A 224,166-nucleotide genomic window follows, 5' to 3' on the forward strand; every position below is an offset into this window, starting at 1 on the left:
ATGTCGGCAAACGGGGCTGCGAGTACAACGGCCGTCACGTCTGCGTCTTTTCGCGTTCCTTGGTAGTAGGCGACCTCCGTCGCGGCGAGGCTCCGCCCCCAGAGGATGATTTCATCGCAGCCTCGGTCGCGGAGAAACGCCACCGCACCATGGATGTCCCGGTCGATTTCGTCGAATATCGAGCGTTCGTACAGCTTGCCACTGTTTCGTTTATTCACCGTTAGACAGTACGCCCCCTTCCTCGCAAGGGCGTGGGCGACGGCTGCGATTCCGCCACTGAGGGCAGAACCCCGTAATCCGTGCAGGAACACAATCCCCGTTTTCTGACCTTCCAACGTGGTGCGTTCACTGGTTAGCTGAAACCCGTCGAACGTTTGCCCGTCTTCTGCGACGTAGTTGATGGCTTCGAGGGTGATGTCTAGGGGCGTTGGCTCCATCGGTGCCATACCTGAGTGAAGGACAAACCAGTATAATATCCTTTGGCTGAACTCGGCTCCGAGCGAGAATGGCGGCCGCGACGGTGACTCACCACACCTTCCGAGAGACGTACGCGGCTTCGGGGTCGATGACCACATCGAGGACGGTGTGTCGGTCTGCTGTGAGTGCGTCTTCCAGTGCAGGGCGGAACGCTTCCGGGGTCTCGACGCGGACGCCGTTCACGCCAAAACCCCTTGCGATGGCGGCGAAATCGATGGGCGGATTTGTCGTCCCAACCTCCTCGTAGCCGCGGCTACGCTGGTAGTTCCAAATCATCCCGTACTTCGCGTCGTTCAACACCACCGTCACGGCGTTCGTGTCCGTCTCGACTGCCGTCGCAAGCTCCATCACGCACATCAGCATGCCCCCGTCACCGACGAGGTTGACGACCTGTCGGTCGGGGAAGACGAGTTTCGCGGCGTTGCCCGCGGGCACCGGAAAACCCATCGAATCGTACAGCCGCGAGTGTTGGAACGAATTGACGGCTCGAAACTCGAATGCGTCGTTCGGCCAGGCACCGCCCGCCGCGCCGGCGTCTCCGGTGACAATGACATCGTCATCAGCGACCGCTCGAAGCGTCTGGAGGACGAAGAGCGGGTGAATCGGCACCTGTTCACGAACCGCCTCGTAGTAGTCAGCAATCGCGTCTCGAACGCGCTCAGCCTCCGCGAGAACGTTCTCACGGTACTCGGTAGCCGTCTCGCCGGGGTCACGCTGTAGCTCATCGCGGGCAACGCGAAGCGTGGTGTGGAGGTCACCAGAGACGACGGCGAATGCCGGAATACGAGTCGGTTCTCGCGGGCCAGTTGCGAAAAACACGAGTTCCGCTTCGTCGGGCGTGCGGTCGTCAAGAACGGCGGCTTCGTGAGAGTCCACGCGGACGCCGAGCGAGAGCACCGTCTCGGCAGTTCTGAGCGCCACACTGGCAGCCGGATGGTCGGCCATTCCGACGCTCCCTGCGTACAGACGATGGTCGTTCGGGAAGGAATCGGGGTAATGGCGCGGACAGACGACGGGACAGTCGAGTGCCTCCGCGATGTCCACCACGATATCGCCCGCGAACGCTCGCGAGACGCCCTTGCCGACGTACAGGACGCGCCGGTTTCGTCCACGGAGCGCATTCAGCGCCGTCACCACCGTGTCCGGTGCGACCGGGGCGTCGTCGTGGTGCGTCCACGCAAAGCGTGACTCGGGGAGTTCGACCTCGCCCATGAGAATCTCCTCGTCAATGCCGACGAAAACCGGCCCGGGTCGGCCACTCGTTGCGACGTCAAACGCGCGATTGAGCGTTTCGGGGAGGCGTGTCGCGTCGTGTACCTGCGTGCTCCACTTGGTGGCGTCGTCGAACACGTGCGCGAGGAGGTGTGGGTCGTCAACTCCGTGCAGCGACTCGGGTGGCGCCGTCTCGGGGAGCACCGCGCTGATGCAGAGGACGGGCGACATCGCGGCGTACGCCTGTGCAATCCCGGTCAGCGCGTTCGTCCCTCCCGGCCCGGCAACCGTGAGAACGACCCCCGGGTCGCCGGTCAACCGACCGTACGTGTCTGCCATGACCGCTGCGTTGTACTCGTGGCGGGCGGTGATGACCGCCACACCGCGCGTTGTGAGCCCCTGGGCGATGCTTACCGTCTGATTCCCGAGCAGGGTGAACACGTGTGTGACGCCGTTTTCAGCAAGCACGCGCGCAACGGCGTCTCCTCCTGTTGCCATTGCTGTATGTTACCATGTGGGTGCTCAAAAAGCTACCAGTTTGTGTGAAGACACCTACCCGGGGCAGTGCCCACTCAGAACGCCGATTTCACGGTCGTCGATTCGGCGGCTGAAACGGGTTTAGTCGTCGGCCGGAGCCACGAGCGATTCGCGGACGACCTCACCTTTCTCGACGACGGCGTCGCCGTCGAGATAGACCGAACAGTTCTTCAATGCGATGTCGTAGTGGCAGTTCGTGTAGCGCTTGTCGTGAACGTTCGGGCCGGTGCTCCAGAGCATGTTCCCTTCCCAGACGCGCCCTTCGTTGGCACTGACGCCCGTCACGTCGGGTTTGCGGTCGTGGATTGCCATGTCGTAGAACGTTCCATTGGGATTCAGTCCCCAACCGAAGTGACTCGTCGCGTACACGTCCGCGTCGTCGTAACTCGCCATGTGTCCGCGCATCAACTCGGCGTCGCCGCCGTCACCGTTGATTTTGACGATCATGCTATCCTCGATGACGCACTCGACCTCGCTTTGGATGTAATCGCTGAACGGGACGACGTTGTAGTCGCCGGGGGCGATGACGACAGTTCCGTTCACCTCGGTTGGATAGTTCGACACCATCTGTTGGCCCCACACGTCCCACTTCCCTGGCTCATCAACGAATCCATAGGAGTCGAATGCGGTGTCGGAACGAACCTGCATCGTGACGTCGGTGCCGTACTCGGACGTGACTTGCATCTCCGTCGCGTTCGCAAGCATCTCAGCGTGGCGCTGGACCCGTTCTTTGACCGCGGCGGCGTCTGCCGCAGACCACGGCATCAGCCGCCGGAGGTAGAACGGTTCGCGCGCACCGACGCGGAGAATGCGTGTTCCCGCCCCTCGAATCTCGCCGCGTTCTGGGACGTGGATGAACCCTTCGAGGGTGAAATCGAACACCATGTCCGCCGCCTTGCACGCCTCGACCGGGCCACGCGAGAGGCGAAGCGTTCCGCCCTGTCCACCGGTAAGTTCGGAGCCGACTTCGTTGCGACCGTATTCGGGCACTTTGATTTCGAAGACATCGGCACCGAGTAGTTCCGCACCCGCAAAACACGCTCCGACGTACTCTCGCGGACTCATCACGTCTGTTACGACGGCAACCGTTTCGTCGGCTTGTACCTTACAGTGTTCCATCTGCCGAGCGAATAGCGGCACTAACAGCCCTGTCTCGACCATTATGACCTATAAATGGTGGTATACTTATCTAAAGATTATGTCTCATGTTGGCACACTATTGTTTCTAAGCCAATTTTCTGGCGCGAACTATCCGCCGTAACGCCGGTCTAACGGCAATTACCCGGCATTTCGAGGTGAGCGAAATTCCTATCCATTCGAGCGGCGAGTACAGCAGTATGTCACTTCGTATTGGCTTAGTCGGCTGTGGAACCATTGGTACGGAACTCTCGACTGCGATTCTCGACGGGACGCTTGACTGTCGCCTCGCCTGCGTGCTCGATCCGGGCGGCGAACGGTGCGCTGCCCTCATCGAGCGATTCGATGCCGACCCGCCGATGCGCGTTGAAACGGTGGCGGAACTGGTCGCCGAGGTTGACCTCGTGGTCGAGGCTGCGAGCCAAGCCGCGGTGGCCCAAATCGGCGTCCCGGTTTTGGCACAGGGACGTGACCTCTTGGTGTTGAGCGTGGGGGCATTGGCCGATGCACCGCTCAGGAGACGCCTCTTCGAAACCGCAGACCGCTCCGGGGCAACGATTCACATTCCCTCTGGCGCAATCGCCGGACTCGATGCCGTGAAAGCAGCGGCGCTCACGGATGGTCTCGACACGGTTTCGTTGACCACGACGAAGCCTCCCGCTGGACTTGCGGGTGCGCCGTATCTCGTAGAGAACGACATTGACCTTTCGGGGCTTACCGACCCGCGGGTCGTGTTTGAGGGCGTTGCGACCGTCGCCGCGAAGGCGTTTCCTTCGAATATCAACGTCGCAATGGCGCTCAGTCTCGCGGGAATCGGCCCCGATAAGACGCGCGTTCGCATCATTGCCGACCCAACCGAGGAGACCAACGTCCACCGAATCGACGCGACCGGTACGGTGGGTGAGATTCACACCGAGGTGAGAAACGTGCCGTCACCGACCAACCCGAAAACCAGCTATCTCGCTGCCCTCTCGGCTATCGAAAAACTCCGCAGTTTGGAAGCCACCGTTCGCGTTGGTACGTGAGATTCCGCCCTTACGGGGTTTGTCTGCTCGTCGGCCTACTGGCTCTCTGCGTCGTCAAGAAGACGCCACGCCTGATTCAGTTCGATTCCGTCGTACAACTCACGGACTTTTTCGGTGAGCGGCACGTTGAGTCCGAGTGCTCCGGCGAGGGCCAGCGTTTTGTCGAGGTCGTCAGCCACCCAGTCGTCCGAGACTGCGCCCCAGCGATGGAGCGCGTAGTTATCCCCAGAACCGCGGGTGAGTGCGTCGAGCAACACCTCTGATTCGATACCGAAGGCTTTGGCGACTCGAACTGCCTCCACGTTTGCGAGGTGACACGTCCAAAAGAGTTGATTGTTGACTAATTTCCCGCACTGCCCAGCGCCGACCCGCCCGAGATGAACGGTCGCGCCGATGGCGGCCTCAAACATCGGGGTGAGCCGCGCTACGACGGTGTCAGGCCCGCCAAAGAGGGCGACTGCCCCTCGGTCGGGAATCAGCGGCCCGCGGGCAATCGGCGCGTCCACGAGGTCACCAGAGGATTCAAAGCGGGTCGCCCAGTCGGTGCAGGCGTTGGGATGAACCGTGCTTGTGATTGCGACGGTGACGGTGCCGGTTGCCCCAGTTGTGACCCCGTCCGGCCCGAACAGCACGGATTCGACCTGTTCGCTCGTTCCAACGACGACCACGACAACGTCGCTCTCTTTGGCCACGGCTGCGGGCGAGGACGCGGGTCGTATCGGCCCTCCCACAACGTCTGCAACTCGCTTGTCGTCAACGTCGAAGCCGACGACATCGAACCCTTCCTCGGAGAACGCCCGTGCCATGAGCGCGCCGAGACTCCCCAGTCCGATGATTCCGACCGTTTCCGTCATTGGTCATACTTCATCACGAACCGGTAATACTCTACCGCCAAGTCACGTTTGCGTGTACCAGTCGATAACTATAGGTATGTGTAAGATTTACATACTATGAAGTTCGATGAGTGGTGCTCAAAAGCTAGAACACGCGACCCTTCGCGTCACGAACCTGCCCGAAGCAGTCGTTTTCTACACCGACGTGATGGGGCTGGTAGAACTCTCTCGGCTGGACGGGAGAGTGTATCTTGGAACCGGTATCGACGAACACTACGACCTCGCTGTCGAGGAGGGCGGAACCGGTGTCGAGCACTTTGCGATTCGGGTTTCTGACGAAAGCGTCCTTGACGACTACGCTGAGCGGTTAGTAGCGCGAGGGATATCGACGGCGCGCCACGACGGAACCGAACCGGGGCAGGATGCGGGACTTCGTTTCACGCTCCCGAGTGGTGTCTCGATGGAATTCGTCGTCGTTCCGAAGCGACGGTACGCTCACGTCACTGAAGGTGGCGCATCGAAAACCGACTGTGGGCCGGTTGATTTAGACCACATCACGCTGGCAACGTCAAGTCCGAAACGAGACGCTGAATTCCTCCGCGACGCACTTGGCTTTCGCATCTCTGACGCGGCCGAACAGCCCTCCGGGGAATGGGGGCTCGCGTTCACTCGATTCGGTGCGTATCACCACGACGTTGGGCTTATCCAGTCCGACAACGACGCGTGGAATTTGTTTCACCTCGCCTGGACGTTTTCGAGCTTTGACCACATGAAACTGTTCGCCGACAATCTCGCCCGTCACGGATATCCCTTGGAGATGGGGATGAACCGCCACTACTTCGGCGACAACCTGTTCGCGTATTTCCGCGAACCGGGTGGAAACCGCTTTGAAATCACCGCCGAGATGGCGACCGTTGACGAGGATACACCGACGTACATCCATACGGCCGCGAGCGAGCGCGAGAACGTCGTCGCCGCATGGGGTGGGATTGCGCTGCCAGAGTCGATGAAAGAAGGCATGTAGGCCTTCCACTAAATACATATTTTTTGACATGTTCACCGATACCGAACAGTAAAGAGTCGTTACAGCCTATATTGTATATGCAAGATGGAAACCAGGGACGTGGGGTTCCGGTGAAGTCCGTCGATGTGGCGTTCACCGTCGTCCAGACGATCCAAGACCGTGGTGGTGCCGGTGTCACGGAGGTAGCCACGGAACTCGGCGTCGCAAAGAGTACGGCCCACAACCACCTGACGACGCTCGAACGCCTTGGCTACCTCGTCCGTGAAGACGACGTGTACCGCGTTGGCTTTCGGTTCCTCGACCACGGTGGGTACGCACTCACGAACAACCGCTGGTATCATCCGGTGAAAGCCAGAGTGAGCGAAATCGCCCAGAATACGGAAGAGCTCTGTCAGTTCGCAATCGAAGAACACGGCGTTGGTGTGATTGCGATTCGAGAGGAGGGGGCACACGCAATCCAGACGGAGTTACGCATCGGGTCGCGGTTGAAGCTCCATCATTTCACCGCGGGGAAAACCATCCTTGCGGCGATGTCACCCGAGCGAGTCGAGGAGTTGATCGAACGCCACGGCCTTCCACCGAAGACGAGCAAGACGATAACTGACCCTGATAAACTGCGCTCAGAGCTAGCCGAAATCAGAGAGAAGGGGTACGCATTCGACCGCGAAGAGCACGTAAAGGGCGTCCATGCAATCGGCGTCCCGTTGAAACTAAACGATGGTCACGTCCTCGGGGCGCTGAGCATTGCCGGTCCACCACGACGATTTTCCAACGAACGAGCGATAGAGATGGCAAACCACCTCCTCGGTGTGGCCGAAGAACTCACGTTCAACTTGCGTCTCCCCTCGTAATGTCTGCTTGTGGTGCTCGGTTCTCCCACCATTCGGTTTTTAATTAAGGTGGCATTACCCGTTTGTATCTCACTGTTTTATAATAGAAAACACCGCGTTTCTGCCTGAATTGGCAGTGTTTCGCTGTAATACAGGACAATCTCCGCTGTTTGTGCCATCCTGTCGGTTCAGTATTAGTGAACGAGGTGCGCGGCCTCATCCCATGAGAGTTCGGTGCCATAACAAAAGTACGGTTGTTATAGAATGCTGGCGAAACCGTTAGAGAATGAGACTCCTCAGTGCTCGGTCACTAGCAACTAGTTTCTCGTTAACTCCGAAATTGGTGCCCAATCGGCTCAGTATCACGGGCAATTAAATTATAATTAATTGCCCATCTATCTCTTCCCATTTTATAGAAAAATTACAATCATCCGCTCTGGCGAAAAAGGCGGTGTATCGAAGGGTAGCTAGCAACAACGGAACTGTCATGCAGAGCGTATCGAATCCCACGCTCAATGCGTGGTTCGCTGGTACTGCTTCAAATCGTGCGCGAGGGTGAGCCGAACCCGAACCGTGTCGCTGCTGTTGCTATCTGTCTCTTGCTTCGTTCATAAATCGCCGACAGCTCGGGATCGAATACGCGACGTCGAACGAGTCTTCGATGAACTGTTGGACAAGCGGTGGCGTCCACTCACCCGCATCGTAGCCCGCGGTTGCCGGTGTCGCTTGTAACGCTCGCTCTAGTGTGACTCGCTGGTCGTCTGTGAGCTTTCGGGGGCGCCCGCTCCGATGCTCGTCGGTGACTGCGTCTGTGAGCGACCCGTGTTCGAGGCGCTTGAGCCACGCGTAGATAGTCCTGCGTTCGACGCCGTACCAGTCGGCGAGTTCGGTCTGGGTAACGCCGTTTTTGTACGCAATTGCGGCCAGCAGCCGTTGGGTTGGCTTCTTCCCCTCGACCTCCTCGAGGGCCCGGTGCAAGTCCGCCATCGAAATCCTGTCGAGATGCTCCATAGGTACGGATATATTTTCGAGTAAATAGTTTTATTGGTTTCTGCGTCGCTCACGCAAGGTTGTGTGCTATGTGCTGGTGTCTTTGCTCCCAGAATCTTGCCTACTAATATATAGAGGCGACATAACTAGTCAGTCACACTTCAGTCTCAGCGAGGAGACTGTCATCCTCGACTCGCGGTCGTGTAGCCGCTTTCGGGATTGTAACCGACGGTCGATATGCCTTCGGTTCAACTGTTTCGAACGCTCCTGCCACCGTATGGATGACTGCCCATGGAATGAGTATCAGCAATCCGAACGCGGTCACCCACACGACGAACAGGAACAGGAGTTCAAGTACCATTCTGTTCCCGTCGTGTGTCTGTTCTGTGAACGGTCTCAGATCACGTGGAACGTTTCCATCGCGGCGGCGTTGCCGGTGATCATCACGACCAGTGCTGCGAGAAGCAGCAAGAGCGTGATGAGTCGTGGGCTCAGTATCGTGGTCTGAAGCGGTGCAATCGAATGGGTTTGGGTTGATTCTTGCATTGTGTTTTCCCCAACTAAAGCCACGTCAATGGAGGGGAGATATGTTAGCTGATAAACATTTCTATCGGCCAGTTGAGTGAAATTCTGTTGCCTAAAAAAGGTGGAATGACTGGGGGCGATATGGGCGACCCGTGGCGAGACTGCACCGCATCACGACGCCACTGGCGCCAGTATTGGTGGCCGTCAACAACCGTCCAATCCCCTACCAGATACGGCTTTGTCGCTGCTCGACGTCTTAGTAGGGAGATGACCGCAGTGGCGTCATCTACGAGTACGAACAGTGCGATGCGCTGGCATCCCATCACTGTACCCGTCTCACTGTCGTCATTGTTTGACCATACTCTCGGGCTTTTATGGGATGTATCCTTCGACAATATTGACTTTCCTAGAATACGATGATATATCGGCAGAACTCGCACCAGTAGGTCTTTTTCTCGCCACGCTTCGTACCGTGAGCCAATGGACATCGCCGAAGCACTCGCCGCGGACGCCGGACTTGTCTGCGTGGTCGGCGCGGGTGGGAAGAAAACGACGCTCTATACGCTTGCAAACCGCCTTTCGCGTGCCATCGTCACGGCCACGGTTCGCATCCCGATTTTCGATGCTGAGGTGGGTGACGTCGTCGTTACCGGTGACCCCGTTTCCGCGCTCGACTCGTCGCACGACTGGCCGCTTGGCCTCGTCGCCGCACGTAAACGCGAAGACCGGTATGAGGGCTACGACCCTGCCATCGTCGACCGTCTCGCGGCCGCGACCGACGCACCCGTACTCGTCAAAGCAGACGGCGCACGCACCCGGTTGCTCAAAGCGCCGAACGACCGCGAACCCCAACTACCCAAAACTGCAGACACGGTCATCCCCATCGCCAGCGCGCGCGCCGTCGGCAAGCCGCTCGCAGAGACGCACGTTCACCGCCCAGAGCGCGTCGCGGACGTGACTGGAACCGCGCTCGGCCACGAACTCACGCCAGTAGATGTCGCAACCATCCTCGCCAGCGAACAGGGAGGATTGAAAGGCGTTCCAGAGGGTGCGACCGCTCTCCCGCTCATCAACATGGTCGATACCGAGGCGCTCGAAGCGGTGGCCCGTGAGATTGCAGACGAAGTGCTCGCACGCACAGACGTGCCGCGCGTCGTTCTCGCGCAGATGACCAGCGAGACGCCGCTCGTCGCCGTAATTGAGCGATGAGCCGAAGCTGTCTGTCGATATGAATGTTAGTTTCGAACTAAGCGCTACTGTCTGTGTTATAGACACATAGTTGGGAAGAATTAATCCGCTATTGCGGCAGTATTCTCCTAAACACCTGCCAACTAGTCACTTTTATGACACCCCTTTCTCTGTGAGTTATCGGCGTGTAGTCTATGTGTTTTTCGAATGAGTGTCTGCAAAAATATATTAATTCATTCGACATTTGTAACTAAATAATAACGTCTGAGCGCACATTACCGATTACTTGTCATGCAGGAGCAAAGCTTCACTGACAGTGACGTTGGAAAGCGCGTTGTAGATGCACACGGTAACGAAGTCGGGATGGTCGCTGCGGTTCGTGATGGGATGGCCTACGGCAACCCAGAACCCGGGGTGTTCGACAAACTGCAAGCCAAGCTCGGCTGGGAGGACAAAGACGAAGAGACCTACCCGGTTCAGACGACCAACGCAGACCGAATTACCGACGACGAAATCCACCTCCGCAAGTTCTAACTGCGGGGGTTTCAGGGACTTTTTGAGCGACTCTTTCCGGACTATTCCTCCCAGACCAATTCGAGCGAGAGCGACGCCTGACAGGTGCCATCAACCGGGTCGGTGTCCGAATCGGATTCGCTCATCTCAACGTCTACATACCCACTGCAGTGGCCGTTTTCGACGAGGTACATGAGTGGCGTCGATGATCCACAGGCCGGACAGTCGATGTACAGTCCGCCGTCTTCTTCGTGGAATGCGTCGGGTTTGAGGATGATGTGGGGCGCATCCGCGTGGTTTTCAGTCGATGAATCTCCCATATCGCTCTCTGAAGCCGGTTGTGTGGATAGCTATAGTGTACCTTCAGCCGGTATGTCGCGGCAATGAGAGCGTTTCAAAATCGCGCCGCCGCCGCCTCGAACTCCTCACGGGTGTTGCAGTTTGCGAAGCTTTCCGTCGAGCCGTGCCCACGAATCGCCTCGTCGTCCACAATGACGTAGTCGAGTTCGAACAGCGGGTCGAGGATTTTGTGGTTCCCTGCCAAAAGCGAGGTGTCACACGCGTCTGCCATCGTCTGTGCGCGATACACCGCGTGGGTCGTCTGATACCAGCCGTCGTCCAGTTTCGGGACGGCGGCGGCGTGACCAGCCGCCCGCTCGAACAGATACGAGACGAGGTCCGCATCCACGAACGGCATGTCACAGGCGACGACGACGGCGTATTCGGCTTTGACCGCCCGTAGGCCGGTTTTGATGCCAGCCATCGGCCCTTCGTCCGGTTCCTCGTCTTCCGCATAGGTGACGGGATGTGGGTAGCCCGCCATCGCCTCGCGGATGGCGTCGGTCTGGTCACTGCGACAGTTCACGACGAGTTCCGAAATTTCGTCCACGAGCCGGTCTGCAACGCGACGAATCATGGGTACACCCGCGAGGGGGGCGACGGCTTTGTCCGCCTCGCCAAAGCGCGTCGAGCGACCCCCGGCGAGGATGACGGCAGCAGGCATATCAACGACTACGCAATCGGCGGTGAAATAGCACCCGGCAGGCAGGCGGCTACTTGTCTGCAACCCAGACCATCTCTTGGGTCGGCGACGTCAATTCGTCGCCGTCGAACCCGCCCGCGACCGACCAATCACTGAACCCCGCGAGGGAGAACAGCAATTCGAGTTCACGCTTGAACAGGAGTTTGATGCGGAACTCCTGTGCGAACACCTGCTCGCCGTCTGCGTCGTAGAGTTTGCGTCGGTCGCGGACGATACAGTCAACTTCGTCTACGAATTCGGTCGTCGAGACGAGCGTGTACTCGTCTCCGTCGCGTTCGATGGTGGATTCCTGTGGCGTGCCGTAGCGTTCGCAGATGATGTCGAAGTCGGGGGCGAAGATGTTCATCGCTAACTGTCCGCCGGATGCCAGCGCGTCGCGGATGGTTTCCAGGGCCGCGAGTTGGTCTGCGAAGTCGGTTAGATGTAAGAACGCGCGAAACGGGATGATGACGAGCGCGTACTCACGGTCAGGGTCGAAGTCGGTGACATCCGCCTGCCGGACGCTCGGTTCGAGGCCGTCTGCGCGCGCTTTTTCTCGAAGCACCGAGAGCATTCCCGTAGAGAGGTCGATGCCATCTGCATCGACGCCCGCCCGAAGGAGTTCGAGATAGACGCGCCCCGTCCCACAGCCGACTTCGAGAACCGGCCCGTCTGCGTCGCGGGCGCGGTCTACGTAGAACGTGATGTCATCGGTCATCGCGCCATGCTCTGCGTCGTAAAACGTCGCCCACTCGTCGTAGTAGCGTTCGTCGGCCATGATGCGACAGGCGACAGCGGACGAAAAGAACGTTCGGGTCAGCCAGTTCTCGTGACGTCAGTCGTCGGACGGTGCGTGGTCGGTCACGTCATCCGGGTCGGCCGGACTGACGCGCACGCTCGCCACCTTGTACTCGGGGATGCCGCTCACAGGGTCGAACGCCTCGTTGGTGAGTCGGTTTACCGCCCCCGCCGCGAAGTGCATCGGGATGAACACGACGCCCTTACCGGGGCGGTCGGTGACGACGGCTTTCACGGTGATTTCGCCGCGTTTTGACTCCACCTTCACGTAGTCGCCGTCTTCGATTTTCAGTGCCGCTGCGGTCTCAGGGTGAATCTCCACGAAGCTCTCGCCGACGTGCGACATGATGCCTTCGACACGGCGGGTGAGCGTCCCCGTGTGGAAGTGATAGAGCACGCGCCCTGTCGTCATCGTGAGTGGGTACTCTTCGCCGGGCAGTTCGCCCGGTTGCCCCATGTCCGCGGGGACGAAGCGGGCTTTTCCGTCCTCGAAGTTGAACCCGTCCTCGTAGAGGAACGGCGTGCCCGGATGGGCGTTGTCCCAGCAGGGCCACTGGAGGCCGCCTTCGGTGGCGAGGCGGTCGTGGTCGATACCGCCGTAAATCGGTGTCACCTCTGCAATCTCGTCCATGATGTCGGACGGGTGGTCGTAGTCCCAGTCGAAGCCCATACGGGTTGCGAGGGCTTGGAGAATCTCGTAATCCTGCCATGCCTCGCCCGGCGGGTTCATCGCCTTGCCGACGAGTTGGACGCGTCGTTCGGTGTTCGTGAACGTCCCGTCTTTCTCGGGGAACGCGGCCGCAGGCAAAATCACGTCCGCGTACTGGGTCGTCTCCGTCGGGAAGATGTCTTGGACGACGAGGAAATCGAGGTCTTCGAGGGCCTTCTCGGCATGGCTAATATCAGGCTCTGAGAGCGCCGGATTCTCGCCCATGATGTACATCCCCCGGACGTTGCCCTCGTGGACTTCATCGAACGCTTCCGGGACTTTCAAGCCCACCTCGTTCGGCGGCCGGACGCCCCACGCCTCTTCGAATTTGTCGAGCACCGACTCGTCGGTCACGTCCTGATACCCCGGGAGGGAGTTCGGGAGGGTTCCCATGTCGCCGCCTCCGCCCTGGACGTTGTTGTGTCCGCGAAACGGCGAGAGCCCGGCTTTCGGCTTGCCGACCTGTCCAAGCGTGAGCGCGAGGTTGGCGAGCGCGAGGACGTTTTGCGTGCCGTGTGAGTGCTGGGTCATGCCCATCGCCCAGCCGAAGACGACGTTTTCTGCGGTCGCGAGCGTCTCCGCGGCCTGTACGAGTTCGTCGGCCGGAACCTCCGTGAGGCGTTCGACTTCTTCGGGCGTGAACGGTTCGACCTTCTCGACCAGTTCGTCGAAGTGCTTCGTGTGCTCCTCGACGAACGCCTCGTCGTGGAGGTCGTGTTCGATGATGTAGCGCGTGAGGCCGCTAATCCACGCCACGTCGAAGCCGGGTTTCACGCGCGTGAACTGTGTTGCGTGCTCCCCGATGCCGACCTTCCGGGGGTCGAACACGACCAAGTCCGCACCCGCGTCAACGTTCTGCTTGATGCGCGTGGCGAGCACCGGGTGGCTCTCGGTGGTGTTCGACCCGGTGATGAGGTAGGCGTCGGTCTTCCCGATGTCCTCGTTGATGCGGTTGGTCATCGCCCCGAAGCCCACGGTCTGCTTGAGCGCGGCGACGGTCGAGGAGTGACACAATCGCGCGCAGTTATCGATATTCTTGGTTCCCAACACTTGCCGGGCGAACTTCTGCATCAGGTAGTCCTCCTCGTTCGTGCACTTAGAGGAGGCAAAGCAGACGAGCGCGTCGGGGCCGGATTCCTCGCGAATCTCGCTAAAGCCTTCCACCACCCGGTCTAGCGCCTCGTCCCACGACGCTTCGCGGAACGCGCCGTCCGCGCCGCGAATCAGTGGTTTCGTCAGGCGGTCGTCCGCGTCCACGAACTCATAACCAAATTTCCCCTTCACGCAGGTCGAAAAGTCGTTTACGGGGGCCACGTCGGGGTCGGTTGGCTGGACGCCGAGGAAGTCGTCGTGTTTGGTGTATACGTCGAATCGACACCCAACCGAACAGTAGCCACACGTCGTCTCCGTCTTCTCGACGTTCCGCAGGCGCACGTCGCTCACGGCGTTCGCCACCGAGAACAGGTAGCCTTCGGGCAGGGTGCGCGCCGCGAGGTCTTCTGCGGTGTGTTCGACCGTTTTCATCGCCTTCTCACCGAGACCGTCGGCCGTTTTCTGCGCGCGCTGTTTCGCTCGCGCCATCATCCGCGCCACACCGGATTTTTTGGCCACCTCTTTTTCACTTACTCCCCCGAGGCCGCGATTTGGCGCGTCGTTTTTCACTGCAGTTTCCGCCTTCTCGTGTTCGATGACATTTCCAATCGAGTTGCGCTGGTTGAAGCCGGGAATCGGGAGCGTCGCCAAATCGGCCATCCCCTTCGCCGTGAGCGACCCGGTCGGGCACACCGTCTCACAGTGGCCACACGAGACGCACTCAGAGTCGGCCATCGCCTCTGCGCCGTTCTGGAAGGCGATTCTCGTATCCGACCCCGAACCTTCGATGCGGAGGATGCCTTCCATCTGCACGTCGTTGCAGGCGTCAACGCACCGTGTACAGAGGATGCACTTGTTGCGGTCAACTTGGATGAACGGGTGGGAATCGTCGAGCGGTTCGTACTCGTCGCGGTCGTCGAACACGCCGTAGCGCGGGTGCATCACGTCGTTTTCGATGCTCACGTCCTGGAGCTCACACCGCCCGTTCTGGTTGCACGTCGTACACCGGAGGTTGTGATTCGAGAGCACGAGGTCGAGATTCACGTCGCGGGCTTCCGTCGCCCCGCCCGCGTCCGTTTTCACGGAAAGCCCGTCTTCTGCCGGGAAACTGCATGCCGGAACCAGTCCATGCGCGTCGGTTTCGACCATGCAGGTGCGACACTCGCTTCGCGGCCCAATGCCGTCTGCGGCGTCGGTTCGACACGATTCGCCCGCCTCGTGGCGGTCGTAGTAACAAAGTGCGGGGACGGTTGCTGCCGTCTCCACGCTCCCGAGTGCGTCGATGATGGTCGAACCGGGCGGGAGCGCGACGGGTGTGCCGTCCACCGTAATCGTCGTCATCTCTTCTCCCGTCGTGCCCACCTCGGGGTCGCTTGCCGTCCCCGGATTGAACGTCTCGGTGAGCGGGGTGCTCGACCGGGGGTCGTCGATGCGCGGAACGCCGGGGAGTGGGTCTTGCTCGTCAGTGCTCATCTCACACCTCCTCGCACACGCCGGTCGGACAGCGCCCGGCGGCGTGTTCGATGAACTCGTGCTCGAAGGCGGCCATCGCCGTCGTCACCGGCCGTGAGGCCAGCTGGCCGAAGTCGCACGTGCTCGTCTCGCGCATGACGCGGGCAAGTTCGCGGATTTTCCCGTTGTCGTACTCACCATCATAGACGTTCCGGAGCAGGGTCACCAACTGGGTCGATCCCTCTCGACACGGCACGCACCGGCCGCAGTTTTCCTCCGCGGCAAAGCGCGAGCGCGTGCCAGCGAGCGCGACGGGACAGGTGTGCGCGCCGAACAGTTCGACCGCACCGTCGGTGCCGAGATTCGTGTCCAAAAGCGTGGGTGCATTCGCAGAAACGTCGAGCGTTCGCGTGAGGCCGCCGAACTGCCCGCCAACACAGGCGAGTTTGAGCGCTCCCTCAAAGGTCACCGCCTCCTGAACCGCAGATAGCGAGTCGTCGGTTGCGAGTTCGACGGTCGCGGTCGAATCGCCACCCGTGACGGTCACGAGGCGCGTTCCTGGGTCTGCGCTTCCTGCGTCAAAGCGGTCGGGAGACAGAATCGCCTCACGAACCTGTGCGAGCGTTCGCGGGGTGTGAATCACGGTGGGGCGGCCGTACAGCCCAAACACGTCGGGTGTTGGCGGGCGGAGTCGCGCTTCGAGGCGGTCTTTTCCCTCCATGGCTTCGAGCGCCATCGTCATCTCACCGGCAATAAAGCGGTCGGGGCCGACGACGATTTCTGGAGGGTTCGAGAGCGAGAATTCGGCTTCGAGCGCAGCGACCGCATCCCGCACCCGTTTTTGGGCGAGTTCGTCCGCCTCGTTCAGGTAGCACACCACGTCTGCGGGGGCGTCTTCACCCACCAGTTCTGCGACAGCGAGTGCGGCGTCGATGCTGTCGATTGGTGCGCCACAGAGCAGGGTTCGGTCGGTCTGATTGCGCGGGTCGCTCTCGTTTGCGTTCACGACCACCACCGGGTCACCCGCGCTCTCGCGGGCGGTGTCCCACGCTTTGGTGATGGGTTGGTCAGTGCGACCGTCGCCGCGGCCGCGCCCGAGTAGGCTAAGGCGTCGAAGCCGTGCGGTCGCATCGTCTCCCGCTTCGCGTGCGTGCTCGTACGCGAAGGCGTCGTAGTCTGTCGGTGCGTCCGGGACGACCCATCCACAGCGCGCGAGGGCGCGCCTGATGCCGACTGCAAGCGGCCCTACATCGGGCGCGGGAAACGTCCACTGCGTCTCCTCGTGGGTCACAGAAAAATCTGCGTGGTCGGCTGCGAGTGTTCCGTCTTCGAAGGCGGAAATCACGTCAGAAAGCGTGGCCTCGTCCGGGTGTGCGAGAAAGTCAGTCACGCCGCCACGGCTGAGCGCGACGAGCGGTTCGATGTCGGGAATCCCGGTCGAACCCACGGTGACAACCGGCGTGTCGGTTGCCGCTTCCGTCGCCACGCTCATGAGTCGGTCGCGGACGGCCGTGTCGTCACCACAGAGCCGAACTGTTGCTGTGTGTCCCACCGCACCCTGTGTGTCTGCCATTACTCACGGTGTGGGTGCAACAGAGGAAAGGTTTGTGGGACGGTGTACCATATTTGGCTGCGTGTCTGCGGATTTTACGGCTCGACCGAGAGCGCCTCCACAGCGTCGACCGCTGTGAGTGTGACGGTGAACACCGTGCCCTCCTCGCCCGTCGAGGTGAGTGAAATCGCTCCATCGTAGTTCTCTACGAGCACTTTCACGAGGTAGAGGCCGAGGCCGTGGTCTGTGTTTTCTTGCTGTTCGAACAAGGTTTCTTTCACGTACTCAGGGAGGCCAGGACCATTGTCCTCGACGCGCACTGAGACGGTATCGTCGGCTTCTGTCACGGTGAGCGAGACGTGCGGCGAATCACTGTCGTTGTGGACGATACCGTTTCTGACGAGGTTCATGAAAATCGACCCGACCAGCGTGTCTGCGTGGACGTAGACGTGGTCGGGTATCGTGAGGTCGAGTGTCGCCGCCGGGTACGCTTCTCTGAGCGCCTCGATTTCGACCGTGAGAATCTCAGTGAGGTCGATTGCTTCGAGTTCGTGTTCATCGGTCGGTATTTGGGCGAGAATGCGCACGTTTTGGATGAGTTCGGTGACGAGGTCGCTCTGGCGACGAATCCGCTTGAGACGGTCGCGTTCGGTTTCGTCCTCGCTCGTCTCGAGTAAGACGTCTGCCATCGCCTGAATCACCATCACCGAGTTCAGGATGTCGTGGCGCAACAGGTCGTTTAGGTGTTGGAGCCGACCGCGCTCTGCCTCTGCGAACTCAGCCGACAGCTCTGCGCGTGCACTTGCCTCTGCGTGCTGTATCGCGCGGGCTTCGTTCGTGCCAATGACGAATCCTGCGTTCGCTCCGACACCTGCGGCCACCGGCAACAGGAAACTCGCACCGTCACTGACAAGGGGGAATTCAATCGCAAAGAGAGCGAGTGTCGCAAGCGTGCCAACCGCGAGGGTACTGGCAATCACCCATCCCGTGATACGCCACCGTATCTCCTCTGAAAACGCGCTCTCTCTGAGCCACCCAACCCCGAGGAGTAACGTCGTTGGTAACAAAGCAAGCAGCCCCAACTCCACGATGTGGTGGAGGTCGAACAGGTGTCCGATTTCGTCTATGAGAAGCAGATGTGACAGAAAAAAGACGAACAGTAGCACTCCGAGACCAGCGATGCTACCAATTGAGGGGGCGAAAGGAAGCGTGCGAGTTGACACGTCTTATCTCATTGTCTCATGCAATGTGCTTAATCATTGTGCTAGCGACACTCATGTCTCTGTTTTGACTTGCTTGAATTTTTTAAGTAGGCGTGACGGTTGTCGTATGTTTCAGCGCCAGTTCCCCGAGTAGTTTGCCAACTCATAGACAATCATACTTGCCTTAGATACATTTTTATTGGTTTACACAGAGGTCACAACAACCGTGTTTCATCGCTCGCCCACACACTCAGCAAAGCGGTTTGCCCACCGAGGGCCACAGTGAGCGTCTCGTTCGACCTGTTCGGGACGCTTGTCGAGGCCGAATATCCGGAGAATCCAGCCGCCGCGGTCGGCGCGGAACTGGCCGCGAGAAACGTCCCCGTCCCCGACGACTGGGAAGACGCCTACCACGAGGTACACATCGACGCCCCCGAGGGTGCGGAAGTGCCGCTTCCAGCGCACGTAAACGCCGCCCTTCGCAGCCGTGACGTGGATTTCAGAGTCGGTGGCGACGGCCACGGCAACGTGGTGCGCCGTGCGCTCGTCGCCGCATTCGATCCGGAGGTGACCACCCGCGAAGGTGCCGTCGAAGCGGTCAAAGCCGCCGCAGCCCACGGCCCAGTCGCCATCCTCTCAAACTGCAGCGTCCCCGACCTCGCAAACCGGACGCTCATCCGCTCTGAGCTGTATCCTCCGATGTTCGACTGCATCATGACGAGCCTCGGGTGTGGCTGGCGCAAACCCGACGCCCGCGCGTTCGAGTCGGTGGCGCGAATGCTCGACACACCCATCGAAAATCTGATTCACGTCGGCGACGACCCCGCGACAGACGGCGGCGCGGCCGACGCGGGTGCAACCGCTGTCCTGCTCTCCGACGTGCCGCTCACCGAGTTTCCCGACTGGTTGGAGGCACACTGATGGGATTGCTGGCCGTGATCGCCGTGGGACTTGCGTTCGCGCTCGATGCGCGCTTCGCTGAGCCACCCGCGCGCATCCACCCTGTGGCGATATTCGGCCAGCTTATCGCGCCGCTCGACCGTGACTGGCGCACACCAAAACTCGTCGGCATGTCGATTGCGCTCTTGTTCCCACTCGCAGTCGCAGCCATCGCTGCGGGCACAATTCTCCTCGTGACCGTTCCATTTCTCGCCGCGATTGTCGCCGGGCTCTGGTTGTTTTCGACCACGAGCCGGAGCATGCTCGTCTCGCTCGCCCGCGACGTCCTCGCCGCCGTAGACGCAGACAACCCGACCGCGCACAGCCACATCCGCGGCCTCGTGGGTCGAGACACCACCAACCTCTCGCCGGGTGAACTCCGCAGCGGCGCGGTCGAGAGCGCGGCCGAAAACCTCGCAGACGGGCTCGTCGCGCCCTTGCTCGCGTTCGTGCTCGGCGCACAGGTGTCGCTCGCACTTGGCGTCGGAGCCGCTGTGTGGGTGAAAGCCGTGAACACGCTCGACTCGATGCTCGGTTATCCCGCGAAACCCCACGGCACCGCGAGTGCCCGGCTTGACGACGTCGTGATGTGGCTTCCCGCTCGGGTGAGCGCACTCTTGCTCGCCGTTGCTGCTCGAAATCTGCGCGCCCTGTCTGTGGCTCGGCGGTGGGCACACGCGCCGCCATCGCCGAATTCGGGCTGGCCAATGGCGACGCTCGCGGCGGCGACGAACGCCCAACTGCGAAAACCCGACACCTACACGCTGAATCCCGACGCATCGCTGCCGACCTCCGAAGGGGCGACTCGGGGCGTCCGAATTGTGAACGTCGCCGCCCTCCTCGCGTTCGCCCTCGCCGGGGTGATTGCGTGGTTCTGACCGCGCTTCGCGGCGCGCTCGGCTTTCTCTCGCAGGTTCCCGTCGGGCAGACCGGGACGGCGTGGGAGGCGTTTTTGCGAACGCCGGTCGCGTTCCCGCTCGCGGGCTACGTCATCGGTGCCCTCCTCGCCGTTCCCCTCTTGCTCCCGCTTCCACCAGCGACGGCGGCCATCGTGTTCGTCTGCTGGTTGCTCGTCGTCACCGGCATCAACCACGCAGACGGCGTTGCTGACCTCGGTGACGCCCTCGCGGTACACGGCGACCAAGAACGCAGACGCGACGTGATGCGCGATACGACCGTCGGCGTCGGTGCCGTCCTCGCCGTCTGTGTCGTGTTTCTCGGCGTTGCGGCGGCCGCGTTCTCGCTTGCGAGCCTCGCGCTCGCGGCACTCGCGGTTGTGGTTGCAGCCGAGGTCAGCGCCAAACTCGGGATGGTGTTCGTCGCGTGCTTCGGGACGGCCGCCCACGAGGGACTCGGGTCTGCACTCACCGAACCGCTCGATTCGCGTTCCTTCGTGCTTCCGCTCGTCGTCTCGCTTCCTGTCGCAGCGCTCTCATGGCCAAACCCGGCCGCAGCAGTCGCGCTCGTTGCCGGACTCACTACCGCGCTCGTCGTGTTCTGGTGGGCGAACCGCACGCTCGGCGGCGTCAGCGGCGACGTGCTCGGGGCGACCAACGAACTCGCGCGCGCCGTCGCGCTCCACGCGGGGGTGGTCGCATGGATGCGCTGGTGATGTGCGGCGGCCGGGGCACGCGCCTCGACACCGACGTGGAGAAACCGCTCTACGAAATCGCTGGCGAGCCAATGATTGACGCCGTGATTGGGGCACTCACAGAGAGTCGCGTCGACAACACTGTCGTCGCCGTCTCGCCGCACACCCCCGAAACCGCCCGCCACCTCGACTCGTTCCCGCAAATCGAGACGCCCGGCGAGGGCTACGTTGCCGACCTCGGCGACGCCCTTGCTCACCTCTCAGAACCCGTTCTCACCGTCGCCGCAGACTTGCCCTTGCTCACGGGCGAGGTTCTCGACGCCGTCCTCGCCGCCTACGACGGTGACTCGCTCACCGTCTGCGTCCCCGCCGCGCTCAAATCCCAGTTGGGCGTGAGCGCAGACCTGACCTTCGACCACGAGGGGCAACCCGTCGCGCCAACCGGCGTGAACATCGTTGCCTCATCCACTTCTGAAACCATGTTTCTCTCAGCTGACCCACGACTGGCAGTGAACGTGAATCGACCAACAGACGCCCAGATTGCGGAGGTGTGGCGATGAGGTTCGTCCTCGCGTGCGCCGCGACCGAAACCGCCCAAATCGAGGGTATCAGCGCCGCGGGCGCGACCCGAACGCTGATGGCTCACACGCCGCCCGCGGACGCCGAACTCATCGAGTACGGCAGGCCCACGCTCGCGCCGGTCGTGCCGGTCAGCCCGGATGGCTGTCCCACCCCCGCAATCGTCACGCGCGCAGTGCGCGAGTGTACGGACTTTCCGATGCTCGTCGTGGACGCGGGGCTCGCCGCGCCGTCGGGTGCGCCGACTGTCGAACTCGGCGACCGGCCCGGTGGCGACATCCGAAATCGAGAACCCGTCCCGAACGCTGCGGCCATCTACGAACGCGGCGTCGAACTCGGCGAGTCGCTCCCCGAAGACCACCTCGTCATCGGCGAGACCATCCCGGGCGGGACGACGACCGCACTCGGTGTGCTCACTGCCCTCGGAGAACCGCACGCAACCTCGTCGTCGCTCCCTGAGAATCCACAGTCGCTGAAAGCACGTGTCGTTGAGGAGGGGCTCGCCGCGAGCGACCTCGACTCCGGCGATTGCGCCGAACGTCCCATCGAGGCGGTCACACACATGGGCGACCCGATGCTCGCAGCGGTGGCTGGTATCGCCGTTGGCGCACTGTCTCGGGGCGCGCGCGTGACGCTCGCTGGCGGCACCCAGCAGATTGCGGCCGCCGCGCTCGTCCGTCACGCGGGCGTCGAAGCTCCGCTCGAACTCGCCACCACGTCGTTCGTCGCAAACGACCCGTCGTCGGATGTCGAAGGGGCTGCGGCCGACCTTGGCCTCACGCTTACCGTCACCGACCCCGGTTTCCACGACGAAGATCACGTCGCAATGGAACACTACTGCGCGGGCGTCGCAAAGGAGGGCGCGGGCATGGGTGGCGCGCTCGCCGTCGCCGCAGAACGCAACGTACCGATGGCCGACGTGCGCGCTCAACTCGTCGACTGCTACGACCGGTTGGTGGGGGATAATGGAGCCTGAGGCGATTCGTACGGCAGAGCGGGTTCCTCACGGCAGCAGCGACGACCCCGAACTGCTCGACTTCAGCGCGAACACGAATCCGCACGTGCCGCCGGGCGTCCGCGAGGTGTACGAAGCAGCCTTCGCACAGGCGCGAACCTATCCGCAGGAACCGCCCGAAACATATCGCCACGCAGCAGCGGAGTACGTCGATTGTGACCCATCCAAAATTATCCCGACGCCGGGCGGCCTCGCCGCGATTCGCCTCGCCATCGAGTGTACGGTGTCGCCCGGCGACTCCGTGCTCGTCCCGTACCCGAGTTTCGGAGAATATGCCCGCGAGGTGCAATTGCAGGGCGCACAGCCCGAGTTCGTGCCACACGACAAACTGCTCGAAGCCGACCCGGACGGTCACGCACTCGCCATCCTGTGCAACCCGAACAATCCGACCGGCGACGCATACGACCCTGATGCGCTCCGCGAATTTGCTCGCACCTGCCACGACTCCGGGACGCCACTGCTCGTAGACGAGGCGTTCCTCGGCTTCACCGACCACCCCTCGCTCGCGGGCGAACCGGGCGTCATCGTGGCGCGCTCGCTCACCAAACTGTTCGGCCTGCCGGGCATTCGGGCTGGCTTTGCTGTCGCCGACGGCGACCTGCGTGACTCGCTGCTCACCGCTCGTCGGTCGTGGAACATGGGCACGCCCACGCTCGCCGTCGGTGCGTTTTGTATGCGCCAAGCCGACTTCATCACAGAAACCCGTGAGCGCGTAGCCACCGAGCGCGACCGCATGACGGCGACCCTCAGCGAACACTTCACGGTTCATCCCTCAGACGCGCCCTACCTGTTGCTCGACGTGGGCGACAGCGACGTGACGAGCCTTCTCAACCGCGCACTCGAACACGGCATCGCCATCCGCGACGCGACGACGTTCCGCAGCCTTGAGTCGCACGTTCGGGTCGCAATTCGGCTGCCGGACGAGAACGACGAACTGCTGGCGGTGCTTTGTGATGTTTGAGCCAACTGTCCGCCAAGACGTGCTCCGCGTTTCACAACCCGGCAGCCGGTGGCTGTCGACCGGGTGGAACGGCGGATTCGCCGACGCCGACGCCGCGTTCAACGTGAGCGTCCCGGAGGGATGGGCGCGAACCGACCTGGGTGAGTATGCCCGAGAACGCAGGGCACAGGCTGGTTTCGACGGAGCGGGGCCGACGCTGTTCACAGGCGTCGACATGGAACACCTTCGGGGTGCGAAACTGAACGGTGTCGTCGCCTTTGCGACCGCAGGCGTCTCGAATCCGGCAGTGCTCCCGATGGAGCCGTCGGGCGACCCGTCGTCAGTAGAACAGCCAGACGCCGGAACCGTGAACGTCATTCTCTGTACCGACCGTGCGCTTGCGGACGACGCGATGGCAACGCTGCTCGGCGTGGCTGTCGAGGCGAAAACCGCGACCTTGCTTGCGAAAACTGGCTTCACCGGGACGACGACGGACGCCGTCATCGTCGGCTGTGACCCGACAGGCGAGGACGCCACGTTCACAGGGAGTGCAACCCGCGTTGGCACGGCGGCGCGAGCCTGCGTGCGCGAAGCCGTGAGCGCCTCGCTTGCCGCCCGCTACGCGGGAAACCCCGACAAACCGATGCCAGAGAGCGTTGCTGACGCCAAGTACGGCGTCACCACATCCGACCGCGCAACCATTTTCGACCCACTACAATGACCGATTCAGATTCATCCCAACGCGAAGAACAGCTCAAAAACACCCCCGGAAAGGGCCGGACGCCGACCGCTCGCGCCATCGAACCGAGGTCCCCAGAGGAGTTCGGGCTGGTGCAGGTGTGGTGGGGCAACGGGAAGGGAAAGACCACCGCAGCGCTGGGCATGGGCTTTCGCGCCGCTGGACACGGCTACCGCGTCCACTTCCTCCAGTTCATGAAAGGCGGCGCCTCGAGCGTCGAGGACGTGCGCGGAGAGTACAACGCCATCGACGCCTTCCCCGGATTCACTTACGAAACCTCGGGGAGCTACGGCTGGCACGGCTTCTTAGACGAGAGCGACGACGACGAACACGAAGCCCGCGCGAAAGCCGGTCTCGACCGGGCACGCGAGTTGCTCTGGGGAGCTTCTGGTGTCTCGCTCGACGAGCCGATTGCGCTCGACGGCGAACCCGAAGCGGGCGTCCATATGCTCATCTTAGACGAGATTCTCTACGCCGCGAACCGCGGGCTGGTCGAACCCGAAGACGTGGTTGCACTCATTGAGAACAAACCGCCGAATCTCGAACTCGTGTTGACCGGTGGGCACGAAGCGCCCGAGTACGTCTTTGAGGGCGCAGACCTCGTGACCGAAGTGAAAAAGCACAAACACCCCTTTGACGCGGGCCAGCGCGCCCGGAGAGGAACGGAGTATTGACGCGGACGATTCTGGTCGCCGGAACCGCGAGCCACGTCGGCAAGAGCACCGTCGCCGCAGGCCTGTGTCGCGCCCTCTCTGACGCCGGTGTGTCGGTCGCGCCGTTCAAGGCGCAGAACATGAGCAACAACGCGCGGGTCGCGCTGTCGCGTGCGGGCGAGTGGGGCGAAATCGGCGTCTCGCAGTTCGTCCAAGCCCGCGCAGCGCGGGTTCCGGCGACGACGGATATGAACCCTGTGCTGCTCAAACCGCGCGGTGATGGCCAGTCGCAACTCGTGATTCAGGGCGAAGCCGTCGGCAACTTCGAGGCCGGAGCCTACTACGAAGCCGGGTGGGAACGCGCGAAAGCCGCCGCCGAAGCATCCTTCGAGCGCCTCGCTGCCGAATACGACGTCATCGTCGCGGAGGGCGCGGGGAGCATCGCGGAAATCAACCTCGCAGACCGCGACCTCGCCAACCGCGAAACCGCGCTGTTCGCGGACGCGGACATCCTCTTGCTCGGCGACATCGAACGCGGCGGCGTGTTCGCCAGCCTCTACGGGACGCTCGAACTGATGCCCGACGACCTCCGCGAGCGCGTGATTGGCACCGCCATCACCAAATTCCGCGGTGACCCGAGCCTGCTCGATTCTGGACTTTCTGCGTTAGAAGCGCGAACCGGCGTGCCGTGTCTCGGCGTGCTCCCCTACGACGACCCGGGCTTGCCCGAAGAGGACAGTGTCTCGCTGCCGGCGGCGGCCGAACGTGCGGTGTGGGGCACAGAGGACGGCGTCTCTGAGACGGCTGCAATCACGATTGCCGTGCCTCGACTGCCGCACATCTCGAACTTCACCGACCTCGAACCACTCGCCGCGGAACCGGGTGTGCGAGTCGCGTTCGTCCCCCTCAATGATTCGCTTGACGTGGCTGATGCCGTCGTGCTCCCGGGCACGAAAAACACCGTTGATGACCTGCTCGCGCTCCGCGAGGCCGGATTCGGCGAGCGCATTCGCGCCTTCGACGGCCCCGTCGTCGGCATCTGTGGTGGCTTCCAACTGCTTGGCGACCGCCTCACGAACGTCGAAGTAGAGAGCACGAGCGAACGCGGCGATATTCAGGGATTCGGCCTCCTTCCAGTCACGACCGAGTTCTTGCCCGAAAAGCGCGTGACACGGCCAACTCTTGCTGTGGACGGACACGGACTGCTCGCCGGTTTCTCCGGAACTGTCACCGGCTACGAAATCCACATGGGTCGGACGAGCGCGTCGGGGTCGGTGGCCCGACCACTCGGCCCCGAGAGCGCGGCGACAGAGCGTGTACTTGGCACGTACCTGCACGGATTGTTCGAGAACGACTCGCTTCGCCGGGCGTTCGTAGAAGCGGTGTTTTCGGCTGCTGAGAAATCGGTTCCCAGTTTCGCCGACGCAACCGACGACCCCGCAGACCGGGCGGCGGAGTTGGTGACGAAACATCTCGATTCAGAATTTATCGAGGGACTTCTCGAAACACCCGCACGCTGACCCGAGACCACAACGCAATTACCCGCACAGACGGAGACTGGGACATGCTCGACAACGACTACAACCCGCTCTACATTGGCGACCAGCCCGAAGAAAAGGCCGTCTGTGGCACCCACGGCCAGATGGAACAACGCCTCGCAGCCATCGACTTCGAGGAAGAAATCTTCGCCACGACTGGTGGCTACGAGATTCACCAGTGTCCGACGTGCAGCGTGAAAATCGTCGAGTCGCAGGGTCGCTACGGCATCTCTGAAGAGGATGCGATGTTCGCCATGCTGTCCCATATCGTCTCTGAACAGTGGGACGACGGCCTGAGCGAGCACTTCGAGAGTCTCGGCCCGGGTCACATCACGGCCCGGGGCGACGTGTACACCATCCACCTCGAAAACTACGATGATGCGGACGTGCCAGACCACATCCGCGAGGACGTGAACGTCTGGGTGCAGAAAGCATAGGCCGACGAATCTGTTGACAGAATGGGAAAAACCTAAACTCCGCCCGCGGCCTACGTTTCGTGTGAACCGGCAGCACGCTACGCTTGCCGCCATCGCCCTCCTCTCTGTGCTCGCCCTCTCCGTCGCGGCTGCGAACTTAGACGCCACCGCAGACTCGTCGCCGGGTGCTGGCGTCGGCGGGAGCGACATCGGCGTCGGCCCGGACGAGGAGTTCTCCTTTGGCGGCCCCGCTCCACCCCAACCCATCGACGAAGCGGTCTCACCGTTCTATCGCCTCCTATCGAAACTGCTCGGCATTCTCATCGTCATCGGCGCACTCGTCGGCATCGTCGTCCTCTACAAAGACTACGGCGTCAAAGGCCCCGTACTCGTGTTCGGGGTCGGCATCTTTCTCGCCGTGTTCATGTACTACCTGCTCCGTGCGGGGGGCTTTTCGTTCCCAGATGGCGCTGGGGGTTTTGGCTCTGGCGACCGCATTTCGCTACCCGGCGGCGGCACGCTTGGCGAAGTGACGAACTCGGTGGTCGCCCCGCAACCAGCCGTCTCGACGCCAGTGGCCATCCTCCTCGGTCTCGTCCTTGTACTCGGTATTTTCGCGTACACAAAATCTGTCCGTGGTGATGACGACGAGGAAGCGACGGTTCCCGGCGCGCCGCCCGTTGACGTGGCAGAACTCGGCGCAGTTGCCGGTCGCGCTGCCCGCCGCATCGAACAGTTTGACGGCGAACCCGAAAACGAAGTGTACCGTGCGTGGAAGGCCATGACCGACCACCTCGACTTGCCAAACCCGCGAACGAGTACGCCATCTGAGTTCGCCGACGCGGCCGTCGCGGCCGGAATGGCACGCGAAGACGTGACCGAACTCACGCGGCTGTTCGAGGACGTACGCTACGGCGGCGAAACGCCCACCACGGAACACGAAACCCGCGCCGTGAACGCGCTCAAACGCATCGAACGTACCTACGGGGAGGATGCGCCATGAGGGTCAGTCGCGCGCTGTTCTCCCTTCTCGGCGCGAGTGCGGTCGTCGGTGGCATCGCCGTCGCGTTCGTTCCCGGTCTCCTCGACGGCGTTAGCCAAACCCAACTCCTCGTCACCATCCTCGGTGTCGTGGCACTCGTCCAAGCTGTGAGCGCGGCCACAGACCGCCTCAACTCGACCGACGAGGCGGCCACGACGATACCGGTCGAGTACCGTGACCCCGTCACGATTCCCGGCACCGAGTTCGACGAGGGCTTTGGGGGCCTCGGCGCGATGGGTCGAATGCGTGGGGCGCGCCGCCGGGACGCGGTCAGAGACCGGCTCGAACGAGCGACCCTCGACGTACTCACGCGCTACGGCGGGCTCTCAGAGGCAGAAGCCACCGACCAACTCCGCGAGGGAACGTGGACGGACGACGTTCACGCTGCGGCGTTTTTCGCCGCAGACGTAGACGATTCTGGGTACTTCGGTGGGTTTCTCAGAACGTCGCTCATGTCTGACTCGCTGTTCCAACAGCGCGCCCGCCACGTCATCGACGCGCTCAACCGGCGACTCATCACGGAGGAGCGCTGAATGCGTAAGCACTTACGCCCCGACCCGGACGACCTCCCAGACCTCGGAACGGTGATAGACCGACAGACTGGCCGGTGGACGGGCATCAGCGTCGTCGCCTTTTTCGCCGGTGCACTCGGTGTCCTCACGAATCGGCCCGCCGTGTTGCTCGCGGGCGTCCTTGGCATTGGTTTCGCCGCCTACGCCCAACTTCGAACCCCACCTCCCGTTTCGCTTCAGGTGTCACGAACCGTGTCGAATCCGACGCCCGACCCCGGCGAGGAGGTCGAGATTACGACGACCGTGACGAACGAGGGCGACGGCACGCTCGCAGACCTCAGGCTCACTGACGGCGTTCCGGCGGGCGTGGAGGTGGTCGATGGGTCGCCACGGCGGGCGACCGCGCTCAAACCCGGCGCGTCGGTAACCCTCTCCTACACGGTCGAAGCGGTGCGCGGAAGTCACCCGTTCCGGCCGCTGTTCGCGCTCGCACGGAATCGGCCCGGAACGGTCGAACGAGCCGTACAGGTGGCCTGCGAGTCGCCCCTCGCGTGCGTTGCGCCGTTGCCACCAGTGGGCACGTTTCCGCTTCGCGCCCAGACCTCACAGTACGCCGGGCAGGTCGAAACCGACACGGGCGGGTCGGGCATCGAGTTTTTCGCCACCCGCGAGTACCGCCCCGGTGACCCGCTCGGGCGCATCGACTGGAACCGAAAGGCACGCACAGGGCGGCTCTCGACGCTCGAATTTCGAGAAGAGCGGGCGGCAACCGTCGTGTTGCTCATCGACGCTCGTGACGCCGCATACGTCGCTCCGGACGAAGACGCCGACACAGCGGTCACGCGCAGCGTCGATGCTGCTGCTCACGCCTTCGTGTCGCTGCTCGCACAGGGCGACCAGGTCGGCGTGGCGACGCTCTCGCCAACGCCACTCTGGCTTGGCCCACGCGCTGATGGCGAACACCGCGCACGAGTCAGAGAAGCGCTTTCGACCCACGAATCGCTCACGGCGACGCCACCGACCGGCCCGTTCTATCCGTCGGTACGGGTGAACCAGCTTCGAAAACAGCTGCCGAGTCACGCACAGCTCGTCCTCATCTCTCCGATGTGCGACGACTACATCGCGTCGCTCGCGCGCCGCTTCGACGCCTACGGCCATCTCGTGACCGTGCTCAGCCCAGACCCCACGGCGACGACCACGCCGGGCCAACGGCTTGCGCGCATCGAGCGCCAAACACGACTGTCGAATCTGCGCTCGGTCGGGATTCGAGTCATCGACTGGCCCGCAACCGAATCGCTCCCCCAAACGCTCGCGAAGGCGACGCGGAGGCTCGCTCAATGACCGACATCGACCGCACGCCCTCCGACTTCGGCCGTGTACTCACGATGGGCGTCGCGCTGGTTGCCGTGCTCATCGCCGCGTATGCAGGCCCGGAAACGGTGTTGCTCGCACTCGCGGGCGTCCTCAGCATCGCCATTGGTGTCCTCCGCGGTAGGCGCGTCGCGGTGACTATCGGCGCGAGCGTGATGTTCGTCGCGCTCCTTCTCGCCGGGGTGTCTGGACTTTCCATCCCGCTCACACTGTTCGGCGTCAGCGCGACCGTGGTGGCGTGGGACATCGGCGAGAACGCAATCGGTCTCGGGGAGCAACTTGGGAGACACGCCCCGACGAAACGCGCCCAACTCGTGCACGCGAAAGGGAGCTTCGTGGTTGCCACATTCGCGTGTGTAGTCGGGTATGGAGCCTATGTAGGGGCCGCGGGGACGGACTCGCTCACCGCACTTGTGCTCTTGCTCGTCGGCGCGCTGGTGCTCACGTCCGTGCTTCGCGGGTAGGTTAGTCGATTGTCGGCACGGGGACGGCGTCGAGCACGTCGTCGATGACGGTCGCTTTCGTGATGTCGCTGATTTTCGCATCCGGCGTGAGGACGACGCGGTGGGCGAGCACCGTGGGGGCGATTCGCTTCACGTCGTCAGGCGTGACGTACTCGCGGCCGACGATGACCGCCCGGGCGCGCGCCGCCTCGAACAATCGCTGTGTCCCACGGGGTGACACGCCGATTCTGACTCGCGGGTCTGCGCGCGTCTCGCGGGCGATGGCGACCATGTAGCGCAAAACGTCGTCTTCGACGTGGACGTTTTCTGGGGCCTGTTGGAGTGCGCGAACGCGCTTGGTCGTGAGGACACGTTCGACCGAGGGACTCTGGACGCGCCGGGCCGCACGGCGTTTCAGGAGGTCGAACTCGCCTCCTTCGTTCGGGTAGCCAATCGCGGTCTTGACGGCGAAACGGTCTACCTGCGCCTCTGGGAGCGCGAACGTGCCTTCCTGCTCGATGGGGTTCTGCGTCGCCATCACGAAAAACGGGTCGGGGAGCTGGTGGGTGTCGCCATCGACCGTCACCTGTTTTTCCTCCATGGCTTCGAGCAACGCGGCTTGGGTCTTCGGCGGCGCGCGATTAATCTCGTCTGCGAGCACGACGTTCGCGAAGATAGGGCCTTCCGTGAACTCGAAGGTCCGGTCGCCTTCGTTGAAGACGTGGGTCCCGGTCACGTCGGAGGGCAGGAGGTCGGGGGTAAACTGGATGCGCGAAAACGAGAGGCCGAGTGCTTTTGCGAAGCTCCGGGCGGTGAGGGTCTTCCCCGTCCCCGGCACGTCCTCGATGAGCACGTGCCCTTGTCCGACGATTCCCATGAGGACGCTTTCGAGAAAGTCGCGGTTTGCGATGACCGCCGTGCTCACGCCGTCTAAGACGGCTTCGCACTCCGCGCTCGCCTCCGTGATATTCATGCACATATCGCGGTCGGGCGGGCGTTTATGTCTGCCGGATTTCATGCTTCTGGGCCAGCAAAAATCGAAACGGATAAACGCAACACGCCGGTAATCTCATTCAGAGCCGAGATAGCCTAGCCCGGCCAAGGCGGTTGCCTCGAAAGCAACTGTCCCTCGGACTCGTGAGTTCAAATCTCACTCTCGGCGTACCACATTTCTACAACCCGTGAGCGACTGTGTTGTCGCTCACACGGTCTGAAATGTTGTGGGAGCCGTCCAGTGAATTTGAACCAAGGAGCGAGCGACTGAGGTTCAAATCTCCTGCAAAATCTCCGGTACGCTATTAGTGTCTGATTGATAGCTTTTCAACAGGTAAACAATGACGGATATCTCTTTAGAAGATGGTTTTAGGAAAGTCACAGGCCCAATTGAACACTGGGTCACAACGTTGTACCATGGATATTGGGGGTTTCGTCAAGACAAGAAAGAGGCTTGGAAAGAAATCAAAGTAGGCGAAGTATTCCTATTCCATGCATCTAAGTCGGCGCTTCAGACAACTCCGAAGAAAAAAGTAGCTGATGTGGGTGGCGGAGTGATCGGGATCGGTGTAGTGGGTGCAAAGAGTCGAAAAGAAGAGCCAACGTGGTGGGGCGAGCTCCACAACGATGAGATGTATCCGTATCTCATCCATTTCTCAGAGATTCAGTGGTTCGGCGACGCTTCGTCGATCAGAGACGCACCAGTTAAAGACAAAGACTTGGATGAGATGATCAGAGATGTCCATCTTCTAAATAAGCGTATAATCACTTTTGCTGAGATGGACAAGCGTGCTGGCTATCGCATTCCTGCACAGGGTTCACCCGGGAACGTCAAACACCCTCGCAAACTCTTTCCACTCTTACTTGAGCGAATTGAGGGGAGACCGATTCAGAATCAAGAGCTACCTGAACAATCTGAAACACAAGATCGCTCACTTTCAGAGTTCCAAGACGATGACTCGGTGCTCACGTCCAGCGGAGAAATACGCGACCGCAACCGAGACCGAAATCTGAACGAAGATGTCGAGGAACAAGCGGTTACGTATCGCACGAATATTGGAAGGGTCATTGGGGGAACACTCGAACACGAAGCTACGCTCGATATCTTTGAAGATTATTTGTCGGCACGAGGATTTGAAGGGGGTGAAACGGATCGAAGTGATCTTCTGATGGCAAACGATACGGACGTAATTCTCTGTGAAGCGAAGTCGATACGGGCATACAATGAGCGTGCACAAATCCGGAAAGCACTTGGACAACTCCTCGAATACAGCTACTTTGACGTACGAAATAACGCGAATTGGGACACAAAAACGCTGTCTCGCTGTCTCCTACTTTCTCGACGCCCGTCCGATCACATACTCACATTTTTAGAGGGGCTCATTGAGGATCAAATTCTCACATTCTGGAAGGAAGAAGATGCAATTCGAGGAACGGAGGAATCACTTACTCAACTAAAAGAACTTGTAGAATAAATCAAAGCGACTGAGGTTCAAATCTCTAGCAGGTCAACGCCTCACCACCGTTCGTGGAAGCGCCGCTTTCACTCAACTACGATGCGGCAAAGCCGCATCGAGGCTCGCAAACCCTCCGGATTTTCTCACTCTCACTCTCGGCGTCTTTCAACTTTCAACACCCGCGAGCGACGGGCTTGTCGCTCACACCCGAAAAATTCCACCGAGGCACACACCAACTACAGGAGACACCTCCGAGACGCCGTCAGTCACTCCATCGATGCCGGGAACGTCGGCAAAAACGACAACTGCGAGGTCAGGAGATACAGCGACTTCTTGCTCGCGCCAATCGCGTACTGGCGGGCACTCTTGTGAATCGGCGTTCGCTTGCCGTGAATCGTGGTATCGCCGTCTCGCATCGCTTCGATGAGGCGGTCACCGTCTATGGTCTCCTCGGTGAACGACACGTCGGCTTCGTCTACGTGAATCTCCGTGACGGCGCGGCCGATGTTCGGGAGATAGTGGGCGTCGCTCGCGCCGACTTTCGGGTAGTCGCGCCGGTTTGCGAACTTCTCGGCGCGACGATTGCGGTAGCCGGTGAACAGCATGGAGTTGTACACCTCGATGCCGTCGCAGTCGGTGAGGTTGCGTTTGCGCACGCCGTGGCGGGTGCGTTGGAAGGGGTGGGGTGTGATGGCGACGCCGCCGAGGTCGCGGATGCGGGAGACGGTGTCTGCGAACGGTTCGCCCTTCGGAGGACGCTCGTCGACGCCGAGTGCGAGCAGATGACCCGCCTTCGTCGAAACTTCGACACCGGGGATACCAATGAGGCCGTAGTCGGGGGCCAATTCGGCGGCTTTCCGTGACTCTTCTATCGTGTCGTGGTCGGTGATGACCACGCCGTCAAGCCCGATTTGACTCGCGTGTTCGAGAATCAGCTCGACTGGTTCTCGACCGTCGTAGGACCCCTCCGAATGGACGTGCGGGTCGATACGAACGGAGATGGTGTCCGCCATTTTTCTCGTGTCAAAGGCCACTGCAAAGAGCGTGTTAAACGTTCTGCCTGGTGGGACAGTGCGAATTTGGAGTTTTGTTCAATAGATCGGGCGACGACGCTAGTTGCTTGCCAGAGAAGCCAACTTTTTCGTTGTCCACCCAAAGTATCCGGTGTGAGCCGAAAGCAGACCGCTGCGCTGTTCGCCCTCCTTGGCCTGCTCTGGGGTGGGTCGTTCGTCGCAATCGAAATCGGCCTCGACTTTTTCCCGCCCATCCTGTTTGCGGCCCTTCGCTACTACCTCGCGGGAGCCATCATGCTCGGCTACGCGGCGCTCACGACTGACCGCTGGCTGCCACGCCGTCAGACTGAGTGGCTGATTGTGGGTATCTCGGGGACGTTTCTGATTGCCGGGCATCACGCCTTTTTGTACCTCGGCCAGCGCCACGTCTCGGGGGCGATTGCGGCGGTCATCATCAGCCTCGGCCCCGTGTTGACGACGGCGTTCGCGAGCGTGTTGCTCCCCAGTGAACGCCTCCGCCCGCTCGGCCTCGTGGGGCTTGCTTGCGGACTGCTCGGCGTCGCTATCATCGCCAATCCAGACCCGCAGAACCTTCTGACGGCGAACGTTCTCGGCATCGCCACGGTGTTCGTCGCTTCTGTCTGTTTTGCCCTCGGTGCGGTCCTCACGCGCCCGATTCGGTCTGACTTTCCCGTCCAGTCGGTGCAGTCGTGGGCGATGGTGCTCGGTGCGGCGTTGCTCCACGCCGTGTCCCTCGCGCGCGGTGAGTCGTTCGTGGCCATCGCGTGGACGCAAACGGCGATTCTCTCGCTTGCCTACCTCGCGGTTGGCTCCGGCGCGGTGGCGTTTTTCATCTACTTCGACCTGTTAGACCGGCTTGGCCCGGTTCAAATCAACCTGATTGGCTACCTCGAACCGGTGTGGGCGACGCTGCTTAGCTTCGCCCTGTTCGGGACGCTCATCGGCGCGCGAAGTGTCGTCGGGTTCGTCGCCATTTTCTGTGGCTTTGCGCTCGTAAAGCGCGAGGCGTTGCTTGCGGGCGTCGGTGCGGTCGTCTCCAGCGTGCGAACGAGAACCAATTCTTGATTCAAAAACGCCTGATAGTCCCCAATTTCTGGAAGTTGGTCAATGGCTATCGCCTCGCCAGTCGTCTGTATGACTGGTGGAAAACCCATGGCAGATACAAAAACTATCGAGATGAACAAAGACGTTGCCCGCAAATCGCTCGAAGCGCTCTGGGGGCAGGACTACGACACAATAGACGACCTCTGTGCCCCCGAATACGTTGGCCACGACGTGACTGTCGAGGGCGATATCATGGGGCCAGCGGGTGTAAAAGAGTACTTCAAAGCAATACACTCTGGACTGTCTGATACGTCGTACACTATCGACGACATCATCGCAGAGGGCGACCGCGTCGTCACGCGCGGGACGAGTCAGGGAACGCACTCAGGCGAATTAAACGGCATCCCGGCGACGAACAAGCGAGTCACCATCAGCGACGCCGTCGAGTTCCGCATCAAGGACGGCAAAGTCGTCGAGACGTGGGCGATTCCAGACGGACTCTCGCTCATGCAACAGGTCGGCATGCTCCCCGAACAGGGCAGCTAATCACCGTTTTTTGTACTAGCCGGGACGCTGCGCATCATCGACTTCCTTCCCGATGAAGCCGCTTTTGAACCCAACCCACGCGAGGACGCTCATGAACAGAATCGGTGGGAGAATCATGAAGCCCCAGAGCGGGTCGAGTCCCCAAAAGAGCAACAAGACGATGTCTGCGAGGCCCAACAACAGGAAGGGTAACACCGCGACTACGGCCTCAGTCGTCCGTTCCATATCTCGGATTCTACCTGCGAACGCAAAAGTCGCGCGTTTGCGATGGCTCGTCGCGCAACCAGCGTTAATAACTCAGGCTCGCTAATGTGGCGAATATTATTAAAATCTATGCTCAAAATGGCAGCTTGATTAATAAGTTGTGACCGCCAAAACCAGTCAATGATAGCGGATTCGCCGGCGGTCTCGGGCCACGGGCACTCTCGTCAACAGCTCTCGCTCTCCGTTCCCGAGATGGACTGTGCGTCGTGCGCCGGAAAGATTAGTAACGCCCTCGACGACGTCGCGGGCGTCGTCGAGTACGACCTCCACCCTACGACCGGGAAGGCAGAAGTCGTCTACGACCCCGACGAAACGACGAGCGACGCCGTCTTCGCGGCCTTCGACCGCGCAGGCTACGAGGTGACGAACTTAGCCGAAGCCACCCAACCCGCGAACGAAGACAGCCAGTCGGTCTGGCACTCAACCCGCGCAAAACAGACGGCGGTGAGCGGTGTCCTTCTCGCGGTCGCACTGCTCTTCGAGTTTCTCTTTGCGGGCGCGAACACCACCGTCGCAACCGTCCTCACGCGACCGTTTGTCGTCTCTGACCTGCTGTTTCTCGCGGCCATCGTCGTTGGCGGCCAAGTCATCGTCCGCAACGGCTACTACTCGGCGCGAAATCTAAACCTCGACATCGACTTCCTGATGAGCGTCGCCATCCTCGCCGCGACCGGCGTCACGCTCGCCATTCCGTCGGTTGAATTGTTCGTCGAGGCCGGGTCGCTCGCCGTCCTATTCAACGTCGCAGAACTGCTCGAACGGCGCTCTATCGAACGCGCTCGCACCTCGCTTGCAGAACTGTTCTCGCTCGCCCCTGAGACAGCGACCGTCAAACACGACGGGCACACCCACGAGCGGTCGGTACAGGAACTTGAAGTCGGTGACATCGTCGTCGTCCAGCCGGGTGCAAAGATTCCGACCGACGGCACGATTGTAGACGGCGAAAGTGCGGTCAACCAAGCGCCCATCACGGGCGAGAGCGTGCCCGTCGATAAGGCACCGGGCGACGAAGTGTACGCGGGGACGCTCAACGAGGCGGGCTACCTCGAAGTCGAGGTGACGGCTTCGGCCGACGACAACACCCTCGCGCGCATCATCGACCTCGTAGAGAGCGCACAGGAAAAACAGACCAAACGCGAGCAGTTCGTCGAACGGTTTGCGGGTTACTATACGCCTGTTGTGGTGACAGCGGCCCTCCTCACGGCGGCCGTCCCGCCGCTGCTCTTCGCCGCGCCGTGGGTCGAGTGGTTCGTCCGCGGGATTGCCCTGCTCGTCATCGCGTGTCCGTGTGCGTTCGTCATCTCGACGCCCGTGACGGTCGTGTCGGGAGTGACGAGTGCTGCGCGCAACGGCGTGCTCATCAAAGGCGGCAGCCACCTCGAAGCGATGGGTGAGGTCGAAACCGTCGCCTTCGACAAGACGGGGACGCTCACGATGGGCAAACTCTCTGTCACCGACGTGATTCCGCTCAACGGTAACACCGAAGCCGACGTGCTCGAATGTGCGCAGGGCGTCGAATCGCGCAGCGAACACCCCATCGCCTCGGCCATCACCGCCCACGCGGACATGGAGTACACCGCGGAAATCGAGGAGTTCGAGAGCCTCACCGGGAAGGGCGTGCGCGCAGACCTCGGCGGCGAAACCCACTACGCCGGAAAGCCCGCGCTGTTCGAGGACTTGGGCTTCGACTTGGCGCACGTCCACTTCACGACGAGCGCAGGCGGCCTCCCCGCAGAAACGAAGACACTGTGCGAACGCGACGGCTGTCTCGACCTCGTCACAGACACCATCCCGCGCCTGCAAGCACAGGGGAAAACCGTCGTCCTCGTCGGCACCGAAGACGATATCGAGGGCCTCATCGCCGTAGCCGACACCGTCCGCCCCGAGGCAAACGCCGTCGTCTCGGCGCTCAAAGGCCGCGGCGTCCGCACGGTGATGCTCACCGGCGACAACGAAGGCACGGCACAGGCGGTCGCAGAACAGGTGGGCGTAGACGAGTACCGAGCAAGCCTCCTGCCCGAAGAAAAAGTCGATGCCGTCGAAGAACTCCTCGCGGAGTACGAGTCGGTGGCGATGGTCGGTGATGGCATCAACGACGCGCCCGCACTCGCCACCGCGACAGTGGGTATCGCCATGGGTGCGGCAGGCTCCGCGACGGCCATCGAAACTGCGGACATCGCGCTCATGGCCGACGACATCTCTCGGCTGCCCTACCTCTACGACCTCTCCCACGAAGCGAATGGCGTCATCCGTCAGAACATCTGGGGCAGCCTCGCGGTCAAAGCGATACTCGCCGTTGGCATCCCCCTCGGGTTCGTCTCCGTCGTCGTCGCCGTACTCGCGGGCGACGTGGGCATGACGACGGTCGTCACTGGAAACGCGATGCGACTCTCGAGAATCGAACCGGATGACAGCGCGCTGAGCGAAGGCGTCTGAGTTCAGCGCCCTGCCGTCAAACCTACACTTTTTACACCGTGTGAGAAATCCACACAGTATGACTGACCTGTGTTTCACATCTGCGGCGTCGCTGGCTCGACAAATTCGCGCAGGCGACCGTTCGCCAGTCGAGGTGACAGACGCCTATCTCGCCCGTATCGAGGGGCGAAACGAGCGCACGAGCGCCTACGTCCACCTCGTCGGCGACGACGCGCGCGAGGCGGCCCGCGAAGCCGAACGTGCCGTCTCTCGCGGCGACGACATCGGAGCCCTTCACGGACTGCCTGTCGCCATCAAAGATTTGTTGGAGACGGCAGGCATCCAGACGACCTTCGGGTCGAAACCGCTCGCGGAGTACGTCCCTGACGAGGATGCACTCGAAGTCGCGCGCGTGAAACAGGCAGGTGGTATCGTCCTCGGCAAGACGAACACCTCCGAGTTCGGCCACGTCGCCATCACCGACAACGAGCTGTTCGGCACGTCGGGGACGCCCTACGCGCCTGACTACACGTCAGGTGGCTCGTCGGGCGGGAGCGCCGCGGCCGTCGCAGACGGACTGGCCCCGCTCGCGCTCGGCTCTGACGCGGGTGGCTCGATTCGTATTCCGGCGTCGTGCTGTGGCATCTTCGGCCTCAAACCCTCCTTCGGGCGCGTGCCACATCGGAGTCGGCCAGACGGGTTCATCGACGCATGGCCGTTCGTCCACTCCGGGCCGCTTACGCGAACCGTCGAAGACGCCGCACTCGCGATGGACGTGCTCGCCGGGCCAGACCCCGAAGACCCCTTCTCGCTCCCGGCGCACGAGGGGAGCTATCTGTCCGCGCTCGACAAACCTGTCTCCGACCTAAAGGTCGCCTACTCGCCCGACATGGAGGCGTTCACCGTCGCAGACAGCGTGCGCGCGATTGCCGACGAGACGGCCGAGAAATTCGAAGCAGCCGGAATGACGGTCGAGCGTGCAGACCCAGCGTTTGCCGAGTTCTGGGACGAAGTTGAAACCGCCGCACGCACCCTGTTTCAGGCGCGAGTGTCGTGGACGGTCGAACATTCAGAAGAGGCCTTTGGCGTCGACCTTGCCGAACACGGAGACGACTTGAGTCCGGCGTTCGGCGCGATGGCACACATCGGGAAGAAACACTCGATGCTGGCGCTCAGCGAGGCGAATGCGGTTCGGACGAAGGTGATCGATGCACTTGCCGACCTCTTTGCTGAGTACGACCTGCTTCTCACGCCGACGATGGGGACGCCGCCGTTCGAGCGCGGTATCTACGGTCCCGAGGAAATCGACGGCGATGAGATTGACCCGTACACGGGCTGGTATCTCACCCTCCCGTTCAACCTGACGGGTCACCCGGCGGCGTCGGTTCCGGCGGGCTCAGTCGATGGCAAGCCGGTCGGGATGCAGGTGGTGGGCCGTCGGCACGCAGACGACGTGGTGCTCGCGGCGTGTCGGGCGTTCGAGGAGGTCGCGCCGTGGCACGCCCACCGGCCGCCGAACTAATTGAAACTCCACGGATACATTTGGCTCGTTCATTCTTTCGCTGCTGTTAGCGGAGCTGTGCGTCACGAAACGTACCAATAGCCGAATTCAATTCCTTTTGGAAAGCTGTCACCACTCTCGATTTAGACGCGTCTAATCTTCCAATTAGACCAATAGTATTAAATATGCTCTACTATCTAACTCCGATAACAATGACTGATTCGCAGCGACGGACGACCGGACTGTTGACGCGCCGACAAGCTCTCGCTTCCGGAGCTGGACTACTGACAGCAGGACTCGCTGGCTGCACCTCGGGCGGGGCAACCGCTGGTGGCGGCGCTGATTCTGGCGACGATGACGGACCGGTCGTCGCGGCGTCGTTCTTCAGTTTCTTCGACTTCGCTCGGAAAATTGCCGCTGACACGCCGGTGCAGGTGAAAAATCTGGTTCCGACCGGGCTCCACGGCCACGGGTGGGAACCGAACGCGAGCGTCACGAAAGACATCATCGAAGCGGACGTCTTCCTCAACGTCGGCGAAAACTTCCAGCCGTGGGCCGACCGCGCGATTCAGACGCTCAAAGACGACAACGTCGAGACGGCGCTCATCAACGCCCGCGAAGGCGTCGAACTCGTGGACCTCGCCGCCAGCTTAGACCCCGAAGAAGAGGGCGTCGGCCAAGGCCGCGGGCAAGACCCGCACTTTTGGCTCGACCCACAACGGGCGAAAACGTCGGTCGATAACATCCGGGATGGCTTCGTCGAGAACTTCCCCGACCACGAAGACACCTTCACCGAGAACGCAGAGACGTACAAAACCGACGTGCTCGACCGCATCGATGCCGACTACCAAGCTGTCTTCGACGCCGCAGAGCGCAAAGTCGTCCAGTTGGCGGCACACAACGCCTTCCAGTACATCGGCGTGCGCTACGGCGTCGAGATGCGCCCGCTCGTCGTGAACCTCGCCGCGAGTGGCGACGTGAAACCGAGCGACATCACGGAAGCGAAAGACGTCATCGAGGAACACGACATCAAGTACATCGGCGCGGGCGTCTTCGAGACGCGAAAGCCCGCAGAGCAACTGCTCGCTGAGACGCCGGTCGAAGCCTACTACCCGGTCACGCCATACGCGGGCGTCCGCGAGGACTGGGTCGCAGAGAACTGGGGCTACGAGGAAATCGCGTACAACATCAACATGCCCACCTTCGAAGTCGTCCTCGGGAACAAAACGCCCGCAGAAGTCGGCCTCGACGGGTGGAACGACGAATGGAGGAATTTCGAATGAGCGGGGAAACTCCGGTCATCGACCTCACGGACGTGTCGTTTGGCTACACCACAACGCCCGTGGTCGAAGACATCTCACTCCGGATTGATTCGGGCGAGTACGTTGCTGTGGTCGGCCCGAACGGCTCCGGCAAATCGACGCTGATGAAGCTCATGCTCGGATTGCTCCAACCCGACGCGGGCAGTGCGCGACTGTTCGGCCAGCCGTCTCACGCCTTTGACGACGGCGCACGAATTGGCTATGTCGCCCAGCACGCGAGTGCCTCAAAGGAGATGCCAATCACGGTGCGCGAGGTCGTGAAGATGGGCCGTTTCCCGCACGTCGGCGTTGGCCGACTTTCACAGGAAGATTGGGACATCGTCGACCGGGCGCTCGACACCGTCGGGATGACCGCGTTCGCAAACCGGCGCGTGACGCAGTTGTCGGGCGGGCAGCGCCAGCGGGCGTTCATCGCACGAGCGCTCGCCGGGGAAGCCGACCTGCTCGTCTTAGACGAGCCAACCGTCGGGGTTGACGCGGAGTCGGTCGAAGCGTTTTACGACCTTCTCTCTGCGCTAAACGAACAAGGCATCACCATCCTGCTTATCGAACACGACCTCGGCGCGGTGACCGAGCACGCCGCTCGCGTGGTCTGTCTCAACCGGGGCATCTACTTCGACGGCCCGACCGACGAATTCATAGAGAGCAACGCGCTCGGGCGGGCGTTTGGCACCGCCACTGCAATTGGAGGGGTTCAATGATACCGCTCGACGTGCTTTTGCAGGCAAGTCCGCTCGACCCCGTCTTGTCGCCGCTCTACGTGCTGCTCGACCTCTGGTACTGGCTGCTCACCCAGCTGTACCACATGACCGGCCTCGAACTCATCAGCCCCGACTACAAATTCATGCACCGGGCCATCCTCGTTGGCCTCTGTATTGGCGTGATGGCCCCGCTCATCGGGACGTTCCTCGTCCACCGCCAACTCGCGTTGATTGGGGACGCGCTCGCCCACACCGCCTTTGCGGGCGTTGCGATTGGGCTGTTCTTGAACGCCGTGCTCAATCTCGGCGTCTCGCCGTACCTCACGGCGGTCGTCGTCGCCATCCTCGCCGCGTTGCTCATCGAACTCATCTCTGAGGCGACCGACGCCTACAACGACGTATCGATGGCAATCGTCCTCTCGACCGGGTTCGCGCTCGGGTCGGTGCTCATCAGCATCAACGCGGGCGGCCTCGCGGTCGGCGTCAATCAGTTCCTCTTCGGGAACCTCTCGACCGTTTCCGCTGAGAACGCCGCCATCTTGCTCGTGTTGTTCGCCATCATCGTCGGCACGGTTGCGCTGTTTCGCAACCAACTGCTGTACGTCACCTTCGACGAGACGGCCGCGGCCGTCTCCGGCCTGTCAGTTTCGTGGTTCAACCGCGTGATGGTTATGCTCACCGCGATGGTCGTCGTCGGCGCGATGCAGATTATGGGCGTCATTCTCGTCGCCGCGATGCTCGTCGTCCCGGTTGCCGGGGCAACGCAGGTGTCACGGAGCTTCTCCGAGTCGTTGGTCGTCTCGGTCGTGCTCGCACAACTCGCCGTCTTGCTCGGCATCGGGGTTTCCTACTACGGCGGGGCGACCGCTGGTGGCGTCATCGTGCTCGTCGCCGTTGCGCTCTACATCGGTGCCGTCGCGATTGGCAAACTCCAGACGCGGTTTACGGAAGACACCGTGCCGGAACTTGGCAGTATCACCACCACGAAAAAGAAAACCGTCGAATCGGATTCGGACTGATTTTTCACCCGCGGAGTGCGTCCACGGGATTCAGATTCGCCGCGCGCCACGCCGGGTAGAGGCCCGACAGTAAACTCGCCCCGAGCGCGAAGCCGTAGGCTTGGGCGATGAACACGAAGTTCGCCATCGTGAACACCCCCCACGGGTCGCCGAGGATGAACTGGCTCACCGCCATCCCTGCGACAATCGACAACAGGATGCCGACAACTCCGCCGAGAATCCCGAGCAACAGCGCCTCGACGAGGATGATGCCGAGAATCTCGACCTTTTGTACCCCAACCGCGCGTAGCACGCCGATTTCGGTGCGGCGCTCGATGGTACTCATGAGCATCACGTTCAGGATGCTCACGCCTGCGACGACGAGCGAAATGGCGCCAATCGCAATCAGGAACGACCCGATGGCGTCGAACGCTTGGGTGATCTGGTCTGAGATGTCCGCGAGTTCGAACACCTCATAGCGGGTGTCGCGGTCGTTCAACTCGCGGATGGCGTCTGCGGTGGCGTTGGCTTCGAGGCCCGACCCCGCATCGACGACGATTTGGTCGTACTCACGGGCGGGAAACTCACCGATTGGGAGGACAACGGCGTTGCTCGCAGAGGTTGGTGAGAACGCTTGGCTTGCCGCGAGAATCGCACTCACGCGGTAGCTCTTCCCATCAACCATGATGCTGTTGCCAACGCGCACGCCGAGATTTTCCGCGAGATTCGTGCCGATGAGCGCGCCGCTTCGCAGCGTTGGCGGGAGCGTGCCGGATTCTGCTTCATAGAGGTCGCCCGGCCGCGACACGCCAAAGATTTGAACCACCTGTCGTTCGTTGCTGAACTCAACCACCCCCTGTCCCTGTGCAATCGGTGTGACGGTCGCACCGGGAGCGGCCCGTTCGATGTTCTGGACGTCGCGGTCGGTGAGTGCGCTCACGCCTTCGTCAAACGCGGGTGAGACGATGATTTCGCTCCCGATGTCGCCGAGCGAATCGGTGACGCTCACCTGCAGTGTGTTGCCGAAGATGCCGAGTGAGGCAATCGCGAGGACGCCAATGACGATGCCGAGCATGGCAAGCGCAGAACGCACCTTGTTGCGCGTCAGGTTGCGCCGCGCCATCATTATCGACGGGAAACGCCGGTAGAGCGGCTCAAGCATCGTGTTCCTCCTCGGCCAGCGCGTCGTCGCCGTCGATGACGCCGTCTACGATGTTGACCCGGCGGTCTGCGTAGGCTGCCACGTTCGGGTCGTGGGTGACCGCGATGATGCCAACGCCTTCGTCGCAGATTTCCCGCAGGCGGTCTAAAATCTCCTTTCCGGTTTTCTGGTCTAAGTTCCCCGTTGGCTCGTCTGCGAGCAGGACTTGGGGTTCGTTCACGAGCGACCGCGCGATGGCGACGCGCTGTTGTTGCCCCCCGGAGAGTTCTTTGGGGAGGTGGTCTAATCGGTCGCCAAGGCCGAAGCTGGTGAGCAGTTCAATGGCTTTCTCGCGGCCCTTTTTGTTTCCCGCGCCGCCGAACAGCGTCGGGAGTTCGACGTTCTCGGTCGCGGTGAGCGACGGGATGAGGTAGAAGTCTTGGAAGATGAAGCCAATTGCTCCCTGTCGAGCGTTGGTGCGCTCGCGGTCTGAGAGCGTGGTCACGTCTTCGCCGCGAAGCAACACCGTGCCTTCGCTTGGCTCGTCGAGCAGGCCAATCATGTTGAGCATGGTCGATTTCCCGGAGCCACTTGGCCCCATCACCGCGACGAACTCGCCGGATTCGATGGCGAAATCCACGCCCTTGAGGACGGTGAGCGTCTCGCCGCCGAGCTCGTAGCGCTTGACCACGTCGCGCAGTTCAACGAGTGCCATTGCGTGAGTTGCGCCAAGCGTAGCCGATGACGCCGACCACGAGCAAGACGACGACCAGCCCGCCGATGATGAGCGGGAGGCTGAAGCCGCCGTCGTCTTGTGGAGCGGACGCGGGCTGGGACTCTTCGATGCGAACCTGCACCGTCTCTGTGCGCTCTTCGCCGCCCGCACGGTAGGTGACGCTCACGGGGACGGCGGTCGCGTTGTCGTTGACCTCGGCGTAGAGGTCGAACACAACGAAGTCACTCTGTGGAACCGTGCCAACGAAGTACTCTTTGAACGGTTGGGCGGGCGTCACGCCGTCTGCGGGGACGACCCGGACGACGACGCTCTCTGCGGTGCCTTGGCCGATGTTACTCGCACTCCCGGTGATGTGGAGTTTCCCGTCTTCGAACTCGGTGTTGATGCCGGTGAGCGACACCACGCCAACGCGTGGCGTGTAACGGAGCGATGTTTGACTCGTTCCTTCGATGGTTCCCATGTCGTAGCTGGCCGTGATGACGAGGTCGGCCGGGTCGGTCACCCCAGAGAGGTTGAGGCGGGCAACGCCGGTGCTGTCTGCGTCAATCTCCGAGATGAGTGTGCGTGCGACTGGCACGCCGTCGACCGTGGCCGTGACGACGACGCTGTCGATGGCGGCGTTACCGAGGTTGAGCACTTCAACGGAGATCGGCGGCGTGACGGTGGTGTCCGTCTCTGGGAGGGTCACGACGCTCGCTTCGACCACGACGTTCTCATTGAGCGACTCGATTGTCACGTCGCGGGTCGTCGTGACAGAGCGCCGGTTGTTCGCCGTCGCGTAGTCGAGTCGCGCGTCGATGGCTGTGCGACCCGGGTCTTGGCTTTCAACGGTGAAGTTGAACGTTGTGAGCGTGCCGGGCTCGAGCCGCGGCAGCACTCGCGCGTCGTCTTCGACGGTGATGTCGTCACCCGAAACCGAGAGGTCGAGGTCACGCAGTGTGGCTTCCCCGCCGTTCGAGACGCGAACCGTCACGACGCTTTCGGTGTTCGAGACGAGGGTTTCAGAGAGAATCTGGACGCGCGGGACTGTCCCCGCGGCCTCCTGTGAGCGCACGTCGATGGTCACGGGGTAGCGAACCGTATCGCTCGACCCGTTCACACTCCGGCCGCGCACTTCGAGTTCGAGGCGTTTGACGCCCGCTTCGTCGAACGTCGTCGTCAGCGGGACGCTCAGACTTTCACCGGGAGAAATCGTGCCGACATTCTGGACTTCGTCGTACTCCGTATTTCCGGTGCGAGCGACCAACTCGATCGACCGCACTTCGAACGCTTGCTGACTGCCCGCAGAGTTGCGGATGGTCGCCGTTACCGTCACGAGGTCGCCAACGGCAGGCGATTCCGGCGTGATGGTCGTGCCCGTGACCGAAATGAACGCGTCTTCTTGCGCGAAGACGGTCATCGGTGTGAGCAACGAGAACACGATGAGTGCCGCGACGAGGGGCGCTTTCATGGCGTGAACACCTGTCCGAACACCGCGAGGGCGATGTTGATGCCGACGGGAATCGCAACGGTGTACAGCCCCTGTCTAAAGCTGAGGTTTCGTGCGTGTTTCACGGCAAACGCCCAGAGGAACGCACTCCAGAGCGTGAACACGATGCCGACGGCCGACGCGAGTCGGAGCGTCGAACTCTGAGTCACGGCGACCGAATACGCCTGAATGGCCTCCGGCGACGTTGGTGCGGGAATCCCTTGCAGCGCGAAGTACATCGCACCGATGCCGAGCAACCCACCGAAGATGGAGGGGAGAAAACCCCAGCCAGTCAGTGCGAGCGTTTTCGTGAACTTTCCCTCTCCATCGAACACGATGGAGATGACGTGAAACAGGATGGCGAACACGAACCAGATGACGAACTGCGCGACAAGCGCGCCGCCAATCCCGAACGCGTATGCGAGAATCGCTACTGCCTGGCCACCTTCGGCGGGGAATGCGGAAACGATGCGAGAGAGCAAGAGGTACGACGTGATAGCACTCAAAACCCCCGCACCTAATATGATTCCAGCGGCCCCCAACAACCGCGGTGACTCGGCCTCCTCCCGGAAGAACGCATCCGGGTTCGTAATAAGGTCGAGAATCATCACCTCATGTTAGTTTCGAGAGGAGTTAACTGTACCAGGGGTACGGTATATCACACAACTCATCATGTGTTTATTTGAGTTTCAGCCCACCCGCTTGCTACTTCATCTCCGGTGGTGTCTCTTGGAACTTCAACAGTGCCTCCCGGAAATCGTCGGGAACGCGACACGGTTCGCCAGTCTCTGTGTCTACCGCAACATAGGTGACGTGCCCCGAAGCGAGCAGTGCGTCGTCTGCCTTTCTGCGCGCTCGATAGGCGAAGGTGAGGCTTTTCGTTCCAATCGTCTCTGCGCGCATCGCGTTCACGAGCACGTCATCGAACTCCGCTGAGGCGTGGTAATCCAAATCGACGTGGACGACGTGGACGTCCCAGCCGCGAGCTTCGAAGGTGTCGTAGCCGTAGTCAAATTTGCGCAAGAAGGCGTTGAACGTCTCGTCTTGGAAGGTGACGTAATTGCCATAGAACACAATCCCCTGCATGTCCGTTTCTGCAAACCGTACCCGGTTTTCGAACACGTCGTAGTACTCAGCCATTGCTCACCGTGGGGTGGCACACACAAAGAAAGTATGTCGGGGTTAGTCGTCCGCGATAACGTGTGTCGATTCGGCCGCAAGCAGGCGGTCTAACGCATCGACCATCGCGTTCACGCTCGCGCGCGTGATGTCCGCTTCACTGGAGGCGACCGTGACGTGGCGGCCATCGCGGGACATCTCGACTTCGACGGTCACGACGGCGTCGGTGCCGCCCGTAATCGCATCGACGTGATAGCTGTCGAGTTGGGCGTCTGCGGCCGGGCCGAGCGCCGAGCGCACCGCAGAGACGGCGGCATCGACTGGGCCGCTGCCCGTGCCCGAGGCGACGCGTTCTTCGCCATCGACGAGCAGACGGACGCTCGCGGTGGGCGTGCCACCACCCGAGGCGGCAGTGAGACCGAGCAACTCGACGCGGCGGTCGCGTTCGCGCTGCTGGACTTCCTCTGCAATCGTGAGCAGGTCTGCGTCGGTGACGCGCTTGCCGCGGTCGCCGAGTTCTTTCACCCGAGAGACGACCGTCCCCAGTTCCTCGGGGGAGACCGAAACGCCGTGTTCGTCGAGTGCGGCTTTGACGCCCGCGCGCCCGGCGTGCTTGCCGAGGACGAGACGCCGCTCCCGACCCACCTTTTCTGGCGGGTAGGGCTCGTACATCGCGTCGTCTTTGAGCGTGCCGTCGGTGTGGATGCCGCTCTCGTGGCTGAAGGCGTTCTCGCCGACGACGGCCTTGTTCGGCGCGAGCGGGATGCCCGTCGCCGTAGCCACGGTCTGGGCGAGTTTGAACAGGCGCGTCGTATCGACCGTCTCGATGCCGTAGCCGTGGTCGAGCGCGATTGCGACTTCTTCGAGCGCGACGTTGCCCGCGCGCTCACCGATACCGTTTACGGTGGCGTGGATGAGGTCTGCGCCGGCGCGCACGCTTGCGAGGGCGTTCGAGACGGCGAGGCCCAAGTCGTCGTGGGTGTGGGTGCTCGTTGGCCCCAGCGCGGCAAGCCGCGAGACGGCCTCGTAGGTGTGTTCGGGCGTCGCGTGCCCGACCGTATCGCAGTAGCAGACGCGGTCTGCGCCTGCGTCGAGCGCCGCGCCAAGCAGTCGTTCGAGGTAATCGAGGTCGGCGCGCGAGCCGTCTTCGCCGAGGACTTCGACCCAAAGGCCGTGGTCGCGGGCGTACTCCACGAGCGAGGTGGTCTTTTCGACCACACCGTCGCGGGTCGTCCCGACTTTTGTTTCGATGTGACGGTCGCTCGACGGCACGACGAGGTGGACGCCATCGACGCCGCAGTCGAGCGCGAGGTCGATGTCGCCTTGGACGCCGCGGGCGAAACTCGTGACCTTCGCGTCGAGTCCGAGCGAGGCCACGCGCGAGATGGTCTCGCGTTCGCCCGCGCCGGTGCAGGCGCTGCCTGCTTCGATGACCGAGACCCGTGCCCGGTCGAGTTCACGGGCAATCTGGGCCTTCTGGTCTGGGGTGAGCGAGACGCCTGGCGCTTGCTCACCGTCGCGGAGCGTTGTATCTACGAACTGTACAGAAACCGGGTCAGAGGTGGGATGTGATTCGGGAGGAGACCCGAATAAAACGGTCACTGGTCATGATAGCCATTCTCAGGGAACGCCTCTACGAACTTAAAGTGGGCCTATGTGGCAGATGTTGCTGCTCACTCGACGAGGGCGATACGGTCACCGACTTCGACACCCGCTGCATTCCCAGCGGGCAGTTCGAGTATCAAATCTGCGGACGCCGCGCCGTATCCGAGCCACGGGCGGAGGGTTTTCACCGCCACCACCTCGCCGTCTCGCGCCCAAATCACGTCGATGGGGAAGAACACGCAGACCATGTGGATGTCGCGGCGTTTCGCCTTTCCGAAGCGAAAGGCGAGCGCGTAGTCGTCGGGAATCGAGCGCCGGAACATGAGGCCACGGCCTTGCTGGAGGAGGCTGTCGGCCGTGTCTACCTGCGTTGCGAGGAGTTGCTGCCCGGAACCAGTGTCGTGAACGAGACGCACACCCACACCTCTCCCGGCGAGTGGAAAAGTGGTTCGGGAGTCAACTTGAAATTCGAGGGCGAACGAGGTGTGGTATGGAGAAGACGCCGCAGGGCACGTCGGTCGGGGTGGACGACCCCTACGCCCACGTCTCGCGGTGTGACCACCTCACCGACGACGGGCGGTGTCGCTACGCCTTTCACTACGCCGGAAACGACCCCGCATTCGCCGCAGCGCGGCGCGCAGACGAGTTTCAGTGTCCGGTCGGTGACCCCGATAGTGGCTGGGAGTGGCGCGACTGCCCCCACTTTCGCTCGACCGAGCACAACCGCGAGTGCGCTCGCTGTGGCTTAGCAGAGCGCCTGAACACGCACACCGGCGACCGCCCGTTGCTCGAAGAACACCATCTGTCATACGCCGACCGGGACGCCGGAACCCACGAAATCACGGTGTTTCTCTGTCGGTGGTGTCACGCGAAAATCCACACCTCCTTTGCGCGAATCGACGACGACGCCAGCCCCGGCCCGGAGGCGCTCGCCGAGGCCGAAACGCGCCGCGGCCACGAGCTAGACGAATTCGGATTCGAGCCCGCGAGCAAACGACGAGAAAGAGAGTAGGTAGCTGCTGTTCGACCAGTAGGTGAGTTTCGTGGCGGCGAGCACTTCTGTGAGAAACCGACTCTTGTTACCGTCGCTTGTTCGGCTGAGCAAGTGCGAACTCCAGAACTCCTTGGGCGCGCGTGTTGGCCGTTTGGAGTGCGTCGTCCGGCCACGCTTCGGGATGAAACCTGCACCTGACTCTGCGCCACGTTTCGATACCACCGCTCCTCATTCGCACCCGTTTTCGCCCAGTTTCAGGAGGTTTATACGACGATACTCGCTACTCACCGCTAATGACCCGCATCGTCGTGATTAACAATCACGGGCAGTTCACCCACTTAGAACACCGGGCGCTTCGTGACCTCGGCATCGACACCGACCTCATCGACAACGACACGCCACCAGAGGAGATTGACGCAGACGGCATCGTCCTCTCTGGCGGCCCGAGCATGGACGACATCGGCCGCTGTGAGGAGTATTTGGAACTGGACATTCCAGTCCTCGGCATCTGTCTCGGGATGCAGATTCTCGCTGAGAAACTCGGCGGACGCGTCGGCAGCGGCGAGTACGGCGGCTACGCCGACGTGACGGTCGAAGTGCTCGATGAAGACGACCCGCTCATCGGCTCACTCGCCCCCGAGACGCGCGTTTGGGCGAGCCACGCAGACGAGGTTAAAGAACTCCCAGAGGGCTTCACTCACACCGGCACGAGTGACGTCTGTGGCATCGAGGCGATGAGCAACACCGAACGCGACCTCTACGGCGTCCAGTGGCACCCGGAAGTCGCCCACACCGACGAGGGCGAAGCCGTGTTTGAGAACTTCCGCGCCATCTGCGAGTAACGGGCTTTTTGTCCTCTGGCTAGAATTATTTCGTAATGACCGCCACGCAGGGTGACCTTGCGGCACTTTCTCGCTACATCTTCCGCGCACCGCGGTGGTATTCGAGCCTCGCGTTCGCGCTCCTCATCGCGGCCGTCGCTGGCGTCGCCGCCTTCGACTTTCGATTCGTCCTCGAAGACGCTTGGCAGGGGATATTCTTCATTGGCTTGCCAACCGTCATCGCAAGCGCGCTGACCCCGTGGATAGACGGGAAACTCGGCGGCCAACTCACGCGCAATCGCGCCTCGTTGCTCGCGCTCGCGGGCGAACTCGTCGTGGTCGCCTTTCTCATTCTCGCGGGCATTCTCGCGGTGCTCACGCCGCTTGGCCAGGGGTTCGTCTTCGATACCTTGCTCGCCGCACTGGCGAGCGTGTTCGCGCTTCGCCTGCTCGTCGTGATGGCCGTCTCCCGAAAGTCGCTGCTCATCGCGTCGATTCCCGCGAGTCTCCACACTGTCGCCTCGGCCGTCCTCCTGTTCATCTACTCGGGAACGATGCGCTACTTCGAGATTGGCGGCCCGCTCGCTCGGTCGTTTCTTTCCCGGCCAGAGCGCGCGCCGCCGGAACTCCTCGTCGTTGTCCCACAGGACTTTCTCGTTCTCGGCGTCATCTGCGTGCTCTATGCGGGGGCTGTCTGGGCATTCCTCACCGTCATCGACCGCCCGTGGCGGCGGAGCATGGACGTTTCCGTCCTCGACTTTATCCGGGGGTTCATCGGCCACATCGCCGAAGGGTCACGGGAACTCGAAACGTTCTTCGAGGACATCGGTGAGGAAGCCATCGTCCCCGTCACCGTCCTTTCGTTTCGGACGCCCAGTGGCACGGAGAAAGCCCGCTTTACGCTCCCGATGATACACCCCGGCCCGATGGGAGAAATCGGCGGCGGGAACCTCCCAGAGCGCGTCGCAGAGTGGTCTGATGGCGTCGCATTCCCGCCCCACGCAACCGCGGGCCACGACTTCAACCTCGTCACCGAGCGCGAGGTCGATTCGATTCTGGATGCCGCAAGCGAGGCGTTTGCGGCCATCTCGTATGACGGTGTGGCGTCTCAAAGCGTCAGAAAGCGCGTCGGCGACGCGACGCTCATCGGGCAGGCGTTCGGCAACGATGCGTTGCTTGTTTCGACGTTCTCACCGCAGTTCGCAGACGACGTTGAGTTCTCGATTGGGATGACCGCAGGCGCTGAAGCCCGCGTCCACGGGCTGAAAGACGTGATGCTCGTAGACGCTCACAACTCGAACAACGGCCTCACCGGACCCGACCTTGGGCACGTCGTCCCCGGGAGCAAGCGCTCATACGACATGATTCAGGCGGCTGGGTCGGTGGCAGAAAGCCTCACCGACGCGCCGCGCGGCCCGGTCAAACTCGGCGTCGCGTGGGACCGGACGCCGTGGACGCCACCCGAAGGGATTGGCCCACTTGGTATCCGTGTGGCGATGGTCGAAGTCGAGGGCCAACTCACGGCGTACGTGCTCGTCGACGGAAACAACATGGAACCGGGGCTTCGAGACCGCATCGTCGAATCGATTCCGGCCGTTGACGACGCCGAAATCATGACCACGGACACCCACGTCGTCAACACCGTGAAGTCGGCAAATCAGGTCGGCGGCGCGATTTCACACGATGAGCTCGTCTCGCTCATTTGCTCACTCGTCGAAACTGCCCGCGAAGACTTAGAGCCAGTCGAAGCCGGGATGGCATCCTCGCGCGCTTCGGTCACCGTCTTTGGCAACGACCGCACCGAGACGCTCGCGAGTCACGCAAACGCGCTCATCTCGATGGGTGGCGCACTCGCCGCCGCGTTCATCATCGTCGTGTTCACCGTGAGCATTCTCATTTTCCTGCTCGCGTAGGGTCAGTCCTGTGCGGTCGTCGTTGCCTCTGCCGTGACGGGTGCGGCCTCGTGGAAGCGAAGCGTCACAACTGTGCCGCGCGGTTCGTTTTCAGTGATGACTAACTCACCGTCTGCAGCCGAAACAATCCAGTGAACCAGCCACAGGCCAAGGCCGCTTGTGTGCTCTAGTTGGGATTCAATTCCACGTTTGAGCACCTCTCGCTCCATCTTGGGAATGCCGGGACCGTCGTCTGCAACGTGTATCTCAACAACATCAGTCTCAGCTTTCGTAATCGAGACGGTCACCGTGGGAACGTCTCGGTCACTGTGCTCGATGGCATTTGTGAGCAGTTCTTCAAGCCCGACTTTGACCAGTGGGAGTGCGTTTGCCCACGCTGCATCGGGAATATCACACTCGATGTTCACCGTCGAATACGTGGTCTGAACGGTGGCAACCACCTGTTCGACCTGCGCGACGATGTCGAGCGGGAGCACCTCTGAATCGCGGTCTAGCAGCGTGTCGATACGCCGTGACTTTTGGCTCAGTTCGAGGAGGTCGGTGCCAGCGCGGTGGGCTTTCCCCATCCACGTGCGTACTTGTTCGCTCTCGGTTTCCTCTTGTACCATCGAAATCGCCCCTTGTACCACGGACATCTTGTTGCCAACGTCGTGGCGCAACACCCGATTGAGCACTTGGAGTCGCTGTTCGTACTGTCTGTGCTCGGTCACGTCGTGTGCCGTCAACAGAATCGCACCGATAGCCGGATTCTCGAGGAGGTTCTCGCCTTTTGCTTCCATGACGCGCCACGACCCGTCTGCGTGCTGGACGCGAAGTTCAACCCAGTCGCTCGTCCCGCCTTGTTGGATGGTGATGAACGTCTCGAAAATTCGCTCGACATCGTCGGGATGGATGTACTCAATAAATGGGTCGCCAAGGATGTCCACAGGGGGGTAGCCAAGCGTTCGTTCGATCGACGGCGTGACGTATTCAAACCGACCATCTTCGGTTACGAGCACGGTAACCGTCGATGCTTGTTCGACGATTGTCTGATAGCGTCGCTCGACTTTGCGCTGGGTGGTGATGTCGTGAAGGCTCAGGATAGAGCCCGACTTGTTTTGTGTCTCGAACTGAGAGCACGTGACGCTGTAGTATCGTGGCGTCTCGTCGTTCGTTGTCACGATTTCAGTGGCCGCACCTTCGTTTACGAGACACTCATGCAATGCTGGATACGCCGCGAGCGCTGTCTCTGCTCGCTCGCCAACGAGGTCTGTGCCGGTATCGAGCAGGCGGGTGACCGTTGGGTTGTAGTCAACGATGCGGTGATTGTCATCGAGAATGATGATACCGTCATCCATCTCGTCGATGAGCGTGCGCTGTGCGATCGGAATCACATCTAAAAACTGGTACCGAAACAGGGTGTACGCGACAAGCGGGGTGGTCAGCCCAAAGGTGATCGGCGTCAGGTCTACATGTGGGAACGGGAATACTTCTGCGACGCTGGCCCAGCTTGCGAGCAGTGGGACCACGCTTGCGAGTATCAGCAACAAGCTCTGGCGTCTGCGAATGCCGTATGTACGGTGTGCGTCGAGGGCGAGTACCCCGATGACGACTAAATCGAGGATGTACGTGTACAGGAGAAAGAGCAAGAAAACGGGGCCGGGACTGATTTCGAGAACAACTCCTGTTGAGTGGGTGTGGACGTTCACTGGCGTGAACACCAGCTGTCGATACTCGGCGCTCCAAACCAGAAGCGCGGTTGCGGCGGGGAATACGCTTATGCTGAGCAGCCCACCGGGTGTGAGCCAGCGTTGTCGGCCTGCGTAGGCAAGAATGAACACCGGCCACGCAACTGCCATGACCGCCACGCCAATCCAGACAAACCGATTCCAGAACAACTTGCCCGCGAGCGTCGTTGTAGAAAGCTGAAACCAGTAGGCAGAACACCACACGACCACGCTTCCCGTCACCGCGAGAAACGCGGTCATCCGCGGTTGTTTGAGCTTGCTTCGATGACTCAGCACATACACGCTCAACAGCAAAGAGATTGCACTCGCAAGGAGGAGAGGAAAGGTATAGGGCGTTGCTTGCCACGCCATAGATTACTTCTATTATCAGCTAATATACAAGCTTCGGTGAATTTCAGCCTGGAAACTGTCCCCTGTGATAATCGCTCGTTGCAGAACATTATTGTCTGTCTGTTTCCATGTGACTGTAATGGGCCTGTCAAACCCCCCTGTCGTGTTGATTGTCGAAGACGAGCCCGACATCGCAGAGATGTACGACATCTGGCTCGGAAATGACTACGACAGCCGATTTGCGGCGAACGGTGCGCAGGCTCTCTCTCATCTCGACGAAACCGTCGATGTCGTATTACTCGACCGACGGATGCCCGGGATGTCGGGTGACGAGGTGCTCGCCGAAATCCGCTCCCGTGACGTTGATTGTCGCGTCGCGATGGTCAGTGCGGTTGACCCCGACGTTGACATCATCGAAATGGGGCTCGATGCGTATGTCGTGAAACCACCAACCAAAGACGGTCTCAGAGACACTATTGCATCCCTCATCGAACGCGCGCCGCTCGATGCGGACGTTCAAGAATACTACTCACTCGCCGCGCGACGCAACGCACTCGAAATCAACAACTCGCGCGATGAACTCGCAGAACTCGAGGCGTACCAGAACCTGCTTTCCAAACTCGAAAGCCACCGCGAACGCGTGGCGCACAAACTCTGATCACCGTTTTTCTGTCGCTGTCGCTCGCCGGTCGTGGTTGTTGAAAGAAATGACGACGTTAGGCCGACTGTGCGTCGTCGAACAACTCGTCGACGGCGTCTTGTGCGGCGTGGGCCGCTTCGTCGGCTACGGCTTCTGCATCGCCGGGGGCGTTTAGGTACACATCGACTTCGAGGACGCCCTCCTCGAAGTGGACGGTGATGTCGAGGTCAGTGACCTCAGAGCGCTTGTACCGTGCGAAGATGAGTCCTTCAGCAGCCGCTGCGGCCGTCTGAACGACGTCTTCGTCGGTTGGCATTTACTGTGCTGCGCCGCCAGCGCCGCCCATTGCGCCGCCGCCGAGCATCTGCTGGAGTTCCTGCTGGAGTTCCTCGAACTGGCCTTCGACGCGCTCTTCTTGCTTCGTGAGCGTCTCGACGCGGATTTCGAGCGTGTCGACTTTGTCAGAGAGGTTCTCTTTTGCGTCCTCGTAGGTGGTCTGGACGAACAGCTCGCCGACCTCGCGGTACATCGTCGCGTCTTCGTCGATGTTTTCGAGTTCGTCGAGTGCCGTCTGAGCCTCTTGGAGCGAGGACTCTGCGGTCTGTTTCTGGGTTGCGACCTGCTGGGCTGTCTGCTGGAGACCCTGCAGTTCTTCGAGTTTCTCTTGTGCTTCCGGTGGGAGACTACCCTGCATATCACCACCGTGGCGATGCTAACTGAAAAACCCTGTCTTGTAGTCGTGCGCGGCAAAGCCAACGTCTGCAAGCGATTCTGCGGTTTTGACCAGGGTGAGCCACGTGTTACACCCTGCGCGCAGGGCAACGAGGTCATCTGCTGACACCTCCACGGTGACGGTGGCTCCCTCGCGGGTGAGCGTGGCGCTCGTCCGGTCGCCTGCAATCTCGGCTACTTCTTGGCGGACGCTCCGTGCCACTATGCGGGCATAGGGCGCGTCATCGTACTCGAACGTTAGAATCGCGGTATGCAATGAGGGGTCCTCGTCGGTTAGCAGTGCGTTCACCACACGTCATGTTCAGCGTCGGATGACGCCACAGACGGTTGCGAGGACGCCGCTTATTTGACGTCGACTTCTTTGACCACGCGGCTGCGCTCTTTGAGGAGCACGCGGTGGCCACAGTACGGACAGCGGACGCCGCCGTACTCATCGAGTTCAACGTCTCGCTTGCAGCGCGAACACTTGTAGCTCATGGGTGAGAGAGTTATTCGTCGTCGCTCGAAAGCGCCGCACGGATGGAGCGCTTGACTGCGGTTCCACCGGGCGTGGCTGGGCGGTACGAGCCGCCTGCGAACTTGTAGTCACAGCGGGCGCACTGCCAGATGCCGGTACCTTTGCGGGAGACCTTGTGGTCGCCACACTCTGGGCAGGCGTGCTTTTTGTTCGTATCCGCTTCAATCTCAGCTACACGGCGTCGCGCAACGCGACCGTAGCGTGCGCCGAACCGACCGGCGGAGCCGGTTCGTCGTCCCTTCTTTTGCTCGGCCATAATACGTGTCCATAACCAAAGGGGACAGATAAAGCCTTTGAGTTGCGGAAGCGCTCTGTGTGGGTTTGACAGGGGGTATCGGCCGCACGCAGACGGCCGTCGATACAGACGCTGTGACACACTATACAACCGGTTGGAACGCCCGGAAACGACAGGGATAACCCGCCTTTCACCCACCTAGCAACACGCAATGCGTTCGATTCTGCCTCCGCTCTGGAGCGCGCTGGTTCGATGAGCCGCCCGCGCACCATCATCCTCGCCGTCATCGTGAGCACCTTCTTCGTCGGCTTCGGTGGCGGCGTCGTGTTCCCCATCCTCCCAAATCTCGGGGCGCTGCTCGGCATCTCGCCGTTCGTCGTCGGCCTCATTCTGAGTGTGAACCGGTTTACGCGAGTCGTCGCCAACACGCCTGCAGGCTCGCTCATCGACCGCATCGGGACGCGAAAACCGTTCATTGCGGGGCTGTTCATCGAAGGCCTCGCCACGCTTGGCTACGTCGTCGCGCTGAACGCCACACTCCCCGAAGTGTGGTTTCTCGCCGCCCGCATTCTTTGGGGACTCGGTAGCGCCTTCGTGTTCGCCACGGCCTACACCATCGCCGCGGACGTGAGCACCGGCACGTCTCGCGGGACGAACATGGGCGTTGTCCGCGGCGGCATGACGCTTGGGTTCCCCGCTGGACTGGTCATGGGCGGCGTCGTGAGCGACCTCTACTCGGTCACGACGGCGTTCGTCCTCGCCGCGGCGTTCGCGTTGTTTGCGAGCGCAATCGCTTATTTCGCAATTCCAGAAACGCACGTTTCCGGCCCGCAGACGAGGGTGAAGCCGTGGGACGTGGACGTGAGCGCACCTGCACTCACCATCGGTGCGGTGAACTTCGGCCTCTACTTCGCTTACCTCGGCGCGCTGTTTTCGACGCTCGTCCTCTTTCTCGACTTTCACGGCTTCAGCGTCTGGGGCTACGGGCCACAGGGGATGTCGGGGCTGTTGATGGCCGTAACGGTCGTTTCTGCGGCCGTCTTCACCTTCGGCGGCGGGAAGTTGAGCGACGACTACGGCGCGCGCATCCCCGTGTTGCTCGGCTTTCTCGTCGTCTCGTTCGCGGGGTTTGCCCTGCTCGCCGTCGCAGAGACCATCCCCACTCTCGCCGTCGCCTGCCTCCTCATCGGTATTGGACAGGGCGGCACGAGCGGACCGCTCATCGCGCTGCTTGCCGACTTCACGCCCACAGAACGGATGGGCAGAGCAACCGCGACGAACAACGTGCTCGGCGACTTGGGCGGCGGGCTCGGGCCACTGGTGTCACTGCCGCTCATCAACCTCGTCGGCTTCGCGCCGGTGTACGCCGTCTGTGCGGTCATTCCGCTCGTGGCAGGTCTCCTCCTCGTCGGGAGCATCTACTCACAGACGGGCGAACTCAGCCCGACGACGGTGAGCCTCGCGGACGACTAACTTACTGGTAGCCGTCTGCTGCGAGCGCCTCGTTTAAATCCTCACGGACGCGCTCGCCCATCTCGCGGTCGCCCGCTGTCGTCACGACGCGATTTTCTTGGACGCTCGAGCCGTCGCGGAGCAGGAGTCTGACGTTGCCGTGCTCGTCCGCGCGGGTGGCTTTCGCCCGGACGCCAGTTCGTGAACCCGAACCGCCTGCGTCGATTGGGCCGGGAATGACCTTCTTCACGTTCGGGTGTTCTGCGACGAGCATGATGACCTTCATCCCGTCTCGTTCGCCGATGAGCGTGGTGTGCGACCCGCCGAGTTTCTCTTTGGGCTTCAGGTCAACAACGTCGAGCGCTGGCTCGCCAAGCCGTGAGAGCACCGCCTCGACGGGGTCGTCCCCCGAGACGCGATAAAAGTCGTAGTGCGCCTGCGCCCGAACCGCCTGAATCACCTCGCGGTTGCCGGTCGCATACACCGCATCCGGGCGTTTGCGCTGGAGGTCGTCCGCGATGCGCCCGGCGAAGTTGCGGAGTTCGACGACGGACAACTCGTCGTTCGGCTCGGGCGTGGTGCGCACGTCGGAATGGCCGACAACGTCCTCTTCGAACAGGAAGGTGAGGGTGGCGTGGTCGCGTTCGATGTCGAGGACGACGGTGTCGCAGTTGCGCGTCTGACAGACCAGACAGTAGTCACCCGGACGGGTGAGCGACGAGGCGCACTGCCGACAGTTCATAGCAAAGGCCAACTCACAATTACAGTTAAGTAGCGTGTTTCACATCGCGTTCGGATCGGTCTTCAGGTACTCGCGCATGAGTACCGTCGCGTACGACCCTTTCGGCAGCGAGAAGGTGAACGTCGTGTCCGTCACGTCGAGCCCGGTCTGGAGCAAAACCGCCCGCCGAGTGCCCTTCGAATGGAACTCACCGGGCAGGTCGAAGTCCTCGCGCGTGAGGTTCTCAGCGTCGAGCACCTCGCGGGCGATGTCGCCGGGTTCACCGTCTGCGAACTCCGTCTCTGTGCCGATGAGCGGCGCGGTCACGAACGCTCGCCCGCGCTCGCAGTGGCGGTTGATGGTGTCCACGCGCGTTTCGGTCACGGCCTGCTCGCGGTCGGTGTCGGGCAACACGAGGTCGCCGGGGGCGCTCGTGTCCGCAAAACAGACCACGTCGCCCGCCACAGCGTTGTCGAACGGTATTCCACGGGCAAGGCGCTCTGAGAGAATCTTGTTGAACAGGTAGGACTGCGCCGCGTTCACCATCAGCCGCTGGAGGTTGGTGGGCAGCGTTTCGAGCGCCTCGCGGAAGTCGTCGGGCGTCTCGCCGCCGTTCTCGACGAGTTTGTGGAGCATCGCTCGCTCGTAGCCGAGGTAGCCCGGATAGTCGTCTAAGGCGGCTTTCCAGTCGCGTGTCTCCTCGACAAAGGCGCGTGCCTCGCGCGTCTGGTCGCGCTCTCTGTCTGCGGGATTCCCCACATATGCCAGCACCGCGTCTTCCCAATCGCCGCGGACGACGGCGAGGCCGACTTCGTGGCTGACCGGGCGCTGGCTGCCGAATCGCTGGTGGCCAAAGAAGTTCGGCACGCCGACGACACCTTCGCGGCCGCCGAACGCAGAGAGCGAATCCGTGATTTCCGGGACGTTCTCCGGGTGTTCTGCATCGCGCACTCGAATCGAGAACTCGTTGCCTGCGAGGTCGCCAAACTGGAGGCCGCGACCCGCTCGCCCGAGCACTTCGATGTCGGCGTCTGGGATGTCTGGCAACTCCTCTGGCGTCGCGTCGTAGATGCTGAACAGCTGGGTGGTGACGGCGTGTTTGTCTTTCGTCCCGGCCCACGAGAGCCGTTCGCGGCTCACGCCCATGCGCGAGGCGACTTCTTTCGTAAACTGGTTGGTGTCCCACGATTCGAGCGTCGCCCGGAAGACGAGATAGGCGTAGGAACCGGGGTCTGCGTCCACGGGTTCGACCGAGAATCGTTCGAGTTCACGCACCCGGAAATCTGCGGGTGAGACGCGGAGGCGGCCGCCGATGCCGTCTGCGTCGCTCACGTAGTGGTCGATACCGACCACCTGTTCTACGGGCTGGGCCGGACGCATCAGGCACGGCCTCCGGACGGAGCAAGAGTCATATCGGGAACTTCTCGCGGACTACCTTAAGGGCACCAACCTCGGGTCGGGGGCACCTGGCGGTGACTCACTTACCCGTACGTTGGCGCGGATTCATGCCCTCTGTGCGCCTATTTCCTTGTTATGGGTGTCAAACACAGCCATACAGACCATTCCGGCCACGAGCACTTCGAGTGCGCCTGCGGCGAAGTGTTCCACTCGGAAGCCGAATTAGAAAAACACAAAAAAGAAGTCCACGGCAAGTAACCGACCGGCTTTTTTTAGAACAGCGAGAGGTCGCCCGTCACCTTGTCCACGAGGTTGTCCTGTGCGGGGCCAACGGCGAGCGTCGTGACCGTCCCCGGCTCTAACTGCGTGTGTCCGGCGTCGCGGATAATGGCGTAGGGCAGGCCCTCGGCGCGGGCTTTGTCGGCGAGTTCGAACAGTTCGGCTTCGCTGCTTGCTTTGAGGACGACCTTCTTCTGGCCCTCACCTTTCCATTTCGAGCGGGCGCGAGAGTCCGCGTCTTCGTAGGCAGAAAGCGAGGCGTGGGCGACTTGGGCGGCGAGTTTGCCCGTGCCCATGCCGATGTCCGTGCGGGCGACGATGGCTTGTTTCATACACGAGGCGAGTCGGTGGTAAACTATAGGTGTGGCTACTCGCCTGTGGGATAACTACTTAAATTATTGACGTGAATTGTGGCGTGTGCTCCAAACCCTCCTCTTCGACCCTGATGCGTTTTTCGCGGACAATCCGTGGGCGGATGACTTCGTGGCCGCGGCTGGGGCCGTGGCTGCCGTCGCCGTCGTTACCGTCCTCAACCTTCTGCTCATCGGCGTGATTCTCACCCAAAAAATCGATGGAACCGTCACCCAGAACGGGCGGCAAGTCTCGATGGATTCGATTTTCTGGGATGTCCTGTTCGGTCAACTGTTTACGGTTTTCTTCGCCGTGTTCCTCGGCTGGGTGCTCCTCACGGTGTTGCTCCACATTGGTATCAAACTCGCAAACGGTGAGGGAACGTTCAGGGACTCGCTCCGCATCACTGGCTGGGCAATGGTGCCAACGATTTTTACCGCCTTCCTCGGGACGCTGTCGGTCTATCTCACGCTTCGCGGCCAACCGGTGACCAGTTCGACCAGTCAACTCACCGCGCTCGTTGCGCGTATGGAGGGCGGCACTGGTGTGCTTGGCATCTTCGTCGCGCTCATCGGCACCGTGTGGCAGGGTTATATCTGGACGTTTGGCATCAAACACTTCCACAGCCTGAAACTCGACACTGCCATGGGCGTCGCCGGGATTGTCGCGCTCATCTTTTTCCTCTTCTCTGTGATTTGAAGATAGATTTGCATTCGCCCCAACCAGCGCCTTTTACGACCCCCGGTGTGCGATAGAGTGATATGATACTATCAGACGCGGACATCCGCGAGCGACTCACGGACGGTGACCTCGTCGTTGGCCCCTTAGACGACCCGGAACTCCAGATTCAACCGGCAAGCATCGACCTCCGGCTTGGCCCCGAGTTCCTCGAATTTCAGCGCGCGAACATCCCGTGTATCCACCCGAACCGCGACGATGAAGTGGGAAAATACGTCAAAGAAACCGTCGTCGAAGATGGTGAGGAGTTCATCTTGCACCCCGGCGACTTCGTCCTCGGAACGACCATCGAGCGCGTCGAAATTCCGGCAGACCTGCTTGCGCACGTCGAAGGCCGCTCCTCGCTCGGTCGGCTCGCCATCGTCGTCCACGCCACGGCGGGCGTCGTAGACCCCGGCTACCGTGGCCAAATCACGCTCGAACTCTCGAATCTCGGCACGGCTCCGGTCGCGCTCACCCCGGGCATGCGCATCTCGCAACTCATCTTCACGGAACTCAAAACCCGCGCAGAGCGCCCGTATGGGTCGTCTCGCGGCTCGAAGTACCAAGACCAGGTCGGCCCACAGGCGTCGCGGATTGGGGGTGACCGGGAGTTCGGTGGCGACCAGTGAGATTCGTCGAAGAAATCGTCGTAGACGAGTTCCTGCCGACGTTTCGCTCGATGCTCGCAGAAGCCCTGCGCGAGCGCGGCCTGACCCAGAGCGAGGTCGCATCCGTCCTCGGCATCAGCCAGAGTGCGGTCTCAAAATACGCCCACGGCGAGGTGACGCGAAACGAGCAAATCCTCGCAGACCCGCGTGTCGAACAACTCGTCACCCGGCTCGCAGACGGGCTCGCGGCGGGCGATATGAGTCCGGTACAGGGACTCGTTGAGACTGAGGTCCTCATCCGCAAACTCGAACGCGGCGACCTCCTCGCGCAACTCCACGAAGCGGAGATGCCGGCGCTTTCGCGTTTCGATGGTTCGCTCTCGATTCACGACCCGGAAAGCGGTCTCAGAGCGTCAGAGCGCGCGCTGTCGTCGGCTCGACGCGGCGTGCGCACCCTCCAGAACACGAGCGGGTTTGCGACGCTCATTCCAAATGTGGGGTCGAACCTCGTCGAGTGCCTGCCGGATGCGACGACCATCGACGACGTGGTGGGCGTCCCCGGGCGCATTTTCGACGTGAAAGGGCAGGCAACCGTCCCCGGCGACCCGGAGTTCGGCGTGAGCGAGCACCTCGCGGGCGTCTTGCTCGCCGCGCGCAGAAACGGCAACCCGGCGCGCGCGGTGCTCAACATTCGCTACGACGAGGCCATCGTCGCCGCACTCGAGGCGACCGACGCGAAAGCCGTCTCCTTCGATGCCCAACTCCCGCTTGACGAAGCCATCGACGCCGCGCTCGCAGACACGCCCGACGCGGACGTGCTCTACCAGCCCGGAAGCTTCGGCATCGAACCCATCACCTACCTCCTCGGGCGCGACGCCCAAGCCGTTGCAGAGCGTATCCGGGACTTGGTATGAGCGGCATCGCCGACGCACAAGATTTCTACGGCCGGTGGGCGCGACTCTACGACGTGATCGCGACGCACACGCCGGGCGTTGGCTCGATACGTGACACCGCCGTCTCGACGCTCGCGCTCGAACCCGGCGATACGGTCGTCGACATGGGCTGTGGGACGGGGGTGAACTTCCCCTTTATCCGCGAGCAAATCGGACCCGACGGGACGCTCGTGGGCATTGACTATACGTCTGAGATGCTCGACCACGCCCGCGACCGCATCGACCGCGAAGGCTGGGACAACGTTCACGTCGTCCGTGGTGACGCGAGCAGGCCACCCATATTCGGGCCTGTAGACGCCGTGTTTTCGTCGTTCGTCGTTGGCATGCTCGCAGACCCGGCGCGCGTCGTTGACGACTGGATTGCTCTGTTGCGTCCGGGCGGCCGCATCACGCTGCTCGATGCGGCCCAGAGTTCACACCTCGCAGGCGAGCCGTTCAACCTCCTCTTTCAACTGTTCGTCCTCGCGTCGTCGCCGCCTGGAACCAGCCGTCGGCACGAAATTCCGCCGTGGGAGGTGCTCGATGAACGCGTGGCCGCTGCTCGACGGACGCTCGAACATCGCACGACGGGGCGCCATCACGCAGCGCACGCGCTCGGTTTCGTGCAGGTGACCGGCGGCACCGTCTGACAGGTCTGAAAAACAGTAAGGTTTGATACGCTCGCCGCCTAACTCTAAGATATGGTGGGTGCTAGCAAACAACATGGGGGCGCCGTCGGCGACGATGTTGATACCTGTCCGCACGTCGGGGCGGTCGCACACCATGCGTTTGGGCTGCTCGGTTTAGCGATTGTACTGGTTATCCTCGCAAGCGCCTACTCGATATTCTACCTGTTCGCACAGGGATTTGGCGTGCTCGCCTCGACCGCCATCGTGTTCGCCGTCCTCCTGTTGTGGGTCGGCGTTTGGCTGTCGATGGAGGTCGCGTGGACGCGACGGACGGCTTAGTCGTCTGCAGGCGCGACTTCCGGGCGGAGGGTGACGGGCTCTGCGTCCACGTCTAACTCGTCCAGTGCAGCTTGGGCAGCTTTTTTCCCCGAGAGCAACATCGCGCCGAAGGTCGGCCCCATGCGCGGCAGGCCGTAGGTCGTTGCGGTTGCCATGCCTGTGACGATGACGCCCGGGTGGGTGAGGCCCGTGTTTTCGACGACGGCGTCCTCGGACTTGCCGACCCACATCGAGTCGTGACCGGGCGAGTCGTGACCGGGTGCGCCGTACTCGCCGGAGCCGGTTTTGTCCATGCCGGTGTTGTGTTCTGCAGCGTGGTCGAGACCGGGCGCGGAGAACACGCCTCGCTCTCTGAGTTTGCTGATGACGAGGGCGTCGTGGCCCGTGCCGTCGATGACGAGGTCGCTTTCTACGGCTACGGGGTCAACGCACGTGAGTTCGCGCGGCAGGGCGTGGACGGGCGTCCAGTTCATCACGATACCGCCGACGCGGTGGTCCTCGCGCACCACGATGTCCGTGAACTCGGTCATATTCTGTATCTTCGCACCCGCAGCACACGCTGCCTTGATGAGCGCGGATGTCGCGTAGGGGCCATCTGCGAGATAGAGCCCCGCTGTGTCCGTTTCTTCGTACGGGACACCGAGTTCGGCGAGCACGCGGTGGGCCGGACTCCGGACGGTAATCTTGTTCATCAAGAAGCCGCCGAGCCAGAACCCACCCCCGAGGTAGTTGTTCTTCTCTACGACCATCGTTTTCACGCCACGACTCGCCAACTCTCTGGCCGCGATGAGTCCTGATGGACCACCGCCGACGATGATAACGTCGGATTCAACGTGGTCTAAAAACTCCTCGCTCCACGATTTGGCGATTGCGCTTGTCACTGCTGCCTCACTCGCTGGACTGAATGGGTCGAACTGGGCCATACCACCTAGTGATATTACTAAGTGGTATTAATGCCTTCTGGTCAGTTCGACTCGTGGTCTACTGGGTGCAACTCGTCGGTTCGTCGCCAGTGTCGGTACTGGCGGGGTCGGAACACGGTTGGAGGGCTCACCGAGAGATGGCGGGAAAGGGCGCTCACGAGGACGGCCGAGACCAACACAACGGTACAGAACAAGCTCAGGGTAACGCTCAACTGCTCTGTGTACGTCGCGGTGGCAACAGCAAGAAGCAGCGTGCCCACGACGAGGCGAAGGAGGCGGTCTGTTCCGGCGTCGGTCTGCATCGCATCCCTACAGAGGCGCGCAACCGGCCTAATCTCGAAGCCCAACCAGTTCGGGTTACTCTCGGTCGATACCAGTTCGAATCGCTTGCTCTGCGGCGTCGAGGGTGGCCTCGCGGTCGAAATCTGCGACGATGGCTTCGAGTTCCTCACGAGCGGCGTCTTGCAGGTCGCGGGCGTGGCGCGTGATGTTCGGAATCGCCCGCATCACGTTGTCGATGACGGGAACCGCGGCCATCTGCGGGGAGCGCGACTTCGGGTTCAGGTCGACGACGATTTCGGTTTTCCCCATCGCACCGAGTGCTTCTGCGCGGTCACCATCTTCGAGTGGGACGAGCACCACATCGGCGTCGAAGATGCCGTCTGCATCCACCTTGCCGCGCTCGTGGCTCAGGCCCGGAATCCGTGCGTCTGCAGTCAGCCCTTTCACGTCGTCTGCACCGTGTTCTGTGAGGTGGTCGGCGATGGCTTGCATGCGTTCTGGCGTGCGATTGAACAGATTCACCTCGATGTCTGCGCCCGTCGCTTCAGCCAGTTCGACGATTTCACCCGGGACGAGCGCCGCGACGTTGCCGTTCACCGAGAGCACGGCGTGGTCTGCGAGCAGAAGGTGGGCGGCCGCGGCGCGGGCGGCGGCGTCGGCGCTCGGCAGCGTTTGTTCTCCGAGCAGGTAGTCGTAGGCCTCGCCGCGCCCTTCGGCGATGAGCCCTTGGAGGCTCGTAATGCCCTTTTTTACCCCTTGTTCGATACGGTGTCGCGTGAGCAGCGATGCGTATCGAGGGTGGTCTTCTGGAACCTCGATTTCGCTCATTACCACTGTTTGAGCCGTCCACCTGAAAAATCGCGCGTTACTCAGCCAGGGTGGCTCCCGGCGGATGAATCCGACACGCAGACGCGTCGTAGCCAGCATCGGTGAGCCCCGTCCCGAGGGCGAACACCGTCTGGCCGAGCATCGCCATCGCCGCCTGCCCGCCGTCTGCCCGGACGGCGTCGATTGTCTCCGCTACTTCGGGCGTCAGCAAGTCCGCCTCACGGGCGAACTTCCGTGAGGCAATCATGAATCGCGTGAGCGTTGGCTCCTCCATCAGATAGGTCAGCGCGCGCTCGCCTGCATTCGTGAGCTGCTCTGTGTCGCCGGTGATGATGTCGGCGGTCGAAAGCGACCCAAACGTACAGTATTCGACGCGCGCTAAGGCGGGGATCCCGTCCAACAGGCCGTAACCGGGCGCGCCGGGTTCAAGTCGGACGGGGACGCCACCTCGGGATTGGGCCACCACGTCGCCGAGACCGGTTCCGGCGGTCACCTCACCAGCGTGGGCGAGGCCGACGAGCGCGTTTTCAGAGCGGTGACAATCGAAAACAGCGTTCGCGCCGAGTGCCGCGCCGAGGGCGGTTGCCCCGGAGACACCAAAGCCCGCGCTGATTGGCAAGTCGGTCGTCGCCGTCACCGTACACGAAACGTCAAGCGCTGTGAGTACGTGGTTTACTGCGGTCATCTCCGCTTGCTGGCCGTTGAGCGTGACCGTCGTTTCGTCCGCCGGTTCGACGGTGACGCGGACGCCGTCAGAAAGGGTAAGCCCCGCCCCGCGCGACCCGGCACGGAGTGGGTCGTCGTGGTGATGGGCGCTGAAAAAACCGGTGACGTGGCCGGGAACGAACGCGTCCGCACGCTCGTGGCTCATCGCGTGTCTGCCTCCCGTGCCCAGTCGCCCAGCATTGTCTACTCGCCGTTCGGTTACCCGCTTGTAAAACGCTTACAGTTTGCCGTCGCTGAAGAAGCCGGTTCGCTTTGCCTCGTCGTCGTCGGTGCCCCACGGCGGGCTGAACTCCTCGATTGAGAGCTGTGGGAGGTGTTTCGCGCAATGAATGTACGCTTCCTCGACTTCGAGTTCGACCCACACCTTCTTGCGGTCGGTTCCGGCGGGGTCAGTAACCCCTGCAATCTCCTCACGAAGCCGTGCAGGGCCGTTTACGTGCAGGCCGACTGTCGTGTCCCACCAGTCAACGAACGTGAGGCTTGCGTACGGGTTTTCTTCGATGTTCCCGAGCGAGGCGTGGACGCCGTTGCCCCGATATTCAGGATACGCGAGCGTTTTCTCGTCTACGACGGTGACGAACCCGCGAGGCCCGAGACGGGGCGAGCAGTCGGTGTGACCGTTGCCGTCCGCAGTGGCGAGAAAGAACATGATGCGTTCTGCGATGAATCGCTGCATCACGTCGTTTAGCTCCTCGTGCATGCTGTCTTCGTAGAAGCGCAGCGCCTGTTCTTTGGTTCCAAACCGCTCCTGCAGGGTGTGCTCGCCGTCGCTGCCCGGCAGCTCGTCGCTCATTGTGGCCGCTTGGGAAGTCGAGACTATGGGCGTATCGGTTTCGGGAGTTCAGTCGCTCTCGCCGCGCACAACGAGGGGTTCGCCACCCGTGAGTGGGACGTTTCCGATGATGACGTACAGGCCACCCACGAGCAGAATCCCACCAAGCGCGACGACCGCCATCGCCGGAGACGTGGCATCGGCCAGTGCGCCGCTGCCGAGTTTGAGTGGCACGCTCGCCACCGAGACGGCCATCGACATCGCGGAGAGGACGGTCGCTCGCCCGACCGAGGGCATCCGGTCGTTCAGGTGCTGTTCGACCATCGGCAACGCCGCGTTGAACGTCGTGTGCATGAGCAAGAACGCCGGAAGCGCCACGAGCGGGACAGCGAGCGTGAACACCAAACTCACACCCAGCGCAACCGACGCGGCCATCAGCCAGCGCTGGACGCCAATCGTCTCTTTGATGCGGTCTGCGTAGCCCGACGCAATTGCCCCTGCCACCGCGAACGCGGCGTACATGATGCCCAACTCGCCAAAGCCGAGGCCGATTCGCGTGCTCACCGGCTGGACGAGAATCTCGATGCTCCACGTCGCGGCGTAGAACAGCGCGACGAACATGACGAACGCCCTGAGCGGCGGACGAAACAGCTTTCGCTGGATGACCTCACGGACGTGGGCGAGCGAGAGCGACTCCGCATCTGACGCCGCCTCGATGGTCGGCTCCGGCATCGTGAGCAGGACAACCGCGCTCACCACGCCAAGCGCCGAAAACGCCACAAACGGATAGCGGATGTCTACGTCCGCGAGCCACCCTGCCGCGAGTGACGAGGCTGCGCCCGTGATGAGCAGCACCGAAAAGCCCCGCCCGCGAACGCGCGTGAACGTCGCCTCCGCGCCGTACTGCTTCAGCGTGTCGTAGAGCCACGCGCTGTCGTTGCCAGAGCGCATGGTGATGGCGATTGCCCAGATGAAGTAGACGACGAGGAACGTCTCGAAGCGCTGGGCAACCGCGAACGCGAGCGAACAGGCGCTCACGATGAGCGCGCTCAACAGCATGCTTGTCCGCCGTCCAATTGAGTCACCGAGGTAGCCCGTCGGCACTTCCGCGAGGACGATGGTCACCGCGAACACCGCATCGAGCACCATAATCTCGGTAAACGAGAGATTTCTCGATTCGAGTAAGACGACCCAGATGGGCGCGATGAACCCGAACGACGCGCCTGCCATGTAGATGTAGTAGCGTAAAATCAGGCTCGTCTGTGTACGTGTCATCCCCATCCCCACCTGTCTCTAGAGGGAGGAACGCGGGAGGGAAAGCCGTTCCTGAAGCGCAGTGTTGACACTGCGCAGGTTAGTGAGAGAAAATGGTTGGTAGTGATTCGCTTCCCGAGTTTTCGCCCTACGGGCTCAGACGTTGGCGATTTGGCGAGAGTCGCTTACGCGCCTCTCGCTAACAGTCAGGTCTCTGCCTACGGCGAGAGACGCTGACGGTCTCTTGGGAACACCGTCGGACTTCACTGCGTTTGCCCGACGAGCTCCCAATCGACATGTTGCGTCGTCGCCTACGGCGACAGACGCTGTCGGTCTCTTGGGAACAGAACCGCTTCACGAATGTTGGACAGTCCGAGCATCGTCATGACGAGACGCTCGACACCGTACGCCCAGCCTGCGTGTGGCGGCATACCGTACTTGAACATCTTGGTGTAGTACTCGAAGGCGTCCGGGTCGAGACCCTGCTGTTTGAAGCCTTCGACGAGGTTGTCGTAGCGGTGTTCACGCTGGCCACCGGAGACGAGTTCCATGCGTGGGTGCATGAGGTCGAAGCCTTTCGAGAGGTCAGGCTCGTCGTCGTAGTCCTGGATGTAGAACGGCTTGATTTCGCTTGGCCAGTCGATGATGAAGTAGTGGCCGCCAACGTCCTGCCCGAGTGCTTTCTCGCCCTCGGTCGGGAGGTCGTCGCCCCAGACGAGTTGCTCGTCCAGTTCGCCCGTCGCGTTGATGCGCTGGATGGCTTCCTCGTAGGTCAGGCGTGGGAAGTCGGCTTCTGGCACTTCGAACTCGTCTTCGAGGCCGAGGAGTTCGAGTTCGCGCTGGCAGTTTTCTGCCACGGCAGAGTAGGCTGCCTTGAGCGTCCCCTCACACACGTCCATCGCTTCTTGGTGGTCGATGAACGCGCTCTCGAAGTCGATCATGGTTGCTTCGTTCAGGTGGCGCGGCGTGTTGTGCTCTTCTGCGCGGAAGATTGGACCGATTTCGAACACGCGCTCTAAGCCGGAGCCGACCATGAGCTGTTTGAACAGCTGTGGCGACTGGTTCATGAACGCTTCTTGCCCGAAGTAGGTGATTGGGAACAGTTCCGTACCACCCTCGGTGCCGGTTGCGACGATTTTTGGCGTGTTAATCTCGGTGCCACCAACGGAACGGAAGTAGTCGCGCACGGCGCGGAGGACTTCGGCACGAATCTCGAAGATGGCCTTTGTCTCGTCGCGGCGGGCGTCTAAGGTGCGGTTGTCGAGGCGCGTCGAGAGTTCAGCGTCGACTTTTCCCGACGGGTCGAGTGGCAGTTCTGGCTCTGCTTCTGCGAGCACTTCGATGGAGTCGGGGACGATTTCGACGCCGGTTGGCGCGCGTGGCTCTTCTTCTGCGAGGCCCGTGACCTGCACGACGCTTTCGCGCGAGACGTGCGTGCCCGTCTCGACGAGGTCGTCGTCCATCTCGTCTTTCTCGAATTTGACCTGAATCTTGCCAGTCTTGTCTCGAACGATGAGGAACGCAATGCCACCGAGGTCGCGCGTCTCGTGCGCCCACCCCGCGATAGTGACCGTTTCGCCGGGCGAAACGTCTGCCGTGTGTGTCCGGTCTTCCATACCGGCGCATTTGGAGGCACTCCCTTTAACACCCGCGTTTTTACCGCTCACACCCACCTCCTAAACCGAGGCCCAATCGCAGCACGGACTCCGTGCAAATTCTGCAATACACTGGCTCACGTGACTATACGAATTAGTATACAGAACCCCGCTACGCGCCTCCACTCTTCCATTCACACGCCATGGACTTACTATCCTGTGTGAGATTTATGTCGTACTTACCAATGCTAGTAACTCTGACAATCCATAAACGAATAATTTCAATTTACAGATAATATCGGTTCCGTTTCACTGTTATTTCCGAGAGGCTGAGGCGGTGTATGCGGTGGTATTCTCATTCTACCAAGATACTTATTTTCTGCTACGTTAGTGCTTCTCTGTACAACAGCTGCGTGAACAATCTCCGTTCCTAACTACTCTCAGTCAACTGGTGAGAAACTGCCCCCGAACATATTCAAAATTTGCAACGTTCGATTAACCTTATCTTAAGAGAGCGCATTGTATAGTTTGGTTAAAGGTAACCAGCATGGTGGGCGTGGGGGCCCAAGGGGAAGACAATGTGGGGAACGGCCAGTGTATCTGTGCCAATCAGTGTCTCTTGGTAACTCGTACGTGCATTTAGTGCTCAACGGTGATATACATGAGTTCACTACAGTCCGTCGCACAAGACGCAAACATGGGGGGAGACGTTGCTATTAGAGCAGAGCCGCTTGACAAGGACGTCATCTTCGAAATATTGAAGAACCGCCGTCGCCGCGATGCGCTCCGCTATCTCGAAGAGAACGGGGGAACGGCCCGACTCGACGAGCTCGCAGAGTACATCGCAGCGAAAGAAAACAACATTACGGTCATGGAACTGTCCTCAGACCAGCGAAAGCGGGTGTACATTGGCCTCTACCAATGCCACCTGCCGAAGATGGACGGTGCTGGCGTTATCGCGTTCAACAAGAATCGCGGGACGATTCAGCTCCTCGATGCTGCTGGCCAGCTTGACCCGTACCTGACGGAGACGCAGCCAGAAGCCGCATCGTCGCTTGGCAAGTACGTGATGGCCGTCGCCATCACCATCGGCCTCGGCGTCGCAGCCGCGCTCATAGGCCTCTCGCCGTTCACGGCGATTCCCGGCCTTTGGTGGGCCGCGCTCAGCACGGCGACGCTCGTCGCCGTCACTGGCGTGCAACTCTACCAGCAGTATCTCCCGGACGGCCGCCTGTTCGAACTGCTGTCTGCTCTTCGCGCCCAACAGGTCAACCCTGCTGACTAACGGCTCTCTGTCTTTTTTCCGCACCTGAAATGGCCGCTGACCGGCCCACTCTTTTGTGAGCGAACATACATATTCGATGACACCCTTTGAATAACGTGAATATGGGACGGATGGGGGGAAACGGAGACGGAGGAATGACGAGCCAACGCGTCCTCGACCTGCTCGGTGATGCGGTTGCGCGCGAGATTTTACAGGCGGGCGTCCACGGGCCAGTGACGATAGACGACCTCACGGCGCGCACGTCGGTGTCGCAATCGACGGTCTATCGGCGCGTCTCTGCGCTCGTCGAAAGCGGCCTCATGCGCGAAGAACACGGCGTGACGAGCACCCCGAGCAAGCGCGCATACACCACGACAACCGAGCACATTGGCATCGACCTTGCCGAAGACGACATTCGCGTGCACCTCGACCCGGAGGTGCCGTACGCGAATGCCGCCCGCGAAATCACGGTAGAGCCGTTACGCGTTGACCTCGACACACGAACGGTGACCATCGAACTCTCGCTCGACGATGCGCTGTTCGAACAGTTCCAACGGCTGTGGGAACTGCAACAGGAGTCGAAATAGGTTAGCGTTCAAATAGATTCGGTGCGTAGAGAACGGGTATGGCTAGTGACCGACCGGCTTCGGTGGCCAAAGCAGACCACTACCGACTGCCTGATGGCACGATAGAGATCGTGTTTGCCGTCGAGGGTGGGCGCGTACTCACGTTCAGAGAGTACCCATCACCAGCAGCGTTCTCCACGGCGGTAGCAGATGGTGAGTATCTCGGCAGCCACGCGGGCGTCGCGGACCTCCCGAATGTGGAAGCGTTCCGTAATGATTTGTAACCTCACGGCTCGCGAAACTGTCCACTAACCGTGATACTATCCAGAGCGTTTATCAGCCGACAGACCGAAAATACAGTTGCTCAGGGCCGCGACGCACCTATGCCAGTTCGCGTGCCAGCGACTATTGTGGTTGCGGCCCAGAGCCATTCTTCATTCAGTAACATATCAGCAGCCAACGGCTCAGGCGCGGCCTGACACACGCGGCCGCTTTGCACCCTGTGAACGCCGTTTTTGGCCACCGAACGCTTCTGCGAGCTGGCCGTAAGCTTTCGCCAGTCGAAGGACGTAAAACAGCCCAAATACGCCGCCTTTCTCGCGCACGCTGAGCGCTTCCCAGCCCGTGACGAGCGTCCGCAGCGCCCTCGGCGTCGGCGGTAGATAGGCCCCCGGGTTCATCAGCCCCCTGCGTGGGTGCCCGTATCGCGCGGGATACAGCTCCCGGAGTTGGGTTTTCCCGCGCCCGATGCGGATTGCTTTTTTCACGAGCGAGCGCACCGAGGTTCGCGCCGGGTGGCGTGCCACGATGTCGGGGGCGTAGGCGAGCCGGTAGCCTGCCGCCGCCACACGGTTGCCGAATTCGAGGTCGCCACTCGACGTGAGGCGGTCGTCGAACGCGCCGAGTTCGTCCACCAGACTCGTGCGCACCACGAGACAGCACGTCGGTGCGAACGCAAGCCGCGAAACGAAGTAGTCCACGCGCAAGTCGGTCAGTCGGTTGTACTTTCCGGCGAACGTCTCGCTGCCCGGCGAGTAGAGTTCTACCGCACACGCCAGATAGGACACGTCTCTGCTCATCTGCGCGATGACGGCTTCGAGCCAGTCAGGTTCGACCGTCACATCCGCGTCTACGAACGCGAGCAACTCGCCTGTCGCGTGGCGAATGCCGCGATTGCGTGCGGCGTAGGAACTCTGAACGTCGGCTTCGACGTGCAGCTGAATGCGCGAATCACGCGCCGCAAACTCCCGTACCACCGCACGGGTGTCGTCGGTCGAGTTGTTGTCCACGACGAGCACCTCGAAGTCGTTCTCTGTCTGGTCGAGAAGCGACGAGAGCGTGAGCGCTATCCCATCGGGGTCGTTGAAAACAGGAACGATAATCGAGGCCTGTGGGGCCATCTCAGTCGCTGCCGTGGCGGTCTGTCCACTCGCTCACCGCGGCCGAATCGTAGCGGACGGTCAGCGTTTTCGGTTTTGTCACGGCTTCTTTGTTGCGGGCACGCCAGCGGCCAGATGCGTAGTAGAGCGTCCGTGTTTCGGCCGCTTCTTTCCCGAGCAAGGGCTGGCACAGCGCACAATCACTGGTGCGCCCGCCGGGACGGTGGGGACATCGTTCGCTCATACCTGCTTCATTCGGGAACGAATCGCTTAGTTATGAGAGCGCTTCTCACGCCTGAATTCGAGGATAACGCGGTTAACCCTCGGTTTCAGCGACTGGTGTGTGCCCCTTTCACACAGATGCGCTCATTCCACAGACATGATGTGAGGAAATTCCCGCGTTTTCGAGCGCCTGCTGGCCTCTGTGGTCGTGAACGCTGTTTAACCAGTCTATACTCTTGCACATTCCACACCTTCTCTCGCATAGGAATGTTTTCAGTTGCGTTCGTGGGAACGGGAGCAAAGCAAGAAGCCCCCGGTAAACAGGGCTTTGCGATGGCGTATCGCCACGCCGCGGCGTATGCTCGACTCCCACAGTGTCGGTTGATTGCGTGTGCAGATATCGTTCCGGAGAACGCCCGCGCGTTCGCGGATTCCTTCGACATCGCGGGCGTCTATGAGGACTACGCGGCGATGCTCGACGCCGAGAACCCGGACATCGTGAGCGTCGCCGTTCCGCCGGGGATTCACGCGAGAATCGTCATCGACTGTGCCCGTCACCCGTCGGTGCAGGCCATCCATTGTGAGAAGCCGATGGCGCTCACGTGGGGCGACTGCAAGGAGATGGTCGCCGTCTGCAAAGCGGAGGGCGTCCAACTCACGTTCAACCACCAGTACCGCTTTGGCAAGCCGTTTCGCCGCGCGAAAGAACTCCTCGATGCGGGCGACATCGGAAGCCTCCAGCGCGTCGAATTTTCCGATAGAGACCTCTACGACACGGGCACGCACCTGTTCGACCTCGCGAACTACCTGACCGACGGTTCGCCGGTCGAATGGGTACTCTGTCAAATCGACTACTCGGAGGAGAATCGCTGGTTCGGCGCGCACAACGAAAATCAGGGCCTCGCCCAATGGAAGTACGCCTCCGGAGTTTTTGGCCTCGCTGCAACCGGCTGGGGGCGCGACCTCATCGGATGCTATCTCCGTCTCGTGGGCACCCACGGCGTCATCGAAATCCGCGAGGGAAAACCCGCGCTGTTCGTCCGCACGAGCGGCGAGTGGCAAGCAATCGACACCGACGGCGAGGGCATCTACGGCCCGCCAAAGCAGGGGCGCGTTGGTGCGCTGCTCTCGCGGGTCGGCAGAGGCGACGAACCGCTTTCCTACATCGACCGGGCAATCGCGTCGGTGGTTGACTGCCTCGAAACCGGCCGCGACTGTGAGTTACGCGGCGAGAACGCGCTCGCTGCAACCGAAGTCATCTTCGCCTGCTGGGAATCTGCGCGGCGGCGAGGTCGGGTCACGCTGCCGCTCACAATCGAGGATAACCCGCTGCAGGCCATGGTTGACGCTGGCGACTTACACCCCGAACCAAACACTTCACCGACCGCATGAGTGCGGTGACTGCCTCCCTCGATGCCCGCGACACGGCTCACATCGAGTCGATAACTGACTACACCATCCCAACCCACGAGGTGCTCGCAACCGTGGTCGTCACCACCGCCGCGGCCGACCGTGATTTGTTCACAACGGTGCTCGATGCGCTTGACTCACAGACTGAGACTGCCTACGACGTCATCGTGGTAGACCGGGGAACCGGGTGGAACCTGTCTGCGCTCCTCGCTACGACCCGCCGCGTCAGGCTCGCCGTTCGGGTCACAAACGACACTGGGCCAGTGCTCGCGCGCAATATCGGCGCACGGCTCGCGACCGGGCCGTTGCTCATCTTCCTCGATGACGACGCAATCCCCACCGCAAGGTTCGTCGAAGCCCATCTGCGCGCCCACCGGGTGAACAACATCGTCGCCGCCCGTGGCCGCGTGCTCCCGCACACCTCCCACCTCTACAACGCAACGCAGCCCGCCTATAATCTCGGCTCGATGCAGTTTCCGACGTATCTCGACCTCGTGGGAAACGTTTCGTTCGACCGTGACACCTTCTACTCGCTCGGTGGGTTCGACCACCGAACCACTGGAATGGCGGCGCTTGACTGGACTGCTCGCGCGCTCGCCGCTGGCATTTCCCGCGAGGAACTCATCTACTACCCCGAGGCGGTCACCAGCCACGACTACGCTACCGATTTCTGGTCGTACATCCACAGACGTCGACAGGACGCGACCGTGGCTGGCACAGCGCCACACTTCTCTGCGGTCGTGGCCGAATACGACGACCGACCGGCAGCCGAACAGCCACCGCTCGCCCGCCGCGACCGGCTGAAACTCAGGCTCCTCACGTCACTCGCCGCGCCGCTCATCACACGACCGACCTAATCCCGCTGTTTTTGCGCGTCTGTCGTCACAGACTGCCCTGTCGAGTGTCGTGTTGCCTGTTCGAGAAAGAGTGAGAAAAGACGCTTAGAACAGCCCGAAGCCACCGAGTTGCGAGAGTGCGAGATGTGCCCCGACGACGATGCCGAAGACGCCCGCAGTGGCCTTCAGATAGGTCGAAAACTGCGTGTCGAGAGTGCGCCCCCAGAGGAAGGAGACGGCGGCCATCGTCGCAATGGTGAGGACGCTGAACGTCCCGAGGAAGGTGAGCGCGGTCTCGACCGTCGGCGCAGACGAAACGAGTGCGATGACGAGGACGCCGCTGCCCGCGAAGCCGTGGAGCACGCCAACGAGAAATGAGTCGTCGTCTACGTGCTGGTGGTCGAAGCCGAGCGAGAGGCTGCCGATGCGCAGGTGCGCGTGTACGTCTTCGCCGTGGCTGTGGGCGGCCATGTCAACGCCGCCGCCGAGCGAGTAGAGCATGCGCGCCCCGAGGAACACGAGGACGCCACCGACGACGAGTTCGAACAGGTGGGTAATCGATTCGGGGAGGTGGATGCCAAGGGCGACGAACAGCACGCCAATGGCGATGATGGGGAGCGAGTGCCCGATTCCCCACGACGCGCCGACGACACCCGCGCGGTCTGTGTCGGCTTCGACCAGCGTCGCAACCGCCGCGAGGTGGTCTGTTTCGAGTGCGTGACGGACGCCGAGAACCGCACCCGCGGCGGCCGCCGAGAGAAGTGGCATGTCAAAAAGTTCCAGCACCACTAATTATAGGTGCTGATACTGGCAGGCGTTCAGTCGTCTGCGACGCCCTGCTCGCCGCCTTCGTTGTACCACACATCGACGTGTCGCTCTGGCTCGTAGGGTTTGCCTACAATATCGAGGCGGCCGTCGTTGTTCAGGTCGACGACCTTCGCCTCGTGGGTCGGGATGCCTTCTGCGATGACCTCCGCCTCGAACGTGCCGTCGCCGTTGTTATGGAAGATGAACTGGCGCGGGTTCGCGTGCTCGCCGAGGCCCATTTCTGCAACGTAGATGTCGAGACGGCCGTCGCCGTCGATGTCCGCGACCTGCAGGCTGTGCGGACAGAACAGGTCTTCGTGGAGGAACGTTGCCTCCCACGTCGGCGGGTCGAGGATGGCAACTCGTCCGGCGTGCGTGCCGTAAGTGGGGGAATCTCCTTCTGCGAGGATGATTTCTAACTCGCCGTCGTCGTCGATGTCTGCGACGGCGGTGCGGGTGTAGTCCCAGCCCGGCGAAATCTCCTCGTGGTGCCACTGCCCGCCTTTTTCTTCCGGTTGCGAGAAGATGTGCGGCCCGGCGACCACTTCGGTCTGCCCGTCGCCGTCTATGTCTACCGCGACGAGGCCTTCGATGGCCAGTCCTTCGGCGATGACGTGGAGGTTTGCTTCCGGCCACGGCGACTGGGTTGGGTCGTCGGGAACGTCGTAGTAGAAGATGACCTTGCTCTCCTGTGAGAGGCCAATAACCTCGTTTTCGCCGTCGTCGTCCACATCTGCGACGGCGATGTCATGGTACTTGTCGTACTTGTCGTGAATCAGGTGTTCCGCCCACGGCTGCGTTGGGTCTTCGGGTTGTTCGAGCCAGAACAACTTCGTGCCGCGATAGCCCTGCCCGACGACCAAATCGACGCGGCCGTCGCCGTTGATGTCGCCAAGGGCGTTGCCGAAGACGTACAAATCGGAGGACAGAGAGAGTTTGTGACGCGTCCAGCCCGGATTCTCGTACCAGAAAATGCTCGTCTCTTTCAGTCCGAGCATGTCCTTGAGCCCGGCGAGATTCGGGAGGTTACTGTACTTCCCACGAATCTTGAGGTTCTTCATCGCCCCCATGCCGCCGACGATCACGTCCTGATAGCCGTTGCCGGTCAGGTCGGTCGTAAGGCAGATACCGAGGCGAGTGCACGGGGGGCTGGGGTCGATGGTTTCGTGGCGAAACTCCATTGGCGATGAGACGTGACGGTGCGGGTTTGTAAGCGACTGCTTAAACGACAGTTCGGCTACCGGCGGCGCGCTCGTCACCCCTTAACGACGTTGCCAATCGTTCGAAGATTCTTGCCAAGCCCCCAGCCAAAGCGCGTCATGAGGACGAGCACAATCGCGCCGTAGACGGCGGCACCGACGAGTACGAGGACGACGAATTCGAGCAACGGTGGAAGCGTGAGGAATGACTGGGCAGCCCAGACAACACCACCCATCGAGAGGCTCGCCACGAGCGGGTAGGCAATCTCACGGAAGAACCGGGCGTAGGTCGTTTCGACGGTTTTGACGACGAGGTAGATGTCGAGGGGGACGGAGGGGAACAGGTAGGTTGCGACCACTGCCCCCGCCGTGCCCACAATACCGAACTGGAGCGTCGCCGGAATGATGATGAGCGCGAGGAAGATGGTGCGAAGCGTCGAAACCTTCGTCGCGTAGTCGGGGTGGCCGCGCGCCTGCCACACCGGGCCGAACGTCATGTTCATCGAGACGAGGAAGGCGTACACGCCGATGAGTTGGATGGGGACGATGATGGGTTCCCACACCTCACCGAGGAAGGCGATGACGAACGTTGGAGCGACGGCCACAATGCCCACCGCGAGCGGGAAGGAGACGGCAGTTGACACCTGAATCATCTGGAAAAACGCCTCTCGCAAGGCGGGCACGTCGTCTTGGAGTTTCGAATAGCTCGGGAACGCCACCGACGAAATCACGGCAGCAATCTCGGTGGCCGGAGCCATCGCAAACTGATAGGCGAGTTGGTAGAAACCGAGCGAGGTTGCGTTCAACAGCCACCCGACCACGGCGTCGTCACCTTGGCTGTAGAGAAAGGTGATGATGCCGCCGCCGGTCACCCACTTGCCGTAGCCGAACAGTTCGCGGGCAGCGGGCAGGTCGAAGGCGAGCGAGGGGCGGAAGTCGTGGGCCAGATACGAGACGGCGAGTCGTGCGGCATCAGCGAGCACGTAGCCGAGGACGAGCGCCCAGACCGAACCGTAGGCGAGGGCGATGGCCACCGCCACGATGAAGTTGGTAAACGACCCCGACAGCTGGTAGACGAGCTGTTTGTGGAATTCCAGATTCTTCTGGAAGTAGATGATGCCCGGATTCCGGATGCCGGTAAGAAGGGGTGAAATCGCCACCACCTGCAAGATCGGCAGCGCGCGGGGTTCGTGAAACAGGTCCGCGACGAACGGTGCGACCGCGAACGTCACCGCGGCGAGGAGAACCCCTCGCGTGACCTCCATGCTCCACGCGGTGTTGAGGTAGTGGTCAACGTCCTCCTCGCGCTGGTAGATGAGCGCCTGATTCAATCCCAGATTCGAGAGCCTGCGGAGCGCCGTCGCGGTGAGCAGTGCAATCCCCATCAGCCCGAAGTCGGCTGGTTCGAGCAGGCGCGCGAGGATGATGAGCAACACGAGTTGCAGGCCGCGGTCGGTCAGATTCGATACCGTCACCCAGATGCCGCCTTTGATAGTTTTGTCTGCAAGCGAGTCGCCGGGCAGCAACCGGCGGATGAGGCTGCCTGCGCGACTCATCGCTCCGTCCCTCGCTTACTTGTCGATAGCCCCACCCACAAAGCACGCGATTCTCTCATTGGGACGTAGATGGGTCACATTCAGCAATTGTTATAACAGAGTTAATGAGGAAATGACGTCCCTATCTGCAGTCGTGACGGGATGCGATTCTCTCCTGTGCTGGCCCAACGGCTGGCGATTCTGTCGGACCGCAGACGTGACAGGAACGGGCTAACAATGTAGCGCACGGTCGAAGAACTACTATGACCGGTCGGGAAACAGGGCCGCTCGTGAGCGTTATCGTGCCGACGTTTAACCGACCCGCTGCGCTCAGAGCGGCCGCAGAGAGCGTCAACGCCCAGACGTACGACTCGATTCAACTCATCGTCGTTGACGATTCGACCACACCCGCAGAAACCGCGCTCACGGGCCTCGACCTCGATGCAATCGCGGAAATTCACTTCATTCGGTCTGGGAACCCACAGGGCGCGGCCGCCGCGCGCAACCGTGGCATTGCCGCCGCAGATGGCACCTACGTTGCCTTCCTCGACGATGACGACCGGTGGGACTTGGAGAAAATCGAGAAACAGGTCGAAGCCTTCGAGGCTGCGGCTCCCGACGTTGGCGTGGTGTACACCGGCCAACGCTACGTCGATGAAGCCGGGCGCACGACCACGATTCGGACGCCGACCACGCACGGCTGGGTAACGAAGCAACTGCTCGCGGGTGCGCCACTCGCTCCGTTTTCGACGGTGATGGTGCGTGCGTCGGCAATTGAGGAAGCCGGGACGATAGACGAACGCTTCCCCATCTGGGAAGACCGTGAGTGGTATCTCCGGCTCTCGATGGTGTGTCAGTTTGTCGCCGTACCAGAACCGCTCGTCATCCGGAAGATGGGTGACCACGGCCAGCTTTCGAGCGACTTTGCCCGGATTCGAGACGTGTCCTATCCACTGTTTCTCGACACCCACGCGCCACTCGCCGCGTCCTACGGGATGGAACGCGCCTTTGCGGCGTCGATGGCGCGGATGCTCGCCGTCGCCGCCCTCGACACCGGCCACTACAAAGACGCCCGCCACGCTTCGTTGCGGGCGATTCGAGCAGGGCCGACGAACGGCACGTCGTGGGTGTATCTCGCGCTTTCACTTGGCGGTCGTTTCACCTACCGTCTCGCCCAGGTGCTCAAACGCCGACTTTCGACGCCTCAGGCTTCGAACAACACGTCGCCGTAGACGCGGACGGTCGGCTCGGAACTGGATGCTGCGCTGATGTCGGCAATTCTGATGACCGACTCGTGGGTGCCGCTCACGAACGGTGGCGCGGCGGTGACGATGCAGGCATCCGAGCGTTCGCCCGAAAGCTCGTGAAGGAGTGGGATGTCGTCGAGTGAAAGCTCCTGTGAGGTGAGCTGTGGGAGGTCGCCGAGTTCGACAAGACATTGGCCGTCCGCGATACTGCTGTACTGAACCGTGATAGGGTAGCGCCCGGCGTCGATTTTCCCGCCGTCGATGAGACAGCCAACCGTGTCGATGAACCGAATCCCATCACGCTCTGCGCCCGGCTGTTCGATGATGCAGTTGCTGATGACCGAATCCGTGCCGCCTTCGATGCGAATGGCTTCGCCGCCGCGCGCTGTCCCCGTGATGGTGACGTTCTCGAGCGAAATCCAGTGTGGCTCTGGCGGCACTTGCTGGTAGGGTCGCCACGGCAACTCGCCGGGTTTCGCTCGCCGTATCGCGGGCGTGTCATCGAGGTCGCAGACGATGGTCGTGTCTTTGACAATCATGCTCCGACCTTGCGGTGAGAGTTCGATGAGCGACTGGGATTTTGGCGAGTCGCGGGCAAGCACGGTACAGTTTCGAATCTCCGCGCCGGGTTCGATGGCCGGAACGTTGAGTTGGACGCCGGTTTCGACCACGATTGCGCGAGTGTTGAAGCCCGTCTCAGTGGTTTCGAGCGGCGGCCCGGTGTATTTGTTGAGGTCGATTTCGATGGTACAGTTTTCAGCGTAACTGCCCTTCCCGCCGAGGCGGATGCTCGAGGCGTTGTTGTTGAGAAAGTACGAATCGACAATTTGCACCTTCCCCGGGGTGCGCGAGGTGTAACAGGCGTTGTTCCCGAACTCGCGGAAATCGCACTCTTCGATGCGGATGGTTCCCTTGTTGTCCCAACCAACCCAGACGGCAATTCGCCCGTTGCCGTTCACGTAGGCGTCGATGCGCGAGCCCTGTTTCGAGACGGCTCTGCGGAGCGTGCCAACACCGTCAGGGTCGCTCACCGAGAGGAGAAAGGCACTCACCTGCCCGCTGATGGTATCGACGCCTCTACCGAGGTACTCCACGTCTTCGACGTGAAACCGGCTTCGCGCTTGGATGCGGATGCCCGCCGTCGTATCAGGCGCAGAGAGGTCGATGTCGATGTTCTCGATGATGATTTCGTCGTGAACACCGCCGTTGGTATCGAGCAGGATGCTATCGAAGCCCGTTGGGGGAACAAACGTCACGTCGCCCTCGCCGAGCAAGCCCACCGTGTCCGCACCGAACGTAAACCGTCCGTCCAACTGATAGCGACCTGCTGGGACACGAATGAGCGTGCCCGCTGTCGCCGCGGTTGTCAAAATCTCGTTGATTGGCTCGGTGCCGGTCGGGTCTGCCCCGAGGTCTTCGACAATATCTACGTCTCGCGAAAACTGGATACCGTGGCGAAGCAGCTCCGGTGGGCCGTCCGGCGTTTGCGTCGGGGTCTCCGTTGGTGTTTCGGTGGGTGTCTCGGTCGTCGTTGGCGTCGGCTCCTGTCTGACCTGACAGCCCGCAAGCCCACCCAGGGCGGCCGCTCCGAGTGCGGTGAGATAGCGTCGTCTGGACGAGGGCGGGCCCATTAGCTACAAAAGACGACAGACGCGTATTGTTATTCCGCGATTATCGGGAGAAGTCGGGGGAGTTCAGGGTGGCGGGCGTGTGGCGCAAACTGACTGACGGCGGCGTTAGCCGTCTAAGTCTTCGAAGGTTATCGACGCAGAGCCACAGACTTTGAATCGCGTCACATCACCCTTGAACCGGTAGGCGTCGACGCCCTCTGCGACCACGCCGACTGCCTTGCCGTCAGAGACGGTGTCTTCCATCCGGTCCCACGTTGTCGCGTCTTCGGGAGCCGTACTGAGCGCGTCGCTGCGTTCGAGTTCGCCGTCAACGGCGATGCGGTAGCCCGTCACGTCGTCGCTCAGGCTCCCGTTGATGACGAGGAGGTTCGGCAGTTCGGGCACCTTCCCGATTGCCTCGTGTGGGTGGACTCGCTCGCCGTCTAAGAGGATGATTCCGGGGCCCTCTGCAGCGATGGTGGTGATTTCACCCGTAAACTTGTAGGCGTGAGTGGCGCTTCCGACCGCGCCTTCGACCGTCGTGCCGAAGACGTTTGCATCGAGGCCGAGACTGCTCTCTGCGGCCTCTGCAACCTCACCGCTCACGTTGAAATAGTAGGTCGTCGGCCCGTCGCTCGTCCCTGCAAAGGCGAGCGTGTGGGTTTCGCGTTCGGTCGCTGCGTCGTCGGCCGTCTCGCCAGACGACGCACTGCTTGAACTACTCGAACCGGACGAGGAATCACTTGAACCGGACGAAGAACCGCTTTCGGTGCTCGTAGAGCCACCGTCCGTCTCCGTTTCGGCGGCGTCTTCCGTGGACAAATCCGACGTTGAGGAACTGCTCTCTGTTGTGTCGACCGAGTCACCGAACGAATCTGGGTTCACCGCTTCGCCGTTGACCGTAATCGTTGGGTCGCCACCAGAGAGACTGAAGTCGGTGATTTCGCCGGTGAAGGTGTAGCTGTCGATGCCACCTTCGACCTGCCCGCTCGCGGTGGAGCCAGAGAGCGAATCGTTGTCGTCTATGGTCGCGCCGTTCGCGTCGCTCTTTTGGAGGTCGCCGCTCACCGAGAATGCGTACTCGCCGGGTGATTCGACGCCGTTAATGCTGAGGATATTTTCGCCGTCCGTGTCAGCGGTTGCCGTCGATTCTTCGGTCTCTTCTGCCGTCGTTTCGGAGCCTGACGACGATTCACTCGATTCGGTCGTCGTCTCGTCTGCGGGTTGTGATTCGACAGGCTCACTCGATGCGCCGATATCCGTACTCGGGACGGGACAGGTCCCAGACTGCTCGATGCCGCTCGTGTCGCCCGTCGAGTTCTGGTAGTCAACGGCCGTGCCGCTCACGTTGACGGTGGAGTTCGTCACGTCCACGTCGCTCGAATTGACGATGCGCACGCCGTCGCGGTCGCTGCCAGTCTGCTGGATACAGCAGTCTTTGACGTAGCTCGCGTCTGCGCTGTCGATGAAGACGGCTTCGCGCCCGTTTGCGCTCCCGGTAATGCTACAGTTTTCGAGGCGGACGTAGTGGGGTTTCGGTGGGACTTGCTGGTCTGGCCGCCACTGAATCGCGCCGGGTTCGCCCCGGCGGACGGCGGGGGTGTTCGGCAGGTCACACTGGATGCGGGTGTTCTTGACCGTCACACTGCGCCCCTGTGGGGAGAGGTTGATGAGGCCGATGCCCTGTGGGGCGTTGCGGCCGATGATGTCACAGTCGATGATTTCTGCGCCCGCCGGGATGGCCGGAACGTCCTGCTGGACGCCTTGGTCGATGGAAATGCCGCGGATGCCGAACTCGTTTTCTGTGTCGATTGGCGTTGGACCAGTGTACTTGTCGAAGTCGATTTCGAGCACACAGTTTTTGACGTAGCTTCCCTCGCCGCTCAGACGGATCTGGGAGGCGTTGTTGTTGCAGAAGTACGAATCGACGATTTGGACGTTTCCGGGTGTGCGCGAAGTGTAACAGGCGTTGTTCCCGAACTCGCGGAAATCACACTGCTCTAAGCGAATCGTCCCTTTGTTCGACCAGCCAATCCAGACGCCGATGCGCCCGTTGCCGCCTTCGTAGCCGTCGAATCGAGAGCCTTTCTTGGCGACGGCGTTTCTGAGGACGCCTTCCCCGTCTTCGCTTTCGAGCGCGAGGAGGAACGCGCTTGTCTGTCCGCCACTGGAGGTGAGCCCGCGACCGAGGTACTCTACGTCCTCAATGTGAAACTTCGTTTGGCATTTGAGTCGGATGCCAGCAGTCGTGTTCGAATCGCGGATGTCGATGTCGATGTTCTCGATGAGCAGTTCGTCGTACCCAGACCAACTGTCGATAAGCAGGTCATCGAAGCCAGCCGGAGGAACGAACTGCACGTCGCCCTCGCCGAGGAACCCGAGTCGGCTGTTACGTGGGATGTATTTGCCGCTAAATTGGTAGGTTCCTTCAGGGAAGGTAATGAGCGTGCCATCGCTCGCCGCCTCGTTGATGGCGGCGTTTACGGGTTCGTTGCCGGTTGGGTCTGCACCGTAGTCCTCGACGATATTGACGACCCGGTCGAAACTGATCCCGTGTCGGGTCGTCGCAGCCGCCGCGCCACCGCTCGCGACTGCCGTCGCGGTGGTACCAGCTGCTGCCGCGTACGCACCCATTCTCAGATAATCGCGACGGTTGAGGAGCGTACTGTCCCCATCTTCCGCCGATTGTTTTCGCTGTTCGCGTGCCAGTTTGCGTGCCATTGCAATTGTTAAGGACAAGTTATAGGGCATAAATATTTTGTTTCTGACATTAGTCCGATTCCATGATTGTCTTACTTACATACTAATTTTTCTGTGAATATATTTGGAAACAACCTATCTAGCGAGTAGATGATTCATCCGTTCCTAACTGTACTGGCGACAGTATTATTCCCAAATTAACTGGGTGCATGCGGCTGAATTTGGCCAGAGCAGCCGTTTGGACTGTCCATTTCGTAAAACTGTGCGTTCCGCAAGACACTCGGAATACAGCGAGTCAATCGACAGATTATTCAAATAAATAGCATTTTTCACGCTGTGTTGTATGAGGTCATTTCACATACAACTACACACCTATCTCCGAGATTATGGGTCTCATTTTTGTCACCTCTATGGTCGAGGGACACCGATACCGTTTGCCTCCGGGATTTCTTTGCGATTGTGACGCATTCTCGACCGGACGTGGTCGGCTCATCGGGTCAGGCGCAATCGATCCAAAGCAGTCCGTGCGCGCTTAGCTCCCCTCCGCTGGCGACGGCGAGTCGGTTCCGTCTGGTTCGGTTGGCGCGGGCAGTTTCTCTGCATCCGCCGCTGCGTCGTGCTCGGCCTCGTCTGGCTGTCGGTGCGGATTGACGAGCCACGGGAAGACGATTCGCGAAAACTCGTAGACGACGGCCAAGATGAGCGGGCCAAGGAAGATGCCGTACCAGCCAAACAGGAGCGGGCCGAAGGTGTAGGCGAGAATCACCGCGCCGATGTGGAGCGACCGGCCGCTCACGTAGGGGCGAAGCAGTTGGTCTGGAATCGTATCGACAATCACGATGGAGACCACGCTGAACACGACCGGGAACCAGAGCGCCTCGGGCGCGACGAGCGCCGCCCGCGCGAAGAGGAACACCGCAACCGGCACCCAGACGAGTTTCATGCCGATTACTGGGACGAGACTTGCAACGCCGACGAGCAACCCCACGAGCGCGGGTTCGGGGATTGCAACGGCGTCCGGGGCGAACAGGTTGAGGACGATGTAGGTGACCACGCCGAGAATGCCCGTCGCAAGTGCGTTCAGAATGTTCCCGAAGTATATCGACTTCAGATCCGCATCGACCGTCTCGAAGTAGTGTTCGAGCGGGTTGTCGTCTCTGAGAATCGTCTGTCTGCCCCACGCCACAATCCGGTAGTCGTCTTTGAGGAGGAAAAACGCAATCAAGAGCGCGATAAAGGCGTGAAAGCCGACGTTCAAGAGCGTCGAGAGCGAGGCAACCAGCACGTCAGAAAGCTGGGAGAGCACGTCACCGAGGCCGGAATCAGCGAGCTGGCCCGGGTTCGTGATGAGCAGGCGAAGCGTCTCCTCCGATTCGTGGAGGACACTCGTGAGGTCGAGATACGGTTCGATGAGCGCGGTCAACTCGCTTTGGCGCTCTGCATCGAGGAACTGTGAGACGGCGTTGATGACGATGGCAAGCGCCCATCCGACGAGGACGAGCACCGGAATCGTCACCATGATGAGCGTGACGACGACGGCAAACAGGCGACGTTCGATGCGTTTGTGCACCTGTCGGAACACCGGCCGCGTCACGTAGTACATGAACAGGCCGAGGACGACCGTTCCGATGAACTGCCAGACGATGAACGACAAGGTGAGAAGCAACAGGATTGCGACCACCCACAACACGGCTCTGTCTCTGCGCATGCCGCCAAAAAACGGGAGTCTGCGCAGTGAGTGCTCGCTTGGCAAACTGCTGTCTGTGTGGTTTTCTTCTGCCATGATACAGGCGGTTACCCACGACTGTCCCCTCGCCCCCACTGACGAACAGTAACGGACTCGCTTCTGAAGTGGTTGGCTCTCTGTCGGCTTAATCGTCCCGGCTGTGAACCGCCTATTCGAGGTAGCCAAGCCCGCGCAGTCGGTCTTCGACGTCGCGATAATCTTCTTCTACCACACCAGTGGCCTGCGAGCGCGTGTACTCGCGGGTTTCGACCGCGTGTGTGGATTCGGCCGTGAAAATTTCCGTGAGCACGCGCCCATCCGCCGCGCTCGCAACCGGTTCGCCCGCTGCGTGGAGCACGGTTGGCGCGACATCCACGACCGTCGCATCGTGCACAGAGACGCCCGCTTCGATGTCCGGTCCCCACGCGAGGAAGATACCTTCCGGCCGGTGGTAGGCCTCTGCAACCGGCGAATCTGCGATGATGTGTGGCGACAGCGTTGGCTCGATGTGATAGCCCTCGTTTGCCGTCACGACGATGTCCGGGCCGTCAGGGTCCCGAGCGTTCAGCGTCGCGCCGTCGTACACTGTGAGCACGCGCTCGCCCGTCTCCGGGTCGGTCAGCTGTTCTAACACCCCCATGAGGTGGGTTTTCACCCGGGCTTTGTCGGCGGGGGCGACGACACCTTTCTCGAACCGTTCGGTGTCGTTCACGTAGATGCTTCCAAGCCCGTGGAGGAACGCCGTTGTCTGGCTGTGGTCTACGTCGTGGAGTTCGTGGGCGCCGGGAATCTGGCGGGCAGCGGCGGTCACGAGTTCGGCTGGAAGCGCGTGAACCAGTCGGTGCTCGGTGAGTCCAATCCGGGCGAGCGCGTCGAGTACGCGTGGCTTCGTGATGCCGAGAGTCGAGAGTACGCCTCGGGTCCCAGCCTGTGATTTCGGGACGAGGAAGCCTTCTTCGACGAGCAATCGATTGACGCTCACGACCCGCTCTATCGGGCCGAAACCGTGGTCAGAGACGACGAACAGCGTTGCGTCGCGCTCGGTCGCGTACGCCATCACTTCACCGAGAATCTCATCGAGCAGTTGGTAGTGCGCGAGTATCACCGTCTCGTCCCAGATGAGGTGCTGGAGGCGGTCTGGGGCCACGTAGACGAAGAAGAACAATCGCCACTCATCGTCTGCCATGAGCAGGCGCATCAGTTTGCGTCGGGTCTCAACGAGTTTCGTGAGCGCGGAACGAAACTCGGATTTTCGCCCGTCGTACTCGTGCCACTTGAGTTCGATTTGATAGTCCGGAATCTCGCGCTTGATTTGCGCTTCGAGCGATTTTGGCGAGGCAAAGCGCGCAGAGAGTGAGGGCGTCATCATCCCGGTCACGAGTTTCCCGTCGATGGGGGCGGGCGGGTAGGTCATTGGCAGGTTCGCCACCACTGCGGGCGTGAGCATCTCCCAGAGCGTCGGCTCACGGATGTCGTTTCGCGTGTAGGGACGCTGGGTGTAGTTTCCCGCTACCTTCATGAACTCGTAGATGCCGTGGCGGTCTGGCCACGTCCCGGTCGCGATGGATGGCCATGCAACCGGGGTGTTCGCCGGTTTCGAGCTTTCGAGTGGCCCGCTTGCCCCCTCGGTGATGAGTCGTGCAAAATTCGGCAGGTCCCCGGTCTCCGCCCATTTTTCGATGAGGTTCCACGGAATCCCGTCGAGGCCGAGGATGAGCGCCCGGCTACTGGTGTCTGTGACCATCGTTACTATCGCCAACAAGGCGGGGGATGGGCATTGTTAATCAGCGACTACACCACCGATTCACTCGATAACGACCGGTGGGGTGTCTCGGTCTATCTCGTATGGACGGCCGAGCAGGCGGGCGTACAGCGCGGTCAACTGAACGGCAACCTCCTGCCAGGTGTACCCCTCTTCGACGAGCGTGCGATTTCGCTGGGCCATGTTCCGAACCAGCTTCGGGTCTGCGAGGAGCGCCGACAGCGCCGCTGTGAGGGCGTCTGCAGCTCCCGGCGTGACGAGTCGCCCGTTTTCAGCGCGGATGAGTTCAGGGATGCTGCCAACCGGCGTGGAGAGAATCGCGTTGCCGCCCGCCATTGCCTCAAGAATCCCAATCGGCAGCCCCTCTGCGTGCGTCGGGAGAACGTAAATCGAGGCGCTGTCGAGCAGTGCGCGCTTCTCGGCTTCACTCACGTATCCGACGTAGGAGACGCTCTGATACCGCGCGGCAAGCCCCTCTGCGAGGTGTGAAAGCGGGCCTTTTCCGGCAATCGTGACGCGAAACGCCAGTCCGGCGTCGGTCAACTGTTCGACTGCCGTTACGAACTCACGAATCCCCTTTCGCTCAACGTGATTCGAGATAAATACGACGTGGGGGGGCGTCACGTCGAAGTGTGGGTCGTACTCATCAGGGTCAATGGCGTTCGGAAGGACGAACAACTGCGTCCGACCGGAGACGGGTTCGAGGATGTGCTTCCAATACACAGAGAGGACGATTATCGCGGTCGCGGCGGCGAACACCCGTCGTTGGAGAACGCGCACCAGCCACGACTCTGACTGGACGAACGTGTCGAACGCAGAGCCGTGGACGTGGAGCACCGTCGGGCGTCGCCACAGGTAGCGCGAGACGAACACGAACCACGACGAGAGATAGAACGACCGCTCGTGTGAGGTGTGGACGTGGACGATGTCTGGGCGCGACTGAAACGGAAAGCGCAGGGCGCGCTTGCCCGCGTGGAGCAACTCACGCGCGAGCCACCACCGCCCCTTACCATCTGCGCTGGGCGCGACATCGTAGGTCTCCATCCGCACCGACGGCGGCAGGTGCTCGTGCTGTGCGGCGATGTAGCGCGCAATCCCACCGGTCTCTCTGTTTGCTGGGCCAACGACGAGCACTGCAATCTCGGGTTTTGGGTTCATGGATGGGTTTGCTGGCTCACGAGGGCTACCTGAACGTCCCTTCGGGGACGGGCGGGCGCAAGCCGATCTCGACGTAGAACTCGTAGAACTCGCCGTTCGACTGCACGAGGTGGACGTTACGCTCGCGGGTTATCGCGGCGAAACTCTCGCGTGAGTAGCGAAGCTCCTTGTACGCGACCACCTCGCGTTCGATGTCTGTCTCAGTGATGACCAGCCAGTGGTTGCGCCTGACGACCTCCTCTGGATGGGTCTCGAAGTACCCCTTCAACCCGGTGAGCATCCCCTCCTCGGTCACGGGGCCACTGTGGACGACGAACGGCTCGTCGTAGTAGGCCGCCTCATACCGGTCCATCCCGGTACGAATCGCGGCGTACCAAATCGTCTTGTCAGCTGGCTGGGCGTTGAACGACGCTTGGTAGCCCTCCATGTGCTGGGCCGAGACGTGCTGGCCGGGGAGGAAAATGTACGGCGAGGGGAACATGCTCACGACCGAGAGCACGACGACGAACACCGCACACATCAGTAAGATAGGGCGGAGCAACGTGCGCACCGACGAGGTGTCGAGCGAGCGGTTGAACTGATGGACGCCAACCGCGCCGAGAATCGTGGCAATGACCATCCCAAAGCCGAGGTGACGGAAGAAGTACGTCGAAACGTCACCGATGAACTGGGCGGCCACGATGGGGACGAGCGCGAGCGACCCCCACAAGAAAAAGGGGAGCATGCTGTCGATGCGGCTTGCTGTTCGCTTCCCGCGAATCCGACCCAGTACCAGCATGGCCGCGAGCGCGAGGTAGCCCGCGCTCACGAGGAACAACTTGAGAAACAGCTCAAAGATGCTCACCCCGATGTCGCTCGCAGAGTCGGACTGTGTGCTCACGACCTCGCCTGCGACTTCAGTGCCGAAGAACAGCCCTTCGATGGCTGCGAGCGTCTGGTCTAGCGTGTTGAACGTCGATTGGTGCTGGTCAACCCAGAAGACGAAGATGATGAGCAAGATGAGCGCCTGTCCGTAGATGACGCGGTAGTAGGCGGTTGGATTCTCCGGGCGGGCGAGTCGGTAGAGCAGTTGGACGCCAACTATTCCGAAGACAAACAGGAGGACGTTGAGCGTGAGTTGCGGGTGGAGGATGACGAGGACGAACGCCGTCGCGGGCATGAGCAGCGTGACTGCGGTGATGCGGCGCGGGAGGCGGTCGTCGTCTGCCTCGTGTACCATGTGCTTGACCATGAGGAAGAGGAAGACGGGGAAAAACAGCGTCGCGAGCGTGAACGGGTGAAAGGAGAGGTGGGTTGCGAGGCTGTTGATGGGCAGCAATAACAGTGCAGAAAACGCCGCAATTGTCGTCACGCGCTGGTCGGGGAAGATGAGCCGCGCGGTGAGCGGGACGAACATGAAGTAGAGGACGAGAAACACCATGACGGTGAGCATCATCGCGGTCGGCATTGCGACGCCGGTTGCACGAGAAAGCGTGGCCGCGAACAGATGGCTCCCCGGATAGGGGATGCTGTAGACGGTGAACACCCCTGCATTGAGCGAGCGCGCCCAGCCGAGGTGGATGAGTGCGTCGAGCAGTCCGTAGAAGTAGTAGCCCCGAATCAGCGGCAGGCCAACGATGGACGTTGTCGCGGCCCCGGCGAGCAGCACGCTCGCGGTGCGGACGGTGCGGCCCGACGCGTAGAAGGCAATGATAATCGAGATGAGTAGTGCGACGCCGACGCCGACCCAGTAGCCGACGGGCGTTGCCTGGTAAATCGAGAGCTCGTAGTTCGTCGCCGGGTTGCCGCGGGCGACGAACACCGCCGCCATGAGGCCAAGAAAGCCGATTGTGAGTGCGACTTTTTCGCCACGACGTCGGGCGTACGAGCTATCGACCACGACATCGTGACGGTGTTTCGTGAATGCGCCGTCTACCAGTCGGTCAACCGCAGATTCCATCCGCTCTAAATTTGTTCGATCTGGGTGCACAGACGGCTCCTTGTCTCTATCAGCCCACAGACAGGCTTTGTTATAGCAGGAATAATGCACATACACGTCCTGAAAGCCGTGTTTTCTTCAGCGCACATCGGTCGCCTCCGGTGGCTGTACGTTCGCTTCTCTGTACGCTAGTGCGTACGCAGAAATGGCGTAGGCCATCCACGCCTCTGCCCAGCGCATCAAGACGATGCGCCTCGTGTAAAACCGCTCTCTGCGGTAGTAAAACCGGCCATCCCCCGCGTAGAGCGTTTTTCGCGTCCACTCGAGAATCCGCGCCGCGAAGGCGAGGTCACCTGCTCGCGTGAACACGATGATACCTTGTGCGGCGGCGTGAATGTCGCGCGGGAAGGTTCGTTTCTCGTCCCAGCGGGGCGCGCCGTCTCGCTCAAACAGGTGGTCGCGGTAGAACTGCAGACTGCGGTCGAGCGCCGGAGAAAACCGCGTTGCATCGACCTGTTCTGCGTAGCGCAGGAGACACTCGATGATGAAGCCGTTGTGGTGGCCGTCCATCGAGAGGTGCGACGCCTCTCGTGGGTCGCGGTAGTACCAGCCGCCCACGGGAGTTTGGCGGGCGACGACGAACGAGAGCAACGCAGTCGCCTTTTCGGCGTACGCCTCGGTTCCCGTGTGCTCGTAGAGATCACAGAATAGGCTCGCCGCAAGCGCGATGGCGTTCAGCGTGTGGTAGGTCGCGTCCTCAGCGGCGACGTAGGTGATGTAGGCTCCATCGGCGGTTTCCGTGTAGTTGAGGTCGCGCGTGAGGAACTCCGCGGCGCTCTCTGCCAGCGTCGCGTACTCGGGGTCGAACGCCGACAGCGCGAGGAGCGCACGCACGCCGTAGGTGGTCGAAACCACGTCGCCTTCGGTAGGTAAGCGCCGGCTGCCGAGGTCTTGGAGGGCGTGAGCGTGACCGCCACAGAAGCCGTGATAGCCCGCTCGACGGTTGTCTCCGAGCCAGTCTGCGAGTCGCGTGGCTTCCGCGTCGTAGTCCACCTCGTCGAGCCCAAGCAGGCTGGCGTTTCGGTTTGCGAGCGCGAACAGCGCACTCCCCTTGAAGCTCTGGCGTTGTTCGACGAGAAACAGCCGTCTGAGGTTTATCGGGGCGCGTTTTATCCCCTCTTGGATCACGAGATTGAGCCACTGGTTCTCGATGGGAATCGCCTCAAGCAGCTGGCTGCTCATGCCGTCTGCGTAGTCCCAGCCGGTGTACGACCGCGTTCGGGCGTATCGGAGCGTCTCCGCGAGTAGCGATTCGGCTTCGACGGCGTGACCCGGAGCGGACGTCATTCACCGAACAAAGGGAGTCACAACGAATTGTTATGGCGAGCGTGTGCGCGATTGCGTGACTGTAATGACTGCTTATAGAAACCGGTCGAATCGCGGTTCTCTACCCCCACCACATTATGTCGCCCTTACAGTGACTCTGGGAAAATATGCGCCGATTAGTAACGCCGCTCGCCCACCTGTTTCTGGCAGAGATGCGATACCTGTTTTTTACAAACACCCCCGCCCACGTCCACCTCTACAAACACGCCGTCCGTCGCCTCGAAGCCGCGGGACACGACGTCCTCGTCCTCGGCAGGGATTACGGCGTCACCGTCCCGTTACTTTCGTACTACGAACTGCCGTACCGCGTCTACGGGAAATGCGGACCGTCGAAAAACTCACTGCTCCGAAATTTGCCCAGTCAGTTTGCCACCATCTTCCGGGAGGCTCGTCGCTTCGACCCCGACCTCATCTTCGGGATGGGGTCGTACGCCGCGTTCGCCGGGGCGGTCTCGCGCACACCCGTCGTCCTCATCCTCGACTCTGAGCCAACGAACATCGACCACTTCGTCTCCCGCCCGTTCGCCACGGCAATACTGACGCCACGCGCCTTCCACAAAGACCTCGGCGCGAAACACGTCCGCTTTGCGGGCTTCAAAGAGACGGCCTATCTCCACCCGGACGTGTACGCGCCGAATCCCGACATCCGCGAGCTGCTTGGCCTCGGCCCCACCGAACGCTTCGCCATCGTCCGCTTCAACGCCTTTGGCTCACACCACGACGTTGGCCACGCCGGATTCAGTCCGGCTCAGCGCCGCGAACTCATCGAAGCGCTCGCGGCCCACGTCACGGTGTTCGTCTCAGACGAATCGGAGGCGATGGAGTTTGACACCCTTCCGGCACGACGCTTCGCGTTGCATCCGGGCTTGCTCCACGATGCCCTCGCCGCTGCTGATTTACTTGTTGCAGACACCCAGACGATGGTCACGGAAGCCGCCTTGCTCGGGACGCCCGCCATCCGGTCGAACTCGTGGGTGGGCGCAGACGACATGGGCAACTTCACCGACCTCGCCGCCCACGGCCTCATCTACAACATCCGGGCGTTCGATGACGTGCTCGACACCGCCACCGCGCTCGTCGCAGACGAAGCTGCGAAAGACGAGTGGGCCGAAAAACGCGATGCCTACGTCGCGGACAACGTGAATCTTACCGACCTCATCGTGAGCGTTGCAGAGCAGTTGGGCGACACAACCGGCCTCGACCTCACCGCAGACATCACCCCCGTCAGACCCGCTGCCTGACTGTTCTCCACGCCGCGCTGACAGTCTTCTGTTCCCCACAGTTTGGTGAGTGCTATCACCTCAGCCGACGTTATGTATCGCATGGCAGAACTCACCACCTCCGTCGACATCGACGCCCCACCAGCAACGGTCTGGCAGGTACTCACTGACTTTTCGAGCTATCCGGGGTGGAACGACTACATGCACATCTCCGGCCAGCCAACGGTCGGCTCGCGCCTCCATGTCAGCCCCGGTCCCGCTGCCGGACGATTGCCGACGTTCAAACCGCGCGTGCTCACCGCAGACGAGAATCGCGAGTTGCGCTGGCTCGGACATTTCTACGTGAACGGCCTGTTCGACGGCGAACACCGCTTCGTTATCGACGACCTCGGCGACGGTCGCTCACGGTTCACGCAGTCAGAAACGTTCTCGGGACTGCTCGTCGGCCCGTTCAACCGCCTCATGAGCAGTCAGACCGAGCGAAACTTCAACGCCGTGAACGCGGCGCTCAAAGAACGTGCAGAATCGCTCGAACAAGCAGCGCATTCAGATACCGCCGCCTGAGTCAATTTTTCACGGCGAGCGGCGCTTCACGAGAGAGTATGTCTGAGAGTTTCGCGGCAGCGTGTCCGTCGCCGTAGGGCGTTGGCTTTGCGTCCACATTCAACGCGAACTCGTGGGTCAACCCGGCACGAATCGCGTCAGGGGCTGCGCCAACAAGGATGTTCCACCCGGCCTCGACCGTCTCCACCCACTCAGTCTCCTCGCGGAGGGTGACGCAGGGCGTGTCGAGGAAGAAGGCCTCTTTTTGAATCCCGCCGGAATCGGTCGCCACGCGCTCTGCGCCCGCGAGCAGGCGGACGAGGTCGCGGTAGCCAACCGGCGAGATGAGCCGCAGATTGTTGTGGGCCATGTCGAGCAGTTCGAACTCCTCTAACCGGGCGACGGTACGTGGATGTGCCGGGAACACGACCGGGAGTGGCGCATCACCGAGTGTCTGGATAATTCGCTTCAGCGTTTTCGGGTCGTCCGTGTTCGCTGGGCGGTGGATTGTTGCGAGGAGGTACTCGCCGTCACGCAAATTGAGACAGTCGAGAATTGGTGACTCCGCCATCGCCCGGTCGTGGACCGCGAGGATGGCGTCGTACATCACATCGCCGGTGAGGTGGACACCGTCGGTGATGCCTTCGTTTGCGAGGTGCGATACGGCCGTCTCGGTCGGTGCGAACAGCAGGTCAGACGCGTGGTCGGTGAGCACGCGGTTTACCTCCTCTGGCATCTCTCGATTAAAGCTTCTGAGCCCGGCTTCGACGTGCGCGAGCAGGCAGTCTCGCTTCGCTGCAACCATCGCTGCGGCGAGCGTCGAGTTGGTATCGCCGTAGACGAGCACCACATCTGGTTGTTCGTCGTCGAACACGGCGTCCAGCTTCTCCATCATCGCCGCCGTCTGGCGAGCGTGTGGCCCGGAGCCAACGCCGAGGTTGTAGTCCGGCTCTGGAATCCCGAGTTCGGTGAAAAACACCGCAGACATCGTTTCGTCGTAGTGTTGGCCGGTGTGGACGAGTACTTCCTCGTGGTCGCGGCGCAGCGCCTGCGAGACGGGGAACGCCTTGATGAACTGTGGGCGTGCGCCCACGACAGCACAGATTTTCATTGCGTATCACGTCGGTTCGGTTCGATAGCGGGCGAGGATTCGGCTGGCGGCGACACCGAGCGAGAGACGGGTTCCATCGCGTGGTCACCCTGTCCGTCACCCGGCTTGTGATGGACGAGGATGACGAGGTGCGCGTTTCGTTCGACGTCAGCGCTCACCGCGAGAATGAGCAAGAGCGCAGAGAGCCAGAACATCGTAATCGTCAACATCACGTCGGCCATCATCGCCACGCCGGTAAGCGCGTCGCGAATGGTGAGTGCGGCGGCGACGATGCCGATGAGCAGGCCACACAACCCGAAGATGTAGCCGAACACCGCCGGGTGGAAGTCGTAGACGAAGAACTTCATCTTAAGCCGCCAGAGGAACGTCCGAAACAGGATGTACGAGAGGTGCGGGACGAACGTCGAGTAGCGAATATCGCTGATTTCGTCGCCGTAAATCGAGGGATGGGCAACCTCAGCGAGCCGCTGGTCGTAGACGTTGAGCATGACGAGCAAGTCGTTCTCGAAGCCGTAGCCCTCGTAGAGCTCCTCGAACGGGATGGTCTTGAGCGCATCCACAGAGATTGCAGAATAGCCGTTTTGCGGGTCAACCATCTTCCAGTAGCCACTTGCAACCTTCGTCAGGCCGGTGAGAATCGAGTTGCCGAACACCCGCCACCGGCTCATCCCCTCGCGGTACTCTTTGTACCAAAGGCGATTTCCCTTCACGAAGTCGGCCACGTCGTCGACGATGGGGTCGAGCATGCGCGGGAGTTGGCTTGGATCCATCTGCCCGTCGCCGTCCATTCGCGCGACGATGTCGAGGCCGTCTGCGAGCGCGAGCGCGTAGCCTTGTTTCACACAGCCGCCAACGCCCACGTTTCGTGGGTTGTCCATCGGGACGACCCGCTGGTCGTAGCCCGCTTCGCTCGCCACCGTCTGGTTTGCTCTGGCCGCGCTCTCTTGAATTACGTCCCACGTGTGGTCGGTCGAGCGGTCGTTAAACACGTAAATCCGGTCGATATACTCAGGAATCGTTTCGATGACAGTCCCAATGAGTTGTGACTCGTTGTATGCGGGCACGACGATGCCGACACGTTGCCCGCGGTACATCTATCGACTCCCGATAGTGTAGACGCGGTGGTCTGCCGCCCGCCCGTGGAGGGTGCCGCGTCCGTCGATGACGGCCACGTTGTCGAAGCGCGACCAGTCGATATCATCGAACTCCTCGTGTGGCGTGACGAGAATCACACCATCCACGTCGTAGGCTTCCTCGTCGTCGAGCGAGACGCGAACCGCGTCGAACTCGCTCGTGTCGTCTAAGATGGGGTCAACCGCGAGTACGTGTGCACCCATCCGCCGGAGCGACTCGATGAGCGGCTTTGCGGGTGCGGCGCGCGTCTCTTTGATGGCTGGCCGGTAGGTCAGCCCGAGCACGAGGATGGTCGATTCCGCAATCTGCTTCCCGCTGGCTTCGAGTTCCTCGCGCATTTTTCCGGCGGTGAACTCGGGCATGCTGTCGTTGACCTCGCGAGCGGTGCGGAGCAACGGCATGTCGCCTTCCACCCGGCGCATGACGAAGTACGGGTAGTAGGGGATGCAGTGGCCGCCAACGCCCGGCCCCGGCGAGTGGAGGTGGCAGAACGGTTGGCTGTTCGCCACCTCGATGGCTTCGTTCACGTCCACGCTGAGGTCGTCTGCGTGGCGGGCCAGCTCGTTTGCGAGCGCGATGTTCACGTCGCGGTAGAGGCCTTCGAACAGCTTCACGGCCTCCGCGGTGGTCGCATCCGAGACAACGAGCACGTCGTTCGAGTTGATTTCGTGGTAGATGAGTTCGGCCACACGGGCGCTCTCTGCGTCCACGCCACCGACGACCTTCGGGTATGCGCCGCGAATGTCCTCTAAGGCGCGGCTGCTCGAGGTGCGCTCCGGACAGAACGCGACCCCAAATTCGCCAAACGAGAGTCCGCTCTCTGCTTCGAGCAGCGGGACGACGAGGTCTTTGCTCGTGCCCGGCGGCACGGTGCACTCGATGACGACGAGGTCGCCCGGCTTGAGGCCGCGCCCGATTTTCCCGACCGCATCTTCGAGAATCGAGAGGTTGGGGTCTTTCTCCTCGGTGATTGGCGTCGGCACGATGACGACGTGGACGCGGGCCTCTGCGACCGCAGTGTCGGCTTCCGTCGTCGCGCGGAGTTTCCCGTCCATCACGAGTTCGGCGACGAGTTCGTCGAGGCCGGGTTCGCGTTCGATGGGGCACTCGCCGCGGTTGATGGCCTCGACGACGGCGGGGTTTACGTCCACGCCGATGACGTTGCTCGTTGCCTCTGCGTAGCACGCAGCGAGCGGGAGCCCCATCTTCCCGAGTCCGAACACGGAGACGGGAATCTCTCCCGATACGAGTGCGTGACGTTGGTCTTCGGGCGATGCAGTCGAGTTGTAGAGTCCCTTCATTCGGTGAGTACCTTTGCTTTCATCTCGCTCGCAGACGCGAGCCCGTCGATTTCGCGGGCGACCTCGATTGCGCGAAGCGCCTGCGCTGCGGTCACGAGCGGCTGGCTGCCGGTTGCGACCGCGTCGATGAACGCGCTGAGTTCGCGTTTGAGTGGTTCGCCCGTCTCGACGAGCGGCCGTTCGGTCACGCTCTCGAAGCGCTGGCGCATCTTCCCGCTCTCGTCCGTGTACTGCGGGTGGAACTGGCGGTGGATGCGCACCGTCTGGTCGATATAATCGACTTCAATCTGGCACTCGCGGGCGGTGACGTTGAGCGTCCGCACCTTTTTCTGGGTGAGGCGGCTCGCGGTGAGCACGCCAAGGACGCCGTTTTCGAAGGCGACTTGCGCGGTTGCGTGTTGCACCCCGCGCGCCCCGGTTGCCGAAATCCGCTCGATGGGGCTGTCCACGAGCGTCAGGAGGATGTCGATGTCGTGAATCATGAGGTCCATCACGGCGCTGTCTTCGATTTGGCGCGCCAGCGGTGGGCCAAGGCGGTGGGCTTCGATGGCGATGACATCGAGGTCGGAGATGAGTTCGAGCAGCGCGCCCACGGCTGGGTTGAACCGCTCGATGTGGCCGACTTGGATGATGACGCCGTATTCTTCGGCGAGTTCCATGAGTTCGCGCCCTTGGGCTAAGTCGTCAACGAACGGTTTTTCGATGAGGACGTGGACGCCGCTCTCGATGCACTTGCGCGCCACTTCGTAGTGGAACTGGGTCGGAACGGCAATCGAGATGAGGTCTGCTTGCTCGATGATTTCGTCCAGCGAGAGTGCGGTCGTCCCGAAGGTTTCTGCCACGTCGTGGGCGGCCGCTTCGTTCGCGTCACAGACGCCAACGAGGTGGACTTTCGAGAGTTCGCTATAGATGCGGACGTGATTGCGTCCCATCACGCCGGTTCCGATAACGCCTGCGTTCAGTGTGCCGTTTGTCTGGCTCATAGTTGTCCCTCCGTGTAGACGGTCACCGCATCCGCGATACGCTGGACGTCCTCGGCCGAGAGCGTCGGGTGGACCGGCAGCGAGAGCACTTCGTTCGCTGCGCGCTCCGATTCCGGCGCGTGGAACGTGATGTCCGCATAGGCCGGTTGCTGATGGATTGGTTTCGGGTAGTAGACGCCCGAGTCGATTCCCCACTCATCGAGGTGTGCCATGAGCCCGTCGCGGTTCTCAGTCCGAATCGTGTACTGGTGGTAGACGTGCGTCCGGTCTGCGGGCACGTGTGGCGTGACAACGTCACCGTCTGCGAGTGCCTCGGTGAGGAAGGCGGCGTTGTCCTGTCGCGCCTGCGTGAAGGCTGGGAGTTTTTCTAACTGGGCGCGCCCGATGGCCGCGCCGATGCTGGTGAGTCGGAAATTGTGCCCAACCTCTGAATGTTCGTAGGTGCCCACACGACCGTGGTTGATGTAGCGCGCGGCGCGCTCTGCAACCGCCTCGTCGTCGGTGAGAATCATGCCACCTTCGCCGGTGGTCATGTTTTTCGTCGGGTAGAACGAGAAGCAGGCGGCGTCGCCGAGCGAGCCAACGCGCGTTCCGTTCACCGTCGCGCCGTGTGCTTGGGCGGCGTCCTCGATGAGGGCAAATCCAAACTCATCGCGGAGTTCGGCAAGGTGCGCCATATCCGCGGGCAGGCCGTAGAGGTGGACGGCGAGCACGCCGTCGATTTGTTCGCCCGCGCGAAGCTGTGCTTCGAGCGCGTGCGGGTCGATGTTGTACGTCGCCGGGTCGATATCGACGAAGCCGACGTCAGCGCCCGCGAGGCGGATGCCGTTTGCGCTCGCGATAAACGAGAACGGGGAGGTGACGATGCGAGACCCCTGTCCGAGCCCGAGGCCGATGAAGGCGGCGTGGAGGGCGGTCGTCCCGTTCGAGACGGCGACGCCGTGGGCCGCGCCACAGTAGGCGGCGAACTCGTTTTCGAACGCCCGGACTTCCGGGCCGTCTGCGAGCTGGCCGCTTTCCATAACGGCGACGACGCGCGCGATTTCTTCTTCGCCCATGCGTGGGTCGGCGAGGTGGATTCGCTGGTCGGGAATCGACATCATGCGATCTGATTTCCTCCCTGCAGCGACTCCGGCAGCGGGCGGTAGGTCGCGGGCACGCCGAGGGCGAGCGTGCGCGGTGGCACGTCCTCTACGACGAGCGCTCCAGCGGCGATAAAGGACGCTTTGCCGACAGTGACGCCCGGCAGAATCGTCGCGTTCGCGCCAACCGAAACACCGTCTTCGAGAGTCGGCCCAACCAAGTCGAACTCCTTTCGAATCGGGTACATGTCGTTGGTCATCGTGACCGCCGGGCCAACGAACACGTCGTTACCGATGGTGGTGTTCGTCGGGATGTAGACGTTTGTCTGCAGGCTCACGCGCGAGCCGATGGTCGTCTGCCCGTCGATGACGGTGTTGGTTCCGACGAGCACGTCATCACCGATGGTGGTTCCCTCGCGGATGACTGCGTTGTGACCAGTTCTGAGATTGTCGCCAATCGTCACGTCGGCGTAGATGTTGGTTCCCGCGCGGATGGCCGCGCAGTTGCCGATGGTCGTTGGACGTTTGTGTACGTCGTAGGCGGTCGCAAGATAGACGCCGTCTTCGATACGGCAGTGGTCTCCAAGCTGTACTTGTTGCGGTGTCTGTTCCCCCGCATTCACCGGCTGACTGTTATCGTAGCTGTGACTCATAACTCCCTGCCCTCCCCCCGTTTCCACGATACCCCGTGTTGGTGGTGGGCTTGTTATCTGAATGCCTCTTTTCGCGCTTTGTTATTCAGGTACTGACCATCGGAAGTCTGGGATTTATTTGCAGAAAGGAATGACAAACCGGGCGTACTGTCGTGCGATTTTCGAATATATCAGTCGTTAATCTGCTCAGTCTCGCGGAGCCGATCGCTCACGACGCCGCCGGCCCGAAAGCGAGAGTCCGGGGTGGCCATCGAGCAGCCAGAGACCAAACGCAGCAAACAGCAGCCCGAACTCGAAAAGGAGGTAGGCTGTGGCTTCCGGCGTTCCAAGCACGTCCACGTACTGGCCGAAGTAGTAGATGAAGTTCGCAAGCAAGCCGGGGCGCGTGCTCGACTCGACTTGGATGAGCGGCCAGAAAAACGAATCAAACTTCGGCGGGCTGCCAAGCGCGAGCGGATACAGCGCGTCGGCTGGAAGGTGAAGCAGATACCCAACGCCGAACGCCGTTCCAACGTCTCGTCGCCCGCGAAACAGCGCGACAATCCACACGAGCGTGACCACCGGGACGGCAATGAGCACCGAATGAGCGAGCGACGTCCCACTCGGGAGGATGGCGAACGTCCAGCCAAGCGGTTTGTCGATGAGGTCTGGGAACTGCGACCCAAGCGCCACGGCGAGGGCGGCACCCGCAGAGGGACCTTTGCGGTGGGTGAGGTGCACGGACAGTGAATACACGAGGTAGCCAACCGCGAGGTGTTCCCAGGGCCACATACTTAGGCAGCCTCAGTAACCGTCACCCAGAGATAGAGTTGCCGGTAAGCGTTGGCCTGCGTCGGCGTCTCCGGGGCGTCCCCCTTGTAGAGGAGGTACGCGATTCTGAGGTCGTCGCCCGTCGTCTCGGGCGTCACCGCGTGCGGAGCAACCCAGCGGTCGCCTTCCGCAACTGTCTCAGAAAAGCGGTCGAGTTCGGCGGTTCCCGTCACCTGTCCCGCCTCGTTCACGCGCTGTATCTGGACGACGACGGTGTAGGTGACCGATTCTTGCTCGAAATTCGAGACAGCAAACACCAACTCAGCCGACTCGCCGCGAACCAACTCGGTTGGATATCCTCCAGCGATGAGCTGACCGTTCTCTTCTGCGAGCAATTGGAAGTCGGTGTACGTTTCACCCGACTCCGGTGCGACGAGCGCAAAGCCAAGCCCTGTGAGCGACCCGGCGATAGCGACCACCAATACGAGCGTAATCGCGACATCGACGGACTCGGTTTGCTGGTGCCAGCACCGAATCGCCTCGTACTGTTCGTGAGGAACCAACGCGAACCGGGTTGCTTCTGGCACGCGCAACCGGCGCAACGCCCCGAGCAGTGAGAAGCTAATCGTCAGGAACGAGACGGCGGTGACGAGCGGACCAACTGAGAGGCCAAAGGCTGTCTGCGAGATGAAAAACGCGGTGAGAATCACGACCACGAGGCTGAATGCCACCGAGAGCGCGAGGCGCTCTGCGATGTCAAGACTTGGTACCACGCGGTCTGTGTCGGCGGTCTCGTCATGACGGTGTGTGTGTCCCGGAAATGCGACCGTCGTCAGGGCGAACCCTGGAAGGAAGGCTAACGCAAGCAGTGAGAGAAGGATGCGAACCGGCGACGCCGCGTCGAGCAGGATGATGACCTGTGAGAGGATGACGAGAACGATGACGATGCTCACGTCCCACGGCAGTCGGCGGTCGCTCGTTTCACTGCCGAGTCCGACGCTCAACGGTTTCATCAGCTCCCTCTGGCTGTCGTGGGCGTGTCGAATCGGTCGTGGGTCTCCGCGTTCATTCTTGGCTGGTACACGCGAGGAATCTGCTTTGTTAGTCGGAAGCTATCTGCCGTCTGGCTGTGGCTACTGGCGAGAGTCCACATGAGAAAAAGCGATGTTATCCGTGCGATACTGCAATAGGAGTGTTCGAACTGTGACAGCCCGCGGACAGTCTGTCGCTCCCATGTCTCCCGGTTACATCACGGCGCTTAGATACTGACGTTCCCATTCGCGGCGCTTTTCGATGAGGTCTTTCCCCCGTTGGGTGATGTTGTAATAGTTCGTGCGCCGGTCGATCTGCCCTTTCTCTACCAGCTCCTTTTCGACAAGGGTATCGAGATTTGGATACAGTCGCCCGTGGTTGATTTCCCCGACGTACTGTTCGAGTTCTTCTTTGATTGTCTGCCCTGACGGTTTGTCTTTGCCGTTAATGACGTACAGCAGGTCACGCTGGAAGCCTGTCAGTTCGAACATCTCCATTGACATGTAAAGCAATACTTGCGCTAGGGATTTTGTTATCCACCCGTGAATGTCTGTTAATTGCGAAACACTATCCGGGTTGTATCTGTACGCTGTCGTGTAATGCATGCTTTCGCGAACACGTTCCGTTCAATCTGAATAAACGCCATAACACGCCCAGTTCGGGCGAATAAGGCAGATACGGGCAAAATAGTATCTGCTTTCACCACGGTAACCACACCGATTAGGAGATACCTGTTCCTGACGTATCATTAATCGGTGGTTTATAACGACTCTGTAACAAAGTCGGTCGCTCAAGTATAGGTGGTTGTTCGGGCACATGATGCACACAAGGGTGGGCAGGGATGTCCGTGGTCGCTCTCAGGAGCTGAACATGTCACAGACGACGGATACACTCTCAAAAGATAACATATTCGAGGTATTGAGCAGTTCTCGGCGTAGATACGTCATCTACTACCTCTACTCGCACGAGGGAAAAGCAGAGCTGAAAGAGTTGGCGACACACATCGCCGCGTGGGAAAGTGGTGAGCCACTCGACGCCATCACTGATGAAGAGACCAGACGAGTCTACATCTCGCTCTACCAGACGCATCTGCCCAAACTCGCCGAGTTCGACATCGTTCGCTACGATAGCGACGCCCGTATTGCAGAACTCACCGCCAAGGCAACCCAACTGTCTCGCTATCTCGACTCAGAGCCAGCGCCGACGCTTCCGTGGCCGCTCTACTACGCGGTCCTCTCGGTCGTCAGTTTGTTCTTGCTTGTTGGGTTATGGCTGCAGTTTCCACCATTTAACTCGATGAACGGCACCTCTGTCGCGTTCATCATCGCGATCGGCGTCATTGGTATCACGGTCGTCCACTATCTCTACACCCGCCAACGCGGCGGGAAGGATATGACCTCAATTGAGTCGCTTATCGAATGACCAACAATCGGGATGGTCTTTAGGTCGAGAGTAACTAATGTGACGGCTCTCGTTTTTGTTTCCCATGATTTCACAGTGGGTGGACACTGTCCCCAAAGCCTGTGCTTACGTCACCCGAGAGGTCGATGGCTGCCCGCAGTTGCTCGTGTTCAACGAGGCTGCCGTTTCCGGTCTGCAGATTCCAAAAGGCACCATCGAGCACGCAGAGTCGCCGTACGAAGCCGTGCTCAGAGAGGTCGCAGAGGAAAGCGGGCTCACCGACTTCTCAGCCATCCGCCCACTCGGTGCAGATACGTGGACGCGCGAGAAAGCAGACCGCCTGAAACACTACCGCAGATATTTCTTTCACCTCGAAGTCGATGAGCAGCGCGACGCGTGGGACCACACCGTCACGGGTCGGGGCGAAGAGGTCGGTGACGTGTATTCGTACTCGTGGGTGCCATTGCCGACCGATGCCACGTTCAGACAGAATCTCGACGCACAGCTCTCGAAGCTCGTCTAACGCTGGTCTGCGAGCCGTACCGTGGTTTCGTGGTGGGGTGTAATCGAGATGTGGCCGCTGCTGTGGACGCTCACCTCGTAGTTTTGGATTGAAAAATGGATGTACCCAGCGCCGCGCGGTCGTCCGTCCGGCTGAGCGTGAAACAGGCGGTCAAGGGCGTCAGGGTCGATGACGTCGTTGAGCGGGCCAAGTTCGTTCGGTGATTGCTCACTAATCGACGTGAGCGCGTCCATGATTGTCGTTCCGATGCCGTCGTTGCCCGGTTCGTGGTAGCTGTGATAGGCCTTTGCGTGTTGCTCGTGCAACGGTACCGTTCGGTTAGCAGTTTGGTGTGAATCCATCGTAGGTGGGGTGAAATATGGGGGTGCTCAAATACGTGCGTGCATCGTGTTGACTGCGGATTTTCTACATTCGCTTGTGAGTCGAACCAGTATATAGTCATTCGGGTTTCGGCGGCACATAAATACAAAATTGTTTTGAAATACTGAGTGTCTGCAATATCTAGATGGGCGTTCTAGGGGTAGTATATTCGGGTTAATCCATATAGTGGTTCAAATACTATGTCTCCGCTATCTGGTAAATTTGTCGAACAATCTGCCAGTGGCCACATTATTTAAATACGGTGTTCTGCACCGCTACCGGCCCAGATTGCCGACACCTGGTGCTGTGTGGTCGTCGAACGCCGGAAAACTCTCAGCAGTTAGTTCGCGTCTTTTGCGCCGCGAACGGTCGCTTCGACGGCATCAACGCCCTCGTCGTGAACGAGGTCACCAACGATGATGGTATCGGAGACTTCCGCCATCTCGTAGGCCGTGTCGTAATCACCGATGCCGCCGCCGTAGAACAGCGTCGCGTCGTCGAGGGCGTCGTGAGCCGCCTTTACGGTCTCTGGGTCGCCAAGCGTACCCGAGTACTCGATGTAGACGATTTCCTGCCCGAACATGTGCTCTGCCACCTCGGCGTAGGCCGCCACGTCGTCCGGTTCGAGGTCGCAGTTCGCTTGCGTGTACTCAGCGACCGACGACTCGGGGTTGAGGACGATGTAGGCTTCTGTCGTCGTCATCTCCCAGTCGATGCTGTCGTCTAAGCGAACCCATTCTTTGTGTGCGCCGGTCATCCACGTCATGTCGCCCGCGTTGAACACGACTGGGATGAGGTAGCCGTCGAGATAATCGGAGTGGACGACCGCCCCGGCGTGGCTCGGTTCGATGTAGAGCGGCGTGTCGTACTTTCCACAGGCATCGACGACGCGAGCCATCTTCTCCTCGGTCATGCCCGTCGTGCCACCGATTTCGATGGCATCGGTTCCCGTCGCACACACGTCTTCGAACGTCTCGCCATCGGCGAGTGTCTTGTCTGGGTCGAGCTTCACGATGTGGTCCCAGTCATCCCACGGATTTCGCATACGCTTTCAAATCCAACGGCTGACTAAAACCCCTTCGGCCTTAGTCTGCTTGGGCTTGCCACTCGCGGACACGGTCTGCGCTCACGCCCTGTACCTGGTCTGCAACGTCTTCCGGGCTGGCGCTTTTCAGGTCATCTAAGCTCTCGATGCCCGCATCTTTGAGCTTCTCTGCGGTCTTCTTGCCGACCCCCGATAAATCTTCAATATCTGTCACTTCGTTGCGCGACTTGTACTCGACGTAGTTGCAAATCGGACAACCGAGTTGCCACGGTTCGTCGCCGCTGTGAACGACGAGTTCCGGCAGGTCGTGTTCCTCACACCGTTCTTCGGTGACCTCAATCTCGCCACGACGTGGCAGTGGCAGCGAGTAATCACAGTCTGGATAGCGCGTACAGCCGACGAGCCGCGACCCCGTCCGGAGGCGCTTGATGGCGAGTTCGCCGTCGTGTTCCTCACCGCATTCCGGACAAGTGCCGATGACTTCGTCTTCCTGTTCGTCCGCCTCGTCTGCCTTACACTGCGGACAGCCGTGGACGAACGTCTGACGACCGGCGAGCATCTTGACGTGGCGCAACTCGTGGTCCTCGCACGTCTCATCTAAGATGAGTGGCTTGCCCGTCGAGGGGAGTGGGAGGGTGTACGTACACTCCGGATAGCCGTCACAGCCAACGAAGTACGAACCACGGCGGGAGCGACGAACCAGCAGGTCGTTGCCGCAGTCGGGACACGGCCCGAGCGTCTTGTCCGCCTTGAGCGACTTCTGGATGTGCTCGCCAATCTTCTCGCGGGAGGCTTCGAGTTCCTCGAACACCTCCTCTAACATCTCCCGTGACTCGGTGGTCACCTCGTCGAGCGTGGCCTCGCCACGGGCGATTTTCTGCATGTCGGCTTCGAGCTGGCTCGTCATCTCCTCGGTGACGAGGTTTTCTGCGTAATCTTCGCCCGCTTCCACGACGGCCATGGCGAGGCGGGTCGGGCGCGGTGGGTCGGATTCGACGTAGCCCCGGTCGTAGAGTTTCTCTAAGGTTTCGTGGCGGGTCGCTTTCGTGCCAATCCCCATCTTCTCCATCGTCTCGATGAGCCGTGACTGACCGTATCTGCGCGGCGGCTGGGTCTGTTTGTAGTCGTTTCGCACGTTGCTGACCGCGAGTTCCTCGCCTTTGTCCACGTCGGGGACGAAGTTCTCGTTGGTTGAATAGTACGGATAGACGGCGTGGTAGCCGGGTTCGAGCAGGCGCTTGCCGTTCGCTTTGAGGCTGAGGCCTTCTGCCTCCGCGACCACGCGCAGGTGTTCCCACTTCGCGGGGTCTGCACACGTCGCGAAGAAGCGACGAACGACGAGTTCGTACACTTCCCACTCCGCCTCGCTGATTTCGGTCGGTGTCGGAATCTCGCCCGTCGGGTGAATCGGCGGGTGGTCGGTCGTCTCGCTGTCGCCCCGGGTCGGTTCGATGTCCTCGACCTCCAGCAGCGATTTCGCGTCCTCGCCGAAGGTGCGGTGGTTCTGGAACGTTTCCAGTAAGTCGCGCACGTCCAAGTCGTTCGGGTACACCGTGTTGTCCGTCCGTGGATAGGTGATGAACCCGGAGGTGTAGAGGTCTTCTGCGATGCTCATCGCGCGCTTTGCCGAGTGGCCGAGCGACCCCGCCGCGCGGATGAACTGCGTCGTGTTGAACGGCGCTGGCGGGTCGTCGGTGCGCGTCCGGCGGTTGACCGACGTGACCGTCGCCGCGTCCACCGTCTGGAGCGTCTCGAACACCTCAGCAGCAGTGGCTTCGTCCCAAACCCGCTCTGCTTCCGTGCCGTCGTCTGCCTCGTAGAAGTACTGCGCTTCGAACGCTTCGGCGTCTTTGGTGAGGTCTGCAAACAGCTCCCAGTAGTCTTCAGGGTCGAACGCCTCGATTTCGCGCTCGCGGTCGACGATGAGTTTGAGCGTCGGACTCTGGACGCGACCCACGCTGATGAAGTCGTTGCCCAACTGCCGAGCCGAAAGCGAGAGGAAGCGTGTGAGTGCTGCCCCCCACACGAGGTCGATAATCTGTCGTGCCTCGCCGGAGGCCGCGAGGTCGAAGTCGAGGTCGTCAGGGTCGTTGAACGCCTTCGTAACCTCGTTTTGCGTAATCGAGGAAAAGCGCACGCGCCTGACGGGTACGTCTTCGTTCACTTCGCGGACGAGTTCGTAGGCTTCCTTGCCAATCAACTCGCCTTCGCGGTCGTAGTCGGTCGCAATCGTGACCGCGTCTGCCTTCCGCGAGTAGAGGCGCAGTGTGCGGACGATGTTCTCTTTGGTCGCCGTTTTGACGACCTGTGCGCCGATGAGCTCGACCGGCTCGACGTCGCGCCAGTCTGAATACTCGGGCGGAAAGTCCACGTCCACGACGTGGCCGGACAGCCCGATGACGCGCTTGTCTGCCCAGCGATAGACGTTGACGCCGTGTTCGCGCTCGACGCTCGCGTGCTCGCCGGAGAGAATGTCGGCAATGCGGCGGGCAGCGATGTCCTTTTCTGTAATTATCAGCTCCACGAGGCAACACCCCGCGAGATTGCAGTCATTACCACCGACCTACGCGCAGGTTGTTTCTATACTTTTCGCCGTAAAACCGCCACACAGCGCCCGTGCGCGTCGTGCGCTTGCGCACGCGAGAGTGAAAACCGATTGCCTCTTACCCCGTCGCGCCAAAGCCGCGGGCATGGACAAGGGAACCGTCCGCGTCCTCGAATTCATCGCGGCGCAACTCGTTCTCATCTCGGTGGGCGTCCACCTCTTTCTTGGCATCCCCCGCGTGCTCATCTACGCTCGCCCAAGCGCCGTCTCCTACTATCTGAACTCTGCGGCGTTCCCTGACCCACGCCCATTTCTGTTCACGGTGTCCGCCGTCGTCGTCCTTGTTGGCCTCTACGCGCTGTTCAACGGGCTTCTCCCCCGCAAGAACCTCTACCTCCTCGGGATTGCCATGATGTGCACCTACATCGGCAGTTGGGTGCTCTGGCACACCGTCGTCAACCACGGTCAAGTGTTCCTCGCCGCAGGCGGCCACACCCACGGCGGGGGCATCCTCACGACGGTCATTCAGCACCTCGTCGAAGTGCCCTTAGACGCCGCCTCGAAGCTCTCTGAGGCGGGCGCGGCGCTCATCTTCGGCTTGCTCTACTGGAAAACGGATTAGGGCTCGGTGGCCATGCCGGTATCGCGCGGTTCGTAGGCCTCTTTCGCCCGTTCGTAGGCCGCTGAGACGTTTATTTCGCCGTAGCCGCTCGCCGCATCCACACCGTCTGCGTCCATGTCGGTGGCCGACTCGGTGAGCAAGTTGGCAATCTCATCGCTCGACAGGCTCGGGTACGCGGATTTCACGAGTGCAGCAGCCCCCGCGACGTAGGACGCCGACACGGACGTCCCAGCGGAGACGCCCGCGATGTCAACGCCGCCAACCCCACCCGGCGCGACGAGGTCAACGCCGGGGTCGCCCGTTGCGGTCGGCCCGCGCGAGCTAAACGCGGCAACCGACCCGTTCTCGCTCGCGCCCACGGTCACCACCGACGGCGCGGTCGCCGGGGCGGCGAGACTCCCCTCCGCGGTCGCATACGTCAGCGTGTGGCTGGTCGAAAACAGGTTGAGCGTCGCGTTCCCGGTGGTGTCCTCGCCGTAGATGGCAACGTAGTACTCGCCTTCGGGAACCACCACGGAGATGCGTTCGAGCCCTGCTTCGCGGCTGGTCGATTTGGCGACGACGGTGTCTTGCCCGCCGGTTTCACGAAGCAGATAGAGGTCGTAGTCCTCGCTCGTGTTCCACGAAAGCGTCAGGTGTACCTCGCCCTTGACGGGGTCGCCACCGGCGAGTGCGTTGCCTTCGACACCGTCTGCAAACGCGACCCACGGCTCGTCTGAGTCGGTCAGTTTGCCTTGCCAGTGGCGGTCTGCGTAGTTTCCGGCGGAGGTGACAAACAGCACCTCTTCGCTCGCGCGAGCAGCGATGTCGTTGATTGTGGACTCGCTCTCACCGTGGTCGAAGTAGCTGCCCGCATCGAGAATGATGTCCGCCTCAGAATCAAGTAACCACGTCACCGCTGCGTCGTACTCGTCGGTCGTCGTCTCTGTGCCAACGTCCGCGAGATAGAGCGTCGCGTTCGGCGCGGTGTCCGCGACGATGCTTGCGACCGCTGTGCCGTGTGCGTCTGCAGCAGGTGGCGAGTCTTCGGTCGAGAACGTCCGGTACGCGCCGACGGAGTCTGCGATTTCGGGGCTGCTCACGCGAAAGCCCCTTCCGACGATGCCCACAGTCACGTTTTCACCCGAGATTCCGTCCTGCTGGAGTGCAGCCGCGCCAATCGTCTCGACGCCTGCCGCCACGCGATTTTTGAGTCGTGGCATGTGCGGTTGGCTCTCGATGAGGATGGTTTCGGTGCTCGGGTCTGCAGAGAGCATCGTAATCTCAGAATACGGAATCGAACCGTGGAGATACTGGATGCCTTCACGCTCCTCTACGCGCTCTATCTGGAGACTATGGCCCGTCGGAAGCGGCGCGCCCTGTTTCAACATCACGACGACTTGCGCGTCGCGGTCTACCTGCTCGTGGCGAAACGACGCTTCGACGGGGCGAATCTGCTCTTCGAGTTGTGCGAGGCGTTCCTGACTCGGCCCGTCGAACTGCTCGCCCGTATCGAACACGAAACTAGGAGCGACGGCGACAGCCACAAGTGCGAACACCACCGAAAAAGCCGCAAACTGCCCCCAACGCTCCCACATACGTATACTCCCGCAATTAATCGTTAAATTCTTTCTCTTTTAGGAGTCGTCTGCTCTTGGACGTAGAGCCAGCCTGCGACGAGTGCGAGGACGAGCGCGCCACCGGCGAAAAACAGCGCACCGGGTGGGACGGCGTCGAAGAACGACAGCACGCTTCCCGACGACCCGACGGAGTCGGGTACGCGCGGGAGGCTTCCGGGGCTGCCAACGCCGACGACGGTCGTCTGGACGAGCAGTTCGACGAGCAGGCTGGCGACGGCGAGGACGCCCACGGCGGCGAACAGCCGCTTGAGCGAATCGACGAAGCCGTCTTTTTTCTCTTCCCGCCCGACGAACACCACGAGCGGTTCCTGTGCCGGGGCATAGACGTTCATCTCACGACCCTTTGGTGAATAGCGCATGTCTGCGACGCGAATCAGTCCCGCGTCGTCTAAGTTGGTGAGGTGATGGCGCACGTTTTGGAGCGAGGTCCCCACGGAATCGGCCAACTCAGAGGCTACCTGTGGCTCTTTGTGGAGTTCCGTGAGAATCGCCCGTGCCGTCTCGGACGCGAGCGACGATAGCAGGTCGCCTGCGTCCTCGTTGTCTAGCCAGAGCGTTCGCAGCTCGCCCTCTTGGTTCGAGAGGGCATCGCTGTCGGAGGGCATCAACCCTGACATTGTTCTGGATACGATGTGGAGCCATATTAAGCCCCATTGCCACCCGTCTAGAATTGTGAACGTCCGTCTCAGGCGTCGAGGCGTTCCCGTAACAGCTTGTTGACGGTTCCGGGGTCTGCACTCCCGCCGGTTTTCTGCATCACTTGCCCGACGAGGAAGTTAAGCGCGCTCCCCTCGCCGCTGTGGTAATCGGAAACGGCGTCTTCGTTCTCCTCGATGGCCGCCTCGACCGCCTGCTCGACCTCGCCCGTATCGGCCTTCCCGAGGCCCGCTTGCTCGACAATCGTGTCGGGGTCTTGGCCCTCGTCGAGCATCGTGCGCATGACGGTTTCCTGGGCGTGTTTCACGGTAATCTCTTCGTCGTCTACGAGTTCGATGAGGCGCATGAACTCGTCTAAGCGGTCTGCGACGTCCGTGATCTCCATGTCGCGGTAGTTGAGTTCGCCAAGCAAGCTGTCCGCGACCCACGTCGCCGCGAGGTCGGGGTCGAACTCCGTGGCCACGCGCTCGTAGAAGTCGGCCACCTGCTTGGTGGACGTGAGCTTCGAGGCGGCTTCAGCCGACAGGTCGTACGCTTCTTGGAACCGCTCGCGGCGAGCGTGGGGCAGCTCTGGAATGTCGAGTTCCGCTTTCCAGTGGGCGACCTGCAGCGGCGGGAGGTCTGCCTCGCCGAAGTAGCGATAGTCTTTCTCCTCTTCTTTCGAGCGCATCGAGACGGTGATGCCCCGTGATTCGTCCCAGTGTCGGGTCTCCTGTTCGACCTCGCGCCCGCGCATGACGGCGTTTTTCTGGCGGGTAACTTCGTAGGCGAGCGCTTTCTCTGCGCCCTTGTGACTGGAGATGTTCTTCACTTCGGTGCGGTTTGCGGCGGCGAGGTTTTCGTCGCTAATCGAGCCGTCCGCTTCGACCTTGTCCGCGCCGATGAGCGAGATGTTGGCGTCGATGCGCAGCGAGCCGTCGCGCGTGGAATCGAACACGCCGAGGTAGTCGAGCACTTCCTCTAACTTCTTCAAGAAGGCGCGCACCTCACCCGGCGAGCGGAAGTCGGGCTTCGTCACGATTTCCATGAGCGGCGTCCCCGCGCGGTTGTAGTTCACGAGGACGTAATCCGCGGTGTCGATGGAGCCGCCGACGTGTTGGAGGCTGCCGGGGTCTTCTTCAAGGTGGGCGCGTTCGATGCCGATGACGCGCGAGTCGCCTTTGACGTTCACTTCGAGTTCGCCGTCCTGGCAGATCGGTGCGTCGTACTGCGTAATCTGGAAGTCTTTGGGCAGGTCGGGGTAGAAGTAGTTTTTCCGGTGGAAGGTGGTCTCTTCGGGGATGGTTGCTTTCAGTGCCTTGCCGATCTTGACGGCGGCTTCGACGGCCCCTTCGTTGAGGACGGGCAGCGCCCCGGGGAGCCCAAGACAGACGGGACACGTGCGGGAATTTGGCTCCGCGTCGGCCGCGTCAGTCGAACACCCACAGAAAATCTTCGTGGCAGTCTCTAGCTGGACGTGGACCTCTAACCCAATCACGACGGCAAGGTCCTGCGTCTCGGCAGCTTGTGCGGTCATTAGCCGCGATTTGATGGCAGGCGGCTAAAGACTAACGGGAACGGGCTGCCACCGGGTTTGGAATTTCATCCAATTTTTGTTGAGATATTGTGTGATATTATCAACATTATCTCGGGTAGCTGAACATTCTTATATACTAGTGTGATAACCTCACAACTCACACGAGAAAAACTACCACATGTCATCTGATTCATCACGGTGGGAACCAATCCGCACCGCTGGGCGCTGGTCTGAACACCTTCGGACTCATGGAACCGTTTTCGCAATCGTCGTCATCGCCGAACTCATCGGAACACAGGTCTTCCCTCTCGGGCCGGGACAGGTCGTGTTACTCCCGATGCTGTTCGCCGTCATTCTCGGGATTTCGCTCAGCTATAGCGTGCTCGGGAAAGTTGTCGAACCGCTTCGCAACGTCGTTTCAAAAGAGGTGAGCACGATTGCTTCGCCGCTACTCATCATCGCACTCATGCCGCTTGGTGTGAAATACGGCTCGCTCGTCGCGCCGTCTTTCTACAGTCTCGTCGAAGCAGGCCCAGCGTTCGTTCTCCAAGAGTTTGGCAACCTCGCCACGATTTTCCTCGCCCTCCCGCTTGCGCTCGCACTCGGCCTCAAACGCGAAGCCATTGGCGGTGCAGTGAGCATCGCGCGCGAACCGACGCTCGGCGTCATCACCGACAAGTACGGCATCGACTCGCCGGAAGGCCGCGGCGTCCTTGGCACCTACATGACCGGGACCGTCCTCGGAACCGTTTTCTTCGGCATCCTCGGCGGGTTCGCCCCCGCGACTGGCCTGCACCCACTCTCACTATCGATGGCCTGTGGGATGGGGTCTGCGAGCATGATGACGGCGTGTTCGTCGTCGCTCGCAAACGTCGTCACGACCGTCCCGCAAGAAGAAATTCTCGCCTTCGCAAGCACGAGCAACCTGCTGACCGGCATCACGGGCCTCTACATGGTGCTGTTCGTCGGCCTGCCGCTCATCACCAGACTCTACGCGAAACTCGCTCCGATGTTCGGAGGTGAGAACTGATGGAAACCCCAGAGTTCACCGCAGAATCGCTGAAAATGTTGCTCGTCATTGGCTTCCTCACGCTCACCGCGAACACCATCGCCACGGACACGGGAGCGCTCGCGGCACTGCCCGGAATGGCTATAATCATCGCCATCGGCCTCGCCGCGCTGTTGCTCGGGCGACTCCTTCCGCTTGACCTCCCGGCGTTCGCCTACGCCATGATTATCTCGTTCCTGCTGGCGATTCCGTTCTCGCCGGTGCAGGGCGTGTTCCTCGAATACGTCGAGCGCATTGGCTTCCTCGCCACGACGACGCCGATTCTCGCCTACGCCGGCCTCTCGATTGGCCTGCAAACCGGGCGCATGAAGGAAGTGAGTTGGAAGCTCGTCATCGTCGCCGTGTTCGTCTTCTTCGGGACGTTCTTCGGGTCCGCGATGATTGCAGAGGTCATCCTGAAGGCACAGGGGATCATCTGACGTGACCGACGCCCTCAAACAACGCGTCTGTGATGCCATCGACGACCACCGCGAGGAGATTATTGCCCTCGCCAAGTCGATTCAATCGGAGCCGGAACTCGGCTTCAAAGAGGTCGAAACCACGAAAAAAGTTGCCGCGGTGTTCGAGTCGCTGGACCTCGATGTGGAGACGGAAATTGCGATTACCGGTACTCGCGCCCGCGCTGGTTCTGGTGCGTTCACCGCAGCGGTGTTTGGCGAACTCGACGCACTCGTCAATCCCGAACATCCGCTTGCAGACGGAGAAACCGGCGCGTGTCACGCCTGCGGCCACCACGCGCAAGTGGCGAATCTGGTCGGGACGGCATTCGGCCTCGTCGCAAGCGACGTCGTAGACGAGTTAGCCGGCGAAGTCGAGTTCATTGGCGTCCCCGCAGAGGAGTACCTTGACCTTGGCTATCGCCGCGAACTGGTTGAGTCCGGCGAAATCGAGTTCTTCGGCGGGAAACAGGAACTCATCCGTCGGGGCTATCTCGACGACATCGACATGGCGATGATGATGCACGCAGGCAGCGACGAACCCGAGCGCGTCATCACGAGCAACTTCTCGACAAACGGCTTTGTGGGTAAATTCGTCACCTACACCGGGAAAGAGGCGCACGCGGGGGCCGCCCCCGAAGAGGGAATCAACGCGCTCAACGCCGCGATGATTGGCATGAACGCCGTCCACGCCCAGCGCGAGGTGTTCAAAGACGACGACGCCGTGCGCGTCCACCCGATTATCACGAACGGTGGCGACGGCGTGAACGTCGTCCCGAGCGACGTACGCATGGAATCCTACGTCCGAGCGAAGACGGTCGAGGCGGTCACGGAAGCCAACGAGACGGTCAACCGGGCGCTCACCTCGGGGGCGCTCGCGGTTGGTGGCGACATCGAAATCAACGACTTCCCCGGCTACATGCCGCTTCGAACCGACCAGACCATTGTTTCCGCGTACGACGAAAACGCCCGCAAACTGGTGGGCGAAGACGTAATCACGCCGGGTCGTCCGCACATCACTGGCTCTACGGACATGGGCGATGTGACCCAGATTCTTCCGGGTATCCACCCGTGGACGGGCGGCTTCGAAGGGAGCGTCCACTCCCGCGAGTTCGGGGTTGTAGACGAGGAGATGGCGTACATTCTCCCAGCGAAAATCACCGCGTGCACGCTCGTTGACCTGTTGACCGACGAATCTGCGATGGAAACGCTCCGGGCTGCAAAGGCTGAAAAACTCTCATCCGACGAGTATCTCTCCATGGTCCGGTCGATTCGAGCGGACGTTGTCGAATCGTACCGCGACTAACTGCGTTCTTGCTTTTCACTGGTCACGTAGCCGAACCGTCGGAAAACCTGTCATGTTATCTCACAATGTCTGACGTATGTTTATGGGACTGAAGAGTCGTTACAATGTATGACTCGCGGCAACCGCGTCGAGGAACTCGAAACGCGCGTAAAAGAACTTCAAGCCTCAGTTTCTGGCCTGACTGACGAACTCATCGAGACGAAAGAGCGCGTCAAGGCGCTTGAAGAAGAGGTCCAACCGGAAGACCTCCTCGACCGGAAACTCACCCGGAAAACCGACGCGGAAGAATCCTCCGAAGCCACTAAAGGGCAGGAGAGCGAGGATGCAGACAGCACTGACGAGGAATCGACGCAGACGGACGACATTATCGTCGCATAAGACAGACGACACCACCGTCACCTCAGATTCCTGGCCGCGTCGCGCGCCAGCTATGCGCGACATCTCGCTGACCTATGCATATCAAAGAAATCGTCCTTGACAACTTCAAAAGCTTCGGGCGCAAAACGCGCATTCCGTTCTACGAGGACTTCACCACGGTCTCTGGCCCGAACGGGTCGGGGAAGTCGAACATCATCGACAGCGTGCTGTTCGCCCTCGGGCTTGCTCGAACGCGCGGCATTCGCGCGGAAAAACTGACTGACCTTATCTACAATCCCGGCAACGACGGCGACGCCCGCGGTGACGAAACCCGCGAAGCCAGCGTCGAAGTCGTCCTCGATAATTCTGAGCGGACGCTCACGCGTCAACAGGTCGTGAGCGCCGCTGGCACCGAGAACATCGGGGAGGTAGACGATATCTCGATTCGCCGCCGGGTAAAGGAAACGCCCGAGAACTACTATTCGTACTACTATCTAAACGGCCGTTCGGTGAACCTTTCTGATATTCAGGGCCTGCTCGCACAGGCGGGCATCACGCCTGAAGGCTACAACGTCGTGATGCAGGGCGACGTGACTGGCATCATCCAGATGACGCCCTATGAACGACGGGGAATTATCGACGAAATCGCCGGTGTCGCCGAGTTCGACGCGAAAAAAGACGCTGCCTTCGAGGAACTCGAAGTCGTCAAAGATCGCATCGCCGAAGCCGAACTCCGCATCGAGGAGAAACAAGCCCGCCTCGACCAACTCAAAGACGAACGCGAGACGGCGCTCGAATACAAGGGCTACCGCGAAGAGAAACAGGAGTACGAAGGCTACCTGAAAGCCGCGGAACTCGAAGACAAACGTGCCGACTTAGCGAAAACTGAAAAACAAATCGAGCGCCACGAAACCAAACTCGAATCGCTCCAGTCTGACTTAGACGAAAAGCAAGGTCGCGTGCTTCGCTTAGAGGAGGAACTCGAAACCCTCAACGCCGAAATCGAGACGAAAGGCGAAGACGAGCAACTGCGCATCAAGCGCGAAATCGAGGAGGTAAAAGGTGAAATTGCCCGCCTCGAAGACGCTATCTCGGCCGCAGAAGAGCGGATTCAAGACGCAGAACAGCGCCGCCGCGAGGCGTTCATCCAAATCGACCGCAAACAGGAGACGGTCGATGACGTCGAAAGCGAAATCCGTGAGACGAAAGTCGCAAAGGCCTCCGTCGTCGCGGAGATTCAACAGCACGAAGCCGACCTGGCAGACCTACAGGCAGAAATCGACGCGGTGGACACCGAGTACGACGAGGTGAAAACCGAACTGACCGAAAGGCGCGAGGCGCTTGAGGAGGCGAAAGCCGCGAAAAACGCCACCCAACGCGAGCAAGACCGACTGCTCGACGAAGCGCGTCGTCGGTCGAACGAGCAGTCTGAAAAGCAGGCGGAAATCGAGACTGTCCGCGAGGAGATTCCGGCGCTCAAAGCCACCGTCCGCGACCTCGAGGACGAACTCGACAAGGCGAAGAAAAATCGCGCGAACATCTCGCAGGTCGTAGACGACCTCAAACAGCAAAAACGCGAGTTGCAGGACGAGTTAGACGAGGTCGAACAGCAACTTCGCGCCCGCCAACAGGAGTACGCGGAACTCAACGCACACGCCGACGAGTCAGGCGATTCGTCCTACGGGCGTGCGGTCACGACCATCCTGAACGGCAATCTTGACGGGGTTCACGGCACGGTTGGCCAACTCGGTGGCGTCTCAAACCAGTACGCGACGGCGTGTGAAACCGCGGCCGGTGGCCGTCTCGCGCACGTCGTCGTCGATGACGACGGCATCGGCCAGCAGTGTATCGAGTACCTGAAACGCCGGAATGCGGGCCGCGCGACGTTCCTGCCAATCACCAAGATGCACAAACGGCGCTTGCCGAGCGTACCGAACCACGACGGTGTCGTGGACTTCGCTTACAACCTCGTTGACTTCGACAAACAGTATGCGGGCATCTTCTCGTACGTTCTCGGCGACACGCTCGTCGTCGATTCTATTGAGACTGCCCGCGACCTGATGGGCGATTTCCGTCTCGTCACGCTCTCTGGCGAACTCGTCGAAAAGAGCGGGGCGATGACCGGTGGCTCGTCCAGCGGCTCTCGCTACTCGTTCTCGAAGTCCGGCAAGGGCCAACTCGAACGCGTCGCCGAGAAAATCGCCTCGCTCGAAGACGAACGTCGCGCGTTGAACGAAGAGATTCGCGGCGTCGAAGAGCGCCTTGACGACGCCCGCGACCGCAAGACGGACGCGACAGACCAAGTCCGTGACATCGAAGCCGACCGAGAGCGCGTCCAAGGCGAACTCGATAGCACCGACGAGCGCATCGAAGCGCTCGAAGCGCGCATCGAGGAAATCGCGGACGAGCGCGAGGACGTAAACGAGGAGATGCAGGCGCTCGAAGCCGACCTCACGGCCCACGACGAGCGCATCGCGGAGATTGAGTCGGCCATCGCGGAGTTGGAGTCAGAACTCGCAGACTCGAAGATTCCACAACTCACGAACGAGATGGACGAGATTCGCGCGAGCATCGAGGAGTACGAGGCCCAACAGGACAAGTTCGATGCGCGGCTCAACGAACTCGGTTTGGAGAAACAGTACGCAGAGGAGTCAATCGAAGACCTCCACAGCGAAATCGAGTCCGCCCAGAACAAGAAGGCAGACCAGCAAGAACGCATCGCAGACCTCGAAGGCAAAATCGAAGACCAGCAAGTCGTTCTCGAAGACAAAGAAAGTCAGGTCGAAGATTTAGAGGACGAGTTGGCAGACCTCAAAGCAGAGCGCGAGGAGCTGAAAAGCGACCTCAAGTCGGCCAAGCAGACGCGCGATGCAGCCCGCGAGAAAGTGTCGGGGGTCGAATCCAAACTCGACAGCGCGAAGAGCGCCGCAGACCGCCTCGAATGGGAGGTTGACGAACTCGCTGCACAGGTCGGCGAGTACGACCCAGACGAGATTCCAGACCACGACGAGGTCAAACGAACCATCGGCCGCTTAGAGCGGAAGATGGAGGCCTTAGAGCCAGTCAACATGCTCGCCATCGACGAGTACGACGAGGTTAAAGACGGCTTAGACGACCTCACCGACAAGAAGGGCACGCTCGTAGACGAGCGAGAGGCCATCAACGACCGCATCGAGTCCTACGAGTCGCTGAAAAAAGAGACGTTCATGGACGCCTTTTCCGACATTAACGACAACTTCGAGGACATCTTTGCGAGCCTCTCGCGCGGGTCTGGCACGTTGCACTTAGAGAACGAGGCCGACCCGTTCGACGGCGGCCTGACGATGAAAGCCCAACCGGGCGACAAGCCAATCCAGCGCCTCGACGCGATGTCCGGCGGGGAAAAGTCGTTGACAGCGCTCGCGTTCATCTTCGCGCTCCAGCGCTACAACCCCGCGCCGTTCTACGCGCTGGACGAGGTTGACGCCTTCTTAGACGCCGTGAACGCCGACCTCGTCGGCGAGATGGTTGACGAACTCGCGGGCGATGCCCAGTTCGTCGTCGTCTCACACCGCTCTGCCATGCTCGAACGCTCAGAGCGGGCCATTGGGGTGACGATGCACGACGACAACGTGAGCGTCGTGACTGGCATTGATTTGAGCAGCCAGGAGGTGCCCGCCGATGACTGAAGCAGAACCAAAGCCAATCATCGAAGAAGACGCTCACGAAGAGCCGGTCGAACTGCTCGTGCAGTTGGCCGAGGAGGGCGAAATCGAGCCGTGGGACATCGACATCGTCGAGGTCACGGACAAGTTCCTCGCCGCGCTTGACGAAGCCGACTTGCGCACCTCGGGGCGCGCGCTGTTCTACGCGAGCGTGCTGTTGCGGATGAAATCCGACGCGCTGCTCGAACCGGACGACCCGGAACCAGAAGAGGAGTGGGTCGAGCCGTGGGAAGCGCCACCGGGACAGGAACCCGAGTTCGACGGGCCAGACCCTATCGCCGGACTCGAAGCCGAGATGGAGCGTCGCCTCGACCGGAAATCGGTTCGCGGCACGCCCCAGACGCTCGACCAACTCGTCCGCGAACTGCGCGAGGCAGAGCGCGGGACGTGGTGGAAAGAGAGCCGCCAGTACGACACCTCGAACTCACCAAAGGGCTTCCGTCGTGGCACACAGACGCTCGACTACCGCTCGGCCGACGACTTCCGGATGGACGACGAGCCGACCGAAGAGGAGGTCACCGGCACGGCGCACACCGAACACATCGAAGCGGTCATCGACGACGTGTGGCTGATGCTAAAAGAGCAGTACGAACACGGGCGAACTGAAGTTCTATTCGAAGAGGTGGCCTCGGCCGGCGGTTCGCGTGTCACGACGTTCCTCGCGCTCTTGTTCATGGCACATCGCGGGCGCATCCGCCTCGACCAAGAGGACATTTTCGGTGACCTCTGGATTCAGAATCCGTCGGCTGTTGCGACGGCGAGCGACGCGGTTGCAGAGACGGACTGAGTTAGCGTCCTTTTTTGGGTGTTCTCAGTGCCCAGCAGCGACACAATTATAACGGAAAACCATGTATGGTATTGTGTAGCATGACTCCCACAAAACTCCAAGAACGACTCAGAGAAACGGACGGGCGAGTAGATAGAGACGAATTCATTCGGGCGCTTACCTACGTCCGTGACACCGGCCGCAAACACTGAAACATGTGATCTAAACCGCGGACAGGTGGTCGATTAGAGGTAGTCGCCGACGAGTAGTTCGACGCGGTCGCGCGTTGCGTCTGGGATAGCTTCTGCTGGCGTGTTAATCGTCCCTTCGAGCGCCGTGTGCGCGCCACACTCGAAGTCCTCGGGGAGCGTGCGGATGGCTTCTTCGACCGTGCGCTTGATGGCTTCCTGATTCTTTTCTGCGTTCTCTAAGACTTCAGCGAGGGTGACCTCGTGGTCTTTTTTCCACACGTCGTAGTCGGTGACGCCCGCGACGGTGGCGTAGGCGATTTCGGCTTCACGGGCGAGTTTGGCTTCGGGAATCGAGGTCATTCCGACCACGTCCCAGCCCTGTGCGCGGTAGAACTCGGATTCTGCACGTGTCGAGTACTGTGGCCCTTCGATGCAGACGTAGGTGCCGCCTTCTTGGACGTTGGCGTTGGTGACTTCCTTTGCTGCCGCAGAGAGGTGGCTCACGAGTTCGGGGCTGTACGGTTCGGTGATGGGTTGGTGGACGACGATGCCGTCGCCAAAGAAGGTGGATTTTCGGTGTTTCGTCCGGTCGAAAATCTGGTTCGGGATGACGAGCGTGCCCGGGTGCAGGCTCGATTTCAGGCTCCCGACCGCGTTGCTCGCGAGGATGTACTTCACGCCGAGTTTCTTGAAGGCGTAGATGTTCGCGCGGTAGGGTAGGTGGGTCGGTGAGCGACCGTGTTTCGAGCCGTGGCGCGGGAGGAACGCGACCTCGCGGCCGGTGTCGCCGAACTCGCCGATGGTGACGGGTGCGCTTGGTTCGCCGTATGGCGTCTCGACAACCTCTTCGCGGGTGTTTTCGAGCGGGAGGGCTTCGTAGATTCCACTGCCGCCGATAAAGCCAATCATGGGCGACAGTTCTCGACCCCGCCACCTAAGAATTCCGAGACGCTACGCTGTGAGCGTCCACTCGCCCTGCCCGACCGATTCGATGACCCCGCGGCGGTTCATCTCGCCTAAGACTTCGTTTAGGCGATTTGGCTGGGCGATTTCCATCTCGATACGGTCTACCTGATGGTAGTGTTTGAGGAGGTGGCGGATGTCCGCTTGGGTAAAGCTGTCCTGCTCAGCTTTCTCCATGACACCGCTCGTGAGGTCAATCATGTCCTCGATGAAGTTCCACGGGTAGACAACCCACGCCCACTCTTCGAGTTTTTCGCCGACGAAATCCGGTTCGAACTCGCTCGTCCCGAGCAGTTGGAGGGTCGCGGTGCGAACCTCGCCGGGATTTCGGTCGCGGACGTACTCGTCTGCGCGCTTGATGGAGCCGCCCGTGTCCGCGATGTCGTCGATGATGAGCACGTCTTTGCCCTCGACTGAACCTTCCGGCATGGGATAGCGCACTTCGGGGCTGCCCGACTTCTGGGCGGTGCCGACGTAGTGTTCCATCTTGAGGCTCGTGAGGTCGTCGAGTCCGAGGAAGTCACAGATACAGCGCCCGGCGAACCAGCCGCCGCGGGCGAGTGCGACGACGACGTCCGGCTCGAAGTTCGCGGCTTTGACCTCGCCCGACACCTCTCTACAGAGGCCATAGATGTATTCCCAATTCGTGATGGTGCACTTGAACTCGTCCGGCAGGTCGCCCATACTAGATGTTCACCACCGCCTCGGAGGTGGCGCGGACAATTAAGTGGTATGAAAGGCGCTCAGCGGGGTGCGTGCCAGCGGGAAAAAACGGAGACTAGACGATAGATCGGCCGCCGCGAGCGTGGCAGTTCGGGCATTCGACCTTCGCCATGTGTTGTTCAGGTGATTCGAACTCGGTGTCACATTCGAGACACCGATACGCGTAGACTTTCTCCTCGCCTCCGGAAACGAGGCCTTTTATCTTGTCTGTGAGGCTCATACGGCAGTCCTCGACATAATTGCGAGCTAACGTACAATAAAGAAAATGGCCGTTCTTTTGGACAGTCCCCGTCGGAGACTTGATAGGCGGGGCCGTCAACGGGTGAGCTATGGAGACACGCCGCGCGCTACAGGTGGACGCCTTTACAGACGAACCGCTCACGGGTAACGCAGCCGGGGTCGTCCCAAACGCAGACGGACTCTCTGAGACACAGATGCAGGCGATTGCCCGCGAGCTCAACCAAAGCGAGACGGCGTTCGTCCTCTCTACCGGGAGTGCAGACCGGCGGGTACGCTATTTCACGCCGAAGCAGGAAGTTGACCTCTGTGGGCACGCCACGATTGCGATGCACGCTTGCCTCGCGGAAACCGGCGACCTCGACGTGGGCGCACACACGCTCGAAACGAACGTCGGCGTCCTCGACATCGAACTTGAAGCCGACGGCACCGTCTGGATGACCCAAAACCAGCCTGCGATTCGTGAGGTGGACGTAGACCCTGTCGAGGTGGCAGACGCCCTCGACATCGACCCGGCGGCGCTCACGGACATTGAAGACGAGCTTCCACTCGCGCGGGCGACGACGGGGTTGCCGTTCCTCATCGTTCCGATGACCTTCTTAGAACAACTCGGGCAGGCAGCCCCGGACATGGCCAAAATCGAGGCACTCAGCGAGGAGGTGGACGCGGCGGGCATCTACGCCTTCACGTTCGACGCACTCTCCGCGCAGGCGACGCTCCACGGCCGGATGTTCGCCCCGCGTTTGGGATTGTTAGAAGACCCCGTCACCGGCACGGCGAGCGGGGCGACGGGCGCGTATCTCCGTCATTTCGGCGCGTTCGATACGATGCCCGACGAAATGCTGTTCGAACAGGGCCACTTCGTCTCGCGGCCGGGTGAGGTGCGCGTTCGCGTTGGCGACCAGATTCAGGTTGGCGGGCGTGCCGTGACGGCGTTCGACGGGTCGGTCGTGATTCCCACCTTCGATGACGACGACATTCTCGAAGCCTGAGATTCTGTCAGGTTACCGCAGTTTCGGAGGGAGATGCCGTCTGCGAATCTTGCCCAAACCCACAGTTCATGCTACGTTATCTCATCCATAAGAGCCGGAACCTTCTTTATCGCACTTAGTCAGCATATGGATGAAGATAATGCCTGTACTCTGGCTGGACGAAATCAGGGCTGATGACCTCGAATCCGTGGGTGGCAAGGGCGCGTCCCTTGGTGAGCTTACGAATGCGGGGCTTCCCGTACCCCCGGGATTTGTCGTAACGGCGGGTACGTACCGAACATTTATCGAAGACACTGGCATCGACGAGGAGCTGTTCGAAGCAGTTGACGTCGATGCCGATGATTCGAAAGCACTCGCGGAAGCCGCAGAGCACGCGAACGACCTCATTCTCGAAACCGAGATGCCCGACGACCTCCGTGAGGAGATTCTCGACGCATACCGGAATCTCGGAGAAGGAGATTCGTTCGTCGCGGTGCGCTCGTCTGCGACCGCAGAAGACCTGCCCGACGCGAGTTTCGCGGGCCAACAGGAGACCTTCCTCAACATCCGGGAAGACGAACTCCTCGACAAGGTTCGCGAGTGCTGGGCCTCGCTGTTCACCCAGCGGGCAATTTACTACCGCCAACAGCAGGGCTTCGAGCACGACGTGGTGAACATCGCGGTCGTCGTCCAGCAGATGGTCGATTCTGAGAAAAGTGGCGTCCTCTTTACGAGCCACCCCTCGACTGGCGACCCGCGTGTCATCATCGAAGCCGCGTGGGGGCTTGGCGAAGCGGTCGTCTCCGGGTCTGTCTCTCCTGACAACTACGTCGTAGACCGCACGTCCGGTGAGGTCGAGGAAGTGACCATCGCTGACAAGAAACTCAAGTGCATCAAAGACCCAGAGACGGGCCACACCATCGAGACGGAAGTCGAAGACGAACTCCGGAACAAGCGGGTCTTAAACGAGGACGAAATCAAACGCCTCGTCGAACTCGGTGAAATCGTCGAAGCCCACTACGACACGCCACAGGACGTTGAATGGGCCATCATTGACGGCGAGGCGTTCATGCTCCAGTCGCGGCCCATCACGACCATCTCGAAAGAGGCCGCGAAAGCCAGCACCGACGGCAACGGCACGGCCTCACAGACACACAAAGACAGCGTCATTTTGAACGGGCTCGGAGCGAGCCCCGGAATCGCCAGCGGCAAGGTGCGTATCGTCCGCAAACTCGACCAACTCGACAAGGTTGGCGAAGGCGACATCATCGTCGCCGAGATGACGACGCCCGACATGGTGCCCGCGATGAAGCGCGCGGCGGGTATCATCACGGACGAAGGTGGCATGACGAGCCACGCCGCCATCGTCTCGCGCGAACTCGGCGTTCCTGCCGTCGTCGGCACGGGAAGCGCCTCCCGGGAACTTTCTGACGACCAAGTCGTCACCATCGACGGCGACAAAGGCACCATCCGCGAGGGTGGGGCCACAGACAAGGTACAAGAGCGCGACCCAATCGAGGAAGCCCGTCCGAAAACGCCAGTCAAGCCGATGACCGCGACCGAAGTGAAGGTCAACGTCTCCATTCCCGAAGCCGCCCCGCGCGCTGCCGCGACGGGCGCAGACGGGGTTGGCCTGCTCCGGCTCGAACACATGATTCTCTCGACCGGCAAGACGCCAGCGCGCTACATCGAAGACCACGGTGAAGATGCCTACGTCGAGGAAATCGTCGAGGGTGTCCGCGGGGTCGCAGACGAGTTCTACCCGCGCCCGGTTCGCGTCCGCACGCTCGACGCGCCAACGGACGAGTTCCGACAGTTGCAGGGCGGTGAAGACGAGCCAAACGAGCACAACCCGATGCTCGGCTATCGCGGCATCCGCCGCAGCTTAGACCGCCCCGAAGTGTTCGAACACGAACTCACCGCCTTCCGCCAGCTCTACGAGATGGGCTACGACAACGTCGAAATCATGTTCCCGCTCGTCAACGACGCAGAGGACGTCGTGAAGGCGAAAACCCTCATGGAGAGCGCGGGTATCGACCCACGCAAGCGCACCTGGGGTGTCATGATTGAGACGCCAGCCAGCGCGTTGTGTATCGAGGAACTCGCCCAAGCGGGTATCAAGTTCGCCTCGTTCGGGACGAACGACCTGACCCAGTACACGCTCGCGGTTGACCGCAACAATGAGCGCGTTGCAGACCGCTTCGACGAACTCCACCCGGCCGTCCTCAAACTCATCGGCGAGACCATCAAGACGTGTCGCGAGTACGGCGTGAAGACGAGCATTTGTGGGCAGGCCGGTTCGAAGCCGCAGATGGTTCGGTTCCTCGTCAACAAAGGTGTCAGCTCCATCAGCGCGAACATCGACGCGGTTCGCGACGTCCAACACGAGGTAAAGCGCGTCGAACAACAGCTCCTGCTCGATTCGGTTCGATAAGCGAACGGAGTCTTTTTTCACACCCCGTCACAGACCTGAGCGCATGCAACGGACAGCGACAACGCTCGCACTCGTCGCCCTCGTCGTGCTCGCGGGGTGTTCACTCCCGTTTGGAGGGAGTGGGACAGACGGCGCGACGACCGCACCCGGCGTGACCGCGGACGGTATCACCAACGAAACGGCGCTGCTCTCGGCGCACGTAGACGCCTTGGGCGAGCAGAGCTACGAATCTGATGTCGTCATCAACGGCACCATCATCCGCGAGGAGCAATCAATCGAGTTCTCCCGCCACCAGCAGGTGCTCGTCTCTGAAGGCTACTCGTCGTATCAGTATCGCGTGACCGAAACCGCCGGGTCGTCTACGGCGCAGTTCGACGTGTGGGCAAACGAGAGCGCCCAGTTCATCCGCGTCCAGAGCGGGGGCAATACGCAGTACCAGCGCAGTCAGCCACAACCGCCTGCGAGCCTCGCAAGCGCGTCGTTCATCGACACCTTCGTTGACGACAGCTACACGGTCGAGAGCACGGAGGAAGAAGACGGGCACACGTACACGACGCTCACCACGAATACCGCACCGGACAACGTGACGAGCCTCATTCAGGGCGCTTCAGACGTGTCTCATTTCGAGGGGACCATCATCATCACCGAAGACGGGCGCGTCCACGCCATGTCCATCACGATGGACTACATGCTGAACGGGTCTGAAGAGACCTTGGAAGTCGAGTACCAACTCATCCAGAATGGCGCGCAAGTCGAGAAGCCGTCGTGGGTTTCTGCACGCGAATAGCGGGCGAACTCTCCAAATTTCTGACTTTTCCATATATGGCAGACAGTACCACGATTCACGCCGCCATTCCCTCAAGACTTAGGGTTCCTGGGTTCTGACCAACGACTGTGTCGCCCGTCGCACTCGTAGGACCGACCCTCTTCGTCGCTGGTTTCTTCCATGCGTTAGAGCAAGCCGTCCAGACCGCGACCGGACCGCTTGGCCTCTTCATCATCGCCCTGTACTCGTTTCTCATTGCGATTGTCCTCCCCTTGCCGAGCGAAGTCGTCCTCGGCGCGCCGCTCGAACTTGGCCTGCCCCACTCGGTCGAACTCGCACTCATTATCTTTGTCAGCGGGCTTGGCAAGGCCGCAGGGAGCGTGTTCGCGTTCCACATCGGCCATCAAGCAAAGCAAGCTGGGCCAATCGTTCGCGCGCTCGAACGTTCCGGGATAAACATCGTCGCGTGGTCTGAACGACGTATCGTCGCACTCGCCAAACGCTTCGGGTTCGTCGGCCTCGCCCTCGCGCTGTCCGTCCCCGGCTTCCCGGACACGCTCTCGATTTACGCTTTCACCGTCTTAGAAGAAGACTACGTGAAGTTCGCCGCGGCCACGTTCGCCGGGAGCGTCGGACGGCTGTTGCTCACCCTCGGTGTCGTTGGCGCATTTTCGTCAGTGATGTAACAGAACGATACGCTTAGGCTCTGAGCCATCGAATTTTACTAGTATGGCAGCCAGTCGTCGCAGATTCTCTGGCCAACTGCTCACCGGTGGGGTTATCGTCATCATTGGGCTGCTGTTGCTCATCCAGACAACGGGCCTGTACGACACTGGGCGGCTTTGGGAGTTCGTCCCGTCGCTGTTCGTGCTCATCGGGGTGTGGGCCATCGTCCGCAGCCGAGGGCGCAACCTCGTCGGCCCGGTGCTCCTCATCGTCGTCGCCGGAACCATCCAACTGCTCGTCCTCGACGTACTCTCCGATGCGTTTGTCGGCCAGTGGTGGCCGCTTGGCATCATCCTCGTCGGGGCGGCAATCATCCTCAATCGAGCGCGTCGTCGTGACGTGCCCGCGGAACTCGTAGACCGCCTCGATACGATTGTCGCCTTCGGTGGGATAGAGCGCCGACTCGCCTCGAAAGCCTTCCGTGGCGGCGAGGTGATAGCGATTTTCGGCGGGGCGGACATCGACCTCCGCGACGCAACCATTGCCCCGCCCGCGACCCTCAACGTCATCGTGCTGTTCGGGGCCGCAGAGTTTAGAGTGCCTGCGGAGTGGGACGTTCGTCTGGAAGTGTTGCCACTTCTCGGCGGCGTCGAGGACTCGCGGATGCGTCATCCAATGGACGAAGACCGCGACGCTCCAGACCTCGTCATCACGGGCTTTGCGGCGTTTGGTGGCGTCGAAATCACGGACTGAGCGGCGAAACTTTTTATCCGATTGTGGACTACGAGTGGCTGTGACGCAGCCGGCTCCGCCCCAGTTTTCGATGCGCATGTAGCCAGCGCTCCGGTTGGAGCCGTCGTCGGGAGGAACTCACGCACAGCGCCTTCATACGGTGGTTGCGTGGCGGAAACCCGATTTTCCAGTCTTGTATCGCAGAGCAACCAGCATTCAATCAACTAATGACACACGACCGAAATCGGCGGGTTTTACACCGCCACGAGAGTGAGCACAGAGTATGAGTCACGATTCGTTCCCGACGGACAATCCCGCGGTGGTGACGTGTGGGTTGCCCTACGCAAACGGCGACCTGCACATCGGCCACCTGCGAACCTACGTGGGCGGCGACATCTATTCGCGCGGCCTGCGCAAACTCGGCCAGCAGACGGCGTTCGTCTCCGGCTCCGACATGCACGGGACGCCCGTCGCCGTAAACGCGTGGAAAGAGGGCGTCACACCCGAGGAGTTCGCGCTTCGCTTCCACGAGAAGTACGAAGCGACGTTCCCGAAATTCAACATCGCGTTCGACAACTACGGCCACACCCACGACGAGACCAACACCGAACTCACCCAAGAAATCGTCCGCACACTGGACGAAGAGGGCTACATCTACGAACAGGAAATTATGGTCGCGTGGGACCCAGAAGAAGACCAACCGCTCCCCGACCGCTACGTCACGGGGACGTGTCCCTACTGTGGGGAAACCGCTCGCGGCGACGAGTGTGACGAGGGTTGTGGTCGTCACTTAGAACCGGGTGAAATCGAGAATCCGACGAGCATCATCACTGGCAACCCAGCAGAGTACCGCTCCCGGCCACACAAATTCTTCAACCTGAACGAACTGCAGGGCTACTTACAGGAGTTCATCGACCGCCTCGAAGGGACGGACAACGCCCGCAACCAGCCGCGCGAGTGGATTGAGGGCGAACTCCAAGACTGGTGTATCACCCGCGACATGGACTGGGGAATCGACTATCCCGGCGAGGGCGCAGAAGACCTCGTTCTCTATGTATGGGTGGACGCGCCTATCGAGTACATCGCTTCGACGAAGCAATACAGCGAACGCGTCGGTGTGGACGAGTACGACTGGGAGCAGACGTGGAAAGACTCCGGAGAGATTGTCCACGTCATCGGCCGCGACATCATCCAGCACCACACCATCTTCTGGCCTGCGATGCTCCACGGTGCGGGCTACAACGAACCGCGCGCCGTCATGGCGAGTGGCTTCGTGAACCTCGACGGCAAGGGCTTTTCGACGTCTCGAGGCCGTGCGGTCTGGGCCGACGAGTACCTTGACGAAGGCTTCCACCCCGACCTGCTTCGCTTCTACATCGCCACCGGGAGTCGCTTCCAGCAGGACATCAACTTCTCGTGGGAGCGCTTCCAAGAGCGCGTCAATTCTGAACTTGTGGGCACGGTTGGCAACTTCCTCTACCGCTCGCTCCTGTTCGCCCACCGCAACTACGAGGGGACGCCCGAAGCGTCGCTCTCCGATGAGGTGCGCGAGCGCATCGAGCAGGCCATCGAGGAATTTGGCGACGGCCTCAACGACTACTCCATCCGGCAAGCGACGAGCGCGGGCGTGCGTCTCGCCCAGTTCGGCAACGAGTACATCCAGCGCAACGAACCGTGGAAGCTCACCGACGACGACCCAGAGCAGGCTGCACAGGTCATCTACGACTGCGTCCAGCTTTCGAAGGCGCTCGCCGTCATCCTCGCCCCCGCACTTCCGGAGAAGGCAGACACCCTCTGGAGCCAACTCGGCGAAGACGGCTCGGTGCACGACGTGGGCATCGACGCCGCCCTTGACGCACCACAGGCCGACTTCGACGCCCCGAGCGAGCTGTTCGAGAAGATCCCGGACGAACAGGTCGAGGAACTGAACGAGAAGTTAGAACAGGCCATCGCCGCCGCGACGGCGGATGAAGCAGACGACACAGGCGAAGACGACGATTCAGCAATGACCGAACTCGAACCCATCGCAGACGACCGCATCAGCTTCGACGATTTCCTCGCGCTCGACCTCCGCGTCGGGGAGATTGAGACCGCAGAGCCAATCGACGGCTCGGATAAACTCGTCCGCCTCGAAGTTGACATCGGCGTCGATGTTCGCCAAATCGTCGCGGGTATCAAGCAACTCCACGACGTGGCCGACCTCATCGGTGAGAAGGTCATCATCGTCGCAAACTTAGAAAAGGCAGAACTGTTCGGCGTCGAGTCGAATGGCATGCTGCTCGCCGCGGGCGACCAAGCCGACCTGCTCACGACGCTCGGTGATGCGGAACCGGGCACGAAGGTCGCGTAAGGACCGGGTCTGCCCTCCGCTCGATTGGCCGCATCCCCACCGCCGACACCTGATTGTGGTAGCGGACTCTCACACAGCCTTTTTGCCGCGCTGTCTCTTCGTTTCGAGTAATGCGAAATGCGAAAATCGTCTGTACGCTCGGTCCTGCGTCTTCTACGTCTGGTGTCATCCGCGATCTCGCGGACGCGGGGATGTCCGTCGCGCGGTTGAACACAAGCCACGGCTCCACCGCGGAGCGAAAAGACCTCGTGAAAACCGTCCAGCAGGTGGACGAAGCGACCACCGAACCACTTTCTGTCCTCCTTGACCTCGCCGGGCCGGAAGTCCGCACCGCACCCCTCGAAGACTCCATCTTCCTCGAAACCGGTTCGACCATCGAGTTCTACGAAGGCGACAACGCCACTCCCGAGCGCGTTGGCCTCTCGGTGAGTATCGACGGCGTCTCCGAGGGTGACCGCGTGCTCCTCGATGATGGCCGCATCGAAACCGTGGTCGAAGCCCTCGCAGACGACACCGTCACCGCGCGTGTCGAGAGCGGCGGCGAACTCAAAGGCCGCAAAGGCGTGAACATCCCCGGCGTGGATTTGGGATTAGACGCGCTCACCGAAGACGACCGCCGCGAACTCGATTTAGCGGTCGAAGCAGGCGTGGACTTCGTCGCCGCGAGTTTCGTCGGGAGCGCAGACGATATCTACGCCGTGCGCGAGGCGTTAGAGAAGCGCGGCGCGACCATCCCCGTCATCGCCAAAATCGAACGTGCGGACGCGGTCGATAACCTCGAAGAAATCGTCGAAGCCGCTTACGGCATCATGGTCGCCCGTGGCGACTTGGGCGTCGAATGCCCGATGGAGGACGTGCCAATCATCCAAAAGCGCATCATCCGCACCTGTCGGGACGCGGGCGTGCCAGTCATCACGGCCACCGAAATGCTCGATTCGATGATTCACTCACGCCGGCCAACCCGCGCCGAGGCCTCCGACGTGGCGAACGCTGTGTTGGACGGCACCGACGCGGTGATGCTTTCGGCTGAGACGGCTGTTGGCGACCACCCTGTGCGCGTGGTCGAAACGATGAATCGCATCGTCCGCGAGGCAGAATCGAGCGACGATTACGTCGAAGGGCGCGAACAGCGCATCCCGAAAGCCGGCGAATCGCGTGCCGAGGCACTGTCTCGCTCGGCGCGCTACCTCGCCCGCGACGTCGGGGCGAGCGCGGTGGTCGTCGCCTCCGAATCCGGTTACACGGCGCTCAAAACCGCAAAGTTTCGCCCGGAAGTGCCAATCGTGGCCGCGACGCCGAACGACGTGGTGCGCCGCCAGTTGACGCTCTCTGCGGGTGTCAACCCGCAGTACGTCGATTTGGGCGCGAGCGAAGGCGTTGGCACCATCATTGACCGCGCGGCACAGGCCGCCCTCGACGCGGGCGTTGCCCAAAGCGGCGACACCGTTGTCGTGGTTTCGGGGATGATGAGCGAACTCGAAGGTCGCTCGACGAACATGCTCAAGGTGCACGTCGCCGCAGAACCGATTGCGACGGGCCGCAGCGTGCACATGGGCCGCGCGGTCGGGCCAACGGCGACACTTTCTGACGGCGACCTCTCGGGCGTGAAAGACGGCTCGATTCTCGTCCTCGATGAGAACTTCGACGCCGAGTTCGACGGCGACCTCTCGGTGATTGCGGGAATTGTGGCTCGCCAGCCCGGGCTGACGGGGTATCCGGCGCTCGTCGCTCGCGAACTCGACGTGCCGATGGTGAGCGACGCGGAGTTGACGGTGCCAGAAGGAACGACTGTCACCCTCGACGCAGAGCGCGGCGTCGTCTACGAAGGCAACGTCTTACGCGGGCCGCGACGGGAGCCCTTTTGAGGTGGGAGCGACTAGATGCACTCATGTCTGATGGCGACTGGAAATACGAACTCGAAGATCTCGAAGACCCCGACGCCGAGGCGGACGCAGATTCGGGACTCACCCCTGGTTCGCCGAAGCCAGAGCACATCGCGTTCGTCGTCCTCGGGGCGTTGCTCGCCCTTTTCGCCCTCTCACGGCTCATCCTGTAGGCCAAACGTTAATCCACGCCCCGTCCCAACGTGAGGTATGGTAGAACTGCTCGACCAGTCCCTCTCCCTCTTGCTCGTTATCGCGGGCACGATTCTCGTCGTTGCAGAAGCGCTGGCTCCGGGTGCCCATTTCATCGTTCTCGGCGTCGCCCTGCTCGTCTCCGGCCTCATCGGTCTTGTTCTCGCCTCGTTTATCGGCCCCGCACTGATGCCCTTCGTCCTCGCCGCCCTCGTCCTCGGGGTTGGCGGGGCCGCCCTCTGGGCGTACCGCAACCTCGACATCTACGGTGGCAAGGGGTCGGGTCAGACGAGCGATTCTTCCTCGCTCAAGGGCCAGACCGGCCGCGTCACCGAGGAAGTGACTCAAACTGGCGGCGAGGTGAAACTCGACGCCGGTGGGTTCAACCCCCACTACTCCGCCCGCTCGGTACACGGCGTGATTCCCGAAGGAACCGAAGTGGTGGTCGTAGACCCCGGTGGCGGTAACGTCATCACCGTCGAATCGCTCGAACTCGCAGAAGACGACATCGACCGCGAATTGGCTCGGGGGCGCAAAGAAACAGAGCGCGTCGAGAGGGAATCGGAATCAGACGTGGTCTGACGCGCCGGTAATTTCCTCCTTCTCGGTTGCAGAAAACATATGTGATGTGATACCTAAACATCTCTAATCAGACATGAACCGCCGTACACTTCTGGGGGCGACTGGAGGCCTTCTTTCTGTTAGTGCAGGCTGTCTCTCTCGCTTTGACACATCCAAGAATACGGAAGACCCCTATTCCTCGTTCCGAGTTACGAATAGAACTACTAACCCTGTCGCTGTAACTGTCACAATTACCCTCAAAGGAGAGGGGACATCAGTTTTTGATGAACGCCTTTCTCTTGACCCGAATGAAACAAAAGCATTCGACGAAATTCTTGAAGGCGAAACTACGTATGAATATTCTGCGGTTACCGAATCTGGAATACGTGCTATGGATTCGTTTGACACCTGTGGGCGGGGTGACGACGGGTGTTGGCTAAATATAGCAATTTTCGAAAGTCACATCGATATCAGTTTGCAGGCTTACTAGACTCAATAGGGCCCTCAATCTCCAAAATACGCCAGTCGGGGGCCAGTTTCGGAGGAACCCTTTTCAGCCTACCCTTCTAGAGTTTCACATATGCTCCCTGTAACTCCCCTGCAAATACTGGGGCCAGGCCTCGGGCTCACGATTGGGGCGATTGTGGCACTGTTGCTCGCCATCATCATCGTTTACCAGATGGTCGAAATCGTCAACGCGTACGAAAAACGCGCGCTGACGGTGTTCGGTGAGTACCGCCGCCTGCTCGAACCCGGCATTTCGTTCGTTCCGCCGTTCGTCTCGCGAACCTACGGCTTCGATATGCGTACCCAGACGCTCGACGTCCCGCGCCAAGAGGCCATCACGCGCGACAACTCGCCCGTGACCGCGGACGCCGTCGTCTACATCAAGGTGATGGACGCGAAGAAGGCGTTCCTCGAAGTCGAAGACTACAAAACTGCGGTTTCGAATCTCGCCCAGACCACCCTCCGCGCCGTGCTCGGTGACATGGAACTCGACGAGACGCTGAACAAGCGCGGAGAAATCAACGCGCGCATCCGCCGCGAACTCGACGAACCCACCGACGAGTGGGGGATTCGCGTCGAATCCGTCGAGGTCCGCGAGGTCAACCCGAGTGCCGACGTCCAGCAGGCGATGGAGCAACAGACCTCCGCCGAACGCCGTCGCCGTGCCATGATTCTCGAAGCACAAGGTGAGCGCCGCAGTGCCATCGAGCGCGCAGAGGGTGACAAGCAGTCGAACATCATCCGCGCCCAAGGTGCAAAACAGAGTCAGATCTTAGAAGCGCAGGGTGACGCCATCTCCACCGTCCTGCGCGCGAAAGCCGCAGAGTCGATGGGCGAGCGCGCGGTCATCGATAAAGGCTTAGAGACGCTCGAAGCCATTGGCCAGAGCGAATCGACCACGTTCGTCCTGCCACAGGAACTCACCTCGCTGTTCTCGCGCTACGGCAAGCATCTCACTGGCAGCGATGTGCAGATGAACGCAGACCAACTCACCAGTCTCGAATTCGACGACGAAACCCGCGAGATGCTCGGCTTAGATGATATCGAGAAGATTCTCGGTGAAATCGACCAAGAAGCCGAAGTAGACATCGAAGCGATGGAGGAAGCCGCACAGGCCGTCAAATCCGGCTCTTCGGATATGTCGAGCATCGACGAAGCCATCGAGGAGATGGATTCGAAACTCAGCGAAGACTTAGACAAGGACAAGACGAAACTCAAAGCAGACGAAGCCACGGAAGCGGAACCAGAAGCAGAACGCGAGTAAATCTCACACAAGCGAAGGCGTTTTATCGCAGAGCGCCTAAATCCACCGCATATGTCTGGTGGCCAGAACGTAGACGAAAGCAAGCGGGCGACCCTAAAGCGGTTCGCCGCATTGGGCGCGGCAAGTCCGCTTGCCCGCCTCGTCGATTCTGGCCGAGAAACGGGCGATAGTGATGCTCGTGAGGCCATCGCTGGCTACCTCGCAGCCACCCCGGGCGCACACTTTTCGAAGATTCGTGACGACCTCAAACTCGGGACTGGCGAGACCCAACACCACCTGCGTCGGCTCATCGAGGCTGGCGCTGTCGAGAGTCGGCGTGATGGCGATTACAAGCGTTTTTTCGCCGCAGGTCAGTTCACCGAGTTCGAGCAAATCGCCCTTGGCTACCTCCGCCGTGAAACCCCACGCGGGATGTTGATTGCACTCCTGCGCGACCCCGAAATCACGGCGAGCGCGCTCGCTGAGAATTTGGACGTGTCTCGGCCAACGGTGAGCAAGTACGCCGCTGAACTCGAACGGGCAGGCGTGCTCTCGCGTGTTGATGGCTATTCGTTATTAAAACCAGAAACCCTGCTTACACTGCTCGTCCGCTACGCAAACTCATTCGATGAAGACGCCGCGGCGTTCGCCGCAGACGCCGCGTCGCTCATTCGCTACGACCCTTAGACGGTGACTTTCCACGTCGTCGATGAGGAGTACCCCCACTTTTCGACGTGAATGTCGAACTCGCCGTTTTCGATGGCCGTCATGTTCGTCCCGACTTCTTTTGCAGACAGGCCGAGGTCCTTGCCGATGAGCCGCGATTTGAAGTAGGTCTTCGTCTCGCCGCGTTCGCGCAGGTACTGGAGAATGCGCCGTTGTTTATCGGAGAGATTGACTGCTGTCGCGCTCGTGCTCATACACCATTCTATGCGTACGGGTACTTTAGCCGGTTTGGTACGCCCAGTTAACACGCCGCAGTCGTGCGGTTTTCGAACCGATTCTCCACTCTGTGCCCTCCCCTGTTGGCCCCGTTGGTACAGCCGGTTAACGTCCATGTCTGCGTGAGACTCGCCAGCGTGTACGTTTTCGCCGACGAGCGGCGGTACTTCTTTATCAGTTGCCTTCATTACCTCACGACGGAGGTTTACCCTTGGAGATTTCTGATAAGCTCTTGTGTCTGTTCAGCGCGGACGTGACGGTCACCGACGACACGTACGTCGTCGAGATTCCACGTCGTGAAATTGAAACTGGTTCTATCGAAGCCGGTGAAACCTATCGAGTTGCACTCATCTCCCGCCAAGAGGCGGAAGAACCGTCGAGCAGCGACGCTAGCGAACCAGCACCATCGTCCGGGTCTACGGTCTCATCTGAGCCCCAGCCACCCGTCGAAATCGGTGAAATCCGCTACGTCGAAATCGAAGATATCGGCAAGCAAGGTGACGGTATCGCCCGCGTCGAACGCGGCTACGTCATCATTGTTCCGGGCGCCGAAGTTGGCGAACGCGTCAAAATCGAAGTGTCGGAAGTCAAGTCGAACTTCGCCGTGGGCGAAATCATCGACGACGACATCCTCTAGCAACGTTTTCCTGCGGGGGTCGCTACGCGACCCCGCTGGCAAAAACTTGCATGAAAAAGGCCGAGAGCGAAGTCTCGCTCTCGGGTGCTAAACTGGGAGCGAACGCGCCGCACCGCCACCACACCGGGCTGCAACCGCAAAGACGCGCTGCACGTTCTGATTTTTGCGCCGATTCTCTCTACCGGTGGTATCCTAACAATTCACCGCGTAATCACAATGAAACCGAGCGCAAGCAAGAGAAGTGCGACGATACCAAAGAGCGCTACTAACCCCCCAAGGCCACCGATTCCGAGTGCAAGTACTCCGCCTATAATGGCCAGCACACCCGCGAGGACGAGCGCGACTCGAAATCGCAGATACGTCCCGAGCAATCGCATATTCCAGAGGGCGTGAAGTGGGCCGCGCATGAGCGAACATCTCGGGTGATGGTGAAATTCTTTGTCCGCGGACCAGGATGGTGGCGCTTCGGCAAAGGTGCCGCAACCCCTGAGACTTTATCGCCGCCGAAACTGGTTTCACTATGACTACTGCGGGAGCATCCTCGAAGCGCCCATGGCTGGCACTTGTGGGCTGTTTCATCGTCTCAATCGGGTTCAACGCCTACCTCTTTGCTCCCGCGAGCATCATGCCGTCGTTCGTCGCGGCGTTCGGCATCGACAAACCGACCGCCGGACTTTCAATCAGCGCCGTCTTCCTCGCGTGGGGGCTGTTCCAGATTCCGAGTGGCTTCTTGATGGATCGCTACGACAACCGGCTACTCGTGTGGGCCGGGGTGTTCCTCTTTCTCGCCGTCTCTGTGGCGAGCCTGTTTGCACCGACGTACCCAGCGTTCCTCGCAACGCGGTTCGTTGGCGGTATCACAGCGGTGTTCCTCTGGACGGCGAACGCAAACATCGTCAGCCAGTCGTTTCCACCAGCGAGACGCGCGCTCGGGACGAGTCTGTTCGTTGCGAGCGCGCCCGCCGGAGTCACGCTTGCGCAAGCCGCTGGGCCAACGCTTGAGCCGCTTCTCGGGTGGCGAGGGGTTGTGGCCGTGTACGCTGTCGTGACCCTCTGTGGCCTGCCGTTGTTCGTCTGGGCACTCGACGAGCCGGTTCGGAACAAATCTGCCCTCACGGTGTCGAAATTTGTTGCCGCGCTGGGTAATCGGCGGGTGTTGGCCATTGCGTTCAGTAGCTTCTGTGCGTACTCGCTGTTCGTGTTCCTGAACTCGTGGATGCCGACCTATGCAACCGAAGTGGTTGGGGTCAATATCGCGACCGCGGGTGCACTCGCCGCGCTGGTTCCCGCGATGGGGCTGGTTGCCCGGCCCGGAGGCGGATGGCTTTCAGACCGCATCGGTGGCCAACGGCGACCGGTGATCTTCGCGGCGTTCTTGTTGGTGATGCCAGCCCTCGCCATCGCCGCGTTGACCTCGTCTGTGGTCGGATTCGTGGTTGCGCTGGTGCTCGCCGGGATTGGCTCCCAACTCGGGACGGGCGTCTTCTACGTCTTCGTAGAGGAAGCGTCGCCCAACGAATCCGGCGGGACGAGCCTCTCGGTGTTGATGACCATCTCCATCGCGGGGTCGCTCGTCGCACCAGTCGCCGCTGGCTGGCTCATCGACGTCGTCTCGTGGACGACGACGTTCGCAATCGGCGGTTTGGTAGCAGTCTGTGGAATCGCTGCCGTTGCTCGCCTCCCTGCTGCGACAAACGCCCACTGAAGCCGCCGAAAAACAAGCTCGAGATTGCCGTTTCGCTACTCTTCGACCGGCGTCCCATCGACGCGCTTTGCCCCTTCTGAGTCGTGAACCACGACTTCGCCGTCGGCGGGAGCCGCGAACGTGTAGTTGTCGCGTACACCGATTGCCTCCTCCAACTCCCGAACCGCGCGCTCCTTGAGTGCCGCTGCCAGTTCTTCTGCTTCCTCTCTGGAAATGTCGCGGCCCAACCCTTCGCACTCGTGGGCGCGAACCATGCCTTCTTGGTCGACGGCTTCGCCCATTGGCTGGCTGGTGCCGCCAAGTGCCACGCTGAAGGGGTAGGTCTGGCAGATGAGCGGGCGGTCGTCGTGAATCGAGCACGCGCCCACGCCGTCTTCTTCGACGTAGAACGAGCAGTCGCCACAGCCGGTGGTCTGGATGGCCCACTCGAAGGTTTCGCCCGCCCCGTCGGAGAGGCCGTAGGGCATCGGGCGGGCAACGTCGCGCCAGTCGTACTCGTGGGTCTGTTGGATGGCTCTGACTTCGTCGGGGAAGACGGTGGCCGTGTGTGGGTCTTCGTCGTCGGCCTTACAGCACGCGCCACACCGGGTACACTCGAAGCCGATCGACTCGATGGCGTCGGCTAACTCGGAAACAGCGAGCGAGCGAGCCGTTTCGAGTTCGGCTTCGAGGCTTTGCATACGCGTGCTACCGGCCGCGTGCTGAAAAGCGCGTCGTCAGCGTGGACTGGCGCGCTCGCCGTCCCAACGCACCTTGTGCTCGACGGCGAGTTTTTCTAAGTGTGCAGCGACGGTTCCCTCCGCAAGGCTCCTGACCGCCGAGATGTCTTTCTCGTAGGCGTCGTCGGTGATTGTCTCGAGCGTCGTTGTGCCCGCTCTGACAGCCGCGAGCACACGTTGTTCGCGTTCGAGCCGGTGGCGAATCAGCCGCTCGCAGGTTTCACGCACATTCTCGATGACTTCGCCGTGGCCGGGGTAGAGCCGCGGTGGGTTACGCGCGACGAGGCGGCGCAGTGAGGTGAGGTACGCACGAACGTCGCCTTCGCCCGCGGCGACGACGACGCTTCCTTCTTTGACCACGAGGTCGCCCGAGAAGATGCCGTGTGTGCTTTCGAGGGCGACGTGGTCGCGCGCGTGGCCCGGCGTGTCGAGGATGATGATTTGCTCGCCGCTTTCGGCGGTGAGCGTCGTTCCTTCGATGAAGGTACGGTCGGGCGCAACCCCAGTCGCTTGCTCAAAGAGTTCTTCACGGCCCCGGTGCGCCCAGACGGCCGCACCCGTTTTCTCGGCGTAGCTAGCGACCCCGCCAACGTGGTCAGGATGGGTGTGGGTCACCAAGATGTGCGCAACCCCTCGCTGAGCGACTTCTCTGTCAAGCGCGTCGGTTCGGGCAGCGGGGTCTACGAGAATCGCGCCGCTCGTCCCGATGAGGAAGGCGTTGGTCGTCCCTTCCGGCGCGTAGGTGGCGACGCTCACAGGGAGGTTACAGACGGGTTCCATACCGCAAAAACGTGGGTGGGTGACGAAAAGACTGGGTTCAGTTTTTCAGCGTGTAAACCTGCTTGCGCGCGTCGTGGAACGAGTAGCGCGAGTTCACGAGGTCAACTTCCTCGAGACGATTGAGGGCGTAGCGAACCGTGCGGTCTGGCAGCAGCGATTCGTCCGCGAGCTGACCCTGTGAGAGCGGCGATTCGCCTTCGAGGACTTTTGCGACGAGTTTTGCGCTTGGGGGGAGCTCCCGCAGGCGTTCGCGGAAGTCAGGATCTGCGAGTGGTGATTCTTCGGCCGTGCGAGTACGTTCCTTGGTGGTCGTGCTCATACCACTGGCTCAGAGAAGGTCTGTGGTAAATCTTGTCTCTATACACATCCAAATAATAGGGATGCATAAGTGCATATAATCATCCTTTAAACATAGAAGGTTGACCAGTTTCGTTCGTTGTCACGTTGGGCCACTATGCGCGGTGGAAATTGTCTACTTGTGGATTGTCACCGTGGCGGTGATAGCGGCCAAGCGGTGCGTTACAGCCCGGACAATGGATCATGACGAGGCGCGGTCGTTCGTGGCGAATGAGCTGCTCGGTCGCATAGTCGTTGCCACACTGCGAACACATCGGCATCGTACTATGTACTTTGGTAGCAATGCACATAATAATGCCGCTCTTACCCGCTTTGGTCAGACAGTTCCAGTATCGTTTTATCCCCCCAACAGAGTAGTGAAGGTAGCGTGAAAGGGCAGGAGTGGTACCAGGCGGACGAGGTGGCCGAAGAGTACGACACAAAGCGTTTCTCTCGCGGTGGCCGACTCATCGACCGCCGGGAAAAACAGGCGTTGCTCGATGCAATTGGCGACCTCGAAGGCAAAGCCGTCCTCGAAATCGCCTGCGGTACCGGTCGGTTCACCGTGATGCTCGCAGAGCGTGGCGCCAACATCATCGGTCTCGACATCTCGAAGGCGATGCTCCAACAGGGTCGCCACAAGGCACAGGCCGCGGGCGTTGCAGACCACATCGAGTTCATGCGCGGCGACGCCGCCCGCCTCCCGTTCCCCGACAACCATTTCGACATCGTGTTTGCGATGCGCTTTTTCCACCTCGCAGACACGCCCGCTTCGTTCCTCTCTGAGATGCGTCGCGTCTCAAAGGAAATCGTCTTTTTCGACACGTTCAACGCGCCGAGCGCGCGTTCGGTGTACAACTGGCTGCTCCCGATGGGGTCGCGCCTCTACACCGAAGACGAGGTTTCCGCGCTGTTTCGTGAAACCGACCTCTCGCTCGAACACGTCGAGCACGATTTCCTCTTGCCGTATGGCTTTTATCGGAGCATTCCAAACGGCATCGCCTCAACGGCGCGCCGCATCGACACCTCGCTTGGCGACACCCCGCTTGGCGACCTCGCCTCCGTGTCCTACTGGAAGGCTAAGATAAACTGACAGTTCTGCGACTGCGAACACCGGGTATTTTTACTTGTCCGTGGTGCTATCGAGTACTATGAAGCTCTCGGTGGTCATCCCGACGCTCAACGACCGAGAGCGCCTCGTTCGCAGTCTCGATGCGCTGGGCGAACACGCCCCAGCCGTCGAATGTATCGTCGTAAACGGTCCTTCGACCGACGGCACGACGGGCATGATTCGCGACCGAGACGATGTCGCGACGCTCGTTGAACTCGCAGACCGAAATCTGAACGTCGCCCGTAACGCCGGAGCCACACGAGCGACCGGCGATGCCATTGCCTTTCTCTCCTCGAATCGCGCCATCGAACCCGGTTGGTACGAAGCCGTTCTCGAAGGCCTCGAAACCGCAGACGCCGTCACCGGCCCGACACACCGTGAGTTGCACACGGGCCTCGCCTCCGAAGCCGTCGAATCGCGGTCGATTGCGGGCCGCGAAGTCACCTATATTAACGGGTCGAACGCGGCGTTCCACCGCGACGTGCTCACCGACTTAGACGGCTTCGACGAATACCTCCAAACAGGTGGTGCGCGCGACCTCTCACACCGACTCGCGGCAAACGGCTACACTGTGGGCTGGGCGGGCAAGATGTGCGTTCGACGCGGCCTCGAAGCAGACGGCGGCCGCCACGAACGCGACTGGGGCTGGAAGTATCGCGCGCTTTCGTACAGACTCGTCAAAAACTACGGTGTTCGCCCGACGGTCGCTCGCCGGATGTTCAGCCATGGCGTGTCGGATGCGGTGGGGACGCTTCGAGACGTTGCCCGTGGCGAGGCCACGCCGTCGAGTTGGGTTGGGAACGGTCGCGACGTACTCCGCGGCATGGGCCGGGGTGCCACAGACGCAGTGTTCGCCCGGCGAAAAGACAACCACGACCGGCGCAACCCGAACGGCATCTCTGCGCGCGCAGACCGCGCGGTCGAAGTGTACACCTGGCGTTAAGGCGCGAGCGCATCGATGACGCGCGAGGGATTTTTTGAGAACACGCGAGCCATCGCGTCTTCCGGCACGTCGAGCGTGAGTATCTCCATCACCGAGACGTTTGGATGGGTATCCGGCGCGCCGCTGCCAAACAGCACGCGGTCTGGATGCTCGCGGATGGCGCGTTCGAGTTGGCCGCGGTACCGGACGAAACTCGTATCGAGATAGAGCGACTCGTAGTCGTCCAACAGCGAGATGGCCTCATCCATCAGGCCGCGGTTGAGCGGATGGCCGCCAAAGTGTGCGAGAATCACGGGCACGTCCCAGTCGAGGAATGCCTCCGCGACGGCCGATGGTGGGAAACTCTCGCCCCCGCGTACGAGCAGCGGGAGCGACACGTCCGCGAGCTGTTCGACGACTTCGGTGTCGGGGATGCCGTCCGCGCTCGGGTCGAGCATGAAGCCATTGAAGCGGTCGTCGTAGGCGTAGCGTTCGACGTCCTCTGGCGAGGTGTGGTGGTCTTTACGCCGAGCGGTGAGATTACGCACTCGCGCGCCGAGTCGCGCATCCGCGTCGAGTGCGCCGTTGATGCGGGCGAACGCGACGAACGGGCGTTCGACGCTCATTCGGGCGACGGCATTGTTCGCCCGGAGGTAGTTGCCTTCGACCGAGCCGGGGTAGACGACGGCTTTTACGACACCTGCTTGATGAATTTCGCGCTCTAAGTTCTCCGGCCCGATGGCGCGTCCGCGTTCTGTGACACCTTCTTCTGCCGTGCTGAGACGGGTGTGTACGTCCACAACGCGGAATCCGTGTTCCAGCTCCAGCATTTTACAAGGCATGGGTGGGGCAGGATATGGTCGTACCGATTCATGTCTGATGAAATACGTGTTTGTGAGGGTGAACACGGCCGCGTTGCACCTCGATTTTCGACACAGCTTACGATGCCTATCACAACTTTGAACGACCCTCTCGCGGGAGTGCGCCGAGCTACACCGTCGCTTGCGTGCGATTTTTTCGCACGGCGAGAAATCTTTATATAGAATTGTAAACATTCCTATACCGAGGTTTCACGTATGTCACAAGCATTCTACGCCGGGGGTCAGCCCCTTTTCATTCTGAGTGAGGGAACGCGACGAACCCGCGGGCGCGACGCCCAGGGGTCGAACATTGCAGCAGGGAAAGCCGTAAGCGGCGCGGTTCGCACAACACTCGGACCGCGTGGGATGGACAAGATGCTCGTCTCGTCGTCCGGTGACGTGGTTATCACGAACGACGGCGCGACCATCCTCAACAAGATGGACATCGAGCACCCAGCCGCCCAGATGATCGTCGAAGTCTCCCAGACCCAAGAGGACGAAGTCGGCGACGGCACGACCACCGCGGCCGTCCTCGCGGGCGAACTGCTCGCAAAAGCAGAAGACCTGCTCGAAGACGACGTCCACGCGACCACCATCGTCGAAGGCTACCACGAGGCCGCCCGCCTCGCCCACGAAGCCATCGAGGCGCAGGTACTTTCAGACGAACTCGACGACGAACTGCTCAGAAAGGTCGCAGAGTCCTCGATGACGGGCAAGGGAACCGGTGACGTGGCGGCTGACGTGCTCGCAAAAACGGTTGTGAAGGCAATCCGCCACGTCCAAGGCGAGAAGAAAGTCGAGCGCGACGACGTGCGCATCCACACACAGGTCGGCTCCTCGTCGTCTGCGACCGAACTCGTAGAGGGCGTCATCCTCGACGAGGAACCCGTCCATGAGAACATGCCCCGGACGGTCGAAAACGCGACCATCGCGGTTCTCGACATGGAACTCGACGTGCGAAAGAGCAGCGTCGATGCCGAGTACAACATCACCTCCATCGAGCAGCTAAACGCCGCACTCGAAGCAGAAGAGGGCGAGCTTCGCGGCTACGCCGCCGCGCTCAAAGACGCTGGCGTTGACGTGGTGTTCGCCACTGACGACATCGACGACCGCGTCGGCTCGTTCCTCGCCAAAGCCGACATCCTCGCCTACAAAAACGTCAGCAAGAAGGACGCGACGGCAATCGCCCGGGCGACCGGTGCGACCCGCATCGGCACGCTCGAAGACGTCTCCAACGACGACTTCGGCCACGCAGACCGCATCCACGTCCGCCGATTTGGCGACGAAGAACTCACCTTCCTCGAAGGTGGCGCGGCCGCAGAGGCCGTGACCGTCTTCGTCCGCGGCGGCACCGAACACGTCTGCGACGAACTCGAACGCGCCCTTCAGGACGCCCTTGACGTGGTCACGGCCGCCCTCGACAAGGGCGGCGTCGTGCCCGGTGCGGGCGCGACCGAAATCGCTATCGCCGACTACATCCGCGCGAAATCCGCGAGTATCGAAGGACGCAAACAGCTCGCCGTCAACGCCTTCGCAAACGCGGTGGACATGCTCCCGCGCACTCTCGCAGAGAACACCGGGATGGACCCCATCGACGCGCTCGTTGACCTCCGCTCGCGGTTCGAGGCGGAGGGTCGCGCGGGTGTCATCGCGGAAGGCCAGACCGGCGTCATCGGCGACCCGCTCGAATTCGGTATCATGGACCCGGCCGCTGTCAAGCACGGGGCGGTCGAATCCGCGACCGAAGCCGCGACCATGATCGTCCGCATCGACGACGTCATCGCCGCAAAATAAGGTCATCCACCCACTTCGACGCGTGGCAACGACCAGTCGAAGCGAAGGGCCAGTAACCGCAACAGCACGACCGTCACGGCACACGCCGTGGCAGAAAGCTGTTCGCCCACTCCATTTACCGTCGCTATCCAGAATACGACCCCGCCAGCGATGGCGCACGTCGCGTAGAAGTCCTCTTTGAGCACGCCCGGCACGCGCTGGAGCAATACGTCAGAAATGAGACCGCCACCAACGCCCGTGAGCGTGGCGAGTAACACGATACCGAACCCAGAGACGCCCGCGTCTGCGCCGACGAGCGCGCCCGTGGCGGCGAACGCGGCGAGACCAATCGCGTCGGGGACGAGAATCGCTGAGTGTTGCACCCAGTTTTTCCGACTCCGCGAGAGGAGGAGCGCGACCACGACGCCCACAAACGCAATCGTCACGTCGTCGGTCGATTGAAGCGCGTTCGGAATCGCCCCGACGAGCACGTCGCGGGTCATCCCGCCGCCGAGGGCGGTGAGGATGCCGAGAACCGCGACCCCGAGCACGTCTAAGCGTTCTTCGATGGCTTTGAGCGAGCCGGTGACGGCGAACGCGAGCAGGCCGACGACGTTCATGACGGCGAAGGCGTCGAGCATTACCACGAGAGCCTGACGCGGTCACCGGGCTCGAGCGAAAAGGCCTCGTCGCCGCGGCCGCGGTTCACCGCGAGTTCGACGTTTTCATGGCTCCCGACGGTGACGACCTTCGCGCCGATGCCGACGGCGGCGAACGTGTGCCCAACGGGGACGCGCAGGTCGCCCACGCGCACCATATCTACGCTGTCGAGAATACGCCCCGGAATGTTCGTAATCACGTTGCCAAAGTCATCGACGACGAGCACCTCTCCTTCGGCGCTGTCGGCTTCGAGGACGGGGTCTGGGAAGCGTTCGATTGCGTAGTCGTCGGTTGGCGTCACGCCATCGAGGGCCGCAAGTGTGTCTGCGCCTGCGTCGTGAATGGTCGCTGCCCACGGCGCGAACACGTCGCGGCCGTGGAAGGTGGCGCTTGCCGGGTTTTCGACCGCGAGTTCGAACACGTCGATATCGGCTGCGAGTCGGCGGGCTGCGGGGAGCGCCACGCCGTTGTCGGGCGCAACAAAAACGTGTTCACCCGCGCGGATGGCGAGTGCGTTGCGGTCGGTGCCGACGCCGGGGTCTACCACCACGAGGTGGACGGCGGGCGGGAAATGGGGGAGTACCTCGCGGAGCCAAAACGCTGCCGCGCGCACGTCTTGGCGGGGCAAGTCGTGGCTCACATCGACGAGTCGCGCGTCTGAGTGCTGGAGGATGACGCCCTTCATCGCCGCCGGATACGGGGAGCCGAAATCAGAGGCGAGCGTAATCATCCGTCGTTCGCGTCCGTGTCGCTTACGTGTTGGATACGCTCGATGCCGTCGATTTCGTCGATGACTTCCGCGACTGCGTCGGGGACGAGTTCCTTCCAGTTTTCTCCCTCTATCATGCGGGCGCGAACTTCCGTCCCTTCGAACACCGCGCGGTTGAACATCGGTGACTGGCGCACCTCGACGCCCGCTTCTTCGAACAGGCGAAACACGAGTGGGTTGTTCGAGTAGGCAACGTCGAACGTCGGACTCATGCTCTGGACGTGGCTCACCCAGACGGAGTTGCGGTCTAAGTCCTCGATAGGGACCGCGTAGGTGACGAGGTCTAAGTCGGTGAGCGCCTTCGTAATCATCATGATGCGTTCGCCTGCGGTGAACGGGTCGTTGGTCGAGTGACTGTCACCCGCGCTCCCGATGCCGAGGACGAGTTCGTCTACGTCTTCTGCGATGCGTTCTACCATCGCATAATGCCCGTTGTGGAACGGCTGGAAGCGGCCGATGAAAAACCCGCGAGTCATACCGGCAGTTACAGGCGCGCTTTATAAAATCCGTCGGGTCGGGGGAACCCGGTGGCAAGTTTCTCCGGGACCTCGTGCTGTCCGGGGGTTTCGGTCGTGTTTGCCCGGGACAATCGGGGAGAAAGTATATCAGAGGATAGCCCCTGAATCTCAGGTAGCGGAAACCGTAGTTCTATGAGTAACGACATGGATACTGACAACGTCTCGTCGGAAGCCGAAGAAGAGGTTTCTCCGGACACCGAACGGGACGAATCCAGAGATGAACTCGGCAGCGATGTCGAGGTCGGGGCCGAGTCGGCGGTTGTCGAAGCGGACGAAGACAGCCTGCTTGGTGGCCTGCAAATCACGTCCACAGAGGACATTGAAATCCCCGACAGGTTGGTCGATCAGGTCATCGGCCAGGACCACGCCCGAGACGTCATCATGAAAGCCGCAAAACAGCGGCGTCACGTCATGATGATTGGCTCGCCGGGTACGGGCAAATCGATGCTCGCAAAGGCGATGAGTGAACTCCTGCCAAAAGAGGAGATGCAGGACGTCCTCGTCTACCACAATCCGGACGATGGCAACGAGCCAAAGGTTCGGACCGTCCCCGCGGGCAAGGGTGAACAGATTATTGAAGCACACAAGGAGGAAGCCAGAAAGCGCAACCAGATGCGCTCGTTCCTCATGTGGATTATCATCGCTATCGTGATTGGCTACTCGCTGCTTGTCGCCCAGCAGATTCTGCTTGGCATCCTCGCAGCGGGTGTTGTCTATCTCGCATTCCGGTACGGAAGCCGGTCGAGTGACGCGATGATTCCGAACCTGCTGGTCAACAACGGCGACACGAAGAAAGCGCCGTTCGAGGACGCGACGGGTGCCCACGCGGGTGCACTGCTCGGTGACGTGCGCCACGACCCGTTCCAGTCCGGTGGGATGGAGACGCCAAGCCACGACCGCGTCGAGGCTGGCGCCATCCACAAGTCGAACAAAGGCGTGTTGTTCATCGACGAAATCAACACCCTCGACATTCGCTCCCAGCAGCACCTCATGACGGCGATTCAGGAGGGCAAGTTCGCCATCACGGGCCAGTCCGAGCGCTCCTCGGGTGCGATGGTCCAGACCGAACCGGTCCCAACGGACTTCGTCATGGTCGCCGCCGGGAACTTAGACGCGATGGAGAACATGCACCCTGCACTCCGTTCCCGCATCAAAGGGTACGGGTACGAGGTGTACATGGACGACTCCATCCGCGACTCCCCTGAGATGCGCCGCCGGTACGCCCGGTTCGTCGCACAGGAAGTCGCCAAAGACGGTCGCCTCCCACACTTCACGGAAGATGCTATCAGTGAGGTCATCCTCGAAGCCCGCCGCCGTGCGGGTCGGAAGGGCCACCTGACGCTGCGCTTCCGTGACCTCGGTGGCCTCGTTCGCGTCGCGGGTGACATCGCCCGCGCCGAGGACGCACAGGCAACCACGCGCGACCACGTCCTGCAGGCAAAACAGCGCTCTCGCTCCATCGAGCAGCAGCTGGCAGACCAGTACATCGAGCGCCGCAAGGACTACGACCTCACCGTCAACGAGGGCGCAGTCACCGGCCGCGTCAACGGGCTTGCGGTCATGGGCGAGGACTCCGGTATCGTCCTTCCCGTGATGGCAGAAGTGACGCCATCGCAAGGCCCCGGTCGGGTCATTGCGACTGGTCAACTGCAAGACATCGCAGAGGAAGCCGTCCAGAACGTGAGCGCTATCATCAAGAAGTTCTCTGACGAGGACATCTCGGAGAAGGACATCCACATCCAGTTCGTCCAGACCGGACAGGGCGGGGTCGACGGTGACTCTGCTTCTATCACGGTGGCGACGGCAGTCATCTCCGCGTTAGAAGACATCCCCGTCGAGCAGAACCTCGCGATGACTGGGTCGCTCTCGGTCCGTGGCGACGTGCTCCCCGTCGGTGGGGTGACCCACAAAATCGAGGCCGCCGCGAAGGCAGGCCTCGAAAAGGTCATCATTCCGGCTGCAAACGAGCAGGACGTCATGATCGAAGACGAGTACAAAGAGCAAATCGAAATCATCCCGGTCAGCCACATCAGCGAAGTGCTCGAAGTCGCACTCGCGGGCGAACCGGAGAAAGATTCGCTCGTCGACCGCTTGAAGAGCATCACCGGACAGGCGCTCGACAAGTCGGGTCGGCCAGGCCCCGGTAGCCCAAGCCCGAACTAAGGCCGTGGCCAGGTGGGCGGCGTTTTCGGGACTCGTCGCCCTCATTTTACTCCTCTTATTATCGCTCTCCTACGCCTCGCGTTCGGTCGTGAGCGAGGAGGACGAACCCGCACCCTCGCACAACCTCTCAACGGGGTTGCTGCTCGTGAACGTCGCCTTCTCACAGGGCATCCTCGGCGTGTTTTTACTCCTCGCAGCGTGGATTTCCCAAATTCCGTGGGCCGCCCTCGGCGTCCACCTTCCTGACGCCGCGACCATCGGTCTCGGTCTCGTGCTCGGAACCGTCCTGTTCGGGGGCAACCAGCTCGGCGCGTGGACGATGCGCCGATTCGGCTTCGACCACGAAAACGACCTGCGCGCGCTGCTCGCACCGACCACGACGCGCGGGTGGCTGTTACTCTTACTTGGTGTGTTGCCCATCATCGCAGGTTTCGAAGAACTCCTCTTTCGCGGGGCGCTCGTCGGCGCGTTGAGCGCGGGCTACGCTGTCTCGCCGTGGGTGCTCGCCGTGTTCTCGTCATTCGCCTTCGCACTCGGCCACGGCGCACAGGGGCTTGCGGGCGTCGTCGTCACCGGCTTGGTCGGGTTCGTCCTCGCCGCCGCGTTCATCGCTACTGGAAGTCTCGTAGTCGTCGTGGTGGCCCACTACGTCGTGAATGCGCTCGAATTCGTGGTGCACGAAGGTATTTTGTGAATTAGGATTCGACGCGAACGCGTAGTTCGATGCCATCGGGACCGTGGACTCGAAGCCCGGAATCGATATCGGCCACGTCGTAGCCTGCCTCGGTCAACCGGGAGGACAGTGCGGCGAGCCCATCTTCAGCAGGCACAACGAGTTCGAACCAGTCGAGACCGCGGCCCGTCGCCGGGTCGGTGCGCTGATTCCACGTGTTCGCGCCGATGTGGTGGTGATACCCGCCAGCGGAGACGAATAGCGATGAGTCGCCGTAGGGTGATGGCAGACTTACAGGCTCGTCCATCCCGACGACCTCCGTGTAGAACGTCCGCGTTTGCGGAATCGAGGACACTTCGAGGTGGATGTGTCCGACGTCTGTGCCAGCGGGTAACTTGCTTTCCGGGTCGCCCGATTCGCGAAGGGGTGCGAGAGAGAGCGGGAGGGTGTCCATCCGGAGGGTCCCCGCTTCGTCGCGCTCCCACTCCTCGCGGGGACGGTCTACGTAGAGTTCAATACCGTTTCCGTCCGGGTCTCTGAGATAGAGCGCCTCGCTCACGAGGTGGTCTGATGCGCCCGAGAGCTGCCAATTTTGCTCTACGCGCACGAGCGCATCTGCGAGCGCCTCGCGCGTTGGCACGCGGAAGGCGGTGTGGAACAGGCCGGTCTCCGTGCGTCTTCGTTCCGGCAGGTCAGGGTCTGCGGTGAGCTCGAGTAGTGGCGTTTCACTCGCGCCGAGCGTGGCTGTCGTGTCTGTCGTTTCGAGCACGTCAAAACCGATGGTGTCGCGGTAGAATGAGACGAGTCGGTCAAGGTCGCTGACGCGTAGGGAAACGCGGCCAATGTGGGTGTCGGGGGCGATAGAATCAGTCATCGAAGCTCACGGTGATTGTGTCTGATTGGGGATGTATTCGGATAGTCCCATCGCTCGCTGCAACAGTGTCGCATCGATTTGTCGGCGCGACGTGGCCGTCACCGCACTTGCATCGACTTGACGGCGTTTCGAATCTCGCCCGCCTTGTTGTGGGCGTGAAACAGATGCGGGCCGATAATCGACGTTCGATAGCGGAGCTTTGACTTCCGTCGTCCGTCACGGCTCGACGCTGGCGACAATGTGGCGAGATGGAGCCCGATGTTCGTTGTGTAATCGTAGTTTTTCCCGTCGCGGGTTCGTCGTAGGTGAGCCACACGTGCACTGATTCGCGCGGCGGCTTCGTCCGGTTCGACGCTCAAAAATATCGTCTCGTAGTTCACCATCCGCGTCCGTTACAGTCCTTCGAGCGACCGAAGTTTCTGCTCGATTTCTGGCGGGGCGGCGCTCGGCGCGTCGCGCACGCGGTGGTCTGGAATCAAAATCGGCGTCGGATTTTCGTCTAAGGCAGTCCGCACGAGCGTCATATCGTCGTCATCCTGTGGGTTCAACTCGGGCGTGAGGCGTGCCACCTTTTCGACGGTGTACTGTTCGCCGTACGGGATTTGTCGGACTGTTTCGAGCACTCTGCGGTGGGCGGTGGGCACGGTGAGCGCGATGTCAACCGTGGCGAACGACTCGTTTACGCCCTCCAGATAGGCGATAATGCGGTCGAGAATCGGATGGTCCGTTGAAGTTGTAGAATCGACCGTGTCGGGAAAAGAGACGGAGATGACCCGGTCGCCTGCGACCCCAATCTGAACGTATCGGTCGAGATAGTCGGATTCTCGTGCGTAAATACCGGCAGACTCGTCCATAGGGGACAGAGGGCCGTCATGACCTTGAACATTCGGCACCGCCGTCCTGTCGGCGCAAGCCTTATGTACAAATCAGTTCATCATTGAACAACAATGGTAGTTCAAGACGAGGTTGCCCCCGAAGTGGCCGCCATTCTCGCCTCCGCCCGAGAGCGAGATGGGGCCACCGAACGGGTATCCGTCGAACCACGGTCGCTCGAATCGGCGTTTTCTACAGCCGAGGACGCCGGTCGTGTCCCACTCATCACGGAGGTGAAACCGACGAGTCCGACGACCGATGGCGTGCGCGCAGACGACCCCGCACAGCTCGCCCGCGAGATGGTCGCTGGCGGGGCGGCCGCCATCTCGGTGCTCACCGAACCCGACCACTTCGGCGGGTCGCTCGAAAATCTCCGTGCCGTCCGTGAGGCGGTGGACGTGCCGGTGCTCCGTAAGGACTTCATCCTCCGCGAGGAGCAACTTGACGCCGTCGAATCGGACGTTATCTTGCTCATCGTCCGATTCGTCGATGACTTGGAAACCTTGCTCACTGCCGCCCGCGACCGTGGCTTTCAGGTGCTCGTTGAGGTCCACACCGCAGCGGAACTGGACGAAGCCCTCGACGCGGGTGCGACCATCATCGGCATCAACAACCGCGACCTGACCTCGCTCAGCGTCGACCTCGGCACGTTCGAGAGTTTGGCTCCAAAGGTTCCAGACGACGTGTTGCTCATCGCAGAGAGCGGGGTTTCGACGCCAGACGACGTGTCGCGGATGCGCGCCGCCGGGGCGGATGGTCTGCTCATCGGAACCGCAATCATGGACGGCGACGTGACGGAAAATACGCGACTTCTCTCACAGCTATGAGCGACTCACCTGCGAAATTCGGCGACTACGGCGGCCAGTACGTCCCGGAAGTGCTGATGCCCGCCATCGAGGAACTGACCGACGCGTACGAACGCTACGTGCTCGAAAACGAAGACGGTTTCATGGACGACTTTCGCGCTCGCCTGCGTGACTTCGGGGGTCGGCCCACGCCGCTCCAGCACGCAGAACAGCTGAGCGAGCGCTACGACACCGAGGTGTACCTCAAGCGCGAAGACCTCGTCCACGGTGGCGCACACAAGCTGAACAACGCGCTCGGGCAGGTGTTGCTCGCCAAGTACATGGGCAAAGCGCGTATCGTCGCCGAAACTGGCGCAGGCCAACACGGAACGGCGACGGCGATGGCCGCGGCCCACCTCGGCATGGACTGTGAGGTGTACATGGGCCGTCGGGACATCACCCGACAGCGCCCGAACGTGTTCCGCATGCGCATCAACGGCTCGAAAGTGAACCCCGTAGACGTGGGTCGGGGCACGCTTAAAGAGGCCATCAACGAGACGATGCGCGACTGGGCGACCAACGTCGAAGACACCCACTACGTCATCGGCTCCGTGGTCGGCCCGCATCCCTTCCCGCGAATGGTGCGCGACTTCCAGTCGGTCATCAGCGAGGAAGCCCGCGCACAGATTCGAGAGAAAACCGGTGGCCTGCCCGACAGCGTCGTCGCCTGTGCAGGCGGCGGGTCGAACACCATGGGCGCGTTCCACAACTTCGTCCCCGACGAAGACGTGGCGCTGTACGCCGTCGAAGCCGGAGGCTCCAGCCTCGACGTAGACGAAGAGAAGGGCGTTGCGCCAAACTCCGCCTCGCTTTCGACGGGGTCGGTCGGCGTGCTCCACGGCGCGCGCACCCGTCTGCTCCAGTCGCGAGACGGCCAGATTCTCGAATCGCACAGCATCAGTTCGGGCCTCGACTACGCCGGTGTTGGGCCGGAACTCGCCTATCTCGTCGATACGGGCCGCGTGACGCCGGTGACGGTGCCAGACGACGCCGCACTCGAAGCGTTCCACCGCTTCTCACAGGAAGAGGGCATCATTCCGGCGCTCGAAACGGCGCACGCGATTGCCTACCTCGAAACGGCCGACGACCTCGGTGAGTCGGTCATCGTGAACATCTCTGGGCGGGGCGACAAGGACTTAGAGTCCGTGCTGGAGGAGACGGCAAAGCGTGACCTTGTGAACGCGCCGGAGATGGGGGTGTTCGAATGAACGCCATCAGTGACGCCTTCCGTGAAGGCCCCGCGCTGATTCCGTACATCACGGCTGGCGACCCGGACGCAGAAAGCACTAAAGAACAGGTTCGCGCCCTCGCTCGGGGTGGGGCGGACATCATCGAACTCGGCCTCCCGTTCTCGGAACCGATTGCGGACGGGCCGACGATACAGAACGCCATCCAGCGGTCGCTCGACGCGGGCATGACTCCCCGAAAATACCTCGATTTGGTGGCCGACCTCGATGTGGACGTGCCGCTCGTCTGCATGACCTACTACAACCTCATCTACCAGTACGGCAACGAACCCGTGCGGGCGTTCGTCGAAGCCGCGGCGGACGCCGGGATTTCGGGACTCATCGTCCCCGACCTCCCGGTCGAGGAGTCTGACGACCTCAGGGCGGCCTGCGACGAGTTCGGCCTTGACCTCATCTTCATCGTCGCGCCGACGACGAAAGGTGAGCGCCTAGACCGCGTGATGGAGCAGGTTTCGGGGTTCGTCTACGTCCAAGCCCGTCTCGGGACGACCGGGGCGCAGGCCGACGTGAGCACCCAGACCCACGACAGCCTCGGTCGGTTGGCGAACTACGACGTGCCGAAAGCCGTTGGCTTCGGCGTGAGCGAGGGCCACCACGCCCGCGAAATCGTCGCGGCGGGAGCGGACGGCGTCGTCGCCGGGAGTGTCTTCGTTGACCTGATTGCTTCCGGCGAGGATGTGGCGTCGAATTTAGAACAGAAAGCGAGAGAACTGGCAGAAGGCGCACGGACAGGATTCACACAACGTGTGCCGCGACCGGAACGCACATAACTAACGCTTGCCACACACTAACATACTAATGAATATCGGAAAAGCAGCTCGGCTCGAACGCATCGGTACACGGGGTCGATACGTCATCGTCCCGATGGACCACGGCATTACACTTGGGGCGGTACAAGGCCTCAAAGACATCGAAGCGACGATTGAATCGGTAACACGCGGTGGCGCAGATTGCGTGCTCACCCAGAAGGGGATTGCACCTCGCGTCCACGGAAACAAAAACGGCAAAGGCTACATCGTTCATCTCAACGCTTCTACGACAATTGGACCGGATTCTAACGACAAACGCATGACGGGCACCGTAGAGGACGCCATTCGTGCGGGTGCAGACGCCGTGAGCGTCCACGTCAACGTCGGCTCCGACCACGAGCCAAAGCAGATGGAAGACTTAGCCCGCGTCACCTCCGAGGCAGACCGCCTCGGCATCCCCGTCCTTGCGATGACCTACGCCCGCGGCCCTGGCATCGACGAACACGACGCAGAAGCCCTCGGTCATGCCGCCCGCTTCGGTGAAGAACTCGGTGCGGACATCATCAAAACCGCGTACTCTGGCGACCCAGAGAGCTTCCGACACGTCACCGAATCGACCCGCCTCCCAGTCGTCATCGCTGGTGGCTCACGCGGCACAGACTTAGAGACCATCCAGATGGTTCGCGGCGCGATGGACGCCGGGGCAGCAGGTGTCTCGATGGGCCGGTCTATCTTCCAGCACGAGAACCCAGAAGCAATCGCCCGCGCGGTCACCGACGTCGTCCACAACGACGCCCCCGCAGACAAAGCGCTCGAACGCGCTGGCCTCGCCGTCAAAGCCTGAGCACGCGACGCTGCTTTTACTGAAATCCCCCGCCGGAGCGACTGCACTGTAACCGACTGGCGCGACGCGAGTGCCACTTCCGCCACGTTCAAGAATCCCCGCCGCGAGCGTCAGAGTATGACACGCTCCGTATGGCTCAAAGCCGACGACACCGTCGGCGACTGGGAGGCGCGACGAAAACGAATCACTGCTGGGCTCGAAGCCGGTGTTGACTGGGTACTCGTCGATAGCGAGGACGTTTCGAAAGTACGCGAACTCGGTCAGGTGAACGTCGCGGCGTTCGCAAACGGTGATGTCCACGTCATGGACGCAGAACCCGACGCGGTCGAAGACCTCCCCGACGTGACCATCGTCGGGAAAGAAGGCGAAGGCGACGGGACGGTTGACCTCCCCGCTGATTTCTCCGGCTCTGCTGACCTCTCTACCCTCCGCCGGAGCGACGAGCGCGCCCACGGTGCGTACGTCCGCATTCTCGACAAAGAGTACGAAGCGTTCGCGGAAGCCGCCGCCCACGACGCAGACTACACCATTGTCATCGGCGAAGACTGGACCATCATCCCGCTCGAAAACCTTATCGCCCGCATCGGCGAGGAGACCGAACTCATCGCGGGCGTCCAGACCGCCCAAGAGGCGAAAACCGCCTTCGAGACCCTCGAACTCGGCGCGGATGCGGTGTTGCTCGACACCGACGACCCGGACGAGATTCGCCGCACGGTCGATGTGCGCGACGAATCAGAGCGCGAATCGCTCGACTTGCAGTGGGCGACCGTCACCGCAATCGAACAGACCGGCTCTGCAGACCGCGTCTGTGTCGATACGGGGTCACTGTTCGAACACGACGAAGGAATGCTCGTTGGCAGTATGAGCCGTGGGCTGTTTTTCGTCCACGCAGAGACTGCAGAGTCGCCGTACGTTGCCTCCCGGCCGTTCCGCGTGAACGCCGGTGCGGTCCACGCCTACGTTCGGACGCCAGACGGCGGCACGAAGTACCTCGCCGAACTCAAAAGCGGCGACGAGGTGCAGGTCGTCGATACGGCAGGTCACACCCGTGAGGCCATCGTCGGGCGGGCGAAAATCGAGAAGCGTCCGATGTTCCGGGTCGAAGCCGAAACGCAAACCGGCGACCGCATCGAAACCCTCCTCCAGAATGCAGAGACCATCAAGGTCGCCACCTCTGAGGGCCGCAAGGCGGTCACCGACCTCGCGGTTGGCGATGAGGTGAAAATCTACTACGAAGACACGGCTCGCCACTTCGGGGAAGCCGTCGAAGAAAGCATCATCGAGAAGTAATCAGTTCACGTCGTCGCTCAACGTGGGCGGCAGTTCCGTCGTACACCAGTGACAGAAGTTGAGTTCGGGGTCAACGTCTCGACCACACGCCGGACACCGCGTCCCCTCGACGACGGCTTTGACGGCCTGATTTTTCGTCGCTGCGAGGCGATAGGCGTCTATCATGCTGAGCGCCGTGATGAACAGTACCGTAAACGCGGCCTCGAGCGACAGCTGTTCGCTCGCGCGGCTGAGCGCAGCAATCGAGAGGTCCGCCGTCTGGACGGCCTGTTCTGGAATGACGAACGACGCCGTTGCAATCATCAACCCGAACCAGAGCAGTGCTCTCAGCCATTCACGGATGTAGACGTGACCAAGGCCGGGATAGACGAACGCCAACAGCGCCGCAAGCCACGGGCGCTTACGCGAGGTTTGCCCCATTACTTCCTCCGTCTCGGTTGTCACCGTTTGTTAAACTTCCGAAGGTCACTGTCTTAGTCAGTACTGTCGAGTTTGTTGATGAGTGTGCGCATCGTTTCGAGGTCGTACTGCCCGGGTGCAGTCGCGTCTTCCGACCGAAGTGGCGCGTAGCCAATCCGCGACCCGTAGAGCGGTGCGACCACCCGAGAATGTCTGCCCACCTCGCCCATCGCCATCGTCGCCACGGCGTGGCCGTTCGCGTCGAACGTCCGGGTGGCGAACAGCACGTCGAGGACGTCGTCGAGCGAGGTTGCCGTACACGCGAGTTTCGCTACGTCGCCGTGGTCGCTCGCGGTTTTGAGCAAGTGACGAAGCTCGGCAATGGGTGGCGTTGTCTCGAAATCGTGCATCGAGACGATCGCGGTCGTGTCTGCCTCACGGGCGGCCGCAACGACGCGCTCGCCGTCTCCGTCTTCGATGGCCTTGAGTTCGATGTCAACCGCGCAGACGGCGTCGTGTTCGGCTGCTTCACAGAGGGCGTCGAGTCGGGCTGCGTCGTCTTTGGCCTCGCCGCCTTCCCAGTAGACGCGATTGGTCACGATGAGTGGCAACTCGCCGTCATAGTCGCGGAGCGCAGAGAGGGGGTCTGTGGCGAGATCCATCCGATATTCGACGGCGTCGGCCACGGAGCGGGCGTCGGGTTCGTCGCTGAGCGTCGCCGTACTCGCGGCGAGGACGAACTCGTCGAAATTCATAGCTGAGTGTACGCGTTCAGATGGAAAAACGTACCCCTATCTTTTTCGTGGTGAGAATGCCGTCCGTTAGGACAGGCCTGAAGCCGCCAATTCCTCCACAGTCTACCGCTGGGTGCAGGCTGAATACCCCACGACTGCGAATCATTAATTTGTGGACCTCGAGCAAGCCGATGTGGCGTCGCCAAGAACATGCCACCGCCTCCACCAACGTTCCGTCATCGTAATCGAGCGACTGCACGCGGAGACGCTCTAAAATTGATGGATGGAGAGATTATTCGCTGGGCAGCTCGGTAACGCCGAGCTGTTGCATCAACCCGAGTGTGTCGATCATCGGCCATGCTTCCGCGATCTTTCCACCCGCAATACGGAAGAAAACCGTTCCATCCCAAGTTGCCGTCTCCCCCGTAGCGGGGATGCCCATGTATTCACCCTCGTGTGTGGCGGTATAGGTGATTCGCGCGGCCACCAAATCGTCCGCTGCGACCATCGAGGCGATGGTCGCCGTCATGTCAGGGAACGCCTCGTTCACTCCCCGAACGTACTGATCGATGGCGTCGTGGCCAGTCAGATCCTCGGCGCCAGGAGCGCTGTGAATAACGACATCGCTCGCGTAAATCTCCCAGAGGACGTCATGATCGTTTCCGTTGATGAACTCCTCGTAGAGTCTCCGAACGAGTGTCTGGTTTGCCTCCACCGCTGTTGTCGCTGCCATGGTTTTCTCCTCCAATCAGGCGTTCGCCTCTACCGGTCGCGCTTCCTGCTTGTCAACACCGCGAACGCCAGTATTATTTCGACCCGAACAATGTTAAATGTCACCACATGTCATGCAGGTCCGACGCGAAAGTGACGACGATTGACTAGGCTTCCTCATGCAGGAGAAGCCTCGCCGTTTACGGGGAGGACGATGTCACTCAGTGTGGCTCTCGTGGCGGACGAGATAGCCGTCTTCGCGGGGTTCGATCTCGTCGATGTCGTAGAGCAAGATGTTGCGCTCTTGTTTGGTGACCACGGAGAAGTCGTAATGGGCAGCGTCGTAGTCGAGCGATTCGCCCGTCGCAGCTCGTGCGGTGGCAAAGTCGCGGTGTGAGTCGAGCCGGTTTTCAATTCGTTCGCGGGCGAGTTCGGGCGCGTTCTCGACGCGGTCGTCGAATTGCTCGATAAGGGTGTCGTCGAGTTCGTAGCCTACCGAGCTTCGCCCCGCGACCATCGCCGCGAGGGTGGTCGTTCCGGTTCCCCAGAACGGGTCGAGGACGGTGTCGCCGTACACCGAATACATGTGAATGAGGCGAAGCGGGATTTCGAGTGGGTAGGCCGCAGACCGCTCTCGATTCGCCCCATCCAGCGACTGCCCGGTTCCTTGGATGTCCGTCCAGAGGTCTGAGAACCACTCGTTTCGTTCTTCCCAGAAGAAGGCGCTCTCGTAGCGTTCTGCACAGCCGGGGTCGAACTCGCGGGTGCCGCCGTTTCGAAACACGAGGATGTACTCGTGTTCGAGCGTCGCGTAGGCGTTCGACGGAAGCATCCCCGACCCCATGAACTTCGTCAGCCGATTTGAGGGTTTTCGCCAGAGGATGTCGGGGAGGACCGAAAAGCCGCGCTCGCGCATTTCATCGATGACGGCGACGTGGTTCGGAAAGAGCTGAAACTCGCCGCCAATCGAGCGGGTGGCGTCGCCAATATTGATGCAGGCGATGCCACCGGGGCGGAGGACGCGCTTGAGTTCGTCCCAGACCGGGGCGAGAGCGTCGTGCATAGCGTCGAAGGCGTCGTCACCCTCGCCCGAGTCGAGGTGGGATTCGACCGTCGAATCGAGCGACGAAAACAGGCCGTCCCACATCGCTATCATCGGATAGGGCGGAGAGGTGACGACGAGGTCGACTACACCCTCGTCTACGTGTGCCATCTCGCGGGCGTCCGACGCGTAGATGGCGTGGTCGGTCTGCATGGACGTGCAGTCGGGACCCGGGGGTACGTGTCTTGCGGTCTCTCGACTCGGCGGTGATGAAAAATCCGAAAAAACGACTGGCGAACTTACGCCATCGGTACGTCCTGCTCGGCTTCGAGCAGTTCGTGGTAGCGGTTGCGGATGGTGACTTCGCTGATGTCTGCGACTTCGCTCACGGCGGCTTGCGTTGTCTTCTCGTTGGTGAGCAGTGCAGCGGCGTAGACGGCGGCAGCGGCGAGGCCGACCGGCGATTTGCCGCTGTGGACGCCCTGTTCTTTCGCGTTGCGAAGGAGCTGGCGGGCGCGGTGTTCTGCTTCCTCAGAAAGGTCGAGCGAGGAGGCAAAGCGCGGGACGTAGCTCTCTGGGTCAGCGGGACGCACTTCGAGGCCGAGTTCGCGCACGACGTAGCGGTAGGTGCGCGCGATTTCGCTCTTTTCAACGCGGGAGACCTCTGCAATCTCGTCGAGACTGCGGGGCATGCTCGCTTGGCGGGCGGCGGCGTAGACGGCGGAGGTGGCGACGCCCTCGATGGAGCGGCCGGGAAGCAGGTCTTCGGTGAGTGCGCGGCGGTAGATGACCGAGGCGGTCTCACGAACGTTGTTCGGGAGGCCGAGTGCGGAGGCCATGCGGTCGATTTCGCCGAGCGCCTGTTTCAGGTTGCGTTCCTTGCTGTCGCGGGTGCGGAAGCGTTCGTTCCACTTGCGAAGCCGCTGCATCTTCGCGCGCTGGCGGCTGCCCAGCGACTTGCCGTATGCGTCCTTGTCGCGCCAGTCGATGTTCGTTGACAGTCCCTTGTCGTGCATGGTGTTGGTCGTCGGTGCGCCAACACGCGATTTTTTATCCTTCTCGCGGGCGTCGAATGCACGCCATTCCGGGCCGCGGTCGATTTCGTCTTCGTCGACGACGAGGCCACAGTCCTGACAGACCGTTTCGCCGTGGGTAGAGTCGGCGACGACCTTGCCGGAGCCACATTCTGGGCAGTCGAGTTTACTGCCCGATTCCTGTTCTTTCTCGCTCTCTTCTTGGTTTGCTCGGGTTCGTGTTCGAGTGTGTTCTCTCATGGGTGTGCGCTGGCGGGGGCTGTCCGGGAAGCGTATCTGAAGAAATCCCGGATGGCTGTCCGTGGCCCGGGCTTCGGACGAAACTTATATAACCGTTTTGGTTCTCTGCCCCGAACCCGGACGAAACCAGAAAATATGGCCGTTTCAGCCCAAACTAGCACAAGTGTTATATATTGTCATGGTCGGCCGGACGGATATCAACGGCCAAGTGCCCGGCCCACCACCGCCCTGCTATGCGAGTGGGCGTCGGCAGTCAGAATCCAGTCAAAGTTCGGGCGACAGAACGCGCCGTGGGCGACGTACTCTCTACGACCGTCGAGGCCGTCGCCGTCGAGTCAGGCGTGGGCGAACAGCCCTATGGCCTCGACGAAACCATCACAGGGGCCGAAAATCGGGCGCGTGCCGTGCTCGACACCGGCGATTACGAGCTCGGCGTCGGCATCGAGGGTGGGGTTGCACCCATCGAGGGCGACCTGTACCTCGTCATGTGGGCGGCCGTTACCGACGGCGAAATCGTGGGAAAAGGCGCAGGCCCGAGCCTCGTGTTGCCAGACGCTATCGCCACACGCATTGAGGAAGGCGAAGAACTCGGGCCGGTCATGGACGACGTACTCGACATGACCAACGTCGCGAAAAAACAGGGCGCTGCGGGCGCGCTGACGGCGGGCGTCGTTGACCGTGAGGACGCACTGACCCACGCCGTGGCCGGGGCACTCGGCCCCTTCGTTTCGTCGCTCTACTAGTTATCGACGGCCTCGACCTCTGGCACGTCACGACTCTCTTTGACCGCGGTCGTAAGCGAGACGTTGAGCAGCAACATTGAGGCGACGCCGCCGATGACCGTCACGATGTTTTTCACGGCGTGGTCAACGATTGCCGCGCCGAGGGCGAGTTCCCACGAGACGGGGAGGAGTGCGACCACCAGTAGCGAAAACGCCCCTTCGTAGAGGCCAACGCCGCCGGGTGAGAGCGGGAGGACTTTCGCCAAGTTCCCAACGCTCACCGCGAAGAAGCCAACGGCGAGCAGCGTCGTGAACGGCAAGTCAACACCGAAGGCGGCGAACACGAGGACGGCGGTGAGCACGTCGAGCGTCCAAATGAGGAGGCTACTCGCGCCCACGCGGGCGAACGCTCGCTTGTCGTTCGCGACGACCTGCACGTCACCGGCGAATCGCTCTAAGACGCCCGCCACGTAGTCCGCATACGAGTCGTTGCTGATGCGAGTGATGAACGACCGAATGTAGTTGCGGTCGGTGCGCGCGGAGGCGACGATGAGCGCCGTCACGGAGATGGCCGCAGCGCCGACAAATCCGGCGAGGTAGAGGGCGTATCGCCCACTCTGACCGCGCTCGCCGCTGATTTGTGCGATGGCTTGGGTGAAGCCGTCGACGCTCGTAAAGCCGGTGAGTGCGAGCAGGATGAACACCGACCCGGCGAGCACTGTGATGGTGAGCAAGTCGAACACCCGTTCGACGGCGAGTGACGCAAAGCCGGAGGGATACGGCACTTTCCGCCGGGTCTTAACGACGTAGGCGCGCACCCCGTCACCGAGCCGGGCGGGGAACACGAGGTTCCCGGTTTGGCTGATGAAGATTGCGCCGGTCAGAAAGCCGGTCTTCTCGCGGAAGCCCAGTTTGTCAAGGATGTCCTTATAACGCGCTCCGCGAAGCGGCCACGAGACGAGGTAGACAACCGCGGCGATGCCGATGAGGACGGGGTCTGCGCCCTGCATCTCGGTGATGACCTGACTGAAGTCGAGGTACTGGGTCATCAACACGAGCGCAACGAGGGTGAGCACTGTCCCCGCCGCGAGCGTCGTGGTGCGGTTGATTCTTGGATTCACTGAGAACTCGTACCAGACGCGCAGAATCTGACTGCCCATCCCGAACACGTCGCGGACGAGGTCGACCTTCGTGTCCTCCATCGGCGTCCAATCGACGGCGAACTCGTTGATGCGGTAACCCTCCTTCTGGGCGCGTACGAGAACTTCCGTGTCCCAGAACCAGTGGTTGTCCTCCACGTCGTCCATAATCGAGAACAGCGCCTCGCGGTCGAACGCTTTGAACCCACACTGGTGGTCGAGCAGGTCAGAGGGCAGGAACAACCGCGTGAGGGTGTTGAATCCCTTGCTCGGAATCCCGCGCTTTGCAGGACGGTCGATTTCATTGCCCGGCATCCACCGCGACCCGGTTGCGATGTCGTACTCGCCGGAGCGAACGCTCTCGACGAGTTCTTCTAGATGCCGCATATCCGTCGCCAGGTCCGTGTCGAAGTAGACTAACGTACTGCCGTGGGACGCCTCGAACGCGCGTTCGAGCGCGCCACCACGGCCGAGTCGTTCGTCTGAGTGGAAGTGTCGAACCGCAGGGTAGGCCGCTTCCATCTCGTCTGCGAGTTCCGGGGTGCGGTCGTCACACCCGTCTTCTGCGACGATGACTTCGAACGAGCCGGGGGGAAGAAATGATGCGAGCGTGTCGAGCGTGGTTTTCACCGTGTGCTCGATGGTTTTCTCCTCGTTGTAGGCGGGGAGAACAACGCTCACTTCAACGTCTTGGCTCATTATTCGAAATTCAGCCACCGACTCCTAAAGCACTTCTGGCCTGCTCTCAGCGCCCAAACCAATCGAGATGCAGATTAGTTCGGATGGTTGGGTAGAAGCGTGTCGATGAACGGACCAACGTCCGCTCCCACCTGCGATTGCAACTCCTCCGGCGACGTGTATGGTCGGTTCACGATGACGTCTCCCGCCCGCCCACGGCCGAGTCCGGGAATCGCCATCAGCTCGTCCATCGACGCCTCGTTCACGTCGAGCGGGTGGCAGACGCCCGAAATCGAGCGATAGCCGTGGTCGGTCACCGCGATGTCCACCGACTGGCCGAGTTCGCGCTCGCCCGGCACCGCGACGAGCAGTGGATACGTCCCGAGTTGGCGGCCAAACGTCTTGCCGTCTTTGTGGTATTCTAAGTGGACGTCCGGGAGGATGGTCCCCGGCGGCGCAACCCGTTTGAGCATCGGGTTGTCAATCTCCTCGCGCACCTGCTTTTTGTACTTCTTGAACAGCTTCTTGTGGTCTCTGGCGATGGACGCACCCGTATCTGACATCTCAGTTCCAGCAAAAGCCATGACTTGGCGGATGTTCACCCGGCGGACCATCAGCCCCTCGTCGTAGACGCGCTGGAGGAAGTCCAAATTGTGCTGGTAGGTTTCTTTGGTCTCCCCCTTGAGGCCGTGGAGCAGGTTGATGCCGGGGAGCAGTTTTGGCAACCGAGCAGACGCTTCCTCACCGTGGGTTGGGGCCACAGACGGGTCGTCGCCGGGTCGCCAGCCCGCTTCTTCGTTGACGATTTTGACCGCCTCAAAGCACTGTTCGGCGGAGACGTTCAGGTTGTTTGCTTCTTGGACCACGGGGTCTGCGCTTTCGAGACCGAACGCCGCGGTGTCGCCGGGCGTGTTGTGCTTTGCGATGATGCGGATGCCCTCTCTCGACAGCTCCGGCCACTTCACGACCGTAATCGGGTTCATGTTGTCGAGGTGGAGCGTCCCGAGGTCGGGGGCGACCTCACGGATGCCGCCGTAGAGGTCGCGCAAGGCGTCCGGATTCGGCTTCTCGCCGTCGCCACCGAAGGCAAGGATGTCGGCCTGCCGCCCGATGCGGAAGTGGCGCGCGCCGCGGTTGTAGAGTTCCTCAACTTCGCGTACGACCGACTCAGCCGAGCGGAACGCTGGATTCCCGTATAGGGGTTCTGTACAGAACGAACACCGGTAGGCACAGCCGCGAGAAGTCTCCATCTCACAGATGAGGTACTCGGGGTAGTTTGGATGGTTCTCGATGACGAACGCGCCGTCTGCGGCCCACCGGTCGATTTCCTCGTTCGAGCGCATCCGATCGCCAAAGCCTTCGAGACCGCTTTCGACGAGGTCGTGGGCCGCCGCCTCGATGTCGCCTTTGGCGACGAAGTCGTAATCGAGGTCTTTGCGCTCCATGTCGCTGCCACCCTCGTTCTGTTCGCCGACGCCAAAGCGGATGGGGCCGCCCATGAGCGTCGTGCCCGCCGCCGTCCACGCGAGCCGTTTCACTTCGTCAGGCTCGGCCGGCGTGCCGCCAACGTACTTGCCGGGGACGGTCATCCCGCCCACGTAGATGAGGAGGTCTGCTTCCTCCACGTCCTGCCAGTTCATCATGTCGTCGCGGAGGGCGTCGATGGTGTGGTAGGTGATTTGAGATTCGGGGACGCCAGCGTCTACGAGCGCGCCCGCCGTGTACCGAGGATACGTCGAAATGTACGGCGGCACGCCGAAGTGCGCCGGTTCGTCGACGTAGCCGTCAACGATGGTAACCTGCAGGTCGGCGGGGTCAGTCATTGGGCCTCCTAGCCAGCGGAGCGGTAAAACGGATGCGAAAGCCCGCGCGCTTATACTCGTGGATACACTATCGTCCCCCATGCCAAAGACCGTCGAAGTAGCCTGTACCAACGACGCCTGCGAACTCGACATGTTCGAGCTTCACTACACCTACGATATGCCAGCCAGCACCACTGTCGCGGACTTCGTATGTCCGTACTGCCAACAGGGCGATTCGCTGGAGGAAATCACCGTATGATAAAGGAGCTTGGCAAATCTCTCGGTAACGTCATCGTCGAGAACGTCGGCCGCGCCTCCTCGCGCGTCCAGGAGCGAAAGCCCCTGCCCGTAGACCTCCTCGAAAGCGACGAGGCCTACCTCGCCGTTTTCGACGCCCCCGGTGCGACCCAGAGCGACATCCAGGTCCGCTTTGCAGAAAACGCCATCCACGTCCGCGTCGACCGTTTCCGCGATTTCCACGACGGCTACGAGATGCGCTTTCCCGGCCGCGGGCTCTCGCTTGACGGCAGCGTCACGCTCCCACCGGAAGCCAAAGTGAACACCGACGAAGCGACCGCAACGCTCACGAAAAGCGGCACGCTCGAAGTACGCGTTCCGAAAGAAGGCGAGTCGAACGTCGAAATCGAGACGGAAGCAGAGCGTATCGAACCCGACACCGAGCCGCTCGAACCTGACGACGCCGACGCTGACGAAGCGTAATCAGCTCAACCCTTCGACGATTTCGAACTCTTCGTCGCCGCGGAACCGGCGCGGGTCGAACGCTTGGATTCCTTCCCCACCGAGCACCTGCGTTGCGAGTCGCTCGCCGATTGCAGGGGCGCGCATGAAGCCGTGGCCTTGGAAACCACAGGCGACGTACAGCCCGTCTCGAAGTTCGCCGACGAGCGGGTCAAAGTCCGCTGTTGCCCCGCACATCCCGGCCCACGCCCGGGAGACGGCTGGTTCGAACGCAACGCGCCGCTCGACACGCGCACGATTCGTCTCGACAAATTCCTCGTCGGCGTCTTTCGGGTAGTCATCTGGGTCTCGCTCGAACAGTTCCGTCCCGTCACCGACCAGCAAGCCGCCCTGCCGCGGTCGGAAATAGAACCCCTCCGTCGCGTCGTAGGTCATCGGAATCTCCTCGCTCACAGGCGTCTGGTCGGTGGTAAACGCCTGCACGCGGTAGGGCTTCATCGGAATCGGGATGCCAATCTCCGCGAGTACCTGCTTCGTCTGGACGCCGGTTGCGAGCACCACGGCGTCGAACTCGTGGGTTTCAGTGGGCGTGCGTAGCTTCCCTGATTCGGCAAGTCGAACCGGCATGTTCTCCTCGATGCTGACCCCGACCTCCCGCGCTGCTGCTCCCATTGCTCGGACGTACGTTGCCGGTTCGGTGTAGCCCGCATCGTCACACCGCGCGGCGACGCCGATTCCTGCAGTTTCAAGCGCGGGAAATTCTGCTCGGAGGGCTTCGGGAGAAACCAATGAAACGTCCGCACCGACCGCCTTCATCTGCGTGACCTGTTCGCGCACGCCTTCACAGCGTTCCGTGTCACCTTCGTGGGCGAACCAAACGTAGGGACAACTGGTGAATTCGAAGTCGTCGCGGCTCTCAGAGAGGGCGCGAAATCGTGCGAGTGAGCGGCGACCGTTCGCGGCGTCTACGGCGTGCGGGAACGCCGAGTAGCACACGCCCGCAGCGCGGCCGCTCGACCCGCTCGCAAGTTCGTCGCGTTCGAACAGCGTTACGTCCGCGCCGTCGCAGGCGAGGTCGTGGGCGGCGGTCACGCCAACGGCTCCGCCACCGACGACGGCGACGTGCAATCTCATAGCGGAAAAACGAGTGAGGGGGACTTAGTTCTCAGCGGAGAAACTCGTCGATGCCCCGGGCGGGGTAGCCAACGACGGTATCGACGCCGACCTCGCGGAGCGATTCGATTTGCTCGCGGACGCGTCGAGGCGTCCCGACGAGCGCGTAGTCTTTGCTCGCCGCGAGGAGCACCTTTCGCGCGCGTCCCGTAGCCGACGAATCGGTGGGCGCGCCCTCAGGGAGTGCTCGCGCGACGGGGCGTCTGCGAGACGCATATGCGCCGACCGCATCGAGAATCGCGTCCTCGTCGTCGGTGAGCACGGTCGGGGCGTACACGGCGAGTTCGCCACCGTAGCCCGCAGACCGGAGGGCGCGCGTATCGCGGCGCGTCGTCCGGTTGAGCAGGTCGAACTGCGTCCCGCCGGTGGCGAGCGCGATGCGTTCGATGCCCTCGGTACCGACCCATGAATCGGGTGCGGCGGACAGCGCGGCAGAGAGCCGAGGCGCGATGGGGCGCTTGCGTTCGGCTTCCGTGAGATACGCCGAGTGCCCGGCGACGAGCACCTGTTTGATACCCTCGGGTAGCTCATCGTAGCGCGAATCGTCGCCGAGGGGGTCGAAGCCGTCTGCGCGAACGGGCGTCGTCAACCTGACCTCCTTGGTCTCTGTGAGGGCGGCCAACACCGCTGCGTCGGGGAGGTGTTCGCTCCCTTCGTAGTCGATTGTGATGACGTCAACCGATAGGGTGTCGGCCCGCCGCACGTCACACTCTGCGGGCTTGAGCGCGACTGCGTCCAGCCCGGTCTCAGAGAGACGCGTCTCGCCAGTTAGCATTGAACCCCTCTCATGGAAAATACACTATCGCCAGTCCGGAACTCGATCCATCGTCTGTGCGACCATACTCATTCTATCGCCGTTCTCGGCAAAAGGCTATCGCTCGTGGCGAAATTGCCTGCGCTGGTGACGTGAGAGTCACGAAACACTGAGAAAAAGAGACGTGGCTCGCCGTCGTTCTCTCAGGTAGGGGTAGACGTATGGACACAGTTACCTCAGCAGATGGAACCACGATTGCATACGAAAAAACGGGCCACGGACCACCACTCGTCCTCGTCCACGGAACGACCGCCGACCACACGCGGTGGGAGCCGATTCGCCCGGCCCTCGAAGAACAGTTCACGGTCTATGCGATGGACCGTCGTGGTCGCGGCGAGAGCGACGACGCTCCGGACTACTCGCTCGAACGCGAGTTCGACGACGTGGTCGCCGTCATCGATTCGATAGCCGAACCGGTGGTGTTGCTCGGCCACTCCTACGGCGCGCTTTGTTCGCTCGAAGCGGCGTTGCGTACTGATAACGTTCGAAAACTCATCCTGTACGAACCGCCGTTCTTGGTCGAAGAGGGAGAACTCACACCGGCGGCGATGCTCGCTGAACTCCACGCACTCGTAGAAAACGGTGAGAACGAACAGGCGCTCATCCGGTTCTTTACCGACGTCGCCGGAATGTCACTCGACGAAGTGGACGTGCTTCGCGCCGCACCAAACTGGTCAGCGCGAGTGAGTGCGGCCCACACCGTGGTCAGAGAAGAGGCCGCACCGGGGGAGTACGTGTTCGATGCCGACCGGCTGGCAACCTTGGCGACGCCAACGCTCTTGCTGACTGGAACTGAGAGCGCACCGTTCCTCAAGGACGCGACAGCCGCACTCGCGGGGGTGCTCCCGAACTGCCGCGTCGTTACGTTCGAGGGCCACGGCCACGTTGCGATAAACTCGGCTTCCGAACGCTTCACAACGGAGGTATTCACCTTCGCCAGCGAGTCTGAGTCGCTTTCACAAGCTCCGTAAACATTCAGGATGGAAGGTCGGCATCTAACAGACGCAGACTTACTCTTTCGCGCCTGGGCGCTCAAGTGGGTAAGTCTGCGTCTGGATCAACCACCCGATCAACTTCCGGCGGCATCTCCCAGTCGGTTGCGACTTGGAGGAAGTTCACGAGAATCCGGCCGGTCGCACCCCAGACGGTGTAGCCATCGACGTGGAAAAAGTGCAGACGGATGTCGCCGTAGTGGGGGTGCATTCGGCGCTCTGATTCGTAGTTGTCGAGATTCGTGAGGTCTGCGAGTTTGAGGACGACGATTTCTGCGACCTCGCGTTCGTCGGGGGTGTATGTTGTGTCCGGGACGGTGGCGACGAACGGGCGGACGGCATAGCTCGTAATCGTCCGAATATCGTCGAGCCTGCCCACGATGTCGGCGGTCGCGGGGTCTAAGCCAATCTCTTCGTTGGCCTCTCGCAGCGCAGTTGCCGCGAGGTCATCGTCTGCGGGTTCGTGCCCGCCGCCGGGAAACGACATCTGGCCGGGGTGCTCACCGAGGTGGTCTGCGCGCTTCGTAAACAGCAGCCACGGTTCGCCGTCACGGGTGAGGATGGGGACGAGCACACCCGCCTCTCGCTCCTCGTCCGTGACCGCTGTGGGCGAGTAGCGAGCCACCCGGTCGAGATTCATAGTCAAAGTCATGCGATGGAGCGGCTTAATTCGCCCGGGCTGAATCGAGCAGGTCGCGTTCGTCGTCTAACTCGACCGGCCCCCACGCTTCTAAGTCGTAGCTCACGTCGAGCAGGTGGTGGATGCGCTCGTCATCGTCGTCGTTCACCGCGGCCGCCGCGTCCTTGCGAAATTGGGCTTCGAGCGGCGTGATAATTGCCTCGCGGTCTACCTCGCGCTTTTCGACCGAGAGGATGTGCGGGAGGTCTTCGCCGCCGTCAGGCAGTTCGGGAAACGCGACGGGGCCGGGCGTGAGATAGCTCGTGCCCTCGCGCTCGAATTCAACCAGAAAGTAGCGTTCGATGGCAGCATCTATCTCCTCGACTGGAACCTCGCCTTCGTCGCCGTTTCTGTAGGCGAGTTCCGAGAGTGCGGTGGTGAGTTCCTCGCGTGTGAGCGCAGCAAAGAGCGAAACCACTCCCGCGAGTTCGTCGTGAGTCAAGTCCATTGCCTGCTCCTTTCTGCCAGTCGTGCTTAATCTTCATCCCTCGCCTGTGCGAGGTCTGCCTGTGCTGCGTCCCACACCTCGTCTGGCGAGAGCGAACTCTCGTCCCACGATGGGAGGCGCGTGTCCTCTGAGAGCGGTTCGATGGCAGCTGCATACACCGAAACCTGCTCGCGTTCTGCCTCGCGGTCGTAGTCGAGCCCGTTGAACGCCGCGTCTGCGCCGTACTGGCGGATGAACTCGTAGGCGACCTCTTCGTACCGACTTGGCAGACTCTCGTAGTCAGGCGTCACGTCGTGGTCTGCGAGCACTTGCAAGAGCGCCTGCCCGACACCGTGGCTCATCTCCGAGAGGCCGGTCGGCCCCGACACCGCGCGGTGGTCGTGTTCGTGTTTGCCCAAATCGACCTGGGCAGCGCCGGTGAAGCCAACCGCGCCGAAGGCGTCGCCGAGCGTCGAGAGTTCGAGCCCCCACTGGCGCTGTGGCCGGAGGTGGCGAGCGAGCTTCGAGGTGACCGCGAACTCCCCGGCGAGCGGGTAGCGAAACGCCGCCAGAAAGTCGAGCACCGGTGCGTCGTGTTCTGCTACGAGCGCCTGGATGAGCGGCGCGACGAACAGCCGGGCCAGCCGCCCGTAGAGCTGGTTGTTCTCGACGCGAGCGTAGTAGCCCTTCGTAAACTCGAACTCGCCTGCGAGCGGCGAGAGCAGCCGTGGAACGTGCGCCCGTGAGTAGGTTTTCGCATCCGCATCATGAACCACGACAAACTCCTCGCTCGCGGCGAGGCCAAGCGCGAGCCACACGTCTCTGCCCTTACCCATCGCACCCGAGACACCAGCATCTGAGAGGAGAGTTCTGAGGGTCGGGCCGTTACACCAGAGAAGGTCCACGTCGAGGTCGAAGGTGTCGAACCAGTCTCGAAAGTCCTCGACGTGATCTGCACTCGCCCGAAGCGGGACGACCACGCGGGCCGGGGAAACGGTTTCGAGCGTCGAAAGGACGCGCTCTGCGGCGAGTCCGGCGTACTCGCGTTCGGTCATTGGCACGACGACGGCGGCCCGGTCGGTCGGTGCGTCGGGGACGTGCCCGGTGAGGTCGTGGAGCGTCGTGACGCGCTCTTGGACGTACTCCATTGCTGGCTGATAGGTTCCGAGATGCAAAAAGCGGCGCTATTCAGGCATCGGCTCCGCCGCGTCGAGGGATGTAGCCTGCCCGGTTGAGCACGAAGAGGACGACCATGAAGCCGACGAGACAGAGGGCGAAAAACTGGTACACCCGCGAATAGCTGTACCCGATATCGGTGAGGCCACCGACCACGTACGACCCCGTCGCCTGCATTGGCATCATCGTCCCGCTGAACACGGCGTACGCACTCCCCTTGTGGTTGTCCGGGAGCGAGGTGAGCATGTAGGTGTCCACCGTCGGAAACAGGCTGTGGACGACGAAGCCGAGGACGGTACTCACGGCGATGAGCGGGATAAGGCCGGAGGTGAGCGTGAGCGCCACGAGACTCACGGAGAACGCGCCGATGATGGCGAGCAGGAGTCGGACGGTGTCGAAGCGGTCTGCGAACCGGCCGCCGACAAAGAAGGCGGGGACGCCCGCGGCGAACACGACCGACAGCATGGTTCTCGACGTTCCGGGGGCGAGGCCTTTTGCGGTCAGATACGAAGGATACCAGTTGAACAGCCCGTTCCAGACGAACGAGGTCGCACCGATGAAGGCGATGCCAGCGAGGATAATCGGCCACTGGTGGCGAACCGCGGCGAGGAGGTCTCGGTCTGACGCGCCGCTGTTCGGGATATCTGTCTGGCGGGCGACGAGGTAGAGAACGCCCGTCGTGAGTAGCGCGACGACGGCGACGAGTTGGAACACCGCCCGCCACGTATCGAGGAACAAGACGGCGGTGACGAGCAACGGCGCGAGAACTGCCGCGAGCTGGCTCGACATGCCGTGAATCCCGATTGCCCGGCCCAAACGCTGGGGGTACAACTCACTCACGAGCGGATTCGCCGCCATGAAGTACGCACCACTGGCAAGCCCCATCGAAAAGGAGCCGACCATCAGCATCTGGACAGATGTGGCGAGCGAGGTGAACAGCGAGGCGACGGTCAAGATGAGTCCCGTGAGGAGGATGACCCGGTGACGGCGAACCCGCGTGAGGAGGTAGCCCGTCGGAATCCGGGGGACGGCACTGCCCATCCACGCGAGGGTTGCCACCAGCCCCATCGTCGTCCGCGTCGTGTTGAAATCGACGATGAGCGGCTCTAAGAGGGGTGCAAACAGCACTCTCCCCAAGTTGACGAGAAACACCATCGCACACAGCGACCCGAAGAGCTGGCGGCGTGACACACCCGGATTTTCGTGAGCGCACCCTCAAAGGTTGCGAACTGACCCTGGTATTTTTCCCCGATGGCTTCGTAGGCCGGTGGTATGGAATCCACCCGCAAGGGCCTTCGGTCGGGCGCAATCACCAAAGATACCTACGAGCGACTCACCTGCGCGGCGTGCAATAAGGCACTCAAAACGCGCAATGACCCGGACGAAATCGGGTCGATTCGGGTGTGTCCGGACTGCGGAACCGAGTGGCGCGAACTGCGCTAATCACTCGAAAATCGCGTCGAACGCACGGGCGCCCATCGCGTCTCCCTCACCGGCTTTCAGGTTTTCTTCGACGTGGGCGGGCGACGACATCCCGACAAGCGAACACGTCACGCCCGGCCCGCTCCTCGCAAAGTTGAGCGACCGCTGTGCCGTCGTCTCGCCGGGCAGTTGGGCGGCCACCGCCTCGGGGAGGTCTGTCGCCAGTTTTCCTTGCAACAGACTCGCGCTCGTGAACACGTTGAGTCCGGCTTCGCGCGCGAACCAGAGCGCGCTCTGGGGGCCGTCCGGGCCGTCGTGACTTTCGACAGTGAATGCATCCGCCATCCGGACGTTGAACGGCAACTGAATCGCGCGAAAGTGCGTCGCGGTGTTGCCCGCGGCACGGGCGGCTTTCCGCGCCCGCGAGACGACTTCGACAATCGAGAGGTAGTGGTCGTGGGATTTCGGCACCCGAAAGGCGTCCCACGTCGCCACGCCGTAGTGGTTGATGTCGCCGTTGGCCGCGCGTTCTTCGAGTCGGGTGAACGCGGCTTCGAGTTGGTCGTACACGTCTTCGGGTGAACGCACGTCGAGTTGCGTCTCCGGGTTGTGGACGTAGTAGAGGTCGATGGTATCGAGGTCGAGATTCGAGAGCGAGCGGTCGAGTTGGTCGTCAATGTACGCTGGAGAAATACAGTGGCTGCCATGAGCCAACTCGTCGCTGGCGACGATGCCCGAATCGACGTACTCAGATTTGACGTACGCACCCGGATTCTCGGGCCGGTCGCCGTCGAAGGGAACGAACCCGCCTTTGGTCGAAATTAAGATTTCGTCGCGCTCAACGTCAGCGTCCGCGAGCGCCTTCCCGACCACACGCTCACTGCGCTGGTTTCGGTAGTTGATAGCGGTGTCAACGACGTTACAGCCAGATTCGAGCGCGGTGACGATGGCGTCGTGATAGGCGTCGTCCACCGTGTCGGTGGCGTCGCCAAGGTAGGTGCCAACGCCGATACTCGTGACCGTCTGGTCGCCAAACCGTCGAAAGTACGCGCGGCCGTACCGCTCGAAGTAGCGGTTGCGGTAGCGCCACGTCCCGTCCTGTGTGGCCATACAGCGCCTTACGGCGCGAGCAATAAAAGCGGGAAGTTAGAGTTCGCCCGCCATCCCGTCGAACAGACGGTCTACGAGTTCGGAGCGATTGAGGCCTTTTCGCGGCCCGATTCCTTCCATGTGCTCGACTGAGAGTTGGCCGCCGCCCATCCGCGCGTGGCCGCCCGCACTCGACATCGGGATGTTGTCGACGACTTCCTGGAGGGTTTTTCCCATGTGGACGCGGTCGTCACGCGAGCGGCCCGAGAGGTGAATCGTTCCGTTTCGAGAGCCGAGGACGACAACCGCAGTCACGCCTTCGAGGCGGACGAGTTCGTCTGCGGCTTGGGGAATGGCATCGACGATTTCAACGTCGCCCACGTCGCTCACGGCGAACGGCGGGTTCACGTCGCACTTCGTAATCGCGCGGGCTTTGATTTTGAGCACCTCACCTTCGACTTGTGGGTTTGCGATGCGGTCGAGTGCGTCTTCATCAACGCCCGCAAAGAGATAGCTACACGCCTGAAACTCTGCCGCAGAACAGCCCTTCGTCAGGTGCTTCGTGTCTGCTTGAATGCCGTAGAGCAAGCCCGTCGCAAGCTCATGGGGAAGCGGTTTTTCGACCGTTTCGTCCTCTTTGTGTGGTTCGTAGCCCTGTTGGTCGAGATACTCTGCAAGAATTGTCGAACACGCGCCGTAGTCGGTTCGACAGTCGGTGAATTGTGTGCCTGTGCCGGTGCCGGGGTGGTGGTCGATGACCGCGAACGGCGTGATTCCAGACGCTCCATTGAACCCGCGAGACACGTTGTGGTCTACAAGTACGACGTTCTTTGAGGTGAGTTCGCTCGCGTTGTCGATGTTCTGGAGTTCGAGGTCGAGCACCGTCTCGAACGCCCGATTTTCTTGGTGGCGAATCTTCCCCGGATACTGCAGCGTCGCTTTCGTATCAACACTGTCTGCGAGAAAGGCAACGGCGGCCGCACAGGCCATCGCGTCCGGGTCGGGGTTCGGATGCATCAACACCGACACCTCGTCGTACTTCTGCAGTTGTTTCACAAAGCGCGCCCCTTTGGGCCGTCGAAGTCGAGGCGTGCCGTTTCTGAACGCGACCACGAGAATAAGAAGGACGACCAGTGCGACTACGACGAGTACGAGCGGATTTTGCTCGATAAAGGCCGAAGCAGTATCGGTCAACTGACCGAAATCTCCTCCTACGACGGCCTGTTTCGACATATCAATCCGCTCTACGCCGACTGGTAAGTATGTTACCCTCAATCACGAAACTCAACTGAATTTAGTTGACATATTACGCTCCTGCTTTGCGGTGAGCATCGATAGCCGCGCGGTAGCCCTCGCGGTAGGTTGGATACGTTAGCTCGTAGCCAAGCGAGCGCAGGTGCTCGTTCGAACACCGCTTGCTCGTCAGAAGCCGGCGTTTGGCGGCCGCAGAGAGTGTCTCATCTGCGAGGCGCTCGGCTTTCGTCTGCTTTGGCGGCTCAGCCACATCACACGCGGTGGCGAGCCAGTCGGCAAACTCCCACTTCGAGGCGGGTTCATCGTCTGCGACCAGTACAACCTCACCGCGTGCACAGTCCGTTTCGAGGAAATAGCGGAGCGCCCCGGCCGCATCGTCTCGGTGCACCATGTTGAGATACCCCTCCGTCACCGGCCCCGTAAGGTAGCGGTCAAGCCGGTATCTGTCCGGCCCATATAGCCCAGCAAAGCGTGCGACGGTGCCGTCGATGCCGACTGTGTCAGCCGCAGAAAGCGCCACGTCCTCGGCCGCTGCGAGGACGCGTGTCTTCTCGGTGGTTGGGTCAATCGCTGTCTGCTCGTCCACCCACGCGCCGTCGTGGTCGCCGTACACGCCCGTACTGGAGGTGTAGATGAGGCGGTCGGGAGCGGTTTCCCGGTCGGCAAAGTGGTTGAGCGCGCCTTCGAGTCCGTCCACGAAAATCCGGCGTGCTGCCTCTGGACCACGTCCCCCGGAACTCGCCGCGAACACGAGTGCATCGACGTCCGGAACTGCCGCGAGTGAGTCCGGGTCGGTTAGGTCTGCTTGCACCGCCTCGAATCCGGCGGCTTCGATGGCAGACAGTCCCGACTCAGACCGGCGGACACCGACGACTTCGTGGTCAGTCGAAAGCTGGCGGCCGAGTTCCAGCCCGACGTAGCCACAGCCAAGGATTGCGACGCGCATCAGCGTTTGCGACTTTCGATGAACTGGTGGAGCGAGGCGAACTCGGTGAGCGTCATTGGTGCGCGCCCTTCGATTTTCTGCTGGATGTCGCGCGCGTCGAGATGGTTGTTCAGCCCCGATTCGATGGCTTCCACGTCGAGAATCGCCATTGTCATCCCCATCAACAGGTGGTCGCGCACTTCGACCAGAATGGTTCGCTTGTCCGGAAGGTCGTCGTTACAGGCGAGAATCGACGCGGCGTCTTCGAGTGTCAGCGCCGGGGAGTCGCCGCCTGCGAGTTCTTCGATGATTTCTACGTCCACATCGCTCTTGGTTGCGACCGTTTCGATGCCTACCGCGGAAATCGTGTCGCGCAACTCCGTTTCGTAGAGGGCGCGAAGCTCGGTGGGCGACAGGTCGCCCGCTTCGTCGCTCACGTCGTACAACATGCTCCTCGCTTAGCCCTCCGGGTACAAGTGGTTGTCACTTGTTGTGCGCCCGACTCTCATCGCCCCAGCCTGCAGAGCGCTCGTCTGCGTTCCCGTCGATGTCGCCAACACCCGTCCCACCGGGCGGCACGACGACGACAACTGCAGTTTCGACCGAAAACGACACGCGCGGTGCTCGTCCGAACCGTTCTTTCGCACCGTCGCCGTCCACGTCGAGTGTCGCGGTTTGCCCGGCGCGCGTGTAGGCGATGGCCTCCGAACCGGTCGGTGCACCGACGGTGAATCGCGCATATTCACCCTCCACGTTCGCCGTCCAGAGGTTCGTTGTCGCGTACCAGTAGCCGGGAACGGGCGCGACGGGAAGGCCAGACGGCAGTCGCGCGAACGACCGGTCTAATCGCTTTTCAAGTACGGCCTTGCTCGTCTGCTTGGTTGCATTGGCGACCACCTCACGAGCCGCTGTGTTGACCACGTGTCGAGTTATTTGGAGGGTTTCGTTCACCGAGCGTTCCGTTGGCTGGGCTCGCTTTTCGCGGAGTGAGGTCGTGATTGCGACGTTCAATTGCACGGCGAGCCGCTCTTGGTTCACATCGGAAGATACCTGCGCCGCCCGCCGCGCAACCGCTTCGCTCGCACTCTCGTTGGTGTACGCGAGCGCGGTTTCAGCGGGAGTGTTCCCCCGAGCAAGTGCTGTAGAGACGAGCTGCCTGCGCGCCTCGTCGCTTCCTCCTACATCGTTCGCTGCAAGGGTCTCTACCGCGCTCGTCTCGACGTGGCTTGTACTTTCGATAACCGCGACTCGAAGCTCATCACGAGCCGACACGAGCGAGTCGTTCGCGGCCGAATCGGGCACCTTCGACGCCGCTTGGAGCACTTCTGCGGCGGCCGAAAGCTGAACACGACCGTTGTTCGCTCCGAAGCCCGCAGTGACCGTGTCTGCTGCGTCTCCGTAGGGAACGGTGAACAGATTTTGATTTCTCGCACGCATCGGGTGAGTCGGTGCACTGAGCGCCGGGACAGTTTTGCGGTTCACCTCAGACAGCGTGAGATACGCCGGGGCACCATCGACCGAAAGCGAAATCTGGCCCGAAAATTCGCCACCAACCGAGCGAGTGTTCCCCTGCGTGACCGCGCGCTGGGCGTCGAGAATCGCCACGACATTGTCTATCGACTTCGCAACGGTGTCAGAGAGGGCATCGTCCACCCCTGATTTCGCCGTCTCCGTCTCTTCTGCGCGCGAGTTGAGATTTGCGATTACCGCATCAAGATAGGCAGCTCGCGCGGCAACGCGAGCTTTCGCAGCCACGCTTGGATACGAGTTTGGCGCGTCAATCAATCGAGGGCGTTCTGCTTCGAGCCGGGCTGCGAGCTGGCCCGCTGGATTCGTCTGGAAGGTGCCGACGCGCTGGCGCGAGACGTTCACCGAGAGCTGTTTGACCTCTTGATGGAGCGAGAAGAGGTCTGTGCGCACGTACTCGCGGACGCTGATTGGTTTCGCCCCGTTAATGCGAACTGCATCCGTATCGATCCTTCTCGAGACCGACGCGCGAGCAACTGAATCTTCACCACCTGCGTCGTCGATGAGCCGAGCGCGTGCCTTTCCAACGACACCTGCCAAATTTGGGTCTTGGAGGTGGCCTGTCCCAGCTTGGTGAACGGTTCGAATCGGACGGTCGGGTGCGTTCTGACTCGGTGCGTGCATGCCAACAAGCGCTATCGTGACGACGTTCGTTTCGTACCCGTTCTCGACGGTTTGGATGGTTCGATTCCCGTTCACCCACATTCGGGTGACACTGGTCGTTTCAGTCACTTTCCGGTGGAATTGGTCGAGGACGTGCCAGCCATTGAGCCCCGAAACTGCGGGTCGGGACACCGATTCGACCGTCGTGTCGGTTCGCACTCGTTCATCGACCAACGTCCAGTTCACACCGGGTGGTGTCGGGTCTTGAATCCGCTCTTCATCGACCTGTGAGACGTGCGCCTGAAGCTTCGTCTCGGCACTGTACACCGACTCGATTGCGTCGTCCATCGCACCGCCCTCTCCGGTGACCGAGAGGAACGCCCGGTCTGCGGCGAGCCCCGGTGAAACTGTCGTGGTCGCGTTCTGTCGACCAGTAACTCCACCAGCTTCGGAATTTGCCTGCGCTTTCGGTGCGTTTGGCTTCAGCACGTAGCCCACCCAACTTTCTCCGCCAGTGCCGGTCGCCGCGAGGAGGTCTTTGAGGCCAAGCCCGAGCGTTGCTCGACTGTGGGCGCGAACACCATCTGTATCGCGTTTGCCGAAGACGAGGCGTTGTTCTTCGAGCAACGCCCCGTTCGTCAGCACCTCTGTGTGGCGGTTGGCGAGGACGTTCTGGATTGGTGCGCCGCCGTATTGGGCGTACCCGCGCGCCCAAACTGCGCCGTACAGCCGGGCGGTCACACGCCGAGACAAGCCGGGGTCGAGGGGGCCGCGGTTCAGCCGTCGCTCGTATTGTTCGACTCGGTCGTGGAGCGCGAGCACTGGCGTTGCAACGACGACCTCGATGGTTTTGTCGCGCTGTTCGACCACGCGCGACCCGCGCACGGCACGAATCGAGACATTCTCGACGCGAACGCGGAGCGCGGTTGCATTTTCGCCACCCGCTTCGATGTGAACGCGCTGTTTCGCCCGCCGCAAGTCGGCTGGCGATTCGACTCGCGGCAATGTGGCGGTCGTTTCGACGTCCCCCACATGCGACTTGACAGTGCGGAGGTCACGGTGGAGTTGGAGATAAATCCTGATTCGTACCCAGTCTCGGAAGGGCGCCTCTTCACTGAGTACGTCGCCCCATTTCGTGTCTGCGGGGTTGACCACTGGCGTTGCTGCCGCCTCCCGACTCGCGGATTTGACGCTCTGTCGGGTGACGGTCTGCAGGCTCGCGGTCACGTCGTCCATGGTTCGCTCGATGGCCGGTGTCGTGGTCGTAGTCGTCTGTGAATAGAGCCCCGATGAGAGTGCAGCACTGCTAACGAGCAACAGCACGCCAACGAGTGCGAACGGCACGCGGGCACGGTCGTCCATCATGCAGCCCACACCGTGACCGTAAGTCGGACAGTGCTCACGGAGATTGCGCGTGCGGCTTCCTGTGGAGTCGCGAACGAAGCTCTGAGGTCAGCTTCGAGATGTGATTTAAGTGCTTCTCGCAGAACACGTCGCACAGTGTCGCGATCACCAACTGCGAGTGCGTCTTCGATGTTCACCCCGAGCACTGCGGCAAGCCGCTGTGCGCGTCGTCGGGCCGCCAGTGCGGCTGGGTCGTTGCGCCGAGGTTCGAGCTGTGAGTTGGGTGCGACGTACCCCTCTACGATCGCAGCTGCAACAACCGTCGCCACGCCCGCATAGCCCTCACGCCCAGCAGCGTCAGTGGCTATTGTTCTCGCCTCGGGCATCCCGCTTGGAACCGTGAGCGTCGCTGTGTGTGCTGGCGTCCTCTCTGGAGGAGTTCGCCCAACCGCGAAACAGCCGTCCAGTGGTGCACCAGGGTACGGGACCCATTTCGCGGTCACTGCGACGTGTGCATCCGACCTGCGTGTCGCATTCGCCACGGCAGTTTCGATGGCCTGTGTGGCCACCGATTCATCGCGCCCTTCTGGCCCGGTGAGATTGGCGACTGCGGCATCCGCCACTAGGGCGGCGTAGGTGCCGCGGTGGTGTGTCTCCTCACCTGGCGAATGCGGTACTGTCACCGCTGTCGTGCTCGTTGCGAGCGCCTGAGCTTCGGCCTCCGCATCGGGTGGCTGGTCATCAACTGTGGGCGGCAGTGTGAACGCGACGAGGGCTCCAGAGAGAAGCAAGAGAAACAGCGACACGTCCACCACGGTGCTCATCGCTCTCATTGCCACATCCTCACGGTGAGCCAGCCCGGATTGATGCAGCCGGGGGCGACACGAATGCTGACACGCGCTCTTGCAGTGACTGCGTTCGTTGGTGGTGTTGGTCCGCGTGTCCACCGCTCGGCTGCGGTTTCGAGCGTGACGTTCGTCTCGTAGCCTGCTGGTCCAACCGAGTCGAGGTCAGTCAGCGTTTCAGGTTCAACGACGCCATTCGTCTGCAGCTGTGCCGACATCTGGTGGAGCGTCGGCGTTGGGTTCACCTGTTGGCTTGGCAGGAAGTCGGTCACAACGCCAGCGTAGAGGCTCATTCCGAGGCCGACGACGACCACCGCGATGAGCGCCGGAACGGGGTCGAGTTGCCCCCTACGCGCTGACGAGCGTTGCATTGACACCCTCCCATGTGAGTTTCCGCATGGTGAGTCTCGTCGGTGCTGGCCGCCACGTCGCAGGCGCTTCACGCGCTTCGAGACACGCCTGTTTGAACGACGTTGCATTGTCGAACACCTTCCTCGGTGGCGCGCCCTGAAGCACTCGCCAGAGCGCAGTTCCCCGCGAAACGGGCGTAATCGGACCGTAAGCAAACGTGCCGTGGGTGACGGTGTCGCCGGTTTTGACGGCGACTCGTTGCGAGCCGAGTTTGATGCGCTCTGCACTCAACGGATGCTCGCCAGTGGCGTTGTAGGGACTTGCGGCCACACGGTCGATTGAGGTGGTGAGCGGCCCCGTCGCGGCTGGCGCAGCTGTGGGCAGACTAAGCGTTACGCCGAGCACCGCGACGCTCACCACGCTCACGCCAAGCCAGATGTAGACGGACTCTGCAGGCAGGTCAAACATGGCTCGGAGTGGCCCCATTTTCTGGTATAAACTTACGTGAGGTGGGCGGTCACTTCGACCGTCGCGAGAAACACGGTGGGTGCAACGACCAGCGCGATACCGACGTGGTAGCCAACCTGCGCCCGATTCAGTCCGGCTTCGAGACCGACACTGAGCGTGGTAAGAAGCACAGCGAGAATGAGGACATAGACGCCGATAGCTGCGCCGAGTGTATCGAAGGCAAGGGCTTGACTCGCCAGTTTCGAGTTGGTCCCAGTAAGGCTCGTTGCGAGCGCGACGGTCGTTCCACCAACGAGCGGGGCGAAGATGAGACCGGTTTGTCGAAGCGTGTCTGTCACCTGCCGAAGGCTCCGGCGGGCGTGCGCTTCGACCTGCTGTAGGTCGTCGAGATGGTCTGCCATCGAGACGATTGCGTGCCCTGCGGGCCGTCCCTCAGTTGCTGCAAGCGCGAGGAGTGTCGCGGCGCTCTCGACGCGCGGACTCGGCAGGGTCGAAAGCGCTCCGTGTGGTCCACAGAAGGCGCTCTTGAGGTCGGTTTTCAACACCCGCTGGGTGCGCGCGGCAGCCGTGAATACGTCGCTTGTTTCCCCACCGAGCTCCTCGCCCACATCCACGAGTGCGGCGTCTACGGCCGTCCCGGTCTGGACTCGCTGGCCAACGAGATATAGTGCGTCTGCGAGGCCGTCTTCGACCGCACGAATCCGCGTCTGAATCTGTGTCACCGGGTGAAACCACACGATGAGTGTACTGCCAACCCCCGCGCCAATCGCCACAAGCGACGCACCCCACGATTGTCCGAACAGCGTCGTTAACGCGTAAGCGAGTACGCCCACCCCACTGCCCACTACCGGTGCCCACCGCCGCCATGGTGGAAGAGAGGGGTGGTCGGATGACACGTGTCCCGGCGGAAACACCATTGGTCGCCGGACGAGCAACCGCGCGCTCACGGCGAGAAGCGCAGTTGGCAAAAGCAGGTCATAGAGAACGATGAACACGGGAGTCGTGACCGGCAGGCCAGCCGCTGTCGCCGCGGGTAACACCGCCACGAGCGCGAGCGGGAGCAACACGCCAAACGCATACAATGCCGTCGTCGGACCGCGAATCTGTTCGACAAACGACTCGGTTCGCTCGCGCGTCCCCGAGAGGACAGCGTCGAGGGCTCTGTCGAGCGTTCGGGCGCGTTCTCCAGCAGGCGCCTGTGCTGCCGCGCCGACGAGCGACAGCGCTCGTCTGAGCGAGGGATACCACTCGTCCCATTCGGTGGCGAACGTCTCAAAGCCGCTTCGACCGGTTCCACGAGCCGTTCGGACGTGAGCCGCCAAACTCGCACCGAGCGGCCCGTCGCTCGTCTCTGCGGCGAACACCGCTGCTGACTCTGCGGTCGGGTCGAGTCGCATTCGCAAGACTGCTCGACTCACGAGCGCAGGCGTTTCGCCGAGTGCGGCCGTCCGTCTGGCGGTTGCGAGCAGGTGGGGGAGTCGGTGGATGCCATCTGCGACGAGGAGGGCGACGACGGAGACACCGAGGAGTCCAGCTATTTGGTGGCGACCGCTGGGAATGAGGAACGACACGATGGGAGCCAGTCCGGCGAACACGGAGACAGCTGCAATGTAGCCACATTTCACAACCGCCTCTGCGTCGGCTTCCCACGAGAGGAAGGCCACCGATTGATGCAACTCGTCGCTGGCCTCCACCGATACCGCCCACAGTTCGGCCAAACGAGAACGCAACCTCACGACTCCACCCGGCGGCGTGCGTGTGCGGCGACCACCTGTTCGGGCGTTGTCTGTCCGTTCGCCACGAGCTCCTCGAACCAGCTCTTGCGTGTCTCGACGCAGGCACGCACATCACTGTACGATTCTGTGGCGGTGGCAAGCGACGCCACGAGCTGACTCGACCCGCGGTCGATGCGTCCGGTCGCTTCGAGCGTTCGACCGCCTCGTTCAAACAGCGGGTAGAACGTCGTGGTTCCGTCTCGTGCAACCACTTCTTCGATGCGGACAACTCGTCGGGTTCGTCCCGCCTGACCGTCGATGGGGCGGAGCGTGACGACGAGGTCGGTTGCTCCAAACGAGCTTTCGGGGACGTTCAGGTCGGTGACGACGCGCTCTTTGACTGCGGCAGCGCCGTCGCCGTGGATAGTTCCGAGCACGGTGTTTGCCCCCGCACCGACGCGCATCGCTTCGTAGAGTGCGGCGGCTTCTTCACCGCGAACCTCGCCGATGACGAGCGCGCCGTCACCGAGTCGAAGTGCGGTTCTGAGCGCGTCTGTTGGTCCGAGTGCCGTGGTTTCGTCGTCAGTGGAGACGTGGAGTGCCTGAACGTCTCGACCGGCCGCTTGCAGTGCTGACACCGGCAACTCGGGCGTGTCCTCGATGAGGACGGTTCGCGTCGCGGCTGGTAACTCCCAGAGCAGTGCGCCGAGCAGGGCCGTTTTCCCCGCGCCCCGACCGCCAGCGATGAGACCAGTTGCACCACGTTCTACGGCGACCGACAGGAGCGCAGCCGCGTTCGCACTGAGCGTGCCGTTTCCGACAAGCGCGGCGAGCGTCCACGGCTCTCTGCCGTGTGCTCTGAAGACGAATCCAGTGCCGTCGCTCACTGGCTCTGTGACGCCTGCAACCCGAATCTCTGTTCTGTTCGTTTTGGCAACCGCGTCGAGCGTCGGACTCGCTCGCGAGAAAGTGCGTCCACTCTCCCGACGCAAGCGCGATGCAAGGGCCGCTGCACCGTTCGAGGACAGGAATACGTTCGTTTTGCAGATGTCGCCGCCCACCCGGACGCGGAGTGCATTCTCTGAGACGGGCGCGGTGGCAAACACGTCCGAAACAGCGGTGTCTGCGAACAGGTCTTCAAGCACGCCGTAGCCGCGGGTGTGTTTTCGCAGTATCGGCGCAAGCGTATCGCTGACTGCCGGGTCAGAAACAACGGCTTGCACCGCCCGACGCGGTGCGCGCGGACCGTCTCCCACCGACCCACTTGCGAGCGTGTCGATGGCCGCATCGAGGTGTGTGAGTAGCGCCGGTTCGAGGCTGTATTCTGCGGGTTCGACGTGGTAGGTATCGAGTTCGGCGGTCGGTTGTTCGTAGCGACGGATTGTCGTACCCGTGTCGAGCGATTTCGTCGCACAGAGGCGCGCCTCTGGTGGCGGGCGCGCCGTCACGCGCGAGTGGGCGAGCGAGAGGCCAACGACCGGCCGGAGGAGGTCGTCGTACGATTCGGCGTGCTGGCACAGTTCGAGCAAACCAGTTTCTGCGGCGATTCGTGCGACCGGGTCTGCCCGACCTGCCGCATCGTGGGCGGCGCGAAGCGGGTCTGTTCGGGTGCGTTCTGCGAGCCGCTCGTCGTGGACACGAATCTGCGCTGCGAACCGACCAGCGGCCACGAGCGCCGCCGCGGACTTCTCGCGGTAGGTTCGCGTCTGGCCAGCACACTGCGTTTTGATTTGCGCAACATCGCGCGCTTCGAGTGCTTCGATAACGGTTGCTCGACAGTCAGGAGCCTCTGCGAGTGCACCACGTCCCGGGCACGCTGCTGATTCAACGGTCAACTGCGCGCCGGAAAACGAGCACTCACACCGACAAGTCGCGTCTTCCGCGTCCATAAATCGACGAAACCACATGTGCATGGCCCGGAGTCGTCTCCCGTTTACTGATAAACCTCAGGGCAGCCGACGAACCGTGACAACGGTGGTTTCTGTGCGGGTTTCGAGCGTGAGCCCGAGGCGGTGTGTGCCGGGTTCGACAATTTCGATTCCCTCGGGGTGTCCGGGTGTTTCGACGCACACCCCTTCGATGAACAGCGCGTGTGGTTGGCCATCCGAAACCTGCCATCGAAGGACGCCTCCTGTTGCGGTTGGTTCGATGATGACGTGTGAAATCCGCGCACTTGTCCACGTTCGTTCGGGAAGCCTGAGCGTGATTGTGTGATGTGTGAGTGACTGCTCCGGCGAAACCGGGTCTGTCTGTGCTGGGAGCATTTCGATGGCCGTCTGGAAGTGGCTCATCGTCGCGCGCATCTGCGTCTCGGTCGATTCGATGCTCGCACGCTCTGCTGCGGGAAGGCTCACGGCGACCAGCGCGGTTGCTAAAAGCGCCGCGAGCACAACGCGGAGAATCACCGCGCTCTAAACCTGTCGAGCAGTCCGGTGGGCTCTGTGTCAGTATCTTCCGCTGGTTCAACCGAGTCGAGCGACTGGCGCGGTTCGGGTTCAGAGAGTGTCGAATCGAGGGTTCGTTCGAGTCTGTCAACTGCAGCGAGCGCGGCGTTTGCGCGCTGTTCAACGTCGTCGTTCACTGCCTTTTGTTGACCAACGTAGCCGCGAACGGCCTGCACCGCCGCGTCGAGTTCGCCGAGGCGGGTGTCGATGGTGTCAAGCCTGTCTGTGACCGCGTCCAATCGTTTGGTGAACGCTGCGACATCTTCGAGTTCAGAGACGGACTGATCTGTCTCCGTAAGCGCGCGTTCGACGGCGCTGAGTCGCTCCGTTAGCGCGTCTGTATCGGTCATAGCTCACACTGGCCTCGGCATCTGGTTTGAATGCTCGGGACAACGTTGAATAGTTTCGACGCTGACCAATAGGTATGAAAGCTGTTCTCATTGGGGTTGGTCAGGCTGGGGGGAAACTTACACAGCGCATGGCCGAGTTCGATGCCAAGATGGGATTCGACGCCATCCAAGGCGCGCTTGCGGTCAATTCCGCGAGCGCAGATCTCCAGTCGCTCACACTCGATACGGTGCTCATCGGCCAAGAACGGGTGAAAGGACACGGGGTCGGTGGCGACAACGAGATGGGCGCGAAAATCATGGACGAGGACGCGACTGAGGTCATGGACGCACTCGACGGTCGCATCACGTCTGAGGCGGAGGCGCTGTTCATCGTCGCCGGGCTCGGCGGCGGGACGGGCAGTGGCGGCGCACCGGTGTTGGCTCGCCATCTAAAACGCATCTACGATATTCCTGTGTACGTCCTCGGCGTGCTCCCCGGTCGCGGCGAGGGGTCGCTCTATCAGGCGAACGCGGGTCGCTCGCTCAAGACGGTTGCCCGGGAGGCAGACGCCGTGTTGCTCATCGACAACGACGCGTGGCACGCCTCTGGCGAGAGCGTCGAGGAAGGGTTCTCGAAAATCAACGAAAACATTGCCCAGCGCGTTGGCCTCCTGCTCGCGGCAGGGGAGGTCACCGAAGGCGTCGGTGAGAGCGTCGTGGATTCGAGCGAGGTCATCAACACGCTACGCGGTGGCGGCATCGCAGCACTCGGCTACGCGAGCGCGGAGGCGAGTCCGGATGCAAGTGAGAATCTGACCGTCATCACGAGCGTTGCGCGCAATGCACTGCTCACAGGGTCAAGCCTCCCAAACGCCGTCGAAGCAGAGGCGGCGTTGCTCGTGATTGCCGGAAAGCCAGACCGCCTCTCGCGTAAAGGTGTTGAGAAAGCGCGCCGCTGGCTCGAAGACGAAACGGGCAGCATGCAGGTACGCGGCGGCGACTTCCCGCTTGAGAGCGACCGCATCGCCGCGCTCGTGCTCGTAAGCGGCGTCGAACGCTCGCCGCGGCTAAACGAGTTCATGGAGCGAGCGAAAACGGCCCACGAGTCGCGCCCGCAGAAGCGGGCTGACCCGGCGGCCGCGTTCAAAAACGACGAGTTAGACGACCTCTTTTAGAGCAGACTCGCGCCGTCGTAGGCGTCGCGGGCGAACTCGATGTCCATCAGGTCGAGGATGGTCGGCGTGATGTCGAATAAGTCTGCATCGCGGACGGTCGCAGTTTCGTCGTCGATGTAGAGCGAAGCGTTGTCGAAGCTGTGCATCCCGTTTCGTGGTCCCACGTCGAACACGTCGCCGTGTGGCTTGAAGCCGGATTTGAGGTCGTAGCCGTGGTTTGGAATCACGACGAGGTCGGGCGCGATGTCCTCGTGGTTGCCACGGAAGGCCTCTTCCTTTTTGACGACGCGCTCTGCGACCTTCTTGCCGTCGGGGCCTTCGAGTTCTTCGAGCTTCGTCTTCAGTTCCTCGCGGACGGCTTCGTACTGGTCTTCCGGGACGCTTCCACGCGGCTCGCGGCCTTCTAAGTTGATGTAGAAGCGGCCGGGGATGAGCGAGTAGGCTTTGCTGTCTCCCGAGATGTCGTCGAGCCCCGAGTGGTCCTCGTTTTCGTAGTCGAGCCACCCCTGCTCGTGAAGCCACGCGTTACAGTGGACCTCGTAGTTGAGCGTCGTGAATCCGTGGTCGCTTGCGACGACCATCGTCACGTCGTCTGCGAGGGCGTCACGCAGTTCGCCGAGGTAGCGGTCTACCTTGCGGTAGAACTCGATGAACTCTTCTTTGTACTCGCCGTCGTGCTCGTAGTCTTTGAACAGGAAGTGGTTGACCCGGTCGGTCGTCATGAAGACGCCGAAAAAGAGGTCCCAGTCGTCCTTTTCGACGAAGTGCTTGAACGCGTTAAAGCGCCCATCGAGCGTCTTGTGGGCGTCTTCGATGAAGGCGGTTTTGTCGTCGTCGTGGCCGAGTTTGGCGTTCACGTCGATGCGATAGCCCATCTCAGAGAGCGGTCCTTCGAGGTCTTCTGGATAGGTTGCCTTATCGAGGCCGGGCGAGAGGAACCCAGAAACCATGCGCTGGACGTTGCGCTGGGGTGGGAACGTGACGGGCACGTTCATCACCGTCGCGTCTCGACCCTCCGAGGTCACGCGGTCCCAGAGGCGCTCTGCTTGCACGTCGCGCCCCATCGGGACGTACGTGTCGTAGGAACCGACTTCGCGGTCTTGGAACCCGTACACACCGGTCTCGCCGGGGTTCTTCCCCGTCGTGAGCGATGGCCAACACGCGCTCGATTCGGGTGGGACGATGCTGTCTATCGCACCGGCTGCACCGTCGGCCGCGAGCGCGGCGAGATTCGGAAATTCATCCTCGTGTTCTGAGAGTAGGCTGTACGGCACCCCGTCGATACCGAAGAAAGCGACGCGAGGGGCATCGTCGCCACGTAGCCGGTCGAACAGACCCATACACACCCTTTCCGTCGTGGGGCACAAGAAGTTTCGTTTCGACCGCGAAAATCGGGTGGGCTCAGTGATGGCGGCAAACAAGGGGTAGAATATCTGTGAAGACTGTGCGTCTGTTCTGCTGAGCGACTGGTGAGACCACAGCCCACTGGCTCACGGCGTGTTGGCGAGGTGTGAAGTGGTGGGCGGTGAAAACCGCCGAAAAACGGGTTACCCGAAGTGCTGTTCGTAGAGGTCGCGGGCGTGCTGGATGGCGTCGTATGCCGCCTGCTTGTCCTCCCAGCCTTGGGTCGTGACTTCCTTGCCCTTTTCTAAGTTCTTGTAGGTCGAGAAGAACTCGTCAATCTCATTGCGCAGCTGGTTCGGAATGTCTTCTAAGTCTTCGATGTGGTCGAAGCGCGGGTCTTCGTTTGGCACCGCGATGACCTTGTCGTCCTGCTCGCCGTCGTCGTCCATCTTCATGAGGGCGACGGGACGGGCTTCGATGATGCACCCGGGGAACGTCGCGTCCTCTACGAGGACGAGCGCGTCGAACGGGTCTTCATCGTCGTAGTACGAGCGGGGGATGAACCCGTAGTCGCTCGGATAGTGGACGTTCGAGTGAAGCACGCGGTCGAGGACGACGCCGGGGATGTCCTTGTCGTACTCGTACTTGTTGCGTTCACCTTTCAGGCATTCGACGACGACGTTGATCACTTCGGGCGAGTTCGGCCCTGTCTGCAGATCTTCCCAGAGATTCGCCATGCACCTGCGTCTCTGACAGGCGTCCCAAAAGTCCTTTCGGCCTGCTCGTCGTTTGAATAGTCTCGATCCCTGCACTGTACATTCGCAGACTGACACGGGCCGCCCGTCGGCAAGAAAATCCGCAATTGCACGCGAAAACCGCTGGTTGGTTGAGAAGTGTTAAATGGATTGATGACATATCCTCAAGCATGTCAGAGGCACAAGCAGTATCGGACGAACTGGGCATGGTTCGGAACCTGACGGCGTTCCAACAAAACATTCTCGTCATTTTGAGCGAGCAGCCGATGTACGGGCTCGCAATCAAGCGAGAACTCGAGTCGTACTACGGCTCGGAAGTGAATCACGGACGGCTGTATCCAAACCTCGACGACCTCGTCGAAATGGGGCTCGTCGAAAAGAGTGAACTCGACAAGCGCACCAATCAGTACGCGCTTACAGGCGATGGCGAAGGTGCCGTCGTGGACAAGCTCGAATGGATTCTCGCAAAGTTCGTGAACGAAGACGACCGCGCTGACACGGTCCGCGACATCATCAACGCGCAGTTATAGCGGCGACGGTTTGCCCGCGAGTTCGAACACTCGCGACAAACTCGCCTGCACAATTGTTTTTTGCGTCTCGGTTGGCCAGGCGTTGCGCTGGTAGTACTCTGAGAGGAATTCTTCGACTTCGTCTCGCGTCGCAGAGTCCATGGGCCGAACGTAGTGGTTGCCCATGAAATCCGCGAAGATGCGAGCGTTCGTGGCGTGGTCGTCACCAAATTCGGCTTCGACCTGCGCTACGAGCGCCTGATTGTGGGCTTCGACGTTCTCCCACTCGTTTTCGACGCCGGGGCCGTCGATGACGCGCTCGATTGCGCGGGCCGTATCGCGGATGGAGTCGAACTGCACCACTCCGTCTTCGACCCATTCGGTCGGATAGAGAACGAGCGTGTGGCGGACACCCTCTTCGCGCACCCGGGCGACGAAGTCGTACTCCGCGACGAGTGTGTCACGCCGGTCACGGTAGGCCTCAGCTTCGCTCTCATCGACCGCGTTCAACGCGAGTCTGGTCAATCGCTCTGCTTCTGCGCTTACGTCGTCGGGGACTTCAGGCATTGTCGAGAGCCTCGTTTGCAAGGTTATCAGCGCGCTCGTTTATCTCTCGCGGAACGTGCGAGAGCGACCAATCGTCGAATGCAGCCAGCAGTTCGTGTACCTTCACCCGCCGTTCGCGCATCCCGGGGTCGTTCGCGTTCCACTCACCGCACACCTGTTTGACGACGAGTTGGGAGTCACCGCGAATCTGCACCTCGTCGAAGCCGTAGTCTCTCGCCACTTCGAGGACTTTGATGAGCGCCTCGTACTCCGCGCGGTTGTTCGTCGTATCGCCGATGCGCTCTGCACCTTCTGCGACGATTCCATCGTCCGTCACGATGACCCAACCAACCGAGGCAGGCCCGGGATTGCCGCGACATGCGCCGTCGAAATAGAGGTGCGCGCGCCCGGCGTTGTCTGTGAGCAAGCCAGTCAGCCGCGCGGTGTTTTTGCCTTGTACCACGACCTTCTCTGCGTAGGCAACCGCGGTGGCTCCTTCGTAGGAAGCGCGCCACTGCTCGTGGTTTGTGTTGCCTGACTGCACGGAAACTCCCGCTGCTTCCAGGCGTTTTCGCGCCTCTGCTACGTCGCACTCAATGACTGGCATCTGAACGTGAAGTCACTGATACTCTAATATACGATTTCCGGTTTGTCGTCTCGTACTGACAGTCAAAATCGACCGCAGTCGTCCGATTCAACTCTGTCAACTTTCGAACTTGTCCTTTGGTGGACCACAAAACTCATACCGAGGATTTAAGTAGCTCGGTGTTACTACTATAAAAATGCGATGACACGGTCCACCCGAACACGGGAGCGCACGCTCGAGGAGGAATCAACCGGGGAGGAGCGAGAGGGGGTTCGCACTTGTCCAGAATGTGAGTCTGATAATCTTGTCAAAAGTACAGATAGGGGGGAGATTGTTTGTGACGACTGTGGTTTAGTCGTCGAAGAGGAGAACATCGACCCAGGTCCGGAGTGGCGAGCATTTAATCATCAGGAACGTCAGCAAAAGTCGCGTGTGGGTGCGCCGACGACGCAGACGATGCACGACAAAGGTCTCACCACCACGATTGACTGGAAGGACAAAGACGCCTACGGTCGCTCTATTTCCTCAAAGAAACGCAGTCAGATGCACCGACTTCGAAAATGGCAGGAGCGCATTCGTACGAAGGACGCAGGCGAGCGCAACCTGCAGTTCGCTCTTTCTGAAATCGACCGCATGGCCTCCGCACTCGGTGTACCACGGTCGGTCCGCGAAGTTGCGAGTGTTATCTACCGACGCGCACTCAAAGAAGACCTCATCCGGGGACGCTCCATCGAGGGCGTCGCCACGTCTGCACTCTACGCCGCCTGCCGCAAGGAAGGCATCCCGCGTAGCTTAGAGGAGATCTCTGAAGTCTCGCGTGTCGAACGCAAAGAGATTGGACGTACCTATCGCTACATCTCACAGGAACTCGGTCTCGAAATGCGACCGGTAGACCCGAAAAAGTACGTCCCGCGGTTCTGTTCTGAACTCAATCTGTCCGAAGAAGTCCAGTCGAAAGCCAACGAGATTATCGAGACGACGGCCGAAAAAGGCCTGCTCTCTGGGAAATCGCCAACCGGCTACGCGGCTGCTGCTATCTACGCGGCCTCACTGCTCTGCAACGAGAAGAAGACCCAGCGCGAAGTCGCAGACGTCGCACAGGTCACCGAGGTCACCATCCGGAACCGCTATCAAGAACAGATCGAAGCGATGGGCATTCACAACTAAGCCCACTCCCGCACTTTTATCACCGAAGCCGCGACGAGCCAGTGGCATCTCCGTCGTGTGCGCCACGAGACGGGCTGCGGTTGTGCGACACGTCGTCTCGTGGGCGGTCGCGTGTCGCCTGCTCGCCACGAACGAACATTCAAGGCCGTTCCACCCCTCGCTATCGGTGAATGCGGCTCGACGAGTTTATCGACGGACTCGAACGCGACCCGGACGCAGAGCGACGGCGACTCGCGGCCGAGAAGTCCTACGAAATTCTCGACTACATGGACACCGCCCAGCAATCGTTCCAGAACGTCCTGCAAGGTGACTCGCTGTTCGGGAGCAGCGCACCCTCCATTTTCGTCGGCCGGTCTAACTACCCACGCGTCTCGACCGGACTGCTCTCGCCGATGGATCCGGACTCGAACGCCGCAGACTTCGCGACGAGCGGCGACTGGTACAAACAGGGTCTCAGTATCGACGACGTGTTCCAGCGTCGCACCGGCCTGTTGAACTCGACGCGTTCTGCAGCCGTGGACGTAAACGACGTGTGGGACGGCTTCGTCGGCGTCCAGCGCGAGGTTGCCATCGCTGGGCGTCCGGTAGACGTAGAAATCGGCCTCGACAACGCTTCTGCGCTCGACTTCCAGCCGAGTATCGACGAGATTTCGACGCCGACCGGTCCCCGTGCTCGCGCGCGCTCGGCCGACCTCGCGGAAAACCCGTACATCCCGCGGCCGGTGCAGAAGACGCTCGAAGACGACGACTGGCAGGCACAGGGCGCGATGACCTATCTCTACCGCCGAGGATTCGACGTGTACGACATCAACAAAATCCTCTCTGCGGGCGCACTTGGCCAGACAGCGAGCCGAAAGCTCGTCCCGACGCGCTGGTCGATTACGGCGGTTGACGACACACTTGGCCAGTATCTCAGGGGACGAATCCGCAACGCACCAAGTATCGACACGGTACAAGTCTGGACGAACGAGTATATGGGAAACCAGTTTTGGGTCATTCTCGCGCCGGGTAACTGGGAGTACGAACTGGTCGAGATGAAAGCGCCGGGAAGCATCTGGAACCCCGACCCAGGCGGCGCCCTCTGGATGGGCGCTGATTCAGAGGGCTACGAAGGTCGCACCGCCTACGTCGATGAAACTTCTGGGGCGTACTACGCCTCCCGTCTCGGCGCCCTCGAATACTTAGAGTCAATCGGTCGGCAAGCAAAGTGCATCGTCCTCCGGCACGTCTCGGATGACTACTGGGGGCCAGTCGGGGTCTGGCAGGTCAGAGAGAGCGTGCGGAATGCCTTCGACGGCGACCATGGCGAGGCAGAAACGTTCCATGACGCCGTCCGGCAGGTCGCCCCACTCTTGCCAGTCTCGCTCAACGACTTGCGCAGAAAATCGTCGATGGTGTCGGGGATTCAAGCGAATCTCACCGATTTCTCCTGACTATTCGCTGTCGAGGTTTGCGAATGCTTTCTCGACGAGCTTCCCGGTTTCGCCGACGAGTTCGTCCCATTCGTCGTTGTCTGGCGCCATGCCGAGTAGGCGCGCCGCACGCATGATGCTGATGTGGTAGACCTGCTGGACACCCGGTTTTTCCTCCCAGATGACGACGTTACACGGGAACAGCGCGCCAATCTTGTTCTCGCTCGCGGAGAGTGCCCAGTCGGCCATCTTCGGGTTGCACGCACCGAGCACGTAGTACGGGTCGCGGCCTGCATCGACTTTCTCGTTCAACAACTCCGAGGGCGAGAACTCGGTGGCGACGCCGAAGCCAGCGTCCGTGAACGCCTCGCGAACGTGCTCGATGGCGGCTTCGTGTTCCATGTGGAGGATGGCAGTTTCTTCCCCGATATCTTCGGCATCGAGATCTGCGGGGTCAAAGGTCAGGCTCATAGCGGGGTGAACGGGTGGGTCGGCAAAAAGACTTCTCGCTAGAGCGGAACCGGGAGCCAGCGCAACCACGAGAGCACCTGTGTTGTCGGGATGAGCGGGTCGTGAAGCACGAGCCAATCGAGCAACGCAAGCCCTGCTCCGTGGGCGATAATCGACGGGAGAATCGAGTTGCTCTTGTAGTCAACCGCGCCGAAGAGCACGTCAGTCGGTCCAGAGAGGATGATTTCGATTGGCGGCTTTCCGAGGTGGTGAATCGTGTAGACGATGGGGCTGATGAAGACGCTCTTGAACCCGATTTCGCGGACGCCAACACAAAGCAGGCCGCGATAGTAGGTCTCTGCGGCAATGACGACCACGAACTGTTTGACCGTATGTGGGAGGAACTCGCCGAGCGCCGCACCCGTTTCCCACATTGGATAGTAGGTTCTCACCGAGGGAAGTGAAGAGCCAACGATGTAGAACGGAAGGACGAACAGCGCGAGGAGGACGGTGTTTTTGAGTGCGAGGCGATCAACACGCCAGCCGAGATGGCGGCCGTAGAACAGAGCGAGGACGCTCGGGCCAAGAATGTAGACCACGGTCTCACGGACGACCCGCTGGTTCAACCCCACGGTTTCCCACTCCATCCAGATGATGGTGAGAATCGCCCCCCAGAGAAGGGCAATCTGCACCCAAGACAGCGAGGGAAGTCGCTGTCGCAACGCCTCTGTGGACACCTTATTCGGTTGGAACCGGGCCGGTGCCAATGGCGGTTCGTACGTCGTCTACGAACTCTTGGCGCGTCGAGAAGTACGGGGTATCAACCGTATCGAGGACGTCGCCGAGTGCTTGTGGACCGTCCGGTGTCCGGATGACGGTGTCGCCCTCGCGGCGTTTGAGTTCACTGTGCTCTATGCCCCACGTCAGTCGGGAGGCGACTCGTGCGAGTGGAATGCCCTCGACGGATTCGCCCTCGCCAAGCTCGACTGCGGGCGCGGCTTCTTCTTCCGCTTCGTCTGCCATGTGACGACGTTTGCCCGCCCCGTGATTAGACCTTTCGACTCGGCGCGTTTTCCAGTTATGAGAGGTTTCACCCGCGCATAGCGCACATTGTGACAGAATATAGAGTGGTGTCTGACGTACTGTTTTGTGGAAGGCCAGTGTACATTCCCGCATGACCAGCCTGACGGAGGTGTACGATGGGAGTATCGGCACAGAAGCGAGCCTCCAACGGCTGTACCTCGGCTTTAGTCTGTTCGCGGTCGGCGCAGTTCTCGTCGTCCTCGGCATCGTCATTGCGACGACGAACATCGTCGGGGACGCCCTCTGGCAGTCACGAGAAATCGCTGGCGTGCTCGCTGGCGTTGGCCTCCCTGCCGTATTCGTCGGCATCTTCAGCGTGCTTCCAGCAGGCCGCAGAACCCGTCTGCTTGCGGCGGGCGGGGCAAGCCTCGCTCTCTCCGGTGTCGCGCTGTTCTGGTATGCCTTCCCGAAAATGTGGTTCCGTGACCCGACAGACCTCACCCTTCCGGTTGTCGCCATCTACTTCTTTGGAACGATGACCACGTTCTGGTGTCTGTTCGCCGGGGTTGCGAACTTCAAAGTCCGCAACAAACCCGGCGGGTCGGTCAAACTCGAAGTCACGAAAGAAGGGAAAACGCGCATCGTGGCCATCGACGGCCCGGCGCTCTCTGGCGGCCTTGGCGGCATTGGCCTGCTCGGCGCGCAACCGGACGGCGAAGTCGAAACCCAAACCGCGGTGCAAACCGCTCGCCAAACCTCTCGCCACGCGCGCCACATCAGCGATGGCGGGGCAGACACGCAGACGGTTCGAGACGTACCGACCGACGACGGCGCAGAACTCTTAGACCAGCCAACGCCGCCACGACCGGCAGACCGCTACTGTGGCAACTGCTCGCACTTCGAGTACGTCCAGACGCCACAGGGTCGCAAACCCTACTGTGGCGCACACGATGTGGTCATGGACGACATGGAGCCGTGTGCGCAGTGGCACTACAATTTAGACCGCTAAAGCGACTGAAGTGTCTGTTTTACCCGTTGCCAGTGGCTTCCTTTCCAGAAGCACTGTCCACACTCTTCACACTGCCAGAGTGCAGCCACTTCGTCGGGGACGTACTCGGGTGGATTGTCGAGCGGGCGCGGTTCGAGGGAGCCGTTACACCGCCCACAAAATGTGGGTTCTGTGAGTTCGAGGGTGAGGCCCGCAGTTCGGAGTTCGCGGAGTTGGTCTTTCACCTCACGCTCGCGCAGGAGAATGCTTTTCGCTGTTTGCTGAGAGAGTGACACGTCTCGCGTAACGAGTGTTCGTTCCTCTTGCTCGGCAATCGTACGAAGCGTGTCGTCTGCTTCGACGCCCCGGTCGAGCGCGTAGACGGTGTCGTAGCCGCACATCCGCAGGTAGCCCGCGAGCCGACCGAGCATCACGTCGAGCAAGAGACGGTGGGCCATCAGCCGAGGAAGTCGCGCACGTCGTCGGCCGACCATGTGTTGAGCACGTCGTCGGCTTCCGCCCAGCCCCGGCGAGCGGTGTGAACGCCGTAGCGGATGAGTTCGTAGTTTTCGGGGCGGTGGGCGTCGGTGTTGATGGAGATGGTGGCGCCGTGTTTCAGCGCCTGTTGGACCATGCTCCCGGAGAGGTCGAGGCGATGGGGATTGGCGTTGATTTCGAGCGCCGTGTCGTGTTCTGCGGCGGCTTTTGCGACTTCTTCGATGTCGAATTCGAGACCGAGTCGCTGGTTGAGCAGGCGGCCGGTTGGGTGGCCGAGAATGGCCACGTGTGGGTTCGAGACGGCAGTGACAAGCCGTTCTGTCGCATCGCCATCTAAGTTGCTGTGGGGCGACGCGACGACGAGGTCAAGTGCGTCTGCCACCTCGTCGCCAATCGAGATGCCGCCCTCGTCGTCGATGTTGGCTTCGACACCCGCGAACACCTCAATGGCGGCGTCTTCTGCCACGGCGCGAACCGCAGAGAGTTGGGAGAGCAGTTCGTCGTCTTCCAAGCCAACGCCACCAACCATCCCCGGGCCGGTAGCGTGGTCTGAGATACAGAGATAGTCGTGACCGAACGCGGCCGCGCCGTCGACCATCTCTTCGATGGTGTTGTTCCCGTCAGACCACTCGGTGTGCAGGTGAAGGTCGCCGCGGATGTCGACTTCCTCGATGAGCGTTGGGAGGGTTCCGTCGAGCGCTGTCTCGATTTCCCCGCGGTCTTCGCGCAGTTCGGGCGGCATCCACGGCACCGAGAGGGCGTCGTACATGCTCTCCTCTGTCTCACCCGCCACGCGCTCGCCAACCCGCTGGCCAGCGTCCGGGTCGGCAACGTCTGAGATGTCGAACACGCCGTACTCGTTCATCTTCAGGTTCTGGTCGATGGCGATGTTCCGGAGGTGGACGTTGTGAGCTTTGCTGCCGGTGAAGTACTGGAGCGCCGCGCCGAAATCCCCTACCTCGACGACCCGGAGGTCGATTCTGAGGCCTCCAGAGCGGACGGCTGCCTTTTGCGTACCTGCCTCGATGACGTCGTCTACGTCTGCCCAGTCGGTGAACGCCTCGATGACGGCTTCAGGGTCGTCGCTCGCGGCGAGAATGTCGATGTCGCCAATGGTTGCTTTCCATCGGCGCAAGGACCCTGCAACTTCCCACTTTTCGGCTTCCGACACGTCCTCGAAGTAGGCGAGAATCGACTCCGCGAGCGGACGCGCCTCCCCGAGGAGTTCGCGGTTCTGTGACTCGCGGGCAAACGGGATGTTTTCGAGGATGTTCTCCTCGGTTTTCGCACCGAACCCAGAAATCTCCTGAATTCTTCCGGCTTTCGCGGCTTCCTCCAACTCGTCTAAGGTCGTGATTCCGAGCGCGTCATAGAGCTTACCCACGCTTTTCGGGCCGACACCTTCGACGGCGGTGAGTTCTGCCATGTTGACCGGCAACTCCGCTCTGAGCTCGACTAACTCCGAAATCTCCCCGGTTTCGAAGTACTCGACTACTTTCGAGGAGATGGCGTCGCCGACGCCCGAAATTTCTTCGACTGCGTTCTGTCCGTCTGCGGCGAGGACTTCGATGTCGCGGTGATGTTCGCGGATGTTCTCTGCTGCCCGGCGGTACGACCGCGGCTTGTACTCGACGCCCTTCGCATCGAGTAAATCCGCGAATTCTTCGAACAGCGAGGCAACTTCGTGGTTGCGGCTCATCGACTTCGTCCCTGACTTTTCTGCTTGCCAAGCGCCTGTTTCAGGAAGTTCATCCAACGTTTCTGGTCTGCAGCTTGTTGGGCCGATATCTGCTGCTCTAAATTCGCCGGGCCGAGTTGCTGAAGTGCGTTCAGCGCCCGGTCGATGCCGATAATCGCGGACACGAGGTCGTCTGCTTCCTCGACCGAGATGTCACCCTCTTCGAGGCGTTCTTTGCGCTCGTTTCGCTCGCGTCTGAGGTTCTTTTTTGCCTCGTCAACCTCGGCCTGTTTTCCCTGTGGAACCGTGTCGAGGCGTTTGATCTCGAAGACGAACGACCGCAGGTCGAGCGGCTCTCCCTGTACCACGATGCGGTCTGGAATGTCCGCACCCACCGTCGCACCCTCGCGTTCGACGCGTTCAAGGCGCTGTTTTCGCTCGAACTCTTTCACACCCAGACTACAGGGTGGATGGGCAAAAATCTACAGCCCCGCGCCCGTGTGGACGGTGCAACGTACCCCAACCCCTTTTTATGCTCGGGTTCTTATCGGAACCAATGGCGACGTGTGACCAGTGTGGCAGACACGAGAATCTACCCTACAACTGCCGACACTGCGGTGGAACCTATTGTTCTGACCACCGATTACCCGAGAATCACCATTGCCCCGGGCTCGAAAATTGGGACGACCCGAAGGGCATCTTTGCGAGCGACTTCGATGACAGCGTCCGGAACGAGGGTGGCCGCTCTCAGGCCGTGTTCGACCGCGTGAACGTGAACACCGGAACCGGCGGGTTCCTTGGCTACTTCCGCAACAACATGACCTTCGTCTTCCTCGGGCTGATGTGGGTCTGGTTCATCATCGAAATCGCCATCTTCCCGCTGCTGGTCGCCCCCCAGAACTCACCGCTGTGGCGGGCGGTGTTCGTCTTAACTCCGCAACACCCAGAATACGTCTGGACGTGGGTCACGTCCATCTTCTCTCATGGCGGCTTTACGCACATCGCAATCAACAGCATCGTGCTGTACTTCTTCGGTCCGATTGTCGAGCGTCGCGTGGGCTCGATGAAGTTTACCGCGCTCTTTCTCGGAGCCGGGATGGTCGCCGGACTCTCCCAAATCGGCGCGACGATTCTGACCACTTCTGCCGCGACGGGCGGCGTCGTCGGCGCGAGCGGCGCAATCGCCGCACTCATGGGTGTCTTGACGGTGCTCAACCCCAACCTGCGCATCTACCTTTACTTCATCATCCCGATGCCGCTGTGGGCCGCGACGGCGCTGTTCGCGGGCTACTCCGTGCTCGTCTCCGCCTCCTTTGGCATCGGCGCGGGCGGCGTTGCCCAACTCGCCCACCTCTCCGGACTCGGCATCGGCCTCCTCTACGGCTACCTGCTGAAACAACGCGGTGAGCGCGCCCCCGAACAACTCCAATTCGGCGGTGGCGGTCGCGGCGGTCCCGGCCGGAGACGCGGCCCATTCTGACCGTGAAACACCCCGAGTTCGCGCCTGACCCATCGCTCTCACGCGACGAAATGGAGCGTCTCCAGCGCGAACTCGCGGCGGTTGCTGTTTTCGAAGACGATGAGACTATCGACCCCGACACCGCGCTCATCGCCGGGGTTGACCAGGCGTTCCTCGACGACGAAACGGCCGTGAGCGCCATCGTCGTCATGCAAGGGGGCGCGGTCGTAGAGCGCACGTCAGCCATTTCGCCGATTTCAATTCCGTACATTCCAGGCCTGCTCGCCTTCCGCGAGGGCGGGCCGGTTCTCGACGCGTTTGAGGCCCTTGAGACCATGCCCGACCTCGTCATGTTCGACGGCAGCGGGCGCATCCACTTCCGGCAGGCGGGCATCGCCACCCACATCGGCGTCATGCTCGACATTCCGTCGATAGGCGTCGCAAAGAGCCTGCTCTGTGGGAAACCAACGGGTTCGGTTTCCGGCCGTGAGGCTGGCACGCGCGTGCCAATCGAAGCCGACGAGTCCGTGGACGCGCCTCCCGGCGAGGTCATCGGCTACGCCGTCCAGACGCGCCAGTACCCGAATTCAAAGCAAATCAATCCGCTCTACGTGAGTCCGGGCCACCGAGTGAGTGCAGCAACCGCAGCAGACCTCGTGGAAGCAACTTCGACACAATACAAACTGCCAGAACCCACGCGGCTTGCCGACTCCTACGCCGCCGAAGTGAAGCGAACCACTGACAGTTAACTATCCACAGAAAGAGGGTCAGGTAATGACGAAGACCGCCCTCATCACTGGTTGCTCGTCCGGCATCGGCCGTGCAACCGCTCAGGAGTTTCTCGATACGGAGTGGGAAGTGTACGCGACCGCCCGCGACACCGCCGACATCGAAGCCCTCGCCGAAGCCGGTGCGCACACCGCCGAGTTGGACGTGACGAAAGGCGCAGACGTAGGGCGCGTTGTCGAACGAATCATCGAGGAACACGGTCGCATCGATTGCCTCGTGAACAACGCGGGCTACGGAAAACTCGGCCCCGTCGAGGACATCACGCCCGCGGAAGCCCAACAGCAGTTCGACGTGAACGTGTTCGGCCCACATCGCCTGATTCGCGCCGTCCTTCCGCATATGCGCGAGGAAGGCGAGGGGAAAATCATCAATGTCTCTTCTGTGCTCGGGCGCATCTCCATGCCCGGAACCGGCATCTACAGCGGTTCTAAGTTCGCCCTCGAAGCCATGTCCGACGCCCTCCGCGTCGAAGTCGAGGAGTTCGGTATCGACGTAGTGCTCATAGAACCCGGCCCGGTCGAAACGAACTTCTCAGACCGTGTGGGCGAGGAACTCGACGAACTCGACCGGTCTGAGGCCTACGCCTCGTTCTACAAACTGTTCGACGACACCTCGCTGCTCGGCGGCGGAAGCATTGGTGCGGTCACTCCAGAACGCGTCGCAGAAGACATCATCGAAGCCGCGTTCTCGCCGAATCCCCATTCTCGCTACCAAGTCGGGAAGCCAGCCGAATACGGCGAGTACGCCCGATTTATCCCCTCGAGTTGGATTGGCTTCGCCTACCGACAGGCGCGCCGCTTCCTCTAATCGAGGCAGGCGGCGACGACCCGCAACATTTGTTCTCCGCGCACTTCGTCTGCGAACAGCGGCACGCGCTTTACCGTGTGCCCCATGAAGAGGTCTTGGGCCTTCGTGAGCGCGTTCTGTTGGACCTTCCAGCGACGCTGACAGAACTCACAGGTGTCGAGGCTCGGCGAGACGAACCAGTCGGTTTCGATGCCCGTCACGTCCGTCAGATTCTCCATCACCTGATTCACGACGACGGTGCTGACGGGAATCTTGAACTCGGTAAGTCGCGAGAGCAGGCGCTGGGATTCGACGACGCTCATCTCTTCTGGCACCATGACGATGCGGAAGTCAGTTTGTGCAGGGTCGCGCAGCGTCGCCCGGAGGCGTTCGATGCGAGCAGCGAATTCCTCTAAATCGGCAATCCCGTCTTCCGGGTTCTGTCCGTCGCCAAACATCCCTTTGAGCCCCTCCATCATCCCGCTGAAGCGCTGGCGGAGTTTGATGAAGCGCCCGACCATCGAGTCGAGCACCTCGGGGAGTTCGAGCAGGCGAAGTGTGTGGCCCGTCGGTGCGGTGTCGATGACGACGCGCTCGAAACGTTCGTCGTCCATGTACTGGAGCAAGAGGCGCATCGCGGCCGCCTCGTCTGCGCCGGGCACCGTCCCGCCCATGAGCGGATTTCCTTCCTCGTCGTCGCCGGGGAGGAGTTCGCCGAGGCCGCCCATGCCGTCCATGCTGCCGCCCGCACCGAACATGCCGTCTTCCATCGCCGCGTCGGGGTCGATTTCTGCGCCGTACAGCGGCACGTCGTCTCGAATCCGGGCTGGATGGGAGGCAATCTGCGTCTCGAAGGTGTCCGAGAGCGAATGGGCCGGGTCGGTCGACACGACAAGCGTCGCGGTTCCGTCGCGCGCGCTCGCAAGCGCCGTTGCCGCGGCCATCGTCGTCTTCCCGACGCCGCCTTTGCCGCCGTACAACACGTATTTCGGGGCGTCAACACCGACCGGAACGTCTGCGTCGTCGATTGATTCGACCGGCTCGACGGTCAGCTCACTCATGGTCGGTCGTTACTCACGGGGGTTTGTGTACTTCTCGGTCGCTCCGAGGGTTTAGATACGAAGCCGAGACCAGCGCGGTGTGGACGCTTCCCCGCCGCCAGACCGGTGGGGAGTGGTCGCGCACACCCGTGACCAGCAGTCTGAGTACCCCGAGAGGGCTTCGCTAGAAGTAGTCGGCCAGTCGGGTGGCCGCTTCTGTCGCACGTGGGGTCACAAGCGCGAAGCGGAGCCAGTCGCCTCTGCTCTCACCGAAGGCTTCGCCGGGCATCCCCGCGACGCCAGCCTCGTCGATGAGGCGGAACACGTTTTCGAGCGTCCCCGGGAAGCCGTCGAACCGCGCCATGACGTAAAAGCCGCCGGCAGGTCGCGTGTAGGCAGCCCCAGCCTCGTCCAGCGCGTCGGTGAACGTTTCGATGCGGGTTTCGAGCAGGTCGCGGGTCTCTGCGTGGTACGACGCAGGCGTCTCTCTGAGCGCCTGCAAGACGGCGTACTGCGAGGGCCGTGGCCCGGTGACATTCACGAGCATGTGGCGGGTTTTCGCCCCAGCAACCAACTCCTCGGGGAAGATGGCGTAGCCCACGCGAAAGCCCGTGATGGCGAACGACTTCGAGTAGGCGTTGGTGACGACGTAGTGGTCTGAGTCGAACGAGAGCGCGCTCGTGAACTGTCCGGAATAGTCGAACTCGTCGTACACCTCGTCGCTCACGAGAATGGCGTCGTACTCCTCCGCGATTGCGACGAACTCTGCCATCGCCTCGCGGTCGTACACCGCCCCCGTCGGATTGTTCGGCGTGTTCACGACGATGAGTGCCGTCTGCTCGCTCGCCGCTGCTCGAACCGCGACCGGGTCGAGCGTGCCGTCTTCGTCCACGGGGACGTATTTCGGTTTTCCGCCGAGCATCTTCGTCTTCCCCGGATAGTAGGGATAGACAGGGTCGGTGAGGATGACTTCGTCTCCGGCATCGCGTTCAAGTGCACCCGCCATGGCGAGATAGTTCGCCTCGCCCGCACCGTTCGTGACGACGATGCGGTCTATAGCCACATCTCTGTGCGCTGCAATCTCTTGGCGGAGTTCAAACAGCCCTTCGCTTGGCGGGTACTGGAACTCATCACCGCCGAGGTCTGCGTAGTCGTGTAAGCCTTGGCTGAGTGCAGGCGGCGAGCCCCAGTCGGGATTCCCACTTACCATGTCGATGACGTCTCGGTTTGCGTTCGCCGCGTACTGCATCACGCGAAAGAACAGCGGCGTCTCGTAGTCCATATACCATCCATGGAGTCGGGCATGGTTGTTCTTTCGTTGGGTGTGGGTTTCTTGCGTGCGGCGACCGATTGGTTTGCTATGACCGATGACACAATCGAGATGCGCGTTGGCGATGTGTTGCGCGGGCAGGGAGCAACCGTTGCCGTGGCCGAGTCCTGTACCGGCGGGCTCGTGGGGTCGCTACTCACCGACGTGCCCGGGTCGAGTGACTACTTCGACCGGAGCGTCGTCACTTACTCTTACGACGCGAAACGCGCACTCCTCGCGGTCAACCGCGAATCGCTCGACGAACACGGCGCAGTGAGCGAGCAGGTCGCCCGCGAAATGGCACAAGGCGTCCGCGACACCGCCGACACGACGTGGGGTGTGGCGACGACCGGTATCGCAGGGCCAGACGGCGGCACGCCCGAGAAACCAGTTGGCACGGTGTTCATCGGCGTCTCGGTTGCGGGTGAGTGGGGAACGGGAACCTCGGAGACCACCGTGGAACGCCACCAGTTCGAGGGAACACGCACAGAAATCAAACGACAAATCGCCACGCAAGCACTCACAGACCTGCTCTCTGCGATAGAAAAACGGAAAACCTTGTAGGGTGGGGTCGCGTTCGCTTCGCTGTCGATGAACAAACGAGGCCATGTGCTAAACGCCCTGTTGTTGAGCATCGGACTGGGCTATATTCTCCACCCGAGCGGCGACATCGAGACGCTCCGAACGATTGCTGAAGTGAGCGTCCCCGTCGTCCTCGGCGCGCTCTTCCCCGACGTTGACACCGCCTTTGGCCGCCACCGAAAAACGCTCCACAACCTGCTCGTGCTCGGCGTGTTCGCCGCGTGGCCAACCTACTTCGGGAATCTCCACTACGTCTGGATTGGCATTCTGACTCACTACGTGCTCGACATCCTCGGGTCGAAACGCGGGATTGCGCTGTTCTACCCGTTCGAAAAGGAGTACAACTTGCCGGTTGGCGTACCCGTGAGCAGCCGCTACGCGGATGCCGTGATGCTCGCGGTGACAGCAGTCGAACTCATCGGTGCGGCCATCATCATCTACCGCGAGCCGCTCGCCCAGATTGGTTTGCAGTCACTCGGCTTGCTCTAGTAGACGCTGATGTCGTCGAACCGCCCACCGTAGGCGATGTGGTCTGGATGGGTTGGCTCCGTGCCGGAAAGAAAGAGGCGGTCGATTTTCCCGTAGCTGTTCTCGTAGCCGAGATGCGCGAATTCGGCGAGACAGCGCAGTCGGTGACCAATGCCAGTTCGGTGCATCACTTTTCGTGGAACGTCGTCGCGGAGCGCGGCAACGAGGTTATCTACCGTTTCGAAGCGCTCGTCGAACGTCGTCCAGGCCTCGCCGATGGTGCCGCGCATGTGGGCATACGACGAGGTGAACCCCGAAATTCCGGTTTCGTGGATGATCTCTTCTGCCCGTCGATTCTGGTGGGGCCAGTGTTTTGGATTATAGGCTTCGATGCCGTGGATTCGGTCTGCGAAGCGTTCGATGTCTGGTTGTTCCATGCTGACCGTGAGAAATTCAGGGTGTGGGACGAGAACCGCCGCGTTCTGGCGGGCGAGTTCGGTCATCGCACCGTCGAGTGTGATGAAATCAGGGATGGGGTCAGACAGGCCAAGTGCGAGGATGTGCTTTCGTGTCTTCCAGTCGCCGGTGAAGAGTTCGCGGCCGGGGATGACGAGCAGGTCGTCGTCAGAAAAGGCAGCAGCCCGCGCGTTGATAGTCGAGAGGCGGGTGAAGTGGGGCGCGTAGACGAGGGCGTCGATTCCACGGGCTTTGGCTCTGGCTACGACCTTCTCATCGAGAATTTTGACGTGCATGTCGACACGAAACTCGTCACGACTCACGTCCGCTGGTTTCGTCGCAAGGGATTAAGTGATTCTGATTTGCGCAACACGGAGGAAATTGTTTATATCACCCACTGCAACAATTCAGTACGGATGTCACCTTGGGAGTGCGCCATCGAGGGCTGTGGTAACCAGTTCGAGAGCGTAGAAAGTGCGGCCGTCCATCAAGCAACCGACCACAAACACCACGAATGTCAGGTATGTGGCACGGTAATGCCGGACGGCTATTTCGCCATCAAACACGCGTTTGAGGAACACACACGCGCAGAGTACGTCCGCGCCTACGGCGCGAACGCCGCAGACGTACGCCGCCGCGAGAAGATTCTCGACGATATCGAATCGGACGTTGATTTGAACGAAGTGCTCGCGCGCATCGAACAGGCTGGCCACGCCGTCTGAAGCCGACGCCGCTTTTGCCTACTGTAGTGGGGAGAGCCGTCGCTCTATACCGTTGAGAAAATGCGAGAGAACTGTGTTATCGCTCTTCTGAGTCGAGCACGCGAATCTGGTCGCCGCGCACGGTGACCGGAATCGGAACGGTTGCTTCGTACAGTTCGACCGTCACCTGGTCTTTGCCTTCGTCGATGCGCTGGACCTGCGCCTTCTCGCCTTTGAATGGGCCAGCGATGAGTTCGACGATGTCGCCCTCTGCAATCCCTTCGACGTCTGGCTTTGGCGAGAGGAAGTGTTCGACTTCACCGATGGAACTCTCACCCGGGACGATGGTGCGCGCGTGGGGAATTTCCTCTAAGACGCGCTTGATGACGGCGTCGTTGTCGGCTTCGACCATCACGTAGCTCGTGAGTGAGTCGGGGGCGAGCGCGGCGTGAATCTCGTCCTCCTCGCGGTTGATAATCATGTCTGCGACGGTGCGCTCTTGGCTTGCAGTCGTCTTGACGGCGTAAATCGGCATTTTACGCACCGCCCGGGACGAAGCTCATGATTACGAAGATGATGAATCCGAGCAGCCCAACTAACACGATGCCTGCCCCGGCAATCTTCGCAATCTGAGAGAACTCCTCTCGCGATGGCGTACTCGCAAGCTTGAGCACTCGCGTGTATGACGAGAGCTTAAACGGAACTTCCATGCCGAGGTGTTACCTCTCCGCCTTTTTCTATTTATTGCTTACAGCCTCACCCACTAACCGAGAACAGTTCGGGGGTGACAAGGGTCGCTGCCCGGCGATATTCGGCAATCGTGTCGCTCGCCCACGCCCGAACCCGGGTGTCTTCGCTGATGATGAGTGCCCGCGGCATTCCTTGGTCGTCATCGACGCCGAGCAGCGTCTTGTCGTCTGTGAGCATTACGATGAAGGGGATTTCGCCGCCGTACTCTTGAACGGTCGCGTTGCCCGTTTCGACCATCTCTGCCATCTGGGTAGCGAGAACCGCATCCTGACGAATCGTTTCGACCACGCCTGAGGTGAGAACGCCGCTAAATCGCTGTGTCCCGTTTGCGACGGCCTGCCAGTTGGCTTCGAGATTTTCAGCCGCGACTGAGTGAGTCAACACTTCGACCTCGTCTGCCTGTCGCAGATAGGTCGCCGCCCAGCGAACCGGCGCGAGCGGGTCGCTCTGAGACGGGCGGATGATGGTCGCCTCATGCAAACGGGTGAGCGGAAAGTCGAACTCGTCTGCGGGGAGCCACTGGATGATGTCGTGGAGTTTGTCTGCGGTCTCCATTGTCTCGATGAGCTGATTGAATTGGGTTGCAACCAAGCGGCCAACCGAGGACGCACAATACTCGTTTCCGTCTTTGCGAATCCAGCCACGCGTCTGAAAATCAGCGAGGATTCGGCCGAGCGTCACTCGCGAAGCACCGGTCGCGTCTTTGAGTTCATCGCGGGTGCATGGGCGTGCTGCTAGCGCATCGAGAATGACGACCCGGTTGGTGGAGCGGGCGAGGAACTCGATGTCCGCCAGCGGGTGATCCATACAGCTAGTGTGCCTGCGCGCTATATGAGGTTCGCTGAACTGTACAAAAAATTGACTAGTCCGGATTATTCGACGAAGTCGATGTCGTCGCCGACCTGCTGGGCTGCCTTCTCGCGTTCTGCCTCGCTCTTCCCGTAGATCTGTGGTGATTCGACGCCGGTGACGACAATCATCGTCTCCATCTTGCCCTCGTAGTCATCGTTGACCGTTGCGCCCCAGATGATGCGCGCGTCTGGGTCGATGCGGTCGTAGATTTCTTCGACGACACCCTCTGCTTCTTCGATGCTCATGTCCGGGCCACCAACGACGTTGACGAGCGCAGAGTTCGCGCCCTTGAACTCGACGTCGAGCAGCGGCGAGCGGAGTGCAGAGCGGACGGAATCCTTTGCTTTGCTCTCGGTGTCGCTCTCTCCGAGGCCAATCATGGCGACGCCACCGTTCTCCATGATGGTGCGAACGTCGGCAAAGTCCACGTTGACCAGCCCGGGACGGGTGATGAGTTCGGTCATGCCTTTGACCGAGCGCATGAGCACACGGTCACAGATTTTAAACGCGTCCTGCAGCGGCATGTTCGGCGCGTAGTCGAGCAAGCGGTCGTTCGGGATGACGATGACCGTGTCCGCGACCGAGCGCAGGCGTTCTAAGCCAGCATCGGCGTTCGCGCGACGGCGCTCACCTTCTGCGGTGAACGGAATCGTGACGATTGCAATGGTGAGCGCACCGGCGTCCTGTGCGGCCTGTGCGACGACGGGCGCAGAGCCAGTCCCCGTCCCACCGCCGAGCCCGGCCGTGATGAACACCATGTCAGAGCCGGTGACGGATTCGTTGATGTCTTCGATGTCTTCCTGTGCGGCTTCCTCACCGATTTTCGGGACGGACCCGGCCCCGCGGCCGCCGGTGCGCTTTCGGCCAATGAGAATCTTCGTGTCTGCTTTCGTGTTGTTGACGAGGTGTTGGGCGTCGGTGTTCGCGGCGACGAGCGTCGCACCGAGGATACCCTCTTCTGCCATGCGCGTCACGGTGTTGCTCCCTGCACCACCACAGCCAACGACCGTAATCTCGGTCTTGAGGTCGTCTACGACCGAGAGCAGCTCCTCGTCGGTCATCGTCCCGGATGTTTTCATGCCCTGCCCGTTAGAACCGTTTTCCGCCCCCGGAGGAGCCTCGCCGCCTCGGTCTTGCTCGGCTTCCTCGATAGCATCCTCAATAATTGAGTCCATGTAATACGGATGGGTTCAAGACGAGAGGTAATTATTTTTCCCCTCTTGTCTGCCGTGCGTCAGACAAATATTTCACAGAAATAAATGATGGGGAAAGCTAGAGTGTGAACGTCTGCTCCCGGTGCGTCCTGACTTCTTCCGGGGGTATCTCACGACCACGAATCGTGACAGGTTGTCCACTTGCCAGCTTCCCAAATTTCGGTCCCTCGGGGATGCCGAGCGTCGCGGCTTTTTCTGGGTCGAACGTCGAAACGCGCGCCACGACAGCATCGGTTTCGCGAACGACTTCGTCGTACTTTTCGCGGAGAATCGGGACGAGCGCGTCGATGAAGGCATCTCGGGCGGTTTCGGGCGAAACCGCCGCCCGTCCTCCAACTCGGGTTCCGGCTTCGTCGGTCGTGAACGCGAGGAGGTGTGTCTCAGCGACCGTCCGCACCGCATCGCGGTCTACGCCCTCCGCCTCTTGGATGAGCGCGACCGGGAGCGAGACGGTGTCGAACGCGACGGGCCACGTCGCTATCTGGCCGAAGCGAAGACCCGCATCGACCGAGCAGAGCGCTGTTTCGAGTTCTTTTACGGCGGCAAGTGGCACGTCGCTCGTCTCCTGAACCCACGTCTCGCTCACGACGCGGTAGCCGAGTGCGTCGATGGTGTCTCTGAGGGCGGGTTTCTCGCCATCGACGACGGCGTACTCCGCGGCGCTCTGTTCGAAGGCGTGGGCGAGCACGTCACGATTCTCGTTGGGGTCGCCCATATCACTCAGACACCAGTCGGCGGCGATGTGGCCAACCGCCCACGCCGTCTCCTTGACGATGCGCGTGGGGCGCGGGACGTAGTGGCCGCCGCCGAAGCCGACGAGGTGGCGTTCGCTGTCGGCGGGAACATCTGCAAGGGCGAGGATGGCTTCCGCCACCGCGCGTGCGCCGTCGGGGTCTTCCCACTGTTCTTCGCCGCTCCCGAGTTCCACGAACATAGAGGGGACGCCCACGTCTGAGGGGCCGTGGTGGGTACACTCCATCCCCACGTCATAACCCTCGGGCGCGACTTCTTCGAGCGCGTTGATGACGGCTTTGTGCGCGTTCGGACAGGCGCGGGCGAGGCCGCCGTCGACGCCGCCGTACTCGGCCGGGCCGAAGTTCCCGGTGAAGTGCGCGGTCAGGAGGGGGCCGGTATCCCCCGCGTGGCGCGAGGCGAACACAATGTACTCAGGGTCAGAGAAGGCGTCTGCGACGGTTTCGAGTTCGAGGTGCAGGTCGTCAAACTCGCGCAGACAGAAGTCGTCGGTACGGAGGACGGTGCCACCGCCAACCGCATCCGGTCTGCTGTCGTCTTCGGATTCAGTCCAGTCGGCGAGCGAACGCAGGTGCTCGCCGATATGGACGGAGGCGGAGTCAGCACGGCTCACGACGAGTGCAATCACGGTGGTGGCTAACAGAGACGAGCAATAAAGCCCGTCGGAGTGGGGATAGAATCGCTTAATTGAGTTTGTGGACAAGCAAGTCTATGGCACCGCACCTCGGGTTGGTTTCCGTGCCGTTTTTGCCTCGCACGGTCGGAAACGGACTCTTATTGCTCGGGTCGTTCGCGTTGCTCCTCCTCGGTGCAGAGGTGTTCACGAACGGTGTCGAGTGGCTCGGACATCGATTTGGCGTCTCAGAAAGCGCGACCGGAAGCATCCTCGCGGCGGTGGGGACGGCGCTCCCAGAAACCATGATTCCCGTCATCGCCATCCTGCAAGGGGTTGCGACGGGTGACACCTCAGGCGCGGACGAAGTCGGCGTCGGCGCGATTCTCGGCGCGCCGTTCATGCTCGCGACGATTGCGATGTTCCTCATCGGCGTGAGCATCCTTTATTTTGCCCGTCGGCGGGCGTACGGCCCTGAATTTCACTTCAACGAAGTCTCGACCCGTCGTGACCTGAGTTTCTTCCTTGGTGGCTACACGCTCGCGTTCATCGCCGCCCTCATCCAACAGCGGACCCTCGAAATCATCATCGCCGTCACGCTCGTTGGCCTCTACGTGTTCTACGTCTATCGCTCGCTCAAAAGCGGCGAACTCATCGAAGGCGAGGCGCTAGACGACCTGCACCTCGGGTTGTTCATCGAACGCGGTTGGGGGCCGATTCCCGGCGTCGGCGACGCGGCGAATGAGTACAGTAACAACCCCTCTCGAGGACTGGTCATCGTCCAGACGCTCATCGCACTCGGCCTCATCATCGGCGGCGCACACCTGTTTGTCACGGAAATCGAGTTCTTCTCGGCAGAAGTGCTCACCATTCCCGCGGCCGTCGTCGCCCTCCTGCTCGCACCACTCGCCACGGAACTGCCGGAAAAGTTCAACAGCATCATTTGGATTTCCCAAGACAAAGACACGCTCGCGATTGGCAACATTACGGGCGCGATGGCGTTTCAGGGGACGCTTCCGGTCACACTTGGCATCCTGTTCACCTCGTGGAATCTCACGCTTGAGTGGGGCACTGCGGGCTTCCTGAACGCCTTTTCTGCGATTCTTGCCATCGTGTCTGCCGCGTTGCTCTACACACGCGCTCGGTCGGTGAACGAGGGGAACATGAAGCCGCTGCCGTTCCTCATCGGCGGCGCATTCTACGTCGTGTTCATCATCGTCCTCGTCTACCACGTCGTGGTTCTCGACCTGTCCGTCGTTGGCGGACACTAACCCCAATTTCTGCCCGGAGGCGACTGTTTTATTCGGCGCTATCGCGTGGCCACAGCCATGCAGGTGTTCGGCCTTCTTGGCAACCCAGTCACCCACTCACTCTCGCCACCGATGCACGAGGCGGCGTACACAGACCTCGGAATCGACGCGCGCTACGTCACCTTCGAACCCGCGCCAGAAGACCTCGAAGCCGCCATTCTCGGCGCACAGGCACTCGGCATCTCGGGTCTCAACGTGACGATTCCGTTCAAACAGGACGTCCTCAACTTCGTTGAACCCGACGACCTCGCCGCGCGTATCGGCGCGGTCAACACTATCGACTTCTCGGGTGAGACGCCAACGGGCCACAATACGGACGCAATCGGTGCGGTGCGCGCCCTGCGCGACCACGACGTAACACTCGACGGAACAGCTGTTGTCGTCGGTGCAGGAGGGGCCGGGCGTGCAATCGCCTTCGGCCTCGCAGACGAGGGGATGAGCGTGCGAATCGCCAACCGCACCGAGCAGAAAGCCCACGACCTCGCCGCCGCCGTCCCGAACGCGACCGGTCATGGCCTCTTCGACCTCGACACGCTGCTCGAAGCTGCCACCGTCCTCGTGAACGCGACGAGTGTCGGCATGGAAACCGACGAGACGCCGGTTCCGAGCACCGCACTCCACGACGGGCTGGCCGTGCTCGATGCAGTATATCGCCCGCTCGAGACCCGCCTCCTGCGCGACGCTCGCGCCGTTGGTGCGACGACGGTCGATGGCGCGTGGATGTTGCTCTACCAGGGCGTCGAAGCCTTCGAGCGGTGGACAGGCCGCGACGCGCCCGTTTCGGTCATGAATATCGCGTTACGTGAACGTCTTTAAGTGCGACGCCTTTCTATCGGTTGTCATGGGTCTGTTTGACTGGCTGAAATCGGTACTCGGAATGAACGGGTCGCGCCCTGACCAGCGCGACAGCGAGCGTGTCGGCGGTTCAAGCGCTAACCGTGCAGACACTTCTTCTCACTCCTCCCCCGCGGCGTCGACTGAGACGACGGCTGCGGCCTCCACAGAGACGCTGACGGACGAGGCCGACGAGGAAGTCGGCGCGGCCGAACCCGCAGAGGCGGTCGCCCCTGCGGACACGAGCACGGAGGTCTCGGAGGCGGAACCAATCCGGGAGGCGGCAGAAACAAGCGACGATGCGGCCGCCGAAGAAACGGACGCGGCAGCCTCCACGGAGACGCTGACGGACGAAGCCGACGAGGAAGTCGGCGCGGCCGAACCCGCAGAGGCTGCCGGTCCAACCGGCGGCGACGCTGGCGAGCCACTCACCGTCATCAAGGGCATCGGCCCGGCCTACGCAGACCGCCTCGAAGCGGCTGGTATCGGTTCGATTGCCGACCTCGCCGCGGCCGACCCGGGCGAAATCGGCGCGGAAATCGACGTCTCACCAAAGCGCGTCGGGCGCTGGATTGAGCGCGCGAAACACCGCGTCTAAAACGCGACGAACCGCAAGAGGGTTAGTCGCACACTGTCTTCGATTCTGCATGACTGGGCCAACCGTCGTGACCGACAGGGCCTCGTTCCGGGCAACGGCGCGCGACGCTCCTTCTGGGGCGCGCGTGCCGGTCGAGGTACAGGTCACGGTTGCCGACCCGTTTCTCGCCTATCGCCGCGCGCGTGCAGACACAGACGGTGTGTTTCTGGAAACGACTGGCGGGCAAACTGGTTTTGGCATGTTCGCCACCGACCCCATAGACCGCCTCGAAACGACGTTTACTGGCTATTCTCCCGACGGCTCGGCTTCGCTCACTGCGCTCACCGACCGCCTCGACTCTGAGACGCTCGTCCGCGGCGACTGCGACGTACCCTACCCCTGTGGCGCGCTCGGCTGGCTGTCGTACGACCTTGCCCGCGAACTCGAACGCCTTCCCGATACAACCGCAGACGACCGCGGACTTCCCCAACTCCAAGTCGGCGTCTACGACCGCATTGCCTCGTGGGAGGAGCCCCACGAGGGCGACGTGACGCTCCGCATCACCGCGTGTCCGACGATTGGCGACGACATAGACGCCGCCTACGACGCGGGAACAGAACGGGCGATGGAACTCGCAGACGCATCACTCTCGGGCGACCCGAGCGTTTCGCCCCCGGCTCCGACGACCGAGCCGGTCACGTTCGAATCCGACTGCGACCGCGACGAGTTCGCGGCGCAGGTTCGCCGCGTGAAACGCTACATCCGCGACGGTGACACCTTCCAAGCGAACATCTCCCAACGCCTGTCTGCGCCAGCCACGATTCATCCCGTCGAGGCGTACGCCGCCCTTCGTCGGGTGAACCCCGCACCGTACTCTGGGCTCATGGAGTTCCCCGGCGTCGACCTCGTGAGCGCGAGTCCGGAACTCTTACTCGATGTAGAGGGTCGTCACGCGACGACCGAACCGATTGCGGGGACTCGCCCACGGGGCCACACCAAGGAAGAAGACACCCAACTCGAAGCCGACCTGCTCGGTGATGAAAAAGAGCGCGCGGAACACGCCATGCTCGTCGATTTGGAGCGAAACGACCTCGGCAAAGTGTGCGAGTACGGCACGGTCGAGGTGAGCGAATACCGCCGTGTCGACCGCTATTCAGAGGTTATGCACCTCGTTTCGCTCGTAGAGGGAACGCTGCGCGAGGACGTGACGCTCGCGGACGCCGTCGCCGCTGTGTTCCCCGGCGGAACCATCACGGGCGCGCCGAAACCCCGGACGATGGAGATAATTGAGGAGGTCGAAACCACCCGACGTGGCCCCTACACCGGGAGCATGGGCGTGTTCGGCTTCGATGGGAAGGCTACCTTGAACATCATCATCCGCACGCTCGTCCGTCACGCAGACCGCTACTACCTGCGCGTCGGCGCAGGCATCGTCCACGACTCGGTCCCAGACCGCGAATACGACGAGACGCTCGATAAGGGCCGGGCGCTCGTGAACGCCATGGACGAGGCCCTCGGCGAACAGGCTGCGATGGAGGTCGAAGAGTGATTCTCGTCATCGACAACTACGACTCGTTCGTCTACAACCTCGTGCAGTACGTTGGAGAGGCGGTCACCTCTCCATGCCCTGCGGAGAGATCGCAGGATGTCGGCGAATTTCATTCGGACGTCCTCGTAAAGCGCAACGACGCGCTCACCGTTTCTGACATTCGCGACCTCGACCCCGACGGCATCGTCGTCTCGCCCGGCCCGGGAACGCCTGAAGACGCGGGCATCTCGATGGCAATCTTTGCGGAACTCGACTACCCGACGCTCGGCGTCTGTCTCGGCCATCAGGCGCTCTGTGCGGCGAACGGCGCGTCCGTGGGCCACGCGCCCGAGGTCATCCACGGCAAGTTCTCGCAGATGGTACACGACGGCGAAGGCATCTATCGAGGACTTCCGAACCCACTCAAAGTCGGGCGATATCACTCGCTCGCAGTTCGGCGCGAAGACCTCCCCGACAGCCTCACGGAGACGGCCTACACCGAGGACGAACACGGCGTCGTGATGGGCGTTCGCCACACCGAAAAGCCCCACGAGGGCGTCCAGTTTCATCCGGAAAGCATCCTGACCGACGCGGGCAAGCAGTTGATTGCGAACTTCATCGACCAATGTACTTCCACGTAAACGGCGAGCTCGTTCCCGAAGATCAGGCCACCGTCTCGGTGCGTGACCGCGGATTCATGTACGGCGACGCCGCCTTCGAGACGCTTCGCGCCTACGGCGGCGAGGTGTTCGAGTGGGACGCCCACGCCGACCGCCTTTCCCGGACGTGCGAGACGCTGGCGCTCGACCACGGACTGTCTGACGACGACTTACTCGACCGGATTCACGAAACGTTGGAGGCGAACAACCTGACTGAAGCCTACGTCAAACTCTCCATCTCGCGGGGCGTCCAACCCGGCAAGCTCACTCCCAACCCCGAAATCGACCCAACCGTGGTCGTCATCGTCAAAGAACTGCCACGCGGCGGCACGACGGGCACGCCAGTCTGGGCCGACCCCGCCGTCGTCCAGACGGTGAAAACCCGACGGATTCCGAACGAGGCGATTCCCGCCTCAGCGAAGACGCACAACTACCTCAACGGGATTCTCGCGCGTCTCGAACTCCAAAGAGCATCCTCAGACACCTACCAACCAGACGAAGCCCTCATCCGCGACGCCGATGGGAACATCGCGGAGGGCGCGACGAGCAACGTGTTTTTCGTCATCGACAACGCGCTCCGGACGCCCGCGACGACCGGTCCCGTTCTCCCCGGCGTCACCCGCGATGTGGTGCTCAAACTTGCCCGCGAGCAGGGGATTCCGGTCGAAGAAGGAACCTACACGCCCGACCAACTCCGCCGCGCGGACGAAGCCTTCCTCACGAACACGACGTGGGAACTCCGTCCGATTTCCACGGTAGACGGCATCGAAGTCGGCGGCGGCCCCGTCACCGACCTGCTCTCGCTCGTTTTCAACGAATACGTCGAAGCACGACACTACGGCGAGTGAAGGGCTCGATTCGGAATGTGCGGTGCGGAGGCGGGAGCAGTGCTGTTGCGGCAGGCGGGGCTGTGCGGTTGCGGCAGGCGGTGTGGTTCAGGGACGTCGGCTACTCGGAGTCACTTTCTCGGACTTCTTTGCGTTCGTTGCAGTGCTGTCGTTGCTTCCTCTGCACTTTTCAAATCGAGAACCACAAACGTTGAAACCACCCTGTCCTAACGCGCAGTATGGACGAGGCTAGTCGTATCGCGCCGCTCTCAGACATCCCCGCGGACAGCACGCTCTTGTTCACCGTCCGCGAGGGGTTCGACAAGGTCGAAGTCATCTGTATCGAACTCGAAGACAGCGTCGCCGCGTGGCGAAACTACTGCCAGCACTGGACGGACGTGCGCCTCGACAAGGGAAGCGGTGCCTACGTCAGAGACGGCGAAATCGTCTGTGAGAAACACGGCGCGTACTTCGAGGGCAATTCCGGACTGTGTACGCTCGGGCCATGTGAGGGCGCGGTACTCAACGACGTGGACGTGGCCGTCGAAGACGGCGACGTGTATCTGACTGACGAACGCTACGAGTTCGCACACATCGGGCCCTCGGGCGAGTACGATTTGTCCTCGGGCGGGCGAATCGATTTCGCCGGAAATTAGGTCGCCTCGACGCGGAAGGCCGGTTCGGTCAGACTCTCGTGTTTGCACTCGGGACAGCGCGAGGGAAGGTTCGCGGGTTCGTCGAAACGGTCGAATCCACAGTTCTTGCACGCGGGCGGCGCGACGAGGAGTTGCTCACCGGTTCCGTCGAGTGTTTTTGCGACGTGCTGGATGTGAGAGAGAATCGCGTGTGGCGTCAGTTCGAGCGCCACGGCGAGTTCGCTGGCGGTTGCGGTTTCGCCACGAAGGTGGTCTGCGATGCGCTGTCGAGTGGTTTGCTCTGCTTCGCGCATATACGAGGGTGCGTCCGCCGTGAGTAACTACTTATTGGCGAGGCGACTCACTGAACCAACGACGAGTACTTTTATACTCGGTGCTTTGGGCTACGTTACCGATTCGCTCATTGGCCCTCGATTTTTCGCCAGTTCAATTACGCTGACTGTCCGGTATGAGGCAAAAAGGTCTTAGCTACTCGCTTTGAGTAGTCGAACTATGCAAGCAGTCGTTTTGGCTGGTGGGTACGCGACGCGTCTGTGGCCGATTACGAAGCATCGACCGAAGATGTTTCTCCCGGTTGGCGAGGAGACGGTCATCGACCGCATTTTCGAGCAACTCGAAGCGGACGACCGCATCGACGAGGTGTTCGTGAGCACGAACGAACGGTTCGCAGAGGACTTCGAACAGCACCTCGAAGCGAGTCCGTTCGACAAGCCGCGCCTCTCGGTCGAAGACACGACGGCAGAAGACGAGAAGTTCGGCGTCATCGGCGCGCTCGCCCAACTGGTCGAACGCGAGGGCATCGAAGACGACTTGCTCGTCATCGCTGGCGACAATCTCATCTCCTTTGCCGTGAGCGACTTTCTCGACTTCTTCGACGAAAAGCAGAATCCAGTGCTCGCGGCCTACGACGTGGGGTCGCTCGACCGCGCGAAGTCCTACGGCCTCGTTGGTTTAGACGGCGACGTTATCGTTGACTTCCAAGAGAAACCCGACAACCCAAAGAGCACGCTCGTCTCCATCGCCTGCTACGCCTTCCCCGAGGATTCGATTCTGTTCGACGACTACCTCGACGCCGACAACAACCCGGACGAACCCGGCTGGTTCATCCAGTGGCTGTTCAGCCGCCAAGAGGTCAACGCCTTCACGTTCGAGGGCGCGTGGTACGACATCGGTACCCCAGAGAGCTACCTCGACGCGGTCGCGTGGTCACTTGGCGGTGAGAATCTCGTCGCTGAATCCGCGACGCTCGACAACGTCACGCTTGGCGAAAACGTGCTCATCATGCCGGGTGCGACCCTCGAAAACGCCGCCGTAGACCAGTCGGTCATCTTCGCGAACGCGACCATCGAAAACTGTGACCTCCGTGAGTGCATTATCGACGAAGAGACGCACGTCGCAAACGTGAACCTCGCAGGCGCGCTCATCGGCGCGCACACGCACCTCACCAACGGCAACAGCGAGTAACTACGCCCACGTTTCGTCGAGCACGCGCACCCAGTTTTCAGACGCGATTTTTCGAATTGCTTCCTCGTTGAATCCTCGCTCGCGGAGCGCCGCAAACACTGCTGGCATTCCGGTCACGTCGCCCACGGCGTCGGGGATGACTGCCCCGTCGAAATCCGTGCCGATCGCCACATGCTCGACGCCGATGCGCTCAGCGACGTACTCGATGTGATCGATGAAGGTGGCAATCGGCGTATCGGCGTTGTTGTCGGCGTCGGCCCGGATGTTCGTCACACAGAGCGTAATGCCGACCACCCCGCCCGACTGCGCGACGGCATCTAACTGCTCGTCGGTCAGGCTTCGCGTCGTTTCATTGAGTGCGAACGCGCCGGTGTGACTCACCACGAGCGGGTCGTCGCTCAGCTCTGCCACGTCGAAAAAGCCCGCTTCGTTCAGGTGTGCGAGGTCGAGGACGATGCCGCGGTCGTTGCACGCCCGGACGAGGTCGCGTCCGGCGTCGGTCAGTCCGGGGCCGGTGTCCGGCGAGTGAGGGTATTGGTAAGGAACGCCGTGGGCGAACGCATTCGGGCGACTCCACGTCAGGCCAATCGAGCGGACGCCCGCAGCGTAGAGAAAGTCGAGATTCGACAGGTCTGGGTCGACGGCTTCTGCCCCTTCTAAGTGGACGACAACGGCGAGCGCGTCGTCTGCGAGGCAGGCGGTGAGGGTTGCCATGTCGCGCACGACGCGAACCGCGCCATTGGCCTCAGTTTCGAGTCGGTAGAGGCGTTCGAGCACGTCATAGGTGAACTGCGTTGCCCGCTCGGTGTCGATGGCGTCTGCGAGCGGGACTTCGTAGCCGTCTGCGGTTTCGATGACCTCTACGTCACCCTCACCGGGGACGAAAATGGCGAAAAAACCGCCCGCGTAGTTCGCGGTGCGGGCGCGTGGGAGGTCGATGTGACCGAGTTCAGACGACGCGAAAAACGAGCGACCCTGTCCGCGGTCGGGGAGGTGGAGGTGCAACAGCGTGTCGTTGTGTCCGTCGAAAAAGTGCGGTGGGAGCGCCATGTTGCTAGTTGGATTGAGAGCGTCAGGTATCGCTCGGTTCGAGCCGTGCATCCGTCACGTGAATCCGTCCGCGCGTGCCGTCCCACTCGGTCTCGTACTCGAGCGCGATTCGCCTGCTCATGTGCGGGCCGTCTACGACGAACGTTTCGAACTCGCCACCCTCGCCGAGAATGTGGACGCCGTACTCGTCGTTGAGGGTGCGGAGTTCTGCGAGCGAGTCGGCGTCGAGCGTGCGCCCGAGCCACGATTCGTCGAGCCCGTAGGCGGCGACTTGGATGATGGCGATTTCGAAGCCCGCGTCGAACATCTCGGCGGCGAGTTCTTCTGGGTCGCGCTGCCAGAGCGGGGCGAACAGCTCGATGCCGAGACGGTCGCACATCGCCTGAATCCGACTGGTTTGGAACTCAGATTGGATGGCACCCGCGGTCACGCCTGCGATGTTCTCTTCTTCCAGTAGCTCGCGGAGCGCGGCTTCGAGCGGTTCGAGTTCGGCGTCACCCTGCTCGCCTGATGCGTCGGCCGATTCCGCGCCGAGGTCGCCCGGGTGGACGTCGATGAGTGGGATGCCGATGCTCTCTGCGGCGAGCGTGGCGAGGTTCGTCGCCGGGACGTGGTACATGTAGGAGTCGCCTTCGGGGTGGACGGTGAGGAGATGCGAGACGGGCAGCCCTTCTTCGAGTGCCCGGTAGAGCGCCCACGAAGAGTCCTTGCCGCCCGAAAAGAGGCTGACCCACGTGCCGTCTGCGTCGTCTGCCATACCCTGCGTTCGGGCCGGGGGGATTTACACGCCGCGGACTTATTCAGGGAGTTCGTCCCGGATGCTCCCGCCGGTGACGTAAGAGGTGAGTCGGACGCCGACGAGGCTGATAAGCACGCCACCGATGACGAACACCGCGAGGCGCGTTCCCGTCGAAAGGGTGAATCCGGACACCGAGACTGCGCCAAATTCGAGTGCAGGCACGGTGAACTGGCCGATGATGCCCGCACGCTCTAAGAAGTAGGCCGAAAAGCCGCGGACGACGAGGCCAACGGCGACCACGCCGAAGGGGAGGTTCATGTACGAAGACCGGATGGCGTCTTCGCGGATCGATTCGTCGATGAGTCGTCCCGTACTCGCGGTGAGCGCGGCCATCGCAAGCCACGGGACGCTGTCGAAGATGAACAGCATCGCAAGGACGAACACGGCGTCGGTCGCCTCCAAACTGGAGACACCAATCGCACCCGCGAACACGCCAACGAGGGCGAGTCCGGCGGCGACGACGTAGGTCACAATCGACACCTGCCCGGAGTAGAGCGCCTCGCGAACGCCTGACGCGAACGTCGAGATGGCGTCGTCTACGCCGAGACCTTTGTACAGCAAGAACACCCCGATGACGGCGGTGATGGCCGCGATGGCGACCGCCGGACTGTCTGCGAGCAACAACAAGACGGGGAACACGAGCAGGCCCGCGCCGATGGGGACGAGAATCGTCTGTCTGAGTTCTTCGTCCGCGAGGAACTGCTTGAGCAGGTAGTACGTCGATTCTAAGTCGCGCGCCTGCCGGACGACGACGCGGTCGACCGCATCGACGCGCACGCGACTTTCGATGATGGGAACGAGCCGTTCGTCTTCGGTGCTGTCGATGACGACGACGGCGGAGTCGGGGTCGTAGCGTTCGATGAGCTGGTCGAGTTGGCGGGCGACAGCCCGGTCTGCACTGACGGCGTCACCCGCTCCCGAAACGACGGCAACGACGGCGTCTTCCTCGGTGTCGCGCAAGTCGCGGGTGACGCGCAGGGCTTCGAGCAGACAGTTGACATGGCTGTCTTCGGGGTCTGCGAGTCCCACCTCGGTGACGAGCGAAGCGACCGATTCCCACCCAGCGACCGGCGTGTCGATACCGGTCTGTGGAATCACGTCGCCTCGGTCAACACAGACGACCAGCGTTGTCACGGTAAAAGCGAGACGCCGGCCGAATAAAAAACCTCCCTACAGTCGGATGTTCAACTCACCCGTCTCGCCCTCGCGGGTGAACACGCGCCCGACGCCCGACCCCGCTGCGAAGGCGACGCGTTCGACGCCGAGGCTGAAGCGTTCGGTGAGGCTTCGTTGCGGGGCGAACTCCACGACCGAGACTGCAGAGACACCGAGCAGTTCTGCGACACGGTCTTCGACGGCTTCGCGCGTCCCGAGTGCGTCAACCAGCCCAAGTTCCAGCGATTCCTCGCCGAGATAGACTTTGGCCTCCGTTCCGCGAACCTCGGATTCAGAGAGGTCACGCGCTTCGGTCACCCGCGTGACGAAGTGGTCGTAGAGGTCGTCGATGATGCCTTGGAGATAGTCACGTTCTGCTCCAGACATTTCTTTGAGTGGTGTCCCCGCGTCCTTGAACTTGCCCGCGGCGAGCCGTTCGTAGGAGAGTCCGAGCTTGTCGGCCAGTTCGGTCGCGTTCACCCGCGAGCCGATGACGCCAATCGAGCCGATGATACTCGCCTCACGTGCCCAGAGTTCGTCACACCCCGAAGCAATCCAGTAGCCGCCGCTCGCACACACGTCGGTCGCGTAGGCGATAGTTGGGCCCTCGAAGCGTTCGACGGCGAGGCGGATGTCGTCGCTCGGGACGACTTCCCCGCCAGGGGTGTTCAGCCGGACGATGAGTGCCGAGACGTTTCCGTCGTCGTTTGCCGCCTCGATTTGTTCGACTATTTGGTCTGCGTGTGCGCCGCCCGGCGTGGAGGGAAAGCGCCCGCCACCGTCGCGGCTGATGGGGCCTTCGACGGCCACTTCCGCGACGTTGTAGCCGGGAAAACGCGACTGGGCGATGCGTCCCGCAAAGCGGAGGCCGAGAATCACGGTGGCGATCGTCAGGAGCACGCCGAGCAGTACGGCGAGCGAGCCATCCGGGATGGTGACGAACGCCCACCATCCGGCGAACACGGCGACAATCGTGCCGACCGCAAGAATGAGAATCCGACCGACAGTCTGTCGTCGGTCTGTTTGGTCATCTGCCATGTCTGTGGGTGGGCGACACGCGGGGAAAAGCCTTTAGCCGGTTTCGAGACAGCGCTGTCGCTCACAGCGTCTGAGAAAACTGAAAACGCGACGTACCGAACTTAGAGCATCCCGGTCTTCTGGAGCTTCATGAGGTCCTCGGTGTCGAGGGTTTCCCCATCCTTGAAGCGCTGGTAGATTTCCTCGGCTTCTGCCTTGGCTTCCTCGCGCTTCTCCTCGCGGGCGGAGCGGCGTTCTTTCTCCTCTGCCTTGTCCATCTCGCGGAGGCGCTTTTGGACGCGCACGAAGTCGTTGTGGTGCTGGTCTGCGGCTTCCTGTGCCTCAACGAACTTCTCGTGCATGTCGTCTGCCTTGTCACGGATGTCGTCGGCCTCGCGGTAGGCCTCGATCATCTCGTTGTGGTGCTGTTGGGCCTTGTCAGCGAGCTCCGTCACTTCCTGGTGGTGCTGGCTGGCTTCGGCGCGCACTTCCTCTGCTTCGGCGACGAGTTCTTCGAGGTTGTCGTTGTCGTCGAGTTTCTCTTTGCGGCTCAGATACTCCTCGCGCTTTCCCTCGATTTTCTCGATGAGTTCGCGCTCGTCTTCGGTCGAAAGGACTTCGGTCTGCTGTTTGAATTCGAGTTGCTCAATTTCCTTTTTGAGCTCCTCAAGGCCCTTTCCCTGGTCGAGTTCGAGGTCGGACTTCATCGATTCGACCTTCTCGAACAGCTCGTTTGCCTGCGCGTTGAGGTCGTTGCGGAGCTTCTTGTGCTCTTGTACCTGCTCGTTCAGCGAGTCGCGCTGTTCGCGGTGTTCCTGGGCCTTGTCTACGGCTTCACGCGTCTGTGCGTTGAGTTCGTCGCGCTTGCCTGCGCGCTCTGAAGCCATCTGGTTCAGCTCGTTCCGTCGGTCGCGGAGCTGGCCAGCGAGTTTGATTAATTGGCCTTTAGAATCAGTGTCGAGGTCGTCTTCTGTCAGTTCGATGTTTTTGGACTGGTCTAGCGTTTGTACCATAGTTAACTCACGATTCCATTACCGCACCGGCGCGGGGCAGTTGCCACTCAGTGGGGATGATAAGCAGCCGATAACACGTTGTCCCTGTCATTCTGCGTGCGATACTGCCAAACGCCGGTGGCGTTCTGGTAATCGGTAGTACCCCCTCCGACCATATAAAGATTGTGCATCCCAAGCGGTATGTAATCACGTAACAATCGCAAGACGAGGGCACGATAAGGTGTGTCATGCCATGAAAATAGTATTTAAATGAATCGCGGCAAGCTACGCCGCGTTAAGCCATACAAAAACCAGAATGTCTGGTTCAACCCCCCAGTGAGCCCTTGCGGAGGCATTCGATTTGTGGCATCCGATACATGCTGCCAGCGTATCGAACCCTCCCTACCCGGGCGTCGAACGTTCTCCGCTCATTGGGTGCCGTCTCCCCTCAACAACAGAGAGACGGCCCACACATATACACGTGATACCTAAACAGATAGAGTCAGGCCAAACTCGACAGCGACCCGGACGCTCTCTCATACTTTCACTTTCACTCCGCACACGGGTCGATTTAACAGTGGTTGGGGGTGACCTCTCAGATATGCTCGAAAAACTCACCTGCACCTGCGAGAACCCCGAGTGTGGTCGGACGCTCCACGAAGACCGCCTCATGCTCTCGATGTGCACCGACGTGGGCGAGCGCCGCGCCTACGAATGTGCCTGCGGTGCAGTGACCGTCACCGTCGTGCGGTAAGCTCGCGCAAACGAACGGACGGGTTACGACGCGACAGCCATTGGCCACCAGTTCGTGTGACTGGCCCACGAGTTCACTAGCACCGTCGATGGTGACTCGTATATGCCTCCCCGCAATAGCGACGCCATGGACGAAGTTGTACGCGCACGCGGGCACGAAAACGTGTTAGGCCACCATTCTTCGACGTTCGAACTCACGAGCGACGACTTCCTCACCCCAGCGGGCGATTGTATCCTCGGTATCGAAGCCGACCGCGTCCCCGCAGACTTCGCAGATGCATTCGTCGAAGCGTGTCAGTCCGCAGCCGCCACGCTCACCGCAACGCTCGAAGTTGGCGACCAGACCGAGACCGTCACCGGCCGCGGCCACCCCGACATGACCTTCGAGAACGAGCGTAGTCTCGTCTTCCGCACGAGCGAGTACGTGGACGACCGCACCGTCATGGTCGGCGCGGACAAAGCCGCAGAAGATATTGACCGCGACCTCGTCGCCGCGCTCGCAGACGGCGCAGACTGCACGCTCACGCTTTCTGTCGAATAAGGGCCCCAATCCGCGGGGCGGAGAAACACCTTCATTCTCGACGCACCTACACTAAGCCATGACCAGTGCGTGTACCTACTGCAGTCAGAACGTCGCAGAACACGACCCGGTGTTCGTGGAGGAACTTGAAGCTGGGAATCGAGTCGAAGCCGGGCAGTTCTGCAATTACGCCTGTCTCACCAGCTACATCGAGGAGAATCACCTGACGACCGGTGCGGCGTGCGCGTGGACACCCAGTTCTGCCAACTGACCGTTGACCCTCAATGAGTAACTGAGTACCATGCCGGAGGAACCCGCACAGAACATCAGCGGTGGGATTGAGGGCGACGGGAGAGCCGTCGAGTTCCCGCGCGGTGAGCCAGCCACGCGCGCCGAAGCCGTCATCGACCGGCTCGGTGGGTTGTACTGGCAAAAACAGTACGGCGGCCAAGATGCCTTCACCTGCCTCGTCCGGACCATTTTGAGCCAGAACACGAGCGACGTAGCCAGTCAGCCGGCGCACAACTCGCTTGTCGCCCGCTACGGCAAAGAGGACCTCGCCGCGGTTCTCGCTGACGCCGCCCACGACGACCTCGCAGCGACAATCAAGTCAGCGGGCCTCTACAACCAGAAGGCGACGGTCATCATCGACGCCGCTTCGCGCATCCTCGACGAGTACGGAAGTGCCGCCGCCTTTGACGAGTTCGTCAGAGACGAGAACCCTGCCACGGTTCGCCCCGCGCTGCTCGACATCCGCGGTGTCGGCCCGAAAACCGCAGACTGTGTCCTCCTCTTTGCGGGCGGCAGAGATGGCGTGTTTCCCGTCGATACGCACATCCACCGGATTTATCGACGGATGGGGATTGCGCCACCCGACGCAGACCACGAGGAAGTCAGAGAAGTGCTCGAACGCGACGTGCCCGCAGCAAAGTGCGGCTTCGGCCACACCGCGAGCATCCAGTTCGGACGTGAGTACTGTACCGCTCGCAAACCGGCGTGTCTGGACGACCCGGACGCGTGCCCGTTGGCAGACCTGTGTGACCAAATTGGTGTGTATCCGGTAGCTGGCGAGTTCGTAGACCCCGCAGACGCCGCCTAACGCGCCAGCATCACGACAGCGAGGACGCCGAAGCCGACGCCAGCGATGTCAGTCAGATCCATCGAATCTCCGAGAACCAGCACGCCGAGCAACGCGGCGACGACGAAGTAGAGCGCGCT

The 224,166-nt window shown here is 61.4% G+C and carries 236 protein-coding genes and 1 tRNA gene (2 of these 237 running past the window's edge); 107 read left to right on the plus strand and 130 right to left on the minus strand.

Translation table 11 applies throughout. The features are described 5' to 3' along the window. The 3 genes from V5N47_RS10800 to V5N47_RS10810 all read right to left on the minus strand — a co-directional run. Positions 1–446 carry the start of a hypothetical protein gene (locus tag V5N47_RS10800; RefSeq protein ID WP_338727467.1) on the minus strand. 457 nt of this gene lie to the left of the window's left edge, so 446 of the gene's 903 nt are visible here — the first part of the coding sequence; the start codon lies at positions 444–446; its stop codon lies off the left edge, out of view. A gap of 79 nt (positions 447–525) precedes the next feature. Then, positions 526–2,187 carry a thiamine pyrophosphate-binding protein gene (locus tag V5N47_RS10805; RefSeq protein WP_338727469.1) on the minus strand — a complete coding sequence of 554 codons (1,662 nt, stop codon included), beginning with the start codon at positions 2,185–2,187 and terminating at the stop codon, positions 526–528. A 120-nt stretch (positions 2,188–2,307) separates the two neighbouring features. Continuing rightward, positions 2,308–3,387 (minus strand): hypothetical protein, encoded by a 1,080-nt coding sequence (locus V5N47_RS10810; RefSeq protein WP_338727470.1) that lies wholly within the window; start codon positions 3,385–3,387, stop codon positions 2,308–2,310. A gap of 176 nt (positions 3,388–3,563) precedes the next feature. Here V5N47_RS10810 and V5N47_RS10815 point away from each other — a divergent pair, with 176 nt between their 5' ends. Next, the gene (locus V5N47_RS10815) at positions 3,564–4,388 is read left to right on the plus strand and encodes an aspartate dehydrogenase (protein WP_338727472.1); all 825 of its coding nucleotides are present in this window, start codon (positions 3,564–3,566) and stop codon (positions 4,386–4,388) included. Between the two features lie 35 nt (positions 4,389–4,423). Here the strand turns inward: V5N47_RS10815 and V5N47_RS10820 are convergent, their stop codons facing one another. Continuing rightward, on the minus strand, positions 4,424–5,242 hold the full coding sequence (locus V5N47_RS10820) for an NAD(P)-binding domain-containing protein (RefSeq protein ID WP_338727474.1): 819 nt from the start codon (positions 5,240–5,242) through the stop codon (positions 4,424–4,426). A 106-nt stretch (positions 5,243–5,348) separates the two neighbouring features. On the opposite strand from V5N47_RS10820, the gene V5N47_RS10825 reads away from it, so the two are divergent. Further along, positions 5,349–6,245 (plus strand): VOC family protein, encoded by an 897-nt coding sequence (locus V5N47_RS10825; protein WP_338727475.1) that lies wholly within the window; start codon positions 5,349–5,351, stop codon positions 6,243–6,245. 77 nt (positions 6,246–6,322) lie between these two features. Then, complete coding sequence (locus V5N47_RS10830; protein WP_338727476.1) at positions 6,323–7,096, plus strand: IclR family transcriptional regulator; 774 nt, start codon at positions 6,323–6,325, stop codon at positions 7,094–7,096. A gap of 567 nt (positions 7,097–7,663) precedes the next feature. On the opposite strand, the gene V5N47_RS10835 is transcribed toward V5N47_RS10830, so the two are convergent. Both V5N47_RS10835 and V5N47_RS10840 read right to left on the minus strand, forming a co-directional pair. Further along, on the minus strand, positions 7,664–8,086 hold the full coding sequence (locus V5N47_RS10835; protein WP_338727477.1) for a helix-turn-helix domain-containing protein: 423 nt from the start codon (positions 8,084–8,086) through the stop codon (positions 7,664–7,666). A gap of 375 nt (positions 8,087–8,461) precedes the next feature. Next, positions 8,462–8,611, minus strand: coding sequence for a hypothetical protein (locus V5N47_RS10840; protein WP_338727478.1), 150 nt, complete (start codon positions 8,609–8,611; stop codon positions 8,462–8,464). A gap of 459 nt (positions 8,612–9,070) precedes the next feature. Between V5N47_RS10840 and yqeC the strand changes: the two genes are divergently transcribed. Together yqeC and V5N47_RS10850 are read left to right on the plus strand one after the other, a co-directional pair. Further along, a complete protein-coding gene (yqeC, locus tag V5N47_RS10845; protein ID WP_338727480.1) occupies positions 9,071–9,799 on the plus strand; it encodes a selenium cofactor biosynthesis protein YqeC in 729 nt (242 codons plus the stop codon). 270 nt (positions 9,800–10,069) lie between these two features. Continuing rightward, positions 10,070–10,312, plus strand: coding sequence for a PRC-barrel domain containing protein (locus V5N47_RS10850; RefSeq protein WP_338727482.1), 243 nt, complete (start codon positions 10,070–10,072; stop codon positions 10,310–10,312). A gap of 41 nt (positions 10,313–10,353) precedes the next feature. Here V5N47_RS10850 and V5N47_RS10855 read toward each other — a convergent pair whose 3' ends face one another. From V5N47_RS10855 to V5N47_RS10880, 6 genes are all read right to left on the minus strand, one after another. Next, positions 10,354–10,611, minus strand: coding sequence for a hypothetical protein (locus V5N47_RS10855; protein WP_338727483.1), 258 nt, complete (start codon positions 10,609–10,611; stop codon positions 10,354–10,356). A 74-nt stretch (positions 10,612–10,685) separates the two neighbouring features. Further along, positions 10,686–11,294: a molybdenum cofactor guanylyltransferase gene (locus V5N47_RS10860; protein WP_338727484.1), complete on the minus strand. Its 609-nt coding sequence runs from the start codon at positions 11,292–11,294 to the stop codon at positions 10,686–10,688. 49 nt (positions 11,295–11,343) lie between these two features. After that, a complete protein-coding gene (locus V5N47_RS10865) occupies positions 11,344–12,090 on the minus strand; it encodes a class I SAM-dependent methyltransferase (protein ID WP_338727486.1) in 747 nt (248 codons plus the stop codon). Positions 12,091–12,147: 57 nt separating this feature from the next. Beyond that, a complete protein-coding gene (fdhF, locus tag V5N47_RS10870) occupies positions 12,148–15,384 on the minus strand; it encodes a formate dehydrogenase subunit alpha (protein ID WP_338727487.1) in 3,237 nt (1,078 codons plus the stop codon). A 1-nt stretch (position 15,385) separates the two neighbouring features. Then, complete coding sequence (locus V5N47_RS10875; protein WP_338727489.1) at positions 15,386–16,936, minus strand: NADH-ubiquinone oxidoreductase-F iron-sulfur binding region domain-containing protein; 1,551 nt, start codon at positions 16,934–16,936, stop codon at positions 15,386–15,388. 74 nt (positions 16,937–17,010) lie between these two features. Next, entirely contained in the window at positions 17,011–18,081 is a 1,071-nt protein-coding gene (locus V5N47_RS10880; protein WP_338727490.1) for a HAMP domain-containing sensor histidine kinase, read from the minus strand. A gap of 318 nt (positions 18,082–18,399) precedes the next feature. Here V5N47_RS10880 and V5N47_RS10885 point away from each other — a divergent pair, with 318 nt between their 5' ends. The 14 genes from V5N47_RS10885 (at position 18,400) to V5N47_RS10950 (ending at position 29,916) form a co-directional block, all read left to right on the plus strand. Continuing rightward, positions 18,400–19,038 carry an HAD family hydrolase gene (locus V5N47_RS10885; RefSeq protein ID WP_338727492.1) on the plus strand — a complete coding sequence of 213 codons (639 nt, stop codon included), beginning with the start codon at positions 18,400–18,402 and terminating at the stop codon, positions 19,036–19,038. Beyond that, positions 19,038–19,934: an adenosylcobinamide-phosphate synthase CbiB gene (gene cbiB / locus V5N47_RS10890; protein ID WP_338727494.1), complete on the plus strand. Its 897-nt coding sequence runs from the start codon at positions 19,038–19,040 to the stop codon at positions 19,932–19,934. The genes V5N47_RS10885 and cbiB overlap by 1 nt, the downstream gene beginning before the upstream one ends. Further along, entirely contained in the window at positions 19,925–20,668 is a 744-nt protein-coding gene (cobS, locus tag V5N47_RS10895; RefSeq protein ID WP_338727496.1) for an adenosylcobinamide-GDP ribazoletransferase, read from the plus strand. Before cbiB ends, cobS begins: the two co-directional genes overlap by 10 nt. Next, positions 20,668–21,207, plus strand: coding sequence for an NTP transferase domain-containing protein (locus V5N47_RS10900; RefSeq protein WP_338730292.1), 540 nt, complete (start codon positions 20,668–20,670; stop codon positions 21,205–21,207). Before cobS ends, V5N47_RS10900 begins: the two co-directional genes overlap by 1 nt. Continuing rightward, positions 21,204–22,202: a nicotinate mononucleotide-dependent phosphoribosyltransferase CobT gene (gene cobT / locus V5N47_RS10905; protein ID WP_338727497.1), complete on the plus strand. Its 999-nt coding sequence runs from the start codon at positions 21,204–21,206 to the stop codon at positions 22,200–22,202. Before V5N47_RS10900 ends, cobT begins: the two co-directional genes overlap by 4 nt. After that, positions 22,192–23,202: a threonine-phosphate decarboxylase gene (locus tag V5N47_RS10910; protein WP_338727498.1), complete on the plus strand. Its 1,011-nt coding sequence runs from the start codon at positions 22,192–22,194 to the stop codon at positions 23,200–23,202. Before cobT ends, V5N47_RS10910 begins: the two co-directional genes overlap by 11 nt. Further along, positions 23,195–23,902, plus strand: a complete 708-nt coding sequence (locus tag V5N47_RS10915; RefSeq protein ID WP_338727499.1) for an adenosylcobinamide amidohydrolase — start codon at positions 23,195–23,197, stop codon at positions 23,900–23,902. The genes V5N47_RS10910 and V5N47_RS10915 overlap by 8 nt, the downstream gene beginning before the upstream one ends. Then, positions 23,899–24,594: a cob(I)yrinic acid a,c-diamide adenosyltransferase gene (locus V5N47_RS10920; RefSeq protein WP_338727500.1), complete on the plus strand. Its 696-nt coding sequence runs from the start codon at positions 23,899–23,901 to the stop codon at positions 24,592–24,594. The genes V5N47_RS10915 and V5N47_RS10920 overlap by 4 nt, the downstream gene beginning before the upstream one ends. Continuing rightward, positions 24,591–26,093 carry a cobyric acid synthase gene (locus V5N47_RS10925; RefSeq protein ID WP_338727502.1) on the plus strand — a complete coding sequence of 501 codons (1,503 nt, stop codon included), beginning with the start codon at positions 24,591–24,593 and terminating at the stop codon, positions 26,091–26,093. Before V5N47_RS10920 ends, V5N47_RS10925 begins: the two co-directional genes overlap by 4 nt. A 44-nt stretch (positions 26,094–26,137) precedes the next feature. Next, positions 26,138–26,548 carry a hypothetical protein gene (locus tag V5N47_RS10930; RefSeq protein WP_338727503.1) on the plus strand — a complete coding sequence of 137 codons (411 nt, stop codon included), beginning with the start codon at positions 26,138–26,140 and terminating at the stop codon, positions 26,546–26,548. A 61-nt stretch (positions 26,549–26,609) separates the two neighbouring features. Continuing rightward, complete coding sequence (locus V5N47_RS10935; protein WP_338727504.1) at positions 26,610–27,530, plus strand: DUF4129 domain-containing protein; 921 nt, start codon at positions 26,610–26,612, stop codon at positions 27,528–27,530. After that, a complete protein-coding gene (locus V5N47_RS10940; protein ID WP_338727505.1) occupies positions 27,527–28,102 on the plus strand; it encodes a hypothetical protein in 576 nt (191 codons plus the stop codon). Before V5N47_RS10935 ends, V5N47_RS10940 begins: the two co-directional genes overlap by 4 nt. Further along, on the plus strand, positions 28,103–29,422 hold the full coding sequence (locus V5N47_RS10945; RefSeq protein ID WP_338727507.1) for a DUF58 domain-containing protein: 1,320 nt from the start codon (positions 28,103–28,105) through the stop codon (positions 29,420–29,422). Beyond that, positions 29,419–29,916: a hypothetical protein gene (locus V5N47_RS10950; RefSeq protein ID WP_338727509.1), complete on the plus strand. Its 498-nt coding sequence runs from the start codon at positions 29,419–29,421 to the stop codon at positions 29,914–29,916. The genes V5N47_RS10945 and V5N47_RS10950 overlap by 4 nt, the downstream gene beginning before the upstream one ends. A gap of 1 nt (position 29,917) precedes the next feature. Here the strand turns inward: V5N47_RS10950 and V5N47_RS10955 are convergent, their stop codons facing one another. Beyond that, on the minus strand, positions 29,918–30,868 hold the full coding sequence (locus V5N47_RS10955) for a MoxR family ATPase (protein WP_338727511.1): 951 nt from the start codon (positions 30,866–30,868) through the stop codon (positions 29,918–29,920). Positions 30,869–30,973: 105 nt separating this feature from the next. Here V5N47_RS10955 and V5N47_RS10960 point away from each other — a divergent pair. After that, positions 30,974–31,057, plus strand: a tRNA-Ser gene (locus V5N47_RS10960). Positions 31,058–31,229: 172 nt separating this feature from the next. Next, positions 31,230–32,363 carry a hypothetical protein gene (locus tag V5N47_RS10965; protein ID WP_338727513.1) on the plus strand — a complete coding sequence of 378 codons (1,134 nt, stop codon included), beginning with the start codon at positions 31,230–31,232 and terminating at the stop codon, positions 32,361–32,363. Between the two features lie 248 nt (positions 32,364–32,611). Here the strand turns inward: V5N47_RS10965 and V5N47_RS10970 are convergent, their stop codons facing one another. Further along, complete coding sequence (locus tag V5N47_RS10970; RefSeq protein WP_338727514.1) at positions 32,612–33,358, minus strand: PHP domain-containing protein; 747 nt, start codon at positions 33,356–33,358, stop codon at positions 32,612–32,614. Between the two features lie 153 nt (positions 33,359–33,511). On the opposite strand from V5N47_RS10970, the gene V5N47_RS10975 reads away from it, so the two are divergent. Next, positions 33,512–34,444, plus strand: a complete 933-nt coding sequence (locus V5N47_RS10975) for a DMT family transporter (protein WP_338727516.1) — start codon at positions 33,512–33,514, stop codon at positions 34,442–34,444. Positions 34,445–34,531: 87 nt separating this feature from the next. After that, a complete protein-coding gene (locus V5N47_RS10980) occupies positions 34,532–34,969 on the plus strand; it encodes an ester cyclase (protein ID WP_338727518.1) in 438 nt (145 codons plus the stop codon). Positions 34,970–34,984: 15 nt separating this feature from the next. Here the strand turns inward: V5N47_RS10980 and V5N47_RS10985 are convergent, their stop codons facing one another. Next, positions 34,985–35,194 (minus strand): hypothetical protein, encoded by a 210-nt coding sequence (locus V5N47_RS10985; RefSeq protein ID WP_338727520.1) that lies wholly within the window; start codon positions 35,192–35,194, stop codon positions 34,985–34,987. Between the two features lie 159 nt (positions 35,195–35,353). Here V5N47_RS10985 and V5N47_RS10990 point away from each other — a divergent pair, with 159 nt between their 5' ends. The 5 genes from V5N47_RS10990 (at position 35,354) to V5N47_RS11010 (ending at position 42,191) form a co-directional block, all read left to right on the plus strand. Next, positions 35,354–37,669, plus strand: coding sequence for a cation-translocating P-type ATPase (locus V5N47_RS10990; protein ID WP_338727522.1), 2,316 nt, complete (start codon positions 35,354–35,356; stop codon positions 37,667–37,669). 58 nt (positions 37,670–37,727) lie between these two features. Continuing rightward, positions 37,728–39,170 (plus strand): amidase family protein, encoded by a 1,443-nt coding sequence (locus V5N47_RS10995; protein ID WP_338727524.1) that lies wholly within the window; start codon positions 37,728–37,730, stop codon positions 39,168–39,170. 191 nt (positions 39,171–39,361) lie between these two features. Continuing rightward, positions 39,362–40,432 (plus strand): metal ABC transporter substrate-binding protein, encoded by a 1,071-nt coding sequence (locus V5N47_RS11000; RefSeq protein ID WP_338727526.1) that lies wholly within the window; start codon positions 39,362–39,364, stop codon positions 40,430–40,432. Then, entirely contained in the window at positions 40,429–41,172 is a 744-nt protein-coding gene (locus V5N47_RS11005) for a metal ABC transporter ATP-binding protein (protein ID WP_338727528.1), read from the plus strand. The genes V5N47_RS11000 and V5N47_RS11005 overlap by 4 nt, the downstream gene beginning before the upstream one ends. Further along, the gene (locus V5N47_RS11010; RefSeq protein WP_338727530.1) at positions 41,169–42,191 is read left to right on the plus strand and encodes a metal ABC transporter permease; all 1,023 of its coding nucleotides are present in this window, start codon (positions 41,169–41,171) and stop codon (positions 42,189–42,191) included. Before V5N47_RS11005 ends, V5N47_RS11010 begins: the two co-directional genes overlap by 4 nt. Before the next feature lie 4 nt (positions 42,192–42,195). Here the strand turns inward: V5N47_RS11010 and V5N47_RS11015 are convergent, their stop codons facing one another. The 7 genes from V5N47_RS11015 to V5N47_RS11045 all read right to left on the minus strand — a co-directional run bounded on the left by V5N47_RS11015 (position 42,196) and on the right by V5N47_RS11045 (position 48,655). Continuing rightward, positions 42,196–43,332: an ABC transporter permease gene (locus tag V5N47_RS11015; protein WP_338727532.1), complete on the minus strand. Its 1,137-nt coding sequence runs from the start codon at positions 43,330–43,332 to the stop codon at positions 42,196–42,198. Next, positions 43,325–44,026 (minus strand): ABC transporter ATP-binding protein, encoded by a 702-nt coding sequence (locus V5N47_RS11020; protein ID WP_338727533.1) that lies wholly within the window; start codon positions 44,024–44,026, stop codon positions 43,325–43,327. Before V5N47_RS11020 ends, V5N47_RS11015 begins: the two co-directional genes overlap by 8 nt. Continuing rightward, the gene (locus tag V5N47_RS11025) at positions 44,013–45,497 is read right to left on the minus strand and encodes a CARDB domain-containing protein (protein WP_338727534.1); all 1,485 of its coding nucleotides are present in this window, start codon (positions 45,495–45,497) and stop codon (positions 44,013–44,015) included. The genes V5N47_RS11020 and V5N47_RS11025 overlap by 14 nt, the downstream gene beginning before the upstream one ends. After that, positions 45,494–46,123, minus strand: a complete 630-nt coding sequence (locus V5N47_RS11030) for a YIP1 family protein (RefSeq protein WP_338727535.1) — start codon at positions 46,121–46,123, stop codon at positions 45,494–45,496. Before V5N47_RS11030 ends, V5N47_RS11025 begins: the two co-directional genes overlap by 4 nt. 97 nt (positions 46,124–46,220) lie before the next feature. Next, positions 46,221–46,655 (minus strand): thioesterase family protein, encoded by a 435-nt coding sequence (locus tag V5N47_RS11035; RefSeq protein WP_338727537.1) that lies wholly within the window; start codon positions 46,653–46,655, stop codon positions 46,221–46,223. Positions 46,656–46,697: 42 nt separating this feature from the next. Continuing rightward, positions 46,698–48,236 carry a (R)-citramalate synthase gene (locus V5N47_RS11040; protein WP_338727538.1) on the minus strand — a complete coding sequence of 513 codons (1,539 nt, stop codon included), beginning with the start codon at positions 48,234–48,236 and terminating at the stop codon, positions 46,698–46,700. A gap of 71 nt (positions 48,237–48,307) precedes the next feature. Beyond that, positions 48,308–48,655, minus strand: coding sequence for a DUF192 domain-containing protein (locus tag V5N47_RS11045; RefSeq protein WP_338727539.1), 348 nt, complete (start codon positions 48,653–48,655; stop codon positions 48,308–48,310). Positions 48,656–48,729: 74 nt separating this feature from the next. On the opposite strand from V5N47_RS11045, the gene V5N47_RS11050 reads away from it, so the two are divergent. From V5N47_RS11050 to V5N47_RS11060, 3 genes are all read left to right on the plus strand, one after another. Then, complete coding sequence (locus tag V5N47_RS11050) at positions 48,730–49,251, plus strand: hypothetical protein (protein ID WP_338727540.1); 522 nt, start codon at positions 48,730–48,732, stop codon at positions 49,249–49,251. 275 nt (positions 49,252–49,526) lie between these two features. Next, on the plus strand, positions 49,527–50,075 hold the full coding sequence (locus tag V5N47_RS11055; RefSeq protein WP_338727541.1) for a GMP synthase subunit A: 549 nt from the start codon (positions 49,527–49,529) through the stop codon (positions 50,073–50,075). A 35-nt stretch (positions 50,076–50,110) separates the two neighbouring features. After that, positions 50,111–51,967: a DUF2070 family protein gene (locus V5N47_RS11060; protein ID WP_338727542.1), complete on the plus strand. Its 1,857-nt coding sequence runs from the start codon at positions 50,111–50,113 to the stop codon at positions 51,965–51,967. Positions 51,968–51,969: 2 nt separating this feature from the next. On the opposite strand, the gene V5N47_RS11065 is transcribed toward V5N47_RS11060, so the two are convergent. Beyond that, positions 51,970–54,045 (minus strand): histidine kinase N-terminal 7TM domain-containing protein, encoded by a 2,076-nt coding sequence (locus V5N47_RS11065; protein WP_338727544.1) that lies wholly within the window; start codon positions 54,043–54,045, stop codon positions 51,970–51,972. 118 nt (positions 54,046–54,163) lie between these two features. On the opposite strand from V5N47_RS11065, the gene V5N47_RS11070 reads away from it, so the two are divergent. Further along, positions 54,164–54,682: a response regulator gene (locus V5N47_RS11070; RefSeq protein WP_338727546.1), complete on the plus strand. Its 519-nt coding sequence runs from the start codon at positions 54,164–54,166 to the stop codon at positions 54,680–54,682. 58 nt (positions 54,683–54,740) lie between these two features. On the opposite strand, the gene V5N47_RS11075 is transcribed toward V5N47_RS11070, so the two are convergent. From V5N47_RS11075 to V5N47_RS11095, 5 genes are all read right to left on the minus strand, one after another. Beyond that, positions 54,741–54,980, minus strand: a complete 240-nt coding sequence (locus V5N47_RS11075) for a DUF3194 domain-containing protein (RefSeq protein WP_338727547.1) — start codon at positions 54,978–54,980, stop codon at positions 54,741–54,743. Next, positions 54,981–55,358, minus strand: a complete 378-nt coding sequence (locus V5N47_RS11080) for a prefoldin subunit beta (RefSeq protein ID WP_338727548.1) — start codon at positions 55,356–55,358, stop codon at positions 54,981–54,983. Between the two features lie 18 nt (positions 55,359–55,376). Beyond that, the gene (locus V5N47_RS11085) at positions 55,377–55,652 is read right to left on the minus strand and encodes a KEOPS complex subunit Pcc1 (protein ID WP_338727550.1); all 276 of its coding nucleotides are present in this window, start codon (positions 55,650–55,652) and stop codon (positions 55,377–55,379) included. An 86-nt stretch (positions 55,653–55,738) separates the two neighbouring features. Next, positions 55,739–55,873, minus strand: a complete 135-nt coding sequence (locus tag V5N47_RS11090) for a DNA-directed RNA polymerase subunit P (RefSeq protein WP_276248321.1) — start codon at positions 55,871–55,873, stop codon at positions 55,739–55,741. An 11-nt stretch (positions 55,874–55,884) separates the two neighbouring features. Next, positions 55,885–56,169 carry a 50S ribosomal protein L37ae gene (locus V5N47_RS11095; RefSeq protein WP_338727553.1) on the minus strand — a complete coding sequence of 95 codons (285 nt, stop codon included), beginning with the start codon at positions 56,167–56,169 and terminating at the stop codon, positions 55,885–55,887. 231 nt (positions 56,170–56,400) lie between these two features. Here V5N47_RS11095 and V5N47_RS11100 point away from each other — a divergent pair, with 231 nt between their 5' ends. Then, positions 56,401–57,621 (plus strand): MFS transporter, encoded by a 1,221-nt coding sequence (locus tag V5N47_RS11100; RefSeq protein WP_338727554.1) that lies wholly within the window; start codon positions 56,401–56,403, stop codon positions 57,619–57,621. Position 57,622: 1 nt separating this feature from the next. On the opposite strand, the gene V5N47_RS11105 is transcribed toward V5N47_RS11100, so the two are convergent. Both V5N47_RS11105 and truD read right to left on the minus strand, forming a co-directional pair. Beyond that, positions 57,623–58,342 (minus strand): DUF2103 domain-containing protein, encoded by a 720-nt coding sequence (locus tag V5N47_RS11105; RefSeq protein WP_338727555.1) that lies wholly within the window; start codon positions 58,340–58,342, stop codon positions 57,623–57,625. Positions 58,343–58,381: 39 nt separating this feature from the next. Then, positions 58,382–59,701, minus strand: coding sequence for a tRNA pseudouridine(13) synthase TruD (gene truD, locus V5N47_RS11110; RefSeq protein WP_338727557.1), 1,320 nt, complete (start codon positions 59,699–59,701; stop codon positions 58,382–58,384). A gap of 153 nt (positions 59,702–59,854) precedes the next feature. Between truD and V5N47_RS11115 the strand changes: the two genes are divergently transcribed. Beyond that, the gene (locus V5N47_RS11115) at positions 59,855–59,977 is read left to right on the plus strand and encodes a hypothetical protein (RefSeq protein ID WP_338727558.1); all 123 of its coding nucleotides are present in this window, start codon (positions 59,855–59,857) and stop codon (positions 59,975–59,977) included. Between the two features lie 14 nt (positions 59,978–59,991). On the opposite strand, the gene pth2 is transcribed toward V5N47_RS11115, so the two are convergent. Further along, positions 59,992–60,330 (minus strand): peptidyl-tRNA hydrolase Pth2, encoded by a 339-nt coding sequence (pth2, locus tag V5N47_RS11120; protein ID WP_336361004.1) that lies wholly within the window; start codon positions 60,328–60,330, stop codon positions 59,992–59,994. 85 nt (positions 60,331–60,415) lie between these two features. Between pth2 and V5N47_RS11125 the strand changes: the two genes are divergently transcribed. The 5 genes from V5N47_RS11125 (at position 60,416) to V5N47_RS11145 (ending at position 63,577) form a co-directional block, all read left to right on the plus strand. Next, a complete protein-coding gene (locus tag V5N47_RS11125) occupies positions 60,416–61,048 on the plus strand; it encodes a Yip1 family protein (protein ID WP_338727561.1) in 633 nt (210 codons plus the stop codon). Positions 61,049–61,110: 62 nt separating this feature from the next. Beyond that, entirely contained in the window at positions 61,111–61,698 is a 588-nt protein-coding gene (gene dcd, locus V5N47_RS11130) for a dCTP deaminase (RefSeq protein ID WP_338727563.1), read from the plus strand. Then, positions 61,695–62,591 carry a thiamine-phosphate synthase family protein gene (locus V5N47_RS11135; RefSeq protein ID WP_338727565.1) on the plus strand — a complete coding sequence of 299 codons (897 nt, stop codon included), beginning with the start codon at positions 61,695–61,697 and terminating at the stop codon, positions 62,589–62,591. Before dcd ends, V5N47_RS11135 begins: the two co-directional genes overlap by 4 nt. Continuing rightward, positions 62,588–63,259: a class I SAM-dependent methyltransferase gene (locus V5N47_RS11140; protein WP_338727567.1), complete on the plus strand. Its 672-nt coding sequence runs from the start codon at positions 62,588–62,590 to the stop codon at positions 63,257–63,259. The genes V5N47_RS11135 and V5N47_RS11140 overlap by 4 nt, the downstream gene beginning before the upstream one ends. A 51-nt stretch (positions 63,260–63,310) precedes the next feature. Continuing rightward, entirely contained in the window at positions 63,311–63,577 is a 267-nt protein-coding gene (locus V5N47_RS11145) for a hypothetical protein (RefSeq protein ID WP_338727569.1), read from the plus strand. On the opposite strand, the gene V5N47_RS11150 is transcribed toward V5N47_RS11145, so the two are convergent. The 7 genes from V5N47_RS11150 to aspS all read right to left on the minus strand — a co-directional run bounded on the left by V5N47_RS11150 (position 63,574) and on the right by aspS (position 69,978). Continuing rightward, on the minus strand, positions 63,574–64,500 hold the full coding sequence (locus V5N47_RS11150; RefSeq protein WP_338727570.1) for a sulfide-dependent adenosine diphosphate thiazole synthase: 927 nt from the start codon (positions 64,498–64,500) through the stop codon (positions 63,574–63,576). The genes V5N47_RS11145 and V5N47_RS11150 overlap by 4 nt on opposite strands. Before the next feature lie 41 nt (positions 64,501–64,541). After that, positions 64,542–64,802: a hypothetical protein gene (locus V5N47_RS11155; protein ID WP_338727572.1), complete on the minus strand. Its 261-nt coding sequence runs from the start codon at positions 64,800–64,802 to the stop codon at positions 64,542–64,544. Positions 64,803–64,857: 55 nt separating this feature from the next. After that, positions 64,858–65,610, minus strand: coding sequence for a 4-phosphopantoate--beta-alanine ligase (locus V5N47_RS11160; protein WP_338727574.1), 753 nt, complete (start codon positions 65,608–65,610; stop codon positions 64,858–64,860). Positions 65,611–65,647: 37 nt separating this feature from the next. Further along, the gene (locus V5N47_RS11165; RefSeq protein WP_338727575.1) at positions 65,648–66,481 is read right to left on the minus strand and encodes a pantoate kinase; all 834 of its coding nucleotides are present in this window, start codon (positions 66,479–66,481) and stop codon (positions 65,648–65,650) included. A 72-nt stretch (positions 66,482–66,553) separates the two neighbouring features. Further along, a complete protein-coding gene (locus V5N47_RS11170) occupies positions 66,554–67,129 on the minus strand; it encodes a pyridoxamine 5'-phosphate oxidase family protein (RefSeq protein ID WP_338727577.1) in 576 nt (191 codons plus the stop codon). Positions 67,130–67,177: 48 nt separating this feature from the next. Next, on the minus strand, positions 67,178–68,383 hold the full coding sequence (locus V5N47_RS11175; protein ID WP_338727578.1) for an MFS transporter: 1,206 nt from the start codon (positions 68,381–68,383) through the stop codon (positions 67,178–67,180). Between the two features lie 290 nt (positions 68,384–68,673). After that, complete coding sequence (gene aspS / locus V5N47_RS11180; RefSeq protein WP_338727580.1) at positions 68,674–69,978, minus strand: aspartate--tRNA(Asn) ligase; 1,305 nt, start codon at positions 69,976–69,978, stop codon at positions 68,674–68,676. Positions 69,979–70,618: 640 nt separating this feature from the next. On the opposite strand from aspS, the gene V5N47_RS11185 reads away from it, so the two are divergent. From V5N47_RS11185 to V5N47_RS11195, 3 genes are all read left to right on the plus strand, one after another. Continuing rightward, on the plus strand, positions 70,619–71,242 hold the full coding sequence (locus V5N47_RS11185) for a hypothetical protein (RefSeq protein ID WP_338727581.1): 624 nt from the start codon (positions 70,619–70,621) through the stop codon (positions 71,240–71,242). Positions 71,243–71,376: 134 nt separating this feature from the next. Then, entirely contained in the window at positions 71,377–71,808 is a 432-nt protein-coding gene (locus V5N47_RS11190) for a winged helix-turn-helix domain-containing protein (protein WP_338727582.1), read from the plus strand. A 38-nt stretch (positions 71,809–71,846) separates the two neighbouring features. Next, the gene (locus V5N47_RS11195) at positions 71,847–72,071 is read left to right on the plus strand and encodes a hypothetical protein (protein WP_338727583.1); all 225 of its coding nucleotides are present in this window, start codon (positions 71,847–71,849) and stop codon (positions 72,069–72,071) included. A gap of 180 nt (positions 72,072–72,251) precedes the next feature. Here the strand turns inward: V5N47_RS11195 and V5N47_RS11200 are convergent, their stop codons facing one another. Both V5N47_RS11200 and V5N47_RS11205 read right to left on the minus strand, forming a co-directional pair. Continuing rightward, positions 72,252–73,187: a glycosyltransferase family A protein gene (locus V5N47_RS11200; RefSeq protein ID WP_338727584.1), complete on the minus strand. Its 936-nt coding sequence runs from the start codon at positions 73,185–73,187 to the stop codon at positions 72,252–72,254. A gap of 1 nt (position 73,188) precedes the next feature. Next, the gene (locus V5N47_RS11205) at positions 73,189–73,410 is read right to left on the minus strand and encodes a hypothetical protein (RefSeq protein ID WP_338727585.1); all 222 of its coding nucleotides are present in this window, start codon (positions 73,408–73,410) and stop codon (positions 73,189–73,191) included. A 245-nt stretch (positions 73,411–73,655) separates the two neighbouring features. Between V5N47_RS11205 and V5N47_RS11210 the strand changes: the two genes are divergently transcribed. Together V5N47_RS11210 and V5N47_RS11215 are read left to right on the plus strand one after the other, a co-directional pair. Beyond that, positions 73,656–74,780 carry a Gfo/Idh/MocA family oxidoreductase gene (locus V5N47_RS11210; RefSeq protein ID WP_338727586.1) on the plus strand — a complete coding sequence of 375 codons (1,125 nt, stop codon included), beginning with the start codon at positions 73,656–73,658 and terminating at the stop codon, positions 74,778–74,780. Then, positions 74,777–75,655, plus strand: coding sequence for a glycosyltransferase (locus V5N47_RS11215; RefSeq protein WP_338727587.1), 879 nt, complete (start codon positions 74,777–74,779; stop codon positions 75,653–75,655). The genes V5N47_RS11210 and V5N47_RS11215 overlap by 4 nt, the downstream gene beginning before the upstream one ends. Positions 75,656–75,739: 84 nt before the next feature. Here the strand turns inward: V5N47_RS11215 and V5N47_RS11220 are convergent, their stop codons facing one another. The 3 genes from V5N47_RS11220 to V5N47_RS11230 all read right to left on the minus strand — a co-directional run bounded on the left by V5N47_RS11220 (position 75,740) and on the right by V5N47_RS11230 (position 79,196). Further along, a complete protein-coding gene (locus V5N47_RS11220) occupies positions 75,740–76,402 on the minus strand; it encodes a hypothetical protein (protein WP_338727588.1) in 663 nt (220 codons plus the stop codon). Between the two features lie 50 nt (positions 76,403–76,452). Then, positions 76,453–77,622, minus strand: a complete 1,170-nt coding sequence (locus V5N47_RS11225) for a VCBS repeat-containing protein (RefSeq protein WP_338727589.1) — start codon at positions 77,620–77,622, stop codon at positions 76,453–76,455. Positions 77,623–77,696: 74 nt separating this feature from the next. After that, positions 77,697–79,196, minus strand: a complete 1,500-nt coding sequence (locus V5N47_RS11230) for a lipopolysaccharide biosynthesis protein (RefSeq protein ID WP_338727590.1) — start codon at positions 79,194–79,196, stop codon at positions 77,697–77,699. A 242-nt stretch (positions 79,197–79,438) separates the two neighbouring features. On the opposite strand from V5N47_RS11230, the gene V5N47_RS11235 reads away from it, so the two are divergent. After that, entirely contained in the window at positions 79,439–80,407 is a 969-nt protein-coding gene (locus V5N47_RS11235) for a glycosyltransferase (protein ID WP_338727592.1), read from the plus strand. On the opposite strand, the gene V5N47_RS11240 is transcribed toward V5N47_RS11235, so the two are convergent. From V5N47_RS11240 to V5N47_RS11270, 7 genes are all read right to left on the minus strand, one after another. Then, positions 80,380–82,053 (minus strand): right-handed parallel beta-helix repeat-containing protein, encoded by a 1,674-nt coding sequence (locus V5N47_RS11240; protein WP_338727593.1) that lies wholly within the window; start codon positions 82,051–82,053, stop codon positions 80,380–80,382. The genes V5N47_RS11235 and V5N47_RS11240 overlap by 28 nt on opposite strands. Before the next feature lie 105 nt (positions 82,054–82,158). Further along, on the minus strand, positions 82,159–84,753 hold the full coding sequence (locus V5N47_RS11245; protein ID WP_338727594.1) for a hypothetical protein: 2,595 nt from the start codon (positions 84,751–84,753) through the stop codon (positions 82,159–82,161). A 511-nt stretch (positions 84,754–85,264) separates the two neighbouring features. After that, positions 85,265–86,515: an AI-2E family transporter gene (locus V5N47_RS11250; RefSeq protein ID WP_338727595.1), complete on the minus strand. Its 1,251-nt coding sequence runs from the start codon at positions 86,513–86,515 to the stop codon at positions 85,265–85,267. A 112-nt stretch (positions 86,516–86,627) separates the two neighbouring features. After that, positions 86,628–88,202 (minus strand): alkaline phosphatase family protein, encoded by a 1,575-nt coding sequence (locus tag V5N47_RS11255; protein ID WP_338727596.1) that lies wholly within the window; start codon positions 88,200–88,202, stop codon positions 86,628–86,630. Between the two features lie 60 nt (positions 88,203–88,262). After that, positions 88,263–89,378, minus strand: a complete 1,116-nt coding sequence (locus V5N47_RS11260) for a glycosyltransferase family 4 protein (protein ID WP_338727598.1) — start codon at positions 89,376–89,378, stop codon at positions 88,263–88,265. Between the two features lie 25 nt (positions 89,379–89,403). Next, a complete protein-coding gene (locus V5N47_RS11265; protein ID WP_338727599.1) occupies positions 89,404–91,347 on the minus strand; it encodes a hypothetical protein in 1,944 nt (647 codons plus the stop codon). 87 nt (positions 91,348–91,434) lie between these two features. Continuing rightward, complete coding sequence (locus V5N47_RS11270) at positions 91,435–92,643, minus strand: antibiotic ABC transporter permease (RefSeq protein WP_338727600.1); 1,209 nt, start codon at positions 92,641–92,643, stop codon at positions 91,435–91,437. 191 nt (positions 92,644–92,834) lie between these two features. On the opposite strand from V5N47_RS11270, the gene V5N47_RS11275 reads away from it, so the two are divergent. Next, a complete protein-coding gene (locus tag V5N47_RS11275; RefSeq protein ID WP_338730293.1) occupies positions 92,835–93,923 on the plus strand; it encodes a DUF354 domain-containing protein in 1,089 nt (362 codons plus the stop codon). A gap of 81 nt (positions 93,924–94,004) precedes the next feature. Then, positions 94,005–94,466, plus strand: a complete 462-nt coding sequence (locus V5N47_RS11280; RefSeq protein WP_338727601.1) for an SRPBCC domain-containing protein — start codon at positions 94,005–94,007, stop codon at positions 94,464–94,466. Position 94,467: 1 nt separating this feature from the next. Here the strand turns inward: V5N47_RS11280 and wecB are convergent, their stop codons facing one another. The 9 genes from wecB to V5N47_RS11325 form a co-directional block, all read right to left on the minus strand. Further along, the gene (gene wecB, locus V5N47_RS11285) at positions 94,468–95,556 is read right to left on the minus strand and encodes a UDP-N-acetylglucosamine 2-epimerase (non-hydrolyzing) (protein ID WP_338727602.1); all 1,089 of its coding nucleotides are present in this window, start codon (positions 95,554–95,556) and stop codon (positions 94,468–94,470) included. Continuing rightward, positions 95,553–96,650, minus strand: a complete 1,098-nt coding sequence (locus V5N47_RS11290; RefSeq protein ID WP_338727604.1) for a glycosyltransferase family 2 protein — start codon at positions 96,648–96,650, stop codon at positions 95,553–95,555. Before V5N47_RS11290 ends, wecB begins: the two co-directional genes overlap by 4 nt. Beyond that, positions 96,651–97,991 carry a nucleotide sugar dehydrogenase gene (locus V5N47_RS11295; protein ID WP_338727605.1) on the minus strand — a complete coding sequence of 447 codons (1,341 nt, stop codon included), beginning with the start codon at positions 97,989–97,991 and terminating at the stop codon, positions 96,651–96,653. It abuts the gene before it with no gap. Continuing rightward, positions 97,988–98,974, minus strand: a complete 987-nt coding sequence (locus V5N47_RS11300) for a Gfo/Idh/MocA family oxidoreductase (RefSeq protein WP_338727606.1) — start codon at positions 98,972–98,974, stop codon at positions 97,988–97,990. Before V5N47_RS11300 ends, V5N47_RS11295 begins: the two co-directional genes overlap by 4 nt. Then, positions 98,971–100,074, minus strand: coding sequence for a DegT/DnrJ/EryC1/StrS family aminotransferase (locus tag V5N47_RS11305; protein ID WP_338730294.1), 1,104 nt, complete (start codon positions 100,072–100,074; stop codon positions 98,971–98,973). The genes V5N47_RS11300 and V5N47_RS11305 overlap by 4 nt, the downstream gene beginning before the upstream one ends. Next, complete coding sequence (locus tag V5N47_RS11310) at positions 100,074–100,709, minus strand: acyltransferase (protein ID WP_338727607.1); 636 nt, start codon at positions 100,707–100,709, stop codon at positions 100,074–100,076. Before V5N47_RS11310 ends, V5N47_RS11305 begins: the two co-directional genes overlap by 1 nt. A gap of 186 nt (positions 100,710–100,895) precedes the next feature. Beyond that, positions 100,896–101,480: a metal-dependent hydrolase gene (locus V5N47_RS11315; protein ID WP_338727608.1), complete on the minus strand. Its 585-nt coding sequence runs from the start codon at positions 101,478–101,480 to the stop codon at positions 100,896–100,898. A gap of 2 nt (positions 101,481–101,482) precedes the next feature. After that, positions 101,483–102,472, minus strand: a complete 990-nt coding sequence (locus tag V5N47_RS11320) for a DUF1616 domain-containing protein (RefSeq protein ID WP_338727609.1) — start codon at positions 102,470–102,472, stop codon at positions 101,483–101,485. Between the two features lie 231 nt (positions 102,473–102,703). Further along, entirely contained in the window at positions 102,704–102,982 is a 279-nt protein-coding gene (locus V5N47_RS11325) for a PadR family transcriptional regulator (protein WP_332900075.1), read from the minus strand. Positions 102,983–103,409: 427 nt separating this feature from the next. Between V5N47_RS11325 and V5N47_RS11330 the strand changes: the two genes are divergently transcribed. Further along, a complete protein-coding gene (locus tag V5N47_RS11330; protein ID WP_338727610.1) occupies positions 103,410–103,913 on the plus strand; it encodes a hypothetical protein in 504 nt (167 codons plus the stop codon). A 64-nt stretch (positions 103,914–103,977) separates the two neighbouring features. Beyond that, positions 103,978–104,415 (plus strand): NUDIX domain-containing protein, encoded by a 438-nt coding sequence (locus V5N47_RS11335; protein WP_338727611.1) that lies wholly within the window; start codon positions 103,978–103,980, stop codon positions 104,413–104,415. On the opposite strand, the gene V5N47_RS11340 is transcribed toward V5N47_RS11335, so the two are convergent. The 3 genes from V5N47_RS11340 to V5N47_RS11350 form a co-directional block, all read right to left on the minus strand. Continuing rightward, positions 104,412–104,720 (minus strand): HalOD1 output domain-containing protein, encoded by a 309-nt coding sequence (locus V5N47_RS11340; RefSeq protein WP_338727612.1) that lies wholly within the window; start codon positions 104,718–104,720, stop codon positions 104,412–104,414. The genes V5N47_RS11335 and V5N47_RS11340 overlap by 4 nt on opposite strands. A gap of 395 nt (positions 104,721–105,115) precedes the next feature. Continuing rightward, positions 105,116–105,820, minus strand: coding sequence for a phosphoglycerol geranylgeranyltransferase (locus V5N47_RS11345; RefSeq protein WP_338727614.1), 705 nt, complete (start codon positions 105,818–105,820; stop codon positions 105,116–105,118). Positions 105,821–105,860: 40 nt separating this feature from the next. After that, positions 105,861–108,344, minus strand: a complete 2,484-nt coding sequence (locus V5N47_RS11350; protein WP_338727616.1) for a DNA topoisomerase I — start codon at positions 108,342–108,344, stop codon at positions 105,861–105,863. Positions 108,345–108,510: 166 nt separating this feature from the next. Here V5N47_RS11350 and V5N47_RS11355 point away from each other — a divergent pair, with 166 nt between their 5' ends. Beyond that, positions 108,511–108,987, plus strand: coding sequence for a hypothetical protein (locus tag V5N47_RS11355; RefSeq protein ID WP_338727617.1), 477 nt, complete (start codon positions 108,511–108,513; stop codon positions 108,985–108,987). On the opposite strand, the gene V5N47_RS11360 is transcribed toward V5N47_RS11355, so the two are convergent. The 3 genes from V5N47_RS11360 to gatB all read right to left on the minus strand — a co-directional run bounded on the left by V5N47_RS11360 (position 108,984) and on the right by gatB (position 112,779). Next, positions 108,984–110,564, minus strand: a complete 1,581-nt coding sequence (locus tag V5N47_RS11360) for a S8 family serine peptidase (protein ID WP_338727618.1) — start codon at positions 110,562–110,564, stop codon at positions 108,984–108,986. The two genes, V5N47_RS11355 and V5N47_RS11360, sit on opposite strands and share 4 nt — an antisense overlap. A 23-nt stretch (positions 110,565–110,587) precedes the next feature. After that, on the minus strand, positions 110,588–111,223 hold the full coding sequence (locus tag V5N47_RS11365) for a helix-turn-helix domain-containing protein (protein WP_338727619.1): 636 nt from the start codon (positions 111,221–111,223) through the stop codon (positions 110,588–110,590). 68 nt (positions 111,224–111,291) lie between these two features. Next, the gene (gene gatB, locus V5N47_RS11370) at positions 111,292–112,779 is read right to left on the minus strand and encodes an Asp-tRNA(Asn)/Glu-tRNA(Gln) amidotransferase subunit GatB (protein WP_338727620.1); all 1,488 of its coding nucleotides are present in this window, start codon (positions 112,777–112,779) and stop codon (positions 111,292–111,294) included. 178 nt (positions 112,780–112,957) lie between these two features. Between gatB and V5N47_RS11375 the strand changes: the two genes are divergently transcribed. The 6 genes from V5N47_RS11375 (at position 112,958) to V5N47_RS11400 (ending at position 120,439) form a co-directional block, all read left to right on the plus strand. Further along, the gene (locus tag V5N47_RS11375; protein ID WP_338727621.1) at positions 112,958–113,809 is read left to right on the plus strand and encodes a DUF3100 domain-containing protein; all 852 of its coding nucleotides are present in this window, start codon (positions 112,958–112,960) and stop codon (positions 113,807–113,809) included. Then, the gene (locus V5N47_RS11380; protein ID WP_338727623.1) at positions 113,809–114,267 is read left to right on the plus strand and encodes a hypothetical protein; all 459 of its coding nucleotides are present in this window, start codon (positions 113,809–113,811) and stop codon (positions 114,265–114,267) included. The genes V5N47_RS11375 and V5N47_RS11380 overlap by 1 nt, the downstream gene beginning before the upstream one ends. Position 114,268: 1 nt before the next feature. Beyond that, the gene (locus V5N47_RS11385) at positions 114,269–115,591 is read left to right on the plus strand and encodes an amidohydrolase (RefSeq protein WP_338727625.1); all 1,323 of its coding nucleotides are present in this window, start codon (positions 114,269–114,271) and stop codon (positions 115,589–115,591) included. Positions 115,592–115,699: 108 nt separating this feature from the next. After that, a complete protein-coding gene (locus tag V5N47_RS11390; RefSeq protein ID WP_338727626.1) occupies positions 115,700–115,969 on the plus strand; it encodes a bZIP transcription factor in 270 nt (89 codons plus the stop codon). 74 nt (positions 115,970–116,043) lie between these two features. Continuing rightward, positions 116,044–119,616, plus strand: coding sequence for a chromosome segregation protein SMC (gene smc / locus V5N47_RS11395; RefSeq protein ID WP_338727627.1), 3,573 nt, complete (start codon positions 116,044–116,046; stop codon positions 119,614–119,616). Continuing rightward, the gene (locus tag V5N47_RS11400) at positions 119,609–120,439 is read left to right on the plus strand and encodes a ScpA family protein (protein WP_338727629.1); all 831 of its coding nucleotides are present in this window, start codon (positions 119,609–119,611) and stop codon (positions 120,437–120,439) included. Before smc ends, V5N47_RS11400 begins: the two co-directional genes overlap by 8 nt. A gap of 224 nt (positions 120,440–120,663) precedes the next feature. Here V5N47_RS11400 and mtnP read toward each other — a convergent pair whose 3' ends face one another. The 3 genes from mtnP to V5N47_RS11415 form a co-directional block, all read right to left on the minus strand. Beyond that, positions 120,664–121,518, minus strand: coding sequence for an S-methyl-5'-thioadenosine phosphorylase (gene mtnP, locus V5N47_RS11405; protein ID WP_338727631.1), 855 nt, complete (start codon positions 121,516–121,518; stop codon positions 120,664–120,666). A 42-nt stretch (positions 121,519–121,560) separates the two neighbouring features. Next, entirely contained in the window at positions 121,561–122,256 is a 696-nt protein-coding gene (locus V5N47_RS11410) for a phosphoribosyltransferase (RefSeq protein ID WP_338727633.1), read from the minus strand. A 94-nt stretch (positions 122,257–122,350) separates the two neighbouring features. Beyond that, positions 122,351–122,515, minus strand: coding sequence for a hypothetical protein (locus tag V5N47_RS11415; protein ID WP_338727634.1), 165 nt, complete (start codon positions 122,513–122,515; stop codon positions 122,351–122,353). Positions 122,516–122,624: 109 nt separating this feature from the next. Here V5N47_RS11415 and V5N47_RS11420 point away from each other — a divergent pair, with 109 nt between their 5' ends. From V5N47_RS11420 to V5N47_RS11470, 11 genes are all read left to right on the plus strand, one after another. After that, a complete protein-coding gene (locus V5N47_RS11420; RefSeq protein WP_338727636.1) occupies positions 122,625–123,524 on the plus strand; it encodes a PhzF family phenazine biosynthesis protein in 900 nt (299 codons plus the stop codon). Positions 123,525–123,663: 139 nt separating this feature from the next. Next, positions 123,664–125,937 (plus strand): pyruvate, water dikinase, encoded by a 2,274-nt coding sequence (ppsA, locus tag V5N47_RS11425; RefSeq protein ID WP_338727637.1) that lies wholly within the window; start codon positions 123,664–123,666, stop codon positions 125,935–125,937. A gap of 43 nt (positions 125,938–125,980) precedes the next feature. Further along, a complete protein-coding gene (locus V5N47_RS11430) occupies positions 125,981–126,724 on the plus strand; it encodes a hypothetical protein (protein WP_338727638.1) in 744 nt (247 codons plus the stop codon). A gap of 107 nt (positions 126,725–126,831) precedes the next feature. Beyond that, a complete protein-coding gene (locus V5N47_RS11435; RefSeq protein ID WP_338727641.1) occupies positions 126,832–127,389 on the plus strand; it encodes a VTT domain-containing protein in 558 nt (185 codons plus the stop codon). 43 nt (positions 127,390–127,432) lie between these two features. Then, the gene (locus V5N47_RS11440; RefSeq protein WP_338727643.1) at positions 127,433–128,122 is read left to right on the plus strand and encodes a hypothetical protein; all 690 of its coding nucleotides are present in this window, start codon (positions 127,433–127,435) and stop codon (positions 128,120–128,122) included. A gap of 262 nt (positions 128,123–128,384) precedes the next feature. Next, positions 128,385–130,451: a methionine--tRNA ligase gene (gene metG, locus V5N47_RS11445; protein WP_338727645.1), complete on the plus strand. Its 2,067-nt coding sequence runs from the start codon at positions 128,385–128,387 to the stop codon at positions 130,449–130,451. A gap of 110 nt (positions 130,452–130,561) precedes the next feature. Beyond that, positions 130,562–132,316: a pyruvate kinase gene (gene pyk, locus V5N47_RS11450; protein ID WP_338727647.1), complete on the plus strand. Its 1,755-nt coding sequence runs from the start codon at positions 130,562–130,564 to the stop codon at positions 132,314–132,316. 23 nt (positions 132,317–132,339) lie between these two features. After that, positions 132,340–132,507: a hypothetical protein gene (locus V5N47_RS11455; RefSeq protein WP_338727649.1), complete on the plus strand. Its 168-nt coding sequence runs from the start codon at positions 132,340–132,342 to the stop codon at positions 132,505–132,507. 37 nt (positions 132,508–132,544) lie between these two features. Continuing rightward, positions 132,545–133,108 (plus strand): NfeD family protein, encoded by a 564-nt coding sequence (locus tag V5N47_RS11460; RefSeq protein WP_338727650.1) that lies wholly within the window; start codon positions 132,545–132,547, stop codon positions 133,106–133,108. A gap of 559 nt (positions 133,109–133,667) precedes the next feature. Next, positions 133,668–134,858: an SPFH domain-containing protein gene (locus V5N47_RS11465; RefSeq protein ID WP_338727651.1), complete on the plus strand. Its 1,191-nt coding sequence runs from the start codon at positions 133,668–133,670 to the stop codon at positions 134,856–134,858. Between the two features lie 51 nt (positions 134,859–134,909). Continuing rightward, positions 134,910–135,524 (plus strand): winged helix-turn-helix transcriptional regulator, encoded by a 615-nt coding sequence (locus V5N47_RS11470; RefSeq protein ID WP_338727652.1) that lies wholly within the window; start codon positions 134,910–134,912, stop codon positions 135,522–135,524. On the opposite strand, the gene V5N47_RS11475 is transcribed toward V5N47_RS11470, so the two are convergent. After that, entirely contained in the window at positions 135,521–135,757 is a 237-nt protein-coding gene (locus V5N47_RS11475; protein WP_338727653.1) for a hypothetical protein, read from the minus strand. The two genes, V5N47_RS11470 and V5N47_RS11475, sit on opposite strands and share 4 nt — an antisense overlap. A gap of 233 nt (positions 135,758–135,990) precedes the next feature. Here V5N47_RS11475 and V5N47_RS11480 point away from each other — a divergent pair, with 233 nt between their 5' ends. Continuing rightward, complete coding sequence (locus V5N47_RS11480) at positions 135,991–136,416, plus strand: TRAM domain-containing protein (protein WP_338727654.1); 426 nt, start codon at positions 135,991–135,993, stop codon at positions 136,414–136,416. Positions 136,417–136,616: 200 nt separating this feature from the next. On the opposite strand, the gene V5N47_RS11485 is transcribed toward V5N47_RS11480, so the two are convergent. Continuing rightward, positions 136,617–136,823: a hypothetical protein gene (locus V5N47_RS11485; protein ID WP_338727655.1), complete on the minus strand. Its 207-nt coding sequence runs from the start codon at positions 136,821–136,823 to the stop codon at positions 136,617–136,619. Between the two features lie 113 nt (positions 136,824–136,936). On the opposite strand from V5N47_RS11485, the gene V5N47_RS11490 reads away from it, so the two are divergent. Further along, positions 136,937–138,121, plus strand: a complete 1,185-nt coding sequence (locus tag V5N47_RS11490; RefSeq protein WP_338727657.1) for an MFS transporter — start codon at positions 136,937–136,939, stop codon at positions 138,119–138,121. Between the two features lie 35 nt (positions 138,122–138,156). Here V5N47_RS11490 and V5N47_RS11495 read toward each other — a convergent pair whose 3' ends face one another. Genes V5N47_RS11495 through V5N47_RS11505 form a run of 3 tightly spaced genes read right to left on the minus strand, consistent with a single transcriptional unit; the run spans position 138,157 to position 139,939 of the window. Continuing rightward, positions 138,157–138,801, minus strand: a complete 645-nt coding sequence (locus V5N47_RS11495; RefSeq protein WP_338727659.1) for a YkgJ family cysteine cluster protein — start codon at positions 138,799–138,801, stop codon at positions 138,157–138,159. A gap of 36 nt (positions 138,802–138,837) precedes the next feature. Beyond that, positions 138,838–139,620, minus strand: coding sequence for an MBL fold metallo-hydrolase (locus V5N47_RS11500; RefSeq protein ID WP_338727661.1), 783 nt, complete (start codon positions 139,618–139,620; stop codon positions 138,838–138,840). Between the two features lie 37 nt (positions 139,621–139,657). Continuing rightward, the gene (locus V5N47_RS11505) at positions 139,658–139,939 is read right to left on the minus strand and encodes a helix-turn-helix domain-containing protein (RefSeq protein WP_336361062.1); all 282 of its coding nucleotides are present in this window, start codon (positions 139,937–139,939) and stop codon (positions 139,658–139,660) included. A 405-nt stretch (positions 139,940–140,344) separates the two neighbouring features. On the opposite strand from V5N47_RS11505, the gene V5N47_RS11510 reads away from it, so the two are divergent. Next, positions 140,345–141,049, plus strand: coding sequence for a methyltransferase domain-containing protein (locus V5N47_RS11510; protein ID WP_338727664.1), 705 nt, complete (start codon positions 140,345–140,347; stop codon positions 141,047–141,049). 58 nt (positions 141,050–141,107) lie between these two features. Next, positions 141,108–142,010: a glycosyltransferase family A protein gene (locus tag V5N47_RS11515; RefSeq protein WP_338727665.1), complete on the plus strand. Its 903-nt coding sequence runs from the start codon at positions 141,108–141,110 to the stop codon at positions 142,008–142,010. Here V5N47_RS11515 and V5N47_RS11520 read toward each other — a convergent pair. After that, positions 142,007–142,819: an amidohydrolase family protein gene (locus V5N47_RS11520; protein ID WP_338727667.1), complete on the minus strand. Its 813-nt coding sequence runs from the start codon at positions 142,817–142,819 to the stop codon at positions 142,007–142,009. The genes V5N47_RS11515 and V5N47_RS11520 overlap by 4 nt on opposite strands. Before the next feature lie 246 nt (positions 142,820–143,065). Here V5N47_RS11520 and thsA point away from each other — a divergent pair, with 246 nt between their 5' ends. Continuing rightward, entirely contained in the window at positions 143,066–144,643 is a 1,578-nt protein-coding gene (gene thsA / locus V5N47_RS11525) for a thermosome subunit alpha (RefSeq protein ID WP_338727668.1), read from the plus strand. Between the two features lie 2 nt (positions 144,644–144,645). On the opposite strand, the gene V5N47_RS11530 is transcribed toward thsA, so the two are convergent. From V5N47_RS11530 to V5N47_RS11540, 3 genes are read right to left on the minus strand one after another with little or no spacing between them, the layout of a single operon-like run. After that, the gene (locus V5N47_RS11530) at positions 144,646–145,263 is read right to left on the minus strand and encodes a trimeric intracellular cation channel family protein (protein WP_338730296.1); all 618 of its coding nucleotides are present in this window, start codon (positions 145,261–145,263) and stop codon (positions 144,646–144,648) included. Then, positions 145,263–146,012 (minus strand): SAM-dependent chlorinase/fluorinase, encoded by a 750-nt coding sequence (locus V5N47_RS11535; RefSeq protein WP_338727669.1) that lies wholly within the window; start codon positions 146,010–146,012, stop codon positions 145,263–145,265. The genes V5N47_RS11530 and V5N47_RS11535 overlap by 1 nt, the downstream gene beginning before the upstream one ends. Continuing rightward, on the minus strand, positions 146,009–146,527 hold the full coding sequence (locus V5N47_RS11540; RefSeq protein WP_338727670.1) for a nicotinamide-nucleotide adenylyltransferase: 519 nt from the start codon (positions 146,525–146,527) through the stop codon (positions 146,009–146,011). The genes V5N47_RS11535 and V5N47_RS11540 overlap by 4 nt, the downstream gene beginning before the upstream one ends. Positions 146,528–146,701: 174 nt before the next feature. Between V5N47_RS11540 and lonB the strand changes: the two genes are divergently transcribed. Further along, positions 146,702–148,732 carry an ATP-dependent protease LonB gene (lonB, locus tag V5N47_RS11545; RefSeq protein WP_338727672.1) on the plus strand — a complete coding sequence of 677 codons (2,031 nt, stop codon included), beginning with the start codon at positions 146,702–146,704 and terminating at the stop codon, positions 148,730–148,732. 4 nt (positions 148,733–148,736) lie between these two features. After that, positions 148,737–149,426 (plus strand): CPBP family intramembrane glutamic endopeptidase, encoded by a 690-nt coding sequence (locus V5N47_RS11550; RefSeq protein WP_338727673.1) that lies wholly within the window; start codon positions 148,737–148,739, stop codon positions 149,424–149,426. Position 149,427: 1 nt separating this feature from the next. Here the strand turns inward: V5N47_RS11550 and V5N47_RS11555 are convergent, their stop codons facing one another. The 3 genes from V5N47_RS11555 to V5N47_RS11565 all read right to left on the minus strand — a co-directional run bounded on the left by V5N47_RS11555 (position 149,428) and on the right by V5N47_RS11565 (position 151,133). Further along, complete coding sequence (locus V5N47_RS11555; RefSeq protein ID WP_338727674.1) at positions 149,428–150,279, minus strand: VOC family protein; 852 nt, start codon at positions 150,277–150,279, stop codon at positions 149,428–149,430. 98 nt (positions 150,280–150,377) lie between these two features. Continuing rightward, positions 150,378–150,638 (minus strand): hypothetical protein, encoded by a 261-nt coding sequence (locus tag V5N47_RS11560; RefSeq protein WP_338727675.1) that lies wholly within the window; start codon positions 150,636–150,638, stop codon positions 150,378–150,380. Between the two features lie 33 nt (positions 150,639–150,671). Next, a complete protein-coding gene (locus tag V5N47_RS11565) occupies positions 150,672–151,133 on the minus strand; it encodes an MGMT family protein (protein WP_338727676.1) in 462 nt (153 codons plus the stop codon). A 93-nt stretch (positions 151,134–151,226) separates the two neighbouring features. On the opposite strand from V5N47_RS11565, the gene trpC reads away from it, so the two are divergent. The 5 genes from trpC (at position 151,227) to V5N47_RS11590 (ending at position 156,127) form a co-directional block, all read left to right on the plus strand. Next, complete coding sequence (gene trpC, locus V5N47_RS11570) at positions 151,227–151,979, plus strand: indole-3-glycerol phosphate synthase (protein WP_338727678.1); 753 nt, start codon at positions 151,227–151,229, stop codon at positions 151,977–151,979. Beyond that, positions 151,976–153,205 (plus strand): tryptophan synthase subunit beta, encoded by a 1,230-nt coding sequence (gene trpB, locus V5N47_RS11575; RefSeq protein ID WP_338727680.1) that lies wholly within the window; start codon positions 151,976–151,978, stop codon positions 153,203–153,205. Before trpC ends, trpB begins: the two co-directional genes overlap by 4 nt. Then, entirely contained in the window at positions 153,202–154,014 is an 813-nt protein-coding gene (trpA, locus tag V5N47_RS11580) for a tryptophan synthase subunit alpha (protein ID WP_338727681.1), read from the plus strand. The genes trpB and trpA overlap by 4 nt, the downstream gene beginning before the upstream one ends. Positions 154,015–154,042: 28 nt before the next feature. Next, on the plus strand, positions 154,043–154,837 hold the full coding sequence (locus V5N47_RS11585) for a 2-amino-3,7-dideoxy-D-threo-hept-6-ulosonate synthase (RefSeq protein WP_338727682.1): 795 nt from the start codon (positions 154,043–154,045) through the stop codon (positions 154,835–154,837). Between the two features lie 117 nt (positions 154,838–154,954). After that, a complete protein-coding gene (locus V5N47_RS11590; RefSeq protein WP_338727683.1) occupies positions 154,955–156,127 on the plus strand; it encodes a 3-dehydroquinate synthase II in 1,173 nt (390 codons plus the stop codon). On the opposite strand, the gene V5N47_RS11595 is transcribed toward V5N47_RS11590, so the two are convergent. The 5 genes from V5N47_RS11595 to V5N47_RS11615 form a co-directional block, all read right to left on the minus strand. Then, positions 156,128–156,547, minus strand: coding sequence for a zinc ribbon domain-containing protein (locus V5N47_RS11595; RefSeq protein WP_338727684.1), 420 nt, complete (start codon positions 156,545–156,547; stop codon positions 156,128–156,130). A 53-nt stretch (positions 156,548–156,600) separates the two neighbouring features. After that, positions 156,601–157,281 (minus strand): type I 3-dehydroquinate dehydratase, encoded by a 681-nt coding sequence (locus V5N47_RS11600; protein WP_338727686.1) that lies wholly within the window; start codon positions 157,279–157,281, stop codon positions 156,601–156,603. Between the two features lie 271 nt (positions 157,282–157,552). Then, complete coding sequence (locus V5N47_RS11605) at positions 157,553–157,993, minus strand: ester cyclase (RefSeq protein ID WP_338727687.1); 441 nt, start codon at positions 157,991–157,993, stop codon at positions 157,553–157,555. A gap of 195 nt (positions 157,994–158,188) precedes the next feature. Continuing rightward, positions 158,189–159,226, minus strand: a complete 1,038-nt coding sequence (locus V5N47_RS11610) for a site-specific DNA-methyltransferase (RefSeq protein WP_338727688.1) — start codon at positions 159,224–159,226, stop codon at positions 158,189–158,191. Positions 159,227–159,312: 86 nt separating this feature from the next. Next, complete coding sequence (locus V5N47_RS11615; protein ID WP_338727689.1) at positions 159,313–160,287, minus strand: transcription initiation factor IIB; 975 nt, start codon at positions 160,285–160,287, stop codon at positions 159,313–159,315. Positions 160,288–160,520: 233 nt separating this feature from the next. Between V5N47_RS11615 and yjjX the strand changes: the two genes are divergently transcribed. Next, on the plus strand, positions 160,521–161,030 hold the full coding sequence (yjjX, locus tag V5N47_RS11620) for an inosine/xanthosine triphosphatase (RefSeq protein WP_338727690.1): 510 nt from the start codon (positions 160,521–160,523) through the stop codon (positions 161,028–161,030). On the opposite strand, the gene V5N47_RS11625 is transcribed toward yjjX, so the two are convergent. Next, positions 161,027–162,847 carry a flippase-like domain-containing protein gene (locus V5N47_RS11625; protein ID WP_338727692.1) on the minus strand — a complete coding sequence of 607 codons (1,821 nt, stop codon included), beginning with the start codon at positions 162,845–162,847 and terminating at the stop codon, positions 161,027–161,029. The two genes, yjjX and V5N47_RS11625, sit on opposite strands and share 4 nt — an antisense overlap. A 74-nt stretch (positions 162,848–162,921) precedes the next feature. Then, positions 162,922–164,649, minus strand: a complete 1,728-nt coding sequence (locus tag V5N47_RS11630; RefSeq protein WP_338727694.1) for a radical SAM protein — start codon at positions 164,647–164,649, stop codon at positions 162,922–162,924. Positions 164,650–164,728: 79 nt separating this feature from the next. Here V5N47_RS11630 and V5N47_RS11635 point away from each other — a divergent pair, with 79 nt between their 5' ends. Both V5N47_RS11635 and V5N47_RS11640 read left to right on the plus strand, forming a co-directional pair. Then, on the plus strand, positions 164,729–164,887 hold the full coding sequence (locus tag V5N47_RS11635; RefSeq protein WP_338727695.1) for a hypothetical protein: 159 nt from the start codon (positions 164,729–164,731) through the stop codon (positions 164,885–164,887). Next, a complete protein-coding gene (locus tag V5N47_RS11640; RefSeq protein WP_338727696.1) occupies positions 164,884–165,348 on the plus strand; it encodes an Hsp20 family protein in 465 nt (154 codons plus the stop codon). Before V5N47_RS11635 ends, V5N47_RS11640 begins: the two co-directional genes overlap by 4 nt. On the opposite strand, the gene V5N47_RS11645 is transcribed toward V5N47_RS11640, so the two are convergent. Together V5N47_RS11645 and V5N47_RS11650 are read right to left on the minus strand one after the other, a co-directional pair. Then, positions 165,349–166,461, minus strand: a complete 1,113-nt coding sequence (locus V5N47_RS11645) for an FAD-dependent oxidoreductase (RefSeq protein ID WP_338727698.1) — start codon at positions 166,459–166,461, stop codon at positions 165,349–165,351. It abuts the gene before it with no gap. Between the two features lie 31 nt (positions 166,462–166,492). Then, complete coding sequence (locus V5N47_RS11650) at positions 166,493–167,275, minus strand: luciferase (protein WP_338727700.1); 783 nt, start codon at positions 167,273–167,275, stop codon at positions 166,493–166,495. Positions 167,276–167,475: 200 nt separating this feature from the next. On the opposite strand from V5N47_RS11650, the gene V5N47_RS11655 reads away from it, so the two are divergent. After that, a complete protein-coding gene (locus V5N47_RS11655; RefSeq protein ID WP_338727702.1) occupies positions 167,476–168,285 on the plus strand; it encodes an alpha/beta hydrolase in 810 nt (269 codons plus the stop codon). A 61-nt stretch (positions 168,286–168,346) separates the two neighbouring features. Here the strand turns inward: V5N47_RS11655 and V5N47_RS11660 are convergent, their stop codons facing one another. Genes V5N47_RS11660 through V5N47_RS11675 form a run of 4 tightly spaced genes read right to left on the minus strand, consistent with a single transcriptional unit; the run spans position 168,347 to position 171,779 of the window. After that, complete coding sequence (locus V5N47_RS11660; RefSeq protein ID WP_338727703.1) at positions 168,347–168,946, minus strand: CoA pyrophosphatase; 600 nt, start codon at positions 168,944–168,946, stop codon at positions 168,347–168,349. Between the two features lie 25 nt (positions 168,947–168,971). Further along, positions 168,972–169,433: a hypothetical protein gene (locus V5N47_RS11665; RefSeq protein WP_338727705.1), complete on the minus strand. Its 462-nt coding sequence runs from the start codon at positions 169,431–169,433 to the stop codon at positions 168,972–168,974. 26 nt (positions 169,434–169,459) lie between these two features. Continuing rightward, entirely contained in the window at positions 169,460–170,560 is a 1,101-nt protein-coding gene (locus V5N47_RS11670; RefSeq protein ID WP_338727707.1) for a glycosyl transferase family 2, read from the minus strand. 40 nt (positions 170,561–170,600) lie between these two features. Next, positions 170,601–171,779: an MFS transporter gene (locus V5N47_RS11675; RefSeq protein ID WP_338727708.1), complete on the minus strand. Its 1,179-nt coding sequence runs from the start codon at positions 171,777–171,779 to the stop codon at positions 170,601–170,603. Positions 171,780–171,860: 81 nt separating this feature from the next. Between V5N47_RS11675 and V5N47_RS11680 the strand changes: the two genes are divergently transcribed. Continuing rightward, complete coding sequence (locus V5N47_RS11680; RefSeq protein ID WP_338727709.1) at positions 171,861–172,031, plus strand: HVO_0758 family zinc finger protein; 171 nt, start codon at positions 171,861–171,863, stop codon at positions 172,029–172,031. Here the strand turns inward: V5N47_RS11680 and V5N47_RS11685 are convergent, their stop codons facing one another. From V5N47_RS11685 to V5N47_RS11740, 12 genes are all read right to left on the minus strand, one after another. Next, complete coding sequence (locus V5N47_RS11685) at positions 172,032–173,120, minus strand: aldo/keto reductase (RefSeq protein WP_338727710.1); 1,089 nt, start codon at positions 173,118–173,120, stop codon at positions 172,032–172,034. 36 nt (positions 173,121–173,156) lie between these two features. Then, positions 173,157–174,332 carry a DHHA1 domain-containing protein gene (locus tag V5N47_RS11690; RefSeq protein ID WP_338727711.1) on the minus strand — a complete coding sequence of 392 codons (1,176 nt, stop codon included), beginning with the start codon at positions 174,330–174,332 and terminating at the stop codon, positions 173,157–173,159. Positions 174,333–174,405: 73 nt separating this feature from the next. Next, positions 174,406–175,299: an SDR family oxidoreductase gene (locus V5N47_RS11695; protein ID WP_338727712.1), complete on the minus strand. Its 894-nt coding sequence runs from the start codon at positions 175,297–175,299 to the stop codon at positions 174,406–174,408. Then, positions 175,299–175,727 (minus strand): DUF5791 family protein, encoded by a 429-nt coding sequence (locus tag V5N47_RS11700; protein WP_338727714.1) that lies wholly within the window; start codon positions 175,725–175,727, stop codon positions 175,299–175,301. Before V5N47_RS11700 ends, V5N47_RS11695 begins: the two co-directional genes overlap by 1 nt. Positions 175,728–175,761: 34 nt before the next feature. Continuing rightward, positions 175,762–178,773: a hypothetical protein gene (locus tag V5N47_RS11705; protein WP_338727716.1), complete on the minus strand. Its 3,012-nt coding sequence runs from the start codon at positions 178,771–178,773 to the stop codon at positions 175,762–175,764. Further along, positions 178,770–179,585, minus strand: coding sequence for a hypothetical protein (locus tag V5N47_RS11710; protein WP_338727717.1), 816 nt, complete (start codon positions 179,583–179,585; stop codon positions 178,770–178,772). The genes V5N47_RS11705 and V5N47_RS11710 overlap by 4 nt, the downstream gene beginning before the upstream one ends. Then, entirely contained in the window at positions 179,582–179,968 is a 387-nt protein-coding gene (locus V5N47_RS11715; RefSeq protein WP_338727718.1) for a hypothetical protein, read from the minus strand. Before V5N47_RS11715 ends, V5N47_RS11710 begins: the two co-directional genes overlap by 4 nt. After that, a complete protein-coding gene (locus tag V5N47_RS11720; protein ID WP_338727719.1) occupies positions 179,946–180,416 on the minus strand; it encodes a hypothetical protein in 471 nt (156 codons plus the stop codon). The genes V5N47_RS11715 and V5N47_RS11720 overlap by 23 nt, the downstream gene beginning before the upstream one ends. A gap of 32 nt (positions 180,417–180,448) precedes the next feature. Further along, a complete protein-coding gene (locus tag V5N47_RS11725; protein ID WP_338727720.1) occupies positions 180,449–182,134 on the minus strand; it encodes a type II secretion system protein in 1,686 nt (561 codons plus the stop codon). Between the two features lie 14 nt (positions 182,135–182,148). Then, a complete protein-coding gene (locus tag V5N47_RS11730) occupies positions 182,149–184,044 on the minus strand; it encodes a type II/IV secretion system ATPase subunit (protein WP_338727722.1) in 1,896 nt (631 codons plus the stop codon). A 33-nt stretch (positions 184,045–184,077) separates the two neighbouring features. Further along, positions 184,078–184,536, minus strand: a complete 459-nt coding sequence (locus V5N47_RS11735) for a hypothetical protein (RefSeq protein ID WP_338727724.1) — start codon at positions 184,534–184,536, stop codon at positions 184,078–184,080. Continuing rightward, on the minus strand, positions 184,533–184,925 hold the full coding sequence (locus tag V5N47_RS11740) for a hypothetical protein (protein ID WP_338727726.1): 393 nt from the start codon (positions 184,923–184,925) through the stop codon (positions 184,533–184,535). Before V5N47_RS11740 ends, V5N47_RS11735 begins: the two co-directional genes overlap by 4 nt. A gap of 74 nt (positions 184,926–184,999) precedes the next feature. Here V5N47_RS11740 and V5N47_RS11745 point away from each other — a divergent pair, with 74 nt between their 5' ends. Further along, complete coding sequence (locus V5N47_RS11745) at positions 185,000–186,079, plus strand: tubulin/FtsZ family protein (RefSeq protein WP_338727728.1); 1,080 nt, start codon at positions 185,000–185,002, stop codon at positions 186,077–186,079. Here the strand turns inward: V5N47_RS11745 and V5N47_RS11750 are convergent. Together V5N47_RS11750 and V5N47_RS11755 are read right to left on the minus strand one after the other, a co-directional pair. After that, a complete protein-coding gene (locus tag V5N47_RS11750) occupies positions 186,076–187,419 on the minus strand; it encodes an alkaline phosphatase family protein (RefSeq protein WP_338727730.1) in 1,344 nt (447 codons plus the stop codon). The two genes, V5N47_RS11745 and V5N47_RS11750, sit on opposite strands and share 4 nt — an antisense overlap. Before the next feature lie 207 nt (positions 187,420–187,626). Next, the gene (locus tag V5N47_RS11755; protein WP_338727732.1) at positions 187,627–188,160 is read right to left on the minus strand and encodes an inorganic diphosphatase; all 534 of its coding nucleotides are present in this window, start codon (positions 188,158–188,160) and stop codon (positions 187,627–187,629) included. 188 nt (positions 188,161–188,348) lie between these two features. Between V5N47_RS11755 and V5N47_RS11760 the strand changes: the two genes are divergently transcribed. Beyond that, positions 188,349–188,708: a PadR family transcriptional regulator gene (locus V5N47_RS11760; protein WP_338727734.1), complete on the plus strand. Its 360-nt coding sequence runs from the start codon at positions 188,349–188,351 to the stop codon at positions 188,706–188,708. Here the strand turns inward: V5N47_RS11760 and V5N47_RS11765 are convergent. Both V5N47_RS11765 and rnhA read right to left on the minus strand, forming a co-directional pair. Then, positions 188,703–189,254, minus strand: coding sequence for a rnhA operon protein (locus tag V5N47_RS11765; RefSeq protein ID WP_338727736.1), 552 nt, complete (start codon positions 189,252–189,254; stop codon positions 188,703–188,705). The genes V5N47_RS11760 and V5N47_RS11765 overlap by 6 nt on opposite strands. Beyond that, positions 189,247–189,840 carry a ribonuclease HI gene (rnhA, locus tag V5N47_RS11770; RefSeq protein WP_338727738.1) on the minus strand — a complete coding sequence of 198 codons (594 nt, stop codon included), beginning with the start codon at positions 189,838–189,840 and terminating at the stop codon, positions 189,247–189,249. The genes V5N47_RS11765 and rnhA overlap by 8 nt, the downstream gene beginning before the upstream one ends. A gap of 180 nt (positions 189,841–190,020) precedes the next feature. On the opposite strand from rnhA, the gene V5N47_RS11775 reads away from it, so the two are divergent. After that, positions 190,021–190,986 carry a transcription initiation factor IIB gene (locus V5N47_RS11775; protein ID WP_332898340.1) on the plus strand — a complete coding sequence of 322 codons (966 nt, stop codon included), beginning with the start codon at positions 190,021–190,023 and terminating at the stop codon, positions 190,984–190,986. Between the two features lie 170 nt (positions 190,987–191,156). Next, the gene (nreA, locus tag V5N47_RS11780; RefSeq protein ID WP_338727739.1) at positions 191,157–192,419 is read left to right on the plus strand and encodes a DNA repair protein NreA; all 1,263 of its coding nucleotides are present in this window, start codon (positions 191,157–191,159) and stop codon (positions 192,417–192,419) included. Here the strand turns inward: nreA and V5N47_RS11785 are convergent, their stop codons facing one another. Genes V5N47_RS11785 through V5N47_RS11795 form a run of 3 tightly spaced genes read right to left on the minus strand, consistent with a single transcriptional unit; the run spans position 192,420 to position 193,871 of the window. After that, positions 192,420–192,869 (minus strand): DUF302 domain-containing protein, encoded by a 450-nt coding sequence (locus V5N47_RS11785; RefSeq protein WP_338727740.1) that lies wholly within the window; start codon positions 192,867–192,869, stop codon positions 192,420–192,422. Positions 192,870–192,907: 38 nt separating this feature from the next. Further along, positions 192,908–193,540: a CPBP family intramembrane glutamic endopeptidase gene (locus V5N47_RS11790; RefSeq protein ID WP_338727742.1), complete on the minus strand. Its 633-nt coding sequence runs from the start codon at positions 193,538–193,540 to the stop codon at positions 192,908–192,910. Between the two features lie 46 nt (positions 193,541–193,586). Beyond that, entirely contained in the window at positions 193,587–193,871 is a 285-nt protein-coding gene (locus V5N47_RS11795) for a DUF5789 family protein (RefSeq protein WP_338727744.1), read from the minus strand. A 151-nt stretch (positions 193,872–194,022) separates the two neighbouring features. Between V5N47_RS11795 and V5N47_RS11800 the strand changes: the two genes are divergently transcribed. Next, on the plus strand, positions 194,023–194,880 hold the full coding sequence (locus V5N47_RS11800; protein WP_338727746.1) for a hypothetical protein: 858 nt from the start codon (positions 194,023–194,025) through the stop codon (positions 194,878–194,880). Here V5N47_RS11800 and V5N47_RS11805 read toward each other — a convergent pair. Genes V5N47_RS11805 through V5N47_RS11815 form a run of 3 tightly spaced genes read right to left on the minus strand, consistent with a single transcriptional unit; the run spans position 194,877 to position 197,487 of the window. After that, the gene (locus tag V5N47_RS11805) at positions 194,877–195,353 is read right to left on the minus strand and encodes a Mut7-C RNAse domain-containing protein (RefSeq protein WP_338727748.1); all 477 of its coding nucleotides are present in this window, start codon (positions 195,351–195,353) and stop codon (positions 194,877–194,879) included. The genes V5N47_RS11800 and V5N47_RS11805 overlap by 4 nt on opposite strands. Next, positions 195,317–197,056 (minus strand): DNA polymerase/3'-5' exonuclease PolX, encoded by a 1,740-nt coding sequence (gene polX / locus V5N47_RS11810; RefSeq protein WP_338727749.1) that lies wholly within the window; start codon positions 197,054–197,056, stop codon positions 195,317–195,319. Before polX ends, V5N47_RS11805 begins: the two co-directional genes overlap by 37 nt. Next, positions 197,053–197,487 carry a DUF5788 family protein gene (locus tag V5N47_RS11815; RefSeq protein ID WP_338727750.1) on the minus strand — a complete coding sequence of 145 codons (435 nt, stop codon included), beginning with the start codon at positions 197,485–197,487 and terminating at the stop codon, positions 197,053–197,055. Before V5N47_RS11815 ends, polX begins: the two co-directional genes overlap by 4 nt. A 104-nt stretch (positions 197,488–197,591) precedes the next feature. Between V5N47_RS11815 and V5N47_RS11820 the strand changes: the two genes are divergently transcribed. From V5N47_RS11820 to V5N47_RS11830, 3 genes are read left to right on the plus strand one after another with little or no spacing between them, the layout of a single operon-like run. Beyond that, positions 197,592–198,515: a rhomboid family intramembrane serine protease gene (locus V5N47_RS11820; RefSeq protein WP_338727751.1), complete on the plus strand. Its 924-nt coding sequence runs from the start codon at positions 197,592–197,594 to the stop codon at positions 198,513–198,515. 50 nt (positions 198,516–198,565) lie between these two features. Continuing rightward, complete coding sequence (locus tag V5N47_RS11825) at positions 198,566–199,243, plus strand: endonuclease V (RefSeq protein WP_338730297.1); 678 nt, start codon at positions 198,566–198,568, stop codon at positions 199,241–199,243. Between the two features lie 25 nt (positions 199,244–199,268). Then, positions 199,269–200,090 (plus strand): SDR family oxidoreductase, encoded by an 822-nt coding sequence (locus V5N47_RS11830; RefSeq protein ID WP_338727753.1) that lies wholly within the window; start codon positions 199,269–199,271, stop codon positions 200,088–200,090. Here the strand turns inward: V5N47_RS11830 and V5N47_RS11835 are convergent. Both V5N47_RS11835 and V5N47_RS11840 read right to left on the minus strand, forming a co-directional pair. After that, positions 200,087–201,130: a TRC40/GET3/ArsA family transport-energizing ATPase gene (locus V5N47_RS11835; RefSeq protein ID WP_338727755.1), complete on the minus strand. Its 1,044-nt coding sequence runs from the start codon at positions 201,128–201,130 to the stop codon at positions 200,087–200,089. The two genes, V5N47_RS11830 and V5N47_RS11835, sit on opposite strands and share 4 nt — an antisense overlap. A 163-nt stretch (positions 201,131–201,293) precedes the next feature. Beyond that, complete coding sequence (locus tag V5N47_RS11840; protein ID WP_338727757.1) at positions 201,294–202,391, minus strand: pyridoxal phosphate-dependent aminotransferase; 1,098 nt, start codon at positions 202,389–202,391, stop codon at positions 201,294–201,296. Between the two features lie 78 nt (positions 202,392–202,469). On the opposite strand from V5N47_RS11840, the gene V5N47_RS11845 reads away from it, so the two are divergent. Next, positions 202,470–202,982, plus strand: a complete 513-nt coding sequence (locus V5N47_RS11845) for a CinA family protein (protein WP_338727758.1) — start codon at positions 202,470–202,472, stop codon at positions 202,980–202,982. A 27-nt stretch (positions 202,983–203,009) separates the two neighbouring features. Next, the gene (locus V5N47_RS11850) at positions 203,010–203,489 is read left to right on the plus strand and encodes a metal-dependent hydrolase (protein WP_338727759.1); all 480 of its coding nucleotides are present in this window, start codon (positions 203,010–203,012) and stop codon (positions 203,487–203,489) included. On the opposite strand, the gene V5N47_RS11855 is transcribed toward V5N47_RS11850, so the two are convergent. Next, on the minus strand, positions 203,486–204,247 hold the full coding sequence (locus tag V5N47_RS11855) for a PHP-associated domain-containing protein (RefSeq protein WP_338727761.1): 762 nt from the start codon (positions 204,245–204,247) through the stop codon (positions 203,486–203,488). The genes V5N47_RS11850 and V5N47_RS11855 overlap by 4 nt on opposite strands. A gap of 93 nt (positions 204,248–204,340) precedes the next feature. Between V5N47_RS11855 and V5N47_RS11860 the strand changes: the two genes are divergently transcribed. Then, the gene (locus V5N47_RS11860; RefSeq protein ID WP_338727762.1) at positions 204,341–204,646 is read left to right on the plus strand and encodes a hypothetical protein; all 306 of its coding nucleotides are present in this window, start codon (positions 204,341–204,343) and stop codon (positions 204,644–204,646) included. Between the two features lie 76 nt (positions 204,647–204,722). Here the strand turns inward: V5N47_RS11860 and V5N47_RS11865 are convergent, their stop codons facing one another. From V5N47_RS11865 to V5N47_RS11885, 5 genes are all read right to left on the minus strand, one after another. Continuing rightward, a complete protein-coding gene (locus V5N47_RS11865; RefSeq protein WP_332898355.1) occupies positions 204,723–205,160 on the minus strand; it encodes a transcription elongation factor Spt5 in 438 nt (145 codons plus the stop codon). A 1-nt stretch (position 205,161) separates the two neighbouring features. Continuing rightward, the gene (locus tag V5N47_RS11870) at positions 205,162–205,335 is read right to left on the minus strand and encodes a protein translocase SEC61 complex subunit gamma (RefSeq protein ID WP_276248172.1); all 174 of its coding nucleotides are present in this window, start codon (positions 205,333–205,335) and stop codon (positions 205,162–205,164) included. Between the two features lie 46 nt (positions 205,336–205,381). Beyond that, positions 205,382–206,182, minus strand: coding sequence for an ArsR family transcriptional regulator (locus V5N47_RS11875; protein ID WP_338727765.1), 801 nt, complete (start codon positions 206,180–206,182; stop codon positions 205,382–205,384). A gap of 65 nt (positions 206,183–206,247) precedes the next feature. Next, on the minus strand, positions 206,248–207,402 hold the full coding sequence (gene ftsZ, locus V5N47_RS11880; protein WP_338727766.1) for a cell division protein FtsZ: 1,155 nt from the start codon (positions 207,400–207,402) through the stop codon (positions 206,248–206,250). 97 nt (positions 207,403–207,499) lie between these two features. Next, a complete protein-coding gene (locus V5N47_RS11885) occupies positions 207,500–208,822 on the minus strand; it encodes a D-aminoacyl-tRNA deacylase (protein ID WP_338727768.1) in 1,323 nt (440 codons plus the stop codon). Between the two features lie 83 nt (positions 208,823–208,905). Here V5N47_RS11885 and V5N47_RS11890 point away from each other — a divergent pair, with 83 nt between their 5' ends. The 7 genes from V5N47_RS11890 to V5N47_RS11920 all read left to right on the plus strand — a co-directional run bounded on the left by V5N47_RS11890 (position 208,906) and on the right by V5N47_RS11920 (position 215,198). Further along, positions 208,906–210,078, plus strand: a complete 1,173-nt coding sequence (locus tag V5N47_RS11890) for a sodium:calcium antiporter (protein ID WP_338727769.1) — start codon at positions 208,906–208,908, stop codon at positions 210,076–210,078. Positions 210,079–210,135: 57 nt separating this feature from the next. Next, positions 210,136–210,933 carry a shikimate dehydrogenase gene (locus tag V5N47_RS11895; protein ID WP_338727771.1) on the plus strand — a complete coding sequence of 266 codons (798 nt, stop codon included), beginning with the start codon at positions 210,136–210,138 and terminating at the stop codon, positions 210,931–210,933. Positions 210,934–210,958: 25 nt separating this feature from the next. Then, positions 210,959–211,549, plus strand: coding sequence for a helix-hairpin-helix domain-containing protein (locus V5N47_RS11900; protein WP_338727773.1), 591 nt, complete (start codon positions 210,959–210,961; stop codon positions 211,547–211,549). Positions 211,550–211,598: 49 nt separating this feature from the next. Continuing rightward, on the plus strand, positions 211,599–213,077 hold the full coding sequence (gene pabB, locus V5N47_RS11905; RefSeq protein WP_338727774.1) for an aminodeoxychorismate synthase, component I: 1,479 nt from the start codon (positions 211,599–211,601) through the stop codon (positions 213,075–213,077). Continuing rightward, on the plus strand, positions 213,074–213,697 hold the full coding sequence (locus V5N47_RS11910) for an aminodeoxychorismate/anthranilate synthase component II (protein ID WP_338727775.1): 624 nt from the start codon (positions 213,074–213,076) through the stop codon (positions 213,695–213,697). The genes pabB and V5N47_RS11910 overlap by 4 nt, the downstream gene beginning before the upstream one ends. Beyond that, a complete protein-coding gene (locus V5N47_RS11915; RefSeq protein WP_338727776.1) occupies positions 213,682–214,563 on the plus strand; it encodes an aminotransferase class IV in 882 nt (293 codons plus the stop codon). Before V5N47_RS11910 ends, V5N47_RS11915 begins: the two co-directional genes overlap by 16 nt. Positions 214,564–214,781: 218 nt before the next feature. After that, entirely contained in the window at positions 214,782–215,198 is a 417-nt protein-coding gene (locus V5N47_RS11920) for a Rieske 2Fe-2S domain-containing protein (RefSeq protein WP_338727777.1), read from the plus strand. Here V5N47_RS11920 and V5N47_RS11925 read toward each other — a convergent pair. Beyond that, positions 215,195–215,491: a transcriptional regulator gene (locus V5N47_RS11925; protein ID WP_338727778.1), complete on the minus strand. Its 297-nt coding sequence runs from the start codon at positions 215,489–215,491 to the stop codon at positions 215,195–215,197. The genes V5N47_RS11920 and V5N47_RS11925 overlap by 4 nt on opposite strands. Before the next feature lie 199 nt (positions 215,492–215,690). Between V5N47_RS11925 and V5N47_RS11930 the strand changes: the two genes are divergently transcribed. After that, entirely contained in the window at positions 215,691–216,662 is a 972-nt protein-coding gene (locus tag V5N47_RS11930) for an NDP-sugar synthase (RefSeq protein ID WP_338727779.1), read from the plus strand. Here V5N47_RS11930 and V5N47_RS11935 read toward each other — a convergent pair whose 3' ends face one another. The 5 genes from V5N47_RS11935 to V5N47_RS11955 form a co-directional block, all read right to left on the minus strand. Continuing rightward, the gene (locus V5N47_RS11935; RefSeq protein WP_338727780.1) at positions 216,663–217,712 is read right to left on the minus strand and encodes a dipeptidase; all 1,050 of its coding nucleotides are present in this window, start codon (positions 217,710–217,712) and stop codon (positions 216,663–216,665) included. A gap of 22 nt (positions 217,713–217,734) precedes the next feature. Then, positions 217,735–218,469 carry a diphthine--ammonia ligase gene (locus tag V5N47_RS11940; RefSeq protein ID WP_338727782.1) on the minus strand — a complete coding sequence of 245 codons (735 nt, stop codon included), beginning with the start codon at positions 218,467–218,469 and terminating at the stop codon, positions 217,735–217,737. Between the two features lie 39 nt (positions 218,470–218,508). Next, entirely contained in the window at positions 218,509–219,645 is a 1,137-nt protein-coding gene (locus tag V5N47_RS11945) for a DUF373 family protein (protein WP_338727784.1), read from the minus strand. Between the two features lie 36 nt (positions 219,646–219,681). Then, the gene (sppA, locus tag V5N47_RS11950; protein WP_338727786.1) at positions 219,682–220,704 is read right to left on the minus strand and encodes a signal peptide peptidase SppA; all 1,023 of its coding nucleotides are present in this window, start codon (positions 220,702–220,704) and stop codon (positions 219,682–219,684) included. Positions 220,705–220,805: 101 nt separating this feature from the next. Then, entirely contained in the window at positions 220,806–221,696 is an 891-nt protein-coding gene (locus V5N47_RS11955; RefSeq protein ID WP_338727787.1) for a phosphoserine phosphatase, read from the minus strand. Positions 221,697–222,276: 580 nt separating this feature from the next. On the opposite strand from V5N47_RS11955, the gene V5N47_RS11960 reads away from it, so the two are divergent. The 4 genes from V5N47_RS11960 to nth all read left to right on the plus strand — a co-directional run bounded on the left by V5N47_RS11960 (position 222,277) and on the right by nth (position 224,047). Then, positions 222,277–222,429 carry a hypothetical protein gene (locus tag V5N47_RS11960; protein ID WP_338727789.1) on the plus strand — a complete coding sequence of 51 codons (153 nt, stop codon included), beginning with the start codon at positions 222,277–222,279 and terminating at the stop codon, positions 222,427–222,429. 126 nt (positions 222,430–222,555) lie between these two features. After that, positions 222,556–222,969 carry a DUF371 domain-containing protein gene (locus tag V5N47_RS11965; RefSeq protein ID WP_338727790.1) on the plus strand — a complete coding sequence of 138 codons (414 nt, stop codon included), beginning with the start codon at positions 222,556–222,558 and terminating at the stop codon, positions 222,967–222,969. Positions 222,970–223,027: 58 nt separating this feature from the next. Beyond that, entirely contained in the window at positions 223,028–223,219 is a 192-nt protein-coding gene (locus V5N47_RS11970) for a hypothetical protein (protein ID WP_338727791.1), read from the plus strand. Between the two features lie 30 nt (positions 223,220–223,249). Then, on the plus strand, positions 223,250–224,047 hold the full coding sequence (nth, locus tag V5N47_RS11975; RefSeq protein WP_338727792.1) for an endonuclease III: 798 nt from the start codon (positions 223,250–223,252) through the stop codon (positions 224,045–224,047). Here the strand turns inward: nth and V5N47_RS11980 are convergent. Then, positions 224,044–224,166, minus strand: the end of a protein-coding gene (locus tag V5N47_RS11980) for an EamA family transporter (protein WP_338727793.1). It continues 294 nt past the right edge of the window; 123 of the gene's 417 nt are visible here — the last part of the coding sequence; the start codon falls outside the window, past its right edge — the gene reads right to left on this strand; its stop codon occupies positions 224,044–224,046. The two genes, nth and V5N47_RS11980, sit on opposite strands and share 4 nt — an antisense overlap.

Source organism: Haladaptatus sp. DJG-WS-42 (genome assembly GCF_037198285.1).
In the GTDB taxonomy this organism is placed as follows: domain Archaea; phylum Halobacteriota; class Halobacteria; order Halobacteriales; family Halococcaceae; genus QDMS2.

Coding starts and splice junctions, on each gene's coding strand:
- V5N47_RS11585 (WP_338727682.1), top strand. CDS start 154,043: ATGAATATCGGAAAAGCAGCTCGGCTCGAACGCATCGGTACACGGGGT.
- V5N47_RS11830 (WP_338727753.1), top strand. CDS start 199,269: ATGACGAAGACCGCCCTCATCACTGGTTGCTCGTCCGGCATCGGCCGT.
- polX (WP_338727749.1), bottom strand. CDS start 197,056: ATGAGCCGCAACCACGAAGTTGCCTCGCTGTTCGAAGAATTCGCGGAT.
- V5N47_RS11705 (WP_338727716.1), bottom strand. CDS start 178,773: ATGATGGACGACCGTGCCCGCGTGCCGTTCGCACTCGTTGGCGTGCTG.
- V5N47_RS10805 (WP_338727469.1), bottom strand. CDS start 2,187: ATGGCAACAGGAGGAGACGCCGTTGCGCGCGTGCTTGCTGAAAACGGC.
- V5N47_RS11245 (WP_338727594.1), bottom strand. CDS start 84,753: ATGGCACGCAAACTGGCACGCGAACAGCGAAAACAATCGGCGGAAGAT.
- V5N47_RS10865 (WP_338727486.1), bottom strand. CDS start 12,090: ATGGCCGACGAACGCTACTACGACGAGTGGGCGACGTTTTACGACGCA.
- V5N47_RS11740 (WP_338727726.1), bottom strand. CDS start 184,925: ATGACCGATACAGACGCGCTAACGGAGCGACTCAGCGCCGTCGAACGC.
- V5N47_RS11260 (WP_338727598.1), bottom strand. CDS start 89,378: ATGAACCCAAAACCCGAGATTGCAGTGCTCGTCGTTGGCCCAGCAAAC.
- V5N47_RS11380 (WP_338727623.1), top strand. CDS start 113,809: ATGGAAACCCCAGAGTTCACCGCAGAATCGCTGAAAATGTTGCTCGTC.
- V5N47_RS11365 (WP_338727619.1), bottom strand. CDS start 111,223: ATGTCAGGGTTGATGCCCTCCGACAGCGATGCCCTCTCGAACCAAGAG.
- lonB (WP_338727672.1), top strand. CDS start 146,702: ATGAGTAACGACATGGATACTGACAACGTCTCGTCGGAAGCCGAAGAA.
- V5N47_RS10910 (WP_338727498.1), top strand. CDS start 22,192: ATGGAGCCTGAGGCGATTCGTACGGCAGAGCGGGTTCCTCACGGCAGC.
- V5N47_RS11745 (WP_338727728.1), top strand. CDS start 185,000: ATGAAAGCTGTTCTCATTGGGGTTGGTCAGGCTGGGGGGAAACTTACA.
- V5N47_RS11390 (WP_338727626.1), top strand. CDS start 115,700: ATGACTCGCGGCAACCGCGTCGAGGAACTCGAAACGCGCGTAAAAGAA.
- pth2 (WP_336361004.1), bottom strand. CDS start 60,330: ATGAAACAAGCCATCGTCGCCCGCACGGACATCGGCATGGGCACGGGC.
- V5N47_RS11755 (WP_338727732.1), bottom strand. CDS start 188,160: ATGGCGAATCTCTGGGAAGATCTGCAGACAGGGCCGAACTCGCCCGAA.
- V5N47_RS10995 (WP_338727524.1), top strand. CDS start 37,728: ATGACTGACCTGTGTTTCACATCTGCGGCGTCGCTGGCTCGACAAATT.
- V5N47_RS11820 (WP_338727751.1), top strand. CDS start 197,592: ATGGCGACGTGTGACCAGTGTGGCAGACACGAGAATCTACCCTACAAC.
- V5N47_RS11050 (WP_338727540.1), top strand. CDS start 48,730: ATGGAGAAGACGCCGCAGGGCACGTCGGTCGGGGTGGACGACCCCTAC.
- V5N47_RS11500 (WP_338727661.1), bottom strand. CDS start 139,620: ATGGAACCCGTCTGTAACCTCCCTGTGAGCGTCGCCACCTACGCGCCG.
- V5N47_RS11800 (WP_338727746.1), top strand. CDS start 194,023: ATGACCAGCCTGACGGAGGTGTACGATGGGAGTATCGGCACAGAAGCG.
- V5N47_RS11015 (WP_338727532.1), bottom strand. CDS start 43,332: ATGCTTGAGCCGCTCTACCGGCGTTTCCCGTCGATAATGATGGCGCGG.
- V5N47_RS11140 (WP_338727567.1), top strand. CDS start 62,588: ATGAGCGGCATCGCCGACGCACAAGATTTCTACGGCCGGTGGGCGCGA.
- V5N47_RS11540 (WP_338727670.1), bottom strand. CDS start 146,527: ATGACTCGCGGGTTTTTCATCGGCCGCTTCCAGCCGTTCCACAACGGG.
- V5N47_RS11440 (WP_338727643.1), top strand. CDS start 127,433: ATGGCAGCCAGTCGTCGCAGATTCTCTGGCCAACTGCTCACCGGTGGG.
- V5N47_RS11600 (WP_338727686.1), bottom strand. CDS start 157,281: ATGAATTTCGACGAGTTCGTCCTCGCCGCGAGTACGGCGACGCTCAGC.
- V5N47_RS11625 (WP_338727692.1), bottom strand. CDS start 162,847: ATGAGCCAAGACGTTGAAGTGAGCGTTGTTCTCCCCGCCTACAACGAG.
- V5N47_RS11420 (WP_338727636.1), top strand. CDS start 122,625: ATGGAGACACGCCGCGCGCTACAGGTGGACGCCTTTACAGACGAACCG.
- V5N47_RS11165 (WP_338727575.1), bottom strand. CDS start 66,481: ATGAGCCACGAGCGTGCGGACGCGTTCGTTCCCGGCCACGTCACCGGT.
- ftsZ (WP_338727766.1), bottom strand. CDS start 207,402: ATGGACTCAATTATTGAGGATGCTATCGAGGAAGCCGAGCAAGACCGA.
- V5N47_RS11300 (WP_338727606.1), bottom strand. CDS start 98,974: ATGAGCCAGACAAACGGCACACTGAACGCAGGCGTTATCGGAACCGGC.
- V5N47_RS11900 (WP_338727773.1), top strand. CDS start 210,959: ATGGGTCTGTTTGACTGGCTGAAATCGGTACTCGGAATGAACGGGTCG.
- V5N47_RS10900 (WP_338730292.1), top strand. CDS start 20,668: ATGTGCGGCGGCCGGGGCACGCGCCTCGACACCGACGTGGAGAAACCG.
- V5N47_RS11270 (WP_338727600.1), bottom strand. CDS start 92,643: ATGACGTCCGCTCCGGGTCACGCCGTCGAAGCCGAATCGCTACTCGCG.
- V5N47_RS10835 (WP_338727477.1), bottom strand. CDS start 8,086: ATGGAGCATCTCGACAGGATTTCGATGGCGGACTTGCACCGGGCCCTC.
- V5N47_RS11060 (WP_338727542.1), top strand. CDS start 50,111: ATGACCGCCACGCAGGGTGACCTTGCGGCACTTTCTCGCTACATCTTC.
- V5N47_RS11835 (WP_338727755.1), bottom strand. CDS start 201,130: ATGAGTGAGCTGACCGTCGAGCCGGTCGAATCAATCGACGACGCAGAC.
- nth (WP_338727792.1), top strand. CDS start 223,250: ATGCCGGAGGAACCCGCACAGAACATCAGCGGTGGGATTGAGGGCGAC.
- V5N47_RS10990 (WP_338727522.1), top strand. CDS start 35,354: ATGATAGCGGATTCGCCGGCGGTCTCGGGCCACGGGCACTCTCGTCAA.
- V5N47_RS11495 (WP_338727659.1), bottom strand. CDS start 138,801: ATGCAAAGCCTCGAAGCCGAACTCGAAACGGCTCGCTCGCTCGCTGTT.
- yqeC (WP_338727480.1), top strand. CDS start 9,071: ATGGACATCGCCGAAGCACTCGCCGCGGACGCCGGACTTGTCTGCGTG.
- V5N47_RS11490 (WP_338727657.1), top strand. CDS start 136,937: ATGACTACTGCGGGAGCATCCTCGAAGCGCCCATGGCTGGCACTTGTG.
- V5N47_RS11055 (WP_338727541.1), top strand. CDS start 49,527: ATGACCCGCATCGTCGTGATTAACAATCACGGGCAGTTCACCCACTTA.
- V5N47_RS11665 (WP_338727705.1), bottom strand. CDS start 169,433: ATGGACTTGACTCACGACGAACTCGCGGGAGTGGTTTCGCTCTTTGCT.
- V5N47_RS10810 (WP_338727470.1), bottom strand. CDS start 3,387: ATGGTCGAGACAGGGCTGTTAGTGCCGCTATTCGCTCGGCAGATGGAA.
- V5N47_RS10945 (WP_338727507.1), top strand. CDS start 28,103: ATGCGTAAGCACTTACGCCCCGACCCGGACGACCTCCCAGACCTCGGA.
- V5N47_RS11940 (WP_338727782.1), bottom strand. CDS start 218,469: ATGGCAGACGACGCAGACGGCACGTGGGTCAGCCTCTTTTCGGGCGGC.
- V5N47_RS11700 (WP_338727714.1), bottom strand. CDS start 175,727: ATGTTGTACGACGTGAGCGACGAAGCGGGCGACCTGTCGCCCACCGAG.
- V5N47_RS11335 (WP_338727611.1), top strand. CDS start 103,978: ATGATTTCACAGTGGGTGGACACTGTCCCCAAAGCCTGTGCTTACGTC.
- V5N47_RS11030 (WP_338727535.1), bottom strand. CDS start 46,123: ATGATTCTCGACCTTATTACGAACCCGGATGCGTTCTTCCGGGAGGAG.
- V5N47_RS11170 (WP_338727577.1), bottom strand. CDS start 67,129: ATGAGCGACGAGCTGCCGGGCAGCGACGGCGAGCACACCCTGCAGGAG.
- V5N47_RS11960 (WP_338727789.1), top strand. CDS start 222,277: ATGCTCGAAAAACTCACCTGCACCTGCGAGAACCCCGAGTGTGGTCGG.
- V5N47_RS10815 (WP_338727472.1), top strand. CDS start 3,564: ATGTCACTTCGTATTGGCTTAGTCGGCTGTGGAACCATTGGTACGGAA.
- V5N47_RS11640 (WP_338727696.1), top strand. CDS start 164,884: ATGATAAAGGAGCTTGGCAAATCTCTCGGTAACGTCATCGTCGAGAAC.
- V5N47_RS11535 (WP_338727669.1), bottom strand. CDS start 146,012: ATGATTACGCTCGCCTCTGATTTCGGCTCCCCGTATCCGGCGGCGATG.
- V5N47_RS11890 (WP_338727769.1), top strand. CDS start 208,906: ATGGCACCGCACCTCGGGTTGGTTTCCGTGCCGTTTTTGCCTCGCACG.
- V5N47_RS11305 (WP_338730294.1), bottom strand. CDS start 100,074: ATGTCGATTCCCGACCAGCGAATCCACCTCGCCGACCCACGCATGGGC.
- V5N47_RS11920 (WP_338727777.1), top strand. CDS start 214,782: ATGGACGAGGCTAGTCGTATCGCGCCGCTCTCAGACATCCCCGCGGAC.
- V5N47_RS11775 (WP_332898340.1), top strand. CDS start 190,021: ATGACACGGTCCACCCGAACACGGGAGCGCACGCTCGAGGAGGAATCA.
- V5N47_RS11605 (WP_338727687.1), bottom strand. CDS start 157,993: ATGGCAGCGACAACAGCGGTGGAGGCAAACCAGACACTCGTTCGGAGA.
- V5N47_RS11160 (WP_338727574.1), bottom strand. CDS start 65,610: ATGAGCGAAATCGAGGTTCCAGAAGACCACCCTCGATACGCATCGCTG.
- V5N47_RS11710 (WP_338727717.1), bottom strand. CDS start 179,585: ATGAGAGCGATGAGCACCGTGGTGGACGTGTCGCTGTTTCTCTTGCTT.
- V5N47_RS11195 (WP_338727583.1), top strand. CDS start 71,847: ATGGCTAGTGACCGACCGGCTTCGGTGGCCAAAGCAGACCACTACCGA.
- V5N47_RS10820 (WP_338727474.1), bottom strand. CDS start 5,242: ATGACGGAAACGGTCGGAATCATCGGACTGGGGAGTCTCGGCGCGCTC.
- V5N47_RS11010 (WP_338727530.1), top strand. CDS start 41,169: ATGATACCGCTCGACGTGCTTTTGCAGGCAAGTCCGCTCGACCCCGTC.
- V5N47_RS10840 (WP_338727478.1), bottom strand. CDS start 8,611: ATGCAAGAATCAACCCAAACCCATTCGATTGCACCGCTTCAGACCACG.
- V5N47_RS11105 (WP_338727555.1), bottom strand. CDS start 58,342: ATGAACTGTCGGCAGTGCGCCTCGTCGCTCACCCGTCCGGGTGACTAC.
- V5N47_RS11235 (WP_338727592.1), top strand. CDS start 79,439: ATGACCGGTCGGGAAACAGGGCCGCTCGTGAGCGTTATCGTGCCGACG.
- V5N47_RS11680 (WP_338727709.1), top strand. CDS start 171,861: ATGGAATCCACCCGCAAGGGCCTTCGGTCGGGCGCAATCACCAAAGAT.
- metG (WP_338727645.1), top strand. CDS start 128,385: ATGAGTCACGATTCGTTCCCGACGGACAATCCCGCGGTGGTGACGTGT.
- V5N47_RS11840 (WP_338727757.1), bottom strand. CDS start 202,391: ATGGACTACGAGACGCCGCTGTTCTTTCGCGTGATGCAGTACGCGGCG.
- fdhF (WP_338727487.1), bottom strand. CDS start 15,384: ATGAGCACTGACGAGCAAGACCCACTCCCCGGCGTTCCGCGCATCGAC.
- V5N47_RS10965 (WP_338727513.1), top strand. CDS start 31,230: ATGACGGATATCTCTTTAGAAGATGGTTTTAGGAAAGTCACAGGCCCA.
- V5N47_RS11875 (WP_338727765.1), bottom strand. CDS start 206,182: ATGGATCACCCGCTGGCGGACATCGAGTTCCTCGCCCGCTCCACCAAC.
- V5N47_RS11255 (WP_338727596.1), bottom strand. CDS start 88,202: ATGGTCACAGACACCAGTAGCCGGGCGCTCATCCTCGGCCTCGACGGG.
- V5N47_RS11750 (WP_338727730.1), bottom strand. CDS start 187,419: ATGGGTCTGTTCGACCGGCTACGTGGCGACGATGCCCCTCGCGTCGCT.
- V5N47_RS11595 (WP_338727684.1), bottom strand. CDS start 156,547: ATGGGGCAAACCTCGCGTAAGCGCCCGTGGCTTGCGGCGCTGTTGGCG.
- rnhA (WP_338727738.1), bottom strand. CDS start 189,840: ATGCCAGTCATTGAGTGCGACGTAGCAGAGGCGCGAAAACGCCTGGAA.
- V5N47_RS11795 (WP_338727744.1), bottom strand. CDS start 193,871: ATGGCAGACGAAGCGGAAGAAGAAGCCGCGCCCGCAGTCGAGCTTGGC.
- V5N47_RS11205 (WP_338727585.1), bottom strand. CDS start 73,410: ATGAGCGAACGATGTCCCCACCGTCCCGGCGGGCGCACCAGTGATTGT.
- V5N47_RS11655 (WP_338727702.1), top strand. CDS start 167,476: ATGGACACAGTTACCTCAGCAGATGGAACCACGATTGCATACGAAAAA.
- V5N47_RS11065 (WP_338727544.1), bottom strand. CDS start 54,045: ATGGCGTGGCAAGCAACGCCCTATACCTTTCCTCTCCTCCTTGCGAGT.
- V5N47_RS11400 (WP_338727629.1), top strand. CDS start 119,609: ATGACTGAAGCAGAACCAAAGCCAATCATCGAAGAAGACGCTCACGAA.
- V5N47_RS11860 (WP_338727762.1), top strand. CDS start 204,341: ATGTCACCTTGGGAGTGCGCCATCGAGGGCTGTGGTAACCAGTTCGAG.
- wecB (WP_338727602.1), bottom strand. CDS start 95,556: ATGAAAATCTGTGCTGTCGTGGGCGCACGCCCACAGTTCATCAAGGCG.
- V5N47_RS11455 (WP_338727649.1), top strand. CDS start 132,340: ATGTCTGATGGCGACTGGAAATACGAACTCGAAGATCTCGAAGACCCC.
- V5N47_RS11310 (WP_338727607.1), bottom strand. CDS start 100,709: ATGAGTCACAGCTACGATAACAGTCAGCCGGTGAATGCGGGGGAACAG.
- V5N47_RS11175 (WP_338727578.1), bottom strand. CDS start 68,383: ATGACACGTACACAGACGAGCCTGATTTTACGCTACTACATCTACATG.
- V5N47_RS11485 (WP_338727655.1), bottom strand. CDS start 136,823: ATGCGCGGCCCACTTCACGCCCTCTGGAATATGCGATTGCTCGGGACG.
- V5N47_RS11670 (WP_338727707.1), bottom strand. CDS start 170,560: ATGGAGTACGTCCAAGAGCGCGTCACGACGCTCCACGACCTCACCGGG.
- V5N47_RS11825 (WP_338730297.1), top strand. CDS start 198,566: ATGGAGCGTCTCCAGCGCGAACTCGCGGCGGTTGCTGTTTTCGAAGAC.
- thsA (WP_338727668.1), top strand. CDS start 143,066: ATGTCACAAGCATTCTACGCCGGGGGTCAGCCCCTTTTCATTCTGAGT.
- V5N47_RS11320 (WP_338727609.1), bottom strand. CDS start 102,472: ATGAAACCGTTGAGCGTCGGACTCGGCAGTGAAACGAGCGACCGCCGA.
- pyk (WP_338727647.1), top strand. CDS start 130,562: ATGCGAAATGCGAAAATCGTCTGTACGCTCGGTCCTGCGTCTTCTACG.
- V5N47_RS11150 (WP_338727570.1), bottom strand. CDS start 64,500: ATGGCCCAGTTCGACCCATTCAGTCCAGCGAGTGAGGCAGCAGTGACA.
- V5N47_RS11930 (WP_338727779.1), top strand. CDS start 215,691: ATGCAAGCAGTCGTTTTGGCTGGTGGGTACGCGACGCGTCTGTGGCCG.
- V5N47_RS11095 (WP_338727553.1), bottom strand. CDS start 56,169: ATGGCCGAGCAAAAGAAGGGACGACGAACCGGCTCCGCCGGTCGGTTC.
- trpA (WP_338727681.1), top strand. CDS start 153,202: ATGAACGCCATCAGTGACGCCTTCCGTGAAGGCCCCGCGCTGATTCCG.
- V5N47_RS11005 (WP_338727528.1), top strand. CDS start 40,429: ATGAGCGGGGAAACTCCGGTCATCGACCTCACGGACGTGTCGTTTGGC.
- V5N47_RS11610 (WP_338727688.1), bottom strand. CDS start 159,226: ATGCAGACCGACCACGCCATCTACGCGTCGGACGCCCGCGAGATGGCA.
- V5N47_RS11470 (WP_338727652.1), top strand. CDS start 134,910: ATGTCTGGTGGCCAGAACGTAGACGAAAGCAAGCGGGCGACCCTAAAG.
- V5N47_RS11955 (WP_338727787.1), bottom strand. CDS start 221,696: ATGGTACAAACGCTAGACCAGTCCAAAAACATCGAACTGACAGAAGAC.
- V5N47_RS11460 (WP_338727650.1), top strand. CDS start 132,545: ATGGTAGAACTGCTCGACCAGTCCCTCTCCCTCTTGCTCGTTATCGCG.
- V5N47_RS11615 (WP_338727689.1), bottom strand. CDS start 160,287: ATGAGAGAACACACTCGAACACGAACCCGAGCAAACCAAGAAGAGAGC.
- V5N47_RS11645 (WP_338727698.1), bottom strand. CDS start 166,461: ATGAGATTGCACGTCGCCGTCGTCGGTGGCGGAGCCGTTGGCGTGACC.
- nreA (WP_338727739.1), top strand. CDS start 191,157: ATGCGGCTCGACGAGTTTATCGACGGACTCGAACGCGACCCGGACGCA.
- V5N47_RS10920 (WP_338727500.1), top strand. CDS start 23,899: ATGACCGATTCAGATTCATCCCAACGCGAAGAACAGCTCAAAAACACC.
- V5N47_RS11410 (WP_338727633.1), bottom strand. CDS start 122,256: ATGGGCGACCTGCCGGACGAGTTCAAGTGCACCATCACGAATTGGGAA.
- V5N47_RS10980 (WP_338727518.1), top strand. CDS start 34,532: ATGGCAGATACAAAAACTATCGAGATGAACAAAGACGTTGCCCGCAAA.
- V5N47_RS11275 (WP_338730293.1), top strand. CDS start 92,835: ATGCGATACCTGTTTTTTACAAACACCCCCGCCCACGTCCACCTCTAC.
- V5N47_RS11290 (WP_338727604.1), bottom strand. CDS start 96,650: ATGTACCGCGGGCAACGTGTCGGCATCGTCGTGCCCGCATACAACGAG.
- V5N47_RS11805 (WP_338727748.1), bottom strand. CDS start 195,353: ATGGTCGGCCGACGACGTGCGCGACTTCCTCGGCTGATGGCCCACCGT.
- V5N47_RS11035 (WP_338727537.1), bottom strand. CDS start 46,655: ATGGCTGAGTACTACGACGTGTTCGAAAACCGGGTACGGTTTGCAGAA.
- V5N47_RS11325 (WP_332900075.1), bottom strand. CDS start 102,982: ATGTTCGAACTGACAGGCTTCCAGCGTGACCTGCTGTACGTCATTAAC.
- V5N47_RS10940 (WP_338727505.1), top strand. CDS start 27,527: ATGAGGGTCAGTCGCGCGCTGTTCTCCCTTCTCGGCGCGAGTGCGGTC.
- V5N47_RS11650 (WP_338727700.1), bottom strand. CDS start 167,275: ATGCTAACTGGCGAGACGCGTCTCTCTGAGACCGGGCTGGACGCAGTC.
- V5N47_RS11225 (WP_338727589.1), bottom strand. CDS start 77,622: ATGGAGTTTCGCCACGAAACCATCGACCCCAGCCCCCCGTGCACTCGC.
- V5N47_RS10950 (WP_338727509.1), top strand. CDS start 29,419: ATGACCGACATCGACCGCACGCCCTCCGACTTCGGCCGTGTACTCACG.
- V5N47_RS11295 (WP_338727605.1), bottom strand. CDS start 97,991: ATGAAGGGACTCTACAACTCGACTGCATCGCCCGAAGACCAACGTCAC.
- V5N47_RS11315 (WP_338727608.1), bottom strand. CDS start 101,480: ATGTGGCCCTGGGAACACCTCGCGGTTGGCTACCTCGTGTATTCACTG.
- trpB (WP_338727680.1), top strand. CDS start 151,976: ATGAGCGACTCACCTGCGAAATTCGGCGACTACGGCGGCCAGTACGTC.
- V5N47_RS11145 (WP_338727569.1), top strand. CDS start 63,311: ATGGTGGGTGCTAGCAAACAACATGGGGGCGCCGTCGGCGACGATGTT.
- V5N47_RS10915 (WP_338727499.1), top strand. CDS start 23,195: ATGTTTGAGCCAACTGTCCGCCAAGACGTGCTCCGCGTTTCACAACCC.
- V5N47_RS11090 (WP_276248321.1), bottom strand. CDS start 55,873: ATGAGCTACAAGTGTTCGCGCTGCAAGCGAGACGTTGAACTCGATGAG.
- V5N47_RS10985 (WP_338727520.1), bottom strand. CDS start 35,194: ATGGAACGGACGACTGAGGCCGTAGTCGCGGTGTTACCCTTCCTGTTG.
- V5N47_RS10930 (WP_338727503.1), top strand. CDS start 26,138: ATGCTCGACAACGACTACAACCCGCTCTACATTGGCGACCAGCCCGAA.
- V5N47_RS11970 (WP_338727791.1), top strand. CDS start 223,028: ATGACCAGTGCGTGTACCTACTGCAGTCAGAACGTCGCAGAACACGAC.
- V5N47_RS11895 (WP_338727771.1), top strand. CDS start 210,136: ATGCAGGTGTTCGGCCTTCTTGGCAACCCAGTCACCCACTCACTCTCG.
- V5N47_RS11210 (WP_338727586.1), top strand. CDS start 73,656: ATGTTTTCAGTTGCGTTCGTGGGAACGGGAGCAAAGCAAGAAGCCCCC.
- V5N47_RS11115 (WP_338727558.1), top strand. CDS start 59,855: ATGGGTGTCAAACACAGCCATACAGACCATTCCGGCCACGAGCACTTC.
- V5N47_RS10970 (WP_338727514.1), bottom strand. CDS start 33,358: ATGGCGGACACCATCTCCGTTCGTATCGACCCGCACGTCCATTCGGAG.
- V5N47_RS11760 (WP_338727734.1), top strand. CDS start 188,349: ATGTCAGAGGCACAAGCAGTATCGGACGAACTGGGCATGGTTCGGAAC.
- V5N47_RS11730 (WP_338727722.1), bottom strand. CDS start 184,044: ATGCACATGTGGTTTCGTCGATTTATGGACGCGGAAGACGCGACTTGT.
- V5N47_RS11075 (WP_338727547.1), bottom strand. CDS start 54,980: ATGCCAACCGACGAAGACGTCGTTCAGACGGCCGCAGCGGCTGCTGAA.
- V5N47_RS11025 (WP_338727534.1), bottom strand. CDS start 45,497: ATGAAAGCGCCCCTCGTCGCGGCACTCATCGTGTTCTCGTTGCTCACA.
- V5N47_RS11530 (WP_338730296.1), bottom strand. CDS start 145,263: ATGCTCGACGCCTTCGCCGTCATGAACGTCGTCGGCCTGCTCGCGTTC.
- V5N47_RS11935 (WP_338727780.1), bottom strand. CDS start 217,712: ATGGCGCTCCCACCGCACTTTTTCGACGGACACAACGACACGCTGTTG.
- V5N47_RS11475 (WP_338727653.1), bottom strand. CDS start 135,757: ATGAGCACGAGCGCGACAGCAGTCAATCTCTCCGATAAACAACGGCGC.
- V5N47_RS11415 (WP_338727634.1), bottom strand. CDS start 122,515: ATGAGCCTCACAGACAAGATAAAAGGCCTCGTTTCCGGAGGCGAGGAG.
- V5N47_RS11565 (WP_338727676.1), bottom strand. CDS start 151,133: ATGGACGAGTCTGCCGGTATTTACGCACGAGAATCCGACTATCTCGAC.
- V5N47_RS11000 (WP_338727526.1), top strand. CDS start 39,362: ATGACTGATTCGCAGCGACGGACGACCGGACTGTTGACGCGCCGACAA.
- V5N47_RS11555 (WP_338727674.1), bottom strand. CDS start 150,279: ATGACTGATTCTATCGCCCCCGACACCCACATTGGCCGCGTTTCCCTA.
- V5N47_RS11100 (WP_338727554.1), top strand. CDS start 56,401: ATGAGCCGCCCGCGCACCATCATCCTCGCCGTCATCGTGAGCACCTTC.
- V5N47_RS11355 (WP_338727617.1), top strand. CDS start 108,511: ATGGACAAGGGAACCGTCCGCGTCCTCGAATTCATCGCGGCGCAACTC.
- V5N47_RS11925 (WP_338727778.1), bottom strand. CDS start 215,491: ATGCGCGAAGCAGAGCAAACCACTCGACAGCGCATCGCAGACCACCTT.
- pabB (WP_338727774.1), top strand. CDS start 211,599: ATGACTGGGCCAACCGTCGTGACCGACAGGGCCTCGTTCCGGGCAACG.
- V5N47_RS11185 (WP_338727581.1), top strand. CDS start 70,619: ATGAGTTCACTACAGTCCGTCGCACAAGACGCAAACATGGGGGGAGAC.
- V5N47_RS11505 (WP_336361062.1), bottom strand. CDS start 139,939: ATGAGCACGACCACCAAGGAACGTACTCGCACGGCCGAAGAATCACCA.
- V5N47_RS11190 (WP_338727582.1), top strand. CDS start 71,377: ATGACGAGCCAACGCGTCCTCGACCTGCTCGGTGATGCGGTTGCGCGC.
- V5N47_RS10875 (WP_338727489.1), bottom strand. CDS start 16,936: ATGGCAGACACACAGGGTGCGGTGGGACACACAGCAACAGTTCGGCTC.
- V5N47_RS11515 (WP_338727665.1), top strand. CDS start 141,108: ATGAAGCTCTCGGTGGTCATCCCGACGCTCAACGACCGAGAGCGCCTC.
- cobT (WP_338727497.1), top strand. CDS start 21,204: ATGAGGTTCGTCCTCGCGTGCGCCGCGACCGAAACCGCCCAAATCGAG.
- V5N47_RS11240 (WP_338727593.1), bottom strand. CDS start 82,053: ATGGGCCCGCCCTCGTCCAGACGACGCTATCTCACCGCACTCGGAGCG.
- V5N47_RS11850 (WP_338727759.1), top strand. CDS start 203,010: ATGAACAAACGAGGCCATGTGCTAAACGCCCTGTTGTTGAGCATCGGA.
- V5N47_RS11690 (WP_338727711.1), bottom strand. CDS start 174,332: ATGTCGAAACAGGCCGTCGTAGGAGGAGATTTCGGTCAGTTGACCGAT.
- V5N47_RS11685 (WP_338727710.1), bottom strand. CDS start 173,120: ATGGCCACACAGGACGGGACGTGGCGCTACCGCAACCGCTACTTCGAG.
- V5N47_RS11465 (WP_338727651.1), top strand. CDS start 133,668: ATGCTCCCTGTAACTCCCCTGCAAATACTGGGGCCAGGCCTCGGGCTC.
- V5N47_RS11360 (WP_338727618.1), bottom strand. CDS start 110,564: ATGTGGGAGCGTTGGGGGCAGTTTGCGGCTTTTTCGGTGGTGTTCGCA.
- V5N47_RS11965 (WP_338727790.1), top strand. CDS start 222,556: ATGGACGAAGTTGTACGCGCACGCGGGCACGAAAACGTGTTAGGCCAC.
- V5N47_RS10850 (WP_338727482.1), top strand. CDS start 10,070: ATGCAGGAGCAAAGCTTCACTGACAGTGACGTTGGAAAGCGCGTTGTA.
- V5N47_RS11155 (WP_338727572.1), bottom strand. CDS start 64,802: ATGCAGACCGACGCCGGAACAGACCGCCTCCTTCGCCTCGTCGTGGGC.
- V5N47_RS11080 (WP_338727548.1), bottom strand. CDS start 55,358: ATGCAGGGTAGTCTCCCACCGGAAGCACAAGAGAAACTCGAAGAACTG.
- V5N47_RS11635 (WP_338727695.1), top strand. CDS start 164,729: ATGCCAAAGACCGTCGAAGTAGCCTGTACCAACGACGCCTGCGAACTC.
- V5N47_RS11845 (WP_338727758.1), top strand. CDS start 202,470: ATGACCGATGACACAATCGAGATGCGCGTTGGCGATGTGTTGCGCGGG.
- trpC (WP_338727678.1), top strand. CDS start 151,227: ATGGTAGTTCAAGACGAGGTTGCCCCCGAAGTGGCCGCCATTCTCGCC.
- yjjX (WP_338727690.1), top strand. CDS start 160,521: ATGCGAGTGGGCGTCGGCAGTCAGAATCCAGTCAAAGTTCGGGCGACA.
- truD (WP_338727557.1), bottom strand. CDS start 59,701: ATGCGTCCGGCCCAGCCCGTAGAACAGGTGGTCGGTATCGACCACTAC.
- V5N47_RS11915 (WP_338727776.1), top strand. CDS start 213,682: ATGTACTTCCACGTAAACGGCGAGCTCGTTCCCGAAGATCAGGCCACC.
- sppA (WP_338727786.1), bottom strand. CDS start 220,704: ATGGCAGATGACCAAACAGACCGACGACAGACTGTCGGTCGGATTCTC.
- V5N47_RS11870 (WP_276248172.1), bottom strand. CDS start 205,335: ATGGAAGTTCCGTTTAAGCTCTCGTCATACACGCGAGTGCTCAAGCTT.
- V5N47_RS11785 (WP_338727740.1), bottom strand. CDS start 192,869: ATGAGCCTGACCTTTGACCCCGCAGATCTCGATGCCGAAGATATCGGG.
- V5N47_RS11715 (WP_338727718.1), bottom strand. CDS start 179,968: ATGCAACGCTCGTCAGCGCGTAGGGGGCAACTCGACCCCGTTCCGGCG.
- V5N47_RS10860 (WP_338727484.1), bottom strand. CDS start 11,294: ATGCCTGCTGCCGTCATCCTCGCCGGGGGTCGCTCGACGCGCTTTGGC.
- V5N47_RS11520 (WP_338727667.1), bottom strand. CDS start 142,819: ATGCTGGAGCTGGAACACGGATTCCGCGTTGTGGACGTACACACCCGT.
- V5N47_RS11230 (WP_338727590.1), bottom strand. CDS start 79,196: ATGAGTCGCGCAGGCAGCCTCATCCGCCGGTTGCTGCCCGGCGACTCG.
- V5N47_RS11695 (WP_338727712.1), bottom strand. CDS start 175,299: ATGCGCGTCGCAATCCTTGGCTGTGGCTACGTCGGGCTGGAACTCGGC.
- ppsA (WP_338727637.1), top strand. CDS start 123,664: ATGCCTGTACTCTGGCTGGACGAAATCAGGGCTGATGACCTCGAATCC.
- V5N47_RS11220 (WP_338727588.1), bottom strand. CDS start 76,402: ATGCCACTTCTCTCGGCGGCCGCCGCGGGTGCGGTTCTCGGCGTCCGT.
- V5N47_RS11720 (WP_338727719.1), bottom strand. CDS start 180,416: ATGTTTGACCTGCCTGCAGAGTCCGTCTACATCTGGCTTGGCGTGAGC.
- V5N47_RS11345 (WP_338727614.1), bottom strand. CDS start 105,820: ATGCGAAATCCGTGGGATGACTGGGACCACATCGTGAAGCTCGACCCA.
- V5N47_RS11280 (WP_338727601.1), top strand. CDS start 94,005: ATGGCAGAACTCACCACCTCCGTCGACATCGACGCCCCACCAGCAACG.
- aspS (WP_338727580.1), bottom strand. CDS start 69,978: ATGGAAGACCGGACACACACGGCAGACGTTTCGCCCGGCGAAACGGTC.
- V5N47_RS10955 (WP_338727511.1), bottom strand. CDS start 30,868: ATGAATATCACGGAGGCGAGCGCGGAGTGCGAAGCCGTCTTAGACGGC.
- mtnP (WP_338727631.1), bottom strand. CDS start 121,518: ATGATTGGCTTTATCGGCGGCAGTGGAATCTACGAAGCCCTCCCGCTC.
- V5N47_RS10830 (WP_338727476.1), top strand. CDS start 6,323: ATGCAAGATGGAAACCAGGGACGTGGGGTTCCGGTGAAGTCCGTCGAT.
- V5N47_RS11250 (WP_338727595.1), bottom strand. CDS start 86,515: ATGGCAGAAGAAAACCACACAGACAGCAGTTTGCCAAGCGAGCACTCA.
- V5N47_RS11020 (WP_338727533.1), bottom strand. CDS start 44,026: ATGGCACTCGTTGAACTGCGCGACGTGGTCAAGCGCTACGAGCTCGGC.
- smc (WP_338727627.1), top strand. CDS start 116,044: ATGCATATCAAAGAAATCGTCCTTGACAACTTCAAAAGCTTCGGGCGC.
- V5N47_RS11070 (WP_338727546.1), top strand. CDS start 54,164: ATGGGCCTGTCAAACCCCCCTGTCGTGTTGATTGTCGAAGACGAGCCC.
- V5N47_RS11430 (WP_338727638.1), top strand. CDS start 125,981: ATGCAACGGACAGCGACAACGCTCGCACTCGTCGCCCTCGTCGTGCTC.
- V5N47_RS10825 (WP_338727475.1), top strand. CDS start 5,349: ATGAGTGGTGCTCAAAAGCTAGAACACGCGACCCTTCGCGTCACGAAC.
- dcd (WP_338727563.1), top strand. CDS start 61,111: ATGATACTATCAGACGCGGACATCCGCGAGCGACTCACGGACGGTGAC.
- V5N47_RS11765 (WP_338727736.1), bottom strand. CDS start 189,254: ATGCCTGAAGTCCCCGACGACGTAAGCGCAGAAGCAGAGCGATTGACC.
- gatB (WP_338727620.1), bottom strand. CDS start 112,779: ATGACCGCACAAGCTGCCGAGACGCAGGACCTTGCCGTCGTGATTGGG.
- V5N47_RS11630 (WP_338727694.1), bottom strand. CDS start 164,649: ATGACTGACCCCGCCGACCTGCAGGTTACCATCGTTGACGGCTACGTC.
- V5N47_RS11375 (WP_338727621.1), top strand. CDS start 112,958: ATGTCATCTGATTCATCACGGTGGGAACCAATCCGCACCGCTGGGCGC.
- cbiB (WP_338727494.1), top strand. CDS start 19,038: ATGGGATTGCTGGCCGTGATCGCCGTGGGACTTGCGTTCGCGCTCGAT.
- V5N47_RS11200 (WP_338727584.1), bottom strand. CDS start 73,187: ATGGCCCCACAGGCCTCGATTATCGTTCCTGTTTTCAACGACCCCGAT.
- V5N47_RS11590 (WP_338727683.1), top strand. CDS start 154,955: ATGACACGCTCCGTATGGCTCAAAGCCGACGACACCGTCGGCGACTGG.
- V5N47_RS11660 (WP_338727703.1), bottom strand. CDS start 168,946: ATGAATCTCGACCGGGTGGCTCGCTACTCGCCCACAGCGGTCACGGAC.
- V5N47_RS11215 (WP_338727587.1), top strand. CDS start 74,777: ATGAGTGCGGTGACTGCCTCCCTCGATGCCCGCGACACGGCTCACATC.
- V5N47_RS10855 (WP_338727483.1), bottom strand. CDS start 10,611: ATGGGAGATTCATCGACTGAAAACCACGCGGATGCGCCCCACATCATC.
- V5N47_RS11865 (WP_332898355.1), bottom strand. CDS start 205,160: ATGCCGATTTACGCCGTCAAGACGACTGCAAGCCAAGAGCGCACCGTC.